171 protein-coding genes, 1 tRNA gene and 3 pseudogenes (1 of these 175 only partly in view) are annotated in these 183,973 nt (G+C 58.4%); 63 read left to right on the forward strand and 112 right to left on the reverse strand.

The window, feature by feature from the left end:
- Positions 1 to 768: the 5' portion of an S-methyl-5-thioribose-1-phosphate isomerase gene (mtnA, locus tag K5E40_RS00785; protein ID WP_221729264.1), read on the reverse strand. Its footprint begins 309 nt before the window's first position; the window shows 768 of its 1,077 coding nt (coding positions 1–768); it begins with the start codon at positions 766 to 768; its stop codon lies off the left edge, out of view.
- 108 nt (positions 769 to 876) lie between these two features.
- Between mtnA and K5E40_RS00790 the strand changes: the two genes are divergently transcribed.
- The 5 genes from K5E40_RS00790 to K5E40_RS00810 all read left to right on the forward strand — a co-directional run bounded on the left by K5E40_RS00790 (position 877) and on the right by K5E40_RS00810 (position 5,746).
- Positions 877 to 2,211, forward strand: a complete 1,335-nt coding sequence (locus K5E40_RS00790) for a TRZ/ATZ family hydrolase (protein ID WP_221729265.1) — start codon at positions 877 to 879, stop codon at positions 2,209 to 2,211.
- 56 nt (positions 2,212 to 2,267) lie between these two features.
- Positions 2,268 to 2,966, forward strand: coding sequence for a bifunctional 2-polyprenyl-6-hydroxyphenol methylase/3-demethylubiquinol 3-O-methyltransferase UbiG (gene ubiG / locus K5E40_RS00795; RefSeq protein ID WP_221729266.1), 699 nt, complete (start codon positions 2,268 to 2,270; stop codon positions 2,964 to 2,966).
- Positions 2,967 to 2,970: 4 nt separating this feature from the next.
- On the forward strand, positions 2,971 to 3,642 hold the full coding sequence (mupP, locus tag K5E40_RS00800) for an N-acetylmuramic acid 6-phosphate phosphatase MupP (protein WP_221729267.1): 672 nt from the start codon (positions 2,971 to 2,973) through the stop codon (positions 3,640 to 3,642).
- 75 nt (positions 3,643 to 3,717) lie between these two features.
- Positions 3,718 to 4,458, forward strand: coding sequence for a YciK family oxidoreductase (locus K5E40_RS00805; protein WP_221729268.1), 741 nt, complete (start codon positions 3,718 to 3,720; stop codon positions 4,456 to 4,458).
- Positions 4,459 to 4,819: 361 nt separating this feature from the next.
- Positions 4,820 to 5,746: a GGDEF domain-containing protein gene (locus K5E40_RS00810; RefSeq protein ID WP_221729269.1), complete on the forward strand. Its 927-nt coding sequence runs from the start codon at positions 4,820 to 4,822 to the stop codon at positions 5,744 to 5,746.
- Between the two features lie 116 nt (positions 5,747 to 5,862).
- On the opposite strand, the gene K5E40_RS00815 is transcribed toward K5E40_RS00810, so the two are convergent.
- From K5E40_RS00815 to K5E40_RS00845, 7 genes are all read right to left on the reverse strand, one after another.
- Positions 5,863 to 6,621 (reverse strand): iron-containing redox enzyme family protein, encoded by a 759-nt coding sequence (locus tag K5E40_RS00815; RefSeq protein WP_260455454.1) that lies wholly within the window; start codon positions 6,619 to 6,621, stop codon positions 5,863 to 5,865.
- A 79-nt stretch (positions 6,622 to 6,700) separates the two neighbouring features.
- Positions 6,701 to 9,160, reverse strand: coding sequence for an EAL domain-containing protein (locus K5E40_RS00820; RefSeq protein ID WP_221729271.1), 2,460 nt, complete (start codon positions 9,158 to 9,160; stop codon positions 6,701 to 6,703).
- A 209-nt stretch (positions 9,161 to 9,369) separates the two neighbouring features.
- A complete protein-coding gene (locus K5E40_RS00825; protein ID WP_221729272.1) occupies positions 9,370 to 11,187 on the reverse strand; it encodes an ABC transporter ATP-binding protein in 1,818 nt (605 codons plus the stop codon).
- On the reverse strand, positions 11,180 to 11,782 hold the full coding sequence (locus tag K5E40_RS00830; RefSeq protein WP_221729421.1) for a DsbA family protein: 603 nt from the start codon (positions 11,780 to 11,782) through the stop codon (positions 11,180 to 11,182). Before K5E40_RS00830 ends, K5E40_RS00825 begins: the two co-directional genes overlap by 8 nt.
- A gap of 35 nt (positions 11,783 to 11,817) precedes the next feature.
- Positions 11,818 to 12,759, reverse strand: coding sequence for a rhodanese-related sulfurtransferase (locus K5E40_RS00835; protein ID WP_221729273.1), 942 nt, complete (start codon positions 12,757 to 12,759; stop codon positions 11,818 to 11,820).
- 170 nt (positions 12,760 to 12,929) lie between these two features.
- The gene (locus tag K5E40_RS00840) at positions 12,930 to 13,229 is read right to left on the reverse strand and encodes a BolA family transcriptional regulator (RefSeq protein ID WP_221729274.1); all 300 of its coding nucleotides are present in this window, start codon (positions 13,227 to 13,229) and stop codon (positions 12,930 to 12,932) included.
- Between the two features lie 12 nt (positions 13,230 to 13,241).
- Positions 13,242 to 13,763: a DUF2059 domain-containing protein gene (locus tag K5E40_RS00845; RefSeq protein ID WP_221729275.1), complete on the reverse strand. Its 522-nt coding sequence runs from the start codon at positions 13,761 to 13,763 to the stop codon at positions 13,242 to 13,244.
- A 194-nt stretch (positions 13,764 to 13,957) separates the two neighbouring features.
- Here K5E40_RS00845 and K5E40_RS00850 point away from each other — a divergent pair, with 194 nt between their 5' ends.
- Positions 13,958 to 15,352 (forward strand): class II fumarate hydratase, encoded by a 1,395-nt coding sequence (locus tag K5E40_RS00850; RefSeq protein ID WP_221729276.1) that lies wholly within the window; start codon positions 13,958 to 13,960, stop codon positions 15,350 to 15,352.
- A 104-nt stretch (positions 15,353 to 15,456) separates the two neighbouring features.
- Here the strand turns inward: K5E40_RS00850 and K5E40_RS00855 are convergent, their stop codons facing one another.
- Positions 15,457 to 16,416, reverse strand: a complete 960-nt coding sequence (locus K5E40_RS00855; protein WP_221729277.1) for a DMT family transporter — start codon at positions 16,414 to 16,416, stop codon at positions 15,457 to 15,459.
- A gap of 213 nt (positions 16,417 to 16,629) precedes the next feature.
- Between K5E40_RS00855 and K5E40_RS00860 the strand changes: the two genes are divergently transcribed.
- A complete protein-coding gene (locus tag K5E40_RS00860; protein WP_221729278.1) occupies positions 16,630 to 16,824 on the forward strand; it encodes a DUF6316 family protein in 195 nt (64 codons plus the stop codon).
- Positions 16,825 to 16,892: 68 nt separating this feature from the next.
- Here the strand turns inward: K5E40_RS00860 and K5E40_RS00865 are convergent, their stop codons facing one another.
- Entirely contained in the window at positions 16,893 to 18,077 is a 1,185-nt protein-coding gene (locus K5E40_RS00865) for a thiolase family protein (protein ID WP_221729279.1), read from the reverse strand.
- Positions 18,078 to 18,180: 103 nt separating this feature from the next.
- Positions 18,181 to 19,695 carry a polyphosphate:AMP phosphotransferase gene (pap, locus tag K5E40_RS00870; RefSeq protein ID WP_221729280.1) on the reverse strand — a complete coding sequence of 505 codons (1,515 nt, stop codon included), beginning with the start codon at positions 19,693 to 19,695 and terminating at the stop codon, positions 18,181 to 18,183.
- Positions 19,696 to 19,867: 172 nt separating this feature from the next.
- Here pap and mnmC point away from each other — a divergent pair, with 172 nt between their 5' ends.
- Entirely contained in the window at positions 19,868 to 21,847 is a 1,980-nt protein-coding gene (mnmC, locus tag K5E40_RS00875; protein ID WP_221729281.1) for a bifunctional tRNA (5-methylaminomethyl-2-thiouridine)(34)-methyltransferase MnmD/FAD-dependent 5-carboxymethylaminomethyl-2-thiouridine(34) oxidoreductase MnmC, read from the forward strand.
- Positions 21,848 to 21,850: 3 nt separating this feature from the next.
- On the opposite strand, the gene K5E40_RS00880 is transcribed toward mnmC, so the two are convergent.
- Positions 21,851 to 26,686: an NEL-type E3 ubiquitin ligase domain-containing protein gene (locus tag K5E40_RS00880; protein WP_221729282.1), complete on the reverse strand. Its 4,836-nt coding sequence runs from the start codon at positions 26,684 to 26,686 to the stop codon at positions 21,851 to 21,853.
- Between the two features lie 251 nt (positions 26,687 to 26,937).
- Between K5E40_RS00880 and K5E40_RS00885 the strand changes: the two genes are divergently transcribed.
- From K5E40_RS00885 to K5E40_RS00905, 5 genes are all read left to right on the forward strand, one after another.
- Positions 26,938 to 28,329, forward strand: coding sequence for a dermonecrotic toxin domain-containing protein (locus tag K5E40_RS00885; protein ID WP_221729283.1), 1,392 nt, complete (start codon positions 26,938 to 26,940; stop codon positions 28,327 to 28,329).
- A 217-nt stretch (positions 28,330 to 28,546) separates the two neighbouring features.
- Positions 28,547 to 30,319 carry an N-acetylglutaminylglutamine amidotransferase gene (locus K5E40_RS00890; protein WP_221729284.1) on the forward strand — a complete coding sequence of 591 codons (1,773 nt, stop codon included), beginning with the start codon at positions 28,547 to 28,549 and terminating at the stop codon, positions 30,317 to 30,319.
- A 3-nt stretch (positions 30,320 to 30,322) separates the two neighbouring features.
- A complete protein-coding gene (gene ngg / locus K5E40_RS00895) occupies positions 30,323 to 32,071 on the forward strand; it encodes an N-acetylglutaminylglutamine synthetase (RefSeq protein ID WP_221729285.1) in 1,749 nt (582 codons plus the stop codon).
- 165 nt (positions 32,072 to 32,236) lie between these two features.
- Entirely contained in the window at positions 32,237 to 33,427 is a 1,191-nt protein-coding gene (locus tag K5E40_RS00900) for an osmoprotectant NAGGN system M42 family peptidase (RefSeq protein WP_221729286.1), read from the forward strand.
- Positions 33,428 to 33,575: 148 nt separating this feature from the next.
- The gene (locus tag K5E40_RS00905) at positions 33,576 to 33,803 is read left to right on the forward strand and encodes a YheU family protein (protein WP_003192759.1); all 228 of its coding nucleotides are present in this window, start codon (positions 33,576 to 33,578) and stop codon (positions 33,801 to 33,803) included.
- Between the two features lie 5 nt (positions 33,804 to 33,808).
- Here K5E40_RS00905 and csrA read toward each other — a convergent pair whose 3' ends face one another.
- From csrA to K5E40_RS00920, 3 genes are all read right to left on the reverse strand, one after another.
- The gene (gene csrA, locus K5E40_RS00910) at positions 33,809 to 33,994 is read right to left on the reverse strand and encodes a carbon storage regulator CsrA (protein ID WP_221729287.1); all 186 of its coding nucleotides are present in this window, start codon (positions 33,992 to 33,994) and stop codon (positions 33,809 to 33,811) included.
- 138 nt (positions 33,995 to 34,132) lie between these two features.
- A complete protein-coding gene (locus tag K5E40_RS00915) occupies positions 34,133 to 34,465 on the reverse strand; it encodes a YnfA family protein (protein WP_221729288.1) in 333 nt (110 codons plus the stop codon).
- A 65-nt stretch (positions 34,466 to 34,530) separates the two neighbouring features.
- Positions 34,531 to 35,346 carry an SDR family oxidoreductase gene (locus tag K5E40_RS00920; protein WP_221729289.1) on the reverse strand — a complete coding sequence of 272 codons (816 nt, stop codon included), beginning with the start codon at positions 35,344 to 35,346 and terminating at the stop codon, positions 34,531 to 34,533.
- 299 nt (positions 35,347 to 35,645) lie between these two features.
- Here K5E40_RS00920 and K5E40_RS00925 point away from each other — a divergent pair, with 299 nt between their 5' ends.
- A complete protein-coding gene (locus tag K5E40_RS00925) occupies positions 35,646 to 35,804 on the forward strand; it encodes a DUF3309 family protein (protein ID WP_221729422.1) in 159 nt (52 codons plus the stop codon).
- Between the two features lie 72 nt (positions 35,805 to 35,876).
- Here K5E40_RS00925 and K5E40_RS00930 read toward each other — a convergent pair whose 3' ends face one another.
- From K5E40_RS00930 to K5E40_RS00975, 10 genes are all read right to left on the reverse strand, one after another.
- Positions 35,877 to 37,970: an LTA synthase family protein gene (locus K5E40_RS00930; protein ID WP_221729290.1), complete on the reverse strand. Its 2,094-nt coding sequence runs from the start codon at positions 37,968 to 37,970 to the stop codon at positions 35,877 to 35,879.
- A 316-nt stretch (positions 37,971 to 38,286) separates the two neighbouring features.
- A complete protein-coding gene (locus K5E40_RS00935; protein ID WP_221729291.1) occupies positions 38,287 to 38,892 on the reverse strand; it encodes an START domain-containing protein in 606 nt (201 codons plus the stop codon).
- A 41-nt stretch (positions 38,893 to 38,933) separates the two neighbouring features.
- Positions 38,934 to 39,188 (reverse strand): YkgJ family cysteine cluster protein, encoded by a 255-nt coding sequence (locus tag K5E40_RS00940; protein WP_221729292.1) that lies wholly within the window; start codon positions 39,186 to 39,188, stop codon positions 38,934 to 38,936.
- Between the two features lie 165 nt (positions 39,189 to 39,353).
- Positions 39,354 to 39,824: a translation initiation factor 2 gene (locus K5E40_RS00945; protein WP_221729293.1), complete on the reverse strand. Its 471-nt coding sequence runs from the start codon at positions 39,822 to 39,824 to the stop codon at positions 39,354 to 39,356.
- A 78-nt stretch (positions 39,825 to 39,902) separates the two neighbouring features.
- Positions 39,903 to 41,342 (reverse strand): PLP-dependent aminotransferase family protein, encoded by a 1,440-nt coding sequence (locus tag K5E40_RS00950; RefSeq protein ID WP_221729294.1) that lies wholly within the window; start codon positions 41,340 to 41,342, stop codon positions 39,903 to 39,905.
- Positions 41,343 to 41,543: 201 nt separating this feature from the next.
- Positions 41,544 to 42,356: an OmpA family protein gene (locus tag K5E40_RS00955; RefSeq protein ID WP_221729295.1), complete on the reverse strand. Its 813-nt coding sequence runs from the start codon at positions 42,354 to 42,356 to the stop codon at positions 41,544 to 41,546.
- Positions 42,353 to 42,709 carry a DUF4398 domain-containing protein gene (locus tag K5E40_RS00960; RefSeq protein WP_221729296.1) on the reverse strand — a complete coding sequence of 119 codons (357 nt, stop codon included), beginning with the start codon at positions 42,707 to 42,709 and terminating at the stop codon, positions 42,353 to 42,355. The genes K5E40_RS00955 and K5E40_RS00960 overlap by 4 nt, the downstream gene beginning before the upstream one ends.
- A 9-nt stretch (positions 42,710 to 42,718) precedes the next feature.
- The gene (locus K5E40_RS00965) at positions 42,719 to 43,552 is read right to left on the reverse strand and encodes an ABC transporter substrate-binding protein (protein WP_221729297.1); all 834 of its coding nucleotides are present in this window, start codon (positions 43,550 to 43,552) and stop codon (positions 42,719 to 42,721) included.
- 79 nt (positions 43,553 to 43,631) lie between these two features.
- The gene (locus K5E40_RS00970; protein ID WP_221729298.1) at positions 43,632 to 44,561 is read right to left on the reverse strand and encodes an electron transfer flavoprotein subunit alpha/FixB family protein; all 930 of its coding nucleotides are present in this window, start codon (positions 44,559 to 44,561) and stop codon (positions 43,632 to 43,634) included.
- A 2-nt stretch (positions 44,562 to 44,563) separates the two neighbouring features.
- The gene (locus tag K5E40_RS00975; RefSeq protein ID WP_007908338.1) at positions 44,564 to 45,313 is read right to left on the reverse strand and encodes an electron transfer flavoprotein subunit beta/FixA family protein; all 750 of its coding nucleotides are present in this window, start codon (positions 45,311 to 45,313) and stop codon (positions 44,564 to 44,566) included.
- Positions 45,314 to 45,864: 551 nt separating this feature from the next.
- Here K5E40_RS00975 and K5E40_RS00980 point away from each other — a divergent pair.
- A complete protein-coding gene (locus K5E40_RS00980) occupies positions 45,865 to 47,529 on the forward strand; it encodes an electron transfer flavoprotein-ubiquinone oxidoreductase (RefSeq protein ID WP_221729299.1) in 1,665 nt (554 codons plus the stop codon).
- 161 nt (positions 47,530 to 47,690) lie between these two features.
- On the opposite strand, the gene K5E40_RS00985 is transcribed toward K5E40_RS00980, so the two are convergent.
- On the reverse strand, positions 47,691 to 48,581 hold the full coding sequence (locus K5E40_RS00985) for an AraC family transcriptional regulator (RefSeq protein ID WP_221729300.1): 891 nt from the start codon (positions 48,579 to 48,581) through the stop codon (positions 47,691 to 47,693).
- A 190-nt stretch (positions 48,582 to 48,771) separates the two neighbouring features.
- Here K5E40_RS00985 and K5E40_RS00990 point away from each other — a divergent pair, with 190 nt between their 5' ends.
- Positions 48,772 to 49,824 (forward strand): NAD(P)-dependent alcohol dehydrogenase, encoded by a 1,053-nt coding sequence (locus tag K5E40_RS00990; RefSeq protein WP_221729301.1) that lies wholly within the window; start codon positions 48,772 to 48,774, stop codon positions 49,822 to 49,824.
- On the opposite strand, the gene K5E40_RS00995 is transcribed toward K5E40_RS00990, so the two are convergent.
- From K5E40_RS00995 to K5E40_RS01020, 6 genes are all read right to left on the reverse strand, one after another.
- The gene (locus tag K5E40_RS00995; RefSeq protein ID WP_221729302.1) at positions 49,821 to 50,624 is read right to left on the reverse strand and encodes an IclR family transcriptional regulator; all 804 of its coding nucleotides are present in this window, start codon (positions 50,622 to 50,624) and stop codon (positions 49,821 to 49,823) included. The two genes, K5E40_RS00990 and K5E40_RS00995, sit on opposite strands and share 4 nt — an antisense overlap.
- Before the next feature lie 60 nt (positions 50,625 to 50,684).
- Positions 50,685 to 51,995 (reverse strand): MFS transporter, encoded by a 1,311-nt coding sequence (locus tag K5E40_RS01000; protein ID WP_221729303.1) that lies wholly within the window; start codon positions 51,993 to 51,995, stop codon positions 50,685 to 50,687.
- A 163-nt stretch (positions 51,996 to 52,158) separates the two neighbouring features.
- Positions 52,159 to 53,307 carry a galactonate dehydratase gene (gene dgoD / locus K5E40_RS01005; protein ID WP_008085519.1) on the reverse strand — a complete coding sequence of 383 codons (1,149 nt, stop codon included), beginning with the start codon at positions 53,305 to 53,307 and terminating at the stop codon, positions 52,159 to 52,161.
- Positions 53,308 to 53,341: 34 nt separating this feature from the next.
- A complete protein-coding gene (locus tag K5E40_RS01010) occupies positions 53,342 to 53,962 on the reverse strand; it encodes a 2-dehydro-3-deoxy-6-phosphogalactonate aldolase (RefSeq protein WP_221729304.1) in 621 nt (206 codons plus the stop codon).
- Positions 53,963 to 53,981: 19 nt separating this feature from the next.
- Entirely contained in the window at positions 53,982 to 54,971 is a 990-nt protein-coding gene (locus K5E40_RS01015; RefSeq protein WP_221729305.1) for a 2-dehydro-3-deoxygalactonokinase, read from the reverse strand.
- Between the two features lie 714 nt (positions 54,972 to 55,685).
- On the reverse strand, positions 55,686 to 56,282 hold the full coding sequence (locus K5E40_RS01020; RefSeq protein ID WP_221729306.1) for a TetR/AcrR family transcriptional regulator: 597 nt from the start codon (positions 56,280 to 56,282) through the stop codon (positions 55,686 to 55,688).
- Between the two features lie 609 nt (positions 56,283 to 56,891).
- On the opposite strand from K5E40_RS01020, the gene K5E40_RS01025 reads away from it, so the two are divergent.
- The 8 genes from K5E40_RS01025 to K5E40_RS01060 all read left to right on the forward strand — a co-directional run bounded on the left by K5E40_RS01025 (position 56,892) and on the right by K5E40_RS01060 (position 67,854).
- Entirely contained in the window at positions 56,892 to 57,905 is a 1,014-nt protein-coding gene (locus K5E40_RS01025; RefSeq protein ID WP_221729307.1) for an SDR family oxidoreductase, read from the forward strand.
- Between the two features lie 81 nt (positions 57,906 to 57,986).
- Positions 57,987 to 59,510, forward strand: coding sequence for a class I adenylate-forming enzyme family protein (locus tag K5E40_RS01030; RefSeq protein WP_221729308.1), 1,524 nt, complete (start codon positions 57,987 to 57,989; stop codon positions 59,508 to 59,510).
- Positions 59,497 to 60,108 carry an HAD-IB family hydrolase gene (locus K5E40_RS01035; protein ID WP_221729309.1) on the forward strand — a complete coding sequence of 204 codons (612 nt, stop codon included), beginning with the start codon at positions 59,497 to 59,499 and terminating at the stop codon, positions 60,106 to 60,108. The genes K5E40_RS01030 and K5E40_RS01035 overlap by 14 nt, the downstream gene beginning before the upstream one ends.
- 63 nt (positions 60,109 to 60,171) lie before the next feature.
- Complete coding sequence (locus K5E40_RS01040; RefSeq protein ID WP_221729310.1) at positions 60,172 to 61,872, forward strand: FAD-dependent monooxygenase; 1,701 nt, start codon at positions 60,172 to 60,174, stop codon at positions 61,870 to 61,872.
- Positions 61,873 to 61,990: 118 nt separating this feature from the next.
- The gene (locus K5E40_RS01045) at positions 61,991 to 63,076 is read left to right on the forward strand and encodes an acyl carrier protein (RefSeq protein ID WP_221729311.1); all 1,086 of its coding nucleotides are present in this window, start codon (positions 61,991 to 61,993) and stop codon (positions 63,074 to 63,076) included.
- Positions 63,077 to 63,151: 75 nt separating this feature from the next.
- A complete protein-coding gene (locus K5E40_RS01050; RefSeq protein WP_221729312.1) occupies positions 63,152 to 66,568 on the forward strand; it encodes a beta-ketoacyl synthase N-terminal-like domain-containing protein in 3,417 nt (1,138 codons plus the stop codon).
- 29 nt (positions 66,569 to 66,597) lie between these two features.
- Positions 66,598 to 67,071 carry an SRPBCC family protein gene (locus K5E40_RS01055; protein ID WP_221729313.1) on the forward strand — a complete coding sequence of 158 codons (474 nt, stop codon included), beginning with the start codon at positions 66,598 to 66,600 and terminating at the stop codon, positions 67,069 to 67,071.
- 84 nt (positions 67,072 to 67,155) lie between these two features.
- Positions 67,156 to 67,854, forward strand: a complete 699-nt coding sequence (locus K5E40_RS01060; protein WP_221729314.1) for an outer membrane protein — start codon at positions 67,156 to 67,158, stop codon at positions 67,852 to 67,854.
- Here K5E40_RS01060 and K5E40_RS34805 read toward each other — a convergent pair.
- Together K5E40_RS34805 and K5E40_RS01065 are read right to left on the reverse strand one after the other, a co-directional pair.
- A pseudogene (locus K5E40_RS34805) lies at positions 67,825 to 68,077 on the reverse strand (hypothetical protein); the annotation flags it as partial. The gene K5E40_RS01060 and the pseudogene K5E40_RS34805 sit on opposite strands and share 30 nt — an antisense overlap.
- 13 nt (positions 68,078 to 68,090) lie before the next feature.
- Positions 68,091 to 69,656 carry a carbohydrate porin gene (locus K5E40_RS01065; RefSeq protein ID WP_221729315.1) on the reverse strand — a complete coding sequence of 522 codons (1,566 nt, stop codon included), beginning with the start codon at positions 69,654 to 69,656 and terminating at the stop codon, positions 68,091 to 68,093.
- A 168-nt stretch (positions 69,657 to 69,824) separates the two neighbouring features.
- On the opposite strand from K5E40_RS01065, the gene K5E40_RS01070 reads away from it, so the two are divergent.
- From K5E40_RS01070 to K5E40_RS01095, 6 genes are all read left to right on the forward strand, one after another.
- Complete coding sequence (locus K5E40_RS01070) at positions 69,825 to 71,099, forward strand: ABC transporter substrate-binding protein (RefSeq protein ID WP_221729316.1); 1,275 nt, start codon at positions 69,825 to 69,827, stop codon at positions 71,097 to 71,099.
- 21 nt (positions 71,100 to 71,120) lie between these two features.
- Entirely contained in the window at positions 71,121 to 72,083 is a 963-nt protein-coding gene (locus K5E40_RS01075) for a carbohydrate ABC transporter permease (RefSeq protein WP_221729317.1), read from the forward strand.
- Positions 72,080 to 72,922, forward strand: a complete 843-nt coding sequence (locus K5E40_RS01080; RefSeq protein WP_221729318.1) for a carbohydrate ABC transporter permease — start codon at positions 72,080 to 72,082, stop codon at positions 72,920 to 72,922. The genes K5E40_RS01075 and K5E40_RS01080 overlap by 4 nt, the downstream gene beginning before the upstream one ends.
- 27 nt (positions 72,923 to 72,949) lie before the next feature.
- Positions 72,950 to 74,095 (forward strand): ABC transporter ATP-binding protein, encoded by a 1,146-nt coding sequence (locus K5E40_RS01085; RefSeq protein ID WP_221729319.1) that lies wholly within the window; start codon positions 72,950 to 72,952, stop codon positions 74,093 to 74,095.
- Between the two features lie 29 nt (positions 74,096 to 74,124).
- Positions 74,125 to 75,594 carry a glycoside hydrolase family 32 protein gene (locus K5E40_RS01090; RefSeq protein ID WP_409339119.1) on the forward strand — a complete coding sequence of 490 codons (1,470 nt, stop codon included), beginning with the start codon at positions 74,125 to 74,127 and terminating at the stop codon, positions 75,592 to 75,594.
- Between the two features lie 75 nt (positions 75,595 to 75,669).
- Positions 75,670 to 76,662 carry a LacI family DNA-binding transcriptional regulator gene (locus tag K5E40_RS01095; RefSeq protein ID WP_221729321.1) on the forward strand — a complete coding sequence of 331 codons (993 nt, stop codon included), beginning with the start codon at positions 75,670 to 75,672 and terminating at the stop codon, positions 76,660 to 76,662.
- Between the two features lie 66 nt (positions 76,663 to 76,728).
- Here K5E40_RS01095 and K5E40_RS01100 read toward each other — a convergent pair whose 3' ends face one another.
- Positions 76,729 to 77,208: a GNAT family N-acetyltransferase gene (locus tag K5E40_RS01100; protein WP_221729322.1), complete on the reverse strand. Its 480-nt coding sequence runs from the start codon at positions 77,206 to 77,208 to the stop codon at positions 76,729 to 76,731.
- Between the two features lie 151 nt (positions 77,209 to 77,359).
- Here K5E40_RS01100 and K5E40_RS01105 point away from each other — a divergent pair, with 151 nt between their 5' ends.
- From K5E40_RS01105 to K5E40_RS01115, 3 genes are all read left to right on the forward strand, one after another.
- The gene (locus K5E40_RS01105) at positions 77,360 to 78,013 is read left to right on the forward strand and encodes an HD domain-containing protein (protein ID WP_221729323.1); all 654 of its coding nucleotides are present in this window, start codon (positions 77,360 to 77,362) and stop codon (positions 78,011 to 78,013) included.
- A 97-nt stretch (positions 78,014 to 78,110) separates the two neighbouring features.
- On the forward strand, positions 78,111 to 78,440 hold the full coding sequence (locus K5E40_RS01110) for a hypothetical protein (protein ID WP_221729324.1): 330 nt from the start codon (positions 78,111 to 78,113) through the stop codon (positions 78,438 to 78,440).
- A 44-nt stretch (positions 78,441 to 78,484) separates the two neighbouring features.
- Positions 78,485 to 78,742: a hypothetical protein gene (locus K5E40_RS01115; protein ID WP_221729325.1), complete on the forward strand. Its 258-nt coding sequence runs from the start codon at positions 78,485 to 78,487 to the stop codon at positions 78,740 to 78,742.
- 39 nt (positions 78,743 to 78,781) lie between these two features.
- Here the strand turns inward: K5E40_RS01115 and K5E40_RS01120 are convergent, their stop codons facing one another.
- From K5E40_RS01120 to K5E40_RS01250, 27 genes are all read right to left on the reverse strand, one after another.
- On the reverse strand, positions 78,782 to 79,702 hold the full coding sequence (locus K5E40_RS01120; protein ID WP_221729326.1) for a PfkB family carbohydrate kinase: 921 nt from the start codon (positions 79,700 to 79,702) through the stop codon (positions 78,782 to 78,784).
- Entirely contained in the window at positions 79,695 to 81,161 is a 1,467-nt protein-coding gene (locus K5E40_RS01125; protein ID WP_221729327.1) for a cytosine permease, read from the reverse strand. Before K5E40_RS01125 ends, K5E40_RS01120 begins: the two co-directional genes overlap by 8 nt.
- A gap of 203 nt (positions 81,162 to 81,364) precedes the next feature.
- On the reverse strand, positions 81,365 to 82,363 hold the full coding sequence (locus tag K5E40_RS01130) for an ADP-ribosylglycohydrolase family protein (protein WP_221729328.1): 999 nt from the start codon (positions 82,361 to 82,363) through the stop codon (positions 81,365 to 81,367).
- Positions 82,360 to 83,073, reverse strand: a complete 714-nt coding sequence (locus K5E40_RS01135) for a GntR family transcriptional regulator (protein ID WP_221729329.1) — start codon at positions 83,071 to 83,073, stop codon at positions 82,360 to 82,362. The genes K5E40_RS01130 and K5E40_RS01135 overlap by 4 nt, the downstream gene beginning before the upstream one ends.
- A gap of 190 nt (positions 83,074 to 83,263) precedes the next feature.
- Positions 83,264 to 84,232, reverse strand: coding sequence for an L-arabinose ABC transporter permease AraH (araH, locus tag K5E40_RS01140; RefSeq protein ID WP_221729330.1), 969 nt, complete (start codon positions 84,230 to 84,232; stop codon positions 83,264 to 83,266).
- 12 nt (positions 84,233 to 84,244) lie between these two features.
- The gene (araG, locus tag K5E40_RS01145) at positions 84,245 to 85,789 is read right to left on the reverse strand and encodes an L-arabinose ABC transporter ATP-binding protein AraG (RefSeq protein WP_221729331.1); all 1,545 of its coding nucleotides are present in this window, start codon (positions 85,787 to 85,789) and stop codon (positions 84,245 to 84,247) included.
- A gap of 54 nt (positions 85,790 to 85,843) precedes the next feature.
- Positions 85,844 to 86,848, reverse strand: coding sequence for a substrate-binding domain-containing protein (locus K5E40_RS01150; protein WP_221729332.1), 1,005 nt, complete (start codon positions 86,846 to 86,848; stop codon positions 85,844 to 85,846).
- A gap of 145 nt (positions 86,849 to 86,993) precedes the next feature.
- Entirely contained in the window at positions 86,994 to 87,812 is an 819-nt protein-coding gene (locus K5E40_RS01155; protein ID WP_221729333.1) for an SDR family oxidoreductase, read from the reverse strand.
- A gap of 270 nt (positions 87,813 to 88,082) precedes the next feature.
- Positions 88,083 to 88,958, reverse strand: coding sequence for an SMP-30/gluconolactonase/LRE family protein (locus K5E40_RS01160; protein ID WP_221729334.1), 876 nt, complete (start codon positions 88,956 to 88,958; stop codon positions 88,083 to 88,085).
- Positions 88,959 to 89,028: 70 nt separating this feature from the next.
- The gene (locus K5E40_RS01165) at positions 89,029 to 89,745 is read right to left on the reverse strand and encodes a FadR/GntR family transcriptional regulator (protein ID WP_221729335.1); all 717 of its coding nucleotides are present in this window, start codon (positions 89,743 to 89,745) and stop codon (positions 89,029 to 89,031) included.
- Positions 89,746 to 89,933: 188 nt separating this feature from the next.
- Positions 89,934 to 90,494, reverse strand: a complete 561-nt coding sequence (locus tag K5E40_RS01170; RefSeq protein ID WP_221729336.1) for a DUF1285 domain-containing protein — start codon at positions 90,492 to 90,494, stop codon at positions 89,934 to 89,936.
- A 16-nt stretch (positions 90,495 to 90,510) separates the two neighbouring features.
- Positions 90,511 to 91,116 carry a DUF4823 domain-containing protein gene (locus K5E40_RS01175; RefSeq protein ID WP_221729337.1) on the reverse strand — a complete coding sequence of 202 codons (606 nt, stop codon included), beginning with the start codon at positions 91,114 to 91,116 and terminating at the stop codon, positions 90,511 to 90,513.
- Positions 91,117 to 91,287: 171 nt separating this feature from the next.
- Positions 91,288 to 92,256 carry a GTP 3',8-cyclase MoaA gene (locus K5E40_RS01180; RefSeq protein WP_221729338.1) on the reverse strand — a complete coding sequence of 323 codons (969 nt, stop codon included), beginning with the start codon at positions 92,254 to 92,256 and terminating at the stop codon, positions 91,288 to 91,290.
- Between the two features lie 137 nt (positions 92,257 to 92,393).
- Positions 92,394 to 93,035 (reverse strand): TetR/AcrR family transcriptional regulator, encoded by a 642-nt coding sequence (locus K5E40_RS01185; RefSeq protein ID WP_221729339.1) that lies wholly within the window; start codon positions 93,033 to 93,035, stop codon positions 92,394 to 92,396.
- Positions 93,036 to 93,376: 341 nt separating this feature from the next.
- Positions 93,377 to 94,162 (reverse strand): TatD family hydrolase, encoded by a 786-nt coding sequence (locus K5E40_RS01190; protein WP_221729340.1) that lies wholly within the window; start codon positions 94,160 to 94,162, stop codon positions 93,377 to 93,379.
- A gap of 15 nt (positions 94,163 to 94,177) precedes the next feature.
- A complete protein-coding gene (locus K5E40_RS01195; protein ID WP_150651119.1) occupies positions 94,178 to 94,534 on the reverse strand; it encodes a PilZ domain-containing protein in 357 nt (118 codons plus the stop codon).
- 42 nt (positions 94,535 to 94,576) lie between these two features.
- Positions 94,577 to 95,560: a DNA polymerase III subunit delta' gene (locus tag K5E40_RS01200; protein ID WP_221729341.1), complete on the reverse strand. Its 984-nt coding sequence runs from the start codon at positions 95,558 to 95,560 to the stop codon at positions 94,577 to 94,579.
- Positions 95,553 to 96,185, reverse strand: a complete 633-nt coding sequence (tmk, locus tag K5E40_RS01205; RefSeq protein WP_221729342.1) for a dTMP kinase — start codon at positions 96,183 to 96,185, stop codon at positions 95,553 to 95,555. Before tmk ends, K5E40_RS01200 begins: the two co-directional genes overlap by 8 nt.
- Before the next feature lie 19 nt (positions 96,186 to 96,204).
- Positions 96,205 to 97,362 carry an endolytic transglycosylase MltG gene (gene mltG / locus K5E40_RS01210; protein WP_221729343.1) on the reverse strand — a complete coding sequence of 386 codons (1,158 nt, stop codon included), beginning with the start codon at positions 97,360 to 97,362 and terminating at the stop codon, positions 96,205 to 96,207.
- A gap of 3 nt (positions 97,363 to 97,365) precedes the next feature.
- Positions 97,366 to 98,181, reverse strand: coding sequence for an aminodeoxychorismate lyase (gene pabC, locus K5E40_RS01215; protein WP_221729344.1), 816 nt, complete (start codon positions 98,179 to 98,181; stop codon positions 97,366 to 97,368).
- Entirely contained in the window at positions 98,181 to 99,425 is a 1,245-nt protein-coding gene (gene fabF / locus K5E40_RS01220) for a beta-ketoacyl-ACP synthase II (RefSeq protein ID WP_221729345.1), read from the reverse strand. The genes pabC and fabF overlap by 1 nt, the downstream gene beginning before the upstream one ends.
- Positions 99,426 to 99,533: 108 nt before the next feature.
- Positions 99,534 to 99,770: an acyl carrier protein gene (gene acpP / locus K5E40_RS01225; protein WP_003175607.1), complete on the reverse strand. Its 237-nt coding sequence runs from the start codon at positions 99,768 to 99,770 to the stop codon at positions 99,534 to 99,536.
- A gap of 196 nt (positions 99,771 to 99,966) precedes the next feature.
- The gene (gene fabG, locus K5E40_RS01230; protein ID WP_221729346.1) at positions 99,967 to 100,707 is read right to left on the reverse strand and encodes a 3-oxoacyl-ACP reductase FabG; all 741 of its coding nucleotides are present in this window, start codon (positions 100,705 to 100,707) and stop codon (positions 99,967 to 99,969) included.
- A gap of 16 nt (positions 100,708 to 100,723) precedes the next feature.
- Positions 100,724 to 101,662 carry an ACP S-malonyltransferase gene (fabD, locus tag K5E40_RS01235; protein ID WP_221729347.1) on the reverse strand — a complete coding sequence of 313 codons (939 nt, stop codon included), beginning with the start codon at positions 101,660 to 101,662 and terminating at the stop codon, positions 100,724 to 100,726.
- 123 nt (positions 101,663 to 101,785) lie between these two features.
- Positions 101,786 to 102,796, reverse strand: a complete 1,011-nt coding sequence (gene plsX / locus K5E40_RS01240; protein WP_260455456.1) for a phosphate acyltransferase PlsX — start codon at positions 102,794 to 102,796, stop codon at positions 101,786 to 101,788.
- Between the two features lie 4 nt (positions 102,797 to 102,800).
- A complete protein-coding gene (rpmF, locus tag K5E40_RS01245; protein ID WP_003179396.1) occupies positions 102,801 to 102,983 on the reverse strand; it encodes a 50S ribosomal protein L32 in 183 nt (60 codons plus the stop codon).
- 13 nt (positions 102,984 to 102,996) lie between these two features.
- The gene (locus K5E40_RS01250; RefSeq protein WP_095188591.1) at positions 102,997 to 103,524 is read right to left on the reverse strand and encodes a YceD family protein; all 528 of its coding nucleotides are present in this window, start codon (positions 103,522 to 103,524) and stop codon (positions 102,997 to 102,999) included.
- A gap of 105 nt (positions 103,525 to 103,629) precedes the next feature.
- Here K5E40_RS01250 and K5E40_RS01255 point away from each other — a divergent pair, with 105 nt between their 5' ends.
- Complete coding sequence (locus K5E40_RS01255) at positions 103,630 to 104,208, forward strand: nucleoside triphosphate pyrophosphatase (protein WP_221729348.1); 579 nt, start codon at positions 103,630 to 103,632, stop codon at positions 104,206 to 104,208.
- Between the two features lie 86 nt (positions 104,209 to 104,294).
- On the opposite strand, the gene sppA is transcribed toward K5E40_RS01255, so the two are convergent.
- Genes sppA through rluC form a run of 3 tightly spaced genes read right to left on the reverse strand, consistent with a single transcriptional unit; the run spans position 104,295 to position 106,917 of the window.
- On the reverse strand, positions 104,295 to 105,284 hold the full coding sequence (gene sppA, locus K5E40_RS01260) for a signal peptide peptidase SppA (protein WP_221729349.1): 990 nt from the start codon (positions 105,282 to 105,284) through the stop codon (positions 104,295 to 104,297).
- A 24-nt stretch (positions 105,285 to 105,308) separates the two neighbouring features.
- Positions 105,309 to 105,971 carry an HAD-IA family hydrolase gene (locus K5E40_RS01265; protein ID WP_221729350.1) on the reverse strand — a complete coding sequence of 221 codons (663 nt, stop codon included), beginning with the start codon at positions 105,969 to 105,971 and terminating at the stop codon, positions 105,309 to 105,311.
- Entirely contained in the window at positions 105,958 to 106,917 is a 960-nt protein-coding gene (gene rluC / locus K5E40_RS01270; RefSeq protein ID WP_221729351.1) for a 23S rRNA pseudouridine(955/2504/2580) synthase RluC, read from the reverse strand. Before rluC ends, K5E40_RS01265 begins: the two co-directional genes overlap by 14 nt.
- Positions 106,918 to 107,616: 699 nt before the next feature.
- Here rluC and rne point away from each other — a divergent pair.
- Positions 107,617 to 110,847, forward strand: coding sequence for a ribonuclease E (gene rne, locus K5E40_RS01275; protein WP_221729352.1), 3,231 nt, complete (start codon positions 107,617 to 107,619; stop codon positions 110,845 to 110,847).
- A 232-nt stretch (positions 110,848 to 111,079) separates the two neighbouring features.
- Here the strand turns inward: rne and K5E40_RS01280 are convergent, their stop codons facing one another.
- Both K5E40_RS01280 and K5E40_RS01285 read right to left on the reverse strand, forming a co-directional pair.
- Positions 111,080 to 111,679, reverse strand: a complete 600-nt coding sequence (locus K5E40_RS01280; RefSeq protein WP_221729353.1) for an FMN-dependent NADH-azoreductase — start codon at positions 111,677 to 111,679, stop codon at positions 111,080 to 111,082.
- 230 nt (positions 111,680 to 111,909) lie between these two features.
- On the reverse strand, positions 111,910 to 112,224 hold the full coding sequence (locus tag K5E40_RS01285) for a 3-phosphoglycerate kinase (protein ID WP_221729354.1): 315 nt from the start codon (positions 112,222 to 112,224) through the stop codon (positions 111,910 to 111,912).
- 49 nt (positions 112,225 to 112,273) lie between these two features.
- Between K5E40_RS01285 and K5E40_RS01290 the strand changes: the two genes are divergently transcribed.
- The 5 genes and pseudogenes from K5E40_RS01290 (at position 112,274) to aqpZ (ending at position 117,469) form a co-directional block, all read left to right on the forward strand.
- Positions 112,274 to 113,197: a LysR family transcriptional regulator gene (locus tag K5E40_RS01290; RefSeq protein ID WP_221729355.1), complete on the forward strand. Its 924-nt coding sequence runs from the start codon at positions 112,274 to 112,276 to the stop codon at positions 113,195 to 113,197.
- Positions 113,198 to 113,211: 14 nt separating this feature from the next.
- Positions 113,212 to 114,015 carry an alpha/beta fold hydrolase gene (locus K5E40_RS01295; RefSeq protein WP_221729356.1) on the forward strand — a complete coding sequence of 268 codons (804 nt, stop codon included), beginning with the start codon at positions 113,212 to 113,214 and terminating at the stop codon, positions 114,013 to 114,015.
- Between the two features lie 3 nt (positions 114,016 to 114,018).
- Positions 114,019 to 114,567: a peptidylprolyl isomerase gene (locus K5E40_RS01300; RefSeq protein ID WP_221729357.1), complete on the forward strand. Its 549-nt coding sequence runs from the start codon at positions 114,019 to 114,021 to the stop codon at positions 114,565 to 114,567.
- Positions 114,568 to 114,655: 88 nt separating this feature from the next.
- Positions 114,656 to 116,488, forward strand: a complete 1,833-nt coding sequence (locus K5E40_RS01305) for an ABC transporter ATP-binding protein (protein WP_221729358.1) — start codon at positions 114,656 to 114,658, stop codon at positions 116,486 to 116,488.
- Positions 116,489 to 116,773: 285 nt separating this feature from the next.
- Positions 116,774 to 117,469: pseudogene (gene aqpZ, locus K5E40_RS01310) on the forward strand (aquaporin Z).
- A 54-nt stretch (positions 117,470 to 117,523) separates the two neighbouring features.
- Here aqpZ and K5E40_RS01315 read toward each other — a convergent pair.
- Positions 117,524 to 118,648 carry a GNAT family N-acetyltransferase gene (locus K5E40_RS01315; RefSeq protein WP_221729359.1) on the reverse strand — a complete coding sequence of 375 codons (1,125 nt, stop codon included), beginning with the start codon at positions 118,646 to 118,648 and terminating at the stop codon, positions 117,524 to 117,526.
- Positions 118,649 to 118,929: 281 nt separating this feature from the next.
- Between K5E40_RS01315 and K5E40_RS01320 the strand changes: the two genes are divergently transcribed.
- Complete coding sequence (locus K5E40_RS01320; RefSeq protein ID WP_221729360.1) at positions 118,930 to 120,252, forward strand: putative porin; 1,323 nt, start codon at positions 118,930 to 118,932, stop codon at positions 120,250 to 120,252.
- Positions 120,253 to 120,384: 132 nt separating this feature from the next.
- Here K5E40_RS01320 and K5E40_RS01325 read toward each other — a convergent pair whose 3' ends face one another.
- From K5E40_RS01325 to aceK, 5 genes are all read right to left on the reverse strand, one after another.
- Positions 120,385 to 120,621 carry an anti-sigma factor gene (locus K5E40_RS01325; protein ID WP_221729361.1) on the reverse strand — a complete coding sequence of 79 codons (237 nt, stop codon included), beginning with the start codon at positions 120,619 to 120,621 and terminating at the stop codon, positions 120,385 to 120,387.
- Positions 120,615 to 121,226 (reverse strand): RNA polymerase sigma factor, encoded by a 612-nt coding sequence (locus K5E40_RS01330; protein WP_221729362.1) that lies wholly within the window; start codon positions 121,224 to 121,226, stop codon positions 120,615 to 120,617. Before K5E40_RS01330 ends, K5E40_RS01325 begins: the two co-directional genes overlap by 7 nt.
- Before the next feature lie 146 nt (positions 121,227 to 121,372).
- Entirely contained in the window at positions 121,373 to 122,494 is a 1,122-nt protein-coding gene (locus K5E40_RS01335) for a beta-ketoacyl-ACP synthase III (protein ID WP_221729363.1), read from the reverse strand.
- Between the two features lie 331 nt (positions 122,495 to 122,825).
- Positions 122,826 to 126,737, reverse strand: a complete 3,912-nt coding sequence (hrpA, locus tag K5E40_RS01340; RefSeq protein ID WP_221729364.1) for an ATP-dependent RNA helicase HrpA — start codon at positions 126,735 to 126,737, stop codon at positions 122,826 to 122,828.
- 135 nt (positions 126,738 to 126,872) lie between these two features.
- On the reverse strand, positions 126,873 to 128,594 hold the full coding sequence (gene aceK / locus K5E40_RS01345; protein ID WP_221729365.1) for a bifunctional isocitrate dehydrogenase kinase/phosphatase: 1,722 nt from the start codon (positions 128,592 to 128,594) through the stop codon (positions 126,873 to 126,875).
- Positions 128,595 to 128,821: 227 nt separating this feature from the next.
- On the opposite strand from aceK, the gene K5E40_RS01350 reads away from it, so the two are divergent.
- Positions 128,822 to 129,730, forward strand: a complete 909-nt coding sequence (locus tag K5E40_RS01350; RefSeq protein ID WP_221729366.1) for a DMT family transporter — start codon at positions 128,822 to 128,824, stop codon at positions 129,728 to 129,730.
- A gap of 57 nt (positions 129,731 to 129,787) precedes the next feature.
- Here the strand turns inward: K5E40_RS01350 and K5E40_RS01355 are convergent, their stop codons facing one another.
- The 4 genes from K5E40_RS01355 to cysK form a co-directional block, all read right to left on the reverse strand.
- A complete protein-coding gene (locus tag K5E40_RS01355; protein ID WP_221729367.1) occupies positions 129,788 to 130,651 on the reverse strand; it encodes a DMT family transporter in 864 nt (287 codons plus the stop codon).
- A 93-nt stretch (positions 130,652 to 130,744) separates the two neighbouring features.
- Positions 130,745 to 130,909 carry a hypothetical protein gene (locus tag K5E40_RS01360; protein WP_221729368.1) on the reverse strand — a complete coding sequence of 55 codons (165 nt, stop codon included), beginning with the start codon at positions 130,907 to 130,909 and terminating at the stop codon, positions 130,745 to 130,747.
- 268 nt (positions 130,910 to 131,177) lie between these two features.
- The gene (locus K5E40_RS01365; protein WP_221729369.1) at positions 131,178 to 132,116 is read right to left on the reverse strand and encodes an aspartyl/asparaginyl beta-hydroxylase domain-containing protein; all 939 of its coding nucleotides are present in this window, start codon (positions 132,114 to 132,116) and stop codon (positions 131,178 to 131,180) included.
- 179 nt (positions 132,117 to 132,295) lie between these two features.
- Positions 132,296 to 133,270 carry a cysteine synthase A gene (cysK, locus tag K5E40_RS01370; RefSeq protein ID WP_221729370.1) on the reverse strand — a complete coding sequence of 325 codons (975 nt, stop codon included), beginning with the start codon at positions 133,268 to 133,270 and terminating at the stop codon, positions 132,296 to 132,298.
- Between the two features lie 128 nt (positions 133,271 to 133,398).
- Here cysK and K5E40_RS01375 point away from each other — a divergent pair, with 128 nt between their 5' ends.
- From K5E40_RS01375 to K5E40_RS01385, 3 genes are all read left to right on the forward strand, one after another.
- On the forward strand, positions 133,399 to 134,472 hold the full coding sequence (locus K5E40_RS01375; RefSeq protein WP_221729371.1) for a DUF748 domain-containing protein: 1,074 nt from the start codon (positions 133,399 to 133,401) through the stop codon (positions 134,470 to 134,472).
- Positions 134,473 to 134,694: 222 nt separating this feature from the next.
- Positions 134,695 to 135,540 (forward strand): MoxR family ATPase, encoded by an 846-nt coding sequence (locus tag K5E40_RS01380; protein ID WP_157712211.1) that lies wholly within the window; start codon positions 134,695 to 134,697, stop codon positions 135,538 to 135,540.
- A gap of 12 nt (positions 135,541 to 135,552) precedes the next feature.
- Complete coding sequence (locus K5E40_RS01385; protein WP_221729372.1) at positions 135,553 to 136,731, forward strand: VWA domain-containing protein; 1,179 nt, start codon at positions 135,553 to 135,555, stop codon at positions 136,729 to 136,731.
- 119 nt (positions 136,732 to 136,850) lie between these two features.
- Here the strand turns inward: K5E40_RS01385 and K5E40_RS01390 are convergent, their stop codons facing one another.
- From K5E40_RS01390 to K5E40_RS01405, 4 genes are all read right to left on the reverse strand, one after another.
- Positions 136,851 to 137,774, reverse strand: coding sequence for a biotin-dependent carboxyltransferase family protein (locus K5E40_RS01390; protein ID WP_221729373.1), 924 nt, complete (start codon positions 137,772 to 137,774; stop codon positions 136,851 to 136,853).
- Complete coding sequence (pxpB, locus tag K5E40_RS01395) at positions 137,771 to 138,475, reverse strand: 5-oxoprolinase subunit PxpB (protein WP_221729374.1); 705 nt, start codon at positions 138,473 to 138,475, stop codon at positions 137,771 to 137,773. The genes K5E40_RS01390 and pxpB overlap by 4 nt, the downstream gene beginning before the upstream one ends.
- Complete coding sequence (locus tag K5E40_RS01400) at positions 138,472 to 139,224, reverse strand: 5-oxoprolinase subunit PxpA (protein WP_221729375.1); 753 nt, start codon at positions 139,222 to 139,224, stop codon at positions 138,472 to 138,474. Before K5E40_RS01400 ends, pxpB begins: the two co-directional genes overlap by 4 nt.
- A gap of 76 nt (positions 139,225 to 139,300) precedes the next feature.
- A complete protein-coding gene (locus K5E40_RS01405; RefSeq protein ID WP_221729376.1) occupies positions 139,301 to 140,599 on the reverse strand; it encodes an MFS transporter in 1,299 nt (432 codons plus the stop codon).
- Between the two features lie 158 nt (positions 140,600 to 140,757).
- On the opposite strand from K5E40_RS01405, the gene K5E40_RS01410 reads away from it, so the two are divergent.
- On the forward strand, positions 140,758 to 141,672 hold the full coding sequence (locus K5E40_RS01410; RefSeq protein ID WP_221729377.1) for a LysR family transcriptional regulator: 915 nt from the start codon (positions 140,758 to 140,760) through the stop codon (positions 141,670 to 141,672).
- Between the two features lie 42 nt (positions 141,673 to 141,714).
- Here K5E40_RS01410 and K5E40_RS01415 read toward each other — a convergent pair whose 3' ends face one another.
- The 3 genes from K5E40_RS01415 to K5E40_RS01425 are packed head-to-tail and all read right to left on the reverse strand — an operon-like array spanning position 141,715 to position 143,568.
- Complete coding sequence (locus tag K5E40_RS01415; RefSeq protein WP_221729378.1) at positions 141,715 to 142,257, reverse strand: DUF2937 family protein; 543 nt, start codon at positions 142,255 to 142,257, stop codon at positions 141,715 to 141,717.
- 12 nt (positions 142,258 to 142,269) lie between these two features.
- Positions 142,270 to 143,046 (reverse strand): class II glutamine amidotransferase, encoded by a 777-nt coding sequence (locus tag K5E40_RS01420; protein ID WP_221729379.1) that lies wholly within the window; start codon positions 143,044 to 143,046, stop codon positions 142,270 to 142,272.
- 15 nt (positions 143,047 to 143,061) lie between these two features.
- Positions 143,062 to 143,568, reverse strand: a complete 507-nt coding sequence (locus tag K5E40_RS01425) for an MFS transporter (RefSeq protein WP_221729380.1) — start codon at positions 143,566 to 143,568, stop codon at positions 143,062 to 143,064.
- Between the two features lie 224 nt (positions 143,569 to 143,792).
- Between K5E40_RS01425 and K5E40_RS01430 the strand changes: the two genes are divergently transcribed.
- A complete protein-coding gene (locus K5E40_RS01430) occupies positions 143,793 to 145,847 on the forward strand; it encodes a S9 family peptidase (protein ID WP_221729381.1) in 2,055 nt (684 codons plus the stop codon).
- 107 nt (positions 145,848 to 145,954) lie between these two features.
- Positions 145,955 to 146,414, forward strand: a pseudogene (locus K5E40_RS01435) (Crp/Fnr family transcriptional regulator).
- On the opposite strand, the gene K5E40_RS01440 reads toward K5E40_RS01435, so the two are convergent.
- Positions 146,411 to 146,695, reverse strand: a complete 285-nt coding sequence (locus K5E40_RS01440) for a hypothetical protein (protein WP_221729382.1) — start codon at positions 146,693 to 146,695, stop codon at positions 146,411 to 146,413. The pseudogene K5E40_RS01435 and the gene K5E40_RS01440 overlap by 4 nt on opposite strands.
- Positions 146,696 to 146,773: 78 nt before the next feature.
- Between K5E40_RS01440 and K5E40_RS01445 the strand changes: the two genes are divergently transcribed.
- From K5E40_RS01445 to K5E40_RS01460, 4 genes are all read left to right on the forward strand, one after another.
- Complete coding sequence (locus tag K5E40_RS01445; protein WP_221729383.1) at positions 146,774 to 147,460, forward strand: spermidine synthase; 687 nt, start codon at positions 146,774 to 146,776, stop codon at positions 147,458 to 147,460.
- A gap of 49 nt (positions 147,461 to 147,509) precedes the next feature.
- On the forward strand, positions 147,510 to 147,881 hold the full coding sequence (locus K5E40_RS01450) for a YajD family HNH nuclease (RefSeq protein ID WP_221729384.1): 372 nt from the start codon (positions 147,510 to 147,512) through the stop codon (positions 147,879 to 147,881).
- Positions 147,882 to 148,073: 192 nt separating this feature from the next.
- Positions 148,074 to 148,544: an RNA methyltransferase gene (locus K5E40_RS01455; protein ID WP_221729385.1), complete on the forward strand. Its 471-nt coding sequence runs from the start codon at positions 148,074 to 148,076 to the stop codon at positions 148,542 to 148,544.
- An 81-nt stretch (positions 148,545 to 148,625) separates the two neighbouring features.
- On the forward strand, positions 148,626 to 149,003 hold the full coding sequence (locus K5E40_RS01460) for a DUF2892 domain-containing protein (RefSeq protein ID WP_221729386.1): 378 nt from the start codon (positions 148,626 to 148,628) through the stop codon (positions 149,001 to 149,003).
- Between the two features lie 113 nt (positions 149,004 to 149,116).
- Here K5E40_RS01460 and K5E40_RS01465 read toward each other — a convergent pair whose 3' ends face one another.
- Together K5E40_RS01465 and K5E40_RS01470 are read right to left on the reverse strand one after the other, a co-directional pair.
- Positions 149,117 to 150,346 (reverse strand): hypothetical protein, encoded by a 1,230-nt coding sequence (locus K5E40_RS01465; protein ID WP_221729387.1) that lies wholly within the window; start codon positions 150,344 to 150,346, stop codon positions 149,117 to 149,119.
- 35 nt (positions 150,347 to 150,381) lie between these two features.
- Complete coding sequence (locus tag K5E40_RS01470; RefSeq protein ID WP_047292311.1) at positions 150,382 to 150,831, reverse strand: YcgN family cysteine cluster protein; 450 nt, start codon at positions 150,829 to 150,831, stop codon at positions 150,382 to 150,384.
- A gap of 163 nt (positions 150,832 to 150,994) precedes the next feature.
- Between K5E40_RS01470 and K5E40_RS01475 the strand changes: the two genes are divergently transcribed.
- On the forward strand, positions 150,995 to 151,588 hold the full coding sequence (locus K5E40_RS01475; protein WP_221729388.1) for a nitroreductase family protein: 594 nt from the start codon (positions 150,995 to 150,997) through the stop codon (positions 151,586 to 151,588).
- 124 nt (positions 151,589 to 151,712) lie between these two features.
- On the opposite strand, the gene K5E40_RS01480 is transcribed toward K5E40_RS01475, so the two are convergent.
- The 4 genes from K5E40_RS01480 to K5E40_RS01495 form a co-directional block, all read right to left on the reverse strand.
- A complete protein-coding gene (locus tag K5E40_RS01480) occupies positions 151,713 to 152,645 on the reverse strand; it encodes a D-2-hydroxyacid dehydrogenase (RefSeq protein WP_221729389.1) in 933 nt (310 codons plus the stop codon).
- A 105-nt stretch (positions 152,646 to 152,750) separates the two neighbouring features.
- A complete protein-coding gene (locus K5E40_RS01485; RefSeq protein ID WP_221729390.1) occupies positions 152,751 to 153,044 on the reverse strand; it encodes a YcgL domain-containing protein in 294 nt (97 codons plus the stop codon).
- The gene (gene rnd / locus K5E40_RS01490) at positions 153,041 to 154,174 is read right to left on the reverse strand and encodes a ribonuclease D (RefSeq protein ID WP_221729391.1); all 1,134 of its coding nucleotides are present in this window, start codon (positions 154,172 to 154,174) and stop codon (positions 153,041 to 153,043) included. Before rnd ends, K5E40_RS01485 begins: the two co-directional genes overlap by 4 nt.
- 163 nt (positions 154,175 to 154,337) lie before the next feature.
- Entirely contained in the window at positions 154,338 to 155,987 is a 1,650-nt protein-coding gene (locus K5E40_RS01495) for a phosphoethanolamine transferase (RefSeq protein ID WP_221729392.1), read from the reverse strand.
- Between the two features lie 333 nt (positions 155,988 to 156,320).
- On the opposite strand from K5E40_RS01495, the gene K5E40_RS01500 reads away from it, so the two are divergent.
- Together K5E40_RS01500 and K5E40_RS01505 are read left to right on the forward strand one after the other, a co-directional pair.
- Positions 156,321 to 157,505, forward strand: coding sequence for a cyanate transporter (locus K5E40_RS01500; protein WP_221729424.1), 1,185 nt, complete (start codon positions 156,321 to 156,323; stop codon positions 157,503 to 157,505).
- A gap of 197 nt (positions 157,506 to 157,702) precedes the next feature.
- Positions 157,703 to 158,638, forward strand: coding sequence for a LysR family transcriptional regulator (locus K5E40_RS01505; RefSeq protein WP_221729393.1), 936 nt, complete (start codon positions 157,703 to 157,705; stop codon positions 158,636 to 158,638).
- 3 nt (positions 158,639 to 158,641) lie between these two features.
- Here the strand turns inward: K5E40_RS01505 and K5E40_RS01510 are convergent, their stop codons facing one another.
- The 7 genes from K5E40_RS01510 to K5E40_RS01540 all read right to left on the reverse strand — a co-directional run bounded on the left by K5E40_RS01510 (position 158,642) and on the right by K5E40_RS01540 (position 165,487).
- The gene (locus K5E40_RS01510; RefSeq protein ID WP_221729394.1) at positions 158,642 to 159,007 is read right to left on the reverse strand and encodes a 5-carboxymethyl-2-hydroxymuconate Delta-isomerase; all 366 of its coding nucleotides are present in this window, start codon (positions 159,005 to 159,007) and stop codon (positions 158,642 to 158,644) included.
- Between the two features lie 53 nt (positions 159,008 to 159,060).
- Positions 159,061 to 160,269, reverse strand: coding sequence for a low temperature requirement protein A (locus K5E40_RS01515; protein WP_221729395.1), 1,209 nt, complete (start codon positions 160,267 to 160,269; stop codon positions 159,061 to 159,063).
- Positions 160,270 to 160,363: 94 nt separating this feature from the next.
- Entirely contained in the window at positions 160,364 to 161,284 is a 921-nt protein-coding gene (locus K5E40_RS01520) for a LysR family transcriptional regulator (protein ID WP_221729396.1), read from the reverse strand.
- Between the two features lie 71 nt (positions 161,285 to 161,355).
- Entirely contained in the window at positions 161,356 to 163,467 is a 2,112-nt protein-coding gene (locus tag K5E40_RS01525; protein ID WP_221729397.1) for a DUF6311 domain-containing protein, read from the reverse strand.
- Entirely contained in the window at positions 163,464 to 163,850 is a 387-nt protein-coding gene (locus K5E40_RS01530; RefSeq protein WP_221729398.1) for a GtrA family protein, read from the reverse strand. Before K5E40_RS01530 ends, K5E40_RS01525 begins: the two co-directional genes overlap by 4 nt.
- Positions 163,847 to 164,557, reverse strand: coding sequence for a bifunctional 2-polyprenyl-6-hydroxyphenol methylase/3-demethylubiquinol 3-O-methyltransferase UbiG (locus K5E40_RS01535; protein ID WP_221729399.1), 711 nt, complete (start codon positions 164,555 to 164,557; stop codon positions 163,847 to 163,849). Before K5E40_RS01535 ends, K5E40_RS01530 begins: the two co-directional genes overlap by 4 nt.
- Positions 164,558 to 164,560: 3 nt before the next feature.
- Positions 164,561 to 165,487 carry a glycosyltransferase family 2 protein gene (locus tag K5E40_RS01540; protein WP_221729400.1) on the reverse strand — a complete coding sequence of 309 codons (927 nt, stop codon included), beginning with the start codon at positions 165,485 to 165,487 and terminating at the stop codon, positions 164,561 to 164,563.
- A gap of 316 nt (positions 165,488 to 165,803) precedes the next feature.
- On the opposite strand from K5E40_RS01540, the gene K5E40_RS01545 reads away from it, so the two are divergent.
- The 3 genes from K5E40_RS01545 to K5E40_RS01555 all read left to right on the forward strand — a co-directional run bounded on the left by K5E40_RS01545 (position 165,804) and on the right by K5E40_RS01555 (position 166,932).
- Complete coding sequence (locus K5E40_RS01545) at positions 165,804 to 165,995, forward strand: DUF1508 domain-containing protein (protein WP_221729401.1); 192 nt, start codon at positions 165,804 to 165,806, stop codon at positions 165,993 to 165,995.
- 151 nt (positions 165,996 to 166,146) lie between these two features.
- Positions 166,147 to 166,353 (forward strand): hypothetical protein, encoded by a 207-nt coding sequence (locus tag K5E40_RS01550; RefSeq protein ID WP_221729402.1) that lies wholly within the window; start codon positions 166,147 to 166,149, stop codon positions 166,351 to 166,353.
- 225 nt (positions 166,354 to 166,578) lie between these two features.
- On the forward strand, positions 166,579 to 166,932 hold the full coding sequence (locus K5E40_RS01555; protein WP_221729403.1) for a DUF3077 domain-containing protein: 354 nt from the start codon (positions 166,579 to 166,581) through the stop codon (positions 166,930 to 166,932).
- Here the strand turns inward: K5E40_RS01555 and K5E40_RS01560 are convergent.
- The 5 genes from K5E40_RS01560 to dapA all read right to left on the reverse strand — a co-directional run bounded on the left by K5E40_RS01560 (position 166,933) and on the right by dapA (position 170,627).
- Positions 166,933 to 167,022: transfer RNA gene (locus K5E40_RS01560), tRNA-Ser, on the reverse strand.
- A gap of 85 nt (positions 167,023 to 167,107) precedes the next feature.
- Positions 167,108 to 167,821 (reverse strand): phosphoribosylaminoimidazolesuccinocarboxamide synthase, encoded by a 714-nt coding sequence (gene purC, locus K5E40_RS01565; protein ID WP_122608857.1) that lies wholly within the window; start codon positions 167,819 to 167,821, stop codon positions 167,108 to 167,110.
- 28 nt (positions 167,822 to 167,849) lie between these two features.
- Positions 167,850 to 168,611, reverse strand: coding sequence for an MBL fold metallo-hydrolase (locus tag K5E40_RS01570; RefSeq protein ID WP_007911390.1), 762 nt, complete (start codon positions 168,609 to 168,611; stop codon positions 167,850 to 167,852).
- A gap of 4 nt (positions 168,612 to 168,615) precedes the next feature.
- Entirely contained in the window at positions 168,616 to 169,731 is a 1,116-nt protein-coding gene (gene bamC / locus K5E40_RS01575) for an outer membrane protein assembly factor BamC (protein ID WP_221729404.1), read from the reverse strand.
- A 17-nt stretch (positions 169,732 to 169,748) separates the two neighbouring features.
- Positions 169,749 to 170,627 carry a 4-hydroxy-tetrahydrodipicolinate synthase gene (gene dapA / locus K5E40_RS01580; protein WP_221729405.1) on the reverse strand — a complete coding sequence of 293 codons (879 nt, stop codon included), beginning with the start codon at positions 170,625 to 170,627 and terminating at the stop codon, positions 169,749 to 169,751.
- A 339-nt stretch (positions 170,628 to 170,966) separates the two neighbouring features.
- Here dapA and K5E40_RS01585 point away from each other — a divergent pair, with 339 nt between their 5' ends.
- Both K5E40_RS01585 and K5E40_RS01590 read left to right on the forward strand, forming a co-directional pair.
- Positions 170,967 to 171,527 carry a glycine cleavage system protein R gene (locus K5E40_RS01585; RefSeq protein ID WP_016984694.1) on the forward strand — a complete coding sequence of 187 codons (561 nt, stop codon included), beginning with the start codon at positions 170,967 to 170,969 and terminating at the stop codon, positions 171,525 to 171,527.
- Between the two features lie 10 nt (positions 171,528 to 171,537).
- Entirely contained in the window at positions 171,538 to 172,011 is a 474-nt protein-coding gene (locus tag K5E40_RS01590; RefSeq protein ID WP_221729406.1) for a peroxiredoxin, read from the forward strand.
- A gap of 139 nt (positions 172,012 to 172,150) precedes the next feature.
- Here K5E40_RS01590 and K5E40_RS01595 read toward each other — a convergent pair whose 3' ends face one another.
- Complete coding sequence (locus K5E40_RS01595; RefSeq protein WP_221729407.1) at positions 172,151 to 173,221, reverse strand: AI-2E family transporter; 1,071 nt, start codon at positions 173,219 to 173,221, stop codon at positions 172,151 to 172,153.
- 32 nt (positions 173,222 to 173,253) lie between these two features.
- Positions 173,254 to 173,493: a sulfurtransferase TusA family protein gene (locus tag K5E40_RS01600; RefSeq protein WP_221729408.1), complete on the reverse strand. Its 240-nt coding sequence runs from the start codon at positions 173,491 to 173,493 to the stop codon at positions 173,254 to 173,256.
- A 99-nt stretch (positions 173,494 to 173,592) separates the two neighbouring features.
- Between K5E40_RS01600 and K5E40_RS01605 the strand changes: the two genes are divergently transcribed.
- The gene (locus tag K5E40_RS01605) at positions 173,593 to 175,026 is read left to right on the forward strand and encodes a M48 family metalloprotease (RefSeq protein ID WP_221729409.1); all 1,434 of its coding nucleotides are present in this window, start codon (positions 173,593 to 173,595) and stop codon (positions 175,024 to 175,026) included.
- Positions 175,027 to 175,104: 78 nt separating this feature from the next.
- Here K5E40_RS01605 and K5E40_RS01610 read toward each other — a convergent pair whose 3' ends face one another.
- Positions 175,105 to 176,535 (reverse strand): DegQ family serine endoprotease, encoded by a 1,431-nt coding sequence (locus K5E40_RS01610; RefSeq protein WP_221729410.1) that lies wholly within the window; start codon positions 176,533 to 176,535, stop codon positions 175,105 to 175,107.
- Positions 176,536 to 176,569: 34 nt separating this feature from the next.
- Here K5E40_RS01610 and K5E40_RS01615 point away from each other — a divergent pair, with 34 nt between their 5' ends.
- Positions 176,570 to 176,716, forward strand: coding sequence for a hypothetical protein (locus K5E40_RS01615; protein WP_221729411.1), 147 nt, complete (start codon positions 176,570 to 176,572; stop codon positions 176,714 to 176,716).
- Between the two features lie 29 nt (positions 176,717 to 176,745).
- Here the strand turns inward: K5E40_RS01615 and K5E40_RS01620 are convergent, their stop codons facing one another.
- The 3 genes from K5E40_RS01620 to rpoE are packed head-to-tail and all read right to left on the reverse strand — an operon-like array spanning position 176,746 to position 178,919.
- Positions 176,746 to 177,711, reverse strand: a complete 966-nt coding sequence (locus K5E40_RS01620) for a MucB/RseB C-terminal domain-containing protein (protein WP_221729412.1) — start codon at positions 177,709 to 177,711, stop codon at positions 176,746 to 176,748.
- Positions 177,712 to 177,719: 8 nt separating this feature from the next.
- Entirely contained in the window at positions 177,720 to 178,307 is a 588-nt protein-coding gene (locus K5E40_RS01625) for a sigma-E factor negative regulatory protein (RefSeq protein WP_007911408.1), read from the reverse strand.
- Between the two features lie 30 nt (positions 178,308 to 178,337).
- Complete coding sequence (rpoE, locus tag K5E40_RS01630) at positions 178,338 to 178,919, reverse strand: RNA polymerase sigma factor RpoE (RefSeq protein ID WP_003172477.1); 582 nt, start codon at positions 178,917 to 178,919, stop codon at positions 178,338 to 178,340.
- Positions 178,920 to 179,476: 557 nt separating this feature from the next.
- Between rpoE and nadB the strand changes: the two genes are divergently transcribed.
- Complete coding sequence (gene nadB, locus K5E40_RS01635) at positions 179,477 to 181,084, forward strand: L-aspartate oxidase (protein WP_221729413.1); 1,608 nt, start codon at positions 179,477 to 179,479, stop codon at positions 181,082 to 181,084.
- Between the two features lie 569 nt (positions 181,085 to 181,653).
- Here the strand turns inward: nadB and K5E40_RS01640 are convergent.
- The 3 genes from K5E40_RS01640 to K5E40_RS01650 all read right to left on the reverse strand — a co-directional run bounded on the left by K5E40_RS01640 (position 181,654) and on the right by K5E40_RS01650 (position 183,807).
- Positions 181,654 to 182,199 carry a hypothetical protein gene (locus K5E40_RS01640; RefSeq protein ID WP_221729414.1) on the reverse strand — a complete coding sequence of 182 codons (546 nt, stop codon included), beginning with the start codon at positions 182,197 to 182,199 and terminating at the stop codon, positions 181,654 to 181,656.
- Positions 182,200 to 182,425: 226 nt separating this feature from the next.
- The gene (locus K5E40_RS01645) at positions 182,426 to 183,436 is read right to left on the reverse strand and encodes a hypothetical protein (RefSeq protein ID WP_221729415.1); all 1,011 of its coding nucleotides are present in this window, start codon (positions 183,434 to 183,436) and stop codon (positions 182,426 to 182,428) included.
- A 41-nt stretch (positions 183,437 to 183,477) separates the two neighbouring features.
- A complete protein-coding gene (locus K5E40_RS01650) occupies positions 183,478 to 183,807 on the reverse strand; it encodes a hypothetical protein (protein ID WP_221729416.1) in 330 nt (109 codons plus the stop codon).
- Between the last annotated feature and the right edge of the window lie 166 nt (positions 183,808 to 183,973).

The raw sequence follows: 183,973 nt of genomic DNA on the forward strand, positions 1-183,973 counted from the left end.
GTTCGCCACGTCGCCGTTGGCGGTAATCCGGTCAGCACCGACGATTACCCAGGTCACGCCTTTGGTTTTCATGATGTGCGCCGCGGCGGAGTCGGCATTAACGGTCACCGGAATACCTTCGTTGACCAGTTCCCAGGCCGTCAGGCGCGAGCCTTGCAGCCACGGGCGGGTTTCGTCGGCGTAAACGCGCTCAACCATACCTTCAAGGAACGCCGCACGAATGACACCCAGCGCTGTACCGAATCCGCCCGTCGCCAGCGCGCCAGTGTTGCAGTGGGTGAGAATCGCCTGAGCATTGCCCTGATGCTTACGAATCAGGTCGACACCCAGTTGCGCCATGGTCAGGTTGGCTTCGCGATCACTTTCATGAATTGAGATCGCCTCGGCTTCCAGTGCCGCCAGCGGATCGGCATTGTTTTTCAGGCGCTCGAGCCGATCACGCATGCGACCCAGCGCCCAGAACAGGTTGACCGCGGTCGGACGAGAGTCGGCCAACAGCGCGAAGTCTTCTTCCAGCACCGCACGCCAATCGCCACCTTCGACAATCCGCGCACGCGCCGCGAGTACGATGCCATAGGCCGCACTGATGCCAATGGCTGGCGCGCCACGCACCACCATCGAGCGAATCGCCTCGGACACGCCGGCGGCGCTCGTGCAGGCGATCCAGGTTTCCTCGAACGGTAAAATACGCTGATCCAGCAGGTGGAGCGCGCCGTCTCGCCAATCGATGGCCTTCACTTTCTCCGCAGCCAACAGTCGATCGCGCATCCCTAACCCCGCACTCATGAACAAAAGCCGCCGATTATAGCGATCACCCCGCGAAGACGCTCGGGTATACTTCGCCATCCTTTACAAAAGCACCGGAACCGACCCTCGATGCCGACACCTGCCATTGCGCTCGACTTATTATTGCTGCCGACCTGGCTGGTACCCGTCGAACCTGCAGGCGTTGTGCTCAAGGAGCACGGCTTGGGCATCCGCGACGGTCGCATCGTGTTTATCGGCCCACGCGCCGAAGCATTGAAGTGTAACGCCACACAAATCCGCGAATTGCCGGACATGCTGCTCAGCCCCGGCCTGATCAATGCTCACGGCCACGCCGCGATGACACTGTTCCGCGGTCTGGCCGATGACTTACCGCTGATGACCTGGCTGGAAAACCACATCTGGCCAGCCGAAGCCAAATGGGTCGATGAAGATTTTGTCCGCGACGGTACTGATCTGGCCATCGCCGAACAGATCAAGGGCGGCATCACCTGTTTCTCGGACATGTATTTCTTCCCGAAAGTTGCCAGCGAGTGCGTGCACAACAGCGGCATTCGCGCGCAAATCGCGATTCCTGTCCTCGACTTCCCGATACCCGGCGCCAGCAACGCTGATGAAGCCATTCGTCAGGGCGTCGAGTTGTTCGGTGATCTGAAGCACCACGAACGGATCAAGATCACCTTCGGCCCCCATGCACCCTATACCGTCAGCGATGAGAACCTCGAGAAGATCCGCGTGATTGCCGAGGAACTGGATGCATCGATCCACATGCACGTCCACGAAACCGCCTTCGAAGTGCAGCAAGCGGTAGAACAACGCGGCGAGCGGCCACTGGCCCGCCTCGGCCGCCTGGGCCTGCTTGGCCCGCGCTTCCAGGCCGTACACATGACCCAGATCAGCGATGACGATCTGGCGTTGCTGGTAGAAAGCAACACCAGCGTGATCCACTGCCCCGAATCGAACCTGAAGCTGGCCAGCGGTTTTTGCCCGGTCGAGCGTTTGTGGCAGGCTGGCGTGAATGTGGCTGTCGGCACTGACGGTGCGGCGAGCAACAATGATCTCGACCTGCTGGGTGAAACCCGCACTGCCGCGCTGCTGGCCAAGGCCGTCGCCGGCTCTGCCACCGCGCTGGACGCCCACCGCGCCCTGCGCATGGCCACGCTCAATGGCGCCCGAGCGCTGGGGATCGAAGCGCAAGTCGGCTCGCTGGAAATCGGCAAAGCCGCCGACATCGTCGCCTTCGACCTGTCGGGCCTGGCGCAGCAACCGGTCTATGACCCGGTTTCGCAGCTTATATATGCCACCGGCCGCGACTGCGTGAAACACCTGTGGGTTGACGGCAAGCAACTGCTTGAGGACCGGCGCCTGACACGCCTGGATGAAGCACAACTGGGCGCCACCGCCCGTGCCTGGGGCCAGCGCATCAGTGGCCACACCGAATCGTAAACACTGCGCATAACCTGCGCAGCTACAACCTTTTTCAAGTTTTAGAGGAATGGAACATGAGCAACGTCGACCACGCCGAAATCGCCAAATTCGAAGCCCTGGCCCATCGCTGGTGGGACCGTGAAAGCGAATTCAAACCGCTGCACGACATCAACCCGCTGCGGGTCAACTGGATTGACGAACGGGTCAACCTGGCCGGCAAGAAAGTGCTCGACGTTGGTTGCGGCGGCGGCATCCTCAGCGAAGCCATGGCCCAACGCGGTGCCACCGTAATGGGCATCGACATGGGCGAAGCGCCGCTGGCGGTCGCGCAATTGCATCAACTGGAATCCGGCGTCAGCGTCGAATACCGCCAGATCACCGCCGAAGACCTGGCTGAAGAAATGCCCGAGCAATTCGACGTGGTCACCTGCCTCGAAATGCTCGAACATGTGCCGGATCCTTCGTCGGTCATTCGCGCCTGCTTCCGCATGGTCAAACCCGGCGGCCAGGTGTTCTTCTCGACCATCAACCGCAACCCGAAGGCCTACCTGTTCGCCATCATCGGCGCCGAATACATCATGAAGTTGCTGCCGCGTGGCACCCACGACTTCAAGAAATTCATCCGCCCGTCCGAGCTTGGCGCCTGGAGCCGCATGGCCGGCCTGACCGTCAAGGACATCATCGGCCTGACTTACAACCCGCTGACCAAGCACTACAAGCTGGCCAACGACGTTGACGTCAACTACATGATCCAGACCCTGCGCGAGGAATAAGCCGATGGCCATCAGAGCAGTCCTTTTCGACATGGACGGCACCCTGCTCGACACCGCACCGGACTTCATCGCCATCTGCCAGGCGATGCGCGCAGATCGTGGTTTGCCGCCAATCAACGACAAGCACATCCGCGACGAGATCTCCGGCGGCGCCAAAGCCATGGTTGCGGTGACGTTTTCGATGGACCCGGAATCGCCGGGGTTTGAAGAGTTGCGCCTGGAATTCCTCGAGCGCTACCTCGTCGGCTGCGCGGTGCACAGCAAGCTGTTCGACGGCATGGGCGAACTGCTGGCTGATATCGAAAAGGCCAACTTGATCTGGGGCGTGGTGACCAACAAGCCGCTGCGCTTCGCCGAGCCGATCATGCAGCAGTTGGGACTGGCCGAGCGTTCGGCGCTGCTGATCTGCCCGGATCATGTCAAAAACAGCAAGCCGGATCCGGAGCCGCTGATCCTGGCGTGCAAGATGCTTGATCTGGATCCGTCGACGGTTTTGTTTGTGGGCGATGATCTGCGCGATATCGAATCCGGGCGCGACGCTGGCACCAAGACTTGTGCGGTGACGTTTGGCTACATCCATCCCGACGACAACCCGCGGCATTGGGGCGCGGATGTGGTGGTGGATCATCCTCTGGAGTTGCGCAAGGTGCTCGATAGCGCGCTCTGCAGTTGCTGAGACTTGACGCAGAGCGTCATTGGCTGCTTTCCCATGCGGAGCGTGGGAATGATCTGACTCTTGATGAGGTTTTTTATGTTTGATTACACAGCTCGTCCCGAATTGCTCAAGGACCGGGTCATTCTGGTCACCGGTGCCGGTCGTGGCATCGGCGCGGCTGCCGCGAAAACCTACGCTGCCCATGGCGCAACCGTTTTGCTGCTGGGCAAGACTGAAGCCAATCTGACACAGGTCTACGACGAAATCGAAGCCGCAGGGCACCCCCAGCCGGCGGTGATTCCGTTCAATCTCGAGACCGCACTGCCCCATCAGTACGATGAACTGGCTGCAATGATCGAAGCCGAATTCGGCCACCTCGACGGCCTGCTGCATAACGCCTCGATCATCGGCCCGCGCACGCCCATCGAGCAGTTGTCCGGCGAAAACTTCATGCGTGTCATGCAGGTCAACGTCAATGCCATGTTCATGTTGACCAGCACTTTGCTGCCGCTGCTCAAGCTGTCGCAGGATGCTTCGGTGGTGTTCACTTCGAGCAGCGTCGGACGCAAGGGACGTGCTTATTGGGGAGCCTATGGCGTTTCAAAATTCGCCACCGAGGGCCTGATGCAAACCCTGGCCGATGAAGTCGACGGTGTGGCGCCAGTACGCTCCAACAGCATCAACCCGGGCGGCACTCGCACCAGCATGCGCGCTCAAGCCTATCCGGGGGAAAATCCGCTGAACAATCCAACGCCCGAGGAAATCATGCCGGTCTACCTCTACCTGATGGGCCCGGACAGCACCGGCATCAATGGTCAGGCATTCAACGCGCAGTAATGCCATACGTCGCATTTGTAGCCGTGGCGGATTTCCGTCGCGGCATGCACTAACCGTTATTGGCCGTCACAATACAGTCAAATAACCAGCACACCTTTACCTTCTGAAAACTCAAGTTATTGATTCATATAGATTTAAATAAAACCGAACTGAATGGCACGACTTTCGCTCTAATTTTCCTCAAAGCATGCCGTGTGAAGGCAATGGGGCAAGACCTGATTCGATAGCTCACTAATCGTCATCAGGCAGACTAGACTTACACCAAATGTCCTACGGGACTGATGGATCAGTACGACACGCAGCCCATAGCCGCTCTCACCCAGCCTGTAAGACAGACTTACTGCTTAGGGGCTCACGCCATATGAAATCACCTTCCCAGACCAATGCAATTGACTTCGACAGTGCCAAATTGCAGCGCCTGGGTTTCGGTCAGCAGCCGCCTCTTCTGGAGCGGCCCGCCAGTCTTGCGCAATTGCGCCAGCAACTGAGCCTGCAACTGCAAACCAGTCTTGAACCGCAACGCATTCTCGGCCTGTTCTTTCGCGAGGTTCAGCGCCTTGTGCCACTGGATGCCTTGAGCTACGTGCATCAGGGCAGTGATCTGCGCCTGGAGTTCGGCACCCGAGGCCATCACTCGGTCAGCTACAGCCTCAGCCACGAGGGCGAGCACATGGGTGAACTGGTATTCCGCCGAAATCAGCGCTTCAACGATCAGGAGCAGGGGCATCTTGAATCGCTGCTGTCGTCGTTGCTGTATCCGATGCGCAACGCCCTGCTATACCGCGCGGCGACCCAGAGCGCAATGCGCGACTCTCTGACCGGTACTGGCAACCGCATTGCGATGGACCAGACCCTGCAACGCGAAATCGAGATGTCACGTCGCCACCTGCAACCATTGTCGGTATTGATGCTGGATATCGACCATTTCAAGCGGGTCAACGACAGTCACGGGCATAGCGCTGGCGATGACGTACTCAAAGCCGTTGCCGCCTCAATCAAAGGTCAATTGCGCAACGTCGACATGGTGTTTCGTTATGGCGGGGAAGAGTTCCTGATCCTGCTGTCCAACACCAGCCGGGAAGCGGCTGCTCTGGTCGGTGAGCGTTTGCGCTACGCCGCACAGGCTAATGAATATTACGCTGACGGCCAGTTGATCGAGCTGACGGTGAGCCTGGGTTGCTCGACCCTGCTGCCGGGTGAATCGGCAGAAAGCCTGCTGCGTCGCGCTGACAGTGCGTTGTATGTGGCCAAGCGTGAAGGCCGGAATCGATTGGCAATGGCGGGTTAGTTCTACCGAACGACCAAACAGTGTGGGAGCGGGCTTGCTCGCGAACAGGGTGTGTCAGTCAGCAGTTGTTAGACTGCTACACCGCTTTCGCGAGCAAGCCCGCGCCCACAGTTACATCAGCTTTCGACTACTGCCCTGCGTTCACGCACCAACAAACGCTCGGATGTTTCGAGCTGCATGCAGCGTTCCAAAAACAGATACATGTAGTCGTAGCTCTTGCAGATCGCCTGACGCAACTCGACCTGCAGGGCCTTGCTCGGATTCATTCCAGCCAGGGTGCAAATGATTTCCAGCGCCTCCCAAGGGTGGGCATCGTCATACTGCGCGTGCATCTTCAGCCACTTCATCGCCCGCTTTCGATCTTCCTCCGGGAATGCAGCGGCATACACGCCAGTAGAACAAACCAGTGCAGACCACTCCCCGGTCGCGCCCTCGATTGCATAGTTGGTGGCCGCGATAGCCACGATCAGCGAATCCGCCGAACTGGTGTGCCAGCACCAATGACTCAAGGCGTGCAGCTCGGGCGGCACATGCTGGGCCTGCAGATCTTCCAGGCTCACACCGTGCGCACGACTCCAGTGCACCCAGTAATCGGCGTGATTCAGCTCGACGCGGATATTGCGCATCAGCCAGCGCCGCGCCATGTCTTCACCGGGGTGACGGGCGAATTTGGTCTTGGTCAGGTTCTGCGCCATGTAAAGAGCGAATTGCTCAACCACCGGCCAACCCCCGATCAGGTATTGGCGCATGGTTTTGGCGCTGAGCTTGTTATCACGCATGCGCAGGTACAACTCATGTTCGACAACCCGGCGCTTGCTCTCGCTGCAATCCTCAATCAGCTGTTGTGCCCAGCCTGGATAACTTGCAGCTTCCATGAGCGGTCCGGCTCGGTTGAATGTGTCGATCACTGTTCGGCTCCTTTTGATTTGTGATTGTAAGGATCGGCGAGAGACTTCAACGGAACGTGCCAGGCGCTTTGAACAACAACGGCTGCGGTCTGGCGGGCCGACTTTGCAAACTGTCACAGGTAAACAATTGCGGTCGTTCAATGACATAACCCTGAGCGTAATCCACTCCAATTTCAAGCAATGCCTGCTCGATCTGGGTTGTTTCGACAAACTCGGCAATTGTCTGCTTACCCATGACATGCCCGATGTGATTGATCACTTCGACCATTGCTCGGTTAATCGGGTCGTCCAGCATATCTTTTACGAAACTCCCGTCGATCTTCAGGAAGTCTACAGGCAAATGTTTCAAATAAGCGAATGAAGACATTCCGGCACAAAAGTCGTCCAACGAGAAATAACAACCCAAGCCTTTGAGTTCATTAATAAATCTAATTGCACTGCCCAAGTTTGAAATTGCACTGGTTTCAGTAATTTCAAAACAAATCATTTCAGGCGGTATCGAATAGTTAACAAACTGTTCGCGCAGAAAGTGCAAAAACGCGTCATCTCCTATAGTAATACCTGACAGATTAATCGCACACATCGCTAATGGGCCTTTATGCTCTTGTGCAATACATTGAGCAATTACCTTAAATACGTTTTGCACGACCCAGCGATCCAACTGGCTCATCAAGCCATAACGTTCGGCGGCGGGAATGAAACTGTCCGGCAGAATCATCCGTCCGGCCTCGTCATGCAGACGCAGCAGGATTTCAATGTGCCCACCTTTGCCGTCACTCGGCTTCAGCGGTGAGATTTCCTGGGCGTAAAGACAAAAACGGTTCTCTTCCAGCGCCATGTGCAGACGTTGTACCCAGGCCATTTCACCAAAGCGCAGCGACAGTTCAGAATCGTCGGCGTGGTAGACCTGCACACGGTTGCGGCCCTTTTCCTTGGCCATGTAACAGGCCATATCAGCAGCGCGCAGCGAAGCTTCTAGCGTCGCCGGGGTTTGCACGACATGCACCAGGCCGATACTCACAGTGGTCAGGAATGGCCGCCCTTTCCAGACAAAATGCAGGTTCTGCACGGTCTGGCGCAGCGCCTCGGCAATTTTCTCCGCCGCTTCCGGCGCGCAGTTTTCCAACAGAATGCCGAACTCGTCACCTCCGAGCCGCGCCAGGGTGTCGCCCTCACGCAGCCCCGATTGCAGCAAGGTGCAAATGTGCCGCAGCAGTTCATCACCCGCTGCATGGCCGCAGGTGTCGTTGACCAACTTGAACTGATCCAGATCGAGGAACATCAGCGCATGCCGCCCGGACTGGCGCGAAAGGTTATGCAGCGCTTGCTCCAAGCGATATTCGAACTCACGGCGGTTCGCCAGCCCGGTCAGCGCATCATGGGTGGCCTGCCACGAAAGATTGGCGATGTATTGCCGCTCCTGGGTCATGTCGTGCAGCACCAGCACGGTACCGCTGACGTTCCCGGCATTGCGAATCGGCGCACCGACCAGCGTCACCGACAGCGTGCTGCCATCCAGGCGCTGAATCAGTTTGGAGTGTTCACTGCCGCCACTGAGATGGCCACTAAGAATATGTTCGATCAGGGTCAGGCCTTCGGCCTGGGCATTGTCGTCGAGCAAGTTGAACAGCGCCGCCAGCGGTAGACCGGCTGCCTGCTCGGCCTTCCAGTGGGTCATGGCTTCGGCGGCGGGGTTCATGTAATCGATGGCGCCGGAAACGTCGGTGGTGATGACGCCATCGCCAATCGACTGCAGCGTGACATGCGCCCGATCCTTCTCCAACTGAAGCGCCTGGGCAAAAGCATGGCGTTGTTTGAGCAGTTTGTGCGTGCGCCATAAAGCCAGCACGATAAGCCCCAGCGCCGTGGCCAGATTGGTAAACAACAGCAGACGCAAGATCATCCGCGAGCCTTCACCCAGGGCATCACTGAACGCTTTCGCCGCCGGGGTCACGCCATCGTTGATCGCCAGAATCCGCGTCTTCCAGCGCTGGATATCGGCACTGCTGGCAGTGTTCTGCAAGATGCTCTGGTGCATTTCGCGCGCCACGTCATTGAGTTCGACCAGATAAGCGTCACCCACCGTCCAGCGGTCGATTGCGGTTTCCAGATAACTGAAATGGCGGAAGTTGAGGTACAGCCAGATCAGGCTGGGGACGTCGTCCGGATGGTTGCCGCCCTTGAGAATGCCTTCGCGCGCAGCGGTCAGGTCCGGCGGCTGGTGATCCAGCGCCAGGCGCAGTTGATGGCCGCCCTGAGGCACGGCAATCGCCTTTTTGTACTTGAGAAAAATCGCTTCATCACGACTATCGGCGTACAGATTGAGGTAATAAATGGCGTCTTTCTGCCCCTTGGACCAGAGGCTCTCACCCGCGACATAACCGCGAACGGCCGACAGCACGTAAAGACTCATCCCTCCCAATAAAGCCTGAAACAACACGACAGCAATGAATGGCCAGACGATGCCCAACAACCGTGGCGTTCCGAGAGTCCGCTTCTGATTCATGAGGTCCCTTGCGCAAGCACTGCCAGATATACACCGGGAAATACCGCTCCTGACAGCTCAGCCTAGGCTAATTTTCGACATGTCGAAGCAACAGCTCTGCCGCCTTCACTGCCGATTGCGCAACCTGATGCCTGTCAACGCGTTTCGGTTTTTTTTATTTTAAGCAATTCAAACACTAAGCACACAAACGCGCACAAAACTCAAGAGCGCTAAATCCGCTGCAAGTGGCCGTACAGTTTGGCATACAGCCCGCCATCGGCAATTAACTGCTGATGATCGCCGTCTTCGGCCACTTGTCCGCCATCGAACACCACCACCCGATCCGCCTGTTTCACCGCCGACAAGCGGTGGGCAATGATCAGTGTGGTGCGACCATTGAGGAACCGCGCCATGGCTTCATGCAGGTTGTATTCGGTGGCGGCATCGAGGGCCGAGGTGGCTTCGTCGAGGATCACCACCTTCGGCTCGGCCAGGATCATCCGCGCAATCGCCAGACGCTGACGCTGCCCGCCGGACAGGCGCACGCCGGAGCGCCCGACGATGCTGTCGAGGCCGTCCGGCAAGGCACGGATGACGGGTTCGAGCTGGGCGATTTCCAGCGCCTGCCAACAGGCTTCGTCACTGCGCGTGCGCCCCATGGTCAGGTTGGCGCGCACGGTGTCGTTGAACAGCGCCGGATGCTGCAACACCACCGCAACGTTTTCCCGAACGATCTCCAGACCGATTTCCTGCTGGGTCGACCCACCGAAACGGACGGTGCCCGCGAGCGGCGTGTACAACCCCAACAGCAATTGCACCAAGGTACTTTTGCCACCGCCACTGGCGCCGACAATCGCGACTTTTTCGCCGGGCGCGATAGACAGGTTCATCTGATCCAGCACCAACTCATCGCCGTAACCGAAACACAGGCCCTGCACTTCAATACCGACGGTTTCGCGCCCTTTGAACGGGTCGATCCCCCCCGGATATTGTGGCTCATCGGCACGCGCCAGCAATTCGTTGATCCGCGTCAGCGCACCGCCCGCCGCGTAGTAGGCGTATTGCAGATTCAACAACTGTTCGACCGGGCCAATCATGAACCACAGGTAACTGAACACCGCGAGCATCTGGCCAATCGACAGATCGGAAAACAACACGGTGAGCATCGCCGCCGCGCGGAAGATGTCGATGCCGAACTGGAACAGCAAGCCACTGGCGCGGTTGGACGCGTCGGTTTTCCACTGCGAATTGACCGCGTAGTTACGCACTTCCTGTGCCCGCAGCCCCAACCGCCCGAGGAAATAGCCCTGACGGTTACCCGCTCGCACCTCCTGAATCGAATCGAGGGTTTCGCTCAACGCCTGAGTGAAGCGCGCGGTGCTGTCGTTCTCGAGTTTTTTCAGGTGTTTGACCCGCTTGCCCAACTGCACCGTGGCGTAGATCACCAGCGGGTTGAACAACAGAATCAGCAGCGCCAGTTTCCAGTGCATCCACATCAGAATGCTTGCTGTGCCAACCAGAGTCAGCATCGCCACCAGAAAACGGCTGAGGGTTTCGCCCACAAACTTGTCGAGGGTGTCCAGATCGGTGACCAGGTGTGTGGTGACCGTGCCGCTGCCCAGGCTTTCGTATTCGCCGAGGGAAATGCGTTTGAGGCGTTCGATCAGCCGCACACGGATGCGGTAGACGATGTCTTTGGCCAGGCGCGCGAACAGTCGCGCCTGCAACACGCTAAAACACAGGGCGCTGCAGCGCAGGGTCAGCGTGACCACCAGCATCAGGCCGATGTAGCCCGCCGCTTGCTGCCACATAGACGGCAGCACATGGTTCATGACTTTCAGCGCGGCGTCGCCGTGGCCGAGCAACACTTCGTCCACCAGCAATGGCAGCAATAATGGAATCGGCACGCTGCACAGTGTCGCCAGCACAGCCACACCGTTGGCGATCCACAGGGATTTTTTATGATGCAGTGCCAAGCGCCGGACTTCTGCCCAGCTCAGCCGGTCGACACGCTTTACGGCTGGCGTGTCATCGGCCAGGTCAGGCACAGGCTGCGCGCTCCAGCCAGCGACCGAGCAACGGCGACAGCTCGCTAAGCGGTTGATAGCCATTGGTCAGTAGTGCCAGTTGGCCGTTGCGTTCGGCCAGCAACGTCGGGAACCCGGCGATGCCCAGATCCTGTACCCAATTGAAATCCGCCGCCGTGGCTTCGTGCTGATCGGCGCGATCAAACAGTGCGGCAAATTCGATCCGTGGCACGCCGGCCTGCTCGGCCAGTTCCACCAGCACGCTGGCTTGGGTGACGTCGCGGCCTTCGGTGTAAAACGCCTGCTGAATCAGCCCCAACAGAGTCCACGCACAATCCGGCGCCAGGCTGCGTGCGGTGACGATCGCACGGCAGGCAGGCTCGGTGTCGTAGACAAAACCATCGGGCAACGCGCCTTCAAACTTGAATGGCTGACCGGTGGCCTCGGTCACTGCCTGCCAATGTTCGAGAATGTAGCGTCGAGTGGTCGGCTCCAGCGCCGAACCGCTGCCGGTACGCAACCCGCCGACGACAAGGTGCAACTCCACCCCGGCTGCCTGCGCCTGCTCGACCAGTGCCTTGGCCACCGGGGCAAATCCCCAGCACCAGGAACACATCGGATCCATCACGTAGAGCAGGCGCGCAGACATGGTTAAGCCTCGGTGGATGTTTGCTTGTAGTTGTAGCCGATCGGGTGCGGCTGGTTGCGGGCCTTGGCCAGTTCGATCTGCTTCTGCCGATCGATGGCGCTGCGGCGGGTTTTCTCGCTCAGCGTGTCCCAGCAATGCGGGCAACTGATGCCGGCGACGTAATGCTCGCTGGCGCGATCTTCAACGCTGACCGGCGTGCGGCAGGCATGACATTGATCGTAGTCGCCTTCGCTGAGGTCGTGACGCACGGTCACACGGTTGTCGAATACAAAGCAGTCGCCCTGCCACTTGGTTTCTTCCTGCGGTACCTCTTCGAGGTACTTCAAAATGCCGCCCTTGAGGTGGTAAACCTCTTCGAAACCTTCGCCGAGCATGTAGCTCGAGGCTTTCTCGCAGCGGATACCGCCGGTGCAGAACATCGCGACCTTCTTGTGTACGGCCGGATCGAAGTGTTCTTTGATGTAGTCGGGGAATTCGCGAAAACTGGTGGTTTTCGGATCGATGGCACCTTCGAAGGTGCCGATCGACACTTCGTAATCGTTGCGCGTGTCGATCAACAGCACTTCAGGGTCGCTGATCAACGCGTTCCAGTCTTGCGGATCAACGTAAGTACCGACTTTTTTGTTCGGGTCGACGCCTTCGACACCGAGGGTGACGATCTCTTTCTTGAGCTTGACCTTGGTACGGTAGAACGGCTGCTCGTCGCAGTACGATTCTTTATGATCGATGTCGATCATGCGCGGGTCATTCTTGAGCCAGGCGAGCAGGCCGTCGATGCCTTCACGAGTACCGGAAACCGTGCCGTTGATGCCTTCTTCGGCAATCAAAAGCGTGCCTTTGATGCCGTTGTCGACCATCGCTTGCAGCAGTGGCTCGCGCAGGTTGACGTAATCTTCGAGGGTGACGAACTTATACAGTGCCGCCACGACAATCGGTTGTGTCATGGGTATTTCTCCAGGTGGCTACCCTCGCAAAGGGTGAACCGGATGCGAAAAAAAACGCGCCGGGTAAGCGGCGCGTTGCGGATTCTAGCAAAAAAGCAGCTTCGAGCGGCTAGCTTCAAGCGGCAAGCCATAAGCAAGGCGCCTCTAACTTGCAGCTTGGCGCTCGAAGCTTATGACTGCTTTCCTCCGGCACAGGTCGGCGACGCTGGGGCGGCGCCGATCTCTGCCCATTCCTGCGGGGTATAGGTGTGCAGCGCCAACGCATGGAACTCGCCCATCAACTCGCCGAGCGTGCCGTAGATTTTCTGGTGGCGCTTGACCCGGTTCAGGCCTTCGAACTGCGCGCTGACCACCACGGCTTTGAAGTGGGTCTGCAACCCGCGACTGTGCATGTGGCTTTCATCCAGCACTTGCAGATGCTCAGGCTGTAACAGGCCCAGCGTTGATTCGATGCGTTGTTGCATGGTCATCACGAACTCCGCTTACGGCTTTTTCTTGGCCGGAGCAGCGCCTTTCGGTGCCAGCTCGTTGGTCATGTCTTCCAGCAGTTTGTTGACGACAGGCACTGCGCTTTCCAGTTTGGCCTGAGTCATCTGGGCCGATTGCTGGGTCAACTGCGGCATTTTTTCCAGGACTTTCTTGCCCAGCGGCGACTGGTAGAACGCCACCAGGTCTTTCAGCTCGGATTCGCTGAAGTTGCTGGTGTAGAGCTTGACCATGTCCGGCTTGAGCTTTTTCCAGCCAATGGCTTGATCCAGGGCGGCGTTGGCCTTGGCCTGGTAGGTTTCCAGCGTGGCTTTCTTGGATTCCGGGGCCTTGGTCTGTTCAAAACGCTGGGCGAACATCTGCTGAACCTGCATGTAAACCGGAGTGCCCAGTTTGTCAGCGTGCGCCAGGGTCAGGAAAGCTTCGGCACTGGCGTTGTGGCTGGCGGTATCGGCAAGCACCTGGCCGCTGGCGCAAACCAGTGCTACCGCGGTACAGATGGCACGAAGACGAGTCATCGAGTTTCCTTTTCAGCTAAGCGAGGTAAAACCCCAAGGGCGCTCATTCTGCGCCTAACAATCGCTGCGGCTCAACCCCCAGGCCCTTGCCACACTGGATTGGTTGGGTTTTACCGGTCAACAATCGGTTAGAGGGAACCACCGGGGCCCAAGCCAGCCTAAACTGCGCAAACAGACCAACAGGAGTGTGCACGATGAGCCGTATCGAAACCGACAGCCTGGGCCAGATCGAAGTCCCGGACGACGCCTACTGGGGTGCTCAAACGCAACGCTCGCTGATCAACTTCGCCATCGGTCAGGAACGCATGCCACTGCCGGTATTGCATGCCCTGGCCCTGATCAAAAAAGCCGCCGCCCGCGTCAACGACCGCAACGGCGACCTGCCCGCCGACATCGCCCGTTTGATTGAGCAAGCCGCCGACGAAGTGCTCGACGGCCAGCATGACGACCAGTTTCCTTTGGTGGTCTGGCAGACCGGCAGCGGCACCCAGAGCAACATGAACGTCAACGAGGTGATCGCCGGTCGCGCCAACGAACTGGCTGGCAACCCGCGGGGCGGCAAAACGCCGGTGCACCCCAACGATCACGTCAATCGCTCGCAAAGCTCCAACGACTGCTTCCCCACCGCCATGAGCATCGCCACGGTGAAGGCCGTGCAGGAGCAATTGCTGCCGGCGATTGCCGAGCTGTCCGGCGGCCTCGCGGAACTGTCGGCGCGGCACATGAAACTGGTGAAAACCGGCCGCACGCACATGATGGATGCCACGCCGATCACCTTCGGCCAGGAGTTGTCCGGTTTTATCGCGCAATTGGATTACGCCGAACGGGCGATCCGCGCCGCGCTGCCGGCAGTGTGCGAGCTGGCGCAAGGCGGCACCGCGGTTGGCACCGGGCTCAATTCACCCCATGGTTTTGGCGAAGCGATTGCGGCAGAACTGGCGGCGCTGTCCGGTCTGCCTTTCGTCACCGCGCCAAACAAGTTTGCCGCCCTTGCTGGCCACGAACCACTGACCAGCCTTTCCGGCGCGCTGAAAACCCTCGCCGTGGCGCTGATGAAAATCGCCAATGACCTGCGTCTGCTGGGCTCAGGGCCGCGTGCCGGTTTGGCTGAAGTGCGGTTGCCAGCCAACGAACCGGGCAGTTCGATCATGCCCGGCAAAGTTAACCCGACCCAGTGCGAGGCATTGTCGATGCTCGCCTGTCAGGTATTGGGCAACGACGTGACGATCGGCATTGCCGCCAGCCAGGGCCACTTGCAACTGAACGTGTTCAAACCGGTGATCATCCACAACCTGCTGCAATCGATCCGCCTGCTGGGCGATGGCTGCAGCAACTTCCAGCAGCATTGCATTGCCGGGCTCGAGCCGGATGCCGAGGTCATGGCCAAACATCTGGAACGGGGGCTGATGCTGGTGACCGCGCTTAACCCGCACATCGGTTACGACAAGTCGGCGGAAATCGCCAAGAAGGCTTACAACGAAGGGCTGACCTTGCGTGAAGCCGCGTTGGCGCTGGGCTATCTGACGGATGAAGAGTTCGATGCGTGGGTGCGGCCGGAAAACATGATCGAGGCGGGCGCCAAGGGTTAAGCCTTGTAGCGTTTGAAAATAAGCCTTCGCGAGCCAACCCACTCCCACATTGGAATGCATTTCCTTGTGGGAGCTGGCTTGCTCGCGAAGAACGATGACGCCGTTTAACTGGCTGCCATCTTCATCCGCCGTGCCTTGAACCCGGCAATCAGCGACGGCCCCAACGCCACCAGCGCCGAACCGAGCACGACCAGCACCGCCCCGCCATAGCCCAGGGCATTGATCTGCTCGGCATGCACATACTGCGGCCATATCCCGGCCGCTATCGCGACCGCCCCGAACGTCACCAGCGGTGTAATCGCCAACGTCGCACTGACCCGCGACGCCTCCCAGTGCGCCAACGCTTCAGCGAACGCGCCATAAGCGATCAGCGTGTTCATGCAGCACGCCAGCAATAACCAGCGCTGCACCGGGCTCAGTTCCAGCGCCTCGAGCGGATGCACCCAAGGGGTGAGCAGCAACGCGCAGAACAGATAAATCACCATCATGACTTGCAGCGAATTCCACACCGTCAGCAATTGCTTCTGGCCCAACGCGTAAAAAGTCCAGACGGTCGACGCCAGCAACACCAGCAATACGCCAGCGGTGTAGTCCGACAGCGAGGTCAGCAGTTCGGCCAATCGCTGATTGAAGAACAACACAAAACCGATCAGCAACACCGCCAGCCCCATCCCCTGGCCGATGCTGAAGCGCTCCTTGAACACAAACAGACTGGCGATCAGCAACATGATCGGCCCCATCTGCACCACCAGTTGCGCCGTGCCGGGACTGAGCAGGTTCAGCCCCTTCAGGTACAAGACGTAATTACCCACCAGCCCCAGCACTGCCATGAGCACCAACCAGCCACCCTTGGGGCCCAGCACCTTGCGGCTCGGCAGCCGCTTGACCGAGGCCAGATAAATGAACAGACACCCGCCGGACACCAGCAAGCGAAACCAGGTCACGGTGATCGGGTCCATCACCTGCAACACCTGTTTGAGCTTGATCGGCAGGATGCCCCACAGAAACGCAGTCAGCAGCGCCAGGCATAAACCGTAAACCCAGCGACCGGATGAAATGTGCATGCGAACCTCAAGGCCTGCTGACGAGAGCGCTCATTCTAGGCCCGCCACCGACGGCGACACAGGGACAGTTGGGGCCTGGGCGCGAATAAAACTGTGCAGGTCGCTGCATTAAATTGACGCGAACCCGTTGATCGGCTGAGCGGGCGGCCCAAGTGATTCAGGCATAAGCTTTTTGAATCAACCTGCCGACAAGAATTCTCAAGGAGCCCCGCCATGTTAGGCATGCGTAGCCAAGACCCCGCCCCTGCCACACACTTTCGCAGCGACCGGGTGTGTCGGGTCAACGGTGAACTGTTCTTCAGCACTCGGGAAAATACCCTTGAGGGGCCGTTCGAGAGTACTGAACAGATAGACAAAGAAATACAGGCTTACATTGCGCGAATGCAGCTTATGGGCTCCGACACCTAAACCGAGTCGCATCATTCGCGAGCAAGCCCGCTCCCACAGGGTTTTGTGGTCAACACCCTCTAACTGTCTTAACGCACAGCCTCAAACAACCCCGTCGCGCCCATCCCGCCGCCCACGCACATGGTGACGATGCCGTAACGCAGATCACGCCGCTGCAACTCACGCACCAGATGGCCGACCTGCCGCGACCCGGTCATGCCGAACGGGTGACCAATGGAAATCGAGCCACCATTGACGTTGTATTTTTCGTTATCGATCTCCAGCCGATCACGGCTGTACAGACATTGCGACGCAAACGCCTCGTTCAGTTCCCACAAATCGATATCAGCCACCTGCAAGCCCTTGGCTTTGAGCAGTTTGGGCACTGAGAACACCGGGCCAATGCCCATCTCGTCGGGCTCGCAACCGGCCACGGTGAAGCCACGGAAAAACGCTTTTGGCTTGAGCCCCAGTTCCAGGGCTTTTTCCAGACTCATCACCAGCGTCATCGAGGCACCGTCGGACAGTTGCGACGAGTTGCCCGCCGTCACCGAACCGTCTTCGGCAAACACAGGCTTGAGGCCTGCGAGGCTTTCATACGTGGTGTCGGGGCGGTTGCAATCGTCACGATCCACGATGCCGTCGAGGATCTGCACGTCACCGCTGTTCTTGTCTTCGACGCGATACTTCACCGACATCGGTACGATTTCATCGTTGAACAGCCCGGCCGCCTGAGCCTGTGCGGTGCGCAACTGGCTTTGCAGGGCATAACGATCCTGCGCGTCACGGCTGACGCCATACCGCCGCGCCACCACCTCAGCGGTCTGGCCCATCGTGTAATAGATGCCCGGCGTTTGTTGCTTGAGCAACGGGTTGATCAGGTGATCGGTGTTGACGCTTTTCATCGTCAGGCTGATCGACTCGACGCCGCCGGCAACGATGATGTCGCTGCAACCTGAAGCGATCTGGTTGGCAGCCATTGCAATCGCCTGCAAACCGGAGGAGCAGAAACGATTGAGGGTCATGCCTGCAGTGCCAGTGCCCAGACGCGAGAGCACCGCTACGTTGCGGCCGATGTTGTAACCCTGGGCACCTTCGTTGGAGCCGGCGCCAACGATGCAATCCTCGACACTGGCCGGGTCGATGTCGTTGCGCGTCAGCAATGCGTTGACGCAATGGGCCGCCATGTCATCGGGGCGGGTCTGGTTGAACTTGCCGCGAAAGGATTTGGCCAGGCCGGTCCGGACGCTGTCGACGATCACCACTTCACGCATGGCATACCTCATTGTTGTGGTCGGTTGAGAGTGGACCTGAGCATAAGTCCACCGCCTCAAAGACCGCGACAATCATTCACCTCGCGTATGCGGATCTATTGGCTCAGTCCTTGTGTTTTTTCGCGTGTTTGTCGGATTTCTCGAACGCCTCTTCAAGCGCACGGTTGATCGTGCGCAATACTTTGATCCGCGCCCAACGCTTGTCGTTGGCCTCGATCAGCGTCCATGGGGAAATCTCGGTACTGGTGCGATCAACCATGTCACCGACGGCGGCACGGTACTCGTCCCACTTGTCGCGGTTGCGCCAGTCATCTTCGGTGATCTTGAAGCGCTTGAACGGGATCGCTTCCCGCGCCTGGAAGCGCTCCATTTGCGTGTCCTTGTCGATGGCCAGCCAGAACTTGACCACGATCACTCCGGCATCAGCGATCTGCTCTTCAAAGTCATTGATTTCACCGTAAGCACGCAGCCAGTCGGCCGGGGTGCAAAAACCTTCGATGCGCTCCACCAGCACCCGGCCGTACCAGGAACGGTCGAACACGGTGAACTTGCCGCGCGCCGGCAAATGCCGCCAGAAACGCCACAAATAAGGCTGTGCCCGCTCCTCTTCGCTCGGTGCGGCAATCGGAATGATGTTGTACTGGCGCGGATCGAGCGCTGCCGCGACCCGCCGAATCGCCCCGCCCTTGCCCGCTGCATCGTTGCCTTCAAACACGGCCACCAGCGCATGGCGGCGCATACGCTTGTCACGCATCAACCCGGACAGACGCGCCTGTTCGGTGATCAGCTGTTCCTCGTAATCATCCTTTTCCAGACGCTGGGTGAGATCGAGGCTGTCGAGCAAACCCTTATGATCGACAGGGGCGCCCAGCGGCGCAGCGTTGACTTCCTGAGCATGAATCTGCGAACGCTTCAGCGCGTTTTGCAAGCCCTCAAGCAGAATATTGCCGACCGCCAGGCTGCGATAGTTGGCGTCCATGCCTTCGATGATATGCCATGGCGCGTAGTCGCGACTGGTACGGCGCAATATGCGCTCGCCGTATTTGACGAACTTGTCGTAGGTTTGCGATTGCTGCCAGTCCAGCGGGCTGATCCGCCAACTGTGCAGCGGGTCGTCGGCCAAGGCTTTGAGCCGCGCCTTCATCTGTTTCTTGGACAGGTGAAACCAGAACTTGAAGATCAGCGCGCCTTCATCGCAGAGCATTTTCTCCAGACGCTCGGCGGCGCTGATCGCTTGATCCAGACGCGGGTTCTTGAACAGGCCATGCACCCGTCCCTGCAACATCTGGCTGTACCAGTTACCGAAGAAAACCCCCATCCGCCCCTTGGCCGGAAGCATCCGCCAGTAACGCCACGCCGGAGGTCGGGCCAGTTCTTCATCCGTCTGCTGATCGAACGTACGCACCTCGATCAGCCGTGGATCCATCCACTCGCTGAGCAACTTGACCGTCTCGCCCTTGCCCGCGCCTTCGATGCCGTTGATCAAGACAATCACAGGAAAACGCTTTTGCTGCTGCAATTCGAACTGCGCTTCCAGCAGTGCTTCACGCAGCGCCGGGACGGCGGCCTCGTAAGTGTCTTTGTCGATGGCGTGACCGATTTCAGCGGATTCAAACATAGGACGGCTCCTTCCAGGATTGAGCAAGACTAGCGGATTGGGCACAAGGACGGCGCAGAAATTCCCGCGGGCGGCGGATTTTCATTGAGTCATCGACGCCAAGCCTTGCCATGGATCAAGCACCCTGTGCGCGATCGGCTAGAATGGCGGCCTTGTCGTTGCCGAGCCTGCCATGAAAGCCGTATTGCCACACGCCCAACTCGACTGGGATGACCAGGGACGCCCGCGTTCGCGAGTGTTTGATGACGTGTATTTTTCCGACCAGTCAGGTCTGGATGAAACCCGTTATGTGTTCCTCGAACAGAACCGTCTCGCCGAACGTTTTGCTGCGTTGCCAGCGGGTGGGCACTTGGTCATTGGCGAAACGGGCTTCGGCACCGGCCTGAATTTTCTCTGTGCCTGGCAGTTGTTCGAGCAACACGCCTGTGCCGGTGCGCGGTTGCATTTTGTCAGCGTCGAAATGTACCCGTTGAGCCCGGCGGATCTGCAACGCGCCTTGGCATTGTGGCCAGAACTCAAGCCGCTGGCTGATCAATTGCTGACCCATTACGTGGCGATCCATCAGGGCTTTCAGCGCATCACACTGGCGAATGGCCGAGTGACATTGACGCTGCTGATCGGCGATGCGCTGGAGCAATTGCCGCAACTGGACGCTCGGATTGATGCGTGGTTTCTCGACGGATTCGCCCCGGCGAAAAACCCGCAGATGTGGACCGCCGAACTGTTCGTTGAACTGGCGCGACTGGCGGCGCCGGGCTCAACCATCAGCACCTTCACCAGCACCGGTTGGGTGCGGCGTTTGCTCAACGCCGCCGGCTTCAAAATGAAGCGCACGCCGGGCATCGGGCACAAGTGGGAAATCCTGCGCGGCGAGTTCCTCGGCTGGCCGTCGGAGGTGGCCCCGCCAGCCCCGGAAAAACCCTGGTTCGCTCGCCCTGCCCCCACGACCGGTGAACGTCGGGCACTGGTGATCGGCGCAGGCCTTGCCGGTTGTGCCACCGCGGCGAGCCTCGCGTCACGCGGCTGGAAAGTGAGTTTGCTGGAGCGCCACGAGGCCGTGGCACAAGAAGCCTCGGGCAATCCGCAAGGCGTGCTGTATCTGAAACTGTCGGCCCATGGCACGGCGTTATCGCAACTGATCATCAGCGGCTTCGGTTACACCCGACGCCTGCTCGAAAGCCTGCAACGGGGCACCGATTGGGACGATTGCGGCGTGCTCCAACTGGCGTTCAATGCCAAGGAAGCCGAGCGCCACGCGCAGTTGGCCGCGGCGTTCCCGGAGGATCTGTTGCAGTGGCTCGATCAGCCCGAGGCGCAGGCCCGCGCCGGTGTCGGCCTGGACCACGGCGGTTTGTACTACCCCGAGGGTGGCTGGGTGCATCCGCCCGCGTTGTGCCAGGCGCAGGCCACACAACCGAACATCGAACTGCTCAGCCACCGTGAGGCGCTGGAACTGCGCAAGGTCGATGATCAGTGGCAAGCCTTCGACGGCGACCGCTTGCTTGCCAGCGCTCCTGTCGTGGTACTGGCCGGTGCTGCCGAGATCAAGCGTTTTGCGCAAAGCGCCGAACTGCCACTCAAGCGCATTCGCGGGCAGATCACCCGCCTGGCGCAGACTGAACAAAGCCAGGCGTTGACGACGGTGGTGTGTGCCGAAGGCTACGTCGCCCCCGCGCGACGGGGTGAACACACCCTCGGTGCCAGCTTCGATTTCAACAGCGACGACCTGACCCCGACCACCGCCGAACACCAAGGCAATCTGGCGATGCTAGAAGAGATTTCCAGCGATCTGGTCTCTCGCCTGCACATCAGCGAACAGGCGGTCGAAACCCTTCAAGGCCGCGCCGCCTTGCGCTGCACCAGTCCCGACTACCTGCCGATTGTCGGCCCGCTCGCCGACCGCCATGCGTTCACTCACGCGTACGCGGCGCTGAGCAAGGATGCCCGGCAAGTACCGGACATCGCCTGCCCGTGGCTCGACGGTCTATATGTCAACAGCGGCCACGGTTCACGCGGTCTGATCACCGCGCCGCTGTCTGGCGAACTGCTCGCCGCTTGGCTGAACGACGAACCGTTGCCCTTGCCAAGAAGCGTGGCCGAGGCCTGTCACCCCAACCGATTCGTATTGCGCCAACTGATTCGCGGCAAATAGACCTCAAGCATCGGGCATTGCGCAGAGGCCCAGATCCCCCAAGCGAATGGCCTCTCCCGTCAGGCGCTTGAGCACAGCCTCTTCGGCCTGCTCCCGTTCGAGCCTGATGACGTCCATCTGGTTCAGGTAATCGGCCGTGGAGAGTTTGCTCGCCTGTTCGAACACCGCGTCCAGCCGCGCCGGAAAGGTTTCCTCGAGGCTCGCGAATTGCCTGGGATACGTGCGCTTCAAGTACTCGCACCAGAACGGCTGACGCAGCAGGAACGTCAGCCATTCGGAAGACAGCTCAGCGACACTGATCCTGTTCCTGGCAGTCTCCAGATTGGCTTCGGTCACCCCGCCCAGGATGGCAAAACGCATATGACGCGGCTGTCCCGGCAGATCGAACTCTTCGGCCAGCCCGATGCGATAAGCCAGGTTCACCTCCAGCGGATCAGCACTGGCATCGTTAAGCGCATGCTCATGGGCAATCTGATCCAGTTTGTCCAGCCGAAACAGGCCTCGGCCAAGTTTGAGCAACGGGTGTACAGAGGTCACTCGGCCACCGGCAAGCCTGGTGATCTTGTTGACTTCCACAGCGAGTTCGAGCTGGCTGAAGTTGACGGCTGCGCTGTCCGTGCAATTGATCGGGTTGGCGGCCAGATCGAACACTTGCTCACTCAGGATCGCATCGGTTTGGGCAGCCTCAAGCACTGCCCAGACACGTCGACACGTGTCTTCGGCGACTTTTTCAGAGTCGGCGGTATTGCCCAGCTCCGCCAGTAAATGAAACAGGCCCTCGGCCCGGGGATCCTCCTTGAATAAGGTCCAGATCCGGTCACGCTGGGCCCAGTCCCCTCCGGCGCCGCCCTCGAACCACAGCGAACGCGCCTTCTGTTCATCGAGACGCGCGTTATCGTTCTCCAGATAGCCCATGCCGACACCCACATTGTTTCGATAGTCCGCCAGATGAGTCCTGCTGGCTAACGACAAGGGATTACCTCGCAGGTCCAGCGCCTCGCTGAAACGTCGCGAGGTCTTGAATAACCAATCCGGTAGCTGCTTGATCTGATTTTCGCGCAGATCGACCCAATCCAGGTGAGGCAGGCGTTCAAGACCTTTGGGCAGCTCCGTGACACGGGTGTCGCGCAGACACAGGGAACGTAAATCAAACATCTTGCCCACCTCCGGAGTCGCCCCCAGCGGGTTACTGTTCAGATTCAAGGAGTGCAGTGTGCGCAGGTTGGCAAGCTTCACCAGTGTATGTTCGGTCAGTTTGATCCGGTTACCCGCCAGACTCACCCGGGTCAGATCAGGCATGTGCGACAACACCTCAGGCAGGCGCGTGAGTGCGTTGCCGTCGAGGTCCACAGACTCGGCGTGCTTGAATGACTTGAGGAAATAAACCAGGTCGTCGCCCTGCTCCATGTTCTTGAGCGACAACTGCTGGATATGATCGAAATTCAACCCCGGTGGGAGCGTGGGCAACGTCCCCACCCGCATCCCGTCAAGATTCAATACACAGATCGATTTTCCACTTTCATCGGTGGCCAGAAAAAGCCGCCGAAACCCATCCTCGATCATCTCGGCCGTCGTCTTGCGGCTGTGCCGCACTTCACGCAAATCCCCCCCCATCAACGTCATGCCGGCCTGATCCTCAGTCCAGACTTCGAGCACCTTGCGCAGTTGCTCCAGATCACGGCGCAAACCTTTCACCCGTGTAGCGCGGGTCAGCGGATCATTGCCCGATCGATCAATAAACTCACTGGCCTGCGCCTCGGTAAAGCTGGGATAGAGCCTTCTCAACTTACGTAATAACGCGCGTGGATGAGCTGTCGCACGCATTGCATGATCGCCCTGAATGCAGGGGGGGTCGGAGACCAACGGCTCGAACTTGCCGGTGGTCAATACCCGGGCACTGGCCTCACGTTCGTCCAGCGCAATGTTCAGTAATTGACTGCGCAATCGGGCACTGTCGGCGGTCACCGGGTCAGCAAAACCCGCGGTTGTACGCTGAGCCGACGGGAGTGCCTTGAGGATCGCGGCATACAGGTTGTCTGGCTCCGACGCCACACGCCCCAGGGATTTACCGTCGCCAGTGAAGGCTTCGTAGCCGCCACTGGACTTGACCAGTGTGCAGGTATTCAAGGGCGTCGCCGCTTCGTTACCGATGGCTTCCAGTACCGGCCCGTTCAGCGTCTTGTCACGCAACGTCAGGCGCAGATTCGGGTCCCAGCCACTCAAACGGGGCAGTAACTGGATCGCCAGTTTTTCACTATCGGCATTGGCCTCCTGCGGCACGAGCAAACCGCTCAGGGCACGGTCAAGGCGCACGGCGGCAGTGGCATGGCGGACTTTCTGCGCCAAGCGCAAAGGCAGGCGCCCGGTTGAGCGCAAATGCAGACGCTCGATGCTCGGCGCCTGGTCAATCAGGCGCTGAGCATAGCGCGCAGGAATCTCGGCGAACGCGCTGCGTAATGTCTTGACCTCGTCAGCCTCACTCTGGTCGTAGCGTTGATACATACGATCGAAAATCGATCGACGCTCAGCCTTGAACAAGGCTCCCAGTTTCTTCGCCAACGCTTGCTTTTGCGAGCCGGCGCTGACCTTGCCCCCCAGCATGGCCTCAACCTCGCGCGGGGAGAGGGCATCGATCACCGACTGCAACAACTGTCCTTCGGCCAATTGCTCTTGCGTGACCTCCACACTGAGCGCAGCGACGCGAATATTGGTCGCGGGATAGGTTGCCGTGACGTCTCCTTCGCTATCGATGACCTTGATGTAGCGGTCTGTCGGCCAGCCTGGCATCTGCGGCAAGCAATGCAGTTGTTCCTGCAAAGGTTGGCCTGCGTGAATGTCCCCACGTTCAAGCTCAGCGGTGAGTTGGCTTGACTGACGCTCGATCTGCAGGCGTTCCACGGTGTCGCGTAACCGGGCAGGCAAGGCCAGATTATCGTTAAAAACCCGGTGCAATTGATCGTGGGAGATTTCGCTGATTCGGCGAATCATGTCCAGATCCGTGTCCGAGAACTCACTCAGACGCGGATCGATACGCTTGAGGGTATAGGGGGCGCTATTCCACGTTTCGGCATCTTCAGCCGCCAGTCGCCAGCCACCCTCGACGTGTTGCTCAAGCCCGGGAGCATAGGCTTTCGGGCGCTCGGGATGATCGAGGTGCCAGACCTTCGTGTCGGGATCGACTGACCCGCTGAATGTTCCATGGTCGACCCGGCCGACGGTTTTTTCCTTGAGCGGATACAACTCGACGGAGTCATCGGCCATCGTGATTCCGGCTGGCAGCCGATGTTCATACGAGGTGAGATCTGGCCTCCAAAGGCGCGGTTTACCGGCCCTATCCAGAATCGCGGTGAACTGCCCGAAAAACTCCGGATGGGCCCGAACCAGTTTGCGTCCCAGCGTGCCCACCGCCTTCTGTCCACCAGCGAACACGCCCATCAGCGCAATGTCTTCCGCCACGCTGAGCAGATGCGACAGCGCCTCCTGCTGGTCGCCCCGCTGCCAGTCCTCGACCCCCTCATACACTTGCGCCAGAAGTTGGCCAACCGCGACGCCCATCATCAACTGACCAACAACCGGCACGAAAAAACCCGCCACCGTCGCAATGGTCACACCCAGCTCCAGAAAACCCAGCAAGCGTTTCTGTCGCACATCCTGATCGATATCGGCCGTCGGCACAGCGAGTTTGCGGGCGTCGATCTGCATCTTGCCGACATGGCTTTGCAACATGAACTCGAACAGCGGCACAGCAATTGGCAACTGCCGGATGTGGCCCAAATCGGCGGTGTCGGCGAAGGTCTTGAAGAAGTCCGCCTTGTCATCTTCATCAATGCTGTTGGCGAAGTAATCCTGGTAGCTCTTGTCACTCAGCTTTTGCGTGAGGTACTCCTTGAACGCAGTGAAGCTCGAGTACTCATACAGAGGCCTCTCGGGCTCGTTAGCCATGTACACCAGACACTGCTCGTTGGGGTATAACTCGATCGACCGGACTGCAAACACCACAACCCCCCAGATGCAACTGTCGAGCACCTCGATGCCGTGCATCATTAATGGACGATTGCTGTAGTGCAGGGTTTTCGCCGAGACCGCGCCGTCGGCGGCGATCAGCCTCTGCACGGTCTGCAGGCCAGCCGGTGTGATGTGCTGCCTGACTGCGGCCAGATACATGTCCAGTTGCAGCAGAAGTTTCTTCATCGCAGCGATGTCGCGGGTCATCGGACGGGTGGCCGTCACTTTACCGGCGTCGTCCACCAGGCCGAACACCTGCTGAAAATGCGCCTGATAACGCTTGCCCAGATCCAGTTCACGGCAGAATTTGGCGAACGACGCCGGCGTCAGTCCGGCCACGCCCGACGGTACGCTACTCACCCGCACCTGACTGCCGACGGGGTAGTTATCGGTCTCCTCGTCTTCGGTGAAATTCTGCATCGCCGCTTGCAGCAATGTCTGTGTGGCATGTGGAAAGGTTTGAATGCCCTCAGGGTCGGTAGAGGTTGGCGGGCAACCGCAATCAACCCCCGGCAAACTCAACAGATCCTTTTCAACATCGAAGACCGCCGACCACTTGGCATTCAGCGCGCTGGTCAACTCAGCAATACAAAAGGCATTCAGAGGTTTGAGCTTGAGCAGATCCTTCTCGACCTTGAGTTGAATCGTGAGCAGGTCGCGCGCGGTTTGATCGAGCGCGACCAGCGTGCTGGTCGAACTGTTAAGCAACATTTCGGGCAGGCTCTTGCGCAGCGCCTCGGCGCTGTCCAGGTCTGCTGTGGCTTCCAGCAAGACGCCGAGAACTTCATTCTGAGTCGGCGCACGCGGTGCGGATTTATCCTGTGTGGTGGTCATCGGCAATAGTCCTTTATTGCAGGTTTGAGCTTTAACCTTATCCGCATCCACTTAAAATTAAAATAGAAGACCCCGACACCTGTAAATCACATTACAACAAACACACTTCACACAAAACCGTGCAATACATATCTATATTAAACATTCAAATACCAACCAAAAACACACTTGAAACCATTCAATAATAGAACTGTTTTCATCACGACAAACCCACATAACATGATGTCTCATTTACGAAAGGGACTTCCCGCATGACTTTACCAACAAACACCCCGCCCGCCACGATATCGGACGTTGACGCCAGCGCGAACATTTCCGATGACGTCCAGGTTCAGGACAAGGCAACTGCCGTGCAACGTTTCATCACCCACGGTATGGCAAAAGAAGATTCCGCCAGGCTGGCCGGATTGCGCGCAACGCTCGATGAAGCGCTGCCCTATCAGACTTATATTGATGAGCTGGCAGGCAAGCTGGAAACACCGGAAAGTTTCTGCAAACGGGAACTTCACCGTGAACTGCTGCAAACCCATGGAACACGGCTCAGCGTCTACGACAGCATCAGACTGATGCCTGCAAACTCTACGGACGGTGAGTCATTTACCTATACCCTGCTGCAGGCGGCGATGCTGAACTTCACCGACGAAGAAGCGGCTCCCGGTTACTTCTCGAACGACAGCGAGATTTTGGACATGCTTGGCCAGGGATCCGCTGACGCCCCTGACACGATCAAGGTGTCTGCACAAGAATTTGCTGCTCTCAGTCGCAAGCTGGATCTGGGAGGTCAATACCAGAAACACATCGCCAGAACATTTAAAGTTTCAAACATTGATTTGATCGGCACGCGCCTGCACAAATTCAACATAAAACTCAACGCCTATGAAAAATACTTTAAAAGTCCCGATTTCCCTCTGCACCGGCTTCTTACCCTGCTGAAACTGACAAACGGAAACGGAGACATTTTCAATGGCGACATGTTTAACAACGGCAAAATAAAACTGCATTCGATACAGTTATTTGGCAAGTACACCACAGATGCCATTGTGATCACATGCCGTCCGACTGATCAGTCGCCAATCGACCATAACATCGTATACATACCCAACGACCCGGGTGACGGCTTTTACAACGACGACAACGAAGATCAATCCAAATATCGATTCTCCATCAACTTCCTTACAAATAACGAATTCCGAACACTCATCTTCTCCCAACTCACCAATACCGAGCAAAATGAAATAAGGGCAATGGATCTGAGTAGTATTTCGTTTGTCAACGACATAACGTTTATTCCGTTAAAGAAAGGGCTGTGCAAACATCTCTTCGATCGCTATCTGGATAAATTCTCCGTGGATGCAAGAGACATTGCGGTGCCGCTCGCCAATGTCAACGAACCCGCCTACGCCAATAGGCGCGAAGCGCGTACCTTGCTTCAGAGAGGACGACTATCCGTCAGCCCACCCCATGATTTCAGCAGCCGCTTGCGCACTTACGCCACGGATCAACTGCTGGCCTCCGTGTTCGCCGGCCTGGGCAGTTGGACCGCCATCGAGAAGTACAATGCCCTGTCACGGCTGCTGGATCTGAAAAAACGATTGTCCGCGCCTGATACCGAACAACACGGATTGCCGGTGGACGCCAACTGACAATTATTCAAAAAACATCGTCGCCCCATCCGTTCAATTATCAGCAATCAGCGAAGACTCAACGACCGCTCATTGCGCAGCAGCGATAGCTCCAAAACCAGCCTTATAACTTATCGTTCTAAAACTCCGTTTAACGAGGGGGGTCAGTTTCCGGGTACCCTGTTTATTGAGTAGTACTGCTTGACCCCTCCCCAACGGAAAAACCGGTAAGGACTTTATGTGCGGATTAGCTGGCGAGTTACGCTTTGATCATCAACCTGCAGACCTTGCAGCCATTGAGCGAATCACCCATCACCTGGCCCCTCGTGGCCCCGACGCGTGGGGCTTCCACGCACAAGGGCCGATTGCCCTGGGCCATCGTCGCCTGAAAATCATGGACCTCTCGGACGGCTCGGCGCAGCCGATGATCGACAGTCAATTGGGCCTGTCTCTGGCCTTCAACGGCGCAATCTACAACTTCCCTGAACTGCGAGCCGAACTCGAAGCGCTCGGTTATGCCTTCTATTCCGGTGGCGACACCGAGGTGCTGCTCAAGGGCTTTCACGCCTGGGGTGAAGCGCTGCTGCCGAAACTCAACGGCATGTTTGCCTTCGCCATTTGGGAGCGCGATGCACAGCGCTTGTTCATCGCCCGTGACCGTCTCGGCGTAAAGCCGTTGTACCTGTCGCGCACCGGTCAGCGCCTGCGCTTTGCCTCAGCCCTGCCGGCGCTGCTCAAGGGCGGCGATATCAACCCGATCCTCGATCCGGTGGCGCTCAATCACTACCTGAATTTCCACGCAGTGGTACCGGCCCCGCGCACCCTGCTGGCCGGCATTGAAAAACTGCCGCCCGCCACCTGGATGCGCATTGAAGCCGATGGCACCACCGAGCAGAAAACCTGGTGGACCCTGCCCTACGGCCCACACGACGACGAGAAGAACCTCACCCTCGAAGACTGGACCGATCGCGTACTCGACAGCACCCGCCAAGCCGTGGCGATCCGTCAACGTGCGGCGGTGGATGTCGGCGTGCTGCTGTCCGGCGGCGTCGATTCGAGCATGCTCGTCGGTCTGTTGCGTGAAGTGGGCGTGGAAAACCTGTCGACCTTCTCGATCGGTTTTCAGGATGCCGGTGGCGAGCGCGGGGATGAGTTTCAGTATTCGGATCTGATCGCCAAACACTACGGCACTCAGCACCATCAGTTGCGTATCGACGAGAAAGAGATCATCGAGCAATTGCCTGCGGCGTTTCGCGCCATGAGCGAGCCGATGGTCAGCCACGACTGCATCGCGTTCTATCTGCTGTCGCGTGAAGTGGCCAAGCACTGCAAGGTTGTGCAGAGCGGCCAGGGTGCCGACGAGTTGTTCGCCGGTTATCACTGGTACCCGCAAGTGGACGGTGCGCCAGACCCTTACGCGGCCTATCGCGAAGCGTTTTTCGACCGCAGCTACGACGACTACGCCGCCACCGTGCAACCGAAATGGCTGACCGCCAATGACGCCGCCGGCGACTTCGTGAAAGAACATTTCGCACAGCCCGGTGCCGATGCCGCCGTGGACAAAGCCCTGCGCCTGGACAGCACGGTGATGCTGGTGGACGACCCGGTCAAACGCGTCGACAACATGACCATGGCTTGGGGTCTGGAGGCGCGAACGCCGTTTCTCGATTATCGACTGGTCGAACTGTCGGCGCGGGTTCCCGGCCAGTTCAAGCTGCCCGACGGTGGCAAACAAGTGCTCAAGGAAGCGGCACGTCGGGTCATCCCGAGTGAAGTGATCGACCGCAAAAAAGGCTACTTCCCGGTGCCGGGCCTCAAGCATTTGCAAGGCGACACGTTGAACTGGGTGCGTGAACTGTTGCTTGATCCGAGCCAGGATCGCGGTCTGTTCAACCCGGCCATGCTCGACAAATTGCTGACTGACCCACAAGGCCAACTGACGCCGTTGCGTGGTTCGAAGCTGTGGCAACTGGCGGCCCTGAACCTGTGGCTCAGTGAACAAGGAATCTGATCGATGAAACCCCACGCCACGGCTTACAGCCAGCGCCTGTTGCGCGGTCAGACTCCGTCCTATGAACGTTTGCAGGCGCGGCTGGCCGAGGACGGCAGCGAACTGGCCGCCGATCCGATCGCCGTGCATTGCGGCTGGGGCCGATTGCTGATCGGCCACACCTTTCCTGACTCGGCAACGCTGGCCCAGGAGTTGCTCAACGAGCAACAAGGCGAGCGAGATATCGCGCTGTATGTTGCCGCGCCGCAACAGATCCTCGGCCTCGAACCGACGCAGTTGTTTCTCGACCCCTCCGACACCTTGCGCCTGTGGTTCAGCGACTACCGCCAAGCGACCCGCGTGTTTCGTGGTTTCCGCATTCGTCGCGCGCAAAGCGAGGCAGACTGGCAGGCGATCAATCAGCTATACCAGGCGCGCGGCATGTTGCCGATCGATGCCCAACGGCTAACCCCGCATCATCAGGGCGGCCCGGTTTACTGGCTGGCCGAGGATGAAGACAGCGGCGCCGTGATCGGCAGCGTCATGGGTCTGAATCATCACAAAGCGTTCAAAGACCCGGAAAACGGTAGCAGCTTGTGGTGTCTGGCGGTTGATCCGCAATGCTCGCGCCCCGGCGTCGGCGAAGTGCTGGTGCGGCACTTGATCGAACACTTCATGAGTCGCGGCCTGAGCTACCTGGACCTGTCGGTGCTGCATGACAACCGTCAGGCGAAAAGCCTCTACGCCAAACTCGGTTTTCGCAATCTCTCGACCTTCGCCATCAAGCGCAAGAACGGCATCAATCAGCCGCTGTTTCTGGGACCTGGGCCTGAGGCGCAGTTCAATCCGTATGCGCGGATCATTGTCGAGGAGGCGCACCGTCGCGGCATCGATGTGCAGGTGGACGACGCCGATGCCGGACTGTTCACCCTCAGTCACGGTGGGCGCCGCGTGCGATGTCGCGAATCGTTGAGCGACCTGACCAGCGCCATCAGCATGAGTCTGTGTCAGGACAAAAGCCTGACGCACAACGTGTTGAAGGCGGCGGGGCTCAACCTGCCCTCGCAGCAATTGGCGGGCAACGCCGACGACAACCTGGCGTTTCTCGATGAGCATCAGCGAGTGGTGGTCAAGCCGCTTGATGGTGAACAGGGTCAAGGTGTGGCGGTGGATTTGCAGAGCATTGAAGAGGTGCAGCAGGCCATCGAAGCAGCGAAACAGTTTGATAGCCGGGTGCTGTTGGAAAGCTTTCACGAAGGGCTGGATCTGCGGATTCTGGTGATCGGTTTTGAAGTCGTTGCGGCGGCGATTCGTCGTCCGGCCGAGGTGGTCGGTGATGGCCAGCATTCGATTGGCGCGCTGATCGAAGCCCAGAGTCGCCGCCGGCAAGCGGCCACCAGCGGCGAAAGCAAGATCCCGCTGGATCACGAAACCCAGCGCACCTTGCACGCGGCCGGTTATGACTACAGCAGCATCCTGCCAGCGGGCGAATCGCTGTTTGTGCGGCGCACGGCCAATCTGCACACCGGCGGTACGCTGGAAGACGTCACGGCGATTCTGCATCCAACCCTGATCGATGCAGCGGTACGCGCAGCGCGGGCACTGGACATTCCGATGGTCGGCCTCGACCTGATGGTGCCGGCGGCGGATCAGCCGGAGTACGTGTTTATCGAAGCCAACGAGCGCGCCGGATTGGCCAACCATGAGCCGCAGCCGACAGCCGAGCGGTTTGTCGATTTGCTGTTTCCGCACAGTCAGCCAGCTAACTCGTAATGATGCGGCGCCTCGGCTGACGTGTTCGCGAGCAAGCCTGCTCCCACAGGTTTTGTATTCACCTCACAACCTGTGGGATCTGGCCTGCCAGCGATCAGGCCAGATCAGGCACCCCAAATTCTCCTCATCGAAACCATCGATGTGCTCAACCCATCAGGAGTTTCCATGACCCTCCAAATTCCCGAACCAGACCTCAACTACCTGCAAAAAGTCCTGTTGGAAATGCTCGCCATTCCCAGCCCGACAGGGTTCACCGACACCATCGTGCGTTACGTCGCCGAACGTCTGGAGGAACTCGGCATTCCCTTCGAGATGACCCGTCGTGGCACCATCCGCGCGACGCTCAAGGGCAAGAAAAACAGCCCTGACCGCGCGGTCTCGGCGCACCTGGACACCATCGGCGCCGCTGTGCGCGCCGTCAAAGACAACGGTCGCCTGACCCTCGCCCCGGTCGGTTGCTGGTCGAGCCGTTTCGCCGAAGGCAGTCGCGTCAGTCTGTTTACCGACAACGGCGTGATTCGCGGCAGCGTGTTGCCGCTGATGGCCTCCGGACACGCGTTCAACACGGCCGTGGATGAGATGCCCATCAGTTGGGATCATGTGGAGTTGCGTCTGGACGCCTATTGCGCGACCAAGGCTGACTGCGAATCGCTGGGCATCTGCGTCGGCGACGTAGTGGCGTTCGATCCGCTGCCGGAATTCACCGAAAGCGACCATATCAGCGCTCGTCACCTGGATGACAAAGCGGGGGTCGCGGCATTGCTGGCGTCACTCAAAGCCATCGTCGACAGCGGTCAGGAACTGATGATCGACTGTCACCCGCTGTTCACCATTACCGAAGAGACCGGCAGCGGCGCAGCGGCGGCATTGCCGTGGGACGTCAGCGAATTCGTCGGCATCGACATTGCGCCGGTCGCGCCGGGGCAGCACTCCAGTGAGCATGCGGTGAGTGTGGCGATGCAGGATTCCGGCGGGCCTTACGACTATCACCTGTCACGACATTTGCTGCGTCTGGCCAGCGAGAACGAGTTGCCGGTGCGCCGGGACCTGTTCCGCTATTACTTCAGCGACGCGCATTCGGCGGTGACCGCCGGCCATGACATCCGGACCGCCCTGCTCGCCTTTGGCTGCGATGCGACGCACGGTTATGAGCGCACGCACATCGACAGTCTGGCGGCACTTAGTCGACTGCTGGGGGCTTACATTCTGAGTCCTCCGGTGTTCGCCAGCGATGCGGCGCCGGCCAATGCGTCGCTTGATCGCTTCAGTCATCAGATTGAGCACGAGACGCAAATGGAGAGTGATACACGCGTGCCGTCGGTGGACAGTCTGGTAGGGCAACGTTCGGACAGTTAAATCCATGGTGCCCGGACCGCTCCCACCGTTGGAATACGTTTCACTGTGGGGGCGGACTTGCTCGCGAAGGGCCGGCACAGGCAACACAAAACTGGCAGCCAAACATCAATCGCCGTAGCATCCCGACATTGATTTAGCCGAGGTGCCCATGCTCATCCCCTACGACGCTCTTGAAGTCGACACCCTCACTCGCCTGATCGAGGATTTCGTCACCCGCGACGGTACCGACAACGGCGACGACACGCCGCTGGAAACCCGTGTGCTGCGTGTGCGTCAGGCGCTGACCAAAGGCCAGGCGCTGATCGTCTTCGATCCGGAAAGCGAGCAGTGCCAGTTGATGCTCAAGCACGACGTGCCCAAGCACCTGTTCGACTGAAGCCCTTAGCGGGCCTTTTGCCTGGCCTGCTGACGCTGGATCCGTTCGTAGACCTCCGCGCGATGCACATTGACGTTCTGAGGCGCCTCGACGCCAAAGCGCACACTGGAACCGTTCACTGACAGAACGCGCAGGGAAATATCGTCACCGATTGAGATCAACTCACCAACGACACGGCTGAGTACAAGCATGAGATTCGTCCTTCAGGGTTAGCGAACGCTGAAGATGCGCGGCTTGCGTGCGCCCCACAATGCATGGTCGGCAAATCAGTCTTGCCCTACACCCCCTCCAGCGCAGGACTGTCAGATACGTCCCACAAAACCATCAGTTCAAGCGGCACAAAAGCGCGGCCCGAATAGAATCACGCTCGCACCGATCACACACAACGCCACACCAATCCAGTCCGAACCCAGTGGACGAACCCGCTCCACCACTGCCAGCCAACCAATCGAAGCCACAATGTAGATCCCGCCATAAGCGGCATAGGCGCGACCGGCATAGGCCGCTTCGACACGGGTCAACAACAGGGCGAACAGCGTCAGACTGAGCAGCGCCGGGATCACCCACAGAGCGCTTTTGCCTTGACGCAGCCACATGAAGAAGGCGAAACAACCGGCGATTTCAAACAGCGCCGCGAGGAAGAACCACAAGTAATTGAGCATTGACGCGTCTCGACAGGATGACCATTGCCGCCACCCTAACGACGCATCCCCCCTTCAAGCAAGTTTCAAGCGTTGTTCTGCTTGGTCTTGGCGCGCATTTTGTCGGCCATGGTGGTCATTTCGTTGTAGAGCAGTTGCGGGTTCTTCTGCTTGATCGCCCAGGCCATACGGCCCTGTTCGTGAGGCAGGATCATGAACTCGCCTGCGGCCACTTGCTGATAGATGTAGTCAGCAATGTCCGCTGCGCTGATCGGCGAACTTTCCAGCAACTTTCCAACCTGCGCTTTCATCGCTGGGGTAGGCCCACGGAAGGAATCAAGCAAGTTGGTCTGGAAGAATGACGGGCAGACGACATGCACACCGACTTCCTGTTGCGCCAGTTCAATCAACAGGCTTTCCGACAACGCCACCACGCCAGCCTTGGCCACGTTGTAGTTGCTCATGGCCGGGCCTTGCATCAACGCCGCCATGGAGGCGATGTTGATGATTTTGCCCTTGCTTTGCTCAAGCAACGGCAGAAACGCCTTGCAGCCCTTGACCACGCCCATCAGGTTGATTGCGATCTGCCAATCCCAGTCCTCCAGCGACAATTCGCTGAAGAACCCTCCCGAGGCCACACCGGCGTTGTTGACGATGATGTCGATGCCGCCGAGTTTCTCTTCGCACGCCTGAGCAAACGCGGTGAGCTGGCTGTAATCACGTACATCGCAGCGTTGAATAAAACCGTCGCCGCCGGCCTCGCGCACCTGTTTCAAGGTTTCTTGCAGGCCGGGTTCACTGACATCGGACAAGGCCAGTTGCCAGCCTTCACGCGCCCAGCGCAGCGCGATTTCGCGACCTAAACCCGAGCCCGCGCCAGTGATCATCATGCGATTTTGCATAGCAGACAGCCTTGTTGTTCCGGGGAAGATTCGCGCAGTGTAGCGAAGGATGTGCCGTCAGCCTCGCTCCATCAGATTGCTGAATGGTAGGAAAAAACCGTGGCGCGTTTGATTCGTTGGGAGGGACTAAGTTCTGAACTTTCGGAAGGGGAAAAAGAAATAAGCGAGCGATCCAAATACATTAAAAAAACATTGAATCTTCTTTCATTTGCACCAGTCGGAATTTATAAGCCGCCTGGAATTACTGAGTCTCCAGTCGACCTGAATACCAAGACTTCTCGAACGTTATCTACAAGGAAATCGACATGGGCACAATTCTTATCATTATCCTGGTCCTGTTGCTGATCGGTGGCCTGCCGGTCTTCCCGCACTCCAGAAGTTGGGGTTACGGTCCATCGGGCATTATCGGCGTGGTGCTGGTCGTGCTGGTCGTGCTGTTGTTACTCGGTCGGATATAACGATTCAAGCGTAAAAAAAGAGGCCCTTTTCAGGGCCTCTTTTTTGTTGCGTGGCATTTTATTGCGCGGGCATCAGTCTGGTTTGCCGCTGACCACACCGGCGGTGTTTTCAATCAGACTCTTGGTCGCCGTTTGCAAGAACGCCTCGAGTTTGAGTTTCAACTCAGCAGTGCGCGGAGCATCCGGAATGATCTCCCCACTCGGGTTGGCACCCAAATGGTACTGATAGATTTTCGGCGCCATTTCTTTCTCTTTCGGCAGCACCAGAACCTGGTCAGCCGTGACGATGGCGGTGGTCTGCTCGCTGCCCGACGGTTTGATCACACCAAAACCGGTGTCGCCTTCCGGCAGGTTGAGCAAGTCACGGCCCCAGCACTGATGGCGCACTTCGCCACCCAGACGCCCCATGATGGTCGGCACGATGTCGATCTGCGTACCCACGGTGTGGTCACGCGTACCGAACTTCTCCTGAATGCCCGGGGCGATCATCAGCATCGGTACGTAGAAGCGGCCCAAGTCCATTTCGGTGATCTGACGCTCGTTACCGAAACCGTGGTCGCCGACAATAACAAACAGGGTTTCTTTGAAGTACGGCTCTTTGCGCGCTTTCTCGAAGAACTGGCCCAGCGCCCAGTCGGAGTAACGCATGGCGGTCAAATGCTCGTTCAGCGAGCCACGATCGGTGACGCGCTCAACCGGCAACGGCGTCGGCAAGGCGTAAGGCGTGTGGTTGGACAGGGTTTGCAGCAATGCGTAGAACGGCTTGCCGTTTTCGCGGGCCTTGAGTTCCTGCAGACCACGGTCAAACATGTCCTGGTCGGACACGCCCCACGTCGGATCGGAGAACACCGGGTTGACGAAGTCGTTACGGCCAACGAAGTTGGTCATGCCCTGGTTGCTGAAGAATCCTGACTGGTTGTCCCAGGCGAAGTCGCCGTTATAAACGTAAACATCGTCAAATTTACGCGCACTGAGCAACTGCGGCAGGCCGGACAGTTTGTGGCTGCCTTCCGGGGTCTGCATCAAGTATTCGAAACCTGGCAGGTTCGGGAAGCAGGCCATGGTGGCAAACATGCCCTGATGGGTGTGCGTGCCGTTGGAGAAGAAGCGATCGAACAGCAGACCTTCCTTCGACAGTTTGTCGAGGTATGGCGTGATGTTGCCCGGAGCCCCCAACGCGCCGACCGAGTGACCGGCCATGCTTTCCATCAGGATCACGACAACGTTTTTGATCGGCAGGGTCTTGTCCGCTGGCGGCGTGTAGTCACGGCGCACCGCAGCGATATCGGCATCGACCAGTTTGTCGTCCGGCATGACCAGCATCTCACGCACGACGTTCTGCGCTTGCTCTTGTGGCAGCGTGGCTTTCCAGATGTTGTTGCGATCCTCGCCCATCCGATCCTTCGCCGCCGCGATCAGCGACAGCGTGCCGTTGAGGCCGAGCTGGTTGGCGAAGTTCGAATTGGTGGTGTAGACGTCCCCCCAACGCAGCGGCGGGCCCTGACGCAGAGTGCCACGGGCGGCCACCACGCAAATCAGCAGACAGACCACGAACACCGCAAGGCGCGTATACCACGGCGCGACCTGACGCGTGCTGACACTGCCACCACTGAAAGGCCCGCGCGGGCGCGTGGCTCGGTCGGCGCCTTTGAACGCCAGCGTCAGGATCACGGTGCCGACAACCCACGCCAGCAGATAGCGAACCACCGGAAAACCGTACCAGAGCATGCTCATCACGGTTTTCGGGTCTTCTTTCACGTATTGGAACACCAGACCGTTAAGGCGCTGGTGGAACTCACGGTAGAAGTCCATCTCCATCAGACCGAGGAACAGGGCGATGCTCGATGCGAGGGTCAGCCACAGACGGAAAAATCCGCGCGCCGCCATGGCCCGGGCACTGAATAGCGCCAGTACCAGCGGAACGCAAACGTAGACCACCAGGCGCAAGTCGAAACGCAACCCATTGACGAAAGCTTCAAGGAACGTCGAAACCGGGGTATCGAGGATCATTTCGCGGTTGTAGACCAACAGCGCGAGGCGCAGCACGGAAAACATCACCATCATGACCAGTGCACAAAGCAGCGTGTAGGCCAGATGCGATTTGACGGTCGGTTGCAGTAGACGAGTAGAAGCTCGCTGCTGATTCAGGGCGTCCGGGATTGCCATGTCGTTTTAGGACCCATTGGAAGTTGAAGTTGCAAAATACAGCGGCGCCATGCCCTCTATTGGTCATTCCAGACCCCGGGGCTTGCGCGGTGCGCAAATGTTGCACGATCACCCGCACCATTGCCATTGATTAGTGCCCCGCCACCAGACACTTTCATTTAAAGCGGCGGCAGACAGGGACAGCGTGGAAACAGCGCGGGAGAATTGTCTTGGACGCTTTGTGAAAATTTCGTTCAACGCATATCTGGAAACACAATAAAAGCCATAAAACAAAACGCCCCGAATCAATCGGGGCGTTTTGCTGAATCCGTGGTGTTTACTTCTCGGCGAGCTCTTTCAGGGCTTTCAGAGTCTTGAACGGAGCATCAACGACAAACTTGTTGGCAACCATCGCCGGCACGCTGCCGCCTGGCTCCGTGTGCACTTGATAGGTCACTTCGACCTGATCGCCTTTTGGCACAAATTTCCAGAAGCCTTTGACCTGAGCCACCCGGACAAAACCTTTTTCCTCCGGAACATACTTCGGCACACCCTCCATGTTACGGGTCAGGCTGCCGTCGGCGCCTTCAACGGTCGTGATGTGCAGCACCGAATCACGCGGGGTGACCGGCCAAGGCGTGTTGAACTGGGTGTAAGTCCAGCTCTGATCACCTTCGTGCTTGAGCAGTTTCTGGGTCTTGCATTCGTGAATCCAGGCACAGGCGCCGGAAACGTCCTCCTGCAATGCACGCAGTTTGGCGACGGTGGTCTTCATCAGAGCGACGCCCTGATAGGACTTGTAGTCCGAACCCGGCACTTCGCTCAGGGAAACCTTGATGCCATCCTCGTTCTTGGCGACCTTCCAGTCTTCAGCCTGCGCGACCGAAGTCACCAGCACGGCAGTCAAACCACACAACACAGCGATACGATGCAGCGAACCCATAGTCTTATTCCTTATTGTTGAAGTTCCGTTCGTTTGACACATCAAGCCGCCGTCATTTGCTCCCACCAACCGATCAACTTGATCGCTTCTTCCTGGCTGCGGCCACAGACTTCGATATCGGCGGCGAAACCGGAACAGACAGCCGGGCGCTCTGGACGGCCGAAAATGTTGCACAGGTTTTCGACCGAGAGTTGCACGCAACGTTCGCCGGCAGGTTTGCCATCAGGCATGCCGGGAATCGCCGAACTGATGGAGGGGGCAATGCAGCAAGCGCCACAGCCTTCACGGCATTTCATGACGAACAAGTCCTCGCGACGGGCAATGTGTAAAAGGGACGCGGACAGAGTAACCGCTAAAACGGCTGTTTCAAATTCCCTGAACCGGGGTTTTTACGGATAAGTGAATATGACTGACCAGTCTGCGACAAAGCGTCTGCTTTGCGGGTCACAGACGGGTTGTAATTACTGCTTGAATTCGAAATCCAGCGCCGCACCATCAATATCCCGGCGCTCTTCGTTACGCAGTTGCAACTGCATTTCGTTGCTGAGTAAACGGCCATTGAGTTGGAAGCCGCTAGTTTTCTCGCCAAAAAACTGCGGCAGGATGCCCTCGTGCTTCGGCAGCGAAACGGTTCCCTTCGGCTTCAATTCCTGGACCATCTCCTTGGGCAAGCTCAAGTCCAGTGTTGCCGGCGGCAGCTTGGTTTTCGCCACCTCTCTGGCGGGTTTCGACTTGGAGGCGATGGGCGCGCGTTTTTTAACGATTTTCTGCTGGGGAGGCTTGGCTGGCAGTGCCTTTTTCGCCACTGACGGCTTTTTCGCTGCGCTCGTAGCCGCTGGTTTTTCTGAAGCTGCGGCCGCCACGACACCAGGTGCATGACCGATCATCAGCAAACAAAGCAAAACCCACATGGCAGGAAGAAACGCTTTCATGGACCCAACGACGCTAACGGCAGAGGGCCATATGCTCGCTTGTTGGACGTCACAAGACAAGTTTGACCCGCCACTCGCTCAAAATCCGCCAGCCGTTTCCTGACACAGTTGGGTCGCCAGAAGTCCCAGCGTCATCAACGCCCTCTCCGCCTCGCGGTTCCACGGGGTGCCACAGTTCAGGCGGATGCAGTGGTTGAACTGCTCGGTATTACTGAAGATCAGCCCAGGGGCGATGCTGATGCCCTGTTGCAGCGCACGAACATGCAATTCCTGAGTATTGACCCTGCCCGGCAGGCTCACCCACAGAATGAAACCGCCCGTGGGCCGGCTCATTTGCGTACCTTCGGGGAAGTACTGCTGCACCGCCAACTGAAACGCACTGAGATTTTTTCGGTATTCCTGGCGGATGTACCGTAAATGCCGGTCATAACCGCCATTCTCCAGATAAGCCGCAATCCCCATCTGCGTGACACTGCACGCCGAATGGGTACTGAAGGTCTGCAAGCGCTGAATTTCCTGCTGATACTTGCCAGCGATCATCCAACCGATGCGTACACCGGGCGACAAGGTCTTGGAGAAACTCGAGCAGTAAATCACCCGATCCAGTCGGTCATAAGCCTTGAGCGCCTTGGTGCGACCCTGTTCGAACATCAACTCGCCATAAATATCGTCTTCGACGATCTGGATATCGAAATCCGAAGCCAGACGCAGCAGTTGTTTCTGCCGCTCTTCAGGCATGGTGCCGCCCAATGGATTGCTCAGACGTGTGGTCAGCACCAACGCCTTGATCGACCATTGGTTGGCCGCCAACTGCAGAGCCTCCAAGCTCATGCCAGTGGCAGGGTCGCTGGGAATTTCGATGACTTTCAGACCCAACAGATCAGCCAATTGCAGCAGGCCGTAGTAAGTCGGCGACTCGGCGGCGATCAGATCGCCCGGCCGTGTCAGCACCCGCAACGACATCTGCAAGGCATCGACACACCCATGAGTGATCACCACTTCAGAGGGATCGACCACCACACCGGCGTCGCGCATACGGATCGCTACCTGCCGGCGCAGCGGTTCGAAACCAGGGCTGAACATGTAGCTGAACGCCCGTGGACTGTGGAACCGGGTGACCTTGGCCAATTGCTGATGAAGTGCGCGCACCGGCAAGTAATCGACACTGGGCACCGCGGCACCCAACGGGAATACGCCTTCACGGCGGGACTCGACCAGAACTTGTTGAATGATGCTGCTGCGGGTCACCAGACCTGGCCGTTCGACGCGGGCAATGTCGGGCGTCGGGGCCGTCAGCGCCGGGGTCTGGTGCACGTAATATCCGGACTGTGGCCGTGCGCGAATCAGCCCCTGATCTTCGAGATTGGCGTACGCCTGCAACACCGTCGCATGGCTGACGTTGAGTTGCGAACTCATCTTGCGCACCGAAGGCACGCGTTCCCCCGGTTGATAGACCCCACGGCGGATGTCTTCGGCCAGTTGCTGAGCAATACGTTGGTAGAGCAAGAGATTGGTCATGACGCAGCACTCGATTTCACGGGCATTTTATTCTTGTGTGAAACAATACCGGAACAGTTTAGAAGTGTACTGGGACAGTTGTCACTCTAGTCGACCATACAGTGCAGTGTCTGCCACAACTGTATTGATTTGCGAGCTATTCGACAGACGTAAAAAAGCCCGGTGCTGCCTGACAGCCCGGGCTTTCCAGTGACGCCGCCCTCAGCGGGCGGCGCCGAGCTGGCCTGTTTCGTCGGAGAAAACAATTTCCACACGACGGTTCTGTGCCCGCCCACGCTCGGAAGCGTTGGCGTCTACAGGGTATTCGTCGCCGTAACCTTCGACCTGAATGCGTTTTTCGTCGATGCCCAGATCCGTCAGCACATCGGCAACGGACTGCGCACGGTCGCGGGACAGTTTGAGGTTTTCCTGCTTACCACCGGTGCTGTCGGCATAACCCTCGATGCGCACCACGCGTTTCGGGTTGAGTTGCAGGAACTGGACGATTTTCAACACAACACGGTTGGCCGAGTTTTTCAGCTCGGCTTCCCCAGTGTCGAACAGCACATCACCGAGCGTCATCACCAGACCACGGTCGGTCTGCGTGGTCGCCAGCGCGACTATTTGTTCTTCAAGCCACTTGCCCTGCTGCTGCACGCTGAGCAGTTTCGATTCGCGCAGGGCCAGTTGCAGGCGCTGACGCTCCAGTTCGAGCTTGGACGCACGCTCCTCGTTGAGCACCTGATTGGTGTGCTCGCGGGCGATTTCACTGTAGCGCTGGCTGAGATAGGCGTAATGCACCACATCCGACCCGCTGCCCCAATAGGTCGACAGGCGATCGGCACGGGCCAGCGATTCACCGGCGCGGATCACGTCTTTCGGCGCGATGCGCAGCACGTTGGAATCTTCCTTCACTTTCTGGAAGTCGGCGCTGGCCCCTTGCAGAGCGGATTCGCTATGTTGACCCGCACAGCCGTAAAGACTGGCGCAACCGGCAAGAATGAAACCGCCGAGAACTCTGGAGTTGAGGCTCATTGGGCATCTCCCAGTTGCTTGCGCAGACGGATGATGCGGGTGTTGAGCACATTCAACTGTTCTTCACTCTTTTGGGTCAGCACTTTGGCTTCCGCCAGGCGAGCATCCAGTTCGGCCTGCTCGGCACGCATGCGCGCGTTCCGGTAGGACTCATCAGCCATGTTGCCCTTTGCCCGGTTGTATTTGGTTTCGGCCAGTTTCATTTCCGGCACGTCATCAGCGGTGGCACCGACAGCCTTGGCTTGAGTGATGGCCTGCTCGGTCAGACGCATTTGTTCATTGGGTGCCGGATCGGTCGCGCAACCGGCCATGGCCAGAACGGCCACAGCCGCGAAAAGAGGTCGAATACTCACTAAGAATCCCTACTGTTTTGGGGTACTGACAGGTTGTTGCGGCTGTTGCTGCTGCGCCTTCCAACGCTCGATATTGCGTTGCAGCACAGCTTCCGTCAGTCCGGACGCGGGCAATTCTGTCATCTTTTTGGCCAACTGTCCGCGCAACCACGGATCGTTGCACGCCGAGTTGTGGGAAACCGCGAGGAACAGCCCCGGTCGATCAATCGGTTGCTCGAAGGCCAACAGGTCATTGGCCATGCCCAATGCCTGTGCGGCTGCCATGCCCGAGTAGCGACCGGCGAGTACATATTCCACTTCACCCAGAAGCAATTTCTGAAAAGCCTGAGTGAGGTTTGCTGTCCGGGTCAGGGTCAATTGCTGCTCGGCGAAAGTACCGAATGCCTCGGTCATTCGAGACTTTTCCGACAACCCTCCGGTATGTCCGTGCAGGTCCTGCGCTTCGTTGTAGAGCAAGGTCGAGCCTTTGCGCGTCCACACCAGATAGTCGTTTTCCAGCAGCGGCGGATAGATGTAGTCGAGGTTTTCGAGCTCATTGAAGGTCAGCGGAGCATCCGCGAGCATGTCCATGCGCCCGCTGCGCACTTCATCCAGGGCTTGCGAGCGCTTGCCGGCGTAGAGCAATTGGACTTTGATGCCCAGGTCTTTGGCCACTTGCTGCAAAAGATCAGCACTGGCCCCCATCAATTGCTTGGGGTTCTGCGGGTCTTGCCACAGGTACGGCGGCGCGTCCGGGCTGCCGGTGACGACGAGACGTTCGCACTTGCCGGCGGCCGCGACCAACCCCGGCAACAGTGCCAATCCCAACAATAGCGAGCAGTGCAAGCTGCGGCGCAGTTCCATGGCAAAACGCTCCCATCCAATTCCGAGACAAAAAAAACCCGACCAAAAGGTCGGGCTCTTTATAAGTGAAGCCGCCGGATTAGACCAGCTTCTCCAGCTCGGGTATCGCTTCGAACAGATCCGCCACGAGACCATAATCGGCCACCTGGAAGATCGGCGCTTCTTCGTCCTTGTTGATCGCAACGATCACTTTGGAGTCTTTCATGCCGGCCAGGTGCTGGATCGCGCCGGAAATACCGACGGCGATGTACAGCTGTGGCGCAACGATCTTGCCGGTCTGACCGACCTGCATATCGTTCGGTACGAAACCTGCGTCGACCGCAGCGCGCGAAGCACCGACGGCAGCGCCCAGCTTGTCGGCCAGGGCGTACAGGTGTTTGAAGTTGTCGCCGTTCTGCATGCCGCGGCCGCCGGAAACGACGATCTTGGCAGCGGTCAGTTCCGGACGATCGGACTTGGCCAGTTCTTCGTTGACGAAGCTGGAAGTACCGGCGTTGTGCGCGGCAGCAACGGCTTCAACAGCCGCAGAACCACCTTCAGCAGCCACCGGATCGAAACCGGTAGCACGCACGGTGATCACTTTGATCGCAGCGGTCGACTGTACGGTAGCGATGGCGTTACCGGCGTAGATTGGACGCTTGAAGGTGTCAGCGCTTTCTACCGAGATGATCTCGGAGATCTGGTCAACGTCCAGCGCAGCGGCAACGCGCGGCAGGATGTTTTTGCCGTTGGAGGTGGCAGCAGCCAGGATGTGGCTGTAACCCTTGCCCAGTTCTGCAACCAGTGGCGCAACGTTTTCCGGCAACTGATGTGCGTAAGCGGCGTTGTCAGCGTTCAGGACTTTGCTCACACCTGCGATTTTCGCAACGGCTTCAGCCACGGCGCCAGCGCCTTGGCCTGCGACCAATACGTGGATGTCGCCACCGATTTTGGCAGCGGCAGCCACGGTGTTCAGTGTGGCCGGGGCCAGCACTTTGTTGTCGTGTTCAGCGATTACCAAGATAGTCATGATCAGATTACCTTCGCTTCGTTTTTCAGTTTCTCGACCAGTTCAGCCACCGACTTGACCTTGATGCCCGCGCTGCGTGCAGCCGGCGCTTCGACTTTCAGAGTCTTGTTGGTGGAGGCGGTGGAAACGCCCAAAGCGTCCGGAGTCAGCACTTCGAGAGGCTTCTTCTTGGCTTTCATGATGTTTGGCAGGGACGCATAACGCGGCTCGTTCAAACGCAGGTCAGTGGTGACGATCGCTGGCAGTTTCAGGGAAACGGTCTGCGCGCCGCCGTCGATTTCGCGGGTCACGGCAACGCTGTCGCCAGAGACTTCGACTTTCGAGGCGAAAGTGCCCTGACCGTAGCCGCTCAGTGCCGCGAGCATCTGGCCGGTCTGGTTGTTGTCGCTGTCGATGGCCTGTTTGCCCAGGATCACCAGTTGAGGCTGTTCCTTGTCAACCACGGCCTTGAGCAGCTTGGCCACGGCGAGGGAGGTCAGATCTTCAGCGGATTCGACGAGGATGGCACGGTCAGCACCCAGAGCCAACGCAGTGCGCAGTTGCTCTTGAGCGGTGGTCGGGCCGATGGAGACGACGACGATTTCAGTCGCAACACCTTTCTCTTTCAGGCGTACGGCTTCTTCCACTGCGATTTCGCAGAACGGGTTCATCGACATCTTGACGTTGGCGAGGTCTACGCCGGAATTGTCCGCCTTGACGCGAACCTTGACGTTGTAATCCACAACGCGTTTGACAGCTACAAGAACCTTCATGGATTCCTCGTTACTCTCCGGTGAAAAGAAAGTCGCCTAGGCGAACCTGGCGGTTGATGCTCATCGGGCTAAAAGGGCACCTCTAAAAACGCCGGCTTGTGTCGGGGTGATTTCACGAAGTGGAGTGCGATGACCGTTCGTCAGTGGTGACCGATAAGTCATTGATCTTCACGCTGTGTAAACTGCGCGCCAGACCTGCGCTGCGCATCACCTTGTATTGTCTACGCCCTGTCTTTAGAGGTGCTCTTGAAACCGCCAGTCTGCCTACGGCGAGCGCAAAACCGCCCGTATATTGACCGGAACGCCTATTCCGGTCAATACGGAAAAATGGTCACTCATAAGCCGCGCTTCTTTGATTTCTCTGGGCTGGAGCCAATTCAAACAAACGTTTGTATTGGACGCTCGGAGTGGTGTAGATATAATGCGCCCCCTAGAGAGAAAGGTGGGTTTTCCAATATTCCCTTTGACGTTAACGTAAAGGCAATAGCGGATGCGACATCGAACCTCCAAATTAGAAAAAAAACTGTTGAGCCTTGAGTAGGAGATAGCCTGTGGAACGCGAATACATGGAATTCGACGTGGTCATCGTCGGTGCCGGCCCCGCTGGCCTGTCCGCCGCCTGCCGTCTGAAGCAGAAGGCCGCCGAAGCCGGTAAGGAAATCAGCGTCTGCGTGGTCGAAAAAGGCTCTGAAGTCGGCGCACACATCCTTTCCGGTGCCGTATTCGAACCCCGCGCTCTGAACGAATTGTTCCCGGACTGGAAAGAACTCGGCGCCCCGCTGCACACGCCGGTTACCCGCGATGACATTTTCGTGCTGAAAAACGCCGAAAGCGCGCAAAAAATCCCCGACTTCTTTGTGCCCAAGACCATGCACAACGAAGGCAACTATATTATTTCCCTCGGCAACCTGTGCCGTTGGCTGGCTCAGCAGGCCGAGAACCTGGGCGTGGAAATCTACCCGGGCTTCGCGGCTCAGGAAGCGCTGATCGACGAGCAAGGCGTGGTCCGCGGGATCATCACCGGTGATCTGGGCGTTGACCGCGAAGGCAATCCGAAAGAAGGCCTGTACACCCCGGGTATGGAGCTGCGTGGCAAATACACGCTGTTCGCCGAAGGTTGCCGTGGCCACATCGGCAAGCAACTGATCAAACGCTACAACCTTGACAGCGATGCTGACGCCCAGCACTACGGCATCGGCCTCAAAGAAATCTGGGAAATCGATCCGGCCAAACATCAGCCAGGCCTGGTGGTACACACCGCTGGTTGGCCGCTGGACATCATGGGCACCGAGAACACCGGCGGCTCGTTCCTTTATCACCTGGAAAACAACCAGGTTGTAGTCGGTCTGATCGTCGACCTGTCCTACAGCAACACCTACCTGTCGCCGTTCGACGAGTTCCAGCGTCTCAAGCATCACCCGGTGCTGGCTCAGTACCTGGAAGGCGGCAAGCGCATCAGCTACGGCGCTCGCGCCATTTGCAAGGGCGGCTTGAATTCGCTGCCGAAAATGGTCTTCAAGGGCGGCGCGCTGATCGGCTGCGACCTCGGCACCCTGAACTTCGCCAAGATCAAGGGCAGCCACACCGCGATGAAGTCCGGCATGCTCGCCGCCGAATCGGTGGCCGACACGCTGTTCGCCGAGAAGGATGGCACCGAAGAGCTGACCACTTACGTCGACGCGTTCAAGAAGAGCTGGCTGTACGACGAACTGTTCGCCAGCCGTAACTTCGGCCCGGCGATTCACAAGTTCGGCGCCATTGTCGGCGGTGGTTTCAACTGGCTGGATCAGAACATCTTCGGCGGCAAACTGCCGTTTACTCTGCACGACACCAAGCCGGACTACGCCTGCCTCAAGCTCGCCGCCGACTGCAAGAAGATCGACTACCCGAAACCCGACGGCAAACTCAGCTTCGACAAACTCAGTTCGGTGTTCATCTCCGGTACCAACCACGAAGAAGAACAGCCGTGCCACCTGAAGCTGACCGACCCGAGCATCCCGATCAGCAAAAACCTGCCGTTGTACGACGAACCGGCGCAGCGCTACTGCCCGGCCGGCGTATACGAAGTGATCACCAAGGAAGACGGCGAGAAACGCTTCCAGATCAACGCCCAGAACTGCGTGCACTGCAAGACCTGTGACATCAAGGACCCTGCGCAAAACATCACCTGGGTCACGCCGGAAGGCGCTGGCGGCCCGACTTACCCGAATATGTAAGCCGAACCGCTGAACATCGAGGCTCCCGAAATGGGGGCCTTTTTGTTACCCGCAATATTTGCATCACCACGAAACCCATGTGGGGCTTGCTCGCGAAGGCGTCGTGCCAGGCAACCTATCTGTCAACTGACAAAGCGCGCTCCCACAGGGACTGTGGCAACTCAGGCTGCGCGCTCGTCGCCGGGGTTGCGCTCGAAGTAACGTTTGTACTCGCGACTGAACTGCGAAGTACTCTGATACCCCACCCGATGCGCGACCTGCGCCACACCCAAGCCTTCAGCCACCAGCAACGTCTGCGCCTTGAGCAACCGCAAGCGCTTGAGATACTGCACCGGCGACAACAACGTGCTGCGTTTGAAGTGTTCGTGAAACGTCGAAACGCTCATGTTCGCGCAACTGGCCAGCGTCTCGACATTCAACGGCTCCGTGTAATGCGCATGCAGATGGCTGATCGACGCCGCCACCCTCGCAAACTGCCCCTGCTGCTCGACCAACGCCCGCAACACATCGGCCTGCGGCCCGCGCAATGCGACGAACAACAATTCACGCACCCGTGCCGGCCCGAGAATCTGGCATTCCAGCGGATCGTGCAGACAGCTCAGCAGCCGTTCGACACAACCGCGCATACCATCGTCGAGCACCACCGAAGTCATCGACTCTGGCGTCTGCGCCGGAATATGCCGCCCCGGCGCGAGTCCCATCGCCAGCACCAACTCGCCAAGCAACACCCGATCAATCGCCACCGACACCCCTAGCAACGGCGCATCCGGCAAGGCAAAGGTTTCACATTCAAAAGGCACCGGCAGCGCCTGAATCAAATAATGCCCCGCACCGTATTCCATTGTCCGAGGCCCAAGGAACGCCAGTTTGCTGCCCTGGGCGATGATCATCAGGCTCGGCTCATAAATGTGCGGGCCACGGGCGACGTCGCAACTGGCGCGCAACACCCGCACGCCCGGCAGCCCGGTCTGGGAATAACCGTCGCGCAGTGCCAGCGGTTCAATCAGCGAAACCAGCCTGGCATTGGCATCAAGGTGACGGGTCAATTGCATCGAAAGTGTCTTCACAAAATTCATGGAAAAAGGGATGAAAGCATCATCGCAGATCCTTTTGCCTATGCGACCGATCAAACCTGCATGCCGGAGGATTAGGCATGAGACCCGGAGGAATCGTCATGGCCGGACCGGCGGACGGCGCCCAAAATGCGCCGCCTCACCTGTCACTGCTTTTGCGAGGTTCCACATGTACACCGCCATCGGCTATGCGGCCCAATCGGCCACCACCCCCCTCGCCCCGATGAAGTTCGAACGTCGCAGCCCACGGGCCGACGATGTCGCCATCGAAATCCTTTACTGCGGCGTCTGCCACTCCGACATTCACCAGGCACGCAACGAATGGGGCATTGCTGTTTACCCGTTGATGCCCGGCCACGAGATCGTCGGAAAAGTCACCGCCATCGGTACGAATGTCACCAAGCATAAAGTGGGCGACCTGGTCGGCGTTGGCTGCATGGTCGACTCCTGTCGCACCTGCGAAGCCTGCCAATCGAACCTTGAGCAATACTGCCTCGAAGGCCCGACCATGACTTACGCCACCCCGGATCGGGTCGACGGCAGCAACACCATGGGCGGTTATTCGGACAGCATCGTCGTCAGCGAACACTTCGTGGTCCGCATTCCGGAAAAACTGGCATTGGCCAGCGCCGCACCGATCCTATGCGCCGGCATCACCACGTACTCGCCGCTCAAGCATTACGGCGTCAAGGCTGGCGACAAAGTCGGGATCCTTGGCATGGGCGGCTTGGGCCACATGGGCATCAAGTTCGCCAAAGCCATGGGCGCTGAAGTGACCTTGTTCACCCGTTCGGCGAGCAAGGCTGAAGAAGGCCGTCGTCAGGGCGCCGATCATGTGATCGTCTCCACCGACGCCGAGCAGATGAAAGCCGCCGCCGGTTACTTCGACTTCCTGCTCGACACCATTCCGGTGCAACACGACCTGAACCCGTACCTCGACACCTTGCGTTTTGATGGCGTACACATTCTGGTCGGTCTGATCGAGCCCGTTGATCCACCGGTACACGCCGCCAAACTGGTATTGGGTCGTCGCGTACTGGCCGGTTCCTTGATCGGCGGCGTCGCCGAAACCCAGGAAGTGCTGGATTTCTGCGCCGAGCACAACATCACCTGCGACATCGAAATGCTCGACATCCGCCAGATCAACGAGGCCTACGCCCGGATGATCGCTGGTGACGTGAAATACCGTTTCGTGATCGACATGGCAACGCTCAAAGTTTAAATCTTAAGCCCAAGCTCTGCCGACAACCGGGCTGTGACCCCTTTGATCAGGGGAATCAGCTCGGCCATTTTTTCCAACGGCATGTACGGCACGGTGCTGGCAATGCTGATTGCCGCGACGATACGTTTGCTTGCATCGCGGATCGGCGCCGCCACGCAACGGATCGACGGTTCGTTGTCTTCCAGATCGAACGCGTAGCCACCGGCGACGTATTCGGCCATTCGCTGCTCAAGCTGTTCCCAGGATTGCTGGGGATGCTGCGGCCAGAACTGACTTTTCCCACCCGCCGGCAGGCTGATGTCGTACAGGCGCTGCCAATCCTGCGGCGAATCATCGAGCATCAAGGCCTTACCGATCCCGGTGCGCGCCAACGGCATTCGATGGCCGACCCGCGAACGCATTTCCGGGCCATTGCGCCCCGGATTCTTCAGTAGATACAGCACTTCATCGCCTTCACGAATCCCCAGGTGAACGGTATCCCCCGTCAGCGCCGACAACTCGTCCAGATACGTCCCGGCCAGACTCACCAGCGGCAACTCTTCGCGCGCCTGAAACCCCAGCTCAATCAGCTTCGGCCCGAGCAAATACCCGACCTGCGGCACCACGCGCAGATAACGCTCGTCGACCAGACAACTAGCCAGTCGATGGGTGGTGCTGCGCGTCGTACCGATCAGCCGCGCGATCTCCTTGAGATCGCGGGCGCCACTGGCCACAGCCTGCACCACACCCAAGCCGCGCAGCAGCGTTTGCGTGCCGGTGGGCGCGGCGTCCTTGGTTTTTTCCGGGGCGTCTTCCTGCATATCCAGCCTTTACCGTTGAGCGAGGGAACGGGCGGCATTATGGTCGCCCGATGCTGACCACTACAACTTGATACGTTCGACCTTGCCCACCAGCAGCACGTAGGACAAAGCGCCGACCAACGCGAGAACCGCGATATAGGTGATCGCCGGGGCAAACGAGTCGCCACTGGCGAGGAACCCGATCACGATCGGCGTGGCAATCGCTGACAGGTTGCCGATGAAATTGAACACCCCACCGGTGAGGCCGAGCAGCCGCGCCGGCGCGAGGGTCGACACCAGCGACCAGGTGATTGATGCCAGACCGTTGCCAAAAAACGCCAGCGCCAGGAAGGCAATCACCAGCGGCGTCGATTCAACGAAGTTGGCACCGATGATCGAAGTGGAAATCAACAACCCGCCGATGATCGGCAACTTGCGCGCAAACCCTACGGTGTAACCGCGACGAATCAGGAAATCGGAAAAGAACCCTGAACACAGCACGCCAATGAACGCCGCGAGAAACGGCAGCGACGCCAACAGGCCGGACTTGATGAAGTCCATGCCGCGATATTTCACCAGATAAGTCGGGAACCACGTCAGGAAGAACCACAGCGTCGAGTTCAGGCAGAACTGACCGAGGTAGATGCCCCACAACTTGCGCTGGCTGAGAACGATGCCTAGATCTGTCCAACTGAATTTGGCTTTGACCTTGGCAGTCTCGGACTGGATATCCACCAACCCGCCGCCCTCACGAATCAGATCGATTTCTGCCTCATTGACGCCTTTGAAGTCGCGAGGTTCGCGATACACCGCGTACCAGATCGCCGCCCAGATGATGCCCACTGCACCGGTCGCGACGAACACCATGTGCCAGCCGAACTCGTGTTGCAGCCAGGCCAGGACCGGGGTAAGAAAGGCCAACCCAACGAACTGACCGGAGGTATAGAAACCAATCGCCGTGGCGCGCTCGCGCTCAGGAAACCAGGTGGTGACCACGCGGCTATTGATCGGATAGGCCGGCGCCTCCAGCGCGCCGACCGCCATGCGCAGGACGAACAGCGCAATGAAACTGGCGGCGAAGCCAAGCATCACCGTGGCCACCGACCACAGCAGCAGCGCGACGCTGTACAGGATGCGCGGCGGCACCCGATCCACCAGCCAGCCGCCGGGGATCTGCATGGCGGCGTAGGTCCAGCCGAACGCGGAGAAAATCAGGCCGACGTGAATCGGGTCGATGCCCAGCTCAGTGGTCAGCGCCGGCGCGGCAATCGACAGGTTGCTACGGTCGAGGTAGTTGATCACCACGGTGATGAATAGCAACACCATGATGAAAAATCGCTTACGGCTAGGCGCGACTAAAGACGCCTGCCCGGTGAGGGTTTGCGGTTGCATGGGGGTGCCTCTTGTTATGTTTATTGAGGTCGTTGAATGCAGATACCCCATCCATGGAGATCTAAATGGTGGGAGCGGGCTTGCTCGCGAATGGGATGTTTCATCTGCAGCAATATCGACTGCAAGCCCTCTCCCACAGGGGGACATCAGTGATGTCGGTGACTCACCACTCGGCAAAACTGCCATCGGCATGGCGCCAGATCGGGTTGCGCCAGCGGTGGCCGACGGCCGCACGCTCGATCACGTATTCCTCGTTGATCTCGATCCCCAAGCCCGGCCCGTTCGGGATCTTCACGAAGCCTTTGTCGTAATCGAATACCCGCGGATCTTTCACGTAATCGAGCAAATCGTTGCTCTCGTTGTAATGGATGCCCAGGCTCTGCTCCTGGATAAACGCGTTGTAACAAACCGCGTCCAGTTGCAAACACGCCGCCAGCGCAATCGGCCCCAACGGGCAATGCAGCGCCAATGCCACGTCGTAGGCTTCGGCCATGTTGGCGATCTTGCGGGTTTCAGTGATGCCGCCCGCGTGGGAAGCATCCGGCTGGATGATGTCGACGTAACCTTCGCTCAACACCCGTTTAAAATCCCACCGCGAGAACAGTCGCTCACCGAGGGCAATCGGCGTGCTGGTCAGCGGCGCCAGCTCTTTCAACGCTTCGTAGTTTTCGCTGAGCACAGGCTCCTCGATAAACATCAGTTTGTACGGATCGAGTTCCTTCATCAGCACCTTGGCCATGGGCTTGTGTACCCGGCCATGGAAGTCGACACCGATGCCGACGTTCGGCCCAACCGCATCACGCACGGCGGCGACGTTGGCCAACGCGAGGTCGACTTTTTCAAAGGTATCGAGAAATTGCAGCTCTTCGGTGCCGTTCATTTTTACCGCGGTAAACCCACGACTGACGGCCTCTTTCGCCGCGCGTGCTGTATCGGCCGGACGGTCGCCACCGATCCACGAATACACACGGATCTTGTCGCGCACCTGGCCGCCGAGCAAATCGCTGACCGACACGCCGAGGGCCTTGCCCTTGATATCCCACAGGGCCTGGTCGATGCCGGCCAGTGCACTCATGTGGATCGCGCCGCCACGGTAAAAGCCGCCGCGATACAGCACTGTCCAGATGTCTTCGATGTTGCGTGGGTCTTTGCCGATCAGGTAGTCGGACAATTCTTCTACGGCGGCCGCCACGGTGTGTGCGCGACCTTCAACCACAGGCTCGCCCCAACCGGTCACGCCTTCGTCGGTTTCGACCTTGAGGAAACACCAGCGCGGCGGGACGATGAAGGTGGTGAGTTTGGTGATTTTCATCTTTTTGTCTCTCTTGTTGGATGCGCCAGAGTTCTTAGCGAAGGGCCTTCCAGGCAGTGACGTAGGCCGTGGCATTGACCGCCACTTGCTCCGGCGTCATGCCCGGTTTGAACAACCCGGAACCGAGGCCGAAGCCTTTCACTCCGGCGTCGATAAACGCCTGCATGTTGTCCGGGGTGATGCCGCCGACCGGTGCCAGCACCGTGCCCGCCGGCAACACCGCCAGCCAGGCTCTGACGACCGCAGGGCCCATCTGCTCGGCCGGAAACAGCTTGAGTATGTCCGCCCCCTCCTCCAGCGCCGCGAACGCTTCGGTCGGTGTGGCCACACCCGGCGACAGGTACAGCCCCGCCGCTTTCGCTGCACGCAGTACCTTGGCATCGCTGTGCGGCATGACGATCACCTGGCCGCCCGCCTCTTTCACCAAGTTGACCTGTTCCGGCGTCAACACCGTACCGGCACCAATCAGGCAATCGGCGGGCAAGGTCCTGCGCAGGATGCGAATACTTTCGTACGGTGACGGGGAATTAAGCGGTACTTCAATGACGCGAAATCCGGCTGCATACAGGACTTCTCCGACAGCGGCGGCTTCCTGCGGATGCAGGCCACGCAGGATCGCGATCAGACCGTTTTGTGCCAATGCTTGCTTGAGCATGTCAGGCCTCCAGTCAGGGTTAACGGGATGGGGAATCAATCAGTCCGGCGGCCAGCGCCAGTTGCCACAAACCACGCTCGGTGGCCTGTTCGGCCAGCGTGACCTTGGCGAAACCGCAGGCATCGAGGGCGCGGCTATAGCGCGCGCAGAGTGGCGCGTTGCCGATGAGGATGATCGAAGGAAGATTCGGGTTGTTGCGGCGACGCCGTTGCACTGAGGCGAGCGCCGCCAACTCATGACCGATCATCAGGCCAGACAGATAATCCGCTTGGGCCGTCGGGCTCAGTTCACCGGTCAGCCCCAAGGTACGGGCGCTAAACAACGTCGAGAGCACGCCGAGTTCACCGTCCGCCGACAGCGCAACCTGTACGCCCCGGTCAAACGCCTGACCATCGAACGCCGCACCTTGCTGTTGGGTACGGCCGAGGATGCTGTGATCACTGAGCACGGCGAATACTTCGCCGGTCATGAAGGTGTCGAAATGCGTGATGCAGCCATCGACCACCTCCACCCATTTCGAGTGACTGCCGGGCAGGCCGATCAACAGCTCATCGCCCGTCTCGACCGGCAGATTTTGCAGAATGCCGAGAACTTGCGTCTCTTCGCCGCGCATCACATTCGGCAGACGCGAACGCTGAATCACGCCCGGCACGATATGTACTCGCATGCCGCGAAGACTGACAACCGTTTGTAGGGATTTTCCGAGATTGGCGACGTTCGCCGGCGTCTCGCAGTAGGCCGCTTCGCGCCAGCCCTGCGCGCTACCGACCATACCGCAAGCGATCACCGGCAGATCCGGCTGCGCATTGAGCCAGTCGCCACACGCCTCATCGAAGGCCAGCTCAAAACCATCGGCACATTCGCGCCCGTTGATGACTCGCGGGGTCTTCGGCAGTTGCATGATCCCGGACGACAGCGAGCGCTGCTCCAGCACCACACCGCCCGCCGCGAGTTTGTAAGCACGTAATGAGGTCGTCCCCCAATCGAGCGCGATCAATTGCGCCAGCATCGCTTCACCTGTTTTGTTTTTGGCAGTGAGTGCGATGGACTATAAACCTTGGCGCAGTAAAATCTCAATATATAAATATCAATCCCATATTATGGGATTGGCAGGCGCGACAAATATTTCTTTTCTAAGTCTTTAACATGCCGATCCGCTTCCACGCGGTCACCGCGCACGAGACATGTTCAAGGAAGAAATTTGTACAAGTAGGCGTTCATTCTGATTTTGCATGCGATTAAATTTCGACCCGCAAATTCAGCGCTTAAGTCCTTGCTATTCATTAGCTTTTCACTCGATGAGCCCTTCACTCTATAAAACATGAGGCCTGCTTTAAAGGCTACCCCGTTGGCAGGCTTCACGGACTCAATCCCCCGCTCACCATATTCATTCAGATTCCTGATACCTGGCGATTAATGGATACACCACTTGATTAGCGGCATGACCTATGAAGTGCTGATTTAATAATTGAAAGGGCCGAAAGAGATGAACATTCAGAATATGACCCGCACCTGGCTCGAGACTTTCATGGCTTTTTCGCGGAACGTTCCAGCACACATTTAAACTATAAAACGGCAACGTACCAGCACCATCGACAGGGCTTGCCAGTTTGCAAAAATAGCAACTGAACGTTATCGAAGCACAGAAAAAAACACTCATACCTGCCCGAGATCTGAGCCTCGGACATGTAAATAATGTATACGCATGAGACTGGCAAATATCCTACAAGGGCTCTGCAGTCTGGATAAGCGAGTTCAATACCAATTTTATTTCTGAAGCTGGATCTTTATGGCCTTGCAATATCAACCCTTCCGACAGAGCGGTGAACGTCTTTGCAAGATTGGCGCACTCCAACGGAGGCTTCTTGCCGGCATGACCGAATATAATCGCGATCAACTTGCCCAACGCCTCACTATTCTCCTGATGCAGAGCGTAGTAATGCGCTGAAAATTCCTCATCGCGCAAAGCAATCAGTTGTAACTCCGCATCCAAAATGGCACAACTGGCATTATTTTTAAGCGTATCGATGTAAGAATTTAATCCATGCACCAGTTCTTCTGATGAATATCCAGCAGCCAATGTGACACCCAACCGATCGATCTCAACTCGCTTGAACCTCTGGGTTAATTGCAGAAGCAAGTCTGACTTGCTTGTAAAGTTTGAAAAAAAAGCCCCCTTTGAAAAGCCGGCCTCCTCAGATATAGCATTGACACTCGCGGCATGAAAGCCTTTCCTAACCATCAGATCAGTGGCGGTATCGAACAACTTATCCCTCGTTACTTGCTGGCTTTCTTCACGACCCATTCTCTTCTTAATCACACCTTCGGCTCCTCTGGCCAAACAAAAAACCATTTGTAACTAAATGTAATGAACTTGCTGTTCACTGAAAATACGAATTTAACGACTATACCTTATACCAGAGCACCTTAATCAATTTACATTTAAGCTTTTAAAATGTGCCCTGTAAATGCCATGCATGGAAGCGGAGGCGGCGAGATGCACTGCATCGATATGCAGCCCCGACAGTGCAAGCGCTGGCAACTCATAGAGAGGTGGCAACTGCAGCACGCTCAGGCACTTCGGTATCCAGCCTGACGCGTGGCCCACCCAATCGAATCATCAAGGTTGTCTTGTGGCTCACCCCAAAGGAACGCGGCGAGCGGCAAAAAATTTCTTTCAATGACCTTAATTCTCCCCAATCAGGTGAAATGCCCACTGGCAATAAACCTATAAGATACTGATTTTATTATATTTAAATCCGCTTCGACGACCTCCCACCTTACAATCAAAACGAAATACCGCTTGATTTTCAGATACCGAATGGTTTTTACTTGCGCCGTTGGTTCAGCCAACACCTGATCAGAGCATCGAGACCCGTGACATCAATCTCAATGCAGCAGCAGGTTACCCCACAGGAGCTGGATTTTAATGGAATATGCCTTTGTTACAGGCGCTACTGGCCTGCTCGGTAATAATTTGGTTCATGCGCTTTTAAAGCGAAACATCAAAGTAAAAGCGCTGGTTCGTTCCGTAGAGAAAGCCAGGAAGCAGTTCGGCAGTCTGCCTGTCGAATTGGTCGAAGGCGATATGCTCAATGTCGACGCCTTCAGCCATGCCCTACAAGGCTGTGATGCCTTGTTTCATACCGCGGCCTACTTCCGCGACAGTTATAAAGGTGGAAAGCACTGGCAGAAACTGTATGACACCAACGTCACCGGGACCGAGCAATTATTGCAAGCCGCCTACGCCGCCGGCATTCGTCGTGCAGTCCATACTTCATCCATTGCCGTATTGAAGGGCAACAAAGATGAAGTGATCGATGAGACGATGTCTCGCAGTGAATCGGAAGCTGATGATTACTACTTGAGCAAAATACTGTCCGAGCAAAAAGTCCAGGCGTTCTTGTTACAACACCCGGACATGTTTATCGCGATGGTATTACCGGGCTGGATGTTTGGCCCCGGGGATATCGGCCCGACCTCATCAGGACAGTTCCTGCTCGATTTTGTCGGAATGAAATTGCCTGGTGTGCTGCCTGGCAGTTTTTCCGTAGTCGACGCCCGGGATGTGGCGGAACACCAACTCGCGGCCATCACACGCGGCCGATCCGGAGAACGTTATCTGGCAGCCGGCAATCATATGAACATGAAAAGCATTTTCCAGGCACTCTCCAGTGTCAGTAGCGTAAAAGCGCCGGAACGAAAAATCCCACTGTTCATGCTGCGAATAATTGCCTTGATGTATGAAGGTTATTACCGAGTGACGAAAAAGCCGGTGCTCATCAGCACTTCCACCGTAAAACTCATGGAGCAAGAGCAAGGGCGCACTCATTTCAGCCATAACAAAAGCCTGAAAGAGTTGGAATGCAAGTTTCGCCCCATAAGTGAAACACTGACCGACACCCTGGACTGGTATCGAAAAAACAACTACACAAATGCATAACTGAAACACTTTATCTATAGCCTGCCTCTGTATTACTTTTTTTGTCTAACCATTACTTCAAGGATTGAGAGAGGTTGGTAAATGAAAAGCCTTTCATATAAAGAAGGTTTTCTGCATCGTTTCGTCGGTTTTTCAGAATCTTTCCCGGACCACGTTGCTATCAGGAACCTGGACGCGGAAGAAGAGACTGTCACTTACCTTGGGTTGCGAATAAAGGCTGAAGAGTGCAACGGCGCACTCAAAAATCTAGGTGTATTACCAGGTGACAAAGTGGCGGTTGTTCTACCCAATGGGGTGGAGTTCATCGCTTACTACCTGGCGATCATCGGGCGCGGGGCGACTCCGGTTATCCTCAACTACAAACTGACGCCATTCGAAATGAGCAGCGTCATCAGTATTGCCCGATCGACGCTGGTCGTGACGACCGAAACGCTATTCAAGCAACATAGCGAGACATTTCAGCCTGCCTACGGCGTTCATCACTCCTTGGTGTTGAACACCGCAAGCGAGCCATCCTCTTCCCTGCCCGACAACGCAACGGCCGAATCACAGCTTCCTAGACAGGCCGAACCTTTGTTACTGCCCGAAGGCAATCCGATCGTCTCGGTACAGTTCACGTATAGGGGCACCGGTAAACCTCTGGCGGTTTCTCACCGCTACCTTGACCTGACGCAATCGAGCGATGGACTGCATGAGCATTTTCATCTTCAAGGGGTCGGATCCGTTCATCTAGTGACGCTGCCGCTGTATGCCATCTTCGGACTCTCCGTGATGATGGTCTTTCCATTGAGCGTGGGCGCCACCCTGCTAATGACCAACACCCTGCTCAATAGGGATCTGGCGCAAGTCTTGTCCCAGCATCAGGTCACTTTTGCCTGCCTGGTGCCTGACGTCATTCGCTACTTCAATACGCGACTGGCCAAACGCAAAGGCGCGCTATTGCCGATGCACCCAAAACTGATGATTTATTCAGGTGGCAGCCATCTACCCGCCGACGAAGCCGACAAACTGGGAAGGCTGCTGGGGTGCAATCCGGTGCTGCAAGGCTATGGATTGACCGAGAGCATGCCGGTGATAGTCCAGAGCTCGATCGACAAGGTCCATCGTGGCGCCATGGGCCAGCCGATTCGCAACGTAGAACTGCGGGTCGTCGATGCTCAGGGTCAAGACGTCGCAACGGGGCGTATCGGCGAACTGTTGATACGCGGCCCGATGGTGATTGACGGATACAACGATGCCGCGCAAGCCAATGCCCGGTTCTTTCGTGAAGGCTGGCTGCACACGGGGGATCTGGTCTGGCGGGACGATGATGGGCATGTGTTCTTCTATTGCCAACGCCTGCGAATCTCGAAGATTAAAGCGCAAATGGTCGACATGACCGAAATCGAATCCATTGCCCTGAAGCATCCTGGGGTGGTGCGCGCGAAAGCTTACATCGTCCCTGACAACAAGGAGGTCAACGTATTGCACCTGTGCGTCGAAGGGAGCGGTGACCTGACCCAGAGCGCTATCTCCACCCTGCTCTCGCGCTACCTCTCAAGCTTCAAACTGCCTAGAACCATCGAGATTGTCTCTCTCAAGGAAGAGATCCATGCCAGCAAATAGCACACAACCGGTACTGGCCGTTTTCGACTTTGACGGCACACTGACCGACAGACATACGTTCTGGCGCTACATGCGTTTTATCGTGGGAACCCAGTCGTTCTGGCTAAGGATCGTTCCCCTGCTGCCCAAAATGCTCAGTGTGATCCTTGGCATCACACCGTTGATGCAGGCGCGCCTGGCGTTCATTGCCTGCTACCTGGGCGGCCTGTCAGTTGAGCAAGAGCGCGAACATGCCAAGTATTTCATTACCGAACAGCTACCGCTCTGGCTCAGGCCCGAAGCCTTGCGCCGGCTGCAATGGCATCAGTCCATGGGCCATGTCACGGCACTGGTCAGTAACTCGCCGGAGAACTATCTGATTCCCTGGGGGCAGGCAGCAGGTTTCGACTATGTATGTGGCACCCGCCTGGCGACGGCGAAGAACAAACTCACTGGCGGGATATCAGGTACCAACTGTGTTGAGAGAGAAAAAGTCACACGGCTCAAAGGCTGTTTGAGCAACCTTGATGATTTTTACATTTATGCCTACGGAGATTCATCAGGTGACGATGCCCTGCTCGGCATTGCCAACTCTCCCTTCTATAGAAACTGGTACTAACAGATGAACACTCTGAGCACGTTGGCACCCAAGCACCTGGGCCTCGGTAGAAACCCGACCGTCATGATCGTCGGTGCTGGCCCTATAGGGCTGTCCCTGGCAATCATGCTGAAGAAGTGGGGCGTCACTTTTCGCATTATTGAAAAGAATGCCGGCCCCTCCACCGCCACCAAGGCAATGGCCATTCACTCCAGAACCCTGGAAATTTTTCGCGATCTGGGTGTTGCCGATCAGGCCATCAGCGACGGGTTCACGATCAACCAGTTTTCGGTGCAGTCGAACGCCAAACGGGTACTGAACTACAACTTCTCCTACCTGGATACGACCTATCCCCTGCTTCTCAGCCTGCCACAGCCGCAAACAGAAAAGATTCTGCTTGAGCGCCTTAAGAAGTTGGGGGTGGAGGTCGAGTGGAATACCGAACTGGTCGATATAGAAAACCAGCCGGGTTCCGTGCGAATGACGCTTCATCATGCGGACGGGGACGACGAATCCTTCAGCAGTCGGTGGGTGGTCGCGTGCGACGGTGCTCGCAGCAACATCAGAAAACGTCTTGAGATGCCCTTCGAAGGATCGTCCTACGACCGATTCTTCATGCTGGCCGATGCCGATATCGAGTGGTCTGGTAGCAAGGACGAAGGGGCTTTCTTCCTCGGTGCGCAGGACGGTTATGTGGCGGTCGCACCGATCAGCGCGCCATCACGTTATCGGCTGTTCATCGAGATGCCCTACGACCTGCCGCCAGAAGGTGAGCGCCCATCCTTGAGCCTGGAGAACTTTCAGCGGTTGTGCGAAGGACGCGGGCAAAAGATGACGCTGTCCAATATTTCATCGACTACCATCGCCTCTTTTCAACATCGTCGCGTGCAGTCGCTGCAACAAGGCTCTGTGTTTCTGGTGGGCGATTCGGCTCATATCGGCAGCCCGATCGGCGGGCAATGGATGAACCTGGGTGTTTCCGAGGCCTACAACCTGGCGTGGAAAATGGCCTATGTCGATCAGGGCCTGGCGGATCAATCACTGCTGGAAAGCTACAACGAAGAACGCTACCCGGTTGCCCTGGAAGTCGAGAACACGGCACACCGACTGACCGCACTGATAACCCTCAGGCATCGCGCCCTCATTTGGCTGCGCGACAATGTTCTGCCACTGCTGAGCAACAGGCGCAAGGTTCAGCGCACGTTGCCCACGATGATTTCCGGTCATCAGTACCACTACGGCAAAAGTGACTACATTCAAGAATCGCTGACGAAAAAGCAGCGCATGAATTGGGACAAAAAAGGGAAGAAACCCGAATTCCAGACGACTGCACCTCGCGCAGGTCAACTGGCTCCTGATGTCGAGTTGTGGCAACGGCAAGGTTTGCCGCCAAAACGCTTGATCGACTTGTTCCAGGGAACCTTCACGCTGCTGATTTTCAGCGCAGCCGATCAGTTTTCCCCCTTGCTACCGGGCTATTACTCGCTGGCCGAGTCGGTGGAGAAGGATTACCCAGGCATCAAGGCTTATTGCGTCATTGATGCATTGGGTAGCTCCGAGCTGCCTTTCTGGCACTCAACGCTGTTGGACCCCGATTGGCGGCTGCACAAGCGCTACCACGCCAAAGAAGGCACATTGATGCTGATTCGTCCTGACGGCTACATCGCTTTCCAGGGGGCTGATGCAATCACGCTCTTCACTTATCTGAACGTAAGATCCGGGCTGCTCAGAGGGGCCAGAAAAACAACATCTTCCGAGATCGACGCAGTGGAACTCCAACTTTAAGTCTCTATATGGCTACTGCCTGTTTGCTTCATTGAGTGACACAGGGCCCAACCCTGGGCCATGACTTTTGATTTCTTGTTGATAGAAAACATATACCGACTTTGGTTAGGAGAACCTCATGCGCGCCCAACTCAACGATGTTGTGCAGGAATTCATCGTGTCCAATGGAAAAATAGCGCATAGCTATTTCTCTCTTTCAGAAAAAATCATTGATTCGCTTTGCGATTCCAATATCGAAAAAGAATCCATATTGATGCGTTTGCTAGAGCAGGCCGAAACGGTCACTGCGCATTACTTCAACGCTCATCAACAAGTCCTGGAAGGTGTTTATGCCAATGGGGTTGAAACCCCCGTCAATAGAAGCCTGCCCGTCCTGGAGCCCGTCCACTCGAACCCGGTAGTGCTGGCATCGGCACCCGCTGCCGACCAAACGCCTGCGCTCAGCTACGCGCAATGGTTGCGCGCCGAAATAAGTTCGGTTACTGGATTCAAGAAGGAACAAATCGACTTCGATCAAAGTTTCGAGAGTTTGGGCATCGACTCCCTGGGGCTGGTCGATATTTTCGAATCCCTGGCTCAGCACTTTCCGGAAAAGAAAGAACTTACCTCATTACTCTTTGATGCGCCTTCGCCTGCCGTCCTGCTGGCACGACTTGAAGCCAATCCCCAGGCGCCTGTCGTGAATATCGAAACATGGGTACTTGAGCAATTGGCGAATATCACCGGTTTTACCGCTGACCAGATCGACCAGAAGCAAAGCTATGAAAGCCTGGGCCTGGATTCCCTGGTGCAACTGGACTTCCAGGAAGCGGTTGTCGCTCTGTGGCCGGCACTCAAGGCCAACAGCACAGAGTTGGTCAACGCCAAGTGTCCACAGGAAACAATCGCATTGATAAAAGCCGCCCTGGCCACCCCCGAATCGACCTCAGGCATACCCAGCCAAACGCAACCAACCAGCACAACAGCCCCCCAGGAGCCGCTAAGCAATCTGCTTTTAAACGCCCTGTCCCCCCTGATCCCCGACGCGCCAACGTCAATCGACATCGAGACGCCTTTCGCGCAGTTGGGGCTCAGCGGTTTTGCCCGCGAAACCCTCTGCCAATCAATGGCGCAACAGTGCCCTGTCAGCGAATTCGCCGGCGAGGCGCTGATGTCGCGTCGTACGCCGCAAGACGCCATGTCGTTGCTGAAAAGGCTGGGCTGAGCCGCTGTAAAAAATGCAATGGAATCCGGGTGATCGCAAAGATCACCCAGCATTTTGACAACCAGGAGAACGGGTATGAGTGGTGCGGTAACGACAGAGGACGATTTTTGCTTCAGTGCAATGGCTGGAGAGTTTCCCGGGGCACCCTCAACGGATGCGCTTTGGCACTTGCTCGCGCAGGGACAGGTAGCGCCCATCGATTCGATGCTGACACGCTGGGAGCTGGATAAGGCGTCAATCTATTCAGCAAAGAAAGGGGAAAAGGATCGTACGTATCTGGACAGTGCTTTTTGCCTGGCCGATGACGCATCGACCCCTTCACGCCATGAAGGACGGCAAGTCGCCATCGGCAAGAAAGTACTCCAGACACTCCTCACCCAGCTTGCCGCACAAGGCTCGGTATTGATCAAGGAGCGCACAGCGTTGGTGGTCGCGACGTCCTGGAGCGATGAGAGTTACTTCGTCACCGGCGTCTGCGCAACGGCCAATACACCACGCGGTTATACGCCGGGTGAACAAGTCGCTGAACTGGCGGCGGCGTTTGCCTTGGGTGGCCCCGCGTTATCAGTAGACACCGCCTGCAGTTCGTTCCCCTATGCAATCGATATGGCTCAAGCGCTGGTCAACAGCGGTCAGGCGGATAACGCGATTGTAATGGCGCTGAACACCGTACTGCCGCCGGCACTGTTTCTGGGGTTCTCGCAGTTGACCGCTTTTTCCTCCCGAGCCCAAATGCAGGCGTTCGGCCAGGACGCTGACGGCATTGTGCCGGGCGAATGTGCGGTCGCCTTTCTGGTCGAGCCTGTCTCACAGGCCCTGATTGCGAAGCGCCGCCCCCTGGGTGTTTTGCGGGCATTGGGGCTTTCGGCCGACGGCGCCGAAGGCTCAGTGTTTGCGCCTGGCAAACAGGCTCAATGCACGGCTTACCAGCGTGCCTATGTCGGTCTTGACCCCAACGACGTCGACTACATCGAGACCCATGGCACCGGTACACCGCTGGGTGATGCGACAGAGCTGGACTCGTTGAACAGCTTCTTCGCTCCTCATCGCGCGGACGGCAAAAAGATAATGATCGGTTCGATCAAATCCGTGATTGGTCACCCATTGGCCGCCGCCGGAGGCGCTTCACTCGCCAAGGCGCTGATGATATTGCGTCACAAAGGTATTCCCCCTCAGCCCGACTACCGCCCCAGCGCAAAAGTCGATGAGACCTGCCTGAAGTTGGCCACAGCGCAGGTACAGCCCCTGGCCGATCGTCAGTCGGCGGTTCGGGTTGGCATATCCAGCTTTGGTTTTGGCGGCGCCAATGCGCATCTGGTGGTGGATGAGTACATTCCCGACAACCGCCCTACCGTCCCCCGGGTCGCCCCCGGCGTGCTGATGCTGGACCTTGCCATTGTCGAGGCTGAAGCGGCGATCGGCAGTCACTTCTCATTGCAGGCGCTCAAGCAACAACTCGATCAGCCAGCAGCACCGTCAGTCAGTTTCCCTTATGGGCGCTTCGTTGATTGCGCCGCCACTGCGGGCCAGCCGTTACTGGGGAAATTCCTGTCGCTGGATCGCGTCATTGATATAGACGGTTTCGGCATGGGGCCCAAACATCTGGCCCATGTCGATCCGTTCAAGCTGTTGATCACCGATCGCATCAATCATTTACTGCAACGTCTGCCGGGCGTGGCCGGCTCACCCGACACCGCGATGGTCATGTGCTGCAACATGGGTGGGGAGCGCTTCAGCAATGCGTATAGCGGCGCCCACACGTTCTATTCCCAGGCTCAAGGCATGCCACCGGGTGTGGAGGTGACGGATGTGGCAACCATGTTGCCGAACATGTTGTCCGGCTACCCGGCGAAAATTTTTGACTTCAAAGGTTTCCATCAAACACTGGTCGGTACCCCTGGCTTGTTCTGGCAAACCTTGCTGGCATCGCAGCAATGGTTCAAGGAAGGCGTGACGACGCTCTTGCTCGGTGCAGGGCGTTTTATCAGTGGCGAAATAGAGATCGAACGCGCCCGGCACTCAGCGACACTGCAAGGCGAAGGGGTGGGGGTGATTGCTCTGCGCCCCTACCTACCAGACTCCAGCGACAAGCCTTTACTGGTGATCCGCGCAGCCGTCTTGGCCCATGCCGCGAACTCGCTGCAAGAGGCTTGCCAACTGCTGGGCAAAACGCTGAGTCAATACCAGAACATTGAAGTCTGCGAGCTGCAGCCTGATGCAACGCATGCCAGCAGTTCACTGCAAGAAATGACCGGTTTTTTGGCTGAAGCCAGTGGCATCGAAACCCTGTTGGCGGTGCTGTTGAGTGCCTCGGTACACACGGTGATCGAGGTGCGCGAAGCCGGCAAGGCTGTGATGTGGTTATTTACTGAAAAACTTCGGGAGTGGCGCACGACCGCCGCCGAACCCACCGCTGCCGTCAAGCATCCCTTCACGTTGCGTTTCGCTCACTCGGCGCCCCAGCAATTGCAGAAGGTCATCTCGCCGGCACGCCCTGTCAGCCTGGTCAGGGAGCCGCGACACGACGGCGTCGACGTGCTGGAACTGAGCGAGTTGCTGACCAACACCCTGCTCTCAGGGCTACGTGTCAGAACTCGCGCCATGGAGGGCCTTTTCGCACTGCACCGTGGCGCTGAAGCCCAGCGCCACGCGCACTGGCAACGTCGCCCGGAGAATATCGTGATCGCCAACGTCCAGCGTGGCCCTCAGTCACTGCACGCCCAGCTCGTGGTGAATGAAGCGCACCCTTACTTCTTCGACCATCCTCTTGATCACATCCCCGGCATTTTATTGCTCGAAGGCGTGTTGCAACTGATTGAACTCGCCATCCCCCCACTGAGCGGCCGAGTGGCCTATGTCAAAAACCTGAGTATCAAGTTCCAGCAATACGTACAGAAGCAGGGTGCGATTGATCTTCATCTGGAACAAGGCAAAGACCCTCAGGTCTTCAATGCCAAGGTCATGCAGGCCGGAAAGTTGATGTGCACATGCATCCTTGGCATGGCCTACAACTCGGCGTTCGAAACATCGCCCGCCGCCGAGTTCACGGCTGTTCGCTGCCGCGACAAGGCGTTGCTGCACAAGGCCAGAGAAGAAAACATCATCGTCAGTGACATAAGCGGTATCGCCCAGGGTTTGAGCGTAGACACGCTCAAACTGCCGGATGAGCACATCTTCCAGGAGGGCGACCCAGAGCACTATTCGATGGTCTATTTCCTCGAAGTTGCCCGTCAGTGCTACATGCAGATTGCCCACAGCCATCTACGAATCCCACTCAATACCCCGATGAACCTGCTGGCCTTGAGTTTCACTCTCGATCGGCCAATCCCCAGGAACAGCCCGCTGTCGTTGGCACCGCAAGGCGGTTTTGACGCGCAGGATCAGCCCTTCAAAACGAACCGTATCTACATCGACCTGTTCAACCGGGGCGAAAAAATCGGTCAGGCGAGCATTACCGCACAAGTGCTGAGTCAATCCGCGCCGGCTGCGTGACAGCCCCCCCACACAACAAAGGTGTCGCCGTGAACGATGTAAATGTGCAAGTCCGAGTCAAATCGACGCCTTCTGAAATCTGGGAGATCTGGAGCAACTTCTCAGAAGCGCCGTTATGGGATACCGACGTCAGACATTGTGAACTCGATGGCCCGTTCCAGCCTGGAACGCGGGGCAAGTGCGTCCTCAAGAATGGCCTGAGCATGCCACTGAAACTGGAAGCGGTGAGGCTGCATGAAAGCTATCGGAACACGGCAAGATTGCTTTGGATCGATCTCGAGTTCGATCACCGGATGCATAGACTTTCCCCGCATGAAACCCAGATCACCCACAGCGCGAAGATCTCCGGCCCCTTCAGTTTTTTATACCGCGGGCTGTTACGAAAAATGCTGACGGCAGCCATGACCACCGCACTGGCCAACCTGCGCACCCTGGCGGAACAACGAGCTAAAGCGATGAGCAACCTCGTGTTCGAAAAACCTGACGCGCATTTACAGCACTAAAAAATACCGGGAACAGGCGTGTTGAACGCTCACGCCTGAACAAGATTCGCCTACTTATCGATAACGGCACACTTCGGACCGAGCATGAACCTACCAAAAAACACTCAGTATCTCGTGATGGGCGTCATAGGCATGGGCTTTGTCAGCCCAGCGTCCAGTTCCGCCGACACGCTCGGCCCCTACATCAGTGTCATGGGCGGCCTGAACTGGGTTGCGCCGCAAAACCTTAATCAGAACAACCTCGATTTTGTCGAGATGCAGTTCAATCACCCCTTAAACTCCGGCTACGCCACGGGACTGGCATTGGGCTGGCGATTCCCCGTCGGGCTCAGACCCGAAGTGGAGCTCAGTTACCGCAAAAACACTCTCACCCAATTCAATAACCGGGTCTACGAAGGCGGCGGGAGCATCCCGGGCAAAGGCAAAGAGGAAGTCACCAGCCTGATGGCCAACCTCTGGTATGACTTCCTGAATCTCCCGGCGCCCTTCAGTCGGTTCACGCCCTACATGGGTGGCGGCCTGGGCTATAGCACCGTGTCAATCAGTGGCCTGGAAGCCGGCGGCGTCCATTTCGGCAATACTCATCGCGACAACGTATCGGCCTATCAACTCGGAGCCGGGGTAAGTTTCGAGCTCACCGATCAATGGTCCACGTCCCTGGATTATCGATACTTCAAGACTCGCGATGCGCACTTCGGTGACATTCAAGGCCTGCCCCAAGGCGATGTGCGCACGGACTACAGCGCCCAGTCATTAATGCTCGGCCTGCATTATTGGTTCTAAGCGGTTAAATGCATCGATGCCTTGCACGGCGTTACTTTGACAAGCCTGCGGATTGAATAACGCCACTGCTGTTCCACGACGATATTCGGTGTCTCTCCATTTCGATGCCACCGTGTCTGTTGAAGTTAGCGAAACTTTCATGGCCGATCTCAAAGCAGATGTCTGCAACTGACATCTCTGTTTGCAACAACAGCCGGCCGGCGCGCTGAAGGCGTGCTGGCCGGTGCGTTCGAACATTAAAACCAGGTTTCCATTTGTATCCCGTATTGCCAAACACCTCCGGCATTGAAGTCCGTCTTGCCGAAGTTGTCTGTGGAGCTGTATCTGTCCAGATCCGAAGACCAGTTCATGAAACTTGCGAACACTCGTAATTCAGGACGTGTGAGAAGGTCTCCAACGTCAGGCTTGAAGGTCGGAGCGACCGTGAATTTCCAGAAGTTACCGTCGACCGCATTGCGTTGCATGTAGCCCTTGGGGTCGAGGTCCATGGTTTGCCAGCTCATTTCGTAGGCCATCTCGAAATTGCTGTTGATTGCATTGGCCAAACGCACGTTCAGGGTCATCCAGCGGTAGTCGTCACCCTTGACGTATCTGTCCTTGCTCTGTTCGGCCAGCAAGCTGGGGCCGATACGCCAGCCGGGAGCAATGGGTGTCTCACCATAAAGCGCCAGCCGCAGAGCGCGGGCGTCGTCGATCAGTTCGCCATCCGAACCGATGTTCTTGACCTCTGCCCCCAGACCTTGCCCATAGAGCAGCGCCGTTTTGAAGAAGCCTTCCCGGCCGAAAAAGTTTTTCTGATGGTTGGCCAACATGCTGTGCAAGCCGGAATCCGCAGGCGTCAGGCCCGCTTCATTGCTGCGATTGCCGAAGTCGTTTTTCTTTGAGCCAATGCCATTGAACATCCACTGCCACTGACCGTTATCGAAGAACTGGTTGGAGGTCAGGATGTAGCTTTCCACATCGGCATTGACACCGCCCTCACTGAAATCCCCGTAGTTACGCCCGATCAAAGAGTAATTCGAGCGCCAGTTCTTGTTCATCTGCACGTCGTAGATACCACCTCCGGTACCGGCCAGATAGACCACGTCGGAGTCCAGCCAATGGATATCGAAGTTATCCCTGTCGAATCGTTTGCCTGCCCACAAGGTGGCGTTCTCGAACACTGAGTTGCCCTTGAAGGCGGCAAGATGATCGAGCTCGGTAAAGACCTGACGCACGTTCAGGTTGCTCTCGTCGGCCGTCCAGTCATTGGAGCTTTCCACACCATCGGCGATGGACACCGTGAATTTGGCGCGGGTGCCGTTCTGCGCATAGGTTTCTTTCGACAGGTCTATACGCATGTAGGTGTCGTCTTCGTTGCCGAGTCGCCCGACAGCACCACCAACTGAGCCGGCCGGCGTTGTATAAGGCCCGCCACGGCCACCACCAAGCCCCTCGTCAATCAGCAATCCGGAGCGGGCATAGCCTTTGAAGCTGAACCCGTCCGTAAGGTGTCCAGCACTGCCCTTTTTTTCAATGCTTGCCTGACGGGCTTCGAGTTTTGCCAGCCGGGTATCCAAAGCAGGCGTCGAAATGGCGGCGGCAGTGGACGCTGCGGGCTGCAAAGCGGGAGTGGCGAGTTTGATTTGCTGCAATTCCCTGGCGAGCGCTTGGGTTTGCTGTTCGGCTGCGGCTGCGCGCTGTTCCGCTGCGCTGGCACGGGCTTCAAACGCGGCCATGCGCTCTTCCAGAGTCGCGGCCTGAGAGGTTGCCGCCGATGTGCCAAGCACGCCTGCGAGTAGCCAGCCTGATGCTTTCTGCATGTGGATTTCCCTGTTTTGTTTTTATTGTTTTGTTCCCGCGACCGGCCATTTTTCGTGAGTTGTGAATTGTCGCAATCGACGAAAAAAAGGATGCCCCATCGCAAATACGCTGCTACATTTGGCGATGTTAACGTTAACTTTTCTAAAAACAAAAATAAAGGGTGCTCAATGAAACATCTGAAATCTCTCCTGCCACCAGCATTAATCATTCTCTGTGCCGCACTTCCATCCGTCTCGAGCGCCGCCGATTTGACGATCTCGTGCGGTGCAGTGGGTGCCGAGTTACAGCTCTGCAAGGAGGCTGTCGAGGCGTGGTCGAAACAGACCGGCAACAATGTCGAGGTGGTTTCCACGCCTAACTCGGCGACCGAGCGGTTGTCGTTCTACCAGCAGATCCTCAGTGCGCAGTCCGGCGACATCGACATCATTCAAATCGATATGGTGTGGCCGGGAATGCTGGCCAAACATCTGCTGGATCTGCGCGAGGTGCTTCCTGCTAATGCGACCCAGGGCTACTTCCAGGCACAGGTGGACAACGCCACGGTGAACGGACGGCTGGTAACGATGCCGTGGTTCACTGACTCGGGCCTGTTGTATTACCGCAAGGACTTGCTCGCGAAGTACCACCAGCCGGTTCCCCGGACCTGGGAAGAAATGACCGCGACCGCCAGAAGTATTCAACAGGCCGAGCGCACTGCCGGGAACCCCAATGCGTGGGGTTACATTTTTCAAGGGCGTGCCTACGAGGGCCTGACGTGCAATGCGCTGGAGTGGATCAGCAGCCAACCGGAAGGCGGACTGGTCAATTCACGAGGCGACATCGTGGTCAACAATCAGGCCTCCAGAACCGCTTTGACCCTGGCGAAAAGCTGGGTCGGAGACATCTCCCCGAGGGGCGTGCTCAATTACACCGAGGAAGAAGGGCGTGGCGTATTCCAATCGGGAAATGCGCTGTTCATGCGTAACTGGCCGTATGTCTGGGCCCTGGTTCAAAGTCAGGACAGTGCCGTAAAAGACAAGGTTGGGGTCGCTCCCCTGCCCCGTGGCGGCGAAGCTGGCACACATGCCTCCACCCTCGGTGGCTGGGGCCTGGCGGTATCGCGTTACAGCGCCCATCCAAAGCTTGCCGCAGAACTGGTGAGTTACCTGACCCGCGAGCAAGCGCAAAAACATCGAGCCCTGACGGGCGGCTATAACCCGGTTATCGAATCGCTGTATCAAGACCCCGAATTGCTCGCGGCCATGCCTTATTACGCTCAGTTGCACAGCATTCTCAATGATGGGGTGATGCGCCCCGCCTCCATCACTGCCGATCGCTATCCACGGGTCTCCAATGCGTTCTTCGATCGAGTGCATGGCGTACTGGCGGGCGAGTTGCCTGTCGATCAGGCACTGGCCGAACTGGAAAGCGAACTCACGCGCATCAAACGCCGGAACTGGTAAGCCACAAGGAAGGAAATCACCATGTCTGTCTCTACTACCCATGCCCCTTGTGACGAGTTGCTGGTCACCAGGGAAACGCCCGTGCAACGTCGCCGAGTACGCGCTGCCTGGCTGTTTCTGACGCCGATGTTGCTGTGCCTGGCCCTGGTGGCGGCCTGGCCGCTACTGCGCACATTCTGGTTCAGCCTGACCGACGCCAACCTGGCGGACACGGGTGGCGGAACCTTCATTGGCTTGAGCAATTATCTGTTCCACAGCAGCACCGGCTGGTCGGGGATCCTGGTCGATCCGCAATGGTGGAATGCGGTGCGTAACACCTTGCATTTCACTGTGGTGTCAGTGGGACTGGAAGTCGTACTGGGGCTGCTGGTGGCGTTGCTGTTGAACATCAAGTTCACCGGCCGTTCGTTGGTGCGTGCGTTGATTCTGATTCCCTGGGCGATTCCTACCATTGTCTCGGCGAAGATCTGGTCATGGATGCTTAACGACCAGTTCGGCATCATCAATCATATGATGCTGAGCCTCGGCCTGATTGACGCGCCCCTGGCCTGGACGGCAGATGCGGATCTGTCGATGTGGGCGGTGATCATCGTCGACGTCTGGAAGACCGTCCCTTTTGTCACGCTGCTGATGCTCGCGGCCTTGCAGATGTTACCGAGCGATTGCTACGAAGCCGCCAGGGTCGATGGCATTCATCCGCTGAAAGTGTTCTGGCGTGTCACGCTGCCACTATTGATGCCCGCACTGCTGGTGGCGGCGATCTTCCGCATTCTCGACTCTCTGCGCGTATTCGACGTCATCTATGTGCTGACCTCGAACTCTTCGAGCACCATGAGTATGTCTGTCTATGCCCGCCAACACCTGGTGGAGTTCCAGGATGTTGGCTATGGCAGCGCGGCCTCGACGCTGCTGTTTCTGGTCGTAGCGGTAATCGCCATGCTTTATCTCTACCTCGGACGCCGTCAAATGGAGGTTCGGTCATGAGCCCACGCCTACTGAAAAAAGCGCTGTTGCGCCTCGGATTCTGGTGTCTGATCGGGGTTTTGCTACTGTATGCGGTCTTCCCTTTCTACTACGCCATCGTGACTTCGCTGAAGCCATCCAGCGCCTTGTTCGAGGTGAGCTACTGGATAGAAACTCCCGACTTCTCCAATTACGCGGCGGTACTCCACCAAGCCTCTTTCCTGCGGGCTATCGGTAACTCATTAGTGGTTGCGCTGTGCGTGGTGACGCTGGCGCTGTTCCTCAGCGTGACCGCTGCCTATGCCTTGGGAAGGGTGAAATTCCGTGGGCGTGGCACGGTTTTGATGATGGTTCTCGGCGTGTCGATGTTTCCCCAAGTCGCTGTACTGTCCGGGCTGTTCGAAGTGATCCGCGCCCTGGGTCTGTACAACACGTCTTTGGCGTTGATCCTGAGCTACACGATTTTCACCCTGCCCTTCACCGTCTGGGTGCTCACCACGTTCATGGGCCAACTGCCCCATGAACTGGAGGAAGCGGCAATCATGGATGGCGCCTCGCCCTGGGTCACGCTTACCCGAGTGCTGTTGCCGTTGCTATGGCCCGCACTGGTCACCACGGGTTTGTTGGCGTTCATCGCCGCGTGGAACGAGTTCCTGTTTGCCCTGACCTTCACCCTCACCGACACCCAACGCACCGTGCCAGTCGCCATCGCCTTGATTTCCGGCGGCAGCCCCCATGAGTTGCCTTGGGGATTGTTGATGGCCGCCTCGGTGGTGGTCACCGTCCCACTGGTGATTCTGGTGCTGATCTTCCAGCGCCGAATCGTTTCCGGTCTCACTGCCGGCGCGTTAAAGGGTTGATGCCCAACAAAGACAAGGAACAGCATCGTGATCAAATTGAAACTGGACAACGTGAACAAACAACTGGGCGGCGCACGGATTCTTCGCGACGTCAGCCTGGAGATCGCTGCGGGTGAATTCGTGGTGTTCGTCGGTCCTTCGGGCTGCGGAAAGTCGACCCTGCTGCGACTGATCGCCGGACTGGATTCGATCTGCGGCGGCGACCTGCTGATCGACGGGCGACGGGTCAACGACCTGGAACCGCGCGAGCGTGGCGTCGGCATGGTGTTTCAGTCTTATGCGCTGTACCCGCACATGAGCGTCTACGACAACATCAGCTTTGGTCTCAAACTGGCCAAGACTGAAAAGAGCAGCCTGCGCGAGCGCGTGCTGAAAACAGCGCAAATCCTGCAATTGGACAAACTGCTGCAACGCAAACCAAAAGAACTGTCCGGAGGACAGCGTCAGCGTGTGGCCATGGGCAGAGCCATGGCGCGTGAACCGGACATTTTGTTGTTCGATGAGCCGCTTTCGAATCTGGATGCATCCTTGCGGGTGCAGATGCGCAACGAAATCGCACGGCTGCATGATCGACTGGCCTCGACCATGATCTACGTCACCCACGATCAAGTGGAAGCGATGACCCTGGCTGACAAAATTGTGGTGCTCAATGGCGGTCGCGTAGAACAGGTCGGCTCACCGCGCGAACTCTATGAGCGCCCGGCCAGTCGCTTTGTTGCCGGTTTTCTCGGTTCGCCAAAAATGAACTTCCTTGCGGCGCGCCTGCATGCGCCGGGCGAAACCAGCCTGATCGACACCGCCGTTTTGGGTATGACCACCCTGCCCTTCGACAGCTCGAACCTGGCGGCGGGCACGCAGTTGAGCCTCGGAATTCGTCCGGAGCACGTCTCGCTCAAGGCGGCGGATGGAACCGCCGGCATCCTCGTGACAGGTGTCGAATACCTGGGCAGCGAAACATATGTGCACCTCGAAACAGGTCAGGACGAGCCACTGATCTGTCGTTGTGAGGTCAGCGCCGGATGGCAGGCGGGCGATCGGGTCGAACTGCAACTGGACATCGACAACCTGCACCTGTTCGACGCCGACGGCGCAGCCTTGAAGCGCCATCCACAAGCCATTGAAACCCTGCCGGATGGCGTCCCTCTGCGCCCGATACGGGCACGTGCCCTATGACCTTGTCTTTGAAGCCCCTGAGCGATCCAATGCCTTGCACCCTTGACCTTGCGCAGCGTGCGCTGAGTGATGGCCTGTCCCGCGTCATCCAGGATTATCGACCCGGTTATCACATTTCTCCGCCGGCAGGCTGGATGAACGACCCTAACGGGGTCGTGTACTTTCGGGGCGAATATCACGTTTTCTATCAACACTACCCTTTCGAAGCGAAATGGGGCCCTATGTATTGGGGGCACGCCAAGAGTGCCGATCTCGTTCATTGGCAGCACCTACCCATAGCGCTGGCACCCGGCGATGACTTCGACCGTGACGGATGTTTTTCCGGTAGCGCTGTGGTGTGCGCAGATACCCTGGCACTGATCTACACCGGACACACCTGGCTGGGGGAAGTGGGTGACGAGCGCTTGATCCGTCAAGTGCAGTGCCTGGCAACCAGCACCGATGGCATCCGGTTCGTCAAGCATGGCGCCGTCATCGAGACCGCGCCGCAAGACACGATCATGCACTTTCGTGACCCCAAGGTATGGAAGGAGGATGACTATTGGTACCTCATTGCCGGCGCACGTCTGGGCGATAGGCCGCTGCTCCCGCTGTACCGTTCCACGGATCTGCACGTTTGGGAGTTCCTTGACTATGTTTCCGGCGGCAGCGAGGGCGATGGCTATATGTGGGAGTGCCCGGATCTGTTTCGACTGAACGAACGTGATGTGCTGCTCTACTCACCCCAAGGCATGTCATCCCAAGGTTACGATCGGCTCAACAAATACCAGACCGGTTACCGAGTGGGCCGACTCGACAGCGACTGGCACTTCACTGGCGGGCCTTTTATCGAGCTGGATAACGGCCACGATTTCTATGCCGCGCAAACGCTATTGGCCGCCGATGGTCGGCGCCTCGTGTGGGCATGGCTCGACATGTGGGAAAGCCCGATGCCGAGCCAGGCCCATCACTGGTGCGGCATGCTCGGTTTGCCACGCGAACTTGAACTGTGCGCCGATCGCCTTTGCGTGTTTCCGGCACGGGAGCTCACCGCTCTGCGCAAGACGCTATTGCCTAGCACGCCGTGGTGGGAGGAGTCGGGAGCCCGGTGGGTGCCAGAAGTGAGTGGCGATATGCTCGAAATCCATGTGCATCTGGACTTGCTCGGCTGTACCGACGGCCACCTGGGCATCGCCTTGCGCTGCAGCGTCGATGGCCAGGAAGAAACCCGGCTCTACTACGATGCGGCACTACAGCGTCTGGTGCTTGACCGTAGCCGCTCGGGTGCGCAAGTCACAGGTCAACGCAGCGTGTCGATAGACCCGACACATGAGCGACTGGAACTGCGGGTGTTCCTGGATCGCTCGTCCATTGAGGTGTTCGACGAAAACGGGCGCTTCAGCCTCAGCAGTCGCCTCTACCCACAGCCCGGCAGTCTGGGTGTGAAGCTTCTTGCAAGCGGCAGTGGCGGGCGCGTCTCGATTCCCAGGGCATGGCCTCTCGCCTCGGGATGGCTATGAGCAGCGTCACTCGAGTCGCGAGAAGCGCGGGCGATGTGTCATGATTCTGCGTCAATCTGATCGGTTTCGCCTGACATGACTTCAGTGAAAGACGTTGCACTGCTGGCCGGCGTGTCCCTGATGACGGTTTCTCGAGCGCTCAACAACCCGGAAAAACTGAGCCCCGAAACCCTTCTGCGGGTGCGTCGCGCCATCGATGAACTGCAATTCGTACCGAGCTTGTCGGCGCGCAAAATGCGCGGCGACAACCTCCAGTCGCGAACCATCGGTGTGTTCGCGCTGGACACCGCGACCACACCGTTTGCCGTCGAGTTGCTGCTGTCCATTGAACAGACCGCGCAGCAGGCGGGCTGGAATGTGTTCATCCTCAACCTGTTGAGCAACCCACCCACCGACCAAAACATCGATCTGATGTTGTCGCACCGTCCCGACGGGCTGATCTTCAGCGCCATGGGCTTTCGCCAGGTGTGCATTCCCGAGCGTTTGAAGAGCAAACCCCTGGTACTTGCCAATTGCCTGGCGGATGACAGTCGCCTGGTGAGTTATGTGCCCGACGACGAAACGGGGCAGTATCGCGCTGTACATCACGCATTGAGCCAAGGCTATCGGCGCCCTCTGTGTATCAATCTGCCAAAACAGAGTCTGGCCTGGGACCTGCGACAAAAAGGCTTGCAGCGTGCCTGCCAGGCATTTGGCCTTGCGCCTGACGCAGTCCTGCAATACGACCTTTGCGATCATGATGCCTATGGTGAAGCCGCCGCCATCCTCGACCGGCACATCATTGATGGTCGTCCCCAATTCGACATTCTGATCTGTGGCAACGACCGCATTGCCTTTTGTGCCTATCAGTTACTGTTGGGCCGTGGCCTGAAAATTCCCGACGATGTCGCCGTTCTCGGCTACGACAACATGATCGGTATCGCTGAGCTGTTCATCCCGCCGCTGACCACAGTGCAACTGCCGTACTACGAGATCGGTCGCAAGGCTGCCCGGCACCTGATCGAGTCCCTCGACGAATCGGGAGCCCAGCCAGTTGATTGTCCATTGGTGGTCAGGGCATCACTATAAGCATTAGGTGATAGCACACCCGCCTGCTTTCGATTGGCCATTCGCCTGTCACGCACCCATCGGTGTTCAGCCTTCGGCGAACTCGCGCAGCACCTTGCCATCCATGCGATACCTCACCCATTCTTCCTGTGGTTGGGCGCCGAGGGATTTGTAGAAGTCGATGGCCGGGGTGTTCCAGTCGAGCACGCTCCATTCGAAGCGGCCGCAGTCGTTGTCGCAGGCGATTTTTGCCAGATGGCGCAACAGGGTTTTGCCGGCGCCGCCACCGCGTTGTTCCGGGGTGATATAGAGGTCTTCGAGGTACAGGCAGTTGCTGCCCAGCCAGGTCGAATAGCTGAAGAAGAACACTGCAAAACCGATGGGCAGGCCGTCGCGCAGGCAAATCAGGCCATGGGCGGTGGCGCCTTCGCCGAACAGGCTGCGTTCGATGTCGACGACGCTGGCGATGACTTCGTGGCGAGCCTTTTCGAAATCTGCCAGTTCGGTGATGAAGGCGAGGATCTGCGGTGCATCGCTGGGGGTCGCCGGGCGGATTTCGATCGTCATGGACGGGCCTTGTTGGAAAATGGAAAGCGCCATACTAAGGCGCGACGGAGCGCTCGTCACATGGCAATTCAACGCTTAACCTTGGCAGGGCCGGACAGCTGATGTTTTAACGCCGCGCCCAGAGCAATGGCGCTCACCTCAAAGGATGCTAATGAACCCTAACGCTTTTGTACCACTGGCGACGTTGGCAACGGATCTACTGCCCCACGCCCTTGAGCCTTCAGACGACGGTGCTCACGACCTCGCGCACCTGCAGCGGGTCTGGCACAACGTGCGTACGTTGCAGGCCGAGGAAGGCGGGGATCTTGAAATGATGCTAGCCGCGGTGCTGTTGCACGATTGCGTGGCCATCGAAAAGAACTCGCCGCAGCGCTCGCAGGCCTCGCGTCTGGCGGCGGAAAAAGCGTCAACGGTGCTGGCAGAACTGAACTGGCCGTCAGCAAAAATCGCCGCCGTTGCCCACGCCATTGAGGCGCACAGTTTTTCCGCCAACATCGCCGCGCTTACCCTCGAAGCAAAAATCGTCCAGGACGCCGACCGTCTCGACTCACTGGGCATGCTCGGCGTCGCCCGCACGTTCTATGTTGCCGGGCGTATGGGCTCGGCGCTTTACGACCCGCAAGATCCCGAAGCGAAAGAACGCGACTACGACGACACACGTTTCTGCCTCGATCATTTCCAGACCAAACTGCTGCACCTCGCCGACGGTTTCCAGACCGCCGCCGGTCAGCGCCTGGCGCTGATCCGTCATCAACGCCTTAAGGGTTTCATGGAGCAATTGAAGGAAGAAATCGGGGTCGCCTGAGTGCAATCGCGCTCGACCGTTCGTCGCTCATCAGGCACCAATCCGATTCGAGGGCAGACCAACGACAGGTAAGGATTTCAATCACTGGAGAAGCCCTATGATCCCGTCAAGGTTGACCGCCCTCGTATTCACCGCACTGCTCTGCCCCGCGGCATTCGCCGCCACCGCTACAGGAACCGGCCCGACCGATCCGGTCGAACACCCCAAAGCCCCCGCCATCCAGAGTACCCCCGGCATGAACACCGATGGTTCGGGTGTCGACGTTGCTCCGCCGCCAGCCACCGGCACCGACCCGCGCACCCAGGGTAACGATCCTGGACGTCAGGGCGGCACGTCCGGCAACCCGGTGCCACCTGTGAACTCAGGTGCCGGCGCGAGTTCGAAAACCACCACCGGTGGTTCGGGTTCCGAGGGTTCCAGTCAGTAGTTCGCCGACGCGAGCGTCCTATTCACATCCATGAAGAGGTAACCATGAACGTCGATAAAAACCTGGAAAAAGAAGTCCTCACTCGCCTGTTGCACGCCCACCCAAGTGGTTTGGGCAAAGAGGTGCTGGACAATTATCGCGGGGAGAAAGTCGTGGCCAGCGCCCTCGCCGCTTTGCAGGATCGCGGGCTGATTCACCATGGTCATGTGACGTGCAACGAGGCTGGCGAACATTCGTTGCACCTGCCGATCAAGCTCAGTGCAGCCGGGGTTGAAGCGGCGCGCAAGCTGGATCTGCAGTAGTCGCCGGGCCGTTCGCTGCACGTGCGGCGGACGGCCGAATCAGCCTGCGCTGATCAGCGCATCCACCTCAGTACTCGGCGGCGCGGTTGCCGGCCCCCAGCGAGTCACCGCCAATGCTGCGGCCGCATTCGCCCGCCGTGCGGCGTCAAATGCCGAAAGCCCCTGCGCCAACCCGGCCACAAATACCCCCGCATGGGCATCACCGGCACCATTGCTGTCCACCGCTTTCACGGCAAACCCAGGGACATGCCGACGCTCGTCAGCCTGCTGAACCCAGCACCCTTGCGGCCCGTCGCGCACCACCATCAGCACATCACTGGGCAGGTATTCTGCGAGGCGATCAAGCGCAACAGAAATCTCTTCAGCCCCGGTAAAGCGCCGCGCTTCGACGTTGTTGCTGGTCCACACGTCGATGCGTGGCAACAACGCCTGCATCAGCGGCGAGTCCGGCGCTTCGACGAGCGGCCCCGGATCGAACACCACACTGATCGACGCCGGCAATGCCAGCGTCCAGTCGAGCAAGGCTTGGGCCTTGCCTTCGTGCAGCAGGCTGTAGCCGCTGAGATAGACATAATCGCCCGCCTCGGCCGCCACGCTGTTCAAATCGGCCTCGGTCACCTCACCTTCGGCACCGATGTAGGAAATGAAACTGCGCTCGGCCGAAGCATCGGTCAGCGCCACACACAAACCGGTGTCGCGTTGCGCGGGTGTGTTGATGCCGATATGAATGCCTTCAGCGTTCATCGCCTGGCGCGCCAGATCGCCGAAACGCCCCGTGCCGTGACGACCGAGATAGACAACCGGCAGACCATTACGCACGGCCGCCGCCATCACATTGAAGCCACCGCCCGCCTCGAAACCGGCAGACTGCGCCAGCACGTCACCGCCGACTTGCGGCAGTTTTTCCACGGCCATGACCAGGTCGATGATGACCTGGCCGGTGTGCAACATCTTAGGCATGAGCATTCTCGACTTGCGCGGCGCGGCGATCTTTCGCCCCGCCGAGTAGGAAGTAAATGCCACCGGCCACCACGAACGTCACGATCCAGCCGAGACCGTTGTGGCCCAGCCACGAATCAGACAGGAAGCCCTTGAACCAGACGTTTTCGGCGGTGGTGCCAATGGTGGTGAAACTGAAACCCAGCACGATGGCCATCGCCCACGCCCCGAATGCGCGCCACTCGATCCCACCGTGATACCAGTAGGCGCTGCTCGGGCTGACGTCGAGCAGGTCTTTGGGGCTGTAGTAATGACGATGAATCAGGTCGACCACAAAGATCCCGACCCACGCGGTGATCGGCACCGCCAGCAGGGAAATGAAGGTGATGAACGGGCCGTAGAAACTGTCGGCGATCAGCATGAAGTAAATCGAACCGGCGAAGATTGCGACGATGTCGACCACCACTGCGTAGACGCGTTTGACCTTCAGGCCCAGGGTCAGCGTGGTCAATCCGGCGGAGTACACCGACAGGTTGTTCGACAGCAGCAGGCCACCGAATGCGGTGATCAGGTACGGCACGGCCATCCACGTCGGCAGCATGTCGCGTATCGCCACGATCGGGTCAGTCGCCGATGCCAGGTCGTTATTGCCCACCGACAACAGCCCGCCGAGGGTGATCAGCAACACCAGCGGAATCCCCGCACCGAACGCCGCCGACGCCACCAGACGCACGGCTTTGACACTGCGATGCTGATAACGCGACATGTCGGCGCCGGCATTGGCCCAGCCGATCCCGGTGCCGGCGGCCATGGTACCGATACCGATCATCATGGCGCTCATCGGCGCTGGCGTGGCGTTGAACACCGCGCTCCAGTCGATGGTGGCGCAAAGGAAACCGCCGACCAGAATATTCAGCGCGCCGAACACGTAAGTCGCCCACTTCTGGATGACCAGCAAAGTCGCATGGCCGAGGCCGGAGACCGAGAGGGTCAGCAGCACGAAAATCGCGATGAACATCAGCGTCAGCAGCGGGGCACTTTTTGCCTCGACCGGCGAGCCGAACAGGATCGAACACAGCGACAGCAGCACGAATGCGGCGGTGGTGGTGTTGACGGTTTCCCAACCCAGACGCGACATCAGCGAGACCAGGGTCGGGCCGATGTTGCCGCGCACACCGAAGATCGCCCGCGACAAGGTCAGGCTCGGCGCGCGGCCACGACGACCGGCGATGGAGATGATCCCGACCACCGCAAACGAGCCAGCGGCGCCGATGATCGCGACGATGATCGCCTGCCAGATCGCCAACCCGCGAAACGCGACCAGCGTCGCGCCCAGCGGCAAGCCGAGAATGGAAATGTTGGCCGCGAACCAGACCCAGAACAATTGCAGCGGGTGGCCGTTGCACTCGGCTTCCGGCACCGGCTCGATGCCGCGTGTTTCCAGTTGCCCGGCGCTTTGCCCGACGTTTGATGAACTCATGAAAGTGCTCCTGTTTGCCTTTTTTGTGGTTGTGGCAATGACGCAGAACAACAAGACATCCCCGGCCGTCCTGGGCCTGTCCGTGCGATCCATTGCGGGTTGAAAATTCAAGAATGCGGTGCGCCATTCGCGAGCAAGCTCGCTCCCACAGGTACAGCGTGATCCTTGTGGGAGCGAGCCTGCTCGCGAAGACGCCAGCCCAATCAGCGCAAGGCCAACAGACCTTGCACCAACGGTTCCAGCTCCAGATCATTGACGGTTTTCACCGTCTCGATCATCGGTGCAGGCCAAACCTCAAGGCCCAGGCAGGCCCCGAGCATTGCCCCAAGAATCGCGGCGATGGTGTCAGTGTCGCCGCCCAGACTGGCCGCCATGCACAGCGCATCAAACGCGCTCATCTCACCGACAGCCACTTGCTGCGCCAGCGCAAACGACACCACCACTGATTCTTGCGAGGCCACCGAAGTGCCGATCACGTCGTAGAGCAGATCGGCTAGCAGCACCTTGTCGCTGTCAACACTGATGGTGCGCGCCCAACTGATACGCGAAGCCATGCGCCCACCGGCCACCCAGTGGCCGTGAGATTGCGCTTGCTGAGCGATCTGCTGGCCGAGGTTCAACGCCGCGCCCAGATCCATGCCGTTGATCCCGGCTGACACCACCGCGGCCACCGCCGCCGCACTGGAGATGCCCAGCGTGGTGTTGTGGGTGACCTGACAGGCCTGCACCACCGCCGCGATAAAGCGTTCAGGGTCGGCGACATCCGCCGCGATCCCCACCGGGGTAATGCGCATCGCCGCGCCATTGGTCGTGCCGTAACGCCCAGCTTCTTCCGGCGAATGGCCGGCGAGGATCATTTCGATGGCGCGCTTGGTCGATGGGCCAAGCAAGTCCTGCGAGCCCTTGGCCTGCATCTCGGCTTCCCACTCGATCAGCCGTTGCGCCAGTAGCGCAGGCTCGATCTGGCCGTTGCCTTCGACCAGCAACCGGCCGACCAGAATCGCCTGTTCGGTGTCGTCGGTGATTGAACCCTTGGGCATGTTCGCGGCAATTGGTTGCAGCGGGCCGGCATCCTGCAGATCGGTGATCTGGCCGAAGCGGGCCTTGATCGTTTCGCGATTCAGCGATTGCGTCGGCATGCCCAGCGCATCACCGAGGGCCAGGCCATAGAAAGCGCCGAGGGCACGGTTGAGCGTGATCATTTCGACTCTCCAAACTGCAGGTGCAGACGAAAATGCACCGGATCGAGCAGGCTTTCGACCAATTCCATGAAACGGTTCTGCCGGTCGTAGGTGGTGCGCAGGGCCTTAAGGAATACCGTGCCCACCGGGCGACCAAGCAACTCGGCATCTTCGGCATTCAACGGTTCAGCACCGATCCACTGATCACCGCGCTCGCCGATATAGCCATAGGCGGCCAGAGTGATGGTCAGGGAGTTGTCGATCAGACCGACGCGCGGCAGGCTTTCCAGGCCGCCGGTGGCCGGCATCAATGAGCGTTCGAGGGACACCAGCGTGCCATCGTTGGAACGACGACGGCGGTCGAGGGTGATGAACTGGTCGGTACCGAAACGCGCCAGCAAGTCGGGCCGGGTCACGGCTTCCAGACGCAGCACTTCAGTGTTGATCAGCGCACCGCTGTCGGCCAGTGCCTGCGCCCAGCCGCTGCGCTGGTCAAGCGCCACGCCGTCAAACGTGACGATGGAGCCGACACCGCTTTGCGTGGCGATGTACTTGCGCCGCTTCAGTTCGGCGAGCGCTTCGCGCAAGGTGCCACGGCTGACTTTGAATTCTTGAGCCAACTGATGTTCGCCGGGCAACAGAAAGCCGTCCTCCATGAGGCCGCTTTCGATGCGCCGGACGAGTTCGTCGACCACCCGTTGTTTCTTGTCAAATCGTACCTGTCTAATCATGTACAAAGTGATAACCGAAACGGGCTCGGACAAGCAAGGAGAATTTAGGAGATTAGATAGAAGGCGGGGACAGTTGCGGTCCATTGTCGGAGCGAGCCTGCTCGCGAAGACGTCGGGTCAGTCAACATTTCCGGCGACTGGTTCAACGCTTTCGCGAGCAGGCTCTCGCCCACAAGGATGAGGGGGGGGGTCAGCGTTGCTTCAGGCGGTCGATGACCACAGCCAAGAGCAGAATCGATCCACGAATCACGTACTGATAAAACGTATCGATGTTCTTCAGGTTCATCGCATTCTCGATAATCGCCAGAATCAACACCCCGGCAATCACATGCCGAATCATGCCGATCCCGCCGCTCAGCGATACCCCGCCCAGCACACACGCCGAGATCACTGTCAGCTCGAAACCCTGACCAATCATCGGTTGCCCGGAGGTCATACGCGACGCCAGAATCACCCCGGCCAACGCACCGATCAAACCGTGCACGGCGAAGATGATGATCTTGGTGCGATCAACGTTCACCCCGGCCAGCAATGCCGCTTCCTGGTTGCCACCGATGGCCATGGTGTTGCGACCGTAGGTGGTGTAATTGAGCAGCCAGCCGAAAAACACAAAACAAACGACGGTGATCACAATCGGCACAGGCACGCCGAACAACTGGCCGTTACCGAAAACAAAGAACGATTCCTGCGACACGCCCACTGCTTTGCCGTTGGCAAAAATGTAAGCCAGGCCCCGCACGATCTGCATGGTCGCCAGCGTTGTGATCAACGCGTTGACCCGCAGCTTGGCAATCACGATCCCGTTGATCAGGCCGACAATCAGGCCCATCAACAACGCCGCGCAGACACCGAGGAACACGCTGTCGGTGTCACGCATCACCACTGCCGCCACCACCCCGGCGCAGGCAATCACCGAACCCACCGACAAATCGAAATGCCCCGACGCCAGGCAATAGAGCATGGTGCAGGCGGCGATGCCGGTAGTGGAAATCGCCAGGCCCAGCCCCCGCATGTTCAGCGGCGAAAGGAAGTTGTCGATCAGCAAGGCGCAGGCGACGAAGATAGCCACCGCCGCCAGCAACATGACCCAGTCATCGAGGAAGCGCCGCATATCCAAAGGTTTGCGCTCGGTCGGCAGGGTTTCGTTTTGGGTTGTCATCATAGTCACCTCTCAGTTCGCCACGCCGTCAGCGCGGTGGCGCGGCAAAGCCAGTTGCAGCAGGTTGGATTCATTGGCCTGTTCGCGGCAGACTTCGCCGCGCAGGGCGCCTTCGCACAGCACCAGGATGCGGTCGGAAATCCCCATCACTTCCATCAGGTCGCTGGACACCACGATCACCGAAATACCGTCGGCGGCAAGGTTATGGATGATCTGGTAGATCTCCGCTTTGGCACCGATGTCGATGCCGCGAGTCGGTTCATCGAGCAGCAAAACCTTCATTGGCATCGACAACCAGCGGCCGAGGATGGCCTTCTGCTGATTGCCGCCGGAGAGGAATTTGATCTGCTGGCCGGCGTGGGGCGTTTTGACTTTCAACGCTTTGATCTGCTTGTCGGCGTTGCCCTTCTCCCACATCCCGCGCAATAGGCAACCGAGACCCGAATGGGCGCCGCGCGCGCTGATGTTGATGTTCTCGGCAACGCTGGCCAGCGGGATGATGCCCTCCTTTTTGCGGTCCTCTGGACACAGCAGAATCCCGGCGGCAATCGCGTCGCGCGGTGAGCGCAATTTCAGTTCATGGCCGCGCAGTTCGAGGCGTCCGGCGGTGTGGCGCTCAAGTCCACTGAGCAGGCGAAACAGCTCGGTGCGCCCTGCCCCGACCAGCCCGAACAAGCCAAGAATCTCGCCCTTGTGCGCCTCGAAACTGATCGGCTCACGCAGGCCCGGGCCGAGCAAACCGTCGACTTTCAGCGCCACGGCACCGCGTGGACGATTGCGGTAATCGTAGATGTCCTGAATGTCGCGCCCGACCATGCAGGTCACCAGTTGATCGTGGGTCAACTGGCTCATGTCGTCGAAAGTGCGCACGTAGCGGCCGTCCTTGAACACCGTTACCGCATCGCAGATACGGAACACCTCCTCCATGCGATGGGAAACGTAAAGCACGACTTTGCCCTCGTCGCGCAGACGGCCGATGATCGCCATCAAACGGTCGATCTCACGGGCCGAGAGGCTGCTGGTGGGTTCGTCGAACGCGATCACGTGGGCGCCGCGCGACAACGCCTTGGCAATTTCCACCAGTTGCCGCTGGCCGAGTGACAAGCGGCCGACCTTGGTCTGCGGATCGATTTCGTCAGCCAGACCTTTGAGGCAATTCAACGCTTGCTGACGCAGTGCGCCGCGATTGATCAAACCGAAACTGGCCGGCAGATGCCCGAGAAACAGGTTCTCGGCGACGGTCATTTCCGGCACCAGATGCAGCTCCTGGTGAATCACCGCGACACCGCTGCCGATACTGTCGGCAGTCGATTTGAAAGCCATCGTCCGGTCGCCGATCTGCAACTCGCCGCTGCTCGGGATATAAGCGCCACCGAGGATTTTCAGCAGGGTCGATTTACCGGCGCCGTTCTCGCCCATCAAGGCATGAACCTGTCCCGGATGCGCGACGAAACTGATGCCATCCAGCGCTTTGACGCCGGGAAAGGTTTTGCCGATCCCGTTGAAGCGCAGGCTGGCGCTCATGCTGTGTTCTTGTGTCTGTACTTGCGCGTGCATAAAGCCACCTCATCACACCGATCAAACGGCCCGGCTACCCGGGCCGTTACTACGTCAGTTCCACAAGCCGATTTTTTCCAGCTCTTGCTTGAAGTTCTCGCGGGTGATCAGGGTGACGTCGTCCATGGCGGTGTACTTCGGCGGTTCTTTGCCGGTGGTGACCCACTCGTACATCATCTCGGCGGTCTTGTAGCCTTCGATGTGCGGGCTCGGCAGCATCGAACCGAAGAAGCCACTGTTGGGCTTTTTCAGCTCGCCGATCGCGTCGGTGCCGTTGATGCCGATACCGATCACGTTAGCCGCAGCAAAACCGGCGGCTTCGGTAGCGCGTACGCCGCCGAGCACGGTGTTATCGTTCATGCCGCCGATGATCAGGTTCTTCGCCGCGCTCGGCAGTTTCACCAGCGCCGAGTTGGTGGCGTCCATGCTGCCCGGTACGTCGAGGGTCTTCAGGGCCGCGAACAGTATGTGGTCTTTGGGCATGCCCGCCTCTTCGAGGGATTTGACCGAGCCGTCGGTGCGCTTCTTGCCGGTGTCGAGTTCGTTGTAGGTGTTGACCACCGCGTACGTATCTTTCCAGTCCCAGTTACGTTTCTTGGCTTCGGCGGCCATGGCGGCGCCTTGCTTCTGGCCGACTTCGAACGCGGCCATGCCCAGGTACGGCACGTCTTCCATGAACTTGCCGTTGGCGTCGACGAAGCGGTCGTCCACGGCAATCACTTTGAGGTCATTCCTTTTGGCTTTGGCCATGATCGCCGGGCCCAGGGACACGTCAGGCGGGCAGATCACGAAGCCCTTGGCGCCGTTGGCCGCGAGGCTGTCGATGGCCGACAGGGTTTTTTCGCCATCCGGCACGGCAATCTTGATCAGTTCAAACCCTTTGTCCTTGGCGGCTTTCTCGGCGAAGGCCCATTCGGTCTGGAACCACGGCTCTTCGGCCTGTTTGACCAGAAAACCGATCTTCACGGTATCGGCAGCGAGCAGCGAACTGCTCAGACTGAACGCGGTGACCGCCAGGGCGGCACTGCACAGGGTACGAATCCCGAAACGACGTTTCATAAGCTGACTCCTTGTTATTTTTTTTGAGCAATATTTGAAAAGCGTTAAAGCGGTTGAAGCGGGTTCCTGCAAAGCCTGTAGAAAATAGTCATATCGTATGATGATTGGATTTCAGACGGATTTATCCGCGCGAAAACCCAATCAATCAGTCGTGGTACATCACCGAGCGACCACCATCGACGGTGATGCACGAAGCGTTGATAAAGGGTGCTTCATCGCTTGCCAGAAACACCGCCGTCATTGCCACTTCAATTGGCTGACCGATGCGTTTCGGCGGGTGCAGATCGAAAGCGCGCTGACGCTCGGCGTGCGGATCGGCGAAACCGTTCCAGTAATCGACGTTCAATTGAGTCTCGATGTAGCCCGGAGCAATGGCGTTGACGCGAATACCCTTCGCCGCGTACTCGATGCCCAGCGCACGCGTCAGCCCGAGCAAGCCGTGCTTGGCCACCGGGTACGGGAAACAGCCGGGAATGATGTGGCTCGAATGGGTCGAGGCGATGTTGATGATGCTGCCGATGCCCTGCTCGATCATCTGCGCCAGTACTGCTTTGCAGCCATACCAGGCGCCGTCGAGGTCGATGGCAAAGCAACGGCGCCAGTCCTCTTCGGTCATTTCCAGTGGATCCCGGAACACATTGACCCCGGCGCAGTTGACCAGCACGTCGATGCGGCCGTGCAACTCGACAGCGCGTTTGGCCATGGCGTGCAGGTCCTGCTGGCGCGACACATCAGCCCTGATCGCCTGTACGTCATAGCCCTGTTCGCGCCAATGGGCTGCAACCTGCTCGACCTTCTCACCCTGAATATCGCTGATCAGCAGTTTCGCTTGCTGCGCAGCGAAGGTCGCGACGATGGCTTCGCCAATGCCTTGGGCGGCACCGGTCAGCAGCACAACTTTGTTTTTCAGACGCTCGCCCTTCGGCGGCGCGGGCACCGGCGGCAGGGTAAGTGGTTCAGCCATGGATCAGGACTCCTGTTCGCAAGCGCAAAAAAACCGGGCATCTGACGATGTCCGGTCTGGAAGGCGTTTGGAACAAAACAGGCAGGCGCAGGCAACGGTATCGGGCCGTTGCGAGACGCGGGCTCCACATGGGAGTGCAATAGACATTCGCTGCATCACTTCACCTGTTTTGTTCTTTTTAAGTGTGAGTGCGTGTTACTGCTGGAGCCGACTATAAACCCGACCGCCAAATAATCTCAATATATAATTTCTCATCCCATATTTTGGGATCTAGCCTGCAAATCGCGTACAGAGCTTTCCTGCAACATCAACCCGCATCGATAGCACAGCACCGTCCAGCGGATGGTTGTGCGGTCCCTTGGCGCTGGTGATGTAAAGCGTTTTCAGGTCTTCACCACCGAATACGCAACTGGTCGGGCGGCTGACCGGCAGATCGATTTTTCGATCAACCTTGCCTTCAGGCGTCAGTCGCAAGAGGCAGCTGCCGTCCCAACGCGCATTCCATACGTAACCCTCTGCGTCCATTGCCGAACCGTCCGGGCCGCCCTGTTCATCGGGGCCGTACCAGATGTAAGCGGTGTCGAGGTTGCCGTCGGTGTGGATGAAATAGCGATAGAGGGTGCTGTCGAGGCTGTCGCCAAACAGCAGCGTTGTGCCGTCGTTGCTCCACAGCAACGTGTTGGGAATGCCCAATCCGCGCAACAGCGGCGTGACGCGTTTATCCGGATCGATACGAAACAGGCCACCGGAGCGGCGGATGATCGGCAGATCCTCGCCTTGTTCGCCGATGTTGTTTTGCATCGTGCCGAGCCACAAGCGGCCCTGAGCATCGCAGCGCGCTTCGTTGGGGCGATTGCCGGGTTGCGGGTCGGCGATGCAGAACAAGGTCAGGTGCGGTTCAAGGCCGGGGGAGTCGAGATCGAGTCGATAGACGCCACTGCTAAGGGTCACCAGGGCATCGCCGCTGTTGCACGGGATGAACGCGGAAATGTGTTCTGGCATCTGCCAGATCTGCACATTCTGGCCGATCAGGCGCAGGGCTTGCTTGCCGCCAATATCAACCCAGTACAGCGCCTGGGTCGGGGCATCCCAGAATGGGCCTTCACCGAGTTGGGCGCGGTGTTGGGTAACGGCAGTCCACGTCATGGCAATTCCTTTGGTCATTCTTGTTTTCAATGTGGGGGTGGGCTAGCCCCCACAGGGGAATGTGTGGGTTTCAGCTGGCTTTTTTGTCGGCCATGACTTGCGGATAAAAGCGTTTGATCGCCAGATCCGCGTTATCAATCAGGGTCATGCAGGCCCACACACCGCGCGCGGAATCGCGAGCGGCGATGGCGTCGGCCATGTCTTTGTGGATCGGCAAGGTGCGGCGCAGTTCATCGGGGTCGGCGGCGGACACTTCAAACGATACCGCCAGCAATGCGCCGAGGGCCGGCACCATTTGTTCGATGAACTGGTTATGGCTGGCGGCAAGAATGCATTCGTGGAAGGACTGGTCGGCGCGGTTGTAATCCGTGCCACTGTCGACCGCGCGCTCGAGTGCGTTATAGGCCATTTGCACGGCTTGGATCTGATCAAGGGTCGCCCGTTCGCAAGCCCAGCGCACGGCCATGGGCTCAATGGTGCGGCGCAGGTCGAGCAAGTCATCGACGAAGTTTTCCGGCAGCCCGTTGCGCGACAGCCAACCAACGACTTGCGGATCGAACAGGTTCCAGCGCCGCACCGGCAATACCCGCGTGCCGACCTTTGGCCCGACTTCAAGCATGCCTTTGGCGACGAGGGTTTTGATGGCTTCGCGGATGACCGTACGACTGACGCCGAGTTGCTCGCCGAGATCGGCCTCGACCTTGATGGACTGCCCCGGCTTCACCTGGCCGGCGGCGATCCAACTGCCCAACCAGTCAACCGTGGACGCATGAAAGCTGCTGGACATGGACACCTCAAAGCGGTTCGCGATGGGTGCCTACGCTAATCATCATATGATTGGGTGTCAAATCAGATTTTGTCAGTTAACACGAAAACCAGTGTGGGAGCGGGCTTGCTCGCGAAGCGGTGTGTCAGCCAACAACGTTGCCGAGTGACACACCGCCTTCGCGAGCAAGCCCCACATCAGGATATTTGTTAAGGCTCAAGACCAATGCGAAAGAACTCGCCGCCGCTCCAAACCCCAAGCCAGCGCTGGCCGTCAATGTCGCGGCTAACCGCCAGTTCTACCAATTGATAAAACACGTTGCGGTGAATCAACGCTTCAAGGTTGGTGCGCACATGCACATACGGCGCAGGTTCTTGCGTGAGGGGGTCGATCTCGACGCGGATCGCATGCTCTGGCCCCGCCTCGGCGGTCTCGTCGACATTGGTGGTAAAGCGAAGCACCTGCGCCTCGCCCTCACCTTCAACCTCCACGGCAATCGCCACAAACGGTGCATCGTCGACCTTGATCCCGACCTTCTCAACCGGAGTAATCAGGAAATAATCATCGCCATCGCGGCGGATGATCGTGGAGAACAACTTGACCATCGGCTTGCGCCCGATCGCCGTGCCCAGGTAGTACCAGGTGCCGTCCCGGGCGATGCGCATGTCGATGTCGCCGCAAAAGTCCGGGTTCCACAAGTGCACGGGCGGCAGGCCTTTGGTTTTGGGAATCTGTCCCAACAGGTCATTGGCTTTTTGCGGGCCACTCATGGCGTACTCCTCGAATTTACTGGTCGCTGATCCCCAGCAGGCTACGCGCATATTGCGCCAGTGGCGGGCCGATCAGGTCTTCGGGTTTGTTGTCGTGGAACGTCAGTAAACCGCCACGACTCTTGATCCGTGCAGTATCAATCAAATACTGGGTGCTGGTCTCGATCAACATGATCTGAATCACGCCACCGTCGATGCCAAGGCGATCCACCGCCTCCTGATCGAGCCACTCATCAGAGTTGCCGATACGGTCATCAGACTTGGCGAAACGTGTGTACAGCAAGTAGTGAGCGCCGGCATCGCGGGCTTCGCCCATCGCCTGATCGAGGCCTTCAGGCGCACGCGCGCGGCGTACCATCGGAAAGTATTCGACAAAGCCCTTGAAGGCTTCTTCAGCCACCACGTTCGGCCGCGGATAAGAACCGCCCGGCGGCGCAAACGCGCCCTGAGCGATGTAGATGAACGAGTCCGGCTGAATGCGGAAGTTGTTCACACGGCGACTGTCACTGTGATCCAGCAGCCCCGCGTCACTCATCTGATAGCGAGTGCCCTCGGCCATATCGCTGACAGTCATACAGCCGCCAAGCGCCAAAACGGCCAGCAGCAAAACCAGGCTACGCATCCTAATCCTCCAGAAGCCGGTGACGGAAAACCGGCGAATGGCCGTTGGATGCAGCTTTTGCGCCAGCTCACGATCTTTGTCCAGTTATACAACGCATTCGCGAGCAAGCCCGCTCCCACAAGTGGAAGGCATTCCAAATGCGGGAGCGGGCTTGCTCGCGAAGGCGGTACTTCAGCCGCCGATAATCTTCATGACAGTCGCGCCGCCAGAAAACGCGACTTCCTGCTTGTCGTCCAACGCCTTGACCAGTAAGCGCTGCAACGCCGGCAATGCCTGGTGTCGCGGCTTGTCGAGCAGGTCGCCGACATAGTGGCGGTTGCTCGATGACAGGCAGCCATGCAGCCAACCGGTGGAGGACAAACGCAGACGCGAACAAGTGCGGCAGAACGGCACGCTTTCGTTGGCGATCACACCGAAGTTGCCCACCCCGGGAATCGCATAACGCACAGCCGTGGCGTCCACAGGCGCGTCGGTTTGCGCGTATTCATAGCGTTCGCCAATCAGGTTCAGCAGTTGCTGCAGACTGACAAACTGTTGCAGGAAGGCATTGGAATCTTTGGCCAGGTGGCCCATTCGCATCAGCTCGATGAAACGCAGCTCAAATCCGCGTTCCAGGCAGTAATCAAGCAACGGCATCACCTGATCGAGGTTCTGCCCTCGCAACGGCACCATGTTGACCTTGATCTTCATTCCCGCCGCTGCAGCCTGATTCATCCCTTCAAGCACGGTAGCGAGATCGCCGCCACGAGCGATGCTACGGAACGCACTGGCGTCGAGGGTATCAAGGGACACGTTGATGCGCCGCAGACCGGCATCCACCAACAAAGGAAGTTTTTTCGCGAGGAGTTGACCGTTGGTCGTCAGGCTGATGTCTTCCAGCCCCATCTTGCCGACAGCCGTCATGAACGATTCGAGTTTGGGGCTGACCAGCGGTTCGCCACCGGTGATGCGCAGCCGCTCGATACCCGCGGCTTCGATCAGATACGCCACGCCTTTGGCCATGGCTTCGGCCGACAGTTCATCCTGCGCAGCCACTAACCGCTTGCCGTTAGGCACGCAGTAGGTACAAGCGTAATTGCAGGCTGAAGTCAGACTGATCCGCAAATTGCGAAAACGCCTGCCTTGACGGTCAACGATCATGATCACTCCGGCGATAGAAAATCGAGCCGCTAAAACTTGACTCACAAATCAAGTTTTAGCAAGCCCTATGCCTGAGTATATTCCTGCGGTACTGCGTCATGTAGCGAAAACATGACGCAATAAGGCAACTGAATGGCTCAACTGCCTGGAGGGATTTCCGGATCGCGCTTGCGCTTGTTACCCATGCGCACGCCGATGTCCATCAGGAACTGGAAGAAACCTTCCTGATCTTCCAGCACATTGCTCCAGAACGGCGAGTGATACAGCGCGACTGCGCCATGCACCAGCGCCCAGGACGCGCAGTAGTGGAAGTACGGCGGCACGTCTTCGAGCTTGCCTTCGCTGATACGGCCCTTGATCAGCAGGGTCAGGCGCTCGAAGTTCGAGGCCCGGATCTTGTGCAGTTCCTCGACCATCTCCGGCACCTGATTGCCCTTGACCACCTTCTCTTCGAGGCGATCGAACAGACGATAGCGCTGCGGGTCGCGCATGCGGAATTCGAAGTAGGCACGGGACAGCGCTTCTTTGTCCTTGTCGACATCGGCCGAATGCAGCAGCTCGTTCAAATCGCGCTCGTAATCGAGCATCAGGCGCAGATAAATCTCGGCCTTGGACTTGAAGTGCTTGTAGATCGTGCCTTTGCCGATACCCACGGCATCAGCAATCATCTCGACGGTGACACTGTCTTCACCTTGTTCGAGGAACAGCTTGAGCGCGGTATCGAGAATTTCTTGCTCGCGGCGACGAAACTCACGGACCTTACGAGGTTCTTTGTGCATAAGAAAAGGTCTGTAGGGGTCAAAATTCGAAGCCGCGTATTATGCCTAACTTGCACAAAAATGCACGGATCATCCGACCATATCTGTGTTTCTTGTTCATTTTGCGAACGTTTGGGGTGCAATGAGAACTCAACTGAAGCAAACGTATTCCAAATTTGTTTAAAAACCCCGACCAGCTAACTGGACTGCACGCCAGACTGATCAATACTTGAACTGTCGGGCGGCATCTCCCCCAAGTGCCGGGCCGATAAAGGTACCAAAGGACCGCGTGCCTTTGTTTTACTCCTAATGGTCTTAACCCGGATTCACCCCCCAGAACCCGGGTTTTTTTTGCCTGCGATTCAGGCTTTTACATGGGCCAGCGGAAACAGGCGCTTGAAGTTTTCGGTGGTCTGCTCGGCAAAACGCTCGTAGTGTTCGCCGCGCAGCATCGCCAGAAACTCTGCCACTTCGCGCACGTACTGCGGCAGGTTCGGTTTGCCGCGATAAGGGATCGGCGCCAGGTACGGTGAGTCGGTTTCGACCAGTAGGCGATCGGCCGGGACTTTGCTCGCCACATCGCGCAACGCGTCAGCATTGCGGAACGTGACGATGCCGGACAAGGAAATGTAATACCCCATGTCCAACGCAGCTTTTGCCATGTCCCAATCTTCGGTAAAGCAATGCAGCACACCTGCTTGGGGCAGCGCGGCTTCGCGCAGCAGCTCAAGGGTATCGGCGCGGGCACCACGAGTGTGGATGATCACCGGTTTGCCGGTCTGCTGCGCAGCCTGCAAGTGCAGACGGAACGACTCTTGCTGCAGCTCGGCGGCTTCCGGTTCGTAGTGGTAATCCAGACCGGTTTCACCGATCGCCACCACTTTCGGATGATTGAGTTCGTGCAACAGCCAGTCCAGCGCTGGCGCCGCGCCAGGCTGTACGTCCAGCGGATGCACGCCAACCGAGCAATCAACGTCGTCATAACGCTCAGCAAGGGCTTTGACGTCGGCAGCGTTATCGGCACTCACGCCGATGCACAGAAAGTGCCCGACCCCGCGCTCGCGAGCGGCATCCAGTGCGGCATCCAGCGAGCCGTCATGGGCGGCGAGGTCAAGGCGATCAAGGTGACAATGGGAATCTACGAGCATAAAAAAGGCTGCTACTTACATCGTATGAGTGGGACGGTCGGATTTCAGCGCTCCGGCCAGATGGGTTTCGATGCGACTACGGGCAGTGTTGTCGCCCTCGTTGAACTGAACGCCGACACCGGCGGCGCGGTTGCCTTGCGCACCTTTGGGGGTGATCCAGGCGACCTTGCCGGCGACCGGAATCTTTTCCGCTTCATCCATCAGGTTCAGCAGCATGAACACCTCATCGCCCAACTTGTAGCTCTTGTTGGTCGGGATGAACAGGCCACCGTTCTTGATGAACGGCATATAAGCGGCATAAAGCACGGATTTGTCCTTGATGGTCAGGGACAAAATGCCGTTGCGCGGCCCCGGGCTGACAGGTTCGTTCATGTTGACCTCCACTGCTGATGCTCAGAGTCTAGGTACACATTCTTATCTTTGGCCAGGCAATCCCGCCCATTGCACCAACAACGCCTCCAGCAACAGTGTCGGGTTGAGGTTGGCCTTGCTCAGGACTTTCTGCCGCTGGGCGAGAATCCAGTCCTGAATGTCGAGGACTTTGCCTTGAGCACTCTTCTGCGCCAGGTACTGCACAACCTTGCGCATATCGGTCAGGCCAAGACCGGCTTCGTCCTGCGTCAGTTGATAACGCAAGATCAGGCTCGACCAATCGCAGAACCAATCGAACAGACGCAGCATTGGAATGCTTTTCCATTCTTCGGCCAGTTGCGTCGGCGATTGCTGCTGCTTGAGCAGCTTCTTCACGCCTTCGACCACTTGCGCGCGCTGTTCGCGCACACCTTGAGACTGAAGGCTGACCGCCGCCAATGGCGAGCCCGCCGCCAACGTTAACAGCTCGACACGCTCCTCTGCGGAACATTCTGGCAGCGCCTGAGCCAGCCATTGCAGGCTCATCGCCTCACTCGGCAACGGACAGGCCTGCTGCACGCAGCGACTCTTGATCGTCGGCAACAAACGGCTCGGCTGGTGACTGACCAACAGCAACACAGTATCGCCGGAAGGTTCTTCAAGACTTTTGAGCAAGGCGTTAGCGGCGTTGATGTTCATCGACTCCACCGGCTCGACCAGCACCACCTTGCGCCCGCCCAGTTGTGCGGTCTGCACCACGAAGCTGACCAGATCACGCACCTGATCGACCTTGATTGCCTTGTCGGCTTCTTCCGGTTCGAGGATGTAATTGTCTGGGTGGCTGCCAGCCTTGAGCAGCAAGCAGGATTTGCACTCGCCGCAGGCTTCAGGCGTCGGACGCTGGCACAACAGGCTGGCCATCAGCCGCTCGGCCAAGGCCCGCTTGCCGATACCGGCCGGGCCATGCAGCAGATAGGCGTGGGCGTGCTGGCTACGTCCGGCCAGATGCTGCCAGAGGCTGTCTTGCCATGGATAGGCCTCAGCCACGGTTCAGCTCCAGCAAACGCGGCAGCAATGTATCCAGCGATTGCTGGACTTGTGCCAACGGCTGGCCGGCATCGATCCGCACGTACCGCGAAGGATCTGCTTCAGCACGCTTGAGAAACGCGCCGCGCACCGCTTCGAAAAATGCCCGCCCTTCAAGTTCGAAACGATCCAGACGCCCCCGCGCACTGGCACGGGCCAGGCCGATTTCCACCGGCAGATCGAAAATCAGCGTCAGATCCGGGCGCAGATCACCCTGCACGAAGGTTTCCAGCGTCGCGATACGTTCCAGCGACAAACCGCGACCACCGCCCTGATAGGCATATGTCGAATCAGTGAAACGGTCACACAACACCACTGCACCACGGGCCAGAGCCGGACGGATCACTTCAGCCAGATGCTGGGCACGCGCGGCGAAAACCAGCAACAGCTCGGCGTCCGGATTCATGACTTCGTCGGCCGGCGCCAGCAGCACGTCGCGAATCCGTTCGGCCAGCGGAGTACCGCCGGGCTCACGGGTCAACAGCACCTCGATACCGACGGCGCGCAAGCGCTCTGCCAGGTATTCGCGGTTGGTGCTCTTGCCGGCGCCTTCCGGGCCTTCCAAGGTAATAAACAAGCCAGTCACAGGCAGTCCTTAATCAAAGTCATTGCGTGTCTTGTGGTGCAGCAGCCGGTGCCGCCTCTTGAGGCGATACCGGCGGCAGCGACTCAGGCGCCGTTTCTGCAGGTTTCGCTTCATCGGAAGCCGGAGCCGCTTCAGGCGTGACTGCTGGCGCCGGGCTGGAGCGGTAATCCGCGCGTCGCTTGAGCTGGAACTCGCGCACCGCACGGTTGTGTGCATCGAGGTCGTCAGAGAACACATGGCTGCCGTCGCCACGTGCGACGAAGTAGAGACTGGTACCCTCCACCGGGTTCAGCGCAGCATGAATCGCTTCACGCCCTACCATTGCAATCGGCGTCGGCGGCAGGCCAGGAATCACGTAGGTGTTATACGGCGTCGGCTCTCGCAAATGGGCACGGGTCAGCTTGCCGGTGTAGCGATCGCCCAAGCCATAAATCACTGTCGGATCAGTCTGCAATTGCATGCCCACCGCCATCCGACGCACAAAGACGCCGGCAATCTGACCGCGCTCCTGCGGCACGCCGGTTTCCTTCTCAACCAGCGAGGCCATGATCAGCGCTTGATAAGGCTCACTGTACGGCGCGTCGGCGGAGCGATTTTCCCACTCCTTGGCCAATACCTCGTCGAGACGATCAAAGGCCTTTTTCAGCAGTTCGGTATCGGACATGCCGCGCTCGAAGCGGTAGGTATCAGGGAAGAAACGACCTTCCGGGAACAGCCCCTTGTGGCCGATCTTCGCCATGACGTCGCTGTCGCTAAGACCATTGAGGGTGTGCTCGATTTTTTCGTCTTTAGCCAACGCCGCGCGCACTTGATGGAAATTCCATCCTTCAACCAACGTCAGGCTGTACTGAACCACCTCCCCACGCTTCCACAAGTCGATCAGACCATCGACAGTCATGCCCGGCTGCATGCGGTATTCACCGCTGTGGATTGGCGTACCGGCGAGATTGAACCGCCAATAAACCCGTAGCCAGAATGCGTCCTTGATGACGCCATCGGTTTCGAGCTCGAGGAAAGTCCGGGTCGGTGTGGAGCCTTTCGGCACATCCAGCAGCTCTTCCTGCGTGATGTTCAGAGGCTGTTCCAGTGCGCTGTGAATCTTCCAGGCGCTGGCGCCCAACAGCAGCCCTGCCAGAACCAATCCGGTTTCCAGCAGCAGCAAAAGTTTACGTCTCACGAATCAGGCATCCAGTAGGGCGCGGGCAATGGTTTGCAGTTTACGGGTGAGCGGGCCAACCGGCCAGCTCAGTGCAGCGTAGGCACGTACCGGCCAAACGCCATAAACGCTATTGCAGAGAAAGACTTCATCGGCCCATTGCAGCTGTTCAAGGCTGATATCGGCGATTTGTGTGGGGATGGCCAAAGACTCGGCCTGAAACAATATTTCGGCGCGCATCACACCGGCCACGCCGCAACGCTTCAAATCAGGCGTGATCAACACCCCATCACGCACCAGAAACAGGTTGCTGAACACCCCTTCGATGACTCGACCAGCCTGATCGAGCATCAAGCCTTCGGCGTGTTCGCTGTCCTGCCATTCGGCGCGGGCGATGACTTGTTCCAGGCGATTGAGGTGTTTCAGACCCGCCAACAAGGGCTGGTTGGCCAATCGTGTGCTGCAAGGAAATAGGCGAATGCCAAGTTGCGCGTGAACAGCGGGATAAGCAGCAGGAGGATTGCCTTGCAGAATGCGTCGAGCCTGCGCCGCAGGATCCGGCGCATAACCGCGCAAACCATCGCCCCGCGTGAGGATGAGCTTGAGCACGCCCTCGCCCATCGCTGCCGCATAGCTCAGCAGCTCTTGGCGAATCAGTACACTATCGGCCGCAATGGCCAGACGCGAACAGCCATCGGCCAGTCGCGCCAAATGCCGATCCAGTAGCACCGGCTGGCCGCCACGCACGGCAACGGTCTCGAACAGACCATCGCCGTAAGCCAGGCCGCGATCTTTCAGCGACAGCGTGTCAGCCGGTTGACCGTCGACCCAGCAGTCCATCAACCTGCGAACCGGCGGAACGCCAAGGTACCGTTGGTGCCGCCGAAACCGAAGGAGTTGGACAGCACGACGTCGATATCCATGTTGCGCGCAGTGTGCGGCACAAAATCGAGATCGCAGCCTTCGTCGGGTTCCTCAAGGTTAATCGTCGGTGGTGCAACTTGGCCATTGATCGCCAGCACGCTGAAGATCGCCTCGACAGCGCCCGCCGCACCCAACAGGTGACCGGTCATGGACTTGGTGGAACTGACCGCCAGTTTGTAGGCGTGATCACCGAACACGGTCTTGATCGCGTTGGCTTCGGCGAGATCGCCGGCCGGGGTCGAAGTGCCGTGGGCGTTGATGTACTGCACTTGATCGGCGTTGATCTTCGCGTCACGCAGTGTATTGGTGATGCAGCGGGCTGCACCGGCGCCGTCGGCGGGCGGCGAGGTCATATGGAACGCGTCGCCACTGGTACCGAAACCAATCAGCTCGGCGTAGATGGTCGCGCCCCGCGCCTTGGCGTGTTCGAGTTCTTCGAGGACCAACGCACCCGCGCCGTCGGACAGCACGAAACCATCACGGCCCTTGTCCCATGGACGGCTGGCGCGGGCCGGCTCGTCATTGCGGGTCGACAGCGCACGGGACGCGCCGAAGCCACCCATGCCCAGACCGCACGCAGCCATTTCGGCACCGCCGGCGATCATCACGTCGGCTTCGTCGTACATGATGTTGCGCGCCGCCATACCGATACAGTGCGTACCGGTGGTACATGCTGTGGCGATGGCGTAGTTAGGCCCCTGTGCACCCAGATGGATCGACAGGAAACCGGAAATCATATTGATGATCGAGCCTGGCACGAAAAAAGGCGAAATTCGACGCGGGCCCGTCTCATGCAGGGTACGGCTGGTTTCTTCGATGTTGGTCAGGCCGCCGATACCCGAACCCATGGCGACGCCAATGCGTTCACGGTTGGCGTCGGTGACTTCCAGACCGGCATTGCGCACGGCTTGAAAGCCAGCAGCGAGGCCGTACTGAATGAACAGGTCAAGCTTTCGCGCTTCCTTGACCGACAGGTATTCCTCGACATTGAAGCCCTTTACCGAGCCGCCAAAGCGGGTGGAATAGGCAGAAAGGTCGGTGTGTTCGATCAGACCAATGCCACTACGGCCAGCCAGAATGCCCTGCCAACTGCTCGGCACATCCGTGCCCAGTGGCGACAACATACCCATACCGGTGACTACGACGCGTCTACGCGACACAGCACTCTCCTTTTTCAAATGACGATTTTGCATCAGGCCTAAAGAAAAAACCGCACGCCATGATGGCAGTGCGGTTTTTCCATGACAGCAAGCAACGATTACAAACTATTACGCCTGGTGGCTAGTAACGTAGTCGATTGCAGCTTGTACAGTAGTGATCTTCTCAGCTTCTTCATCAGGAATTTCGGTCTCGAATTCCTCTTCCAGAGCCATCACCAGCTCAACGGTGTCAAGGGAGTCGGCACCCAGGTCTTCAACGAAGGAAGCGGTGTTGACCACTTCTTCTTCTTTAACGCCCAGTTGCTCGGCAACGATTTTCTTGACGCGCTCTTCGATGGTGCTCATACCTTGTTTTCACTCCTAATGGACAAATTCAGGCAGCTGGCCGGTGGGTAAGTGTATAGAAAGACTTTTCAGCTTTTCAACTGAAAGCTTCACTCCTCAAACCCTGCAGCCCTCTGTCTATAAATAGATTGCAGCTTTATAACGGATTTTAGACAGCTCGTATGACATTTTTTTGAAGCAATCCGTCACATTTTACTTACATGTACATCCCACCGTTCACCGGGATTGTAGCCCCAGTGACGTATGCCGCACCGTCGGATGCAAGAAAAGCGACCACAGACGCGATCTCTTGAGCTTGTCCCAGACGACCCAGCGGAATCTGCGTCTGCAAGGCTTCACGCTGTGCTTCAGGCAGTTCGCGGGTCATATCGGTGTCGATAAACCCTGGAGTTACCGAGTTGACCGTAATCGAACGCGAACCGACTTCACGCGCCATTGCACGACTGAAACCTTCCAGACCGGCCTTGGCGGCTGCATAGTTTACTTGGCCTGCGTTGCCCATGGCACCCACCACCGAGCCAATACTGATAATTCGCCCCCAACGCGCCTTGGTCATGCCACGCAGAACGCCCTTGGACAGGCGATATAGACTGTTCAGATTGGTATCGATCACGTCGTACCATTCATCGTCTTTCATGCGCATCATCAGGTTATCGCGGGTGATACCGGCATTATTCACCAGGATTGCCGGCGCACCGAACTGCTCCTGAATGCTCGCCAGCACACTGCTGACCGATTCGTCACTGGTGACGTTGAGTTCCAGACCGGTACCTTGAATGCCATGTTCTTTCAGAGTAGCGGCGATAGCCTCGGCACCCTTGGCAGAAGTCGCGGTACCGATGACGGTAGCGCCCTGACGACCCAGTTCCAGTGCGATGGCCTGGCCGATACCGCGGCTTGCACCGGTGACCAGTGCAACTTTACCTTGCAGACTCATGCAAGCTTCTCCTGATTCAGGCTTGCGCTGCGCGAGCGGCAGCGAAAGCGTCTGGGGTATTGAGGTTGGAAGTCGCAACGCCTTCGGCGCAACGCTTGTTCAGACCGGCAAGCACCTTGCCCGGCCCGCACTCGACCAGATTGGTCGCGCCCTTCGCGGCCAGAGTCTGTACCGACTCGACCCAGCGAACTGGCTTGTAGAGTTGTTCGAGCAGATCACGCTTGAGGGTTTCCAGATCGGCCGGCACTTGCGCGCTGACGTTCTGTACCACAGGGATCTGCGGCGCCTGCCAGTCGATGGCGGCGATGGCTTCGGCAAAGCGCTCGGCAGCCGGACGCATCAGCTCGCAGTGCGACGGCACGCTCACCGGCAGCGGCATGGCACGCTTGGCACCACGAGCCTTGCAGCCTTCAATGGCGCGCTCGACAGCCGCCTTGGCACCAGCAATAACCACCTGGCCCGGCGAGTTGAAGTTGACGGCGCTGACCACTTCGCCTTGCGCCGCTTCAGCACAGGCCGCGAGCACGTCGGCGTCTTCCAGACCAAGGATGGCAGCCATGCCACCCTGCCCGGCCGGTACGGCCTCCTGCATCAACTGACCACGGCGCTCAACGAGCTTCACCGCGTCAGCCAGCTTCAGGCTACCTGCAGCAACCAGCGCACTGTATTCACCCAGGCTATGACCGGCAACGAAAGCTGGACGCGCGCCACCTTCAGCCAGCCACAGACGCCACAGGGCAATCGATGCGGTCAGAATGGCCGGTTGGGTTTTATCGGTTTGATTGAGCAGCTCTTCCGGCCCTTGCTGGGTCAACGCCCAAAGGTCATAGCCCAGAGCATCGGATGCTTCTTTGAAAGTTTCGAGGATCAATGGATGTTGCGCGCCCAACTCGGCCAGCATGCCGAGGGACTGCGAACCCTGTCCTGGAAAGACGAATGCGAGGGAAGCAGACATGTAACAAGCCCCTAATGATCTTGTCGTCGAATAATGACGCCCCACTTGGGGACGCAAGAAACTGACAGTTGGATGGCCCTTTGAACCGGGCGGTCACATTTAAGCATTGTCCGACGAAAACGCCTAAGACAACAAATCCTCCAGACGACCGTGGAGACGCTCGGGCAGGTTCTCCTGAATCTCGATCAACGCACGCTCAATAGCACTCTGAAAGCCTTCAACCCCGGCCGACCCGTGACTTTTCACCACAATGCCCTGCAAACCCAGAAAGCTTGCGCCGTTATGTCGCGCCGGCGCCAGATCAGCCTGCAAGCGCCTCATCAATGGCAACGCCAAGGCACCGACAGCGCGTGTGGCGAGGTTGCGCCTGAACAGCGCTTCGATACGCGCGGCGATCATCGTAGCCAGCCCTTCGCTGGACTTGAGCAGGATATTGCCGACAAAGCCATCGCATACCACCACGTCCGCCTCGCCGCGATACAACCCATCGCCCTCGACGAAACCGATGTAGTTAATCCCTCGCGCCGCTTGTAACAAGGTGGCTGCCAGCTTGACTTGCTGATTACCCTTGATGTCTTCGGTGCCAATGTTCAACAACGCCACGCGCGGACGGGCGATGCCTAGCGTCTGCGCCGCCACCGAGCCCATCACAGCGAACTGCAAAAGATGCTCGGCACTGCAATCGACATTGGCGCCCAGATCAAGCAACTGGCAATACCCCTTCTGTGTCGGGATCGCCGCAACCATGGCTGGCCGATCAATGCCAGGCAACGTTTTGAGGACAAATCGCGACAGCGCCATCAACGCCCCTGTATTGCCAGCACTGACACAGGCCTGAGCCTTGCCATCACGCACCAACTCCAAGGCGACACGCATCGACGAATCCGGCTTGCCACGCAAGGCTTGGGTCGGTTTCTCGTCCATTGTGATGACTTCAGACGCCGCAACAATTGTCAGGCGCGCGCGATCGGCAGCCGATTGGCCGTTGATCAATTCTTCAAGAAGGGAGGGTTGACCGACGAGGGTCAGGTGCAGCGAGGGTGTAGCAGAAAGGCAAGCAAGGCTGGCCTGAACAATGCTGCGGGGACCGAAGTCCCCGCCCATTGCGTCAATCGCGATGACTTGAGCGGACAAGTGATTACTCGTCAGCGCCCTTGTCGATCACTTTACGGCCACGGTATACGCCTTCTGGCGATACGTGGTGACGCAGGTGAACTTCACCGGTGGTTTTTTCTACAGACAGGGTGCTAGCCTCGAGAGCGTCGTGCGAACGGCGCATGTCACGGGCAGAGCGGGATTTTTTGTTCTGCTGAACAGCCATAATTGATTAACTCCTAAACGTTTGGGTCACGCTTTAACTGCGCCAATACACTGAACGGGTTGGACCGCGTTACCTCGTCCTCGCTCGGTTCGGGCTCATCTGCTCCCGCCGGCTGCTGGCATTCTTCCGGATGATGAGCAGGCACAATGGGCAAAGCGAGCAAAAGCTCTTCCTCGACCAGTGACTGCAGATCCAATGGATCTTCGCCCAGTTCCAGCACGTCATAACCTTTCGGTAACGACTGGGTATTCGCACCCTCCTTCACTACAGCGTAACTGCATTCGCTGTGGATCGGCAGGGTGACCAGCTCAAGACAACGCTGGCAAACCATTTTGACTTCGGTGTCGATAAAGCTGTGGATCACCACAGATTTACGTTCATCTCGTTCAAAAACGAATTTCGCCTGCACCGTACCGACATTGTCGGAAAGCGGGTCGCAGAGTCTCTTCAAATCGGCCAGCAGCAGTTCACCTTGAAGGGTGGTGCCACGGTCAGCCAATTTGCGCGGGTCAACGTGAGGTGGAATCGGGTCATTCAACATAGGCGCAGCATTATAGGGATGCACCCACCCATGTCAAAGGAAATTGTGCCCTGTCCGTCACTTGCGCGCCTCCGCTAGAATCCACACCTGCCTCAGGAGACGCGAATGCTGCCTTTATTACTCGCTTCAAGCTCGACTTATCGCCGCGAATTACTTGCCCGCCTGCACTTGCCGTTCACCTGCACTTCGCCGGATATCGACGAAAGCCACCGCCCCGGCGAGCCGGCGATCGAACTGGTCAAACGCCTCGCCGAACAAAAAGCCCGAGCACTGGCCCACAACCACCCCGCTCATCTGATTATCGGCTCCGATCAAGTCGCCGTGCTCGGCGAGCAGATCATCGGCAAGCCGCACACCTTCGAGAAAGCCTGCGAGCAACTGATGGCTGCCAGCGGCGCCAGCGTGACCTTCCTCACCGGCCTCGCCCTGCTCAACAGCCAGACCGGCCAATGCCAGGTCGACTGCGTGCCGTTCACCGTACATATGCGGCAACTCGATCAGGCGCGCATCGAGCGTTACCTGCGCATCGAGCAACCCTACGACTGCGCTGGCAGCTTCAAGGCCGAAGGCCTGGGCGTGAGCCTGTTCAAGTCCACCGAAGGCCCGGACGCCACCAGCCTGATCGGCTTACCACTGATTCGCCTGATCGACATGCTGCTGACTGAGGGAATGCAGATCCCTTAAAGCAAAAGATCGCAGCCTTCGACAGCTCCTACACCGATATCCATAGGAACTGCCGCAGACTGCGATCTTTTGATCTTTAAAACAACTCAGCGCAACGAAGGCCCGTGGAAACCCATCCACATTGCCAACTGCTCAGCAACGCTTGCACCGAGCTTCTTCGAGAAGCGATCGAACGGCGATTCCTGAACAGTGAAGTCAACCAGTTCTTTCTCACCGATCACGTCACGCGCCACCGAACTGGCGCTACCCAAGCCATCGATCAAGCCCAATGGCAGCGCCTGCTCACCCGACCAGACCAGCCCGGAGAACAGCTCCGGATGCTCTTTATCCTTCAGGCGATCACCGCGCCCTTGCTTGACGCTGTTGATGAACTGCTTGTGCGTGGTATCCAGCACACTTTGCCAGAACGCAGTTTCTTCAGGTTTCTGCGGCTGGAACGGGTCAAGGAACGACTTGTGCTCGCCCGAGGTGTAGGTGCGACGCTCAACACCCAGTTTCTCCATGGTGCCAACAAAACCGTATCCGGCAGCGGTCACACCAATGGAGCCCACCAGACTCGCTTTGTCGGCATAGATCTGATCCGCCGCACTGGCAATGTAGTAGGCTCCGGACGCACCGAGATCGGAAATCACCGCGTACAGCTTGGTGTCCGAGTGCAGACCGCGCAGGCGCTTGATCTCGTCATAGACATACCCCGACTGCACCGGACTACCGCCAGGACTGTTGATACGCAGGATGACACCCTTGACCTTCTTGTCTTCGAACGCTGCGCGCAAGGCGCCGACAATGTTGTCAGCACTGGCCGACTCCTTATCGGCGATCACGCCGGCAACATCGATCAGCGCGGTGTAGTTCGTGCTGCGTGCGGCGCTCTTTTCCATGTCCATCAGCGGCGTGAACAGGATCAGCGCAACGAACAGATAAACAAACGTCAGAAGCTTGAAGAAAATCCCCCAACGCCGCGAGCGACGCTGCTCCTGCACACCGGCGAGCAGAGTCTTTTCCAACAGCTTCCAGCTTTTCTCGTCACCGCCGTCGGCACTTGCCTTGGCCGGTGCCTTCCATTCGTCGGTCATGCGATTCACCCCAGCAAAAACGTATTAGGCCCGCTGCCCCAGCCAGGCATGTAATTCGGAAAAACGATCGATCGACAGACGCGGCTCATACTGCTGCAGTGATTCAATCGATTGCGCGCCATAACTGACCGCCACCGACACCATCCCCGCGTTACGCGCCATTAATAGATCGAAGGACGAATCCCCCACCATCAGCGCCTGCTCCGCACGCACACCGCAATGAGCAAGAATCTGCTCCAGCATCAGAGGGTGCGGTTTGCTCGCAGTTTCATCGGCAGCACGGGTAATGTCGAAATACTCTTCCCAGCCATTAGCCTTGAGCACCCGATCCAGTCCGCGACGATTCTTGCCGGTCGCGATTGCCAGGTGATAACCCTGCTCGCGAAAGGATGCCATCGACTCGACGACACCCTCGAACAACGGCGAAGGCACGGCTTCTGCAGCGATGTAGTGATCCGCGTAATACTCGCGGAACGCAACCATTTCGGCATCGCTGATCTCGGGATACAACGTGCGAATCGCCTCAGGCAACCCCAGGCCGATGATGCCCTTGACGGCAAAGTCATCGCGCAACTCGAAACCGGACCGCCCGGACGCGGAATGCATCGCCTCGACAATCCGACCAATGGAATCGGCCAGCGTACCGTCCCAATCGAAAATCAGCAGTTTGTAATCAGGGTGCGGCACTCAGGCGCTCCACAGTCTTGGCCCACATTTCATCGACCGGGGCCTGCAAGGTCAGCTTGCCACCATCAGGCAGCGGCACGGTCAGCATGTAAGCGTGCAGAAAAAGGCGCTTGCCGCCCAGATCGCGGATTTCCTTGGTGAAATCGTCATCGCCGTACTTGCTGTCGCCAGCAATGCAATGCCCGGCGTGCAGGGTGTGGACGCGAATCTGGTGGGTACGACCGGTAACAGGCTTGGCCTCGACCATGGTGGCGAAATCGCCGAAGCGGCGTAGCACCTTGAACACAGTCAGGGCTTCTTTGCCCTCGTCGTTGACTTCGACCATGCGCTCACCGGAACGCAGGTTGCTCTTGAGCAATGGCGCACTGACCTGCTTGATAGAGGTCGCCCAATTACCACGAACCAGCGCCATGTAGCGCTTGTCGACACCATCGCCACGCAATTTTTCGTGCAAGTGACGCAGCATGCTGCGTTTCTTGGCAATCATCAGCAAGCCGGAAGTGTCACGATCGAGACGATGTACCAGTTCCAGTTCCTTTGTATCGGGACGCAACTGACGAAAGGCTTCGATCACGCCGAAATTCAGACCGCTGCCACCGTGAACCGCAATGCCGGCGGGCTTGTTGATCACGATCAGAGCTTTGTCTTCGTAGACGATCGATGCTTCCAGACCCTGCAACAGTCCTTGGGCCAAAGGCACCGGCTCATCACGCTCCGGCACGCGAACCGGCGGCACGCGCACGATATCGCCGGCCTGCAGCTTGTATTCAGGCTTGATCCGCCCCTTATTCACGCGCACTTCGCCTTTACGCAAAATGCGGTAAATCAAGGTCTTGGGCACGCCTTTGAGCCGGGCGAGGAGAAAGTTGTCGATTCGTTGGCCGGCATACTCCGGCGAGACTTCAAGCAATTGAACGCCTGGAGTCGAAGGGGCAGTAGTTGTCATGCCGCGGATGATAACAATTTTTATGGAATTGAAGCACTTAATCATTGCTGCTATAGTCGCGAACGCCGCCAAAAGCGGCCTGGGCAGCGGAACCACGGTCAAAAACCGGCCCTGACCAACGCAATTCACCAGGACGCGAGGCCGTCCTACGGGGCTTTCGCTACGTAACGGTGGAGTTTGCAGTTGTAACAAGCGCAGGTGACATGAGGCCTGAATTACACCGCCGAACAGAGTTTTTACTCGCCCGGCAGGCAGATATTCACGGCCAGTTCACAAAGTGCAGTCAGCTGCGAATGACCCCGAGCGAACGCTTCGGAAACATCGCCTAAATTAGCCATGATGCGTGACCTCCCCTTTCGGAGTTCACGGTAAATGCCAACCCGCTGCGGATTCTGCGCGCGGCAGCACCCGAATTATCAGGGATACGTGTAGGGTGGAGATGCACAACCGCTGGACTGTGTAGCAATAGGCTTTATCAAGACGCTTCATCTCGTCCACAGCCGCTGGTTGATTCCTCCTCCTGACTGAGTGCTTAAGTAGCCACAGCAAGCAGGACGCGTACGTCGCGGTATCGGCCCAATTGGTCGAACATCGCTGGACACGGGAATGGCCAACCACTCCCGACGCACCTGACACCGACCGTGAGAAGTCGTGTGTGCCGAACGCCGTTTCCGGCAGCCCGGAAACCGACGGTACTACATGAAAAGAATGCTGATTAACGCAACTCAACCCGAAGAGTTGCGTGTTGCACTGGTAGATGGGCAACGCCTCTACGACCTGGACATCGAATCCGGTGCACGCGAGCAGAAGAAGGCCAACATCTATAAAGGCCGAATCACTCGCATCGAACCAAGCCTTGAGGCTGCCTTTGTCGATTTCGGCTCCGAGCGCCACGGCTTCCTGCCCCTCAAAGAAATCTCCCGCGAATACTTCAAGAAAGCCCCCGAAGGCCGCGTCAACATCAAGGACGTCCTGAGCGAAGGCCAGGAAGTCATCGTTCAGGTTGAAAAAGAAGAACGTGGCAACAAGGGCGCAGCCCTGACCACTTTCATCAGCCTGGCCGGTCGTTACCTCGTGCTGATGCCAAACAACCCGCGTGCCGGCGGCATCTCCCGTCGCATCGAAGGCGAAGAGCGCAACGAACTGCGTGAAGCGCTGAACGGCCTGGTTGCTCCAGCCGACATGGGGCTGATCGTACGCACTGCCGGCCTTGGCCGCAGCAGCGAAGAAATGCAGTGGGACCTCGACTACCTGCTGCAACTGTGGACCGCCATCAAAGAAGCCTCGCTGGATCGCTCCGCGCCATTCCTGATTTACCAGGAAAGCAACGTGATCATCCGCGCGATCCGCGATTACCTGCGCCAGGACATCGGCGAAGTGCTGATCGACAGCGTTGAAGCCCAGGACGAAGCCCTGACGTTCATCCGCCAGGTAATGCCGCAGTACGCCAGCAAGATCAAGCTGTACGAAGACAGCGTTCCGCTGTTCAACCGTTTCCAGATCGAAAGCCAGATCGAGACCGCTTTCCAGCGCGTCGTCGAACTGCCTTCCGGCGGTTCCATCGTTATCGATCCGACCGAAGCCCTGGTGTCCATCGATATCAACTCGGCGCGCGCCACCAAAGGCAGCGACATCGAAGAAACCGCTCTGCAGACCAACCTTGAAGCGGCTGAAGAAATCGCCCGTCAGTTGCGCCTGCGCGACATCGGCGGCCTGATCGTCATCGACTTCATCGACATGACCCCTGCCAAGAACCAGCGCGCCGTAGAAGAGAAAGTCCGCGAATGCCTGGAAGCCGACCGCGCTCGCGTGCAGATCGGCCGTATCTCGCGCTTCGGCCTGCTGGAAATGTCCCGTCAGCGCCTGCGTCCATCCTTGGGCGAAAGCAGCGGCATCGTCTGCCCGCGTTGCAACGGCACCGGCATCATCCGTGACGTTGAGTCGCTGTCACTGGCGATCCTGCGCCTGATCGAAGAAGAAGCCCTGAAAGACCGCACTGCAGAAGTTCGCGCCCAGGTGCCGATCCCGGTGGCTGCGTTCCTGCTCAACGAAAAACGCAACTCGATCACCAAGATCGAACTGCGCACTCGTGCCCGTATCATCATCCTGCCAAACGATCACCTCGAAACACCGCACTTCGAAGTTCAGCGTTTGCGTGATGACAGCCCGGAAGCCGCGACCAACCAGTCCAGCTACGAAATCGCCGCTGCCGCTGCCGACGTCGAAGAAGTCCAGCCAGCCGCCGCGACCCGTACCCTGGTTCGCCAGGAAGCCGCGGTCAAGACCGCACCAGCCCGCGCCAACGCTCCGGTTCCGACCGAAGTAGCCGCACCTGCTGCACCAGCACCTGCTCCAGTGGCCGTGCCAGAGCCAAGCCTGTTCAAAGGTCTGGTGAAGTCGTTGGTCAGCCTGTTCGCGACCAAAGAAGAGCCAGCCGCACCGGTGGTGGTTGAAAAACCAGCTACCGAGCGTCCAGCCCGCAACGAAGAACGTCGCAACGGTCGTCAGCAGAGCCGCAACCGTAATGGTCGTCGCGATGAAGAGCGCAAGCCGCGCGAAGAACGTGCACCGCGTGAAGAACGCGCCCCTCGCGAGCCGCGTGAAGAGCGCCAGCCACGTGAGGCCCGCGAAGAGCGCGCCCCTCGCGAAGCTCGCACTGAAGCGCCAGCCGCCCGCGAAGAACGCGCACCTCGCGCACCTCGTGAAGAACGCGCTCCACGTGCGCCGCGTGAAGACCGCAAGCCTCGTGGCGAGCGTGAAGAACGTGTACGTGAACTGCGCGAGCCGCTGGATGCCGCTCCAGCAGCAGCCGTTGTCGCCGTTAATGCAGAAGAGCGTCCGGCCCGACAGCCTCGCGAAGAGCGCGCACCGCGCCCGCCGCGTGAAGAGCGTCAACCGCGTGCAGAGCAGGCCGCTGCCGCCATTGTTGAAGACGAAGTGATCACCAACGAAGAGCAACTGCCGGAAGATGGTTCGGAGAACGCCGAAGGCGATCGTCCACGTCGTCGCTCCCGCGGCCAGCGTCGTCGCAGCAACCGTCGCGAGCGTCAGCGTGATGCCAACGGCAACGTGATCGAAGGCTCGGAAGAATCCGAGTCCGGCGAAAACGCTGAAGCACCAAGCGCTGCCGATCTGGCCGCCGGCCTGGCTGTTACCGCCGCCGTCGCCAGCAGCGTCATCAGCGCTCCGGCTGAAGCACAAGCCAACGAGCAAGCCGAACGTGCCACTGCCGCAACACTGGAAACTGCTCCAGTTGAAGCACCGGCGGTTGAAGCAACCACTCCGGTGGAAGTGACTGCGGCTCCGGAAGTCGAAGTAGCACCGGTTCGCGAAACTCAAGACCAGGTTGAAGCCCAGCCTCAGATTGAAATCGCTGCCGAACCTGCTTTCGTAGCCCAAGAGCCAGTTGTCGTTGCAGAGCCGGTTGTCGAAGCCGTCGCTGAAACCGTGACCGAAAGCGTGCGTGAAGTTCGCGAAGAGCAAACTGCATTCAACTGGGTTGCAGAGCCGACCGTAGCCGAAGCGCCAGCGCCTGCTGCTGAAGCTGAAGTGCCACAAGCCATGGTGTCCGAGCCAGTGGTTGCCGCTGCCGAACCTGCTCCAGCGCCGGTCGTCGAAGCTCCAGTGGTTGCCCAAGCCCCAGCGGTTGAGGCCCCTGCGGTCAGCGCGCTGACGCCAAACGGCCGCGCTCCAAACGATCCACGCGAAGTGCGTCGTCGCAAGCGCGAAGAAGAGCGCCTGCAGAAGGAAGCTGAACTGGCTGCCGCTGCTGCGCCTGCTGCTGAAGTGGTCGAGGCAGCTCCTGCCCCGGCCGCTGAAGAAGTCGTCGTTGAAGCAGCCATCGCTGAAGCTCCTCGCTCCGTTCAGGACGCGGCCGAGCATCACGAAGAGCCCCAGGAAAAAGAACACGAGCCTAAACCCCTCGTCTGATTCCAAAAGCCAATAAAAAGCCCCGCCTGAATATTCAGGCGGGGCTTTTTTTATGTTCACGGATTACCGGGATTGCGTGAAGAACAAAAAAAAGCCCGATCTCGCTAAAGCGTTCAATCGGGCTACAGCACTCAGGAGCAATAAGTGCAAAGGGAGGTTCGATGCGCGTAAAACCTTGAAGGGGTTGCGCCAGAGCACTAGAACATCCAGTGATTATCTGGCGATTAACATATCAAGCGACCGAAGCCAGTTTGGCGTTGGCCTGGTTCAGGCCCTTCTCCTGGAAGTCGCCACCCAGGTTCATGCCTTCGGCATGGATGAAGGTCACGTCGTGGATACCGATAAAACCCATTACCTGACGCAGGTAGGGTTCCTGATGATCAGCAGGGCCGCCGGCGTAAATCCCGCCGCGAGCGGTCAGCACGTAGGCACGTTTGCCGCTCAGCAGGCCTTGCGGACCGGTGTCGGTGTACTTGAAGGTGACGCCGGCACGCAGCACATGGTCAAGCCAGGCCTTGAGGGTGCTCGGGATCGCGAAGTTGTACATCGGCGCGGCCATGACCAGCACGTCGGCAGCCAGCAGTTCATCAGTCAATTCGTTGGAGCGATCCAGAGAAGACTGTTCGCTGTCGTTGCGCTGATCGGCAGGCTTCATCCAGCCGCCCAACAGGTTGATGTCCAGGTGCGGCACCGGGTTCACGGCGAGATCACGCACAGTGATCTGATCGTCGGGGTGCGCGGTTTTCCACTGATTGATGAAGGTCTGGGTCAACTGACGGGACACCGAGTCTTGCTGGCGGGCGCTGCTTTCGATGATCAGAACGCGGGACATGTTGTGTAGCCTCCATCCGAGAATGTTGTAGGTCGATGGAGTGAAGGTTAAACAGAGCTGAATCGATGAAAAAGCGCAAATAATTGCTGCAAAGCATCGAAAATTTAGTTTAGATGCAACTCAACCCTTTGAGAGTGAGCTTGCTGGCGAAGGCGATGTGTCAGCACGAGCATGGATGACTGATCTACCGCCCTCACGAGCAAACCCGCTCCCACAAGGAAGATTTGCAGTTATTTCGGGGTACAGGTCAGATCGATGCGCAGTTTGATAATGGTGCGGGTGAACTTGGCCGTGGCGTTTTTATGTTTGCCGGCCACGACTTCGATGTTACGTGTCCGTGGCGCCTCGGGACCGTTGCGGAACACCACTTTGCAGCTCGCGTCGACGTCGCCGTAGTTGGCCACCTGGATGGAGCCAATGTCGTTATCCGTGGCGAAACTCTGGTAGTCGATCTTCATGCCATTGAGATTTTTCTGCACATCGATCGGATACGCAAAGGCTGTCAACGGCAGCAGTGCCAGCACCACACAACAGAATTTTTTCATTCGACAGTCTCCAATGGGGACCGTCAGCTTAGGACAAGAGGAGCTATTGATGAAAGCGCCCCGCGTGACCCTGGATCAATGGCGAACATTGCAGGCCGTGGTCGACCACGGCGGATTCGCCCAAGCGGCCGAGGCACTGCATCGTTCGCAGTCGTCGGTGAGCTACACCGTCGCCCGCATGCAAGATCAGCTCGGCGTGCCGCTGCTGCGCATCGACGGGCGTAAAGCCGTGCTGACCGATGCTGGCGGCGTGTTGCTGCGCCGCTCGCGACAACTGGTGAAACAGGCCAGCCAACTGGAAGACCTTGCCCATCACATGGAGCAAGGCTGGGAAGCAGAAGTGCGATTGGTGGTCGACGCAGCCTATCCAAGTGCACGTATCGTGCGTGCGTTGACTGCGTTCATGCCACAGAGCCGTGGGTGTCGGGTGCGACTGCGTGAGGAAGTGTTGTCGGGTGTCGAGGAAGTGCTGCTCGAAGGCGTGGCCGATCTGGCCATCACTGGCCTGAGCATTCCCGGCTACCTCGGCGCGGAACTGAGCGACGTGGAATTTGTTGCGGTTGCCCATCCTGACCACAGCCTGCATCGGCTCAATCGTGAACTGAGCTTCCAGGATCTGGAAACCCAGATGCAAGTGGTCATCCGCGACTCCGGTCGTCAACAGCCAAGGGATGTCGGCTGGCTCGGCGCCGAACAGCGCTGGACCGTCGGCAGCCTCGCCACGGCCGCGACATTCGTCAGCAGCGGCCTGGGCTTTGCTTGGTTACCGCGGCACATGATCGAACGGGAACTGAAAGAGGGATCGCTCAAGCTGCTACCGCTGGATCAGGGCGGCAGTCGCAACCCGAGTTTCTATCTGTATTCGAACAAGGACAAACCGCTGGGCCCGGCCACACAAATCCTCATCGAACTGTTGCGCACCTTCGACACCTTGCCGCTGGACGCACCGTTCGCCGCCCCTGAGCAAGCCTGACACGGAGTCCACCGATGGCCTATTTTGCGCACGAAGGTTGCAACCTGCACTACGAGGAATATGGCCACGGCACGCCGTTGCTGCTGGTTCACGGGCTCGGTTCGAGCACGCTGGATTGGGAAATGCAGATCCCGGCGCTGGCCACGCACTACCGGGTGATCGTGCCGGATATCCGCGGCCACGGGCGCTCGGACAAACCCCGCGAGCGGTACAGCATCGCGGGGTTCAGCGCCGACATGGTGGCGCTGATCGAGTATTTGAACCTCGGTCCGGTGCACTACGTGGGTCTGTCGATGGGCGGCATGATCGGCTTCCAGCTCGGTGTCGATCAGCCGCAGATGCTCAAGAGCCTGACCATCGTCAACAGCGCCCCTGAAGTCAAACTGCGCAGCCGCGACGACTACTGGCAATGGTTCAAACGCTGGAGTCTGATGCGCGTGCTGAGCCTGGCGACCATCGGCAAGGCGCTGGGCAGCAAACTGTTCCCAAAACCCGAACAGGCGAATCTGCGGCAGAAAATGGCGGAACGCTGGGCAAAAAACGACAAACGTGCTTATCTCGCCAGCTTCGATGCAATTGTTGGCTGGGGGGTTCAGGAACGACTTTCCCGGGTGACCTGTCCAACGCTCATCGTCAGTGCCGACCGTGATTACACACCTGTGGCACTGAAAGAAACCTATGTAAAACTGCTGCCCGATGCGCGGCTGGTGGTGATTGCCGATTCGCGCCATGCCACCCCGCTCGATCAACCCGAACGCTTCAATCAAACGCTGCTGGAGTTTCTCGCCGCAGCCGATATTCAATCTCAGGATCACTGACCCATGCTGAAAAAACTCGCCCTCGTCGCCGGCACCGTACTGTTTGCTGCCAACCTGATGGCTGCGCCGCAACCCAAGGTTGAACTGATCACCGACAACGGTCCGATCATCATTGAGCTGGATGCGGTCAAAGCACCGATCAGTACCAAAAACTTCTTGGATTACGTCAATAGCGGCTTCTACAACAACACCATCTTCCACCGTGTGATCCCGGGCTTCATGGCCCAGGGCGGCGGCTTCACCGAGCAAATGCAACAGAAAGAAACCAAGGCACCGATCAAAAACGAATCGAAAAATGGTCTGCACAACGTCCGAGGGACGTTGGCCATGGCGCGCACTTCAGATCCTGACTCGGCCACCAGCCAGTTTTTCATTAACGTGAAAGACAACGACTTCCTCGACCAGGGTGATGGTTACGCCGTATTCGGTAAGGTCCTTGATGGAATGAATGTCGTGGACATCATCGTCAACTCGCAAACCACCACCAAAAATGGCATGCGAGATGTGCCTGCCGTTCCTGTGCATATCAAGTCGGCCAAAGTCATCGACTAAGCTGTACAGGGCATATCGAGCGGCGCCGGCCTGATCCCGCGCCGCTCACACTGATAAAAGGAGAGCCCGTACTCCGGGCGGTTATCTGATGCTCTATCGCCGTTTTGAACAACTGATCGACATATTCCGCGACGCCCCGACGGCATCTCCGCCCGACCGTGTGCTCCCCTTCTATACCTATTACCTGAAGCAGGTCTGGCCGAGTTTCGCCGCCCTGCTGGTGGTCGGCCTGTTCGCCGCGCTGATCGAAGTGGCACTGTTCAGTTACCTGAGTCGCATCATCGACCTGGCCCAAGGTACGCCAAACCCGAATTTCTTCAGTGATCACGCCCTCGAACTGACGTGGATGGTGGTGGTTGCGCTTGTGCTCAGACCGATTTTCTTCGGCCTGCACGACCTGCTGGTGCACCAGACATTAAGCCCCGGCATGACCAGCATGATCCGCTGGCAGAACCACAGCTACGTGCTCAAGCAGAGCCTGAACTTCTTCCAGAGCGACTTTGCCGGGCGCATTGCCCAGCGCATCATGCAGACCGGCAACTCGCTGCGTGATTCAGCGGTGCAAGCGGTGGATGCACTGTGGCATGTGGGGATCTACGCGATCAGCGCGCTGGTGCTGTTCGCCGAAGCCGACTGGCGTCTGATGGTCCCGTTGCTGACGTGGATCGTCGCCTACATCGGCGCACTCTGTTACTTCGTGCCGCGGGTCAAGGACCGCTCGGTGGAAGCCTCCGACGCACGTTCGAAACTGATGGGCCGAATCGTCGACGGCTACACCAATATCGCCACGCTCAAGCTGTTCGCTCACACTCATTTCGAACAGCACTACGCCAAGGAAGCGATCGAAGAACAAACCGTCAAAGCTCAAATGGCCGGCCGCGTGGTCACCAGCATGGACGTGGCGATCACCGCCATGAACGGCTTGCTGATCGTCGGCACAACCGCGCTGGCCCTGTGGTTGTGGACGCAATCGCTGATCACCGTCGGCGCCATTGCCCTGGCCACCGGCCTGGTGATCCGCATCGTCAACATGTCCGGCTGGATCATGTGGGTGGTCACTGGCATCTTCGAAAACATCGGCATGGTCCAGGACGGTCTGCGGACCATCTCGCAACCGGTCAGCGTCACCGATCACGAACAGGCCAAACCGCTGGCCGTCGCCAGCGGCGAAGTGCGTTTCGAGCACGTCGATTTCCACTACGGCAAGAAGAAAGGCATCATCGGCGACCTCAACCTGACCATCAAACCGGGTGAAAAAATCGGTCTGATCGGACCGTCCGGCGCTGGTAAATCAACCTTGGTCAACCTGCTGCTACGCCTCTATGACGTCGAGGGCGGACGCATCCTGATCGACGGCCAGAACATCGCCGAAGTCAGCCAGGAAAGCCTGCGTGCGCGGATCGGCATGATCACCCAGGACACCTCACTGCTGCACCGTTCAATCCGCGACAACTTGCTGTACGGCAAACCTGACGCAACTGACGCACAGCTTTGGGACACCGTGCACAAGGCTCGTGCCGATGAGTTCATTCCACTGCTGTCGGACGCTGAAGGACGCACTGGCTTCGACGCGCATGTTGGTGAGCGCGGGGTGAAGCTGTCGGGCGGCCAACGTCAGCGCATCGCGATTGCCCGAGTGCTGCTCAAGGACGCGCCGATCCTGATCATGGACGAAGCGACCTCGGCCCTGGACTCGGAAGTCGAAGCCGCGATTCAGGAAAGCCTGGAAACCCTGATGCAGGGCAAAACCGTGATCGCCATTGCTCACCGCCTCTCGACTATCGCGCGCATGGATCGCCTGGTGGTGCTGGAAAACGGCAAGATCGCGGAGAGCGGCACCCATGCCGAACTGTTGGCCCATGGCGGTTTGTATTCGCGGTTATGGGCGCACCAGACCGGGGGGTTCGTCGGGATCGATTGATCATTGGGTCAGGAGGGGGCTTGCCCCCGAAAGCGGGGTGTCAGTACCGAACATTTGACTGGCACGCCGCCTTCGGGAGCAAGCCCCCTTCCACATTGGCCTGCAACCACCTTGAAGATCGCCACAGCCCTTTAACCACGGGTGCTGGCGGTTTTTATCGCCTGCTGGAAATCCATCCAAAGCGTGCTGTACTCAGCCAAGGTTCCGGCAGGGAACCTGTCGTAAGTCCGCAAGGACGCATAACTCGATGCAGTCTCGATAGCACGCCTATCAAGGACTCTTCTCATGTCTCTGTTCAAACGTTCAGTCACGGAGTTGTTGGGTACGTTCTGGCTGGTGTTGGGCGGTTGTGGCAGTGCGGTGATCGCCGCGTCTTCACCTTTGGGAATCGGGGTGCTGGGGGTGGCCCTGGCATTTGGTCTGACGGTGCTGACCATGGCGTTTGCCATCGGCCACATCAGCGGATGTCACCTCAACCCGGCCGTCTCGGTCGGTCTGTTTGTCGGCGGTCGGTTTCCGGCCAAAGAGTTGCCTGCCTACATCATCGCCCAAGTGCTCGGCGGGATTCTGGCGGCAGCGCTGCTTTAATACATTGCCAGCGGCAGGGAGGGTTTCGATATTGCCGCCGGCCTTGCCTCCAACGGTTACGGCGAGCACTCGCCCGGCAAGTATTCGATGGCCACAGGGTTTGTCACGGAACTGGTGATGACCGCGATGTTTGTGATCATCATTCTGGGCGCCACCGATAAGCGCGCCCCGCCGGGCCTTGCACCGATTGCCATAGGTCTGGCGCTGACCTTGATCCACCTGATCTCCATTCCCGTGACCAACACCTCGGTCAACCCGGCCCGCAGCACGGGGCCGGCTCTGATGGTCGGCGGCTGGGCGCTCGCGCAGTTGTGGATGTTCTGGGTGGCGCCGCTGTCGGGTGCGGTGGCCGGTGGAGTGATTTATCTCTGGTTGGGTAACGAAAAAACCTGAGTCCAACACAAAACCAAATGTGGGCGCGAGCAAGCCCGCTCCCACATTGGAGATTTAGGTTTGGCGGTAGGGCAAGGCCGCTCTGGCCTCTTCGGCGTAGGCCAGGACACCGGCGCGTTCCTGCTGCAGGAAGTCTTTGACCGCCGCTTTCAGACCCGGATGCCGCAGGTAATGCCACGAGTGAGTGATCACCGGTTCGAAGCCACGAATCAGTTTGTGCTCGCCCTGAGCACCGGCATCGAAACGCTGATAGCCCTGGGCAATCGCGTAGTCCATGCCCTGATAAAAACAGGTTTCAAAGTGCAGCCGATCAAACTCGGCCAGGCATCCCCAATAGCGCCCGTAAAAACTGTCACCGCCTACCAGACTGAAGGCCATGGCCACTGGCCGTGAGCCCTGCTTGGCCAGCACCACACGAATCGATTCGGGCATGCGTTCTGCCAGCAAGCTGAAGAATGCTCGCGTCAGATACGGTGTTTGCCGACGCACTGCGTAGGTATTGGCATAACAGGCGTAGACGAAATCCCACTGCGATTCGTTTAGCTCTCGCCCTTGTAGCCATTCAAATTCGAAGCCCTGCCCCGCCACCTGCTCGCGCTCCTTGCGCATCTGTTTGCGCTTGCGCGAACTGAGCACGTCGAGAAAATCCTGAAAGTCGCGATAGCCGCGATTGTGCCAGTGATACTGACAGCCGATGCGCTGCAACCAGCCCGGCTGCTCGGCCATGGCGGCGTCGGTGAACGGATCGGTGAAATTGATGTGCGCGCCGGACAGCCCTTCGATTTCCAGATAACCCGGCAGGCTCTTGAGCAGCTCAAAACCGTCTTCGACCTTGGCCGCCAGCAACCGCGGGCCGCTGACTGGACTGAACGGCACAGCCGTCAACAGTTTGGGGTAGTAATCGATTCCGGCCCGGGCACAGGCATCGGCCCAGCCATGGTCGAACACATACTCACCGTAGGAGTGCCACTTGCGGTAACCCGGCAAGGCGGCGATCAGCCGACCATCTTCGATGTGCAGCAAGTGCTCGGGCTGCCAGCCGGTGTGAGGGCCGACGCTGCCGCTGTCCTCCAGCGCACTGAGAAAAGCATGGCGCAGAAACGGCTGATTGTCCGGCACCAATGCATCCCAAGTGGCCGGGGCGATTTCTGACAGGTTCTGCAGGCATTGCAACGGCATCAAAGAGCTCTCCACATCGGGGTTTCAGCGCTCGGCGAGTATCGCCGATTGCGCCGCATTGCACACCCGCCATCGGCCGACAGCGCTCTAGATCAATAGTTCACGACCAATAAGCACCGTCATCAACCTGCCATCACCGTGCCACTGCCCTGTCATAAACCATCGCGATACTGGCGCCTGTTTTTAGAGCGCCGGGTTCTACCCGGACACTGTTTTCCGACCTTCAACCGTCGGTTGTGCCCAGGATGGTTCAGCCATCCCACTCATCTTCGGAGATTGCTATGCGTCTTGCTTCCACGAAAACTGCGGCGGCCCTGTGCGGTGGCCTGTTACTGGCCATGAGCGTTCCGGCCAGTGCTGCAGTCGACGCCAAACTGCTCGACATGCTCAAGGCTAACGGTTCGATTTCCCAGGCGCAGTATGTAGAACTGCAAACTGAACTGGCCAAGGATCAGAAGGCTCAGCAAATCGCCCAGCAGGCGCAGCAAGAGACCAATGAACAAGTCGCGGCTGTCGCAAAGAAGACCAACGAACAAAGCGTCTTCGACCAGAAACTGGCTTGGGCTGCCAAGACCCAGTTCAAGGGTGACGTGCGCATCCGCCAGGAGACCGTCAAGATCGACGGCGAAGCCAACAACGGCGGCCGCGAAAAGGATCGTCAGCGCATCCGTGCACGTCTGGGTGCCTACACCGAGATCAACCCGCAAGTGGACACCGGCATCCGTATCGCCACCGGCGGCGGCGATGATGCTCGTTCGACCAACCAGGATCAGGACAACTACTTCGACAAGAAGCAGATCTGGCTGGACCTGGGCTACATCGACTACCACCCTGATGCGATCAAGAACCTGCACGTGATCGGCGGCAAGATGCTGCAACCGTGGGTGAGCATGGGCGACGTGATCTGGGACGGCGACATCAACCCGGAAGGTCTGGCGGTCACTTACAAGTACCCACTGGGCAGCAGTGCCGAACTGTTCGGCAGCCTGGGCAACTACAACCTCAAGGACAACGTCGACGGCGAAGGCGTGCAATTCCGTCACGACCTGCGCCTGACCTCCGGCCAGTTGGGTAGCCGCATCGCCATCACCGACAACCTGAAACTGACCGTTGGCGGCAGCGTCTACGCCTACCAGAACGATCAGGACAGCCGTTGCACGGGCTCTTCCACGCCATGCGCACTGGCCGTCAATGGCAACTCGGCCAACAACGAATTCCGTCTGTACGAGGGTTTCAGCCAGATCGACATCGGCGGCCTGCCGATGCCGCTTTCGTTCTACGGTCAGTATGTGAAGAACAACGATGCCGTGACCGATCAGGACACCGCCTGGTTGCTCGGTGCCAAGTCGAAAGTCTTCGGTTTGAACCTCGACTACAACTATCGTGACGTGCAACGCAATGCTGTGGTCGGCGCCTTCACTGATTCCGACTTCGCCAATGGCACCACCGGTTCGCGTGGGCACAAGTTCAAAGTCGGTTACGACATCGACAAGAATTTCGCCCTCGGCGCCACGTACTTCCTGACCAAGGCTGACTACTCCAGCCGCACTCAGCGCGACGCCGACACCAACATTCTGCAACTGGACGCAGAAGCGAAGTTCTAAGCACCAGAGCAACAGATCTCAGGCGATGCGCTTCTCATCCGGGTGCAGCGCTTGAGATGCTTCAACAGTCTGGCGCGGCTACGGCGATCCCCATCATCCGTGTGCCGCAGGCGCGCCAGCCTGCTTCTCCCCCTAGGGGCTGTCTTCCCGGCGCCGCGCCGCCAGCCGCTCGGCCAACGCATCCACACCCTCTTCAGGTTTCTCCGGCATCGCCTTCAGCGTCGCCTGCATCAATCGCATCTGGCGTATAAAGCGCCGGCAATTGGGGCAGAACATCAGGTGATGACGCACCATCAGTTTTTCGCGAAAGCTCAGCTGGCCATCGAGATAATCGCTGGAGCGCGCTACTTGTTCCTTACAGGTCAGCATTCCCCGGTCTCCTCAAAATGCTCCACTGTCGCGAAGACTTTCAGCCGCGCACGATGCAGCAGCACACGGACATTGGAGAGCGATATCTCCAGAAGATTACAGATCTCTTCGAGCTCAAGGCCCTGGCGTTCGCGCAACAACAAAACGCTGCTTTGCAGTTCCGACAGGTTGAGCAGTGTGTGTTCGAGGCACTCACGCAACTCGCTTTCAGTGAGCAGCGCTTCAGGCGTGTCCTGGTGCCAGGCGAACGGTGCGATCAGCCAGTGGCCATCGCCGGGGGAAAAGCGGTCATCATCAATGGTGCCGTGGGGTGACGGCAAGTCATCCATCAACACTTCGCGGCGATTCTGCTTGTAGCGACTCTTGGCCGAGTTGGCGGTGATGGTCAGCAACCAGGTCTTGAGACTGGAGCGGCCTTCGAAACTGCCGATATGGCGCACTACCGACAGCCATGCATCTTGCACCACTTCTTCGACGTGACGCTGGCCGACAATCGCATAAGCGACGGCGCGCATGGCGCTTTGATAAGTCGTGACCAGTTCCTTGAAAGCCTGTTGCTCGCCTGCCAGCAAACGCGCGAGCAGTTGGGTGTCGTCAACCGCCATCCATCAATCCCCTTGTTCCGACTTCGAAAATGATAGCGGCAGGATTCGCCTGAAGCGTCTCCTGCCGCCATTTCCGAAAACTACAGCGTTTCAACCGATTCGGATGTAGGAAAGGTCAGCGTGATTAAGCGGAAATTAAACCACTTTCAACGCTTGCGCAGAATCACGCTACCGATCGAGTAACCCGCACCGAACGAACTCAATACCGCCAGCGAACCGGCAGCCAGATCATCCTGATACTTGTGGAAAGCAATCACGGAACCGGCAGAGCTGGTGTTGGCGTAAGTGTCGAGGATCACCGGAGCTTCCTCTTCGGTGGCGTCGCGGCCCAGCAGTTTGCGCACGATCAGATGGTTCATGCTGAGATTGGCCTGATGCAGCCAGAAACGCTTCACATCGCCGACATTGAGCTTGTTCTCTTCCAGATGCGTACCGACCAGTTCAGCCACCATCGGGCAAACATCCTTGAACACCTTGCGGCCTTCCTGCACGAACAGCTTGTCGCGAGTACCGACGCCCTCTTCCGCTGCGCGGTTGAGGAAACCGAAGTTGTTGCGGATGTTGTTGGAGAACTTGGTCAGCAGTTTGGTGCTGACCACGTCGAACTGGTATTTGGACGTAGCCAGATCGGCGCGCTCGATGATCACGGCCGTGGCGGCGTCGCCGAAGATGAAGTGGCTGTCGCGGTCACGGAAGTTCAGGTGACCGGTGCAGACTTCCGGGTTGACCATCAAGATCGCCCGGGCCTGGCCCAGTTGCACGCTGTTGGCGGCCGCCTGAATGCCGAAGGTGGCCGAGGAACAGGCCACGTTCATGTCGAAACCGAAACCCTGAATGCCCAGGGCTTCCTGGACTTCGATGGCAATGGCCGGATAAGCACGCTGCAAGTTGGAGCAGGCGACGATCACGCCGTCGATGTCAGCGGCGGTTTTGCCGGCACGTTGCAAGGCTTGTTCGGCAGCACCGATGGCCATTTGGCAAAGTACCGACCATTCGTCGTTGGAACGCTCCGGCAGACGCGGGGCCATGCGCTGCGGATCAAGAATGCCTTCTTTGTCCATGACAAAGCGGCTCTTGATGCCCGAGGCTTTTTCGATGAAGGCGGCGCTGGATTCGGTCAGGGCCTGGATGTCGCCGCTGGCGATGGCGTCTGCGTTGTCCGCGTTGAACTGCGCGACGTAGGTATTGAAAGACTGCACCAGCTCTTCGTTGGAGATGCTGTTGGCCGGGGTGTACAGGCCGGTGCCGCTGATGACGACGTTATGCATGGTCGTTTCTCTAATCTGTTCAGGCAGAAAGTGCTGGAACCGTCGTACCAACACACAAAGGGTCTATTCCCATCCGGGGGACGCAAACCTGGCATCGTTTTATTCCGTTACGTGACCGCGCCGAAGGCTCTGGGTCGCGAAACAGGCATTTATGGTCGCGAAGTTTGCCATAAACCCAAGGTTTTGGCCCCTTTCTCAAGCACAACGCAAATCCCAATGTCGGAGCGGGCTTGCTCGCGAAGGCGGTGTGTCAGTCACCGAATCAGTTATCTGACACTACGCCTTCACGAGCAAGCCCGCTCCCACAGGGGGATTGTGCTCGTCGATAGATCTAGGGTTCGACTTGGGTCCATTGTTTATTCAGGCGCTTATCGGAAATCGGCACTTTCGTTCCCAACTGCTGGGCGAACAGCGAAACCCGGTATTCCTCCAGCCACCAGCGATACAACTCAAGCTGTGGATCGCGTTTGCCTTCCTGGGCATGCTTGGCGGCGCGGGCCTGGTATTGCGCCCACAGGCCGGCGAGTTCGCCGCTCCAGACCCGATCCTTCTGCACTTGCGCGCCCAGTTTTTCAAAACGCTGTTCGACGGCTTTCAGATAACGCGGCAGTTCCTTGAGCCACTGCATCGGTGTTTCCCGGACGAACCCCGGATAAACCAGATGACTGATCTGCTGCTTGATGTCATTCAGTGCCACGGCTTGGGCCAGATCGATCTTGCCCTTGAAGCGCTTTTGCAGGCCATGCCAGATCTTCAGAATCTCCAGCGTCAGCCGCGCCACGCGCTCGGCGTGCTCGGTCCAACTGCCACGTTTGCGTTCGGCCAGCGCCGCCAACCCTGCACCGTCACGCGGCAACGGGTCTTCGCCTTCAAGAATGCAACTGTCGAGACTGGCCAGCAGAATGTCTTCGACCAGCGCATCGACCCGGCCCAGTTCACGGTAGAGCAAGCCCAGTTCGGTCTGCCCCGGCAATTTGCCGCGCAGGAATTTGGCCGGTTCGGCCAGTTGCTGCATGAGCAAGCGCTGCAACGCACGGCGATGCTGGAACTCGGCTTCGGCCGGGGTCGAGAACCGCCCTTCCTTGACCGTGCCGCCCTCTTCCACCAGCGCTGGGTAGACCGTCATCGACAGCCCGGCAATCTTCTGCTGAGTTTTTGCTGCCACCGGCGCGAAGACTTTCGCCTCCACCGGCTGCTGACTCTTCGCGCTCTGCGGCACGGCCAGTGCGGCCTGACTGGCTTCGGCAAAACGCGCGGTCAGTTCGGCCAGGTCCCGTCCTTCGCCAAGGAATTTGCCTTGGCCATCGACGATTTCCAGGTTCATGCGCAGATGCCCTTCGACCTGCTGCGCCGCTTCCGCCCATGCCTCATCGCTGACCCGCGCACCGGTCATGCGCAACAACTCGCGCCCCAACGCCTGGGGCAGCGAGCCCTCGGCGAAGGTCATGCGTTGCAGCGCAGCCTTGATGAAGTCAGGCACCGGCACGAAGTTCTTGCGCAACGCTTTGGGCAGATTGCGCACAAGGGCGATGCACTTGGCCTCGATCATCCCCGGCACCAGCCATTCCAGGCGCTCCGGCGGCAGCATCGGCAGCAACGGCGCCGGCACCCGCAGGGTCACGCCGTCACGGGGGTGATTGGGTTCGAAGTGATAACTGAGCGTCAGTTCCAGATCACCGATGTGCAAGGTGTCGGGGTAATGCAGCGCGGTGACTTCACTGGCCTCGCGGGCCAGCACGTCTTCTTCGCGCATGATCAGCAGTTGCGGGTCTTTCTGGCTGTTGATCCGGTACCAACTGTCGAACGTCGCGGTCTGGTGAATCTCCGCCGGCAGCCGCGCATCGTAGAAGGCGTACAGGGTTTCTTCATCGGCCAGAATGTCGCGGCGACGGGCCTTGGCTTCCAGTTCATCGAGCTGTTCGAGCAGTTGTTTGTTGGCGGTCAGGCACTTGGCTCTGGACTGAATCTCGCCCCGCACCAGACCTTCGCGGATAAACAGCTCACGCGAAACCACGGGGTCAACCGGACCGTAATGAACCGGTCGGCGTCCGACCACAATCAGCCCGAACAGGGTGATCTGCTCGAAGGCCACGACCTGGCCGCGCTTCTTCTCCCAGTGCGGTTCGAAGTGATTTTTCTTGATCAGATGCCCGGCCAGCGGCTCGATCCAGTCGGCGTCGATCTTGGCGACCATGCGCGCATAGAGCTTGGTGGTTTCCACAAGTTCGGCGGTCATCAGCCATTGCGGACGCTTCTTGCCGATGCCCGACGACGGGTGAATCCAGAAACGTCGCTGACGGGCGCCGAGGTAATCGCCGTCCTCGGTTTTCTGGCCGATCTGGCTGAGCAAACCGACGAGCACCGCTTTGTGCAGTTTCGGGTAATCGGCCGGTTCTTTATTGAGGCTCAACTGCATGTCGCGGCAGATCAGGCTCAACTGGCGATGGGAATCACGCCACTCGCGCAGACGCAAATAGTTGAGGAAGTTCTTGCGGCACCAATTGCGCAACGGGCTGGCGGTCAGCGCCTGGCGCTGTTCTTCAAAACCGCGCCACAGATTGACCAGGCCGGCGAAATCGGAATCGACATCCTTCCATTGCGCGTGGGCCTGATCCGCCGCTTGCTGGCGTTCCGGCGGACGCTCGCGCGGGTCCTGAATCGACATGGCACTGGCGACGATCAGCACTTCCTGCAAGCTGCCCAGTTTCGCCGCTTCAAGCAGCATGCGGCCCATGCGCGGGTCGACCGGCAGGCGCGCCAACTGACGGCCAAGCGGGGTCAACTGACTGTTGCGATCCACCGCCGAGAGTTCTTGCAGCAGGTTGAAACCGTCGCTGATCGCCTTGCCGTCCGGCGGCTCGATAAATGGGAACGCAGTAATCTCGCCGAGGCGCAGATGCAACATCTGCAAAATAACCGCCGCGAGGTTGGTGCGCAGAATCTCCGGGTCGGTGAATTCCGGGCGACCGAGGAAATCTTCTTCGCTGTACAAACGTATGCAAATGCCCGGTTCGACACGGCCGCAACGGCCCTTACGCTGGTTGGCGCTGGCCTGGGAAATCGCTTCGATTGGCAGACGCTGAACCTTGGCGCGGTAGCTGTAGCGGCTGATGCGCGCAGTGCCGCTGTCGATCACGTAACGAATGCCCGGTACGGTCAGCGAGGTTTCGGCGACGTTGGTCGCCAGCACGACGCGACGGCCCGGGTGCGATTGGAAAATCCGTTGCTGCTCGGCCGGCGACAGGCGCGCGTACAGCGGCAGAATCTCGGTGTGTTTGAGTTGGGCCTTGCGCAGCATGTCGGCGGCATCGCGAATCTCGCGCTCGCCGGGCAAGAACACCAGCACATCGCCTGGGCTGCGACGTTCGCTGCGCTCGTAGGCGGCAATTTCGTCGAGGGTGGCGAGGATTGCCTGATCGACGGTCAGGTCGTCCTCAACGCGGTTGCCCTCCTCGTCCTGCTCCAGGGTCAGCGGGCGATACCAGGTGTCCACCGGGAAGGTGCGGCCGGAGACTTCGACAATCGGCGCATCGTCGAAGTGCTTGGAGAAGCGCTCCAGGTCGATGGTCGCCGAGGTAATGATGACTTTCAGGTCGGGGCGGCGCGGCAGCAGGGTTTTCAGGTAACCGAGCAGGAAGTCGATGTTGAGGCTGCGTTCGTGAGCTTCGTCGACGATGATCGTGTCGTAGCGTTCCAGATAGCGGTCGTTCTGGGTTTCCGCCAGCAGGATGCCGTCGGTCATCAGTTTGATCAGGGTGTTGGAATCGCTCTGATCTTCGAAGCGCACCTGATAGCCCACCAGCGACCCGAGCGGCGTCGCGAGTTCTTCGGCGACGCGACTGGCAACGCTGCGTGCAGCGATCCGCCGTGGCTGGGTGTGGCCGATCAAACCGTGCTGGCCGCGACCGATCTCCAGACAGATTTTCGGCAACTGCGTGGTTTTGCCCGAGCCGGTTTCGCCCGCGATGATCAGCACCTGATGTTTTTCCAGCGCCTTTTTGATCTCGTCACGCTTGGCCGCAATCGGCAGGCTGTCGTCGTAACGAATCACCGGCAGGCTGGCACGGCGCGCCAGCACCTGGTCACAGGACGCCTGCATGCGCGCCACCCACTGGGCCAGCTTGGCCTCGTCTGGCTTTTTACGCAGCTCAAGCAACTGCCGCCGCAGCCGGTGGCGGTCGGCAAGCATGGCGTGATCGAGGTTTTTCAGCAGTTTGTCGATGGAGGGCGATTCTTCGGTCATCGGGTACGCAATTCAGTCGTCTAGTGGCGCAGGGGGGCGATTGTCGCAGAAAAGCAGCTACAAGCGGCAAGCTACAAGCCGCAAGTTGAATCCGCTGCTGACTTGAAGCTTGTAAGTTGCCGCTCGTCGCGGCTGTTATTCGTTATCCAGGCCCTTACGCCGATACGGAAACACATCAATGACCTTCCCCGCCCGAATCGCCTCCTGCAGGCTCTTCCAGTAATCGGCGTTGTACAACTCGCCATGCAATTGGTCGAACAACTTGCGTTGCCCCGAATCGGCAAACAGAAACGGCGGAAACTCTTCGGGAAACACATCCAGCGGCCCGATCGAGTACCACGGCTCTGAAGCCATTTCATCCTCCGGCGTGCGCGGTGTCGGGATGTGGCGGAAGTTGGCTTCGGTCAGGAAGCAGATTTCGTCGTAGTCATAGAACACCACCCGCCCGTGGCGGGTGACGCCGAAGTTCTTGAGCAGCATGTCGCCGGGAAAGATATTCGCCGCCGCCAATTGCTTGATCGCCAAGCCGTAATCCTCCAGCGCCTCACGCACCTGGGCATCGTTGGCGTTCTCCAGGTACAGGTTGAGCGGCGTCATCCGCCGCTCGGTCCAGCAGTGGCGGATCAGCACCGTATCGCCCTCGACCGAGACCGTGGACGCCGCCACTTCCAGCAATTCTTCAAGGCACGCGGGGTCGAACTTGCTCAGCGGAAAACGGAAATCGGCAAACTCCTGGGTATCGGCCATGCGCCCAACCCGGTCCACACTTTTCACCAAACGGTATTTCTCGATGACCGTGGCGCGGTCGACGTTTTTCGAAGGCGAAAAACGGTCCTTGATGATTTTGAACACGGTGTTGAAACCCGGCAGCGTGAAGACGCTCATCACCATGCCGCGCACGCCGGGGGCCATGATGAACTGATCGTCGGTGTTGGCCAGGTGATTGATCAGCGCGCGATAGAACTCGGACTTGCCGTGTTTGTAGAAACCGATCGAGGTGTACAACTCGGCGATGTGCTTACCCGGCAAAATGCGCCGCAGGAAGCCGATGAACTCCGCCGGCACCGGTACATCGACCATGAAATACGAGCGGGTGAAGGAGAAGATGATCGACACGTCGGCTTCGTCGGTGATCAGCGCATCGATCTGAACCCCACGACCTTCGCGGTGCAGCAGCGGAATGACCAGCGGCCATTGCTCGTCGCGGGTGTAGATGCGCCCGACCAGATACGCGCCCTTGTTGCGGTACAGAACCGAAGAAAACAGTTCGACGCTCAGTTCCGGATCCTTGCAGACCCAGTCCGGCAGGTTCTCGCGCAACTGCGCTTCGAGGCGGTGCAGGTCACCGGGCAAATCGGCGTAATCCTCACCAAAACGATAATCGGCAAAGATTCTCGCCAACATCCCGGACAACTGACCTTGCGGCTTGTAGGTTCGGGTTTGCGCCGCCCGGGCGCGGCGCAGGCTCGGCCGGGTGGTGTGGATGAACATGCAGCCGTCGCTGATCAGGTCATGGCTGAACAGCCCGCAGAAAATCGAGTTGTACCAGGTCTCGGACAGCTCATCGTCGAAGCGCAAATCGATGACGCTGATGTAGGCGCTTTTCACCAGTGGCCAGCCATTGACGTCCATCAGTGCTTCGTCGTCGAAATGTTCACGCAGCCGGGCGATGGTTTCGCCGACCTTGTCTTCGTAGAGGTTGATCCGCGCCGCCGATGCCGTCTGGATCTCCTGCCAGCGCGCCTGTTCGAAGCGCTCCCGAGCGCCGTCAGTGATCCGACGGAAATGCTCGCGGTAATCGTCAAAGCCATCGAGGATCATGCGGGCGATGTCGGGGGCTGGCCATTGCTGCGGCATAGATGAGACCTCTGCGTGCATTCGGAATGCTTGAGCTTAGCCACGGAACCGGCCGCAGGTGAAGTGCAATTTGTGCCAAAACCGCGTCGTGGTTGCACACGACAGGAATTATTCGTTGCCGGCGTAAACATTGGACCGGTCGGACCAAAGTTAAATGCCCCAATAGCGGTTGCCATCGTCAGGGCGCTCGGCAACACTCTCGTCCCGATAAAGGAAGGAGTGTCACCGTGAGTCCCGTCGATATGTTCCGCATGCTGTCGCTCGCTGCTATCTGGGGCGCGAGCTTCCTGTTCATGCGCATCATTGCGCCAGTGGTCGGTACGGTGCCGACCGGATTCTTCCGGGTATCGATTGCCGCTGTCGGTCTGGTGGTGATCCTGGGGTTGATGCGCGTGCGCTGGGATTTCAAAGGCAAACTGAAAACCGTGATGCTGCTGGGCGTGATCAACTCGGGCATCCCGGCCACCCTGTATTCGGTCGCGGCCCAAGTATTGCCGGCCGGCTATTCAGCGATTTTCAACGCCACCACCCCCTTGATGGGCGTGCTGATCGGCGGACTGTTCTTCAGTGAGAAACTCACCGTGGCCAAACTTGGGGGGGTATTCCTCGGACTGTTCGGCGTCGGCGTGCTGACCCGCGCCGGTCCCGTGGCGTTTGATCTGCCATTGCTGATGGGCGCCGTTGCCTGTCTGCTCGCGACCACTTGTTACGGTTTTGCAGGATTTCTCGCGCGACGCTGGCTGGATCAGGCAGGTGGATTGGACAGTCGCCTCTCGGCCCTGGGCAGTATGCTCGGCGCGACGCTGTTCCTGCTGCCGCTGTTCGGCTACAGCGTGATCACCGCACCACCGGCAAGTTGGGGCGGCTGGAGCGTGTGGCTGTCGCTGCTGGGCCTGGGCCTGGGCTGCACCGCATTTGCCTACATCATTTACTTCCGTCTGCTGAGTTCCATCGGCCCGGTCAAGTCGATGACCGTGACCTTCATGATCCCGCCGTTCGGCGTGTTGTGGGGCGCGTTGTTTCTCGATGAGCCGCTGTCGATGGCGCACATCTATGGCGGGGTGTTGATTGCGCTGGCGTTGTGGCTGGTGGTGAAGCCGGCGGTGGTCAAATCTACCCAAGCCGCCGCGCAGTAATTCGCTGATGCAAAAAGGCCCGTGAGTCGCCTCCTGGGCCTTTTGTTACGCAAGGTGTTATGCAGTTTTACGGAACACAAACGCCAGGCCAACGATGATCAACAGCATCCCCAGCACACTCAGCACGGCCAGGCGATTACCGAAAATCAAATAATCCATCACCGCCGTCACTGCCGGCACCAGGTAGAACAGGCTCGTGACATTCACCAGATTGCCCCGTGCGATCAGGCGATACAGCAACAGTGTCGCCAGCACCGACACCACCAGGCCCATCCACAACACCGGCACGATAAAACCTGCGCTGTGTTCAAAATGAAACGGCTGGAACGGCACGAAAACCCCACACAACAACAGCCCGGCCAGATACTGCACCGGCAGTGTGCCCAGGGGGTTGTCGGTAATGCGCTTCTGCATGATAGAGCCGAGGGTCATGCTCGCCAGCGCCAGCAGACCGAACAGCATCCCTGCCCAGGACATCCCGGCCAGACCAATCCCCTGATAAACCACCATGATCAGACCGGCCAACCCCAGCGCCAGACCGAACATCCGGCTCGCCGAGCGCTGCCGCTCCATCAAGACAACGGTGAGAATCGGCTGCACGCCCATGATGGTTGCCATCACGCCTGGGGTTACTTTGGTGTTCAAGGCCAGCAGATAGAAAATCTGATAAGCCCCCAGCAACACCACGCCCGTGGCAATCGCAAACAGCATCGGCTTGCCGCCCTTGGGCAGTTTCAGCTTGAGCAACGGAATCAGCAGCACCAACCCGCACAAAGCAATGGCAAAGCGAATCAGCAGGAACGCAAACGGTGAAGCGTGGGCCAAGCCCCATTTGGAGAAGATCGCGCCGCTGCTCCACAGCAGCACGAACAGGCTCGTGGACATCCCCGCAAGCGCGGTTTTTTTCGAAAGGACAAACATGAATACCACCTGTAGTCAGGCAAATAGCCAACTCAGCCGAGGCTGAAATTCAGTAGTTTTCTGGCGGGCGCTGGGGTCAGCAGAGAATGCTGATCAGCCCGAAACGCCAACGCCCGGCGGTGATACGACTGCGCACACCGGTGTGCTACTGACAGGTGGAGGGTAATGACTGATCTGCTTGGGCTGCCGATTCCCGCACGGCACGACGCCAGCGTTGACCGCTGAATCGACTACCGCGCTGATGAGGGATGCAGGCATTTAGGCAGATCTTTGTTGAAGGGATGGAAGGGTGAGTCGCCGACTCACGAGGGCCGACTATAACCAGCGCGGGACATGAATTGCAATGATTTGGGCAACGTGTCGGTAGCGACAGATTCAAGGGCGTTGCTGAGGCCAGACATTGCTCGCAAGCCATATCGACGAGTATCGAAAACGAACCAAGCCTCCTTGCCGACTGTCCTGTTTGCCTGTATTCCGAGATAAAAAAACCGCTCACAAGGAGCGGTTTTTCACTTCTGGTTCGGCCTCAACCAAACAGCCAATACCCGAGTAACGTCAACACCACCACTGCCAGTATCGGGCGCATCACGCGGTAGGCCTTGGGATTGCGGCGCTTCCACTGCTTGACCACACCGCTGAACCTGTCGCTGAAGTTCTTGCTCCAGGCGTAAGCCTGGTTGATTCCGCCAACGCGTTCGTCGTCGAGGTTCTGGGGCGCAGTCGCGCGGCCCAGCCAGCCACTGATAAAGCGGTTGATGCGGGTCATCAGGCGATTGCTCAACGGTCGCTCGATGTCGCAGAACAGGATCACGCGGGTCTTGTCGGTTTCGTTCTTGACCCAGTGCACGTAGGTCTCGTCGAACATCACGTCTTCACCGTCACGCCATGCGTAGACCTGACCGTCGACGAAAATCCGGCAATCGTCGGAGTTCGGTGTCGACAAGCCGAGGTGATAACGCAGCGAACCGGCAAACGGGTCGCGGTGCGGGTTCAGATGGCTGCCCCCCGGCAGCAGCGCAAACATGGCGCCTTTGACGTTGGGGATGGCACTGACCAACGCCACGGTTTTCGGGCACAGGGTTTCGGCCGACGGCAGCGGTTTGTCATACCACTTGAGGTAGAAACGCTTCCAGCCCTTCTTGAAGAACGAGCCAAAACCGGCGTCGTTGTTCTTCTCGGCGGCGCGAATGTAGCCCTCGTCAAACAGGTGCATGGCCTCGTCGCGGATGGTTTCCCAGTTGTCGCGCAGCACATCCAGTTCCGGGAATTTGCTGCGATCCAGATAGGGTTTGGACGGCACGCCGGAGAACAGGTACATCAAGGCGTTATACGGGGCGAACAGCGCCGAGTGGTTGACGAACTGACGCAGTACCGGCAAACGCGCCTTGCCGCGCAAATGCACATAGAGCGTGCTGCCCACAAACAGCAGCAACACCAAAGCCTTGGCGGCAAACGAAAAGGTCATCAACAACTCCCAGGAAAAAGACAACGCTACGCCACGTACCCTGCATGGCAGCAGGCCATGATAAACACTACTGGCCAAGGGAAAAACCCATCCAACCCAAGTTTCAGTGTCAAGCATTGCGCAACAAAGCACTCAATAACACAACGACACTGAACCTTGGCTGATCTGAATCAATCCGCTTACTGCTGGTTCTCCTGCTCAGTGAACAGATCACTGAACAGCATGCTCGACAGATAACGCTCACCCGAGTCCGGCAAAATCACCACGATGGTCTTGCCCTGCATCTCGGGGGTCTCGGCCAAACGCACGGCCACGGCCATCGCCGCACCGCAGGAAATGCCGCACAGGATGCCTTCTTCCTGCATCAGACGCAGCGCCATGGCTTTCGACTCTTCGTCGCAGACTTGCTCTACCCGGTCAACCATCGTCAAATCGAGGTTTTTCGGCACGAACCCGGCACCGATGCCCTGAATCTTGTGCGGGCTCGGCTTGATCTCTTCGCCGGCCAGCGCTTGGGTGATCACCGGCGATGCCATAGGCTCCACGGCCACCGACAGAATCGGTTTGCCTTGAGTATTCTTGATATACCGCGAAACACCGGTGATGGTTCCGCCGGTACCGACCCCGGCCACCAGCACATCGACGGCGCCATCCGTGTCATTCCAGATTTCCGGCCCCGTGGTTTTTTCATGAATAGCCGGGTTGGCCGGGTTATCGAACTGTGCCGGCATAAAGTATTTGCCGGAATCACTGGCAACAATTTCTGCCGCTTTCTCGATGGCGCCTTTCATGCCCTTGGCGGGCTCGGTCAGCACCAGTTCGGCGCCGAGGGCCTTGAGGACTTTGCGACGCTCAATGCTCATCGACGCAGGCATGGTCAGCATCAATTTGTAACCACGAGCAGCAGCCACGAAGGCCAGGCCAATGCCTGTATTACCCGAAGTCGGCTCGACGATGGTCATGCCAGGCTTGAGTTTGCCGCTGCTTTCGGCGTCCCAGATCATGTTGGCACCGATCCGGCACTTGACCGAATAACCGGGGTTGCGCCCCTCGATCTTGGCCAGGATGGTCACGCCACGAGGCGCGATGCGGTTGATCTGCACCAACGGCGTGTTGCCGATGGAATGGGCGTTGTCAGCAAAAATACGGCTCATGGCTGGGTCCTTATGCAGCATTGAATTCAGCGCTCCAAGGTATGCCTGTTGCCCATCACAGTCCAGTCGGGTCGAACGTCTGCGGCGCGTGACAGTCCATCGCTTTATATCGTTTAGGAAATGTCGCCATGAAGCGTCGTTATAGCTGGCCGTTATGGACCCTCGCCACGATTGTCGTGCTGCTGATCGCGCTGCACATCGCCCTGCCCTACCTGGTGCGCGACTACCTGAACGGCAAGCTGGCGGACATGGGCGACTATCGCGGCCAGATCACCGATGTGGATCTGGCACTGTGGCGTGGCGCTTACAAAATCAACGGCCTGAAGATCGTCAAGGTCGACGGCAAGGTGCCAGTACCGTTCGTCAATGCACCGCTGATCGATCTTTCCGTGAGTTGGCACTCGCTGTGGTACGACCATGCCGTGGTGGCCGAGGTGCAATTCATCAAACCCGAAGTGAACTTCGTCGATGGAGGCAATAAACAGAACTCCCAGACCGGTAAAGGCACCGACTGGCGTGAGCAACTGGGCAAACTCCTGCCGATTACGCTTAACGAAGTGCGGATCAGCGACGGGCGGATCAATTTCCGCAACTTCAATTCCAAACCGCCGGTGAACATGAATGCGACAAACGTCGATGCCAGCCTCTACAACCTGACAAACGTGGTCGACACCGCAGGTAAACGCAACGCACGCTTCGAGGGCAAAGCGCTGTTGTTAGGCCACGCGCCTCTGGAAACCACCGCGACCTTCGATCCACTGAGCAACTTCGAAGACTTTGAGTTCCGCCTGCGCGCCCGTGATATCGAACTCAAGCGCATGAACGACTTTGCCTCAGCCTATGGCAAGTTCGACTTCAACGCCGGCCACGGTGATGTGGTGATTGAGGCCAAAGCCGTAAAAGCCAAACTTACCGGATACATCAAGCCGCTGCTGCGCGATGTCGAAGTGTTCAACTGGCAGCAGGACGTGGAAAACAAGAACAAAAGTATCTTTCGTTCGGTCTGGGAGGCACTGGTCGGCGGCACTGAAACCGTGCTTAAAAACCAGGGCAAGAATCAGTTCGCCACCAAAGTCGAACTCAGCGGTAACGTCCATCAGCAAGATATCAACGCGTTCGAAGCGTTCTTGCAGATTTTACGTAATGGATTTATCCAAGCGTTCAATGCCCGGTATGAGCGACCCAAGCCGGATGCGGGTTAGTTTTATTTGGGCTGCTTCGCAGCCATCGGGGACGAATCCCCTCGCCACAGGGGTGTTTGTCTGGGCCTAGGCCGAGACTGAGTCAACATGTGACGCCCCATTCAGAGACTGAATAACCCGTCTGCGTTCACAGTCGACCGGGCCGCGCGTTATAGTCGGGCATCCGATTTTTCGCCCCCGCCCTGCCCGTTCAGGTCGGCGTTACCGTTCGAGGATTAGCAGATGAAGTTCGAAGGCACCCAGGCCTACGTCGCCACCGATGACCTGAAGCTGGCGGTCAACGCCGCCATCACCCTGGAGCGGCCGCTGCTGGTCAAGGGCGAGCCGGGCACCGGCAAGACCATGCTCGCCGAGCAACTGGCCGAATCGTTCGGCGCCAAGTTGATCACCTGGCACATCAAGTCCACCACCAAGGCGCATCAGGGCCTCTACGAGTACGATGCGGTCAGCCGTCTGCGCGACTCGCAACTGGGCACGGAAAAGGTTCACGATGTTCGCAACTACCTGAAAAAGGGCAAACTCTGGGAGGCGTTTGAGTCCGAAGAGCGGGTCATTCTGCTGATCGACGAAATCGATAAGGCCGATATCGAGTTCCCCAACGACTTGCTGCAAGAACTCGACAAGATGGAGTTCTACGTTTACGAGATCGACGAGACCATCAAGGCCAAAAAGCGCCCGATCATCATCATTACCTCCAACAACGAGAAAGAGCTGCCGGACGCCTTCCTGCGCCGCTGCTTCTTCCACTACATCGCCTTCCCCGACCGCAATACGCTGCAGAAAATCGTCGACGTTCACTACCCGGACATCAAGAAAGATCTGGTCAGCGAAGCGCTGGACGTGTTCTTCGACGTGCGCAAGGTACCGGGCCTGAAGAAGAAGCCGTCGACCTCGGAACTGGTCGACTGGCTGAAGCTGTTGATGGCCGACAACATCGGCGAAGCGGTACTGCGCGAACGCGATCCGACCAAAGCGATTCCGCCGCTGGCCGGCGCCCTGGTGAAGAACGAACAGGACGTGCAATTGCTTGAGCGTCTGGCGTTCATGAGCCGTCGCGGCACCCGCTAAGAGGCTGATGCCATGCTGCTCAACCTGTTCAATGAAATGCGTGCAGCCAAGGTACCGGTGTCGGTGCGCGAACTGCTCGACCTGATCAACGCGCTGAAACAGCGCGTCACCTTCGCGGACATGGACGAGTTCTACTACTTGTCACGGGCGATTCTGGTGAAGGACGAACGGCATTTCGACAAGTTCGACCGTGCGTTCGGTGCCTACTTCAATGGGCTGGAAAAACTCGACGATCACTTGCAGGCGCTGATTCCCGAAGATTGGCTGCGCAAAGAATTCGAACGTTCGCTGAGCGACGAAGAGCGCGCGCAGATTCAGTCACTTGGCGGACTGGACAAGCTGATCGAAGAGTTCAAGAAGCGTCTGGAAGAACAGAAGGAACGTCACGCCGGCGGCAACAAATGGATCGGCACCGGTGGCACCAGCCCGTTTGGCTCCGGCGGTTTCAACCCGGAAGGCATTCGCGTTGGCGATGCCGGCAAACGCCAGGGCAAAGCGGTAAAAGTCTGGGATCAGCGCGAGTACAAGAACCTCGACGATTCCGTGGAGCTGGGCACGCGCAACATCAAGGTCGCCCTGCGCCGCCTGCGTAAATTCGCCCGGCAGGGGGCGGCGGAAGAGCTGGATATTGACGGCACCATCGATCACACCGCCAAGGACGCCGGACTGCTGAACATCCAGATGCGCCCGGAACGGCGCAACACCGTGAAGCTCTTGCTGCTGTTCGACATCGGGGGATCGATGGATGCCCATGTGAAGACCTGCGAGGAGCTGTTCTCGGCCTGCAAGACCGAGTTCAAACATCTTGAGTACTTCTATTTCCACAACTTCATTTATGAATCGGTGTGGAAAAACAACATGCGCCGCACTTCCGAGCGTTTCTCCACTCAGGATTTGCTGCACAAGTACGGCGCCGACTACAAAGTGATTTTCATCGGCGACGCGGCCATGGCGCCTTATGAAATCACTCAGGCGGGCGGCAGCGTCGAGCACTGGAACGAAGAGCCGGGTTATCTGTGGATGCAGCGCTTCATGGAGAAGTACAAGAAACTCATCTGGATCAACCCGTACCCGAAAGATACGTGGGGCTATACCTCGTCGACCAACATTGTGCGCGACTTGATCGAAGATCAGATGTATCCGCTGACGTTGCGCGGGTTGGAAGAAGGCATGCGGTTTCTGTCGAAATAATTGCTGTTGTCTGGACTGACGCCATCGCGGGCAAGCCCGGCTCCCACAGGTATCGAGGTGGACACAAATCTTGTGAACGCCACTGAACACTGTGTTAGCTGGGCTTGCCCGCGATGCTTTTAGCGATTCAGAAAGCGCTGCAAATAATCGACATGCTCGCGGTGGGCGACGTCCTGCACCACCGGTCGCAATCTCACTTTTTCTCCCGGCAGACATTGCGCCAGACGAGCCAACGCCAATGGCGTCAACGCCCCCAACCGCGGATACCCGCCGATGGTCTGCCGATCATTGAGCAACACGATGGGCTGCCCGTCGGGCGGCACCTGCACCGCGCCGAGAGGAATGCCCTCGGAAATCATCGGCAGGCCCTGATACTGCAACGCCGTGCCCAGCAAACGAATGCCCATGCGATCGGCGCGACTGTCCAGTGTCCAGTCACTGTTGAACACATCAAACAGACTCTGCCCACTGAACTGGCCAATCTGCGCACCGAGCACAAGATCAAGCGGCGCATTCAGCCGCAGATCCGGCCGATGCTCCAGTGGCACTTCCCGAATCAAAAAAGTTGCGCCCTGATAGCTCAGCGTCGCCCCTTTGGCCAACGGCAGGCCCATGCCATCGAGACCGCCGAGTTCCTCGCGCACAACCGTGCAATGGCTGCCAAGAACCCTAGGCGCATCAAATCCACCGGGGGCCGCAAGATAAGCCCGAGCACCGAGCAGTGGCCGGGTGAACTGCAACGTCTGCCCTTTGTGCAATTTGAAACTGCGCCACGGCGCCAACGGCTGGCCATCGATGTTCGCGCCGAGATCAGCCCCCGCCAGCGCCAGCAAGCAATCTTCTGCTGCCATCACGGTAAATCCGCCGAGGGTAATTTCGATCACCGGCATGCCCAGGTCATTGCCCAGCAACCAATTGGCCCAGTTCATCGAGCGCCAGTCCGCCGCGCCGCCCTGAGTGACGCCCAGATGTCGCACGCCAAAACGCCCGGCGTCCTGCAACAGGCATAGCGGCGTACTAGCCTCAATCGTCAATCGGCTCATGCCAGTGCCTCCAGCGGTGTGTCATCGCCACCCAGACGGATGAACTCGGCATGGCTCACTGCTTCGAAGCGCACGGTGTCACCGGGCTGCATCAGGCTGTAGCCGTCGCGATGACGGTCGAACAGTGTCGCCGGGGTGCGGCCGATCAGGTTCCAGCCGCCGGGGGACACCACCGGATACGCGGCCGTCTGGCGCTCGGCGATGCCGACACTGCCGGCGGCGACTTTCTTGCGCGGGGTGTTCAGGCGTGGGGCGGCCAGAATTTCTTCGACCAGCCCCATGAAGGCAAACCCCGGTGCAAACCCAAGGGCGAACACCTGGTATTCCCGGGCACTGTGACGACGGATCACCTCCTCCACCGCCAGCCCGCTTCGCTCAGCGAGCAAGCTCAGCTCCGGCCCGACGCTCAAGTCGTACCAGACCGGCAAGACATGGCACTGGCCGCCGGTTCGCACATTCGGCGAGAGGTCGATCAACGCCTCGGCAATCAATGCCCGAGCCTGATTCGGACTCAGGGCCAGCAGATCGTAATGCACCATCAGCGTGGTGTAGGACGGCACCAGATCGATCAGTTGCTGGCCGAATCCTGCACGCAAGCGCTCACTGGCGGCGAGCATCCACGGCATGTTGGCCTCGGCGATTTCATCGAACAGGCGCAGCATCAGACAGTCCAGCGCCACGACTTCAATCCTTGGGTTCATGACGCGCTCTGCTGGTTCAACGCCTCGCGGATGCGTTGCACGGCAGCCACCGAACTGGCGTTATCGCCATGCACACAAAGGGTGTTGGCTTGCAGGTACAACGCGCTACCGTCGCTCGCAGTGAGCGAGGCGCCGCGGGCAATGATCAGGGCTTGTTCAATGATTGTTTGCGCATCGTGATGCACCGCCCCTGGCAATTGCCGCGAGACCAGTTTGCCGGCGCTGTCGTAAGCGCGGTCGGCGAAGGCTTCGAACCACAGGGTCACGCCGTATTCGTCCCCGAGCTGCTGCGCTGCCGAGTTGTCGCGGGTGGCCATCAACATCAATGGCAACGTCTGGTCGTAAGCGGCAACCGCCTGAATCACTGCGCGCAACTGTGCCGGGTTGGCCATCATGTCGTTGTACATCGCGCCGTGCGGTTTGACATAACTGACCCGCCCGCCCTGCGCCTTGCAAATGCCGTCGAGGGCGCCGATCTGGTAATGCAGGATGTCTTGCAGTTCCTGAACGGAATACGCCATGGAACGGCGGCCGAACCCGACCAGATCCTGATAAGCCGGATGTGCGCCGATCTGCACGCCGTGGCTCAGGGCCAGGCTAACGGTTTTGCGCATGATGCTCGGGTCGCCGGCATGAAAGCCGCAGGCCACGTTGGCGCAGTCGATAAAGGGCATGATCTCGGCGTCCAGACCCATGGTCCAGTTGCCGAAGCTCTCGCCAATGTCGCAATTCAATAGCAGGCGGCTCACGGTGAACACTCCTGTAGCTTCTTGTCTTTTTATCCGTAGGACATTTGCCGATTGGGCAGTCCCCGCAGGTTATCAGTTACTGCGCATCGAGTTGCTTGCCGCGAGTCTCCGGCAAGCTCAATGCAGCAAGAATCACCAAGCCGTAGGACACCGCAGCGAAGGCACCGATGCCCATGCTCAATGGCACTTTCTGGCTGAGCAGACCGATCAGCAATGGAAACAACGCCGCCAGCGCCCGGCCGATGTTGTAGCAAAAGCCCTGGCCGGAACCACGAATACGCGTTGGAAACAGCTCAGTGAGAAACGCGCCCATGCCGCTAAAGATTCCCGAAGCAAAGAAGCCCAGCGGGAAGCCCAGCCACAGCATCACACCATTGCTCACCGGCATCTGCGTATAGAGCAGAACGATGGTGAAAGAGCCCACGGCGAACAGAACGAAGTTCTTTTTGCGACCCAACAGGTCGGTCAGATAGGCGCTGATCACGTAACCGACGTAAGAGCCGACGATCACCATCGCCAGATAACCACCGGTGCCGAGCACGCTCAAACCGCGTTCATTCTTGAGAAAGGTCGGCAACCAGGACGTGATCGCGTAGTACCCACCGAGCGCGCCGGTGGTCAGCAGTGAGGCGCGAATCGTGGTGAAAAGCATGCCGGGCGCGAAAATCTCGTAGAACTTCGCCGGGTTTTCCGGGGTTTGCGCAGCCTTGGCTTCGCGATAGATCTCCGGATCCTTGACCAAGCGCCGAACGAAGATCACAAAAATCGCCGGCACGATGCCGAGGATGAACAGCGCGCGCCAGGCGTCTTCCGGCGGCAGTATCGAAAACAGCAGCGCATACAGAATCGCCGTCAGCCCCCAACCCAATGCCCAACCGGATTGCACCATGCCCACTGCTTTGCCGCGATCCTTGGCGCGGATCACCTCGCCGATCAACACGGCACCGGCGGTCCACTCGCCACCGAATCCAAAGCCCATCAGGGTGCGGGCAATGAGCAATTGCTCGTAGTTCTGAGCGAAGCCGCAGAGGAAGGTAAAGAAGGCGAACCACAGCACCGTCAGCTGCAAAGTGCGCACGCGCCCGATGCGGTCGGAAAGAATCCCGGCGACCCACCCGCCGATGGCCGAGGCGATCAGGGTGCAAGTGTGAATCAGCCCGGCTTCGCCTGTGGTGATGCCCCACATCGCAATCAGGGTCGGCACCACGAAGCTGAGCATCTGCGTGTCCATGCCGTCCAGACCGTAGCCGATCTTGCAGCTCCAGAAGGTCCGGCGCTCCTGCTTGTTGATGTTGCGATACCAGTCGAACGGGCCCGGACGCGCCGTTGCCGTGGGTGTATCGAGTGTGTCTGGAAGGGTGTCGGGAGCACTCATGGCCAATCTCCGCAGGTTTTTATTAGTCTTGTTCGAAGCCCCGACGACGCCTATCGTGGGAACCGGATGCGCCGATTTTTCGTCCCATGGCCCTGCTGCGTCCAACGAATAAAAACCCGCCTTAGGCATAAGAAAAACTTGTCACCCGAGCCTTGCCCATGAACCTGAAGTTTCTCGAGACCTTTGTCTGGGTCGCCCGACTGAAGAGTTTTCGCCTGACCGCCGACAAGCTTTTCACCACTCAGGCGTCGATTTCCAGCCGCATTGCGGTGCTTGAAAGCGAGTTGGGGGTGAAGCTGTTTCTGCGCGATTCACGCGGGGTCAGCCTGACGCCCGAAGGTCTGAAAGTGCTGGACTATGCCGAACAGATGCTCGACACCATGAGCGCGCTCAAGCAATCGATCGAAACCCGTTCGAGCAAGGTCGGCCGGGTGCGCATTGGCGTGATGGACACCGTCATCCACACTTGGCTCAGCCCCCTGGTGGCGCAGATGACCGATCTGTATCCACGGGTGGAAATCGAGCTGGTGGCCGATACGTCGCTTAACCTCTGCGATCAGCTGCAAAAAGGCTTTCTCGACCTGATCCTGCAAACCGATCTGGTGCGTCATGAAAGCGTGCGCAGTCTGGAGCTGGCCAGCCATCCGCTGGGCTGGATCGTGGCGAGCCATTCGATCTACAACCGCGACTTTTCAAGCCTTGCGGATCTGGCCCAGGAACGGATCATCACCTACTCGAAAAACTCTCGGCCGCATCAGGACGTTCTGGCGTTAATGCAGGCCAACGGCGTGCTGACGCCACGCTTGAATTGTGTGAATTCGGTGTCGGCGATCACGCGCTTGTTGCGCGATGGATTCGGCATTGGCGCGCTGCCACCGGTGCTGGTGGCCGAAGAACTGACGCGGGGGGAATTGACCTTGCTCGCCATCGACCAACGGCCATCGAACTTGCAGGTGGTGGTGTCGTGGCGGGTGGGCGTGGATTGGGTCGAGGAGATAGTGTCGTTGTGTCAGCAGGTGCTGGCAGGGTATGCGCGCAAGGTGGGCGAGCGCTACATCACATTGACCGACTGAGCAGCGAGGGGGATTTATCCCCTCGCCACAGCGACTGCGCCCTTACAACCCGCGCACATCGCGGTCTTCGATAGGCCGGCTCTGGCGCAGGCGCTTGCCACCGAGCACCACCCAGTCGATCAGACGGAACAGGCATTCAATGCCGAACGACAACAGCAACGCCCCGCTCATGCCCCAGATCATCGCTTCCGGGGTCAGCAGAATCTGATAGCTGTAGCCGTTCCAGGTTTCCTTGCGAATATCCGGATCGGCAGCCAGCACCACTTGCAGGAAGCGGATGTACCAAGGCCCTTGCATCGCCTGGAACTGTTTATCCAGCGCCAGTTGACGATTGAGCAACGTGCTCAGGCTGTCGGCATCGCTGCGAAACACTGGGTCGTCACTGGCGCGGTAATGGGCGACCAGCGCCTGCAAGTCGCCCTTGAAGAATTGCTCGGCCGTGCCCTGGAAACCGCGCAGGCCGGTCTGCGCCTCGATCAGATGCGCCTCGACCCGTTTCGCGTAATCGTTGATGAACCCAGGCACCTGGACACCAATCAACAGGCCCGCCGCAAACAACACCAGCCGTAGATAACTGAGCAACATGGGGTGCAATCCTTATTCGGTAGTGCCCTGGCTTACGCATTCGCCGCGTCGCCACAGGCTCCATTGGCCCGGTTCGTAGCGGGTCCAGTTTTCATTTTCGGTCAAAGGCTCGGTGGCAATCACCGTGACCACGTCGTTGGGCGTGGTTTCAGCCTGGAAATCGACGATCACATCGACATCCTTCAATCGAGCCGGGCCGAACGGTGCGCGTCGGGTGATCTGTGCCAGTTTGGTCGAGCAATAGCAGAACAGCCAGTCACCATCGCTGAGCAGGCAGTTGAACACGCCTTTGCTGCGGTAGTCGGCGCACGCGGCGACCAGGTCCGGCAACAGCACTTCTATATCGACCGGTTCCGGAAACGCTGCACGCACGCGGTTGAGCAAATCGCAGAATGCCGCTTCGCTGTCGGTATCGCCGACCGGGCGATAGAAACTTTTGATCGGGGTGAAATCGGCGAGTTGACCGTTGTGCGCAAAGCACCAGTTGCGTCCCCACAGTTCGCGGACGAACGGATGGGTATTGGACAGGCAAACCTTGCCGACATTGGCCTGACGAATATGGCCGATGACCACTTCGCTCTTGATCGGATAACGCTGCACCAGATTGGCCACTTCCGACTCGCAACTGGCGGCCGGGTCCTGGAACAGGCGCAAGCCACGGCCTTCATAGAACGCGATGCCCCAACCGTCGCGGTGCGGGCCTGTGCGACCGCCGCGCTGCATCAGCCCGGTGAAGCTGAACACGATGTCGGTCGGCACGTTGGCACTCATGCCCAGTAATTCACACATGTGCGGGCTCTCGGGTTACAGACGCGGCTCGACCCGCATGCGCTGCGGATTGCTCGGCACTGGCGCACGACCGTAACGGTCATCACCGGCACCGCCGAACGGCTGATCATCGTCGCGTTCATCCGCGCGGGCTGCGGCGTGGGCGGCTTTGGTGGCTTCAGCCTGTTCGCGGCGAGCGCGTGAAGCACGCTCGATCGGAAAGCGGATCAGCACGAAAACCAGGTAAATGCCAAAGGCGATCATGCCGTACATGAACAGGTCGGAAATCGCCCGCCAGGCGTTGTTGCCGACCTTGAACGCCAGATCCAGCGTGGTGATGGCAATGGCCGGAGCGACCTTTTCCTTCACCGGGTCAATGATGGTCGGGCTGAACAACAGCACCGCCATCAAGACACGCAGCGGCTCGCGCAGCCAGCGCCACATCCAGCGGGTCAGGCGCATCCATACCAACAGGCAGCCTACAGCGGCAAAGGCGTAGAGGCCCCAGGCGATCAGATAGTCGTTCTCGGTCATGGTGTCCATGGCAAGGCAGGCAAAGAGGCGCTTATAGTAACGACTTTTCGCCCGCCAGGCTTGTCCCAATAGACACACAACCTGTGGGATGAGCCTGCTCGCGAATACGGACTGTCAGTTGAAACATTGTTGTCTGACCCACCGCTTTCGCGAGCAGGCTCGCTCCCACAGGGTTTGCGCTGGTACCCAGAGCTGCGAAACCCCCTATTCCGTACATTGTCCGAGAGCTTTCCATGCCCGAATCCGCGAACGCCATCAGTGCCCCGATTGCCCACAAGGCCGCCGGCGCCGACCCGTATGCCTGGCTGCAGGAGCGCGACACCGACGCGGTGCTCGACTACCTCAAGGCCGAAAACGCCTGGCAAGAGACGCAAACCGCCGATCAGGCGCAACTGCGCGAAACGCTGTTCGAAGAGATCAAGGGCCGGATCCTCGAAACCGACCTGTCCCTGCCCTCGCCATGGGGGCCGTATCTGTATTACACACGCACCACCGCCGGTGACGAATACGCCCGGCACTACCGCTGCCCGCGTCCTGCCGACGACAGCCTGACCCTCGACGAAAGCCGCGAGCAATTGCTGCTCGACCCGAACGTGCTAGCCAATGGCGGGTTCTTTTCGCTTGGCGCGTTCAGCATCAGCCCCGATCACCAGCGTCTGGCCTACAGCGTCGACGCCTCGGGCGAGGAGGTTTACACGCTGTTCGTCAAGGAGTTGGCCAACGACAAGGTCAGCGAACTGGCCTTCGAGGATTGCGACGGCAGCATGACCTGGGCCAACGACAGCCTGACCTTGTTCTTCGGCGTGCTGGACGACACTCACCGCCCACACAAATTGTTCCGTTATCGCCTCGACGGCACCGCTGCCGAAGAGGTGTTCAACGAAGCAGACGGACGTTTCTTCCTGCATTGCTATCGCTCCAGCTCCGAACAGCAATTGCTGCTGTCGCTGGGCAGCAAGACCACCAGCGAAGTCTGGGCGCTGGACGCCAATCAGCCGCATCTGCCCTTCACTTGCCTGGCGCCACGGGTCGAGGATCACGAATACGATGTCGATCACGGCCTGCTCGATGGCGAGTGGACATGGTTTATCCGCACCAACCGCGACGGCATCAATTACGCGCTGTATCAGGCGCCGGACACCGGCGTCGCGCCGAGTGAAGCCGACTGGCAGAACCTGATCGCGCACAGCGACAGCGTGATGCTCGACGACGTGAGCCTCAACACCCAAGCCATGACCCTGAGCCTGCGCGAAGGTGGCTTGCCGATCATCGAAGTTCACCCACAGGGGCTGGCGCCTTATCGCGTGCAATTGCCGGACGCGGCCTACAGCCTCTATGTGCAAAACAGCCTGGAGTTTGAAAGTGACCGGATTCGCCTGCGTTACGAGGCGTTGAACCGTCCGGCCCAAGTGCGCCAACTGATCCTCGCGACCGGCGAGCAAACCGTGCTGAAAGAAACCCCGGTGCTCGGCCATTTCGACGCTGACGCCTACGTCAGTCAGCGTTTGTGGGCGAACGCGCCGGACGGTACGCAAGTGCCGATCAGTCTGGTGATGAAACGCGAAATGGTAGGCAAACCGGTGCCGCTGTACCTGTACGGTTACGGCGCATACGGTTCAAGCCTCGACCCGTGGTTTTCCCATGCACGCCTGAGCCTGCTCGATCGCGGCATGGCCTTCGCCATCGCCCATGTGCGCGGCGGCGGTGAGCTGGGCGAAGCCTGGTATCGCGCCGGCAAGCAAGAACACAAACACAACACTTTCAGCGATTTCATTGCCTGCGCCGAGTTCCTGATTCTCAACGGCATCACCACAGCGCAAAAACTGGCGATCAGCGGTGGCAGCGCCGGGGGCCTGTTGATTGGCGCCGTGCTCAACCAGCGTCCGGATCTGTTCGGCGTAGCGATTGCCGAAGTACCGTTCGTCGACGTACTCAACACCATGCTCGACCCGGATCTGCCACTGACCGTCACCGAATACGACGAGTGGGGCAACCCCGAAGAGCCGGACGTCTATGAACGCATCAAGGCTTACGCACCGTACGAAAACGTCGCCGCGCAGGACTACCCGGCGACGCTGGTGATCGCCGGCTACAACGACAGCCGCGTGCAGTATTGGGAAGCGGCCAAGTGGGTAGCGAAACTGCGCGCGACCAAAACCGACAACAACCCACTGCTGCTCAAGACAGAATTGGGCGCCGGGCACGGTGGGATGAGCGGGCGTTATCAAGGATTACGTGACGTAGCGCTCGAATATGCATTTGTCTTCAAGGTTTTGGGGCTGGCCTGAGGAACTCCGTCGGTCACTTGGGTCTTAATTACAGACCCAAGAGGCCGATACCCCACAAAGGTCGATGTACAGCCTCGAAAATGTGAAAACAAAAAGATCGCCAAGACATGTCTGAGCCCACTTTACTGAACAACGAAATCCGCGACTGGCTGATGGACTGCGGTCTGTTCGATCAGTTGCAACTGGCAGACTTCGCCGCCGCCTCCGGCTACTTCAGCATCAGCACGGTGGCCGAGGGCGAAGCCATCTTCCGCGAGGGCGATGCTGGCAGCTTCATGTGCATCCTCCACACCGGCCAGGTGGCCGTGCAGAAAACCGGCCCCGACGGCCAGACCATCACCATGGCCACCCTGCGCAGCGGCCGGGCATTCGGCGAAATGGCCGTGCTCGACGGCGACCTGCATCGCGGCGAGCAACTGTCAGTTGCTCAACCTGGGCAAAGACTCGCTGGAAAAAATGCTCAACGACGCACCGAAAATCGCCGCCAAAATCATCCGCGCCCTCGCTGTCTCCCTCTCCAAACGCCTGCGCATGGCCGACGGTCAACTGGCGGCGCAACAGGTCTAACCGCCGGGAGATTTGGCTTTGGTGCCGGTCGGTTCAATGCCCGGCACTGGCTGATCCTTGCTCGGCGGACTTGGCATTTCGATCGGCACCAGCGGCGGGCTACCACTGCCGGCGCCAGACTTGGGAATATTGATCGGCGTGATCTGCGGATAGGGTGTTGGCGTTGCGGTGCCGGGCGAACCGGGTTGCGGCATTGGGCTGACCGGAATGGTCTGCTGCGCCTGCACGGCACTAATCGAGAGCGCGGCCAGGGCAATGACCGTTAGAATGGTGCGCTTCATCAAGGGCTCCGTTGGCCTTAGTCTGCGCTCAGGCTACTCCCAACGGGCCTGCTTGCCTTCCCCCTTGTAGAGATTTCCATGAAACGTTTCGTTCTGCTCGACACCACGCCGATCCCTGAAAACGGCGGTGCCCTGTGCCTGTTCGAATATGGCGAGGATTTCGTCATCAAAATTCAGGGCGGCGATGGCGGGCAATTGATGAACACGCGCATGCACGGTTCAGAAGATGCGCTGGCCGAGATCCCTTGCCGCAAGGTCGCCGGCCGACCGGATTCGCGGGTGCTGATCGGCGGGCTGGGCATGGGTTTCACCCTCGCCTCGGCGCTCAAGCACTTGGGCAAGAGCGCTGAAGTGGTGGTCGCTGAACTGGTACCGGGCGTGGTCGAATGGAATCGTGGGCCGCTCGGTGAAAAATCCGGCCGCCCCCTGCTCGACCCGCGCACAGTGATCCGTCAGGACGATGTCGCCAAGGTGCTGCAAAGCGAACCCAATGGCTTCGACGCGATCATGCTCGACGTCGACAACGGCCCCGAAGGCCTGACGCAGAAGGCCAACAGTTGGCTGTACTCCGCCGCCGGGCTCAATGCGTGCGCCAAGGCCCTGCGCCCCAAAGGCGTGCTGGCCGTGTGGTCGGCCAGCGCCGATCGGCAGTTTTCCGACAAATTGAAGAAGGCCGGTTTCAAGGCTGAGGAAGTGCAGGTCTTCGCCCACGGCAACAAGGGCACCCGCCATACGATCTGGATTGCCGAGAAGCTCAAAGGCTGAGCTAAACTGCGAACATAACCGTCATCAGTCTTTCTACAAAGGTGAACCCATGAGTTCGTCCACCCCAACCAACACGTCGAAGCTGGATCGCATCCTCGCCGACAACCAGCGCGACAAGGAAATGGGCTACCGCGACAAGGCCCTGAAAATGTACCCGCACGTCTGCGGTCGCTGCACCCGTGAGTTTTCCGGCAAGCGTCTGAGCGAACTGACCGTGCATCATCGTGACCACAACCACGACAACAACCCGCAGGACGGTTCGAACTGGGAGTTGCTGTGCCTGTACTGCCACGACAACGAACACTCGCGTTACACCGACCAGCAATATTTCAGCGAAGGCTCGCTGAGCACGCCGACGATTGCCAAAGCGACGCATAACCCGTTTGCGGCGCTGGCCGGGCTGATGAAAAAAGAAGAGTAAAGATCTTCATTGGCCTGACGGGCCTCTTCGCGAGCAAGCCCGCTCCCACATTGGTTTTGTGTACGACGTCGATCCAATGTGGGAGCGCGTTTGCTCGCGAAGGCGCCCGCCCAGGTACCGCCAATCCATGACCTGACCACAACCACCCAATCCCCGTATAATCGCCCTCTTTTTCCCGAAGGCTCCCCGCTCGTGGCAGACAAACGTTACAGCTGCATTGGTTTGTACAACCCCAAATCACCGGAGAACGTCGGTTCGGTGATGCGCGCCGCAGGCTGTTATGGCGTGTCGACCGTGTTCTACACCGGCAAGCGCTATGATCGCGCCGCCGACTTCGTTACCGACACCAAACGCGTGCACTACGACATCCCGCTGATCGGCATTGATGACCTGAAAAAGATCCTGCCGCTCAACTGCGTGCCCGTCGCCGTGGAACTGGTCGAAGGCGCCCGTCCGCTGCCGGAATACACCCACCCGGATCGCGCGCTCTACATCTTCGGCCCTGAAGACGGCTCGCTGGATAAAGAGATCCGCGACTGGTGCGAAGACGTCGTGTACATCCCGACCACCGGTTGCATGAACCTCGCCGCCACGGTCAACGTCGTGCTCTACGACCGCATGGCCAAGGGCCTGAACACCCGCTCCGGGCCGAAATTCCGCTAAAACGTCACACATCCGATGGAACAAGCTGTCCGCCCGCGCAGTCAGCTTGTTTATCCATTACCCAATGCCTGGAGAAAGATCATGACCGAGCTCAAACGCGTCGAACGTATCGAATCCACCCCGTTTCAGAGCCGTTCCGAACAGAACGTCGAAGGCTGGGAGCGTATCGGCTCGCTGGCCGGCGGCGTGATCATGGTCGGCAAGGGCCTGCGCCGTGGCGGCGTTTTCGGTTTGATTCAAGTAGCGATCGGCGGTGTGGCCATGGCTCGGGGGATTACCGGGCACAGTTCGGTGAAAAGCCTGTACGAGAAAAGCCGTCAGGACATGAATAACGTGCGGGCCAGGATCGAGCGTGCCGGGGAAGAGTTGAGCAAGCTGAAGGCCAATGCCGAGGCGGCGACCAGCACGGCGACGGTGACTGGCAATGATTCGGTGAAATCGCCGAAAGCCGGGGGCTGATTCAGGATTTGCTGTGAGGTTACCGGCCTCTTCGCGAGCAGGCTCGCTCCCACATTTGATCTGTGTCGAACACAAAACCAGTGTGGGAGCGAGCCTGCTCGCGAGTGGCGATGTTACTGAAGTAAAGCGCTATCAAGCACTTTGGAAGACTCGCCCAGAACACGCTCGGCCAGTTGCACAAACGCCTTGGTACTCACCGTCCCCAGATGCATCGCCCCACGCAACACGTCATCCAGCGAGCGCTTGTTGCGCGTCTTCAAGCGAATCTCGCCATCGAGCTCCTGCAACATCACCACCGCCCTTGAAACCTGCGCCGGGCTGATCTGTTCGCCGCGCAGCGTCGTGACCTTTGCGCCATCCCCGGCCAATTTCGCCTGCAAACTCTGATAGCGCTCATCGCTCAAGCCGCCAGCACGGCGCACCAGTTCGATCGCGTAAAACTCGGCAAAACCCTCGCTGATCCAGTCGCTGCGCTGCTCGTCATTGATTCGTGCGAACACCTGAGCCAACTCACGCACCAGCGCGCTGCTGCCACTCTCGCTGACCAACGGCAAACGCGTGTTGAGATAGATCGACTCGTGCGCGCCCAGGCTGCCGCGCCACATCGGATCGCTGGCGCCGACGACCAACAGTTTGGCCGGATGGCGCGGATACAGCGCCTGCACTTGCGGCCAGACAAACGTCAGCAACGTCAGCACGTCCATCCGGCGCATCCCCAGCCCTTGCGGCGAAGCCACGGTGACTTCGGTTTCACCCAACCGGGTGCGACGGCTGCCGAGGTGGCCGGCCAGCATCCAACCGGTCGGGCGGTCGAACAGGCGTGATGGATTGTCGATGCGGAATTTGTTCTTGCCGATGCGTGGCCAGGCGGTTTCGATGCTTTTCCAGCCGTCGGGCAATTCAAATTGAAGGCGCGAGACCAGTTCGGTGCCGTCCTGTTGGTCCAGCTTGGCCGGCGGCACCAAATCGTCACCGCGCATCAATGCCCAAGTTGACGTCATGCGAGTGTCGAAGCTGCCGTTCTTGCGGCCGTGGCTGATGCGCACGCGATAGGTCAGGCTGGCCTTTTCGCTCGTCGGACGCCAGACTCCGCGCGCCTGCTTGCCCGGCGTCAGTTGCCATTGGCCATCGGCCTTGAAGTCGCTGTAATGGCTGCCGTCGCCGAGGTCGAAATCGAGGCTGCGCACAACAGCGCCCTTGGCCAGGGTCAAACGCACCTCAGCCTGATCGCTTTTTGGCAACAAGCGAACGTGATAATCCAGGTCGACTTTCTTCGCCGCCCACACCGGCGCGCTCAACGCCAGCAGCCCGGCGATCAACGCCCGCCGCATTCCCACAGCCATACACACTCCTTGTTGAAACTTGAATCCGTGGACGCTTAGCCGGCCCGAAAAATCAGATGATCTTCCCAGTCGTCTTCCGGCACGCTGCCTTCGGCGAGCATGCGCCCGGATTGGGAAATCCGCTCGTGGTGCACCGCATCGCGATCACCGCACACCAGGTGATGCCATAACGGCAGATCCTTGCCCTCGCTGACCAGCCGATAACCGCAGGTCGGCGGCAACCATTTGAACGCTTCGGCCTGCCCCGGCGTGAGCTGGATGCAGTCCGGGACAAACTTGATGCGATTCGGATAATCGCTGCACTGGCAGGTTTTCAGATCCAGCAGTTTGCAGGCGATGCGCGTGTAATAGACGCTGTTGTCTTCCTCATCCTCAAGCTTTTGCAGGCAGCACAGGCCACAGCCGTCGCACAGCGATTCCCATTCCTCGTGATCCAGTTGATCGAGGGTTTTGCGTTTCCAGAACGGTTCGACTTTGGCGGCCATGGCTCAAGCATCAACATCAGGTGGTGAAAAGGCCGCCAGTCTAGTGCCAGCGGGCTTGCGGGCCAAGCGCTGGCGACTGTCGGTAAAACGCGCTTGTCAGCCCAAGCGCCGCCCAGTAGGGTTTTGCCTCGCTTCTTTTAAAAACGTAGCCAGGAATTTCTTGATGAGTGCCAACCCTCGCGTTGCCGATTACGCCATTCACCCGCAATTCACCGATCGCTGGTCGCCCCGCGCCTTTACCGGCGAAGCGATCCCGGAAGAAACCCTGCTGAGCTTTTTCGAAGCCGCACGCTGGGCGCCGTCGGCCTACAACTCGCAGCCATGGCGTTTTCTCTACGCGCGCCGCGATACACCGAACTGGGAGCGCTATCTGGGCCTGCTCAACGAATTCAACCGCAGTTGGGCGCAACATGCCTCGGCGCTGGTGATCGTCATGTCCAAAACCACCTTCACCGCCCCCGGCGCGACTGAAGAAACCCCGGCACTGTGGAGCACTTTCGATACGGGCTCAGCGTGGGGCCATCTGGCGCTGCAAGCGAGCATCAGCGGTTGGCACACCCATGGCATGGCCGGTTTTGATCAGGAACTGACCCGCCAGGAGCTGAACATTCCAGAAGGTTACGCACTGCACGCCGCCGTGGCGGTGGGCAAGCTGGGGGACAAGGCGACCCTGGCCGATTACCTGCAAGCACGCGAGGAGCCTAGCCCACGTCGTCCGCTGAGCGAACTGGCGGCTGAAGGTGACTTCACCCTCTAAGCGGTACCACAAAACAACAGTGGGAGCAGGCTAGCTCGCGAAGAGGGCGTTTCAGTCAACGTTTCTGGTGACTGAAACACCGCTTTCTCGAGCAGGCCCGCTCCCACTATTGGATCGGGGAAACTCAATAGCCGCGGTTGAAATCCACTTCCCCGCGCAACGCCTCACCGGCCTGATACGCCCGCAGGTTGTCGACAAACAACTGCACCATCAACGCTGGTGAAGTCGGCGCCGAGCTGTGGCCGGTCAGCAACAAGCCCCACGCCGTCCAGAATGGATGACGTTGCGGCAACGGCTCCTGCCGGCAGACGTCGATCACCGCGCCCGCCAGATGCCCTTCCTTCAGGGCCTCCACCAGATCCGCATCGACCACCGCGACACCGCGCCCGGCATTGATGAACAACCCGGTCGATTTGAATTGCTTGAACAGCGCCGCGTCGTAGATATCGTGGGTGTGTTCGGTGTTGGGCAACAGGTTGACCACGTAATCCACTTCGCCTACCAGCCGTGGCAAATCGGCCATCGAGCCCACTTCGACAAACGGCGCCTGCTCCCGGGCGCTGCTGGCAATACCGTACAACTCGACGCCAAACGGCCGCAGGAACTGCGCCACGCTCAGGCCGATGTCGCCGGTGCCGACAATCAGCACCTTGCGTCCGACCAGACTCTGGCCCGTGCGGTTGTCCCACTTGCGCTCGACCTGGCTGACCAGACGCGCCAACACTTCGCGTTCGTGGCCGAGCATGTAAGTCAGCACGTATTCGGCCATCACCTGACCAAAAATTCCCACCGCGCGGGTCAAGCGGTAATCGCGGCGCAAGCCATCAGCCAGCAGTGGCGTGATACCGGCCCAGGTCGATTGCAGCCATTGGGGTTGATGGCCCTGACGCAACAGGGTCGCCAGCAGATCCGGCTGCCCCAGCCAAACCGGACAATCGGTGGCCTGACGAGCCAGTTCAGCGGAGTCGCCGCTGGTCAGTACTTCGAGCTCCGGCGCTGCCTGACGCAGCAGCCGGGCGTATATCGCGTGGTCGTGTTCAGCAATCAGAACGCGCATCTTCAAACCTTTCGCAAACCGTGCAGAAAACCGCCGTATTTCGGGCGGTCATCGCGGTAAAAACAGTTCCAGGGTTACCAGAGGCCCAGAACAGGGCCCCGCCAATCAGATCGGGTCGTTGCGTCGCAGCAACTCTTCAGGCAAGTGTTCGATGTACTCATCCTCAGCCGGCGGCATTTGCAAGTGATAGCCCTGCTTTTCGAGGTTTTCCAGGACCACAACGATGTCTTCGCTGGCCAGTTTGCGCTCGGGTGACAGCACCAGATCGAAAGCATGTTTGGCTTTGCCGAAGGCCAGCATCAGCGCTTCGGGCACTTGTTCAAGTGCATCGCTTTTGAGCACATAAAGGTACATGCCGCTGCGCTTGGAGCTTTGGTAAATGGAGCAAATACGTTTCAAGGCTGTTCTCCGGCGGTGGCCAGGCTGTCGAGCAGCTTCTGACCCATGAGTTCGCGGCGCCAGCCACGCAGCGACTCAGGTAATTGGTAAGGGCCCTCGGGGAAACCGCTCTTGAGCAGTGCTTCGAGGGTTTTCTTGCGCAGCATCAGTTCTGGCGCGATGTTCAGGCGTTCAGCTTCGGCCTGACCGAGCGCGCGCAATTGCTTGATCAACGTAGCCGCTTCGATCGGCAACGGTTCCGGCACCGCAGGCGGCCATTGATCGGGGCCCACACTGCCAGAGCGTTTGATCAGATCAAGTAGAAATTCGCCGTCCTGACGCACGGTACGCGGGTGCATGTCTTCGATCTTGCCCAGCGCACTCAAAGAGTCCGGTTGCGTACGGGCCAGCGGCCACAGCGAATGCTCACGCACAACGCGGTTGCGCGGCAGGTCTCGGGCGCGGGCTTCGCGCTCGCGCCAGGCACACAGTTCACGCAGCACGGCCAGTTGCGCGCGGGACAGTTTCCACGCCAGTTTGGCCTCGCGATACACCTCGTATGGATCGGTTTCCCGACGCAGGTTGGCAACCAGCTCGGCGCCGTCCTCCAGAACCCAGTTGAATTTGTCGTCAGACAGTTTCGGACGCAGCTGGACGAAAACCTCCGCCAGATGCACGGCATCTTCGGCGGCATAGCTGATTTGTGTCTCGGACAACGGTCGCTGCAACCAATCGGAGCGGGTTTCACCTTTGGGCAGTTCGATGCCGAGCACGGCCTGCACGAGCCGCGAGTAGCCCATCGAGAAACCGAGGTTCAAGTAAGCCGCGGCCAGTTGGGTATCGAACAGCGGCGCCGGCATGCTGCCGGTCAGGCGCAACAGGACTTCGAGGTCTTCGCTGCACGCATGCAAAACCTTGAGTACCGCCGGATTTTCCAGTAACGCGGCCAGCGGTTGCCAGGCGTTGATGGTCAGCGGATCAATCAGGTAGGCGCGTTTGCCGTCACCCACCTGCAACAGGCCGGCAATCGGGTAGAAGGTGTCGACCCGCATGAATTCGGTGTCGAGGGCCACGAAAGGCAGTTGCTGCCACTCGGCGCAAAATTGCGCGAGGCTTTCGTTGTCGCGAATCCAGTGAATATCGATGGCCACACGGCTCTCCCTTGAAGAATGGCGCGCAGTATATATCGCCACTGGCGATTTACGCGCCTGCGAAGGACAAGAGCTGTAACGAAATGTCCTGCCAAACAGCAAGAATAGTCTGATAGAGGAAGCAGGCAGGCCCGTCGTATCAGGACAACGGGCCCGAAACTGCTCAGTCCTTGGCCAACACGCCATCAATCCCTGCGCCACGGCAACCGGCAAACATGTCCAGGCCCGGCTGATAAACCTTGCTGCGTACTTCAAGCAAGCCGAGCATCGAGTGAAACAGGTTGTCCTGACTCAACGGTTTGTCTCGGTTCATTTGCAGGCAGTGAGTATCGACCGAATAAGCCTTCTGATAACTGTCAGAGAACCACGCCAGCATCGCCACATGTTTCTGTTGCTCCGGCGCCAGCATGTAAGGCGTGCCGTGCAGGAACAAATTGTATTCGCCCAATGACTCGCCGTGATCCGACAGGTACAACATGGCGGTATCAACCTTGTCCTGATTGGCGCGCAGTACATCGATCAGGCTCGACAACACATGGTCGGTGTAAACCAGCGTGTTGTCGTAACCATTGACGATACTTTCTCGGCTGCAATTGTTCAGCGCGTTACTTTCACAGACGGGTGTGAAGTGTTCGTACTCCTTCGGATAGCGCTTGAAGTATTCCGGGCCATGACTGCCCATCTGATGCAGGACCAACACAGTGTCCTTGTCCAGATGATCGATAAAGCCTTGCAGACCTTGCAGCAGGATTTCATCACGGCATTCGCTGTTGGCGCACAGCGCCGGGTCTTTGAGGTTGCTGACATCCTGCAGCGTGACCCGATCGCAAGTGCCTTTGCAGCCAGACTGGTTATCGCGCCAGATCACGTCGATACCGGCACGCTTGAGCACGTCGAGCAGGCCTTCTTCGTTCTTGGCCTTGCTGGCGTCGTAATCCTTGCGGTCCATGTTGGAAAACATGCACGGCACCGAGACCGCCGTTTCAGTGCCGCAGGAATGTACGTCGGTGAACGCGATCAGCCCGGCTTCCTTGTCCAGTTTTGGCGTGGTGTCACGGTTATAACCCAGGATGCCGAAGTTCTCCGCCCGGGCACTTTCCCCCACGACCAGCACGGTCAGGGATTTGCGTGGCTGTACTTTCAAGTCCGGATTGCGTTGGGCGTCCTCGCCGATCTTGACGAACGGCTGGTGCGCCGAGGCTACTTGCTCACGCAGGTAACCGGCTGACGCGCCAATGTAGTTGCTCGGCACCAGCATCAAGTGCAATTCATGATGATTGCGAAACAGCGAGGAAAGCCCCTGATAGTTGGCCAGTGCAACCCCACCGATCACGGCAGCCGATACGAAACTGACAATAACTTTGCTGAACAACTCGCGATGCCAGCGACGATAGTTGACCGGCACTTTCCACAACAACCAGGAAGGCAACACACCAAGAAACAGCAAGTAAGCAAACAACTTCAACGACAGCAGATCACGAACTTCCGTGGCATTGGTTTCGGCGAAGTTACGAAGCATACCCGCATCAATCATGACGCCATACTGACTCATGAAATAAGCCACACCGGCACTGATCAAGAACATCAGTGTCAGAATCGGCTTAAGCAGCGGACGAAAGGCGAGAAAGGTCAGCACGATGTTGAACGCGGCAAGGATCATCACGCCGAAAGCCACGCGCATGGCAACGCCGTTGCCATCTGCGGCTGTGATCTCGACCAGGTGCTGCCAGAGCACAAAATTGAAACCGATCAACAGAAAGGCACTGGCAATCAACGTCACCCACTCCGGGCGCACGGAATTTAACTTCAACATAGTGGTGGGTTATTCCTGAAAAGAAGAGCCCCGGTTAATTGTGAAAAATTCATTAACCAAGGCCTGCCAAACTGTAGACAGGCAACCATCAATTTTTCGTGAAAAAGACGCCAACGAATAGTTAGGGCGTGGTAATAAGTCAACATCCGTAAAGTATTTGAGAGTGGTTCAGATTTGCTTCTGTTCTTTGCTCGCTACCCCTGTGGGCGCGAGCAAGCCCGTTGAGGGGGATTCGCGGTTATCGAATATTTAAATACTGCAGCGGATTTTCTGGTTTGCCCGCACCGAGTGGCCACGCGCCTAATCCTCAGCCCTGATATCAAAGGCCTGACGATGGAAAATATCCGCACCACCTCCCGCCCCGCCGTCGGGCTAATGCTCGCGATCATTCTGGTCGCCCTCAATCTGCGACCGTCGATGGCAGCCGTCGGGCCACTGCTTTCGGCGATTCGCGGCGACATCCCGTTGAGCTTCAGCCTCGCGTCGTTGCTGACCATGTTGCCGGTGATGACCATGGGAATGGCGATGTTTTTCGGTATCGGTATCAGTCAGCGCCTGGGTGAACAGCGCACGGTGCTGCTGTCGCTGCTGATCATTGCTATGGCGACGCTGTCACGACTGTTTATCGACTCGGCTGGCGACCTGATTGTCAGCGCCATGTTGGCGGGCATCGGCATCGCGCTGATTCAGGCGTTGATGCCGGCGCTGATCAAATCGCGCTTCGCCGACAACGTGGCGCTGTGCATGGGCTTGTATGTCACCTCGATCATGGGCGGCGCGGCGATTGCGGCCTCATTCGCGCCACTGGTGAGGGTACAAACCGGTAGCTGGCGCCTGGGCTTGGCCATTTGGGCGGCGCTGGCGCTGCTGGCGTTCGTGTTCTGGTGGTCGCAACGCAGGTCACTGCCAAACACCATGACGGGGGCGGCGAGAAACGAATCGTTTTTCTCCAATGCTCGCGCCTGGTTACTCGCAATCTTCTTCGGTCTGGGAACAGCGTCCTACACCTGTGTACTCGCTTGGCTGGCACCGTACTACGTGGAAAAAGGCTGGAGCGAACAAAACGCAGGGCTGTTGTTAGGTTTTCTGACGGCCATGGAGGTCATTTCCGGACTCATAGTCCCGGCTATCGCTAATCGCAGCCGTGATCGGCGCGTGGTACTGATGGCGCTGCTCGGCCTGATCATCGCCGGTTTCTGCGGGCTGATCCTCATCCCGCAACACCTCAGCCTGCTGTGGCCGTGCCTGTTGGGCCTGGGCATTGGCGGGTTGTTTCCGATGAGCCTGATCGTCGCCCTCGACCACCTCGACAACCCGCAGCGCGCCGGTGGCCTCACCGCATTCGTGCAAGGCATTGGTTATCTGATTGCCGGCCTCTCACCATTACTGGCCGGGATGGTCCGCGATCAACTGGGCAGCTTCGAATGGGCCTGGGGGGCGCTGACGGCCATGATGGTGGTCATGCTGCTGATGGTGTTGCGTTTCGACCCCCGGCATTACCAACGACATATCCGGTGACCGCAAGCACGCAGTAACTGAAGGCTTCTGGCCATGTTTTAGCGCTTTGTCGGACGACGTCGTGTTGCTAAAACTTTCTGTCCCACAACTGTCCGTGAAATATCCTACAGGGCTTTCTCCTGGCACCATCGTTCCGCTAGGATCGTTCGCACACGTTTGCGCGGATTCAGCGCAAGGAGCACAGCGAGACAGAACGGATGCTGAACAGTAACTTGCTTCGAAAGCTCGACATGCAGGATCTCATGGTGTTTATCGCCGTGTATGAGCAGAACAGCGTCACCGATGTATCGGAAACGCTGTTTGTCAGCCAGTCCACCGTCAGTTATTGCCTGAAAAAACTGCGCACCAGTTTCGAAGACGAACTGTTCATCAACACACGCACCGGCATGCGTCCGACCTACAAGGCCTGCACCATGTACGGCCATGTACAGAAGATTCTCGAGAGCATCAATCTGTGCCACGCCGGCGCCCCGGTGTTTGATCCTACCCAGCAAGCGGTCACTTTCAACATCTGTGCCCCGGAATACTTCGAACAACTGATCCTGCCGCGTTTATTGAAGCGCTTCGACTTCAATGATTTGCCGGTGATGGTCAACATGCACAAGTTTGAAACCGATGTGCCAGCGGATGAGCTACGCGACGGCAGCCTCGATCTTGTGATCAGCTTCGGCCCAAACTTCCACCGCAACCACGCTGACCTGAAGTCTCGGATGCTGCTGGAAGATGATTTGGTCTGCGTCTTCGACAAGCGCGCCACGCCACTGGAACCGCGCCTGAGCTTGCAAGCCTTCACCCAACGCCGGCATGTGTTCCCGACACCCTGGACCTCCACCACCAACATGGTCGACGGCTGGCTCGCGCGACAGGCCCAGAAACGCCAGATTGTGGCGCGTTCGAACAGCTACAGTGCCGCGTTGAAATTGATCACCGGCACCGACTTCGTCCTCACCCTGCCCCGACGCATTCAGCGTTTACTGACCAACGAAGCCGTGTTTAACCACTGTGAGGCGCCCAACGGCTTGCCGGGGTTCACGCTCGACATGCAGTGGAGCCAGAACGTCGATCAGGACAGCGCCAACGTCTGGCTCCGCGAGCAGATAATCCAGGTATGCAGCGAGCTGGATGCGGCCTGACGCTTACATGCCAATGGCGGTTTTGCTGTAGCAATCACGGTCGATATCAAGCAGTTCAACGCACAACTGCACCTCAATGTCGGCAGGCCATTCGCAAAGTTCTTGCAACACCGTCAGCAGGCTTTGCGACAGCTGTTTCTTGATCTCCGGCGAACGGCCGCTGAGCAGGGCCAGTTTCACATGCACGAAAGCACGCTGGCCCATGGTGGTGCCAACCTTGAAGGTTTCCACTTTCACCGCACGGCTCTTGATATCGAACTCTGCCGCGAACTGACCGGAACCCACCAAGGTGTTGTTGAGCCGGATCAACGCGACATCAGCGTTCAGTTGCGGCAGGTTGGCGGTGTATTCCATGTGCAGGTGTGGCATCGGGATGCTCCAGTCGGGCGGCAGAAAGGCCGTACATATAACACAGCTGCGCCCTACTCCCTTGAGGCTTTTTCTGACACCACGGGTGACGATGTCTGACGTAGCGCCAAGGTTTCCCAGACAGCGACCACGATCACGATCGTCGTGGTCAGCGCGCCCAGTTGCAACGCTGAAAACCAGTGATTCAACGCCAATGGGAAGGACAGCATCAGCAGAACCAGCCCGGCCAGATGCGACAAAGGGGGCAGCAGCCGGTCGGCCATGACCCATTTGAACAGCGCATTGCCGAGCAAAAACAACCACGGTCCGGCAATGATGGCGAGGATGCCAGCGTCACTGGCGTGATCCGGGTGCACCAGCACCAGCTCATCGGCCACGGCACTGACGATCACCCCGGCAACGATCAGCACATGCAGATAGGTGTAAGCGATCCGCGCCTGGCGCCCAGGATCAGTGGAATGAGCGATGCGATGGTGCGCGCGTTCGGCGCCGCTGTCGAAATACACCCACCACATGGCGATGCTGCCCAGCACCGAGACGAGAAAGGCGAGCAATCCGCCAGCACTCAGCGGTAATTCGGCAAACGTCGCACCGGTCACCAGCAACGACTCACCCAGGGCAATGATCACAAACAAGCCACAGCGCTCGGCCATGTGATTGCCTTCGACGTTCCAGTCGCTCAGCGACGAACGCCCAAGGCCCGGTACCCAGAAATACAGCGACGGCGAAATCAGCTCGATCAACAAAGCCGCCGACCAGCACCACAGGCGTTGCTCTGCCTCGACAAACGCCCCGGCCATCCAGAAAACCCCGGACAGCATCAGCCAGACGAGGATGCGCTGAAAGTTGCGGGTCATGCTCAGCGATTCGCCGCGCACCGCCCAAATGGCAAACAACGTGCGCCCGACCTGCATGAACACAAACGCTGCAGCGAACATCAAGCCGCGTTCGGTGAATGCCTTGGGAATGGCCGATGAGAGCAACAAACCGGCAATCATCAAGCCAAACAACCCGATACGGATCGGTAGTTTTTCCGGGTCGAGCCAATTGGTGATCCAGGACGTGAAGATCCACACCCACCACACTGCGACCATCAGCAACGCTACCTGCACCGCGCCGAGAATCGACAAATGGGCGAGCAAGGAATGCGACAACTGAGTGACGGCGAACACGAACACCAGGTCGAAAAACAGCTCGACCATGCCAACCTTGCCACTGTCGAGACTGCCGCGCCCACGCAACAACGTACGGGTGATGCTCATGGCACAGGTCTCCGCCAGATTCATATTTCACAGCAAAGCAGGCAGACACCCTCCCGGCAAGTTGAACACCGTCCCACAGGGCTATGCCGTGTGTTTACAGCGGTGTCGGGGGCCGCTCGCTCATCAAGGCTTCAAGCCGCGAACGCAACCAGCGCTCCGCCGGGTCGCTGTCGACGTGGCTGAGCCAGACCATCGACAGGTCGAGTGTCGGCGTCTTGAACGGGAACGGTTCCTTGAACAGCAACCCGGAGGTGGCCATGGCGGCGGCGGCGTAATCCGGCAGGCTGGCAATGAGGTCCGTGCCAGCCAACAACGCCGGCAGCGCGCTGTATTGCGGCACCGACAGCACCACCTGACGGGTACGGCCAAGCTCTGCCAGCCACTCGTCGGCGAAACCACTGACGTTGGCGGTGTGGGACACCAGGACGTGGGGACGTGCGCAATATTCATCGAGGGTCAGCGGTGTATCGCAGGCGTCGGCACGCAAGATGCTCGGCTGAATGTGCCGCAACAGTTTGCGTTTGGCGTTGGCCGGCAGGCCACGGGTCTGACTGATACCGACCGTGATGTCGCCGGCGGCCAGCAGATCGGGAATTCGCCAGTAGTCGACGTGTTGCACCACAAACACCACGTTCGGTGCCTCCTGACGCAAAGCGCGCAACGCCGGCGGCAACAGGCCGAATTCGACGTCATCGGACAGACCGATGCGGAACGTCATGGTACTGACCGCAGGATCGAAATCACGGGTCAGGCTCAATGCCACTGACAACGAATCCAGCGCCGGTTTGAGGTGACGGAAGATATCTTCAGCGCGGGCCGTCGGCTCCATGCGGTGCCCGACACGAATGAACAACGGATCGTTGAGCATCGTGCGCAAACGGTTGAGCGCCGAACTGATGGTCGGCTGACCGAGAAACAGCTTCTCCGCCGCCCGGGTCACGTTGCGCTCGAGCATCAAGGTTTCGAAGACCACCATCAGGTTGATGTCGGCCTTGCGTAGTTCATTGCGATTCATTCACTGCCCCCGCTCCCCGGAATACGGGCAGTGTAGAAAGGCCAGGGGTATGCCGTCTACGAATGTCTGAATCAGTTGAGAGTCATCGCCTTCAATCCCAAGGCCAGCAGTCGTTGGTCATGGCCCATACCTAACGCCTGAGGACTGATCGCGTCGGCAAACTGCAATCGTAACCGCAGTAAACCGTCTTCCCTGATACGTTGATGCATGGCCGGCGTCAGCTTCAACTCCAAAGTGTTGCCGTCGTTTTTCTCCAACGTTGTAGTCAATGCCTGAAGACCATTGATTGTGGCCAGGACACCCTGTCTGGTATGGGTCGCAGACACCAGCGCGGTAGCGTCCAGGCGCAGCGTTCGCGCGGTATCAGGGACACGCATGACGATTTCGGCGTCGACCCCGCTGGACCACACCCCCCACGATTCAGCATCCGCCCAGCCTCGGGCGAGAAACACACTGCCCGCCGCACCATAACTGAACTGAACAGTTTGCCCAGGCGAGAACTCGGGAACCAGTTGCGCAGGCGTCTGTTCAACGGACACCTGCAGGCAGCTACCACACTGCTTCCAACCAGGCGCCAGCACGTAGAACCCGTCGATGCGCGCGAACAAATCGTTACGCGTATTGACGGTCGACACCGCCTGCAGCAATGCCCGATCGCTGAGCAGATATAGCGAATCGGCTTCGTATTGCCCGGAGTCAAGCATTTCAGAGGTGTGTCGATCAGCGCGCTGCCATTGATCCTTACCCATGCGCCCAAGATACACGGCGTCGGTTGGCAACCCATGACTGGCTGCGAATGAGGCGACCTTGAGCCATTGCGCTGAGAGGTTTTGCGGCAGGATCCAGCGAATTTTTTTGTAGTGCGCTGCGGCGCTCTGCCAAAAGGGATCCTTAAAAGGTGTAGCCCAATGCGCGGACGGCTCCACCATCAACATCTTGCGCACCAGAGACCATCCACTGCGCGTATCTGCAACCTGAACCACAAGTGCCAATGACAGCAGGCAGATGGCCGTTCGCGGAGGGTTAGCGCGAATCACCAGAAACACGATGACCAGGATAATGGCGTAGTAAACCGGCCAGAACATACGCCCCGAAGCCCGAAAAATGTTAGCAATCGCGATGATATTGTCCGGCAGTGGATAAACAAAATTCAGCCCACCCACCGCGATGTTGTTGGACAGTGCAAACACCGTCAGCCCCACCAGAGCGAGCAGCAGAAAGACATGCCGGCGCAATGCCACACCCAGTCCGGTTTGGCCTTGCAAAACACCCACCAGCCCACAAACAGCCAGCAACAACAACAATCCCAGACCGAGGAAACCGAACCCCTCCGAATCCCCCAGACCATTGGGTAGATCCTTTAGGACATAAGACCAGTTATTGGCATTGAACAACGTCAGCACGTTGGCACGGTACAGGCCAAAACCGTCAGAAACAGCATCGGCGCCATTGACCGAGAAGTAACCGGCCTGCCAGCAACAGAAACTGACCAGCGAGAACAGCAATACCAATTCGGCCGCCGCGTTACGCAGCGTCAGCCTCGACTTGAAGCAGCGCGCGGCCAGATCGGCCAGCCAGATCAACGCCACCATCGCCAGTAGATACGCATGTATCAACGCCGTACAACCCAACAGAACGCCCCAAGCCAAACGTCGGCGCTCATCGTAGGGACGCAGCGCCAGGTACAAGGCAGCGAGAATCACGAAATGCCCGGCTAGCGACAGATGCACCGGCATGCGCACAATCATCGGCGGAGCAAACAGAAACAGCGCTGCGCCCAATGCTCGCAGGGGGATATTCGCCGTGATCAGGCCCAGCAACTTCCACGCGAACCAGGCCTGCAAGACGAAACACGCCAGAAACCAGAAACCGAAATACTGAAAGGTGTCTGGCAACACGCCGTCAAACGGCTTGAAAAAAAACGCCAGCAACGGGTTAGAGTCAGAGAAGATCAAACCGTTGCCCAACTCCAGCCCATAAGTCGGGTTCAGGCCCAGTGGAAAGGTCCACGGCGCATGCCGAAAAAACACCCATCCCAAGTAGTGGGTAGCTGGATCGCCCTGCCCCAGCCATGCAATGTTTTGTGGGTTGAGTGCGCGAGGGCCGACCACAATGAAAAAGGCCAATAACCCGATCAGTACCGGCAGCAATATGACCGCCAAGCGTTTTGCCGAATCCTTCATCGATACGTCCAGAAATTGTGCAATACAAAGGTGAAAGCAGGAACCGTCAACGCTACCGCCCCGATGCCCAGCAAATAGTGCATTCCGGCCATTTGCGCCGCCCAGGCAACAAACATCGCCAGCACAAATCCACCCAACGAAACCAGCAGGAAACGCAGCAACGTTCTGCCATGCAATCGGGCCGAGAAACTCCAGGTGGTATTGATCAGATAGGAAACGACCGTCGCAACGGCAAACGCCACGCCATTGGCAAGGGGTGGCTGAGGGGTGACGAAATTAATGAACATCACCGCGACCAGCGCATGCAGCGCGGTGACAAACACACCGGTCACGGCAAAGCGTATACCGCGCTGGATTAACGCGGACTTTTCGGCTGACGTCACGGTTTTTGCGCCAACACAAAAACGCTCAACCCGGCCAGACGGTTCAGGCCCATCAACGGCAGTTCAAGGCGGCACAGGGTCTTGAGCACTGAGTTCACCAGCGGGTGATGACGTTTGAGTTGTGAGTGTGGTGTCGACGCCTGCGCGCCTTGCGGTAACAAACGCAAGGCTGCCGCAATCGGGAACACCGCGCCGAAATAGTAAGCGCCGCGCTGCACCGTCAGACCAGCATCGCGAGCCAGTGTTTCGAACTGCGCCAAGGTGTAGCGGCGCTTGTGTTCAAGAAAATCATCGTGACCGCTCCAGAGAAACTGGAACGCCGGTACAGTCATCAGGAAACGGCTGCCGGACGGAACTTTGTCGACATACGCCTTGAGCAGACCGAGGTCGTCATCGACATGTTCGAGGACGTCCATCAGCAGCACCAGGTCGGCGTCGATGGTTTCAATGCCGCGCCGGTAATGCACGGGCTTACCGGCGGTGCTCGCGTCGGAATCGGCGGGGTAGCTGATGTCCACGCACCATGCTTCGCGCGCATCGGTGCGGATCAGCAGGTGGTGGGAGAAAAACCCGGAACCGGCGCCCACATCGAGAATCCGTCTGATCGGCGCGTCACCGAGCAACCGCCGGGTGGCGGCCGCTTTGGAGCAGTAATACCAGTGCTCGCCGATACTGTCACCGAGGATGTCGGTTTCCTTGAGATCCATGTTTCAGTCCTTCGGGTCGTAGACGCGACGCACCAGAAAAACCGGCCGGCGTTTGGATTCGATATAAGTGCGGCCCAGGTACTCACCGAGAACGCCGATGCCGATCAATTGCAGGCCGCCGAGGAACGTTACAGCGACCATCAGCGAGGCATAACCGGGCATGTCGACGCCATGTATCAGCGTGCGCAAGACAATGAAAATTGCGAAGGCGAAGGATACGAGAGACACGAAAGCCCCCAGATACGTCCAGATCCGCAGCGGTTCGGTACTGAAACTGGTGATGCCTTCCAAAGCAAAGTTCCACAACCGCCAGCCGTTGAACTTGCTATGCCCGGCCACGCGTTCGGGACGCTCGTAATCGACGTGAGTGGTGCGGAATCCGATCCAGGCGAACAGGCCTTTCATGAAACGTCGGGATTCGGGCAAAGTCAGCAGGGCATCCACCACGCAACGATCCATCAGGCGGAAATCGCCAACCTTCTCGGGCAATGGCTGTTCGGCGATTTTATTGTGCAGGCGATAGAACCAGTGGGCCGACGTCTGCTTGGCCCAGGTGTCACTGTTGCGACTGATGCGGTGACCGAGCACCACTTCGAAGCCCTCTCGCCAACGCTCAATCATGCGCAAAATGACTTCAGGCGGATCCTGCAGATCGGCATCGATCGGCACCACGATCTGCCCGGTAGCCATCTGTAAACCGGCGGACAACGCCGCCTCTTTGCCGAAGTTACGGCTCAGATCGACGATGCGCAGACGCGAATCGCTCTGCTGGCGTTCAAGCAAGCGCTCAAGCGTGGTGTCAGTGCTGCCGTCATTGACGAACACCAGCTCAAGGTCAATCAACGCTTGCGTCTGGAAGACCTCGTTTATACGCAGGAGAAACGTGCCGAGACTGTCCTCCTCGTTAAAAACGGGGACAACCAGCGACAATCTAACCCGAGCGGCCTATTGCGTTCCATGCTCAGTCAAAGGAGTGCTCTTTTTATAGTGATTGTCGGTCGCCGAACGATTTTCGACGCCATGAGCCGTCACGTATTAAGCAGTAGCGTCGAAATCGATGCAAGGACGAAACGGCGACATTCCAGCCAAACCAGAGGTCGATTACTGCGCTCTAGCCCGCCCCCTTCAGAAACATCCGCGAACGATTGGAAACAAATGTCCGATAGCCAAAAAAACCGTCTGCGCTAGGCTTGCGACCATGCGTCAAAAAGGCTGTCGCACAAATAAATCGCATGGAGCGAACTGAATGTATTTCGAGATTTACAGACAATCCAAAGGCACCCCGAGCACCGGCAAAGGGCAATGGCGCTGGAGGCTGCGCGCAGGCAATCACGAGACCATCGCCAGTGGTGAGTCTTATGTGAACAAGGCGGATTGTTTACATGTGATCGAGTTGATCAAAGGAGCAACAGGGGAGACGCCGGTGAAGGAGATTTAACCGCGAGAGTGAATGAGCGACTGCGTCCTACAACCTTTTCCTTTTTTGTTCGAACGACTGGCGGGCCGTTTTTACGTCCCTACGCTCAGTGACGTATGGGGCAATCAGGCCCTGTTTCTCCACATCATTTGAACCCAAAAGGAGCCGCACAATGGCTAGAGACAAAGCGAAAGACGACAAGTACTTCAACTGCACCCAAGAACATGAGGCCGACTACGTCGCCAGCCTCTACCCGGATGCCAAAGAAGAAGTCAAAACCTTCCTGGCTTCGGCATGCCAGGACAACACGCTGCATAACTCGACGCACAAGGAAGTTTATGAGCTGATCAAACAGGAGCTAGGGCACTCGCTGTCGTGAGTGGCTGAGTGCGGGGAGCGGTAGCTCCTGCAAAAATAAAAAGGCCCCGCAGGTTTGATCCTGCGGGGCCCTTCCATGTTCGGTGAAGTAACTCGTCGGCAGAATGCGGCAGCTCCGGAATCGAGGGAGCTGAACAATACAAACAAGCAACCGGTTAAACCCGCTGCGCCTGCACCGCGATACAAGCCTTCTCTGATCACACGTCTCTATGTACGGAGGCGCAAAATGACCGAAACCCCAGAAGAAAAAACCATCGGATTCACCCCGTTCATCTACGACTCAGACAACGCACTGCTCCATGTCAGCGCCGGCGTCCGCGTCAGCGAAGCGCTGTCGCAAGCTTCCGATCTGCCAGGCCTCGCCAAATCCTTCGCAGAAGACGCAGCGTTCATGAGACACACCGACCGTTACGCCTGGGTTGCGTATTACCTGACTGCGATGGGTAAAGCGGTGATTGACGATGTGAAAACCCAAGAAGTCGGCACTCAAAGCCGGAAAATAGCGGTTGGCCGACCTTACTATCCGCCCAGAAACGAAAAAGCCCCGCAGATTTTCATCTACGGGGCTTTCTCTATGTAATGGCGGAGAGATAGGGATTCGAACCCTAGGTACCGGTGAAGGTACAACGGATTTCGAATCCGTCCCATTCGGCCACTCTGGCATCTCTCCAACGGCGCGCATCATAACAACACTTTCGCTGGTTGCGAACCCCCCCTAGCGAAATTTTTTCCGTGCTATCAGATGCTTGCGTCGATTAAAGCGGTACGCCCAGACGATTGGCGACTTCTTCGTAGGCTTCGATGACGTCACCGAGGCCTTGGCGGAAGCGGTCTTTGTCCATCTTCTTCTTGGTGTCCTTGTCCCACAGACGGCAGCCGTCCGGGCTGAACTCGTCACCCAGGACGATGGAGCCGTCGCTGAATACGCCGAATTCAAGCTTGAAGTCGACCAGCAGCAGGCCGGCGTCGTCAAACAGCTTGGTCAGCACTTCGTTGACCTTGAGCGACAGTTCTTTCATGCGAACCAGTTGCTCGGCGGTGCCCCATCCAAATGCGACAACGTGGGATTCGTTGATGAACGGGTCGCCCTTGGCGTCGTCCTTCAGGAACAGTTCGAAGGTGTAAGGGTTGAGCTTCAAGCCCTCTTCGACACCCAGGCGCTTGACCAGGCTACCGGCGGCGTAGTTACGCACGACGCACTCGACCGGGATCATGTCGAGCTTCTTCACCAGGCATTCGTTGTCGCCCAGCAGTTTGTCGAACTGGGTCGGTACGCCGGCCGCTTCGAGCTTTTGCATGATGAAGGCGTTGAACTTGTTGTTCACCATGCCCTTGCGGTCTAGCTGCTCGATACGCTTGCCGTCGAACGCCGAGGTGTCGTTGCGAAACAGCAGGATCAAGCGGTCAGCGTCGTCGGTCTTGTAAACCGATTTGGCTTTGCCGCGGTAGAGTTCTTCACGTTTTTCCATGATGGGCTCCGCTTGCTAAGTAGGTGGGCTAGGCGATGTGACGCCAGTCGAGCCCTGAATCTTGATCGGCCAGTTGCAGCCAGTCCGGGTCGCACCCGAGGGTGTCGACAAAACATTGCCGGGCCAGCTGCGGCAAATTGTTCTTGCTGCTCAGATGGGCCAGAACCAGGTGTTGCAAACCCTGCCAGCCCAACTCGGACACCAGGAATGCCGCCTGGTGGTTGTTCAAATGTCCCAACTCGCCGCCCACCCGTTGCTTGAGAAAGTACGGGTAGTGACCACGAGCCAGCATATCGCGGCAATGATTGGACTCGATCATCAACGCATCGAGGTCCCGATAACCGTCAAGCACCCGCTCGCAGTAGGAACCCAGGTCGGTCAGCAGGCCGAAGCGCCGCTGCTCGTGATCACTGAAGACATACTGGGTCGGTTCCTGCGCATCATGGGCCACGGCAATGACCCCGATGTTCAGTGCACCGATCTGCAGTTGCTCGCCGCCGGCCAGAAAGCCTGCGGGTTCAATCGGTTTGCGCATCCCGCGCAGTGTGCCGCGACTGAGGTAGACCGGTAGATTGTAGCGCCGAGACAGCAAACCCACGCCATGCACGTGGTCGGCATGTTCGTGGGTTACGAGTATCGCGCTCAGTTGCGCCGGGTTCACACCCAGGCGCAACAGGCGTTTTTCGGTTTCCCGCAGGGAAAAACCACAATCCACCAGCACATACGTATCAGCACTGGCGATCAGCGTGCCGTTCCCTTGGCTACCGCTGCCGAGAACGGCAAAACGCATGTGATCAGCCCAGATTGTCCTGAATCACGCTCAACACTTTGCGCGCTACGTCAGCCGGTGCGACGGTGTTGATGTTTTTCTCGACGGTGACCTGAATGTTCTCGCCAACCTTGCTCAGGCGAACCTGATAACGCTCGGCACGGGCTTCAATTTCTTCCTTGCTCGGCGCACTGCCGAACAGGCTGCTGAAGAAACCAGGCTTGTCGTCTTTCTTCTCGGCTTTTTCGGCCAGGTTGATGTAGTACAGGCCCAGGCTGCGGTTGATGTCTTCAACACGCCATTCGCCCTGCTCCAGCGCACGGCCAACGCTGGCCCATGCACGGTTCAGATCGGTCCCGACGTTCAACACCGGGTTACCGCTGCCATCTTCGCTGAGGCTGACGCGGCTTGGCGTATCGAAATCACGCGAAGCGAGCATCGACACCGAACCGCCCTTTTCGGCAGTGCGGCTCATGCTCGCGAGCATGTCGTCGACCAGCGCTGCGTCCAGGCCAGTGTTGACCGAACGATTGGTGAAGGCTACGTCTGCAGTACTGCCGGCAGGCCGCTCGGCACTGACCACATAGATTTCACTGGTATTGCGCTGCACACCCGGCTCGACACGCACACGAACGCGGGTTTCGCTGTCGGCGCCGACGCCAGATGCGCTCAGGCGCTTGGCCATGGCAGCGGACAGTTCATCGGAGTGCTGCCAAGTGGTGGTGAATTCGCCCGTTTGCGGGCGCTGTTCATCCAGACGGAAACCGTTGTCCTCGAAGAACTGCACGGCCACTGGCCAGACTTCGGCCGGTGGATGCTGCCCCATGACCCAACGCGAATCGCCGCTTTTCTGCAGCGAATAATCGCTGGCATCGGCGATGGCCGACAACGGCTGAGGACGTGGAACAACGTACTCACCCTTGGCGGTATCGTCAGCGACGTTGCGCGGGATCGGCAACAGCGGATCCAGACGTTTGGAGGTACTGACATCCGATGGCAGTTGCATCGGTGCAGTCTGTTGCGCTTGCAGGTAATCGCTACCACGGTCGCGGAAATAACCTTCCGGCCCCCAGACCCATCCGCAGCCGCTGGTGCTGGAGATAATCAAGGCAAGTGCGGAAAGTCCGGCCATTCGCTTCATGCGTTGTACTTCCTCAATTAAACCAGGACGCTGCACTGGCGCAGGGCCGTGCGAAGCGTTTCATGACAAGGTGCGCTCAGCCACGTCAGCGGCAGGCGGATGCCTTCGTGCATCAGGCCCATTTCAACCAAAGCCCACTTCACCGGAATCGGGTTGGCTTCGATGAACAGGTCTTTGTGCAGAGGCATCAGTTTTTCGTTGATGGCCCGTGCGGTATCGGCGTCGCCCTTGAGCGCGGCCTCGCACAGATCCGCCATTTCGCGTGGAGCGACGTTGGCGGTAACAGAGATATTGCCTTTGCCACCCAGCAGGATCAGCTCGACCGCGGTCGGATCATCGCCCGACAGCACGATGAAGTCCTTGCTCACGCTATCGATGATCGCTTTGGCACGCGTCAGGTCGCCGGTGGCTTCCTTGATGCCGATGATGTTCGGCACGGTGGACAGGCGAATCACGGTCTCGGCCTGCATGTCGCAAGACGTACGACCAGGAACGTTGTAGAGAATCTGCGGGATGTCGACCGCTTCGGCGATGTGTTTGAAGTGCTGGTACAGACCTTCCTGAGTCGGCTTGTTGTAGTACGGGACTACCAGCAGGCAGGCATCGGCGCCGGCGGCTTTGGCGTTGCGGGTCAGTTCGACGGCTTCGCGGGTCGAGTTGGCGCCGGTGCCGGCGATGACCGGAATGCGGCCAGCAACCTGTTTGACCACGGCTTTGATCACGGCGATGTGTTCTTCTACATCAAGGGTTGCCGACTCGCCGGTAGTACCGACCGCGACAATGGCATGGGTGCCGTTCTTGAGGTGGAAGTCCACGAGTTTGCTGAGGCTGTCCCAGTCAAGACGCCCTTGTGCATCCATGGGAGTGACCAGTGCCACCATACTGCCCGCAATCATGAAACCGCTCCTGCCGGAAAAAGAGAGCGGTAATGGTACTGGCGCCAAGATGCTTGCACAAGCGAAGTACTGCGCTGCCGCCATTCCCCTTGGCGTCGGTTTTCGCTACCCTTCAGACTTTGATCGGTACAGATCAGCTTGTACGCCGGGTTACAGCCTCCCTTTTCGGCCTCCCAAACCCCGTTCCTGCGTCGCATCGACGCGCTCCCGCTATAGTGGAGCGAGCCGCGAGCGCTTTGCCGGGGCTTTTTGAACGGACAGCCTGAATGGGCACACAGGCACCTCCCGGCGGCCAACGACCGTAAACCTACCGACCGCTCATCGCTTTAGGAATGCTGCATGTCCACCCCCACAGTTCGCGAACAATTCCTTGTCATCAGTGCCCTCGGCGCCAACCCCATGGAGCTGACTAACGTCCTGTGCCGCGCCAGCCATGAAAATCGCTGCGCGGTGGTTACTTCACGCCTGACCCGCCACGGCGAGTGCAGCGCGCTGATCCTTGAGATCTCTGGCAGCTGGGACGCCCTCGCGCGTCTGGAAGGCAGCCTGTCGGGCCTCGCCAAGAAGCACGCTTTCACCGTCAACGTGGTGCGTAGCGCGGCGCTGGAAAATCGCCCGCAGGCACTGCCGTACGTGGCTTATGTCAGCTCGGCGTATCGCCCGGACATCATCAATGAGCTGTGCCAGTTCTTCATGGATCACAACGTCGAACTGGAAAACCTGACCTGTGACACGTATCAGGCACCGCAAACCGGCGGCACCATGCTCAATGCTACATTTACCGTGACCCTGCCGGCCGGCACACAGATCAGTTGGCTGCGTGACCAGTTCCTGGATTTCGCCGATGCGATGAACCTCGACGCACTGATCGAGCCTTGGCGCCCACAGAACCCAATGTAAGGAAACTTTCATGGCCGTTGTCATCGACCAACCCGTAGCGGATTTCGAAGCACCTGCCACCAGCGGGCAAACCGTCAGCCTCTCTGCCCTGAAGGGCAAGCAAGTGGTGATCTACTTCTATCCGAAGGACAGCACCCCGGGCTGCACCACCGAAGGTCAGGGCTTTCGTGATCAGTACGCGGCGTTCCAGGCTGCCAACACGGAAATCTTCGGTATTTCCCGCGACAGCCTGAAGTCCCACGAGAACTTCAAGTGCAAGCAGGAATTTCCGTTCGAGCTGATCAGCGACAAGGACGAAGCCGTCTGCCAACTGTTCGACGTGATCAAGCTGAAGAAGCTGTACGGCAAGGAATACCTGGGCGTTGATCGCAGCACTTTCCTCATTGATAAGGACGGTGTACTGCGTCAGGAATGGCGCGGCGTGAAAGTACCGGGCCATGTGGATGCGGTGCTGGTTGCTGCCCAGAATCTGAACAAGGCCTGATGTTGTTGCGTCGTTTTCACTGACGCCTTTGCGAGCAAGCCCGCTCCCACATAGGAACTGTGGCATTCACAGATCCAGTGTGGGAGCGGGCTTACTCGCGAATGGGCCTTGAGCCGCACCGAACAATACCGATCAGCCACTAAAGCAATGGCGCCACCGCCGGCTCCTTGCGTGGCCACGCATCCAGCACGGCCTTGAACAGCGTCGCCAGGGGAATCGCGAAGAACACTCCCCAAAATCCCCACAGCCCACCAAACAACAGCACCGCGCAGATGATTGCCACCGGGTGCAGATTGACCGCTTCGGAAAACAGCAACGGCACCAGCACATTGCCGTCCAGTGTCTGGATGATGCCGTAAACCGCCATCAAATAGATGAACTGATCGCTCCAGCCCCACTGGAACAGCGCAATCAGCAGCACGGGCACCGTCACCACCACCGCTCCGACATACGGCACCACCACCGAAACGCCGACCAGCAAGGCCAACAGCGCCGCATAGTTGAGGCCCAGCGCGACAAAAGCGATGTAGGTAACGCCGCCGCAAATCACAATCTCGATGACTTTGCCGCGAATGTAATTAGCGATCTGTCGGTTCATCTCCTGCGCGACCCGGGTGATCAGCGCCCGTTCGCGAGGCAAATAGCCGCGCACCCACTCGCCGATCATTGCCCGATCCTTGAGGAAGAAGAACACCAGGATCGGCACCAGCACCAGGTAGATCATGATGTTCACCAGCAACGGCAAACTCGACAGCGAGAACGTCAGCGCCAACTGGCCGAATTTGCCAATCTCGCCGCGCGCCACTTCGATGGCCTGCAACACTTGTTCGTCGGACACCAGATGCGGATAGCGCTCCGGCAGCAACAAAAGCAGCGATTGCCACTTGGCGAGCATGCCCGGCAGCTCGTTGAACAGCGTGATCAACTGATGCCACAGCAGCGGCAACACCACAACGATGAAGAGCATCAATACGCCCATGAACAGCGCAAACACCAACCCCACCGCCGCTCCGCCCGGCATGCGCAGACGCTCCAGCGTGACCACCAGGCCCTGCATCAGATACGCCAGCACCATCCCCGCCAATACAGGCGCAAGCATGCCGCCGAGGGTGAGCACCGCAGTAAAGGCCAGCACCAACAGCACCGCCAACACCACGGCTTCTTCGTCAGAGAAGTAACGCTGAATCCAGTCGCGTAACACTTTGAACATCAATAATCCTTAAGTCTTTTACGCTGTCAGGTTCAGGCCTTTTTCAACCAGTAACGATAGACGCCCGATTCGTCTTCTTCACGCAGCAGCGTATGACCGGCCAATTTGGCAAAGGTGCGGAAATCGCGCTGCGAGCCCGCATCCGTGGCGATCACCTTGAGCACCGCACCGCTGGACAACTTGTTCAGTTCCATTTTTGCCTTGAGCAACGGCAACGGACAATTCAGGCCGCTGGCGTCCAGTTCCACATCATGGGCTACAGCGTCAGTCATTGCGTCACTCCGGATCAGGTCAGTCGAGCGACCTAGAATATCTGGTCGCAGGCCTGGTGTCCGGCTACAGTAAGGTCTTTGTCTTCTAAGGCTTTGTGCATGACTTTTCTGCGCCCTACCCTGCTGACGCTCGCTTGCCTGCTCGCCTCACCGGGCTTTGCCGACGATCTGCCGTCACTCGGCGACGCCAGCTCTGCCATTGTCTCGCCACAACAGGAATACCAACTCGGTCGCGCCTGGCTGGCCATGTTGCGCAGTCAGGTTTCACAGCTCAACGATCCACAACTCAAGGACTACGTTGAATCGAGCGTTTACAAGCTTGTGGAGACCAGCCAGGTTACTGACCGGCGCCTTGAATTCATCCTGATCAACAGCCCGCAGCTCAACGCTTTTGCGGCACCTGGCGGCGTGGTCGGGGTCAACGGTGGATTGTTCCTCAATGCGCAGACCGAGGGCGAATACGCGTCGGTACTGGCACACGAACTGGCTCACTTGTCGCAACGCCACTTCGCCCGCGGTGTCGAGGCGTCACAGCGGATGCAGGTGCCGATGATGGCCGCGCTGCTGGCCGGGATCGTGATTGCCGCGGCCGGTGGCGGTGACGCCGGCATTGCAACCATCGCGGGCACTCAGGCTGCTGCGATTCAGTCGCAACGGACCTTCTCCCGCCAGAACGAACAGGAAGCCGACCGTATCGGCATCCTCAATCTGGAGAAGGCCGGGTACGATCCGCGCTCGATGCCGAACATGTTCGAGCGCTTGATGCGCCAGTATCGTTTCGATGCCAAGCCACCAGAATTCCTGTTGACCCACCCGGTTACCGAATCGCGGATCGCCGACACCCGCAACCGTGCCGAACAGGCCAAGCCCGGCGGCATCGAAGACTCCATGCGCTATCAGTTGATTCGCGCCCGCGTCCAACTGATCTACGAGGGAACCCCGGGGTTAGGCGCCAAGCGCTTTCGCGCACAACTGGACGAGAATCCGAAAAACGATGTGGCGCGCTATGGTCTGGCAATCGCGCAGATAAAGGGTGGCCAGTTGAATGAAGCCCGGGAGAACCTCAAGCAATTGCTGGCCAAGTCGCCAAACGAGATCATCTACAACCTTGCTCAGGTCGACCTGGACATCACCAACAATCGCCTGCCCGATGCACAGTCGCGGGTTGACCGCATGCTTACGCAGTATCCTGGCAACTATCCACTGAACCAGGTTCGTGTCGATCTGCTGCTCAAACAGAATCGCGCCGCCGATGCCGAGAAGGCGCTGGAAGGCTTGCTCAAATCACGCCCGAATGATCCGGACGTCTGGTATCAGGTTGCCGAAACCCGTGGTTTGTCAGGCAATATCATCGGCCTGCACCAGGCACGCGCCGAGTATTTCGCGCTGGTCGGCGATTACCGTCAGGCGATCCAGCAGCTCGATTTTGCCAAACGCAAGGCGGGCAGCAACTTCCCGCTGTCCGCGCGCATTGACGCACGCCAACGCGAGTTGATGGAGCAGGAACGCATGGTCAAGGACATGATGGGCTGAGTCATACCACCGATATAAAAGCTTCAGATATAAAAAAACCGCCTCTTTCGAGGCGGTTTTTTTTAACCGTCAGCCTGCTTATTCAGCCAGTTTGAAGGTAATGAAGCTCGCGCGACCTTGACGCAGAACACGCATCGACACCGAGCGATTCTTCGGTAGCGCCTTGGCGATCTCGGCGAACTCCTTGGTGGAGCCGATGGCCTGGTTGTTCAGGTGAGTGATGACATCACCTGGTTGCAGACCGATCAACGCCGCAGGACCGTCCTGCACTTCCTTGATGACCACTCCCCCTTTGAGGTCGTAGGTTTTCTTCTGCTCAGCGGTCAGTTCGCCCACCGACACACCGAGGCGGTTGCTGCTGGTTTCAGTTCCGGACTTCGGCAGAACATCCAGATCTTTGTCTTCGTCAGGAATAGCACCGACTGTCAGCTCGACATTCTTGCGCTTGCCGTCACGGATCACTTCCAGATTGGCCTTGGCACCCGCTTTCAGTGCACCAACCAGATGCGGCAGGTCAGCGGACATGACGATCGGTTGACCATTCATGCTGAGGATCACGTCGCCTACTTGCAGACCGCCCTTGGCCGCCGGACCGTCATCCTGGATCTGTGCAACCAGCGCACCGGCCGGTTTATCAAGACCGAACGACTCGGCCAGATCCTTGTTCACTTCTTGAATGACCACGCCCAGCCAGCCGCGGCTGACCTTGCCACCGCTCTTCAACTGGTTCGACACATCCATTGCCACATCGATAGGGATCGCGAACGACACACCCATGAAGCCGCCGGAACGGGTATAGATCTGCGAGTTGATCCCGACCACTTCACCGTTCAGGTTGAACAGTGGGCCACCGGAGTTGCCCGGGTTGATCGGCACGTCAGTCTGGATGAACGGCACGTAGTTCTCGTTCGGCAGACTACGACCCACGGCGCTGACGATGCCTTGGGTCACCGTATGGTCAAAGCCGAAAGGCGATCCGATTGCCACCACCCATTGCCCGGCTTTCAAATCCTGGGACTTGCCGAGCTTGAGCACCGGCAGATCCTTGCCTTCGATTTTCAGCAGGGCCACGTCGGAACGCGGGTCAGTGCCGACCAGCTTGGCTTTCATTTCGCTGCGATCAGCCAGGCGTACGAGAATTTCGTCAGCATCGGCAATCACATGGTTGTTGGTCAGGATATAGCCATCTGGAGAGATGATGAACCCCGAACCCAGCGATTGCGCTTCACGCTGGCGACCACCGCCCGGAGAACGCTGCTGAGGCGGCATGCCGCGTTCGAAGAACTCACGCAGCATTGGTGGCAGGCCTTCGAGATCAGGCATCTGCTGGTTCACTTTGCGATCCGGCAATTTCTGGGTGGTACTGATGTTCACCACGGCCGGCGAAGCTTGTTCGACCAGTTGCGTAAAGTCAGGCAGATCGGCTGCTTGCGCAGCAGGAATGGCCTGACCGAGCAACAGCACGGTGGCGAAAATGGAGAGATAAGACTTCAAGCTAGGTATCGACATACAGCTCCCGTTACGACGAGCAGGTTTAAGCGATATGGAACAAGGAACACCGGAAACCACACACCGGTATTTTTCTTCCAGGAAAAACAAACAAGGCCAGAGCCGTGAGGCTCTGACCTATAAAAAATTTCCGGGTGATTTGCAAATGAAAATGCTCAACAAACATTTCATCTCCGTCTGAACGAAGAAAGGGTAATGACTGAAATCAGCTCACTGCTTGCTGGTTGCTGGGGCATCGGTATTACGCATCGAAAGAGCAATTCGTTCGGCAGTGCCGATTGGAATCTCACCCACCACGGTGACCATGATCTCGCCTTCCGGCGTGGTCAACCGACGGGATACGGCGACAGTCGGGCCCAGTTGGGTGCGAGTATCAGTAACGGTAGCGCCATTCAATGGCTCAAGGAAAACCGAGAAGCGCGCCAAGCCATCGTCATACATCAGGCTGGTGACCTGCGCCTTGGTTTCGGGATCTTTGTGCGAGGCGCTGCTGGTCAGTTCGAAGCCTGGGGGCAACCACACTGAATGCCAGACCTGAGCCGTTTTCACGGCAGAAGCCTTGTCGCTGTCGAGCTTGACTGGCTTGCAGTCGGCGTCGGCCAGCAGGTCTTTATCAGAGGGCACATCGTCGGTATCGAGGCTGGTGAACTGGAAGCGTTCGAGCAACTGCCCTTTGTCATTGAGCAACAATGACTTGAGCGGCAGCCCGGTCTGCTTGTCCAGATGCAACTCAAACCCGTAACGATGCTGGTCACGAGGCGTGAGCGATACGATCACTGCGTCTCGCCCCGCCACGCGCGATTTGCCAATGACGGCAAGGTCATACCAGTTTTTAAGCTTTTGCGGATCGAGAGGACGAGCGGCGGAGTTGGGAGTATCCCCCAGCCCGGCAATCAGGGTGCCGCTGACGCATTGAGTATGTCCATCAATGCGCACGACTTCCTGCGCAGAACCGTCGAGCTGAAGTAAACGCTCGCGAACCTGGCCATTCTGGACGCGATGCCAGATGTTATGGGTAGAAAAACTACCGTTACGCTCGTAAACGAATGTGCCTTTAAAGCTTTGCTGCTGTTCGGCTTGGCCCAGACGGGTCAACCAGTCCTGGGCCTCGTCGGCGTGGGCTGGAAGAACAAACCAGCCACTGAGCAGAAGCGAGAGTAGAGGTATGGCGCGCATGATCCTCCTTAACGGTTTTCCAGGCTCGCTGCACGCGCATATGGCAGTGCGCTTTCAGTACCTTTCAGTGCTGCCTGTTGAGCGTGTTGGCGCAAGTAACCCGGCAGACGCTGATCGTGCCAGCCCGGCTGACCTTGCAGTACGCCGTTGGCCATAGGGCCAGTAGCTTCCGAACTCTCACTATAGCCTGCCAGAACAGCCGGGCCTTTCACTTGTGGAGTGGCCAGGGTTGGCTGGTTCGATTGCTGTGCCAGTTCAACACCCGCAATTTCATCCTGGTTGTAAAGGCGAACACCGGCCAGAACGGCAACAGTTACCGAGGCCGCAACAGCCAGACGACCGAGGTTGCGCCATGGGCTGCGAGATACTTTGGCCGGAGCCGTTTCGTCTTCCAGTGCAGCAGACACTGCCGCAGCGATATCCAGACGCGGAAGCAGCAAATCCTTGTGCATGGCTGCCCGAGCGATCTGGTAACGAGCCCAGGTCTCACGGGTTTCAACGTCGTCCAGTGCATTGAGCACTCGACGCAATTCCAGTTCGTCCGCTTCGTTATCCATCACTGCGGACAGCGATTCCTGCAGGGCTTCACGACTCATGGCGTTCCTCTCTTGGCTGTCGCCGCTGTCTCAGTTTTCCTGCAACAACGGTTGCAGGGCTTTATCGATGGCCTCCCGGGCGCGGAAAATCCGAGAGCGCACGGTACCCACCGGACACTGCATGACGCTCGCAATGTCCTCGTAACTCAGACCATCGAATTCGCGTAAAGTTAAAGCCGTACGCAAATCCTCTGGCAGTTGCTGAATGGTTCGATGGACGGTGCCTTCGATCTCATCCCGCAGCAGTGCACGTTCTGGTGATTCGAGATCCTTGAGGCCATGATCGCCGTCGTAGAACTCTGCATCTTCTGAACTTACATCGCTATCTGGCGGCCGGCGGCCGCGTGAAACCAGGTAATTCTTCGCCGTGTTTATGGCAATACGGTACAGCCACGTATAAAACGCACTGTCGCCGCGAAAGTTTCCAAGTGCTCGATACGCCTTGATAAAGGCTTCCTGAGCGACGTCCTGGGCTTCATGGGTGTCGTGCACAAAACGCACGATCAACCCGAGAATTTTGTGCTGATATTTCAGCACCAGCAGATCGAAAGCTCGCTTGTCGCCACGTTGAACGCGCTCGACCAGTTGCTGATCCTCTTCCTGGGTTAGCATGAACACTCCTCGATAAGCCCGGAGGAGACTTGCATAACTAAATGACCAGACTTGCAACCATAGACTCGGGCTTTTCGCAAAAGTTCTCCCCCTCCAAGCAAGTTTCCTGCGGGCTCTGTTTTGGCACGCACGAAAAACGCAGCGCGGGATAAACCGGCTGCGCGAATAATCTTGTCATCGGTTTCACCGGCAGGAACCCAACCGCAGATTCCGCACGCAAGCCGACACTGTCCCTTGTTTCTGGCACCGTCTATTGATCTTGGGCCTTTGACAAAAGTTCCAATTATTTATAGACGCCCCCACCCCACATTGGGCAACCCCGGGAAGAAAAAGTCTGTTTCATCGCCGATACAGTCGTCTCTCCACAAAACTTATGGAAATTCTTCCGACGAAACACACGGCTTTTTCCGTCACAGTAGTTTCACAATGCCATATAGGCCCGGCTATTGTGCCGCCCCACCCCTCTATATACTAGTGGGCTGTGTGGCTGTCTTGACTCGCCGATCCAGCTGTCTTGCACCACCCCCGATCCGGGTCGCTTTGAGCGGAATCCTGAAATGAGCCAACAGTTTCAACACGATATTCTGGTCATTGGCAGCGGTGCTGCCGGTTTGAGTCTTGCGCTGACCCTTCCGGGTCATTTGCGCATAGCCGTACTGAGCAAGGGCGATCTCGCCAACGGTTCGACGTTCTGGGCCCAGGGTGGCGTCGCAGCTGTGCTGGACGACACCGACACTGTCGAATCCCACGTCGATGACACCCTGAACGCCGGCGGCGGTCTGTGCCATGAAGACGCCGTGCGCTTCACCGTCGAGCACAGCCGGGAAGCCATCCAATGGCTGATCGATCAAGGCGTGCCGTTTACCCGCGACGAGCAGTCCGGCACTGAGGACGGCGGTTTCGAATTCCACCTGACCCGCGAAGGCGGCCATAGCCACCGGCGCATCATCCATGCGGCCGATGCCACCGGCGCTGCGATTTTCAAAACCTTGCTGGCCCAAGCCAAAGAACGCTCCAACATCGAACTGCTGGAGCAGCGAGTTGCCGTCGATCTGATTACCGAACGTCGCCTGGGCATGGACGGCGACCGCTGCCTTGGCGCCTACGTGCTGAACCGCGCCACGGGCGAAGTCGATACCTACGGCGCACGCTTCGTGATTCTGGCTTCCGGGGGGGCTGCCAAGGTCTACCTCTATACCAGCAACCCTGACGGCGCCTGTGGTGATGGCATCGCCATGGCCTGGCGCTCAGGCTGCCGGGTGGCGAATCTCGAATTCAATCAGTTCCACCCCACCTGCCTGTATCACCCGCAAGCCAAAAGCTTCCTGATCACTGAAGCGTTGCGCGGCGAAGGCGCGCATTTGAAGCTGCCCAATGGCGAACGCTTCATGTACCGCTTCGACAAGCGCGCCGAGCTCGCACCGCGTGACATCGTCGCACGCGCCATCGACCATGAAATGAAGCGTCTGGGCGTGGATTGTGTCTATCTCGACATCAGCCACAAACCCGAAGCCTTTATAAAAAGTCACTTCCCGACGGTTTATGAACGCTGCCTCGGTTTCGGCATCGACATCACTCAACAACCGATCCCGGTCGTACCCGCCGCGCACTACACCTGTGGCGGAGTCATGGTCGACCAAAACGGCCGCACCGATGTACCGGGTTTGTACGCCATCGGTGAAACCAGTTTCACCGGCCTGCACGGCGCCAATCGCATGGCCAGCAACTCGCTGCTGGAATGTTTCGTCTACGCCCGCTCGGCGGCGGCAGACATTCTGGCGCAACTCGATGATGTGACAGCGCCAAGCGCCCTGCCCGCGTGGGATGCCAGCCAGGTCACCGACTCCGACGAAGACGTAATCATTGCGCACAACTGGGATGAACTGCGCCGTTTCATGTGGGACTACGTCGGTATCGTGCGCACCAACAAGCGCCTGCAACGGGCACAGCACCGTGTGCGCCTGTTGCTGGACGAGATCGACGAGTTCTACAGCAATTACCGAGTAAGTAGGGACCTGATCGAATTGAGGAACCTTGCTCAGGTAGCAGAACTGATGATCCGGTCTGCCATGGAACGCAAGGAATCTCGGGGCCTGCACTACACTTTGGACTACCCGAAGATGCTGCCAGAGGCGAAGGATACGATCCTCACACCGACCTTTTGAGGCACGTTAGGAGCCTTCAGGTTAGCGAGGAGAGACCCCGTTTTGCAACAGGTTTGTCCCACCTTTGTTCCACCTTTGTCCCAGTCCTCGGCTCATTCGTCCGGGGTCTCCAGGGAGGGGCATACGGGGGAAAGCCTGGGAAGACATTGTGTGGAATGGGGTCTCAGATTTTTCTGTCAGTTTTTCATCAAGGGTCTTTGAGGTGCCCGTATAGCCAACGGCACGCATTGACGCACCATAAGGCCATATGGACAGCCACACAGACCCAGTACAGGGCCTGCAAGCGGTCCATGAGGTCACCTATGATTTCAGGGAGTGGTGGAAGCTGAAGTTTGTAAGGCCGTAATGCTTGGCAACCTCAAGGATGCCCTCATAGGAGTCAGGCCAGCCTCCACGGCTTGAGTCGTTGGTGGCTCCCGACTGAAGCAGGGCAAAACAAACAGCCGCATATGGGGTCAGATGATCGACTGACACCTTCGTGACCACTCGTTTATTGTTGTAAGTGAAACACAGCGTGAAGCTCATGGCTGACCTTACGTTGGAGTGTTTAGCGGCTGAGCATAGCAACTTCACGCTCTAAGCGGGGACCTATTGAGGCCTAAACCAATGGCTCGCTCAAGGGACAGGTTGCCCTTGGCTACAGCAGCCCTCAGCCCCTTTTGGGTGTTCTTGTGGGGAGCTTTGAGAGCCCTCCAGTCACAGCGATCATTGAAGGCGGACCGCTCAAGGATTGCAGCACTATGGTCATTGCCCATGTTGCGCATCTTGTCGGCCACCAGTAAGGCGACCTCAGGCATCTCAAGGATCGCCTCGAAGGCGTCATAGACCATTGCCTCGAACTCATCTGAGACCCATCCGGCATATGCCAGAGTGGCCCGCTTGGTGGCCCGAGTCACGGAGCCTGCTCGCCCCTTGTTTAACGAACCGATATTTCCGGTTTGTTCCAAGGTCTTGGCCTTCTTGGTGTCTACCCACTTACCCGGTTGTTTGCCTTTGGGTAGCTTCAGGGTCCGCCAGATGTCAGTCAGGTCCCACATACCTGAGTCATTAGCCTTGAAAGGTTTACCCTCAATGATGATTACGTGGGCCGCGTGCTTGTGTTTGATATCGATCATGTTCATGTTTTCCTTTTGTTTGCTCTCTGAGTTCGCTCCCACAGACCAGCACACAGGCCCCATGACGGGCTCTGATCGATGGCACAGAGAGCAAACAGAAAGACTGTGTTTGATGAATGCCCAGCGACGGGCGTTAACCGGTCCAGATTTGGACTCGTTGATTGATGGAATCCAGCGAGGCCCCCTCAGACTTGAGGGGACCCTTTAGGCCCTACTTGCGGGTCCCTCAAGGCGCATCCGAAAGGACGATCTGCTTGATGAGAGGCAAGGCCACTGGGGTGGTCTCCCAGTCAGAACCGTTTACCTTCACCTCGACCATAGCGGTAGCCATTACGTCTACCACTGCGCTGACCTCCAGCTCCCAGCTCAGCGAGGCACTATTGCGGCTCAGCTCAATGCGCCACACGTCGCCTTCACGGTTCTCACGAAAGGACAACAGAGCGAACGCTTTGGGTGCCAAGAAGATGCCTCGATCTGGTCCGCTGTAGACCTGCACACGAGTGCCCACCAATTCGTCGATGTCCTCCAAGCCTGCCCTTTGGGCGGCACGATTAAGAACAGGGCGAAGACTCACGGGAATCAGAACGCCAAACTCTGAGATGTCACGACCCCAGTAGGTGTCCAGGTGGGTGGCGATGAGGTCAAGGAAGTCCTCAGCCTGGGCAGCCGGTGTGCCAGTGAGTGGCCCAACGTAGACCTTAGAGACCGAGGGTTGGCTCTCCAGGCTCTCAGCGATCTTACCAGCCATGGTCAGCTCAAGGTCATTTAGGACCTTATTGGCGGTCTGCTCCATGCTCCGCTCAGTGAAACCAAACTGGACGGTGTGGTCGAGGATAGAGATTCGAGCCGACACCAACACGCCGACCTCAGGGGCCTCCATGGACACAAGCGAGCCTGCCAGAGCTACACCCTTGGTCACTGTGCGACCATCGTAGGTCTGCCGGGGATCGAAGGTCACTGACCGATCAGCCATCAGGGCGACTTGGGGGCACGTTGGGATCGAACCATAAGGGCGCACTTCGGACGGGAAAGCATTGTTCATGTCCTCCCGCCACTCTTCGCCATTCAGGTGCTCATCGGCGGCTTCCTGCATTGCCAAGGCGTAGACCGCTGGGTCGCTTGCGGCCACCTCTTCGGCCCGAATGTCCGAACTGTGGAATGTCGCCTGGGTAAGCCCGAGGGACTTCACGGATTGGGTATAGACCCGCTCAGGGGCCTTGTATTGAAAAGGCTTCATTTCTTGTAACTCCTAAAGGTTATGAATGGGTGTGGTTGCCATCAGCGGCCAAGCTGGGCACGGAGACGCTCACCGTAATCACGGATGGCTTGAGCCTGACGTGCACGCTCGGCCTTCTTCTCTGCGATTTCCTGTGCGGTCGGCACACGGCACCGCTCAGCGTTGGCCTTAGCCTCAGCAATCTGACGGGCTTCAAGTGCTGCCTTCTCGGCCATATGCTCTCGATAACTACGAGCGGCCTCAGGGGATGCACTCAGGGACAGACCAGCAGCGGCAAATACTTGAGCAACCTGAAGGATTCCCGAGTAGTTCTTGCCGTGTGCTGCCACCAATAGGGGCAACAACAAAGTCTCGACATACTCTCGGGCCATTGGCTGACCGTTCACGGTGGCCTTAGGGAAACTCTGAAAAAGGTTTCAAAATCTGGTGAAATATCTCCCATCACATGAGCTGAACGGTTGATCCCCCCATGAAGCAGATTTCTTTCGCCGATGCCGAGTACGCAGGTAAACGTAAGCGAACCCGCCGTGAGATTTT

Origin of the sequence: Pseudomonas baetica (genome assembly GCF_019733355.1) — a bacterium.
GTDB lineage: Bacteria > Pseudomonadota > Gammaproteobacteria > Pseudomonadales > Pseudomonadaceae > Aquipseudomonas > Aquipseudomonas baetica_A.

Bases quoted from the DNA above. Each gene is read 5' to 3' on its own strand.
- K5E40_RS00845 (WP_221729275.1), bottom strand. From the start codon at position 13,763: ATGACTCGTCTTCGTGCCATCTGTACCGCGGTAGCACTGGTTTGCGCC.
- K5E40_RS01570 (WP_007911390.1), bottom strand. From the start codon at position 168,611: ATGCGTTTTGCCGTTCTCGGCAGCGGTAGCCAAGGGAACGGCACGCTG.
- K5E40_RS01180 (WP_221729338.1), bottom strand. From the start codon at position 92,256: ATGATCGTTGACCGTCAAGGCAGGCGTTTTCGCAATTTGCGGATCAGT.
- K5E40_RS01175 (WP_221729337.1), bottom strand. From the start codon at position 91,116: ATGCGTAGCCTGGTTTTGCTGCTGGCCGTTTTGGCGCTTGGCGGCTGT.
- K5E40_RS01460 (WP_221729386.1), top strand. From the start codon at position 148,626: ATGACCGAGCTCAAACGCGTCGAACGTATCGAATCCACCCCGTTTCAG.
- K5E40_RS01535 (WP_221729399.1), bottom strand. From the start codon at position 164,557: ATGGATCTCAAGGAAACCGACATCCTCGGTGACAGTATCGGCGAGCAC.
- K5E40_RS01095 (WP_221729321.1), top strand. From the start codon at position 75,670: ATGACTTCAGTGAAAGACGTTGCACTGCTGGCCGGCGTGTCCCTGATG.
- K5E40_RS00900 (WP_221729286.1), top strand. From the start codon at position 32,237: ATGACCCTCCAAATTCCCGAACCAGACCTCAACTACCTGCAAAAAGTC.
- K5E40_RS01315 (WP_221729359.1), bottom strand. From the start codon at position 118,648: ATGCCGTTGCAATGCCTGCAGAACCTGTCAGAAATCGCCCCGGCCACT.
- K5E40_RS01365 (WP_221729369.1), bottom strand. From the start codon at position 132,116: ATGACCTTTTCGTTTGCCGCCAAGGCTTTGGTGTTGCTGCTGTTTGTG.
- K5E40_RS01610 (WP_221729410.1), bottom strand. From the start codon at position 176,535: ATGTCGATACCTAGCTTGAAGTCTTATCTCTCCATTTTCGCCACCGTG.
- bamC (WP_221729404.1), bottom strand. From the start codon at position 169,731: ATGAAGCGAATGGCCGGACTTTCCGCACTTGCCTTGATTATCTCCAGC.
- K5E40_RS01385 (WP_221729372.1), top strand. From the start codon at position 135,553: ATGCTGCTCAACCTGTTCAATGAAATGCGTGCAGCCAAGGTACCGGTG.
- pxpB (WP_221729374.1), bottom strand. From the start codon at position 138,475: ATGAACCCAAGGATTGAAGTCGTGGCGCTGGACTGTCTGATGCTGCGC.
- K5E40_RS00815 (WP_260455454.1), bottom strand. From the start codon at position 6,621: ATGGAAGCTGCAAGTTATCCAGGCTGGGCACAACAGCTGATTGAGGAT.
- K5E40_RS01015 (WP_221729305.1), bottom strand. From the start codon at position 54,971: ATGCTGGCGCAATTGATCGCGCTCGATTGGGGGACGACCTCATTACGT.
- K5E40_RS01440 (WP_221729382.1), bottom strand. From the start codon at position 146,695: ATGAAGCGCACCATTCTAACGGTCATTGCCCTGGCCGCGCTCTCGATT.
- K5E40_RS01120 (WP_221729326.1), bottom strand. From the start codon at position 79,702: ATGCCTAAGATGTTGCACACCGGCCAGGTCATCATCGACCTGGTCATG.
- K5E40_RS00970 (WP_221729298.1), bottom strand. From the start codon at position 44,561: ATGACTATCTTGGTAATCGCTGAACACGACAACAAAGTGCTGGCCCCG.
- K5E40_RS01125 (WP_221729327.1), bottom strand. From the start codon at position 81,161: ATGAGTTCATCAAACGTCGGGCAAAGCGCCGGGCAACTGGAAACACGC.
- K5E40_RS01330 (WP_221729362.1), bottom strand. From the start codon at position 121,226: ATGGCGGTTGACGACACCCAACTGCTCGCGCGTTTGCTGGCAGGCGAG.
- K5E40_RS01075 (WP_221729317.1), top strand. From the start codon at position 71,121: ATGTCTGTCTCTACTACCCATGCCCCTTGTGACGAGTTGCTGGTCACC.
- K5E40_RS01035 (WP_221729309.1), top strand. From the start codon at position 59,497: ATGCCAGCAAATAGCACACAACCGGTACTGGCCGTTTTCGACTTTGAC.
- K5E40_RS01505 (WP_221729393.1), top strand. From the start codon at position 157,703: ATGCTGAACAGTAACTTGCTTCGAAAGCTCGACATGCAGGATCTCATG.
- csrA (WP_221729287.1), bottom strand. From the start codon at position 33,994: ATGCTTGTACTCAGCCGTGTCGTTGGTGAGTTGATCTCAATCGGTGAC.
- K5E40_RS01060 (WP_221729314.1), top strand. From the start codon at position 67,156: ATGAACCTACCAAAAAACACTCAGTATCTCGTGATGGGCGTCATAGGC.
- K5E40_RS01295 (WP_221729356.1), top strand. From the start codon at position 113,212: ATGGCCTATTTTGCGCACGAAGGTTGCAACCTGCACTACGAGGAATAT.
- K5E40_RS01100 (WP_221729322.1), bottom strand. From the start codon at position 77,208: ATGACGATCGAAATCCGCCCGGCGACCCCCAGCGATGCACCGCAGATC.
- ubiG (WP_221729266.1), top strand. From the start codon at position 2,268: ATGAGCAACGTCGACCACGCCGAAATCGCCAAATTCGAAGCCCTGGCC.
- K5E40_RS01250 (WP_095188591.1), bottom strand. From the start codon at position 103,524: ATGTTGAATGACCCGATTCCACCTCACGTTGACCCGCGCAAATTGGCT.
- K5E40_RS00855 (WP_221729277.1), bottom strand. From the start codon at position 16,416: ATGCACATTTCATCCGGTCGCTGGGTTTACGGTTTATGCCTGGCGCTG.
- K5E40_RS00955 (WP_221729295.1), bottom strand. From the start codon at position 42,356: ATGAGCCTCAACTCCAGAGTTCTCGGCGGTTTCATTCTTGCCGGTTGC.
- pabC (WP_221729344.1), bottom strand. From the start codon at position 98,181: ATGGACTGCTGGGTCGACGGTCAACCGGCTGACACGCTGTCGCTGAAA.
- K5E40_RS01390 (WP_221729373.1), bottom strand. From the start codon at position 137,774: ATGAGCCGATTGACGATTGAGGCTAGTACGCCGCTATGCCTGTTGCAG.
- K5E40_RS00865 (WP_221729279.1), bottom strand. From the start codon at position 18,077: ATGCGTGAAGTGGTGATCGTCGACAGCGTCCGGACCGGCCTGGCCAAA.
- K5E40_RS01650 (WP_221729416.1), bottom strand. From the start codon at position 183,807: ATGGCCCGAGAGTATGTCGAGACTTTGTTGTTGCCCCTATTGGTGGCA.
- K5E40_RS00945 (WP_221729293.1), bottom strand. From the start codon at position 39,824: ATGAAAGCGTTTCTTCCTGCCATGTGGGTTTTGCTTTGTTTGCTGATG.
- rluC (WP_221729351.1), bottom strand. From the start codon at position 106,917: ATGACAACTACTGCCCCTTCGACTCCAGGCGTTCAATTGCTTGAAGTC.
- aceK (WP_221729365.1), bottom strand. From the start codon at position 128,594: ATGCCGCAGCAATGGCCAGCCCCCGACATCGCCCGCATGATCCTCGAT.
- K5E40_RS00985 (WP_221729300.1), bottom strand. From the start codon at position 48,581: ATGCAATTGACCCGTCACCTTGATGCCAATGCCAGGCTGGTTTCGCTG.
- K5E40_RS00850 (WP_221729276.1), top strand. From the start codon at position 13,958: ATGAGCCGTATCGAAACCGACAGCCTGGGCCAGATCGAAGTCCCGGAC.
- K5E40_RS01425 (WP_221729380.1), bottom strand. From the start codon at position 143,568: ATGGACACCATGACCGAGAACGACTATCTGATCGCCTGGGGCCTCTAC.
- K5E40_RS01550 (WP_221729402.1), top strand. From the start codon at position 166,147: ATGGCTAGAGACAAAGCGAAAGACGACAAGTACTTCAACTGCACCCAA.
- K5E40_RS01420 (WP_221729379.1), bottom strand. From the start codon at position 143,046: ATGTGTGAATTACTGGGCATGAGTGCCAACGTGCCGACCGACATCGTG.
- K5E40_RS01510 (WP_221729394.1), bottom strand. From the start codon at position 159,007: ATGCCACACCTGCACATGGAATACACCGCCAACCTGCCGCAACTGAAC.
- K5E40_RS00975 (WP_007908338.1), bottom strand. From the start codon at position 45,313: ATGAAGGTTCTTGTAGCTGTCAAACGCGTTGTGGATTACAACGTCAAG.
- ngg (WP_221729285.1), top strand. From the start codon at position 30,323: ATGAAACCCCACGCCACGGCTTACAGCCAGCGCCTGTTGCGCGGTCAG.
- K5E40_RS01500 (WP_221729424.1), top strand. From the start codon at position 156,321: ATGGAAAATATCCGCACCACCTCCCGCCCCGCCGTCGGGCTAATGCTC.
- K5E40_RS01195 (WP_150651119.1), bottom strand. From the start codon at position 94,534: ATGAACGAACCTGTCAGCCCGGGGCCGCGCAACGGCATTTTGTCCCTG.
- K5E40_RS00790 (WP_221729265.1), top strand. From the start codon at position 877: ATGCCGACACCTGCCATTGCGCTCGACTTATTATTGCTGCCGACCTGG.
- araG (WP_221729331.1), bottom strand. From the start codon at position 85,789: ATGCACGCGCAAGTACAGACACAAGAACACAGCATGAGCGCCAGCCTG.
- K5E40_RS01045 (WP_221729311.1), top strand. From the start codon at position 61,991: ATGCGCGCCCAACTCAACGATGTTGTGCAGGAATTCATCGTGTCCAAT.
- K5E40_RS01025 (WP_221729307.1), top strand. From the start codon at position 56,892: ATGGAATATGCCTTTGTTACAGGCGCTACTGGCCTGCTCGGTAATAAT.
- pap (WP_221729280.1), bottom strand. From the start codon at position 19,695: ATGTTTGAATCCGCTGAAATCGGTCACGCCATCGACAAAGACACTTAC.
- K5E40_RS01585 (WP_016984694.1), top strand. From the start codon at position 170,967: ATGTCCACCCCCACAGTTCGCGAACAATTCCTTGTCATCAGTGCCCTC.
- K5E40_RS01290 (WP_221729355.1), top strand. From the start codon at position 112,274: ATGAAAGCGCCCCGCGTGACCCTGGATCAATGGCGAACATTGCAGGCC.
- K5E40_RS01465 (WP_221729387.1), bottom strand. From the start codon at position 150,346: ATGGCTGTGGGAATGCGGCGGGCGTTGATCGCCGGGCTGCTGGCGTTG.
- K5E40_RS01050 (WP_221729312.1), top strand. From the start codon at position 63,152: ATGAGTGGTGCGGTAACGACAGAGGACGATTTTTGCTTCAGTGCAATG.
- K5E40_RS01355 (WP_221729367.1), bottom strand. From the start codon at position 130,651: ATGTTTGTCCTTTCGAAAAAAACCGCGCTTGCGGGGATGTCCACGAGC.
- K5E40_RS01280 (WP_221729353.1), bottom strand. From the start codon at position 111,679: ATGTCCCGCGTTCTGATCATCGAAAGCAGCGCCCGCCAGCAAGACTCG.
- fabG (WP_221729346.1), bottom strand. From the start codon at position 100,707: ATGAGTCTGCAAGGTAAAGTTGCACTGGTCACCGGTGCAAGCCGCGGT.
- K5E40_RS00905 (WP_003192759.1), top strand. From the start codon at position 33,576: ATGCTCATCCCCTACGACGCTCTTGAAGTCGACACCCTCACTCGCCTG.
- K5E40_RS00995 (WP_221729302.1), bottom strand. From the start codon at position 50,624: ATGCAGGAAGACGCCCCGGAAAAAACCAAGGACGCCGCGCCCACCGGC.
- acpP (WP_003175607.1), bottom strand. From the start codon at position 99,770: ATGAGCACCATCGAAGAGCGCGTCAAGAAAATCGTTGCCGAGCAACTG.
- K5E40_RS00920 (WP_221729289.1), bottom strand. From the start codon at position 35,346: ATGCAAAATCGCATGATGATCACTGGCGCGGGCTCGGGTTTAGGTCGC.
- araH (WP_221729330.1), bottom strand. From the start codon at position 84,232: ATGACAACCCAAAACGAAACCCTGCCGACCGAGCGCAAACCTTTGGAT.
- K5E40_RS01170 (WP_221729336.1), bottom strand. From the start codon at position 90,494: ATGAGTGGCCCGCAAAAAGCCAATGACCTGTTGGGACAGATTCCCAAA.
- K5E40_RS01600 (WP_221729408.1), bottom strand. From the start codon at position 173,493: ATGACTGACGCTGTAGCCCATGATGTGGAACTGGACGCCAGCGGCCTG.
- K5E40_RS01430 (WP_221729381.1), top strand. From the start codon at position 143,793: ATGCCCGAATCCGCGAACGCCATCAGTGCCCCGATTGCCCACAAGGCC.
- dgoD (WP_008085519.1), bottom strand. From the start codon at position 53,307: ATGAAAATCACCAAACTCACCACCTTCATCGTCCCGCCGCGCTGGTGT.
- K5E40_RS01190 (WP_221729340.1), bottom strand. From the start codon at position 94,162: ATGCTCGTAGATTCCCATTGTCACCTTGATCGCCTTGACCTCGCCGCC.
- K5E40_RS01000 (WP_221729303.1), bottom strand. From the start codon at position 51,995: ATGCAACCGCAAACCCTCACCGGGCAGGCGTCTTTAGTCGCGCCTAGC.
- K5E40_RS01590 (WP_221729406.1), top strand. From the start codon at position 171,538: ATGGCCGTTGTCATCGACCAACCCGTAGCGGATTTCGAAGCACCTGCC.
- K5E40_RS01160 (WP_221729334.1), bottom strand. From the start codon at position 88,958: ATGACGTGGACTGCCGTTACCCAACACCGCGCCCAACTCGGTGAAGGC.
- K5E40_RS01605 (WP_221729409.1), top strand. From the start codon at position 173,593: ATGACTTTTCTGCGCCCTACCCTGCTGACGCTCGCTTGCCTGCTCGCC.
- K5E40_RS01545 (WP_221729401.1), top strand. From the start codon at position 165,804: ATGTATTTCGAGATTTACAGACAATCCAAAGGCACCCCGAGCACCGGC.
- K5E40_RS01375 (WP_221729371.1), top strand. From the start codon at position 133,399: ATGAAGCGTCGTTATAGCTGGCCGTTATGGACCCTCGCCACGATTGTC.
- K5E40_RS00810 (WP_221729269.1), top strand. From the start codon at position 4,820: ATGAAATCACCTTCCCAGACCAATGCAATTGACTTCGACAGTGCCAAA.
- rpmF (WP_003179396.1), bottom strand. From the start codon at position 102,983: ATGGCTGTTCAGCAGAACAAAAAATCCCGCTCTGCCCGTGACATGCGC.
- purC (WP_122608857.1), bottom strand. From the start codon at position 167,821: ATGGAAAAACGTGAAGAACTCTACCGCGGCAAAGCCAAATCGGTTTAC.
- K5E40_RS00820 (WP_221729271.1), bottom strand. From the start codon at position 9,160: ATGAATCAGAAGCGGACTCTCGGAACGCCACGGTTGTTGGGCATCGTC.
- K5E40_RS01625 (WP_007911408.1), bottom strand. From the start codon at position 178,307: ATGAGTCGTGAAGCCCTGCAGGAATCGCTGTCCGCAGTGATGGATAAC.
- K5E40_RS00830 (WP_221729421.1), bottom strand. From the start codon at position 11,782: ATGTGTTCCTGGTGCTGGGGATTTGCCCCGGTGGCCAAGGCACTGGTC.
- K5E40_RS01520 (WP_221729396.1), bottom strand. From the start codon at position 161,284: ATGAATCGCAATGAACTACGCAAGGCCGACATCAACCTGATGGTGGTC.
- K5E40_RS01155 (WP_221729333.1), bottom strand. From the start codon at position 87,812: ATGGCTGAACCACTTACCCTGCCGCCGGTGCCCGCGCCGCCGAAGGGC.
- K5E40_RS01305 (WP_221729358.1), top strand. From the start codon at position 114,656: ATGCTCTATCGCCGTTTTGAACAACTGATCGACATATTCCGCGACGCC.
- K5E40_RS00835 (WP_221729273.1), bottom strand. From the start codon at position 12,759: ATGACACAACCGATTGTCGTGGCGGCACTGTATAAGTTCGTCACCCTC.
- K5E40_RS01135 (WP_221729329.1), bottom strand. From the start codon at position 83,073: ATGATTAGACAGGTACGATTTGACAAGAAACAACGGGTGGTCGACGAA.
- K5E40_RS01010 (WP_221729304.1), bottom strand. From the start codon at position 53,962: ATGCTCAAGCAAGCATTGGCACAAAACGGTCTGATCGCGATCCTGCGT.
- K5E40_RS01165 (WP_221729335.1), bottom strand. From the start codon at position 89,745: ATGTCCAGCAGCTTTCATGCGTCCACGGTTGACTGGTTGGGCAGTTGG.
- K5E40_RS00950 (WP_221729294.1), bottom strand. From the start codon at position 41,342: ATGACCAATCTCTTGCTCTACCAACGTATTGCTCAGCAACTGGCCGAA.
- K5E40_RS01320 (WP_221729360.1), top strand. From the start codon at position 118,930: ATGCGTCTTGCTTCCACGAAAACTGCGGCGGCCCTGTGCGGTGGCCTG.
- K5E40_RS01115 (WP_221729325.1), top strand. From the start codon at position 78,485: ATGAACGTCGATAAAAACCTGGAAAAAGAAGTCCTCACTCGCCTGTTG.
- K5E40_RS01185 (WP_221729339.1), bottom strand. From the start codon at position 93,035: ATGCACAAAGAACCTCGTAAGGTCCGTGAGTTTCGTCGCCGCGAGCAA.
- K5E40_RS01555 (WP_221729403.1), top strand. From the start codon at position 166,579: ATGACCGAAACCCCAGAAGAAAAAACCATCGGATTCACCCCGTTCATC.
- K5E40_RS00935 (WP_221729291.1), bottom strand. From the start codon at position 38,892: ATGGGTTCGCTGCATCGTATCGCTGTGTTGTGTGGTTTGACTGCCGTG.
- K5E40_RS01105 (WP_221729323.1), top strand. From the start codon at position 77,360: ATGAACCCTAACGCTTTTGTACCACTGGCGACGTTGGCAACGGATCTA.
- K5E40_RS01090 (WP_409339119.1), top strand. From the start codon at position 74,125: ATGCCTTGCACCCTTGACCTTGCGCAGCGTGCGCTGAGTGATGGCCTG.
- K5E40_RS01335 (WP_221729363.1), bottom strand. From the start codon at position 122,494: ATGCATAACGTCGTCATCAGCGGCACCGGCCTGTACACCCCGGCCAAC.
- K5E40_RS01130 (WP_221729328.1), bottom strand. From the start codon at position 82,363: ATGATCACGCTCAACCGTGCCCTCGGCGCTTTCTATGGCCTGGCCCTC.
- K5E40_RS00840 (WP_221729274.1), bottom strand. From the start codon at position 13,229: ATGACCATGCAACAACGCATCGAATCAACGCTGGGCCTGTTACAGCCT.
- K5E40_RS01300 (WP_221729357.1), top strand. From the start codon at position 114,019: ATGCTGAAAAAACTCGCCCTCGTCGCCGGCACCGTACTGTTTGCTGCC.
- K5E40_RS01405 (WP_221729376.1), bottom strand. From the start codon at position 140,599: ATGAGTGCTCCCGACACCCTTCCAGACACACTCGATACACCCACGGCA.
- K5E40_RS00860 (WP_221729278.1), top strand. From the start codon at position 16,630: ATGTTAGGCATGCGTAGCCAAGACCCCGCCCCTGCCACACACTTTCGC.
- K5E40_RS01110 (WP_221729324.1), top strand. From the start codon at position 78,111: ATGATCCCGTCAAGGTTGACCGCCCTCGTATTCACCGCACTGCTCTGC.
- K5E40_RS01255 (WP_221729348.1), top strand. From the start codon at position 103,630: ATGCTGCCTTTATTACTCGCTTCAAGCTCGACTTATCGCCGCGAATTA.
- K5E40_RS01080 (WP_221729318.1), top strand. From the start codon at position 72,080: ATGAGCCCACGCCTACTGAAAAAAGCGCTGTTGCGCCTCGGATTCTGG.
- cysK (WP_221729370.1), bottom strand. From the start codon at position 133,270: ATGAGCCGTATTTTTGCTGACAACGCCCATTCCATCGGCAACACGCCG.
- K5E40_RS01410 (WP_221729377.1), top strand. From the start codon at position 140,758: ATGAACCTGAAGTTTCTCGAGACCTTTGTCTGGGTCGCCCGACTGAAG.
- K5E40_RS01645 (WP_221729415.1), bottom strand. From the start codon at position 183,436: ATGAAGCCTTTTCAATACAAGGCCCCTGAGCGGGTCTATACCCAATCC.
- K5E40_RS01030 (WP_221729308.1), top strand. From the start codon at position 57,987: ATGAAAAGCCTTTCATATAAAGAAGGTTTTCTGCATCGTTTCGTCGGT.
- K5E40_RS00990 (WP_221729301.1), top strand. From the start codon at position 48,772: ATGTACACCGCCATCGGCTATGCGGCCCAATCGGCCACCACCCCCCTC.
- K5E40_RS01415 (WP_221729378.1), bottom strand. From the start codon at position 142,257: ATGTTGCTCAGTTATCTACGGCTGGTGTTGTTTGCGGCGGGCCTGTTG.
- sppA (WP_221729349.1), bottom strand. From the start codon at position 105,284: ATGACCGACGAATGGAAGGCACCGGCCAAGGCAAGTGCCGACGGCGGT.
- K5E40_RS01515 (WP_221729395.1), bottom strand. From the start codon at position 160,269: ATGAGCATCACCCGTACGTTGTTGCGTGGGCGCGGCAGTCTCGACAGT.
- K5E40_RS01615 (WP_221729411.1), top strand. From the start codon at position 176,570: ATGGAACAAGGAACACCGGAAACCACACACCGGTATTTTTCTTCCAGG.
- K5E40_RS01495 (WP_221729392.1), bottom strand. From the start codon at position 155,987: ATGTTGAAGTTAAATTCCGTGCGCCCGGAGTGGGTGACGTTGATTGCC.
- K5E40_RS01525 (WP_221729397.1), bottom strand. From the start codon at position 163,467: ATGAAGGATTCGGCAAAACGCTTGGCGGTCATATTGCTGCCGGTACTG.
- mnmC (WP_221729281.1), top strand. From the start codon at position 19,868: ATGAAAGCCGTATTGCCACACGCCCAACTCGACTGGGATGACCAGGGA.
- K5E40_RS00940 (WP_221729292.1), bottom strand. From the start codon at position 39,188: ATGAAATGCCGTGAAGGCTGTGGCGCTTGCTGCATTGCCCCCTCCATC.
- K5E40_RS01470 (WP_047292311.1), bottom strand. From the start codon at position 150,831: ATGGCCGCCAAAGTCGAACCGTTCTGGAAACGCAAAACCCTCGATCAA.
- hrpA (WP_221729364.1), bottom strand. From the start codon at position 126,737: ATGACCGAAGAATCGCCCTCCATCGACAAACTGCTGAAAAACCTCGAT.
- K5E40_RS01040 (WP_221729310.1), top strand. From the start codon at position 60,172: ATGATCGTCGGTGCTGGCCCTATAGGGCTGTCCCTGGCAATCATGCTG.
- K5E40_RS01445 (WP_221729383.1), top strand. From the start codon at position 146,774: ATGAAACGTTTCGTTCTGCTCGACACCACGCCGATCCCTGAAAACGGC.
- rpoE (WP_003172477.1), bottom strand. From the start codon at position 178,919: ATGCTAACCCAGGAAGAGGATCAGCAACTGGTCGAGCGCGTTCAACGT.
- K5E40_RS01065 (WP_221729315.1), bottom strand. From the start codon at position 69,656: ATGCAGAAAGCATCAGGCTGGCTACTCGCAGGCGTGCTTGGCACATCG.
- K5E40_RS01360 (WP_221729368.1), bottom strand. From the start codon at position 130,909: ATGCCTGCATCCCTCATCAGCGCGGTAGTCGATTCAGCGGTCAACGCT.
- K5E40_RS01285 (WP_221729354.1), bottom strand. From the start codon at position 112,224: ATGAAAAAATTCTGTTGTGTGGTGCTGGCACTGCTGCCGTTGACAGCC.
- K5E40_RS00885 (WP_221729283.1), top strand. From the start codon at position 26,938: ATGACTTTACCAACAAACACCCCGCCCGCCACGATATCGGACGTTGAC.
- K5E40_RS01325 (WP_221729361.1), bottom strand. From the start codon at position 120,621: ATGCTGACCTGTAAGGAACAAGTAGCGCGCTCCAGCGATTATCTCGAT.
- K5E40_RS00965 (WP_221729297.1), bottom strand. From the start codon at position 43,552: ATGGAACTGCGCCGCAGCTTGCACTGCTCGCTATTGTTGGGATTGGCA.
- K5E40_RS00915 (WP_221729288.1), bottom strand. From the start codon at position 34,465: ATGCTCAATTACTTGTGGTTCTTCCTCGCGGCGCTGTTTGAAATCGCC.
- K5E40_RS01480 (WP_221729389.1), bottom strand. From the start codon at position 152,645: ATGCGCGTTCTGATTGCTGAACACGACCACGCGATATACGCCCGGCTG.
- K5E40_RS00880 (WP_221729282.1), bottom strand. From the start codon at position 26,686: ATGACCACCACACAGGATAAATCCGCACCGCGTGCGCCGACTCAGAAT.
- rne (WP_221729352.1), top strand. From the start codon at position 107,617: ATGAAAAGAATGCTGATTAACGCAACTCAACCCGAAGAGTTGCGTGTT.
- mupP (WP_221729267.1), top strand. From the start codon at position 2,971: ATGGCCATCAGAGCAGTCCTTTTCGACATGGACGGCACCCTGCTCGAC.
- dapA (WP_221729405.1), bottom strand. From the start codon at position 170,627: ATGATTGCGGGCAGTATGGTGGCACTGGTCACTCCCATGGATGCACAA.
- K5E40_RS00890 (WP_221729284.1), top strand. From the start codon at position 28,547: ATGTGCGGATTAGCTGGCGAGTTACGCTTTGATCATCAACCTGCAGAC.
- K5E40_RS01380 (WP_157712211.1), top strand. From the start codon at position 134,695: ATGAAGTTCGAAGGCACCCAGGCCTACGTCGCCACCGATGACCTGAAG.
- K5E40_RS01595 (WP_221729407.1), bottom strand. From the start codon at position 173,221: ATGTTCAAAGTGTTACGCGACTGGATTCAGCGTTACTTCTCTGACGAA.
- K5E40_RS01070 (WP_221729316.1), top strand. From the start codon at position 69,825: ATGAAACATCTGAAATCTCTCCTGCCACCAGCATTAATCATTCTCTGT.
- nadB (WP_221729413.1), top strand. From the start codon at position 179,477: ATGAGCCAACAGTTTCAACACGATATTCTGGTCATTGGCAGCGGTGCT.
- fabD (WP_221729347.1), bottom strand. From the start codon at position 101,662: ATGTCTGCTTCCCTCGCATTCGTCTTTCCAGGACAGGGTTCGCAGTCC.
- K5E40_RS01450 (WP_221729384.1), top strand. From the start codon at position 147,510: ATGAGTTCGTCCACCCCAACCAACACGTCGAAGCTGGATCGCATCCTC.
- K5E40_RS00805 (WP_221729268.1), top strand. From the start codon at position 3,718: ATGTTTGATTACACAGCTCGTCCCGAATTGCTCAAGGACCGGGTCATT.
- K5E40_RS01475 (WP_221729388.1), top strand. From the start codon at position 150,995: ATGAGTGCCAACCCTCGCGTTGCCGATTACGCCATTCACCCGCAATTC.
- K5E40_RS01640 (WP_221729414.1), bottom strand. From the start codon at position 182,199: ATGATCGATATCAAACACAAGCACGCGGCCCACGTAATCATCATTGAG.
- K5E40_RS00930 (WP_221729290.1), bottom strand. From the start codon at position 37,970: ATGGCAATCCCGGACGCCCTGAATCAGCAGCGAGCTTCTACTCGTCTA.
- K5E40_RS01620 (WP_221729412.1), bottom strand. From the start codon at position 177,711: ATGCGCGCCATACCTCTACTCTCGCTTCTGCTCAGTGGCTGGTTTGTT.
- K5E40_RS01150 (WP_221729332.1), bottom strand. From the start codon at position 86,848: ATGAAACGTCGTTTCGGGATTCGTACCCTGTGCAGTGCCGCCCTGGCG.